The organism is Rheinheimera baltica (assembly GCF_030731985.1).
Classification (GTDB): Bacteria; Pseudomonadota; Gammaproteobacteria; order Enterobacterales; family Alteromonadaceae; genus Alishewanella; species Alishewanella baltica.
Genome location: NZ_JAPJDY010000004.1, coordinates 57,672 through 288,357 on the forward strand (window position 1 = coordinate 57,672; position 230,686 = coordinate 288,357).

At 47.7% G+C, this 230,686-nt stretch carries 198 protein-coding genes and 1 riboswitch (2 of these 199 only partly in view); of the genes, 93 read left to right on the forward strand and 105 right to left on the reverse strand.

The genetic code is table 11. The features are described from left to right. Positions 1-1,129 carry the 3' portion of a 3-isopropylmalate dehydratase large subunit gene (leuC, locus tag ORJ00_RS07785; RefSeq protein ID WP_306125844.1) on the forward strand. 281 nt of this gene lie to the left of the window's left edge, so only the last 1,129 of its 1,410 coding nucleotides appear in the window; its start codon lies off the left edge, out of view; the stop codon is at positions 1,127-1,129. Positions 1,130-1,131: 2 nt separating this feature from the next. Then, positions 1,132-1,734: a 3-isopropylmalate dehydratase small subunit gene (gene leuD, locus ORJ00_RS07790; RefSeq protein ID WP_306125843.1), complete on the forward strand. Its 603-nt coding sequence runs from the start codon at positions 1,132-1,134 to the stop codon at positions 1,732-1,734. Between the two features lie 135 nt (positions 1,735-1,869). On the opposite strand, the gene ORJ00_RS07795 is transcribed toward leuD, so the two are convergent. After that, positions 1,870-2,568 (reverse strand): 4'-phosphopantetheinyl transferase family protein, encoded by a 699-nt coding sequence (locus tag ORJ00_RS07795; protein ID WP_027672278.1) that lies wholly within the window; start codon positions 2,566-2,568, stop codon positions 1,870-1,872. 338 nt (positions 2,569-2,906) lie between these two features. Between ORJ00_RS07795 and ORJ00_RS07800 the strand changes: the two genes are divergently transcribed. After that, entirely contained in the window at positions 2,907-3,533 is a 627-nt protein-coding gene (locus tag ORJ00_RS07800) for a hydrolase TatD (protein WP_306139470.1), read from the forward strand. Here ORJ00_RS07800 and ORJ00_RS07805 read toward each other — a convergent pair. From ORJ00_RS07805 to ORJ00_RS07815, 3 genes are all read right to left on the reverse strand, one after another. After that, complete coding sequence (locus tag ORJ00_RS07805) at positions 3,519-3,809, reverse strand: type II toxin-antitoxin system RelE/ParE family toxin (RefSeq protein ID WP_306139471.1); 291 nt, start codon at positions 3,807-3,809, stop codon at positions 3,519-3,521. The two genes, ORJ00_RS07800 and ORJ00_RS07805, sit on opposite strands and share 15 nt — an antisense overlap. Positions 3,810-3,812: 3 nt before the next feature. Next, positions 3,813-4,052, reverse strand: a complete 240-nt coding sequence (locus ORJ00_RS07810) for a type II toxin-antitoxin system ParD family antitoxin (protein ID WP_305976810.1) — start codon at positions 4,050-4,052, stop codon at positions 3,813-3,815. Positions 4,053-4,162: 110 nt separating this feature from the next. Beyond that, a complete protein-coding gene (locus ORJ00_RS07815) occupies positions 4,163-4,957 on the reverse strand; it encodes a hypothetical protein (RefSeq protein ID WP_306139472.1) in 795 nt (264 codons plus the stop codon). Positions 4,958-5,313: 356 nt separating this feature from the next. Between ORJ00_RS07815 and ORJ00_RS07820 the strand changes: the two genes are divergently transcribed. Next, positions 5,314-6,117 (forward strand): DUF5694 domain-containing protein, encoded by an 804-nt coding sequence (locus tag ORJ00_RS07820; protein WP_306139473.1) that lies wholly within the window; start codon positions 5,314-5,316, stop codon positions 6,115-6,117. A gap of 74 nt (positions 6,118-6,191) precedes the next feature. Here the strand turns inward: ORJ00_RS07820 and ORJ00_RS07825 are convergent, their stop codons facing one another. The 4 genes from ORJ00_RS07825 to ORJ00_RS07840 form a co-directional block, all read right to left on the reverse strand. After that, positions 6,192-7,016, reverse strand: a complete 825-nt coding sequence (locus ORJ00_RS07825) for an MFS transporter (protein ID WP_306136711.1) — start codon at positions 7,014-7,016, stop codon at positions 6,192-6,194. A gap of 292 nt (positions 7,017-7,308) precedes the next feature. Beyond that, entirely contained in the window at positions 7,309-8,292 is a 984-nt protein-coding gene (locus ORJ00_RS07830) for a nucleotidyl transferase AbiEii/AbiGii toxin family protein (RefSeq protein ID WP_306139474.1), read from the reverse strand. Next, entirely contained in the window at positions 8,289-8,957 is a 669-nt protein-coding gene (locus ORJ00_RS07835; RefSeq protein WP_306139475.1) for a DUF6088 family protein, read from the reverse strand. The genes ORJ00_RS07830 and ORJ00_RS07835 overlap by 4 nt, the downstream gene beginning before the upstream one ends. Before the next feature lie 97 nt (positions 8,958-9,054). Continuing rightward, entirely contained in the window at positions 9,055-9,237 is a 183-nt protein-coding gene (locus tag ORJ00_RS07840) for a hypothetical protein (protein WP_306139476.1), read from the reverse strand. Positions 9,238-9,473: 236 nt separating this feature from the next. On the opposite strand from ORJ00_RS07840, the gene ORJ00_RS07845 reads away from it, so the two are divergent. From ORJ00_RS07845 to ORJ00_RS07860, 4 genes are all read left to right on the forward strand, one after another. Then, the gene (locus tag ORJ00_RS07845; RefSeq protein ID WP_306139477.1) at positions 9,474-10,388 is read left to right on the forward strand and encodes a DUF4007 family protein; all 915 of its coding nucleotides are present in this window, start codon (positions 9,474-9,476) and stop codon (positions 10,386-10,388) included. Position 10,389: 1 nt separating this feature from the next. Then, positions 10,390-13,833 carry a hypothetical protein gene (locus ORJ00_RS07850; RefSeq protein WP_306139478.1) on the forward strand — a complete coding sequence of 1,148 codons (3,444 nt, stop codon included), beginning with the start codon at positions 10,390-10,392 and terminating at the stop codon, positions 13,831-13,833. After that, a complete protein-coding gene (locus ORJ00_RS07855) occupies positions 13,826-14,641 on the forward strand; it encodes a phosphoadenosine phosphosulfate reductase family protein (RefSeq protein WP_306139479.1) in 816 nt (271 codons plus the stop codon). Before ORJ00_RS07850 ends, ORJ00_RS07855 begins: the two co-directional genes overlap by 8 nt. 108 nt (positions 14,642-14,749) lie before the next feature. After that, positions 14,750-16,966 carry a DUF262 domain-containing protein gene (locus ORJ00_RS07860; RefSeq protein WP_306139480.1) on the forward strand — a complete coding sequence of 739 codons (2,217 nt, stop codon included), beginning with the start codon at positions 14,750-14,752 and terminating at the stop codon, positions 16,964-16,966. A gap of 77 nt (positions 16,967-17,043) precedes the next feature. On the opposite strand, the gene ORJ00_RS07865 is transcribed toward ORJ00_RS07860, so the two are convergent. The 8 genes from ORJ00_RS07865 to ORJ00_RS07900 form a co-directional block, all read right to left on the reverse strand. After that, positions 17,044-17,553: a DNA phosphorothioation-associated 4-like protein gene (locus tag ORJ00_RS07865; protein ID WP_306139481.1), complete on the reverse strand. Its 510-nt coding sequence runs from the start codon at positions 17,551-17,553 to the stop codon at positions 17,044-17,046. Then, on the reverse strand, positions 17,543-19,579 hold the full coding sequence (locus ORJ00_RS07870; RefSeq protein ID WP_306139482.1) for an AAA family ATPase: 2,037 nt from the start codon (positions 19,577-19,579) through the stop codon (positions 17,543-17,545). The genes ORJ00_RS07865 and ORJ00_RS07870 overlap by 11 nt, the downstream gene beginning before the upstream one ends. Next, positions 19,569-19,778: a hypothetical protein gene (locus tag ORJ00_RS07875; protein ID WP_306139483.1), complete on the reverse strand. Its 210-nt coding sequence runs from the start codon at positions 19,776-19,778 to the stop codon at positions 19,569-19,571. The genes ORJ00_RS07870 and ORJ00_RS07875 overlap by 11 nt, the downstream gene beginning before the upstream one ends. Beyond that, the gene (locus tag ORJ00_RS07880; protein WP_306139484.1) at positions 19,765-21,918 is read right to left on the reverse strand and encodes a helicase-related protein; all 2,154 of its coding nucleotides are present in this window, start codon (positions 21,916-21,918) and stop codon (positions 19,765-19,767) included. The genes ORJ00_RS07875 and ORJ00_RS07880 overlap by 14 nt, the downstream gene beginning before the upstream one ends. Positions 21,919-22,044: 126 nt before the next feature. After that, the gene (locus ORJ00_RS07885) at positions 22,045-23,874 is read right to left on the reverse strand and encodes a DNA phosphorothioation-associated putative methyltransferase (RefSeq protein WP_306139485.1); all 1,830 of its coding nucleotides are present in this window, start codon (positions 23,872-23,874) and stop codon (positions 22,045-22,047) included. Then, a complete protein-coding gene (locus tag ORJ00_RS07890) occupies positions 23,874-24,716 on the reverse strand; it encodes a DUF6997 domain-containing protein (protein ID WP_306139486.1) in 843 nt (280 codons plus the stop codon). Before ORJ00_RS07890 ends, ORJ00_RS07885 begins: the two co-directional genes overlap by 1 nt. Before the next feature lie 66 nt (positions 24,717-24,782). Beyond that, positions 24,783-25,325, reverse strand: a complete 543-nt coding sequence (locus ORJ00_RS07895; protein ID WP_306139487.1) for a hypothetical protein — start codon at positions 25,323-25,325, stop codon at positions 24,783-24,785. A gap of 5 nt (positions 25,326-25,330) precedes the next feature. Continuing rightward, on the reverse strand, positions 25,331-25,501 hold the full coding sequence (locus ORJ00_RS07900; RefSeq protein ID WP_306139488.1) for a hypothetical protein: 171 nt from the start codon (positions 25,499-25,501) through the stop codon (positions 25,331-25,333). Between the two features lie 142 nt (positions 25,502-25,643). Between ORJ00_RS07900 and ORJ00_RS07905 the strand changes: the two genes are divergently transcribed. From ORJ00_RS07905 to ORJ00_RS07920, 4 genes are read left to right on the forward strand one after another with little or no spacing between them, the layout of a single operon-like run. Beyond that, positions 25,644-26,585, forward strand: coding sequence for a hypothetical protein (locus ORJ00_RS07905; RefSeq protein ID WP_306139490.1), 942 nt, complete (start codon positions 25,644-25,646; stop codon positions 26,583-26,585). After that, positions 26,585-27,160 (forward strand): DUF1240 domain-containing protein, encoded by a 576-nt coding sequence (locus ORJ00_RS07910; RefSeq protein WP_306139491.1) that lies wholly within the window; start codon positions 26,585-26,587, stop codon positions 27,158-27,160. Before ORJ00_RS07905 ends, ORJ00_RS07910 begins: the two co-directional genes overlap by 1 nt. After that, positions 27,157-27,393: a hypothetical protein gene (locus ORJ00_RS07915; protein WP_306139492.1), complete on the forward strand. Its 237-nt coding sequence runs from the start codon at positions 27,157-27,159 to the stop codon at positions 27,391-27,393. Before ORJ00_RS07910 ends, ORJ00_RS07915 begins: the two co-directional genes overlap by 4 nt. Beyond that, positions 27,393-27,971, forward strand: a complete 579-nt coding sequence (locus ORJ00_RS07920) for a DUF1240 domain-containing protein (RefSeq protein WP_306139493.1) — start codon at positions 27,393-27,395, stop codon at positions 27,969-27,971. The genes ORJ00_RS07915 and ORJ00_RS07920 overlap by 1 nt, the downstream gene beginning before the upstream one ends. 57 nt (positions 27,972-28,028) lie before the next feature. Here ORJ00_RS07920 and ORJ00_RS07925 read toward each other — a convergent pair whose 3' ends face one another. The 4 genes from ORJ00_RS07925 to ORJ00_RS07940 all read right to left on the reverse strand — a co-directional run bounded on the left by ORJ00_RS07925 (position 28,029) and on the right by ORJ00_RS07940 (position 30,563). Further along, entirely contained in the window at positions 28,029-28,574 is a 546-nt protein-coding gene (locus ORJ00_RS07925) for a hypothetical protein (protein ID WP_306139494.1), read from the reverse strand. A gap of 66 nt (positions 28,575-28,640) precedes the next feature. Next, the gene (locus ORJ00_RS07930; RefSeq protein ID WP_306139495.1) at positions 28,641-29,207 is read right to left on the reverse strand and encodes a hypothetical protein; all 567 of its coding nucleotides are present in this window, start codon (positions 29,205-29,207) and stop codon (positions 28,641-28,643) included. Between the two features lie 16 nt (positions 29,208-29,223). Then, positions 29,224-30,174, reverse strand: coding sequence for a hypothetical protein (locus ORJ00_RS07935; protein WP_306139496.1), 951 nt, complete (start codon positions 30,172-30,174; stop codon positions 29,224-29,226). A 59-nt stretch (positions 30,175-30,233) separates the two neighbouring features. After that, complete coding sequence (locus ORJ00_RS07940) at positions 30,234-30,563, reverse strand: OsmC family protein (protein ID WP_306139662.1); 330 nt, start codon at positions 30,561-30,563, stop codon at positions 30,234-30,236. Positions 30,564-30,597: 34 nt separating this feature from the next. On the opposite strand from ORJ00_RS07940, the gene ORJ00_RS07945 reads away from it, so the two are divergent. Further along, positions 30,598-30,792 (forward strand): hypothetical protein, encoded by a 195-nt coding sequence (locus ORJ00_RS07945; protein ID WP_306139497.1) that lies wholly within the window; start codon positions 30,598-30,600, stop codon positions 30,790-30,792. A 53-nt stretch (positions 30,793-30,845) separates the two neighbouring features. On the opposite strand, the gene ORJ00_RS07950 is transcribed toward ORJ00_RS07945, so the two are convergent. Continuing rightward, positions 30,846-31,472 (reverse strand): PEP-CTERM sorting domain-containing protein, encoded by a 627-nt coding sequence (locus ORJ00_RS07950; protein ID WP_306139498.1) that lies wholly within the window; start codon positions 31,470-31,472, stop codon positions 30,846-30,848. 186 nt (positions 31,473-31,658) lie between these two features. Beyond that, a complete protein-coding gene (locus tag ORJ00_RS07955) occupies positions 31,659-32,081 on the reverse strand; it encodes a hypothetical protein (protein ID WP_306139499.1) in 423 nt (140 codons plus the stop codon). Positions 32,082-32,248: 167 nt separating this feature from the next. Between ORJ00_RS07955 and ORJ00_RS07960 the strand changes: the two genes are divergently transcribed. The 3 genes from ORJ00_RS07960 (at position 32,249) to ORJ00_RS07970 (ending at position 35,666) form a co-directional block, all read left to right on the forward strand. After that, the gene (locus ORJ00_RS07960; RefSeq protein ID WP_306139500.1) at positions 32,249-33,481 is read left to right on the forward strand and encodes a sterol desaturase family protein; all 1,233 of its coding nucleotides are present in this window, start codon (positions 32,249-32,251) and stop codon (positions 33,479-33,481) included. 85 nt (positions 33,482-33,566) lie between these two features. Continuing rightward, entirely contained in the window at positions 33,567-34,877 is a 1,311-nt protein-coding gene (locus ORJ00_RS07965; RefSeq protein WP_306139501.1) for an ABC1 kinase family protein, read from the forward strand. A 165-nt stretch (positions 34,878-35,042) separates the two neighbouring features. Beyond that, entirely contained in the window at positions 35,043-35,666 is a 624-nt protein-coding gene (locus tag ORJ00_RS07970) for a DUF642 domain-containing protein (protein WP_306125832.1), read from the forward strand. Positions 35,667-35,786: 120 nt separating this feature from the next. On the opposite strand, the gene ORJ00_RS07975 is transcribed toward ORJ00_RS07970, so the two are convergent. Continuing rightward, positions 35,787-36,710: a pirin family protein gene (locus ORJ00_RS07975; protein ID WP_306139502.1), complete on the reverse strand. Its 924-nt coding sequence runs from the start codon at positions 36,708-36,710 to the stop codon at positions 35,787-35,789. Positions 36,711-37,000: 290 nt separating this feature from the next. Here ORJ00_RS07975 and ORJ00_RS07980 point away from each other — a divergent pair, with 290 nt between their 5' ends. Together ORJ00_RS07980 and ORJ00_RS07985 are read left to right on the forward strand one after the other, a co-directional pair. After that, positions 37,001-38,173 carry an efflux RND transporter periplasmic adaptor subunit gene (locus ORJ00_RS07980; protein ID WP_306139503.1) on the forward strand — a complete coding sequence of 391 codons (1,173 nt, stop codon included), beginning with the start codon at positions 37,001-37,003 and terminating at the stop codon, positions 38,171-38,173. Positions 38,174-38,186: 13 nt separating this feature from the next. Next, positions 38,187-41,303 (forward strand): efflux RND transporter permease subunit, encoded by a 3,117-nt coding sequence (locus ORJ00_RS07985; RefSeq protein ID WP_306139504.1) that lies wholly within the window; start codon positions 38,187-38,189, stop codon positions 41,301-41,303. A 145-nt stretch (positions 41,304-41,448) separates the two neighbouring features. On the opposite strand, the gene ORJ00_RS07990 is transcribed toward ORJ00_RS07985, so the two are convergent. The 4 genes from ORJ00_RS07990 to ORJ00_RS08005 form a co-directional block, all read right to left on the reverse strand. Next, on the reverse strand, positions 41,449-42,063 hold the full coding sequence (locus ORJ00_RS07990) for a TetR family transcriptional regulator (protein WP_306125829.1): 615 nt from the start codon (positions 42,061-42,063) through the stop codon (positions 41,449-41,451). 465 nt (positions 42,064-42,528) lie between these two features. Beyond that, a complete protein-coding gene (locus ORJ00_RS07995; RefSeq protein WP_306125827.1) occupies positions 42,529-43,716 on the reverse strand; it encodes a GGDEF domain-containing protein in 1,188 nt (395 codons plus the stop codon). A 94-nt stretch (positions 43,717-43,810) separates the two neighbouring features. After that, positions 43,811-44,491: a M15 family metallopeptidase gene (locus ORJ00_RS08000; RefSeq protein ID WP_306139506.1), complete on the reverse strand. Its 681-nt coding sequence runs from the start codon at positions 44,489-44,491 to the stop codon at positions 43,811-43,813. Further along, positions 44,488-45,879: a Na+/H+ antiporter NhaC family protein gene (locus ORJ00_RS08005; RefSeq protein ID WP_306125825.1), complete on the reverse strand. Its 1,392-nt coding sequence runs from the start codon at positions 45,877-45,879 to the stop codon at positions 44,488-44,490. The genes ORJ00_RS08000 and ORJ00_RS08005 overlap by 4 nt, the downstream gene beginning before the upstream one ends. A 215-nt stretch (positions 45,880-46,094) precedes the next feature. On the opposite strand from ORJ00_RS08005, the gene ORJ00_RS08010 reads away from it, so the two are divergent. Further along, positions 46,095-47,519 carry a M14 family zinc carboxypeptidase gene (locus ORJ00_RS08010; protein ID WP_306125824.1) on the forward strand — a complete coding sequence of 475 codons (1,425 nt, stop codon included), beginning with the start codon at positions 46,095-46,097 and terminating at the stop codon, positions 47,517-47,519. Between the two features lie 35 nt (positions 47,520-47,554). On the opposite strand, the gene ORJ00_RS08015 is transcribed toward ORJ00_RS08010, so the two are convergent. Further along, entirely contained in the window at positions 47,555-48,100 is a 546-nt protein-coding gene (locus ORJ00_RS08015; RefSeq protein ID WP_027672115.1) for an NADPH-dependent FMN reductase, read from the reverse strand. 184 nt (positions 48,101-48,284) lie between these two features. On the opposite strand from ORJ00_RS08015, the gene ORJ00_RS08020 reads away from it, so the two are divergent. Then, positions 48,285-48,974, forward strand: a complete 690-nt coding sequence (locus ORJ00_RS08020) for a pirin family protein (protein ID WP_306139507.1) — start codon at positions 48,285-48,287, stop codon at positions 48,972-48,974. A 143-nt stretch (positions 48,975-49,117) separates the two neighbouring features. After that, a complete protein-coding gene (locus ORJ00_RS08025) occupies positions 49,118-49,684 on the forward strand; it encodes a copper resistance protein NlpE (protein WP_306139508.1) in 567 nt (188 codons plus the stop codon). Here the strand turns inward: ORJ00_RS08025 and ORJ00_RS08030 are convergent. The 4 genes from ORJ00_RS08030 to ORJ00_RS08045 are packed head-to-tail and all read right to left on the reverse strand — an operon-like array spanning position 49,675 to position 54,232. After that, entirely contained in the window at positions 49,675-50,850 is a 1,176-nt protein-coding gene (locus ORJ00_RS08030) for an exo-beta-N-acetylmuramidase NamZ family protein (protein WP_306125821.1), read from the reverse strand. The genes ORJ00_RS08025 and ORJ00_RS08030 overlap by 10 nt on opposite strands. After that, positions 50,847-51,782 carry an N-acetylmuramic acid 6-phosphate etherase gene (murQ, locus tag ORJ00_RS08035; protein ID WP_306125820.1) on the reverse strand — a complete coding sequence of 312 codons (936 nt, stop codon included), beginning with the start codon at positions 51,780-51,782 and terminating at the stop codon, positions 50,847-50,849. The genes ORJ00_RS08030 and murQ overlap by 4 nt, the downstream gene beginning before the upstream one ends. Then, positions 51,772-52,662 carry a glucosamine kinase nucleotide-binding domain-containing protein gene (locus tag ORJ00_RS08040; RefSeq protein ID WP_306125819.1) on the reverse strand — a complete coding sequence of 297 codons (891 nt, stop codon included), beginning with the start codon at positions 52,660-52,662 and terminating at the stop codon, positions 51,772-51,774. Before ORJ00_RS08040 ends, murQ begins: the two co-directional genes overlap by 11 nt. 1 nt (position 52,663) lies before the next feature. Continuing rightward, positions 52,664-54,232: a sodium:solute symporter gene (locus tag ORJ00_RS08045; protein WP_306139510.1), complete on the reverse strand. Its 1,569-nt coding sequence runs from the start codon at positions 54,230-54,232 to the stop codon at positions 52,664-52,666. 144 nt (positions 54,233-54,376) lie between these two features. On the opposite strand from ORJ00_RS08045, the gene ORJ00_RS08050 reads away from it, so the two are divergent. The 3 genes from ORJ00_RS08050 to ORJ00_RS08060 all read left to right on the forward strand — a co-directional run bounded on the left by ORJ00_RS08050 (position 54,377) and on the right by ORJ00_RS08060 (position 60,140). Further along, positions 54,377-56,290, forward strand: coding sequence for a glycoside hydrolase family 3 protein (locus ORJ00_RS08050; protein WP_306139511.1), 1,914 nt, complete (start codon positions 54,377-54,379; stop codon positions 56,288-56,290). Further along, positions 56,290-57,483, forward strand: a complete 1,194-nt coding sequence (locus ORJ00_RS08055; RefSeq protein ID WP_306139512.1) for an acyltransferase family protein — start codon at positions 56,290-56,292, stop codon at positions 57,481-57,483. Before ORJ00_RS08050 ends, ORJ00_RS08055 begins: the two co-directional genes overlap by 1 nt. 83 nt (positions 57,484-57,566) lie before the next feature. After that, positions 57,567-60,140, forward strand: coding sequence for an EAL domain-containing protein (locus ORJ00_RS08060; protein WP_306139514.1), 2,574 nt, complete (start codon positions 57,567-57,569; stop codon positions 60,138-60,140). Here the strand turns inward: ORJ00_RS08060 and pdxR are convergent. Continuing rightward, on the reverse strand, positions 60,118-61,560 hold the full coding sequence (gene pdxR / locus ORJ00_RS08065) for a MocR-like pyridoxine biosynthesis transcription factor PdxR (protein WP_306139515.1): 1,443 nt from the start codon (positions 61,558-61,560) through the stop codon (positions 60,118-60,120). The genes ORJ00_RS08060 and pdxR overlap by 23 nt on opposite strands. Positions 61,561-61,645: 85 nt before the next feature. Between pdxR and ORJ00_RS08070 the strand changes: the two genes are divergently transcribed. After that, the gene (locus tag ORJ00_RS08070; RefSeq protein WP_306139516.1) at positions 61,646-62,044 is read left to right on the forward strand and encodes a GNAT family N-acetyltransferase; all 399 of its coding nucleotides are present in this window, start codon (positions 61,646-61,648) and stop codon (positions 62,042-62,044) included. A gap of 12 nt (positions 62,045-62,056) precedes the next feature. Further along, positions 62,057-62,647: an FMN-binding negative transcriptional regulator gene (locus ORJ00_RS08075; RefSeq protein WP_306139518.1), complete on the forward strand. Its 591-nt coding sequence runs from the start codon at positions 62,057-62,059 to the stop codon at positions 62,645-62,647. On the opposite strand, the gene ORJ00_RS08080 is transcribed toward ORJ00_RS08075, so the two are convergent. The 14 genes from ORJ00_RS08080 to ORJ00_RS08145 form a co-directional block, all read right to left on the reverse strand. Beyond that, positions 62,635-62,892, reverse strand: a complete 258-nt coding sequence (locus ORJ00_RS08080) for a hypothetical protein (protein ID WP_305977724.1) — start codon at positions 62,890-62,892, stop codon at positions 62,635-62,637. The genes ORJ00_RS08075 and ORJ00_RS08080 overlap by 13 nt on opposite strands. A gap of 57 nt (positions 62,893-62,949) precedes the next feature. Then, a complete protein-coding gene (locus ORJ00_RS08085; protein WP_305977723.1) occupies positions 62,950-64,122 on the reverse strand; it encodes a lipase family protein in 1,173 nt (390 codons plus the stop codon). Between the two features lie 30 nt (positions 64,123-64,152). Further along, the gene (locus ORJ00_RS08090) at positions 64,153-64,662 is read right to left on the reverse strand and encodes a DUF6795 domain-containing protein (protein WP_306125812.1); all 510 of its coding nucleotides are present in this window, start codon (positions 64,660-64,662) and stop codon (positions 64,153-64,155) included. Between the two features lie 217 nt (positions 64,663-64,879). After that, positions 64,880-65,746 carry an aminotransferase class IV gene (locus ORJ00_RS08095; RefSeq protein ID WP_306125811.1) on the reverse strand — a complete coding sequence of 289 codons (867 nt, stop codon included), beginning with the start codon at positions 65,744-65,746 and terminating at the stop codon, positions 64,880-64,882. A 377-nt stretch (positions 65,747-66,123) separates the two neighbouring features. After that, on the reverse strand, positions 66,124-66,969 hold the full coding sequence (locus tag ORJ00_RS08100; RefSeq protein ID WP_306125810.1) for a DUF4392 domain-containing protein: 846 nt from the start codon (positions 66,967-66,969) through the stop codon (positions 66,124-66,126). After that, positions 66,970-67,911 (reverse strand): 5-oxoprolinase subunit C family protein, encoded by a 942-nt coding sequence (locus ORJ00_RS08105; RefSeq protein WP_306125809.1) that lies wholly within the window; start codon positions 67,909-67,911, stop codon positions 66,970-66,972. Next, on the reverse strand, positions 67,908-68,615 hold the full coding sequence (gene pxpB / locus ORJ00_RS08110; protein WP_306139519.1) for a 5-oxoprolinase subunit PxpB: 708 nt from the start codon (positions 68,613-68,615) through the stop codon (positions 67,908-67,910). The genes ORJ00_RS08105 and pxpB overlap by 4 nt, the downstream gene beginning before the upstream one ends. Next, positions 68,612-69,337 carry a 5-oxoprolinase subunit PxpA gene (locus tag ORJ00_RS08115; RefSeq protein WP_306139520.1) on the reverse strand — a complete coding sequence of 242 codons (726 nt, stop codon included), beginning with the start codon at positions 69,335-69,337 and terminating at the stop codon, positions 68,612-68,614. The genes pxpB and ORJ00_RS08115 overlap by 4 nt, the downstream gene beginning before the upstream one ends. A gap of 197 nt (positions 69,338-69,534) precedes the next feature. Continuing rightward, positions 69,535-69,813, reverse strand: a complete 279-nt coding sequence (locus tag ORJ00_RS08120) for a DUF3297 family protein (protein WP_027670356.1) — start codon at positions 69,811-69,813, stop codon at positions 69,535-69,537. Positions 69,814-69,921: 108 nt separating this feature from the next. Continuing rightward, a complete protein-coding gene (gene chrA, locus ORJ00_RS08125) occupies positions 69,922-71,115 on the reverse strand; it encodes a chromate efflux transporter (protein ID WP_306139521.1) in 1,194 nt (397 codons plus the stop codon). 5 nt (positions 71,116-71,120) lie between these two features. After that, a complete protein-coding gene (gene arsJ / locus ORJ00_RS08130) occupies positions 71,121-72,335 on the reverse strand; it encodes an organoarsenical effux MFS transporter ArsJ (RefSeq protein WP_306139522.1) in 1,215 nt (404 codons plus the stop codon). 11 nt (positions 72,336-72,346) lie between these two features. Beyond that, complete coding sequence (locus ORJ00_RS08135) at positions 72,347-73,351, reverse strand: ArsJ-associated glyceraldehyde-3-phosphate dehydrogenase (RefSeq protein ID WP_306139523.1); 1,005 nt, start codon at positions 73,349-73,351, stop codon at positions 72,347-72,349. A gap of 18 nt (positions 73,352-73,369) precedes the next feature. Beyond that, complete coding sequence (locus tag ORJ00_RS08140; protein WP_306139524.1) at positions 73,370-73,717, reverse strand: metalloregulator ArsR/SmtB family transcription factor; 348 nt, start codon at positions 73,715-73,717, stop codon at positions 73,370-73,372. A gap of 142 nt (positions 73,718-73,859) precedes the next feature. Beyond that, on the reverse strand, positions 73,860-74,645 hold the full coding sequence (locus tag ORJ00_RS08145) for a putative hydro-lyase (protein WP_306139525.1): 786 nt from the start codon (positions 74,643-74,645) through the stop codon (positions 73,860-73,862). A gap of 171 nt (positions 74,646-74,816) precedes the next feature. On the opposite strand from ORJ00_RS08145, the gene ORJ00_RS08150 reads away from it, so the two are divergent. The 6 genes from ORJ00_RS08150 to ORJ00_RS08175 all read left to right on the forward strand — a co-directional run bounded on the left by ORJ00_RS08150 (position 74,817) and on the right by ORJ00_RS08175 (position 80,640). Further along, positions 74,817-75,263: a hypothetical protein gene (locus ORJ00_RS08150; RefSeq protein WP_305973960.1), complete on the forward strand. Its 447-nt coding sequence runs from the start codon at positions 74,817-74,819 to the stop codon at positions 75,261-75,263. A gap of 352 nt (positions 75,264-75,615) precedes the next feature. After that, entirely contained in the window at positions 75,616-76,680 is a 1,065-nt protein-coding gene (locus ORJ00_RS08155) for a sulfate/molybdate ABC transporter ATP-binding protein (protein ID WP_306139526.1), read from the forward strand. 15 nt (positions 76,681-76,695) lie between these two features. Further along, positions 76,696-77,703, forward strand: coding sequence for a thiosulfate ABC transporter substrate-binding protein CysP (cysP, locus tag ORJ00_RS08160; RefSeq protein WP_306125799.1), 1,008 nt, complete (start codon positions 76,696-76,698; stop codon positions 77,701-77,703). A gap of 2 nt (positions 77,704-77,705) precedes the next feature. Then, complete coding sequence (cysT, locus tag ORJ00_RS08165) at positions 77,706-78,551, forward strand: sulfate/thiosulfate ABC transporter permease CysT (protein ID WP_306139527.1); 846 nt, start codon at positions 77,706-77,708, stop codon at positions 78,549-78,551. Continuing rightward, positions 78,548-79,375, forward strand: coding sequence for a sulfate/thiosulfate ABC transporter permease CysW (gene cysW, locus ORJ00_RS08170; RefSeq protein WP_306139528.1), 828 nt, complete (start codon positions 78,548-78,550; stop codon positions 79,373-79,375). Before cysT ends, cysW begins: the two co-directional genes overlap by 4 nt. A 95-nt stretch (positions 79,376-79,470) precedes the next feature. After that, the gene (locus ORJ00_RS08175; protein ID WP_306139529.1) at positions 79,471-80,640 is read left to right on the forward strand and encodes a trans-sulfuration enzyme family protein; all 1,170 of its coding nucleotides are present in this window, start codon (positions 79,471-79,473) and stop codon (positions 80,638-80,640) included. Between the two features lie 8 nt (positions 80,641-80,648). Here the strand turns inward: ORJ00_RS08175 and recG are convergent, their stop codons facing one another. The 8 genes from recG to ORJ00_RS08215 all read right to left on the reverse strand — a co-directional run bounded on the left by recG (position 80,649) and on the right by ORJ00_RS08215 (position 89,159). Beyond that, a complete protein-coding gene (gene recG / locus ORJ00_RS08180) occupies positions 80,649-82,727 on the reverse strand; it encodes an ATP-dependent DNA helicase RecG (protein ID WP_306139530.1) in 2,079 nt (692 codons plus the stop codon). Between the two features lie 17 nt (positions 82,728-82,744). Continuing rightward, positions 82,745-84,184 (reverse strand): substrate-binding periplasmic protein, encoded by a 1,440-nt coding sequence (locus ORJ00_RS08185; RefSeq protein WP_306139531.1) that lies wholly within the window; start codon positions 84,182-84,184, stop codon positions 82,745-82,747. Then, positions 84,181-85,011, reverse strand: coding sequence for a substrate-binding periplasmic protein (locus ORJ00_RS08190; protein WP_306125793.1), 831 nt, complete (start codon positions 85,009-85,011; stop codon positions 84,181-84,183). Before ORJ00_RS08190 ends, ORJ00_RS08185 begins: the two co-directional genes overlap by 4 nt. Positions 85,012-85,018: 7 nt before the next feature. Next, complete coding sequence (gene ridA / locus ORJ00_RS08195; RefSeq protein WP_027670378.1) at positions 85,019-85,411, reverse strand: RidA family protein; 393 nt, start codon at positions 85,409-85,411, stop codon at positions 85,019-85,021. A gap of 5 nt (positions 85,412-85,416) precedes the next feature. After that, positions 85,417-87,537 (reverse strand): bifunctional GTP diphosphokinase/guanosine-3',5'-bis pyrophosphate 3'-pyrophosphohydrolase, encoded by a 2,121-nt coding sequence (spoT, locus tag ORJ00_RS08200; protein ID WP_305973944.1) that lies wholly within the window; start codon positions 87,535-87,537, stop codon positions 85,417-85,419. A gap of 125 nt (positions 87,538-87,662) precedes the next feature. Next, positions 87,663-87,938: a DNA-directed RNA polymerase subunit omega gene (rpoZ, locus tag ORJ00_RS08205; protein ID WP_027670380.1), complete on the reverse strand. Its 276-nt coding sequence runs from the start codon at positions 87,936-87,938 to the stop codon at positions 87,663-87,665. A 46-nt stretch (positions 87,939-87,984) separates the two neighbouring features. Next, positions 87,985-88,617 carry a guanylate kinase gene (gmk, locus tag ORJ00_RS08210; protein ID WP_027670381.1) on the reverse strand — a complete coding sequence of 211 codons (633 nt, stop codon included), beginning with the start codon at positions 88,615-88,617 and terminating at the stop codon, positions 87,985-87,987. A gap of 65 nt (positions 88,618-88,682) precedes the next feature. Continuing rightward, the gene (locus ORJ00_RS08215) at positions 88,683-89,159 is read right to left on the reverse strand and encodes a PaaI family thioesterase (RefSeq protein ID WP_027670382.1); all 477 of its coding nucleotides are present in this window, start codon (positions 89,157-89,159) and stop codon (positions 88,683-88,685) included. A gap of 253 nt (positions 89,160-89,412) precedes the next feature. On the opposite strand from ORJ00_RS08215, the gene ORJ00_RS08220 reads away from it, so the two are divergent. The 3 genes from ORJ00_RS08220 to ORJ00_RS08230 all read left to right on the forward strand — a co-directional run bounded on the left by ORJ00_RS08220 (position 89,413) and on the right by ORJ00_RS08230 (position 96,018). After that, positions 89,413-92,295 carry a ligand-binding sensor domain-containing diguanylate cyclase gene (locus ORJ00_RS08220; protein ID WP_306139533.1) on the forward strand — a complete coding sequence of 961 codons (2,883 nt, stop codon included), beginning with the start codon at positions 89,413-89,415 and terminating at the stop codon, positions 92,293-92,295. Positions 92,296-92,414: 119 nt separating this feature from the next. After that, positions 92,415-94,484 carry a site-specific recombinase gene (locus ORJ00_RS08225; protein WP_306125791.1) on the forward strand — a complete coding sequence of 690 codons (2,070 nt, stop codon included), beginning with the start codon at positions 92,415-92,417 and terminating at the stop codon, positions 94,482-94,484. 73 nt (positions 94,485-94,557) lie between these two features. Beyond that, the gene (locus ORJ00_RS08230) at positions 94,558-96,018 is read left to right on the forward strand and encodes an aminoacyl-histidine dipeptidase (protein WP_306139534.1); all 1,461 of its coding nucleotides are present in this window, start codon (positions 94,558-94,560) and stop codon (positions 96,016-96,018) included. Positions 96,019-96,249: 231 nt separating this feature from the next. On the opposite strand, the gene ORJ00_RS08235 is transcribed toward ORJ00_RS08230, so the two are convergent. The 14 genes from ORJ00_RS08235 to ORJ00_RS08300 all read right to left on the reverse strand — a co-directional run bounded on the left by ORJ00_RS08235 (position 96,250) and on the right by ORJ00_RS08300 (position 114,349). Beyond that, positions 96,250-97,668, reverse strand: coding sequence for a sugar porter family MFS transporter (locus ORJ00_RS08235; RefSeq protein ID WP_306139535.1), 1,419 nt, complete (start codon positions 97,666-97,668; stop codon positions 96,250-96,252). 106 nt (positions 97,669-97,774) lie between these two features. Continuing rightward, positions 97,775-98,854 carry a FecR family protein gene (locus tag ORJ00_RS08240; protein WP_306139537.1) on the reverse strand — a complete coding sequence of 360 codons (1,080 nt, stop codon included), beginning with the start codon at positions 98,852-98,854 and terminating at the stop codon, positions 97,775-97,777. After that, complete coding sequence (locus ORJ00_RS08245; protein WP_027670387.1) at positions 98,847-99,422, reverse strand: RNA polymerase sigma factor; 576 nt, start codon at positions 99,420-99,422, stop codon at positions 98,847-98,849. The genes ORJ00_RS08240 and ORJ00_RS08245 overlap by 8 nt, the downstream gene beginning before the upstream one ends. A 174-nt stretch (positions 99,423-99,596) precedes the next feature. Further along, the gene (locus ORJ00_RS08250) at positions 99,597-100,307 is read right to left on the reverse strand and encodes a DUF6445 family protein (protein ID WP_306139538.1); all 711 of its coding nucleotides are present in this window, start codon (positions 100,305-100,307) and stop codon (positions 99,597-99,599) included. Further along, on the reverse strand, positions 100,307-101,077 hold the full coding sequence (locus tag ORJ00_RS08255; RefSeq protein ID WP_027670389.1) for a SapC family protein: 771 nt from the start codon (positions 101,075-101,077) through the stop codon (positions 100,307-100,309). The genes ORJ00_RS08250 and ORJ00_RS08255 overlap by 1 nt, the downstream gene beginning before the upstream one ends. A gap of 85 nt (positions 101,078-101,162) precedes the next feature. Continuing rightward, positions 101,163-102,782 carry a tryptophan halogenase family protein gene (locus ORJ00_RS08260; protein ID WP_306139539.1) on the reverse strand — a complete coding sequence of 540 codons (1,620 nt, stop codon included), beginning with the start codon at positions 102,780-102,782 and terminating at the stop codon, positions 101,163-101,165. A 141-nt stretch (positions 102,783-102,923) separates the two neighbouring features. Next, positions 102,924-106,088, reverse strand: coding sequence for a TonB-dependent receptor (locus ORJ00_RS08265; protein ID WP_305973924.1), 3,165 nt, complete (start codon positions 106,086-106,088; stop codon positions 102,924-102,926). 414 nt (positions 106,089-106,502) lie between these two features. Next, positions 106,503-107,426 (reverse strand): M14 family metallopeptidase, encoded by a 924-nt coding sequence (locus tag ORJ00_RS08270; protein WP_306139541.1) that lies wholly within the window; start codon positions 107,424-107,426, stop codon positions 106,503-106,505. A gap of 58 nt (positions 107,427-107,484) precedes the next feature. Continuing rightward, a complete protein-coding gene (locus ORJ00_RS08275; RefSeq protein WP_306139542.1) occupies positions 107,485-109,866 on the reverse strand; it encodes a fatty acid cis/trans isomerase in 2,382 nt (793 codons plus the stop codon). A gap of 217 nt (positions 109,867-110,083) precedes the next feature. Continuing rightward, positions 110,084-110,755, reverse strand: a complete 672-nt coding sequence (locus ORJ00_RS08280; RefSeq protein WP_305973918.1) for a hypothetical protein — start codon at positions 110,753-110,755, stop codon at positions 110,084-110,086. A 248-nt stretch (positions 110,756-111,003) separates the two neighbouring features. After that, a complete protein-coding gene (locus ORJ00_RS08285; RefSeq protein ID WP_306125781.1) occupies positions 111,004-112,329 on the reverse strand; it encodes an ATP-binding protein in 1,326 nt (441 codons plus the stop codon). 34 nt (positions 112,330-112,363) lie between these two features. Beyond that, complete coding sequence (locus tag ORJ00_RS08290) at positions 112,364-113,080, reverse strand: response regulator (RefSeq protein ID WP_306139544.1); 717 nt, start codon at positions 113,078-113,080, stop codon at positions 112,364-112,366. A gap of 8 nt (positions 113,081-113,088) precedes the next feature. Further along, positions 113,089-113,433, reverse strand: a complete 345-nt coding sequence (locus ORJ00_RS08295) for a DUF3019 domain-containing protein (RefSeq protein ID WP_169338540.1) — start codon at positions 113,431-113,433, stop codon at positions 113,089-113,091. Positions 113,434-113,488: 55 nt separating this feature from the next. Continuing rightward, positions 113,489-114,349: a MipA/OmpV family protein gene (locus ORJ00_RS08300; RefSeq protein WP_027670397.1), complete on the reverse strand. Its 861-nt coding sequence runs from the start codon at positions 114,347-114,349 to the stop codon at positions 113,489-113,491. A gap of 237 nt (positions 114,350-114,586) precedes the next feature. On the opposite strand from ORJ00_RS08300, the gene recC reads away from it, so the two are divergent. From recC to ORJ00_RS08320, 4 genes are all read left to right on the forward strand, one after another. Beyond that, complete coding sequence (gene recC / locus ORJ00_RS08305) at positions 114,587-118,015, forward strand: exodeoxyribonuclease V subunit gamma (protein ID WP_306139545.1); 3,429 nt, start codon at positions 114,587-114,589, stop codon at positions 118,013-118,015. Further along, positions 118,012-121,707: an exodeoxyribonuclease V subunit beta gene (gene recB / locus ORJ00_RS08310; protein WP_306139546.1), complete on the forward strand. Its 3,696-nt coding sequence runs from the start codon at positions 118,012-118,014 to the stop codon at positions 121,705-121,707. The genes recC and recB overlap by 4 nt, the downstream gene beginning before the upstream one ends. Continuing rightward, positions 121,697-123,646 (forward strand): exodeoxyribonuclease V subunit alpha, encoded by a 1,950-nt coding sequence (gene recD, locus ORJ00_RS08315; RefSeq protein WP_306139547.1) that lies wholly within the window; start codon positions 121,697-121,699, stop codon positions 123,644-123,646. Before recB ends, recD begins: the two co-directional genes overlap by 11 nt. Positions 123,647-123,765: 119 nt before the next feature. Next, the gene (locus ORJ00_RS08320; RefSeq protein ID WP_440480646.1) at positions 123,766-125,217 is read left to right on the forward strand and encodes an NAD-dependent succinate-semialdehyde dehydrogenase; all 1,452 of its coding nucleotides are present in this window, start codon (positions 123,766-123,768) and stop codon (positions 125,215-125,217) included. Positions 125,218-125,280: 63 nt separating this feature from the next. Here the strand turns inward: ORJ00_RS08320 and ORJ00_RS08325 are convergent, their stop codons facing one another. Continuing rightward, the gene (locus ORJ00_RS08325; protein ID WP_306139549.1) at positions 125,281-126,216 is read right to left on the reverse strand and encodes a PfkB family carbohydrate kinase; all 936 of its coding nucleotides are present in this window, start codon (positions 126,214-126,216) and stop codon (positions 125,281-125,283) included. Positions 126,217-126,323: 107 nt separating this feature from the next. Between ORJ00_RS08325 and ORJ00_RS08330 the strand changes: the two genes are divergently transcribed. After that, positions 126,324-127,346 (forward strand): LacI family DNA-binding transcriptional regulator, encoded by a 1,023-nt coding sequence (locus ORJ00_RS08330; RefSeq protein ID WP_306139550.1) that lies wholly within the window; start codon positions 126,324-126,326, stop codon positions 127,344-127,346. Positions 127,347-127,357: 11 nt separating this feature from the next. Here the strand turns inward: ORJ00_RS08330 and gtfA are convergent, their stop codons facing one another. After that, entirely contained in the window at positions 127,358-128,839 is a 1,482-nt protein-coding gene (gene gtfA / locus ORJ00_RS08335; RefSeq protein ID WP_306125773.1) for a sucrose phosphorylase, read from the reverse strand. A 187-nt stretch (positions 128,840-129,026) separates the two neighbouring features. Between gtfA and ORJ00_RS08340 the strand changes: the two genes are divergently transcribed. Beyond that, complete coding sequence (locus tag ORJ00_RS08340; RefSeq protein ID WP_027670406.1) at positions 129,027-130,280, forward strand: MFS transporter; 1,254 nt, start codon at positions 129,027-129,029, stop codon at positions 130,278-130,280. 86 nt (positions 130,281-130,366) lie between these two features. Further along, positions 130,367-132,799, forward strand: a complete 2,433-nt coding sequence (locus ORJ00_RS08345; protein ID WP_027670407.1) for a TonB-dependent receptor domain-containing protein — start codon at positions 130,367-130,369, stop codon at positions 132,797-132,799. Positions 132,800-132,846: 47 nt separating this feature from the next. On the opposite strand, the gene ORJ00_RS08350 is transcribed toward ORJ00_RS08345, so the two are convergent. The 3 genes from ORJ00_RS08350 to ORJ00_RS08360 are packed head-to-tail and all read right to left on the reverse strand — an operon-like array spanning position 132,847 to position 136,503. Continuing rightward, entirely contained in the window at positions 132,847-133,560 is a 714-nt protein-coding gene (locus ORJ00_RS08350; RefSeq protein ID WP_027670408.1) for a LytR/AlgR family response regulator transcription factor, read from the reverse strand. After that, positions 133,557-134,612 carry a sensor histidine kinase gene (locus tag ORJ00_RS08355; RefSeq protein WP_306139551.1) on the reverse strand — a complete coding sequence of 352 codons (1,056 nt, stop codon included), beginning with the start codon at positions 134,610-134,612 and terminating at the stop codon, positions 133,557-133,559. Before ORJ00_RS08355 ends, ORJ00_RS08350 begins: the two co-directional genes overlap by 4 nt. 52 nt (positions 134,613-134,664) lie before the next feature. Further along, the gene (locus ORJ00_RS08360; protein WP_306139553.1) at positions 134,665-136,503 is read right to left on the reverse strand and encodes a serine hydrolase domain-containing protein; all 1,839 of its coding nucleotides are present in this window, start codon (positions 136,501-136,503) and stop codon (positions 134,665-134,667) included. Between the two features lie 319 nt (positions 136,504-136,822). Here ORJ00_RS08360 and ORJ00_RS08365 point away from each other — a divergent pair, with 319 nt between their 5' ends. Then, the gene (locus ORJ00_RS08365) at positions 136,823-137,170 is read left to right on the forward strand and encodes a hypothetical protein (protein ID WP_027670410.1); all 348 of its coding nucleotides are present in this window, start codon (positions 136,823-136,825) and stop codon (positions 137,168-137,170) included. A 161-nt stretch (positions 137,171-137,331) separates the two neighbouring features. Here the strand turns inward: ORJ00_RS08365 and ORJ00_RS08370 are convergent, their stop codons facing one another. Beyond that, positions 137,332-138,192, reverse strand: a complete 861-nt coding sequence (locus ORJ00_RS08370; RefSeq protein ID WP_027670418.1) for a YicC/YloC family endoribonuclease — start codon at positions 138,190-138,192, stop codon at positions 137,332-137,334. A 141-nt stretch (positions 138,193-138,333) separates the two neighbouring features. Here ORJ00_RS08370 and rph point away from each other — a divergent pair, with 141 nt between their 5' ends. From rph to ORJ00_RS08385, 3 genes are all read left to right on the forward strand, one after another. Then, positions 138,334-139,047 carry a ribonuclease PH gene (gene rph / locus ORJ00_RS08375; RefSeq protein WP_027670419.1) on the forward strand — a complete coding sequence of 238 codons (714 nt, stop codon included), beginning with the start codon at positions 138,334-138,336 and terminating at the stop codon, positions 139,045-139,047. 50 nt (positions 139,048-139,097) lie between these two features. Next, positions 139,098-139,745 (forward strand): orotate phosphoribosyltransferase, encoded by a 648-nt coding sequence (pyrE, locus tag ORJ00_RS08380; protein WP_306139554.1) that lies wholly within the window; start codon positions 139,098-139,100, stop codon positions 139,743-139,745. Between the two features lie 313 nt (positions 139,746-140,058). Beyond that, positions 140,059-140,430: a diacylglycerol kinase gene (locus tag ORJ00_RS08385; RefSeq protein WP_027670421.1), complete on the forward strand. Its 372-nt coding sequence runs from the start codon at positions 140,059-140,061 to the stop codon at positions 140,428-140,430. Positions 140,431-140,436: 6 nt separating this feature from the next. Here the strand turns inward: ORJ00_RS08385 and slmA are convergent, their stop codons facing one another. The 3 genes from slmA to coaBC form a co-directional block, all read right to left on the reverse strand. After that, on the reverse strand, positions 140,437-141,030 hold the full coding sequence (gene slmA / locus ORJ00_RS08390) for a nucleoid occlusion factor SlmA (protein WP_305973815.1): 594 nt from the start codon (positions 141,028-141,030) through the stop codon (positions 140,437-140,439). A 176-nt stretch (positions 141,031-141,206) separates the two neighbouring features. Beyond that, a complete protein-coding gene (gene dut, locus ORJ00_RS08395; protein ID WP_027670423.1) occupies positions 141,207-141,665 on the reverse strand; it encodes a dUTP diphosphatase in 459 nt (152 codons plus the stop codon). Positions 141,666-141,693: 28 nt separating this feature from the next. Continuing rightward, complete coding sequence (coaBC, locus tag ORJ00_RS08400; RefSeq protein ID WP_306139556.1) at positions 141,694-142,905, reverse strand: bifunctional phosphopantothenoylcysteine decarboxylase/phosphopantothenate--cysteine ligase CoaBC; 1,212 nt, start codon at positions 142,903-142,905, stop codon at positions 141,694-141,696. 82 nt (positions 142,906-142,987) lie between these two features. Here coaBC and radC point away from each other — a divergent pair, with 82 nt between their 5' ends. The 5 genes from radC to mutM all read left to right on the forward strand — a co-directional run bounded on the left by radC (position 142,988) and on the right by mutM (position 145,617). Next, the gene (gene radC, locus ORJ00_RS08405; protein ID WP_306125766.1) at positions 142,988-143,662 is read left to right on the forward strand and encodes a RadC family protein; all 675 of its coding nucleotides are present in this window, start codon (positions 142,988-142,990) and stop codon (positions 143,660-143,662) included. Between the two features lie 164 nt (positions 143,663-143,826). Beyond that, complete coding sequence (rpmB, locus tag ORJ00_RS08410; protein WP_027672232.1) at positions 143,827-144,063, forward strand: 50S ribosomal protein L28; 237 nt, start codon at positions 143,827-143,829, stop codon at positions 144,061-144,063. Positions 144,064-144,074: 11 nt separating this feature from the next. Continuing rightward, entirely contained in the window at positions 144,075-144,230 is a 156-nt protein-coding gene (gene rpmG / locus ORJ00_RS08415; protein WP_008219722.1) for a 50S ribosomal protein L33, read from the forward strand. A gap of 95 nt (positions 144,231-144,325) precedes the next feature. Further along, positions 144,326-144,787 (forward strand): hypothetical protein, encoded by a 462-nt coding sequence (locus tag ORJ00_RS08420; protein WP_305973809.1) that lies wholly within the window; start codon positions 144,326-144,328, stop codon positions 144,785-144,787. A 20-nt stretch (positions 144,788-144,807) separates the two neighbouring features. Further along, on the forward strand, positions 144,808-145,617 hold the full coding sequence (gene mutM / locus ORJ00_RS08425; RefSeq protein ID WP_027672234.1) for a bifunctional DNA-formamidopyrimidine glycosylase/DNA-(apurinic or apyrimidinic site) lyase: 810 nt from the start codon (positions 144,808-144,810) through the stop codon (positions 145,615-145,617). On the opposite strand, the gene ORJ00_RS08430 is transcribed toward mutM, so the two are convergent. From ORJ00_RS08430 to ORJ00_RS08440, 3 genes are all read right to left on the reverse strand, one after another. After that, a complete protein-coding gene (locus ORJ00_RS08430; RefSeq protein WP_306139557.1) occupies positions 145,618-147,234 on the reverse strand; it encodes a BamA/TamA family outer membrane protein in 1,617 nt (538 codons plus the stop codon). A 107-nt stretch (positions 147,235-147,341) separates the two neighbouring features. Continuing rightward, positions 147,342-148,199 carry a mechanosensitive ion channel family protein gene (locus ORJ00_RS08435; RefSeq protein WP_306139558.1) on the reverse strand — a complete coding sequence of 286 codons (858 nt, stop codon included), beginning with the start codon at positions 148,197-148,199 and terminating at the stop codon, positions 147,342-147,344. An 11-nt stretch (positions 148,200-148,210) separates the two neighbouring features. Continuing rightward, positions 148,211-149,005, reverse strand: coding sequence for a DUF432 domain-containing protein (locus ORJ00_RS08440; RefSeq protein ID WP_027672237.1), 795 nt, complete (start codon positions 149,003-149,005; stop codon positions 148,211-148,213). Between the two features lie 160 nt (positions 149,006-149,165). Here ORJ00_RS08440 and mgtE point away from each other — a divergent pair, with 160 nt between their 5' ends. Beyond that, on the forward strand, positions 149,166-150,509 hold the full coding sequence (gene mgtE / locus ORJ00_RS08445) for a magnesium transporter (RefSeq protein WP_306139559.1): 1,344 nt from the start codon (positions 149,166-149,168) through the stop codon (positions 150,507-150,509). Between the two features lie 42 nt (positions 150,510-150,551). Here the strand turns inward: mgtE and ORJ00_RS08450 are convergent, their stop codons facing one another. From ORJ00_RS08450 to ORJ00_RS08460, 3 genes are all read right to left on the reverse strand, one after another. Beyond that, complete coding sequence (locus ORJ00_RS08450) at positions 150,552-151,319, reverse strand: M15 family metallopeptidase (protein ID WP_306136422.1); 768 nt, start codon at positions 151,317-151,319, stop codon at positions 150,552-150,554. Between the two features lie 110 nt (positions 151,320-151,429). Next, positions 151,430-153,070: a putative bifunctional diguanylate cyclase/phosphodiesterase gene (locus ORJ00_RS08455; RefSeq protein ID WP_306139560.1), complete on the reverse strand. Its 1,641-nt coding sequence runs from the start codon at positions 153,068-153,070 to the stop codon at positions 151,430-151,432. Positions 153,071-153,436: 366 nt separating this feature from the next. Then, positions 153,437-154,312, reverse strand: coding sequence for a cation diffusion facilitator family transporter (locus ORJ00_RS08460; RefSeq protein ID WP_306139561.1), 876 nt, complete (start codon positions 154,310-154,312; stop codon positions 153,437-153,439). A 202-nt stretch (positions 154,313-154,514) separates the two neighbouring features. Here ORJ00_RS08460 and ORJ00_RS08465 point away from each other — a divergent pair, with 202 nt between their 5' ends. After that, positions 154,515-156,149: a methyl-accepting chemotaxis protein gene (locus ORJ00_RS08465; protein ID WP_306125761.1), complete on the forward strand. Its 1,635-nt coding sequence runs from the start codon at positions 154,515-154,517 to the stop codon at positions 156,147-156,149. Positions 156,150-156,207: 58 nt separating this feature from the next. Here ORJ00_RS08465 and ORJ00_RS08470 read toward each other — a convergent pair whose 3' ends face one another. After that, complete coding sequence (locus ORJ00_RS08470; RefSeq protein ID WP_306125760.1) at positions 156,208-157,032, reverse strand: nidogen-like domain-containing protein; 825 nt, start codon at positions 157,030-157,032, stop codon at positions 156,208-156,210. Between the two features lie 163 nt (positions 157,033-157,195). Further along, positions 157,196-157,292: riboswitch (TPP riboswitch) on the forward strand. A gap of 39 nt (positions 157,293-157,331) precedes the next feature. Here ORJ00_RS08470 and ORJ00_RS08475 point away from each other — a divergent pair. From ORJ00_RS08475 to ORJ00_RS08490, 4 genes are read left to right on the forward strand one after another with little or no spacing between them, the layout of a single operon-like run. Then, the gene (locus tag ORJ00_RS08475; RefSeq protein WP_027671410.1) at positions 157,332-159,419 is read left to right on the forward strand and encodes a TonB-dependent receptor; all 2,088 of its coding nucleotides are present in this window, start codon (positions 157,332-157,334) and stop codon (positions 159,417-159,419) included. 11 nt (positions 159,420-159,430) lie between these two features. Then, positions 159,431-159,679, forward strand: coding sequence for a YkoF family thiamine/hydroxymethylpyrimidine-binding protein (locus ORJ00_RS08480; protein ID WP_027671409.1), 249 nt, complete (start codon positions 159,431-159,433; stop codon positions 159,677-159,679). After that, positions 159,676-160,305 (forward strand): nicotinamide riboside transporter PnuC, encoded by a 630-nt coding sequence (pnuC, locus tag ORJ00_RS08485; RefSeq protein ID WP_306139562.1) that lies wholly within the window; start codon positions 159,676-159,678, stop codon positions 160,303-160,305. Before ORJ00_RS08480 ends, pnuC begins: the two co-directional genes overlap by 4 nt. Further along, positions 160,257-161,120, forward strand: a complete 864-nt coding sequence (locus tag ORJ00_RS08490) for a choline/ethanolamine kinase family protein (protein WP_306125758.1) — start codon at positions 160,257-160,259, stop codon at positions 161,118-161,120. Before pnuC ends, ORJ00_RS08490 begins: the two co-directional genes overlap by 49 nt. Before the next feature lie 3 nt (positions 161,121-161,123). On the opposite strand, the gene ORJ00_RS08495 is transcribed toward ORJ00_RS08490, so the two are convergent. Then, positions 161,124-161,306, reverse strand: a complete 183-nt coding sequence (locus ORJ00_RS08495; RefSeq protein ID WP_027671406.1) for a MerR family transcriptional regulator — start codon at positions 161,304-161,306, stop codon at positions 161,124-161,126. Positions 161,307-161,491: 185 nt separating this feature from the next. Between ORJ00_RS08495 and ORJ00_RS08500 the strand changes: the two genes are divergently transcribed. From ORJ00_RS08500 to ORJ00_RS08530, 7 genes are all read left to right on the forward strand, one after another. Next, a complete protein-coding gene (locus tag ORJ00_RS08500) occupies positions 161,492-163,615 on the forward strand; it encodes a S9 family peptidase (RefSeq protein WP_306125756.1) in 2,124 nt (707 codons plus the stop codon). 153 nt (positions 163,616-163,768) lie between these two features. Then, positions 163,769-164,566 (forward strand): DUF4198 domain-containing protein, encoded by a 798-nt coding sequence (locus ORJ00_RS08505; protein WP_306139563.1) that lies wholly within the window; start codon positions 163,769-163,771, stop codon positions 164,564-164,566. A gap of 10 nt (positions 164,567-164,576) precedes the next feature. After that, complete coding sequence (locus tag ORJ00_RS08510; RefSeq protein ID WP_305977209.1) at positions 164,577-165,191, forward strand: EF-hand domain-containing protein; 615 nt, start codon at positions 164,577-164,579, stop codon at positions 165,189-165,191. Between the two features lie 19 nt (positions 165,192-165,210). After that, positions 165,211-167,514, forward strand: coding sequence for a TonB-dependent hemoglobin/transferrin/lactoferrin family receptor (locus ORJ00_RS08515; protein WP_306139565.1), 2,304 nt, complete (start codon positions 165,211-165,213; stop codon positions 167,512-167,514). Beyond that, a complete protein-coding gene (locus ORJ00_RS08520; RefSeq protein ID WP_306139567.1) occupies positions 167,514-168,338 on the forward strand; it encodes an energy transducer TonB in 825 nt (274 codons plus the stop codon). The genes ORJ00_RS08515 and ORJ00_RS08520 overlap by 1 nt, the downstream gene beginning before the upstream one ends. After that, a complete protein-coding gene (locus ORJ00_RS08525) occupies positions 168,338-169,066 on the forward strand; it encodes a MotA/TolQ/ExbB proton channel family protein (RefSeq protein WP_305977206.1) in 729 nt (242 codons plus the stop codon). The genes ORJ00_RS08520 and ORJ00_RS08525 overlap by 1 nt, the downstream gene beginning before the upstream one ends. Continuing rightward, complete coding sequence (locus ORJ00_RS08530; RefSeq protein WP_306137976.1) at positions 169,067-169,477, forward strand: ExbD/TolR family protein; 411 nt, start codon at positions 169,067-169,069, stop codon at positions 169,475-169,477. Between the two features lie 3 nt (positions 169,478-169,480). On the opposite strand, the gene ORJ00_RS08535 is transcribed toward ORJ00_RS08530, so the two are convergent. Further along, positions 169,481-170,113, reverse strand: coding sequence for a hypothetical protein (locus ORJ00_RS08535; protein WP_306139568.1), 633 nt, complete (start codon positions 170,111-170,113; stop codon positions 169,481-169,483). 236 nt (positions 170,114-170,349) lie between these two features. Between ORJ00_RS08535 and ORJ00_RS08540 the strand changes: the two genes are divergently transcribed. The 4 genes from ORJ00_RS08540 to ORJ00_RS08555 all read left to right on the forward strand — a co-directional run bounded on the left by ORJ00_RS08540 (position 170,350) and on the right by ORJ00_RS08555 (position 172,329). Beyond that, positions 170,350-170,781 carry a hypothetical protein gene (locus ORJ00_RS08540; protein ID WP_305977203.1) on the forward strand — a complete coding sequence of 144 codons (432 nt, stop codon included), beginning with the start codon at positions 170,350-170,352 and terminating at the stop codon, positions 170,779-170,781. Between the two features lie 35 nt (positions 170,782-170,816). Beyond that, on the forward strand, positions 170,817-171,119 hold the full coding sequence (locus ORJ00_RS08545) for a hypothetical protein (protein ID WP_306125755.1): 303 nt from the start codon (positions 170,817-170,819) through the stop codon (positions 171,117-171,119). Continuing rightward, a complete protein-coding gene (locus ORJ00_RS08550; protein ID WP_306139569.1) occupies positions 171,116-171,415 on the forward strand; it encodes a hypothetical protein in 300 nt (99 codons plus the stop codon). Before ORJ00_RS08545 ends, ORJ00_RS08550 begins: the two co-directional genes overlap by 4 nt. Before the next feature lie 71 nt (positions 171,416-171,486). Continuing rightward, complete coding sequence (locus ORJ00_RS08555; RefSeq protein WP_305977200.1) at positions 171,487-172,329, forward strand: EamA family transporter; 843 nt, start codon at positions 171,487-171,489, stop codon at positions 172,327-172,329. A 17-nt stretch (positions 172,330-172,346) separates the two neighbouring features. Here the strand turns inward: ORJ00_RS08555 and ORJ00_RS08560 are convergent, their stop codons facing one another. Further along, a complete protein-coding gene (locus ORJ00_RS08560) occupies positions 172,347-172,943 on the reverse strand; it encodes a TetR/AcrR family transcriptional regulator (RefSeq protein WP_305977199.1) in 597 nt (198 codons plus the stop codon). Between the two features lie 191 nt (positions 172,944-173,134). Between ORJ00_RS08560 and ORJ00_RS08565 the strand changes: the two genes are divergently transcribed. Then, entirely contained in the window at positions 173,135-173,524 is a 390-nt protein-coding gene (locus ORJ00_RS08565) for a RidA family protein (RefSeq protein ID WP_306139570.1), read from the forward strand. Between the two features lie 89 nt (positions 173,525-173,613). Here the strand turns inward: ORJ00_RS08565 and ORJ00_RS08570 are convergent, their stop codons facing one another. Beyond that, on the reverse strand, positions 173,614-175,116 hold the full coding sequence (locus ORJ00_RS08570; protein WP_306125754.1) for a S10 family peptidase: 1,503 nt from the start codon (positions 175,114-175,116) through the stop codon (positions 173,614-173,616). Between the two features lie 256 nt (positions 175,117-175,372). Between ORJ00_RS08570 and bfr (ORJ00_RS08575) the strand changes: the two genes are divergently transcribed. The 6 genes from bfr (ORJ00_RS08575) to ORJ00_RS08600 all read left to right on the forward strand — a co-directional run bounded on the left by bfr (ORJ00_RS08575) (position 175,373) and on the right by ORJ00_RS08600 (position 183,061). Then, positions 175,373-175,846 carry a bacterioferritin gene (gene bfr, locus ORJ00_RS08575; RefSeq protein WP_027671402.1) on the forward strand — a complete coding sequence of 158 codons (474 nt, stop codon included), beginning with the start codon at positions 175,373-175,375 and terminating at the stop codon, positions 175,844-175,846. A 2-nt stretch (positions 175,847-175,848) separates the two neighbouring features. Continuing rightward, the gene (gene bfr, locus ORJ00_RS08580; protein WP_306125753.1) at positions 175,849-176,316 is read left to right on the forward strand and encodes a bacterioferritin; all 468 of its coding nucleotides are present in this window, start codon (positions 175,849-175,851) and stop codon (positions 176,314-176,316) included. Between the two features lie 357 nt (positions 176,317-176,673). Beyond that, entirely contained in the window at positions 176,674-177,564 is an 891-nt protein-coding gene (locus ORJ00_RS08585; RefSeq protein ID WP_305977696.1) for a ZIP family metal transporter, read from the forward strand. A 119-nt stretch (positions 177,565-177,683) separates the two neighbouring features. Continuing rightward, positions 177,684-180,563 (forward strand): insulinase family protein, encoded by a 2,880-nt coding sequence (locus ORJ00_RS08590; protein ID WP_306139571.1) that lies wholly within the window; start codon positions 177,684-177,686, stop codon positions 180,561-180,563. Positions 180,564-180,946: 383 nt separating this feature from the next. Then, positions 180,947-181,996 (forward strand): hypothetical protein, encoded by a 1,050-nt coding sequence (locus ORJ00_RS08595; protein ID WP_305977353.1) that lies wholly within the window; start codon positions 180,947-180,949, stop codon positions 181,994-181,996. 6 nt (positions 181,997-182,002) lie between these two features. Next, positions 182,003-183,061, forward strand: coding sequence for a DUF4785 family immunoglobulin-like domain-containing protein (locus ORJ00_RS08600; protein WP_306139572.1), 1,059 nt, complete (start codon positions 182,003-182,005; stop codon positions 183,059-183,061). Between the two features lie 11 nt (positions 183,062-183,072). Here ORJ00_RS08600 and ORJ00_RS08605 read toward each other — a convergent pair whose 3' ends face one another. From ORJ00_RS08605 to ORJ00_RS08625, 5 genes are all read right to left on the reverse strand, one after another. Continuing rightward, positions 183,073-183,594 (reverse strand): response regulator transcription factor, encoded by a 522-nt coding sequence (locus ORJ00_RS08605; protein ID WP_305977351.1) that lies wholly within the window; start codon positions 183,592-183,594, stop codon positions 183,073-183,075. After that, entirely contained in the window at positions 183,591-184,916 is a 1,326-nt protein-coding gene (locus ORJ00_RS08610) for an ATP-binding protein (RefSeq protein ID WP_306139573.1), read from the reverse strand. Before ORJ00_RS08610 ends, ORJ00_RS08605 begins: the two co-directional genes overlap by 4 nt. 165 nt (positions 184,917-185,081) lie before the next feature. Continuing rightward, positions 185,082-185,258 (reverse strand): hypothetical protein, encoded by a 177-nt coding sequence (locus ORJ00_RS08615; RefSeq protein ID WP_306125747.1) that lies wholly within the window; start codon positions 185,256-185,258, stop codon positions 185,082-185,084. Further along, entirely contained in the window at positions 185,259-186,479 is a 1,221-nt protein-coding gene (gene zigA, locus ORJ00_RS08620) for a zinc metallochaperone GTPase ZigA (RefSeq protein WP_306139574.1), read from the reverse strand. It abuts the gene before it with no gap. Beyond that, the gene (locus tag ORJ00_RS08625; RefSeq protein WP_027671391.1) at positions 186,466-186,840 is read right to left on the reverse strand and encodes a MerC domain-containing protein; all 375 of its coding nucleotides are present in this window, start codon (positions 186,838-186,840) and stop codon (positions 186,466-186,468) included. The genes zigA and ORJ00_RS08625 overlap by 14 nt, the downstream gene beginning before the upstream one ends. Before the next feature lie 202 nt (positions 186,841-187,042). Here ORJ00_RS08625 and ORJ00_RS08630 point away from each other — a divergent pair, with 202 nt between their 5' ends. The 5 genes from ORJ00_RS08630 (at position 187,043) to ORJ00_RS08650 (ending at position 194,789) form a co-directional block, all read left to right on the forward strand. Then, positions 187,043-189,454: a TonB-dependent receptor gene (locus ORJ00_RS08630; RefSeq protein WP_306139576.1), complete on the forward strand. Its 2,412-nt coding sequence runs from the start codon at positions 187,043-187,045 to the stop codon at positions 189,452-189,454. Between the two features lie 63 nt (positions 189,455-189,517). Further along, positions 189,518-190,897, forward strand: coding sequence for a 5-methyltetrahydrofolate--homocysteine methyltransferase (locus tag ORJ00_RS08635; protein ID WP_306139578.1), 1,380 nt, complete (start codon positions 189,518-189,520; stop codon positions 190,895-190,897). A gap of 144 nt (positions 190,898-191,041) precedes the next feature. Continuing rightward, complete coding sequence (locus ORJ00_RS08640) at positions 191,042-192,070, forward strand: Fe(3+) ABC transporter substrate-binding protein (protein WP_370302729.1); 1,029 nt, start codon at positions 191,042-191,044, stop codon at positions 192,068-192,070. Positions 192,071-192,108: 38 nt separating this feature from the next. Then, positions 192,109-193,749 carry an ABC transporter permease gene (locus tag ORJ00_RS08645; protein ID WP_306139579.1) on the forward strand — a complete coding sequence of 547 codons (1,641 nt, stop codon included), beginning with the start codon at positions 192,109-192,111 and terminating at the stop codon, positions 193,747-193,749. Further along, positions 193,749-194,789, forward strand: coding sequence for an ABC transporter ATP-binding protein (locus ORJ00_RS08650; RefSeq protein ID WP_306125743.1), 1,041 nt, complete (start codon positions 193,749-193,751; stop codon positions 194,787-194,789). The genes ORJ00_RS08645 and ORJ00_RS08650 overlap by 1 nt, the downstream gene beginning before the upstream one ends. Before the next feature lie 37 nt (positions 194,790-194,826). Here the strand turns inward: ORJ00_RS08650 and ORJ00_RS08655 are convergent, their stop codons facing one another. Next, positions 194,827-195,939: an AraC family transcriptional regulator gene (locus tag ORJ00_RS08655; protein ID WP_306139580.1), complete on the reverse strand. Its 1,113-nt coding sequence runs from the start codon at positions 195,937-195,939 to the stop codon at positions 194,827-194,829. A gap of 174 nt (positions 195,940-196,113) precedes the next feature. On the opposite strand from ORJ00_RS08655, the gene ORJ00_RS08660 reads away from it, so the two are divergent. Further along, positions 196,114-197,220: an alkane 1-monooxygenase gene (locus ORJ00_RS08660; protein ID WP_306125741.1), complete on the forward strand. Its 1,107-nt coding sequence runs from the start codon at positions 196,114-196,116 to the stop codon at positions 197,218-197,220. Between the two features lie 66 nt (positions 197,221-197,286). Here ORJ00_RS08660 and ORJ00_RS08665 read toward each other — a convergent pair whose 3' ends face one another. The 3 genes from ORJ00_RS08665 to ORJ00_RS08675 form a co-directional block, all read right to left on the reverse strand. Further along, complete coding sequence (locus ORJ00_RS08665; RefSeq protein ID WP_306125740.1) at positions 197,287-197,652, reverse strand: HPF/RaiA family ribosome-associated protein; 366 nt, start codon at positions 197,650-197,652, stop codon at positions 197,287-197,289. A 242-nt stretch (positions 197,653-197,894) separates the two neighbouring features. After that, on the reverse strand, positions 197,895-199,058 hold the full coding sequence (locus tag ORJ00_RS08670; protein WP_027671383.1) for an E22 family MetX-like putative esterase: 1,164 nt from the start codon (positions 199,056-199,058) through the stop codon (positions 197,895-197,897). A 9-nt stretch (positions 199,059-199,067) separates the two neighbouring features. Next, positions 199,068-200,369, reverse strand: coding sequence for a GntP family permease (locus ORJ00_RS08675; RefSeq protein WP_306139581.1), 1,302 nt, complete (start codon positions 200,367-200,369; stop codon positions 199,068-199,070). A gap of 156 nt (positions 200,370-200,525) precedes the next feature. Here ORJ00_RS08675 and ORJ00_RS08680 point away from each other — a divergent pair, with 156 nt between their 5' ends. Both ORJ00_RS08680 and ORJ00_RS08685 read left to right on the forward strand, forming a co-directional pair. Continuing rightward, the gene (locus tag ORJ00_RS08680) at positions 200,526-202,844 is read left to right on the forward strand and encodes a TonB-dependent receptor (protein WP_305975498.1); all 2,319 of its coding nucleotides are present in this window, start codon (positions 200,526-200,528) and stop codon (positions 202,842-202,844) included. A gap of 66 nt (positions 202,845-202,910) precedes the next feature. Further along, positions 202,911-203,558: a response regulator transcription factor gene (locus ORJ00_RS08685; RefSeq protein WP_306139582.1), complete on the forward strand. Its 648-nt coding sequence runs from the start codon at positions 202,911-202,913 to the stop codon at positions 203,556-203,558. Positions 203,559-203,567: 9 nt separating this feature from the next. On the opposite strand, the gene ORJ00_RS08690 is transcribed toward ORJ00_RS08685, so the two are convergent. Together ORJ00_RS08690 and ORJ00_RS08695 are read right to left on the reverse strand one after the other, a co-directional pair. Next, positions 203,568-207,059 (reverse strand): PAS domain-containing hybrid sensor histidine kinase/response regulator, encoded by a 3,492-nt coding sequence (locus ORJ00_RS08690; protein WP_306139583.1) that lies wholly within the window; start codon positions 207,057-207,059, stop codon positions 203,568-203,570. Positions 207,060-207,104: 45 nt separating this feature from the next. Further along, positions 207,105-207,854, reverse strand: coding sequence for a 3-hydroxybutyrate dehydrogenase (locus tag ORJ00_RS08695; RefSeq protein ID WP_306139584.1), 750 nt, complete (start codon positions 207,852-207,854; stop codon positions 207,105-207,107). 347 nt (positions 207,855-208,201) lie between these two features. Here ORJ00_RS08695 and ORJ00_RS08700 point away from each other — a divergent pair, with 347 nt between their 5' ends. Further along, positions 208,202-209,800 carry an AbgT family transporter gene (locus tag ORJ00_RS08700; RefSeq protein ID WP_306139585.1) on the forward strand — a complete coding sequence of 533 codons (1,599 nt, stop codon included), beginning with the start codon at positions 208,202-208,204 and terminating at the stop codon, positions 209,798-209,800. An 81-nt stretch (positions 209,801-209,881) separates the two neighbouring features. On the opposite strand, the gene ORJ00_RS08705 is transcribed toward ORJ00_RS08700, so the two are convergent. Next, positions 209,882-212,107 (reverse strand): GlyGly-CTERM sorting domain-containing protein, encoded by a 2,226-nt coding sequence (locus tag ORJ00_RS08705; protein WP_306139586.1) that lies wholly within the window; start codon positions 212,105-212,107, stop codon positions 209,882-209,884. A 357-nt stretch (positions 212,108-212,464) separates the two neighbouring features. Next, positions 212,465-213,490, reverse strand: a complete 1,026-nt coding sequence (locus ORJ00_RS08710; RefSeq protein WP_305975488.1) for a LacI family DNA-binding transcriptional regulator — start codon at positions 213,488-213,490, stop codon at positions 212,465-212,467. Between the two features lie 453 nt (positions 213,491-213,943). On the opposite strand from ORJ00_RS08710, the gene ORJ00_RS08715 reads away from it, so the two are divergent. From ORJ00_RS08715 to ORJ00_RS08730, 4 genes are all read left to right on the forward strand, one after another. Further along, positions 213,944-216,535: a TonB-dependent receptor gene (locus ORJ00_RS08715; protein ID WP_306136801.1), complete on the forward strand. Its 2,592-nt coding sequence runs from the start codon at positions 213,944-213,946 to the stop codon at positions 216,533-216,535. A 105-nt stretch (positions 216,536-216,640) separates the two neighbouring features. Beyond that, positions 216,641-217,348 carry a SapC family protein gene (locus ORJ00_RS08720; protein ID WP_306139587.1) on the forward strand — a complete coding sequence of 236 codons (708 nt, stop codon included), beginning with the start codon at positions 216,641-216,643 and terminating at the stop codon, positions 217,346-217,348. A 2-nt stretch (positions 217,349-217,350) separates the two neighbouring features. Continuing rightward, the gene (locus ORJ00_RS08725) at positions 217,351-218,916 is read left to right on the forward strand and encodes a tryptophan halogenase family protein (RefSeq protein ID WP_306139588.1); all 1,566 of its coding nucleotides are present in this window, start codon (positions 217,351-217,353) and stop codon (positions 218,914-218,916) included. A 96-nt stretch (positions 218,917-219,012) separates the two neighbouring features. Further along, complete coding sequence (locus ORJ00_RS08730) at positions 219,013-220,518, forward strand: tryptophan halogenase family protein (protein WP_306139589.1); 1,506 nt, start codon at positions 219,013-219,015, stop codon at positions 220,516-220,518. A gap of 10 nt (positions 220,519-220,528) precedes the next feature. Here ORJ00_RS08730 and ORJ00_RS08735 read toward each other — a convergent pair whose 3' ends face one another. Together ORJ00_RS08735 and ORJ00_RS08740 are read right to left on the reverse strand one after the other, a co-directional pair. After that, on the reverse strand, positions 220,529-221,545 hold the full coding sequence (locus ORJ00_RS08735) for a sulfite exporter TauE/SafE family protein (protein WP_306139590.1): 1,017 nt from the start codon (positions 221,543-221,545) through the stop codon (positions 220,529-220,531). Continuing rightward, the gene (locus ORJ00_RS08740) at positions 221,535-223,022 is read right to left on the reverse strand and encodes a tetratricopeptide repeat-containing sulfotransferase family protein (protein ID WP_306139591.1); all 1,488 of its coding nucleotides are present in this window, start codon (positions 223,020-223,022) and stop codon (positions 221,535-221,537) included. The genes ORJ00_RS08735 and ORJ00_RS08740 overlap by 11 nt, the downstream gene beginning before the upstream one ends. A 287-nt stretch (positions 223,023-223,309) precedes the next feature. Between ORJ00_RS08740 and ORJ00_RS08745 the strand changes: the two genes are divergently transcribed. Further along, positions 223,310-224,017, forward strand: coding sequence for a SapC family protein (locus tag ORJ00_RS08745; protein ID WP_306139592.1), 708 nt, complete (start codon positions 223,310-223,312; stop codon positions 224,015-224,017). Positions 224,018-224,340: 323 nt separating this feature from the next. On the opposite strand, the gene ORJ00_RS08750 is transcribed toward ORJ00_RS08745, so the two are convergent. Further along, the gene (locus ORJ00_RS08750; protein ID WP_306139593.1) at positions 224,341-226,899 is read right to left on the reverse strand and encodes a family 20 glycosylhydrolase; all 2,559 of its coding nucleotides are present in this window, start codon (positions 226,897-226,899) and stop codon (positions 224,341-224,343) included. Between the two features lie 329 nt (positions 226,900-227,228). Between ORJ00_RS08750 and nagK the strand changes: the two genes are divergently transcribed. The 4 genes in view from nagK to nagP are tightly spaced (at most 26 nt apart) and all read left to right on the forward strand, a layout consistent with a single transcriptional unit that may run on beyond the window. Beyond that, the gene (gene nagK / locus ORJ00_RS08755) at positions 227,229-228,143 is read left to right on the forward strand and encodes an N-acetylglucosamine kinase (protein ID WP_306139594.1); all 915 of its coding nucleotides are present in this window, start codon (positions 227,229-227,231) and stop codon (positions 228,141-228,143) included. Positions 228,144-228,153: 10 nt separating this feature from the next. Continuing rightward, positions 228,154-229,152: a glucosamine-6-phosphate deaminase NagB-II gene (nagB-II, locus tag ORJ00_RS08760; RefSeq protein WP_027671458.1), complete on the forward strand. Its 999-nt coding sequence runs from the start codon at positions 228,154-228,156 to the stop codon at positions 229,150-229,152. Between the two features lie 5 nt (positions 229,153-229,157). After that, the gene (gene nagA, locus ORJ00_RS08765; protein ID WP_306139595.1) at positions 229,158-230,276 is read left to right on the forward strand and encodes an N-acetylglucosamine-6-phosphate deacetylase; all 1,119 of its coding nucleotides are present in this window, start codon (positions 229,158-229,160) and stop codon (positions 230,274-230,276) included. Between the two features lie 26 nt (positions 230,277-230,302). Then, positions 230,303-230,686: the start of an N-acetylglucosamine MFS transporter NagP gene (gene nagP, locus ORJ00_RS08770; RefSeq protein ID WP_205623216.1), read on the forward strand. The gene runs 915 nt beyond the window's last position; the window shows 384 of its 1,299 coding nt (coding positions 1-384); it begins with the start codon at positions 230,303-230,305; its stop codon lies beyond the right edge, outside the window.

Genomic DNA, 230,686 nt, shown 5'->3' on the forward strand with positions numbered 1-230,686 from the left:
CATTGAATTGCTGGATTTAACCCACCCGGATCAAGGCATTGTGCATGTTATTGGCCCAGAGCAGGGGTTAACCCAGCCCGGTATGATTATTGTCTGTGGCGACTCGCACACCTCTACCCACGGCGCTTTTGGAGCCCTGGCATTTGGTATTGGTACCTCAGAAGTTGAGCATGTATTAGCCACGCAAACCTTGCCACAGCAGCAGGCTAAAACGTTAAAAGTAGAGATAAACGGCGAGTTAAATGCCCATGTCACGCCCAAAGACGTGATCTTAGCGGTTATTGGCCAATTAGGTACTGCCGGTGGCAATGGCTTTGTTGCCGAGTTCTGCGGCAGTGCTATTTGTGGTATGAGCATGGAAGGGCGCATGACACTGTGCAATATGAGCATAGAAATGGGCGCCAAAGCGGGCTTAATTGCCCCGGACGAAACCACGTTTGCGTACATTAAAGGGAAAGCGCATGCCCCACAGGCCGCGCATTGGGATGCTGCTGTACAGTATTGGCAAAGCCTATATTCAGACGCCGATGCAGTGTTCGACAAAACCGTCAGCATTGATGCTGCCAGTATCACGCCGCAAATAACCTGGGGCACCAACCCGGAGCAGGTTATTGCTATTGACCAAAGTGTGCCGTCGCCAAACAGCTTTACCGACGCCAGCAAGCGTGACGCCGCTGAACGGGCATTAGCCTATATGGGGTTAGAAGCCGGGCAAAAATTAACCGACTGCAGCGTCGATGTGGTGTTTATAGGTAGTTGCACCAATAGCCGTATTGAAGACTTACGCGCCGCTGCCAGTGTGGTTAAAGGCAAAAAAGTTGCCAGTGGCGTACGCGCATTGGTGGTGCCAGGCTCGGGGGTGGTAAAACGCCAGGCCGAACAAGAAGGCTTAGCCAGCGTGTTTAAAGACGCCGGTTTTGAGTGGCGCGAGCCAGGCTGCAGCATGTGTTTGGGCATGAACGATGACCGGGTAGAAGCCGGCCAGCGCTGCGCCTCCACCAGTAACCGTAATTTTGAAGGCCGTCAGGGCCGCGGCGCACGCACGCACTTAGTTAGCCCGGCAATGGCCGCTGCTGCCGCTATTGCCGGTAAGTTCGTTAATATTGCTGCTGCGCAACAGGGAGAATAAGCATGAGCCAGATATTTGCACAGGGCTTAGTTTGCCCATTAGATAAAAATAACGTTGATACCGACCAAATTATTCCTAAGCAGTTTTTAACCAGCGTTAGCCGTGACGGCTTTGCCGACGCCATGTTTTATGACTGGCGCTATTTAGCCGACGGCACGCCCAACCCGGAGTTTGTGGTAAACCAGCCGCAGTACAAGGGCGCCTCTATTTTGCTAACCCGTGCCAACTTTGGTTGTGGCTCAAGCCGTGAGCACGCGCCCTGGGCCATTAACCAATTTGGTTTTAACGTTATTATTGCCCAAAGCTTTGCCGATATTTTCTTTAACAACAGCGTAAATAACGGCATGTTGTTAATTCAATTAAGTAAAACTAATATCGATCTGCTATTTAACCGCTGCCAGCAAGGCCCACAGCAGTGGCAAATAGACTTAGCCAGCCAGGAAATACTGTTTGGTAATAACGCCGCAATGGGCTTTAGTATCGACGCCGATATTAAACAACGCCTGTTAAGCGGGTTAGACTTTATCGGTTCAAGCGAGCAGTTAAACCCCAGCATTACCGACTACGAACAAAGCCGCAAAACCAACCAACCTTGGTTAGGTTAAGCGCTTACTAAAGCGGCACAGCTAAGCCAGTACAGCTAAGCCAGTATAGCTAAGCCGGCACAGCTCAACCGGCCCAGTCATTTCTGTTTAGCTGTGCCGGTTAAAGGGTTATAAGGAGTAAAAGGAAAAAAGCGTTCAGGTTATTACCGTAAGTACTTTGGTTGCGTCCAGCTCAAACTGCCCGTTAAAGCAGGTGCCTGCAGGTAATGCCGGGGTAAGTTCCTGCACCAGTTCTAGTATAAACGTGCCGGTTTCAACATCTATAGCGGTTGTTGTTGCCGCTTCAAAGCCAAAAAAACGGCCTACCTCGGGATAAAGCGCTTTAAACAGGCTTTCTTTAGCCGAAAATATCAGGCTAAGCATTACAGGGTGAGGCGTGGCAAGCGAACCGACCAGCGTATACTCTGCTGCGTTTAGAACACTGCCGGCAATGTCGGTTGCTACCTTGGCATCCAGTATATCTTCAACATCGATACCAATTCTTGTGGCATGGCCGCTATGGGCCACAGCACAAATAGCAAAGTCTTTGGCATGGCTTATTGACCCGATAAATGGCGCAGGCCACAGCGGTTGCCGCGCCGGCCCTATGGCCACTGCTGTATCAGTTGCAGCCAAAGCGGTTAATGCCTGCCGGGCCAGATACCGTCCAGCAACAAATTCTGCTTTACGTTTAGCCACCGCCTTATGTAAGGCGTTATGTAGCGGGGCGCCCAGTAATGTTTCCGCTATGGTGTCCGTGTAGTGTTCGGTAAAAAACTGGCATTGATAGCAAAGACCAGAAAACCCAACGATGTGTTTTGCAGCAAGCTGTTTAATAAAGGGATAACCAGACACGCTAACCTTCCTAAGTCAATTTAAGCGTCGTTACTATGTGTCGAGCTTCACTATAACGGGGTTTGGCCACAATAGTGCTTATTTTTAACCGGTTTTGTCTGCTTGTTGTCATGGTTATTTATCCGCAACCAAGCTATGTACCACTTCAGGGGAAAGTATAAGGTTGTGCTGTAGCGGGCTAAAACTAAACGGCGTATGGCTGTGCAGTGACAGCAGGCCATCGGCAAATTATTGTTAGGCGTTACAGATTATGACACAGTATGGCAAAACGTGATCCCAGCGTGTTGAACCGGATGCGATATTTGGCGTTTACTACGTCGCTTTAGCAGGAGTGTGCAATGAGTGTCACCCCATGGAGTTATTTGGACCAGCAGCGTTTAACCCTGCACTGCACCAGCCAATTGCCCGCCGCACAGTCGTTATTGCAGCTGGCTGGCAAGGGCGCCTTGCTGGCGCAGCTTACACCAACACCTACCGCACAGCAGTTACTCGACGCCGCAGAGCAGGCCTATCGCGCCGGTTACGAGCAGCAGGCGTCAACCGAGTTTGAGCTGCAAGGCCTGGCGCTGGCCGGTATTGGCGACCCGCTGTTGCACGTGGATCTGCTGGCTGAGTTTTTACCAGCCTTTAAAGGCAAACGCCACGGCGTGCCAATAACACTGGTGACTTATGGCCTGGTGGTGCCCGCTGCTGCACCCGCCTTGTGCCAGCAGCTTGTGGCGCTGGAAGTAGAAAAACTGGACATTTACCTGCCGGCCACTAACCCACCGGCGTATCAGCAAGCAGTTAAGCCAACCCAATGGGGTTTTAGTGAGTTGTGCCAGTTTATTCATACTGCGGCTGAGGCAGGGTTACAGGTAACCTGCTTTGCTTATGCACCGGTAACACAGCAAAGCGAACTGCGCGCGCTGGCGCTGGATTTAGGCGCCAGGGCTTTTATCGTTAAGCCGTTAGCTAGTGTTTAACCAATCTTCATGTGCGAGGCGCACGCGAATAATAAAAATACTGTTGTCATCTTCAAGCTGGTAAATAACCAGGTGTAAACCGACAGGATGCAGCCGCACAGGTGGGATAAGTTCTTCACGCACAGGCGCGGCTTGCGGGTTGTCAGACAAAAACTCAAAAGTAGTGGTTAATTGCTGGTGGTAACGCTGCGCCTGTATCAGGCCAAACTGCTCTGCACCGGTGACAAAAATAGCAATTATATCTTCTTCAGCTTTGTTGCTAAGAATATAAGCCATGTGTTATTGCGGCAGTTTCGCCATGGCCGCTGCTTCCAGCTGCGCCATAGTGCGATTACCCCGGCCACTATTAACGCCTTCATCAATTAACTGCTGCAGGTGGGCTACTTTGGCTGCCCGCTCCTGATCACGCCGAATAAGGTCACGCACGTAGTCGCTGGCATTACTGTAGCGTCCGGTTTCAGCTTGTTGTTCTACCCAATGCTTCATGCCATCGGGTAGCGATACGTTCATGGTTGCCATTGGCTTGTCTCTGTTACTGCAATTAAGCTTATTGTGCTGTTATGGCAAACTTTGTCAAGTTTGCTCATCAATCTTAGGCCAACCAGGCACAACTATGGCTTAAGTTAAATTTAACGCCTGGCTGCTGCCGGCTTTACCCTGGTGTTATACAACTGCTGCAGCGCTTCGGTTATCGTCATATCGGCGTTTTCACTCAGGTAACGCTCTACCTGCTTATGCACAAAAATTACCGCTTGTTTATGCTGTTTGGCAAAGGCGGCGCACTGCTGTTTTAGCTGCTGGTTAAACTCTTTCTCTGCTGCTTGCTTATGTATGGTGTTAATCGCCTGCTCAAAGCTATTGCCGTTATCCGCAAAGGCGTCTTTTAAGGCGTTTTTCGGTATGCGGTAAGCTTTACTGGCAAAGTCTAATGCTTCACGAAATGTATCAAAGCACTCACCAAACACGTCAAAGCGTAACGGGGCGTTTTCAGCTACCAGCTGGCTAACACCGCCGGCTTCATAGTCAAAGCCGGCAAAGCTAAGCCGTTCGGTGGTTTCCGCACCCAGCTTTAACCCCGCTTCAATACTGTGGCGCAGGCTAAAATCTAACGTAGCCAGTTCTTCCGTCGTCCACATGTCATAAATGGTTAGCGCCTTGGCATACTTCTTCGCTAAGGCCGCTCTGGCAAACAGCCGCCGCTCATCCAACGTACCGGCCTTGCAAGGTTTCAGCAGTTCAACGCACTCGTTACAAACCGGAATTTTTAAAAACTCGCTAGGCTCGCGCGTCGCCAGGTAAAACTCCAGATACTGCAACGGCGGCGCATAGTCATGCGTAGCGGCAATACAACCGCAATAAAAGCAGGTGTTAAAGTGGTTGCTACGGGTGGGTACCAGCAGGGTGTAATCGGTATCGTTGGCCATAGTAGCGTCCAAAGCTGGGGAGTATAACTAAATTGGAGCGGCAGTGGGGGATTTGAGTTTATTCATCACTCGGCGACATAGCCAAGCCGATCTACGTTTTTACAGCTTAATTGAAGATTAAGTTTAATTTTGTTCTGGCCCTAATAATTTAGTTTACGTATCAGACTGATGCTCAACAAAGCCTTTTCTTAATTAGCGGTACACACTAAAACGTGGTCAGTTCTACTCATGTCTCTCGAGCTATAAAACAGAAATTAGCATTGTTATTTGATAACTTTATATAAAACATATGCTTAGGTTTTGGCATACTTTTCGCTAATAAGAATCTGATTTCAAAAATTCATAAGGTTATTTCAATGAAAAAATTATCAGCTTTAGTCTTTCTGGCAACCTCACTGTTAATAGGGGCTCAAACTGTTCGTGCTGAAGAGCCGGCGCAAATTATGTTGTTGGGTACTTTTCACTTTACTAACCCCGGTTTGGACACGGTAAAAACGTCAGTGCTGGATGTTACCTCTGCTGACAGTCAGCAGTATTTACAAGCCTTTAGCCAAAAACTTGCGCAGGATTTTGCTCCGACAGATGTTTTGCTGGAGTGTGCGGTAGGCTTTCAGGGCAAGCTAAATGAGCAGTATCAACAGTATTTAAAAGGCGAGTTTACACTGCCAGTGAATGAGATTTATCAACTCGGATTCAGGGCAGCTAAAGCCGCTGGTGGTAGCGCCGTGCGCTGCTTCGACGAGCAGGAAATACAGTGGAATGCCGAGCCGCTGTTTGAACAAATGCCAGCAAAGGCACCGGCCATTCAAGCGGCTTTTGATGCCTTGATTGCAGACGTTACTGCCCAAAGTAACGACATGCACAGGACATTGAGCCTGGCTGATTTATTGCGAGCGATGAATTCAGAACAACAATATCGGCTGAATAAATCCATTTACTTACTCAGCAATGAGGTGGGTGCTGGGGATGGCTTTGTCGGCGCAGATGCTGCGGCAAGTTGGTGGCACAGAAACTTTCGCATGTATGCCAACATTCAACAGGCTGCCAGCCCGGGCAAGCGGGTTTTGGTGATTGCAGGGCAAGGCCATATTGCTGTGATCAACGATTTTCTGGCCAGCGACACTCAGCGCAAAGCGGTGTTTGTTGACAGTTTTTTCTAATAATCACCTGATTTGCTCAACCAAGTTGCTGTGTTTTGACCTGGTTGGGCAATGCTGCGGTTCTTTGTTTGAGTTCATGCCCTGGCAGGCGAAATAATATCACAATCAGCAAAAACGTTGTCGGCACAAAATCTGTTGAACCTCGATTTGGTGCTAATCGGTATCGTTGGTTTGAAGCCTTTAACCACCATCCCAAATTGGCTGCGGGTTCCTGTTACGAGAATTTGGCCGCTTTCAGGCAAACTATTACGCATGCTTTCTGACATACACAGCTTGCCTCTTTGTAACTCTTTGGTTTCAACAATCTCGACTTTATAGCGGCAGTGTTTACTGCCACTTTCCTTATGGTATTGCATGACATAAATGACTTCTTTCGGCTCACTGAGCTTATGTAAAAAAAGTGGTGTCGTGATATCAATTGTCATAAAACTAAACATCAAAAATAAAAATGGCATAAGCACCGCAGCAAATTTACCAGACATATTTCTAGTCAGATACCTGGCAAAGTTTTCATCCTTTATCAGCGATGTAAACCATAATACGGAAAGCACACCACCAAGCGCCCAAATCCAGATATTGGTATGCGCTAACCAGCTTTTGGCCGCCATAAATTCGCTAAACATCGTAGGTATTACAGCAAAAATCAGAAATAGAAAAGCCACCAATATAATGCGGGTCACGACATGCATTTCAGACCATTTTGGTTTAATTGGCTCATTTAAATGCGCTAAATTGCTCGCTGAGTTTAACTGTCTGTTTTTTAATCTTGTCTCAAGCATGGCTTTAGCGTCAGCGTAGCGTTGGGCATATTTATCCCGATCGATATTAGCTAAAACGTCTTCGAGTTCTGCGATGGTATAGCGGGAATAATCAGGTGAGGTGTTTTGTTGGTTGTCCATACCAAATCCTTGGCGTACTGCAGTGGTGTAGTTAGCAATTTTTTAACGCAGACTAATGCCATTGCTGTTGCAATGCAAGCCACATCACAAAACCTTTATCTGTTTGCATTTAGCCAGCTTCGCTGCCGCATAAGCGCTATCTTATTAGGAAAAAGTGGGCGGAGCTAATAATAACCATTTCTTACGCAATACACTGAAATATATTGGTTTAACCAGTTATACCTTTAATTGTCTCCGACCCCTTTTTCCGCAGGTGGTAGTGGGTGTCTGCAGTCATGGCACTTCCTTTTATTTATTGCAGTGCGCGCACTTCTCTTTCTAATTCAATTAAGGTCGCAAGAATGTCATCAAAACGTGGTTTATCGCCAAATAACATTTCTTGCATTTGCCCATAATCTGCTTTTAAGGCACCCATGTGATGCTCAGATGGATGCAAAACCAAACCCGCTAATGTGGCAGTGCCATAATTAGCCCAACCGCTTGGATAAAACTTTTGTTTAAACACCACCACCTCAGCCAATAAATTCGACTGCTCAATGGCAGTTTTGTATAAGCCTGTTTTTACTAACTTATAAACATCGTAATAGTGGCGGGCATAGCGGCTGGGTAAGACCTTATCTTCAGGTCGATACGCCTCGGCATGCAATATGGTGAGTTTCTCCCAAAAAGTACGGGCCACAACTATGGTGGGCACCGACACATTGGCTTGCTCAAACACATCAGGGAAATACTCCGCAGCATAAGGCTGCACCTCACACCACTCCATGGGTAGCATTGCCGCCAACGGGCCAATTTCTAAGCGAACCTGTGGCCGTAAGTATTCAGAATCAAACGCTTTAGGGTAATTAATATTAACGGTATGCGGGTCTTCCGGGTCAACAACCAACTTACAGGTATCACCCATTAATTCAATTAAGCGCGGCAATAGTGTATCGGCGATATAATACTTAGCTTGCTCATTAATCGACTGATTTAACTGCCCTTGTTTGTTTTTACTGCGTTTAGCTGTAGGGTCTTCTTGTGTGAGTTGCGTCCAGTCTAAAATCAGATCAATGTCTTCAGAAAACCGCTCAATAGCTTTGTAGCACTTAGATAAACTAGTGCCACCTTTAAAGCGTAAGTATTTATTTAAAACGGCATCTTCAAATACCTGCATCAGCACCCAGCATATCCAAAAGTCTTTCTCAGCTGCGGCGGAGGTGATACCCATGGCGGTGGCCGTTTCGCTAAAAAGTTCTTTGCGCTCTTGTTCGCTCAATTGGGCAACGGCTTTCATGGAGCCTCCTTGTTTAACAACACCTGACGAATATTACTCACAATCCAACTGGTGACATATTGGGTGTCTTTTAAAACCCGGTTAATCAGCATCTCATTCAGCTCACCGTTTTCTGCCACGTCTTTCAGGCCACTGGTACTGGCCATATATTGAATGATTTTTTGTGTTTCATCCTGGCTTAACGTGCGATCGCCCAAGGCTTGTATGGCTTGCACCAGTATTTCATTCGCTTTGTACTTTAACCCCAGCTGGGTAAAGCGAGTTTTTTTAAACTCAATGGCAATATTACCTACTTTATAGGTTTTGCTAGGGCCATCACTTAAATACAGGTATTGCGTGGGCACCTGAGTGGATAAGCCCATCACATTTAACGCCGCATTGCCGGATATTTGAATTTGCCAGCCAAACTTACGGGCCAGAGCATGGGCTACCTGATCAATATCCGGGCTTAGGTTTTTTTTCAGTAATTTGCTGTACGCGGGATAGTCATATAGCCCCCGTATCACACGGCGAATCACACCTTTTTCGGCCATGCGGCTTAACGCCCGATCAATGCTGCCAGCCTCGCCAATGTCACTAAAATCTTTTTTAGAAAATGCCCAACCCCTTCTATGGCCATATATTCGGCTGAGTATAGTTTTTTCAAGAGGTTCAGGCGCGATCATAGGTTAAGCCTTGTCCGAAAAAATAGTGGTTATTTCGGACAGAGTAGCAACTAAAATAGGGGGCTGGCAAGCCGTTTTGCGCTTTGACGTGCCTGGCTTATGCATTGCAAGCAGGCACCTGTAAAAACTCACTGGCCTCGCGCGTGGCCAGGTAAAACTCCAGGTACTGCAGCGGCGGCGCATAGTCATGCGTAGCGGCAATACAACCGCAATAAAAGCAGGTATTAAAATGGTTGCTACGGGTGGGTACCAGCAGGGTGTAATCGGTATCGTTGGCCATAGTAGCGTCCAAAACTCAGCATTATAAACAAAATGAGGTTTGATGTTGGGCTTTCGGTGCCTGCAGGTGGGTACCGCACCTTAATATGGTTGGTGTAGCACGGTGCTTGGTATAAGTTGGTGGTAGTGCATTAGACAGCAATTATGTGTTTAACATGGCGGCTCGTTCCGCTAGAATCACTGTTTATCTTTACAGATCATTCTAATCTGTACCGCAGAATAACTAAGTGTTGGAATATGGCTTATCAAGATCTAAAACCCAGCTTTGCTCGCCATGAAACCTTTGGCTTAAGATACAGTTGGTTACCTAAAGGTTTTCATGCTTTTAAAAGCGAACAAGGAGCTTCAGCGTTTACCGATGATCACGCTACGGTTAGGCTTGGCGTTGGTAAAAATATGGTAAATGCTATTTTTTATTGGCTGCAAGCTTCTGATGTTATTGATAAACCGGGCAATGAATACACCGTGACTGACTTTGGCAAGGCCATTTTAGAAGAGTATGATCCTTACCTTGAAGATGATGGATCATTACAGTTAATTCACTGGCAACTATGTAAAAATCCAACCCTAGCGCTAGCCTTTTATTGGTTTTTTGGCCGCTATCACGCTTTATCTTTTAGCTATGATGAAGTTGCTACGGCATTTAAAGATTTTTGCCGCGGTCGTTTAGGTGTATCGGTAAGTGATTCGTCGTTAGATAAAGACATCAATATGGTGCTGCGCATGTATGCACCTCAGCGTAAAAAAAGGGATTCAATAGAAGACAGCTTTGACAACCCTATGGCGCAGCTTGCTTTAGCTCAGTACAGCGAATCAGATCATCGTTATATCAAACCGGTTACTGACCAACCGGAGCTTGATACACATGTTTTCTGCCGCGTGGTAAGTGATTTTGCACGGGACAAAGGTGCCGATATTTCTGTTTCATTAGCTGATTTAATGAAAGGGCAGGAATGCCTACCTGGGCCGGCAAGTTGTTTTTGCTTATCGCAAAGCGGCACGATAACCATGTTAGAACGCATGCAGCGCGAATATCCGCAGCAGCTTGAGTTAAAAGAACAAGCAGGTAACTGGGTATTGTACTTCCGCGAGGGTGCCAAAAGCGTCAGTGAACTGCGCGACCTGTCATTAAAAAATTACTACCAAGGTTAAAATGCGTAATAAAAATAAAGTGTTAAAAGCACTCACAATAAACACCTACTACTCGCGTTCGGTCAACGTTGAACGTGACTTGTCTGACGAAGAGGTGATACGCGCTTATATTCCAACGGCTCGCGCAAAAGAAACATTGAGTCGCTTACTTGATAGCGCCAATAGCGCCAAACGAACCTGTGCATTTTCACTGATTGGCCCCTACGGCTCAGGTAAATCTAGTTTTGCGGTGTTTTTAACACAGTTATTGGCAGCAAAAGATACTTCGTCGCAGAACACTGCACTTAGCGTGTTAACGCAGGCTGATACTGAGTTAGCTAATGGCTATCAAGCTCACCTTAGAGCCGGTGGCTACCTACCGCTAGTGTTAAGTGGTAACCCTGAGCCGTTGTCACGCCGGTTGATGGAAGCTGTACGCAGCGCGGCCATGAAAAACAATAAGATGGCTGATGTAGTTGAAACGATTGATGAGCTGAGAAAGCGTGATTATAGCCATGAGGATATAAAGCACGTGCTAATGCTATTGCAGCAGCGTTTTCACGCTCAAGGTGGCCAAGGTTTGCTGCTGATACTTGACGAGTTTGGTAAGTTTCTTGAGTACGATGCGCGCCACAGCAACAGTGAAGATATTCACTTACTGCAAATTATTGCTGAGGCCAGTAAAGGTTCTGAGCATGGCCGAATTTTGTTTTTCGTCTTATTGCATCAGGCGTTTGATCAATATGCCAAGGGTATGAGTGATGCGCTTAAAAAAGAGTGGAGCAAAATTCAGGGCCGATTTGAAACCATTCCATTTTTAGAAAGCACTGAGCAAACACTAAAAATTCTGGCAAACAGTTTTAGTTACGAACAATCTGATATAGAAAAAGCTGCTTATGCCAAACAAATCAGCGCTGCGGCCCGCTACTTTTTAGCCAATGATTTACTGAAAACCAGCCTAGACGAAACAGCTCTAACTGAGCTTTTGCAGCAGTGCTACCCATTACACCCAATTACGGCATTGGTACTACCACAGTTATGCCAGAAGGTTGCGCAAAACGAACGCACGCTGTTTTCATTTATTGGCAGCCATGAACCCTTTGGTTTTCGCGAACTTGCACAACATAGTAAAAACGGCTTTATCGGCTTAGACGGCATTTACGATTACTTTATTGCTAACCAATCAGGTGCTATTACCGATACCTTAACGCAAAAACGTTGGTATGAGGTGATAAGCGCAGTTGACCGTTTAGGTGATGCAGAGGCTGACGCAGTAAGCCTGCTCAAAGCCATAGGTTTATTAAATATTATTGGTGTACGAGGCGGCTTTAAAGCGTCTGAAGAATTATTACAGCTGTTACTTGGTTCTGCTTTTGAAGCCGCTAAGCAAGTATTAGTCGGCAAATCTCTTATCGTGTTTCGACGTTACAGCCAGGAATATGCAGTTTGGCAAGGTAGTGATTTTGATTTAGACGGTGCAACAGAAAAAGCCAAAAACGAAATAGGCCAGTTCAGTTTGGCTGAGCGGCTTAATACTCAAAGCCCATTAGAGCCAATCATTGCGCGTAAGCACAGCTTTGAAAAAGCGGCACTACGTTATTTTATGCCGGTTTTCTCTGACATTAGTAGCTATAAAAAACTGCTCGAATGCAGCGATGAGCCAAGACTGATTATTTTTCTGCTGCAAGGTGCTGAAGATCAAAAGCAGGTGAATAGCATTGTTAAGCAATTTGTAAGTGCTCAGCGTAATGCCGATGTATTACTATTCTGGCCAAACGCCACTGTTATCGCTGATGCTGTTTTAGAAGTGCTGGCATTGAAGCAAGTACAGCAGTATGAGCAGCTATTAAAAGAAGACAGGGTAGCACTGCGAGAATTCAGTGACAGGCTTTATGCGGCCGAGATGTATCAGCGCAAAGTGCTAAAACAGGTTATTGAAGACACTACTAAGGCACAATTTTTTGCTTCAGCGTTAGCTGGTGATAAAAACAAACTTGGTGCCGTGGATATTAGCAATCGTCGCTCACTGCAATCTTTACTAAGTCATGTACTGAATGAAGTTTATGTTAGCGCACCTATTATTCGGAATGAGTTAATCAACCGCGAAGCGCCCTCACCACAAGCCAACTTTGGTAAGAAAAACTTGCTGTTAGCGATGCAGCAGCATAGTGACAAAGAGGCCTTTGGCATTGAAAAATTCCCGCCAGAAAAGGGCATGTATCTAGCAATCTTCCGCGAATCAGGCATGCACAAGCAGCTTGGCGACAGCTTTGTACTTGCTGAGCCTGATGCTGCGTGTGACAACACTAATATCCTGCCGGTATGGCAAGAAATTAAAGACTTTTTTGAATCAACGAAGACAGGCGCCAAAGGCTTTGACGAATTAGAAGCCAAACTAACTAAGCCGCCTTATGGTGTTAAACCAGGTGTGTTGTCGATTTTCTGTATTACAGCCATGATGTTATGGCAAGACAAACTTGCAATATTTGAAGAAGGCGTATATCAACCTGACGGCCTAACGCCAATGCGCCTGCAGATATTCTTAAAGAATCATAAATACTTTAAGGTACAGTTTTTTACACAGGCCAACACACAAGAACGTTACTTAGATGCTTTAGCTGCTAAGTTGGGTTTCCAAATAGACGACTACAGTTTACTAGATCTTACCAAGCAAATAATGACGCCTATTTTGACGGCACATCCTTATACGCAAAATACAGAAAGCTTATCAGAGCCTGCAAGACGATTGCGGCACGCGGTTAAAACCTCTAATACCCCGCAGCGCGTGTTGGTAGAAGCATTACCAAACATTTTCAATATTGATGCGACGAAACATGAATCTGTTGCTGTAGGTCTTGATCAGCTAGTTAATGCAGTGAAAGAAATAAAGAGCAGCTATAGCAAAATGCTGCAGTATTTTGCCGTGCAGCTAGGGAATGCTTTTTCAATAAGTCGAGATACTTCGGTTGACTTAATAGATTATGTGCTGCAAATTAAACAGCATGTTTCTAGTTTTGGTAACAAGTTTGACGGTTTACTGTCTGAAGGGTCAGAAGAGCAATTACTGATTAATGCACTAAAGTTTAAAGCAGATATTGAAGAGCCGGTTGATTGGCTGATTGATATTTTAACTGTCGTTGGACGCATTAGCCCAGAAAAGTGGACAGACAGAGACGTTGAAATCGTTAATAAACGACTCAGGCAGATTCATGCGGCTTTTGCCGACGCGATGGAGCTATTAGAACAAGAAGACAGTAGCAGAATACGCAGTAACTTATTTTTTATTAAAAGTTTGAGTAGTGATAACTCAATGCGTCGCCAAGCTGTGGCAATAAGTGATAAACAAGTTGTTCAAGCGCAGCAACTTGCGGATAAGCTTACAAAGATGCTTAAAGCACAAGATATTGATGAGGCGGTAATAACCGCAGCATTGAGCAAGTTAATAGGTCAGGTTATTCATGAGTGAGAAAAAGGTGCGTCATGTGTTAGGGCTCTCCGGTGGCAAAGACTCCACTGCGTTAGCGCTATATATGAGAAAAAAGCACCCTGAACTGGAAATAGAGTACTTTTTCTCAGATACCGGCGCTGAGCTTGAAGAGGTATATGAATACCTGCACGAGCTGGAAAAAATTATCGGCCCTATCCATCGTTTAAAGGCTGATAGCAACTTCGATGACTTACTAAAAATACACGGTAACTTTCTTCCTAGCGTGAGACAACGATGGTGTACCGTGCAAATGAAGTTAAAACCGTTTGAGCGTTTTGTCGGTGATGACCCGGTAATTAATTACGTAGGTATTCGTGCAGACGAAGCGCATTACCGTGAAGGCTATAAAGATGGTAAGCCTAACATCGAAGTAGTGTTCCCTTTTATTGAAGATGGCCTAACTAAGAATGACGTGAAGAACATTCTGGAAGCATCGGGTATTGGTTTGCCTAAGTATTATCAGTGGCGCTCACGTTCTGGTTGTTACTTCTGTTTTTTCCAGCAAAAAGGCGAGTGGGTGGGCCTGTTAGACCGTCACCCCGAGCTATACGAAAAAGCTGCGCAATACGAAAAAGTGAATGAAGAAACAGGCCAGCGTTATACCTGGATGCAGGGTACATCGTTGGAAGAGTTTAAATCACAAGCAGACAAGTACCGGCAAGCTAAAGCTAAGGACAAAGACAAGCATTTGTCTTGGCAAGAACAGTTAAAACAGCAAGCCGAAACTAATGCTTTTGATGATGACGACGACCTTTGGGATCGTGGTTGTACGATTTGCCATTTGTAGAAATACAAAGTGCTACTAAAAATAAAATTGAAAAGATTAAGGTAAGTTGTCGATAATATATTAAATCGAAAACTCTAAATTTATTGTGTATAGGCTATAAGGGTTGCTATGGAACGCTCTCTCTGTGACACGTTTAAAAAGATAAATGAACAGATACTACTACTACCAGACTTCCAGCGTGACTATAAATGGAATGTTGCTAAACAGCAGAGTTTGCTTGCCTCAATTATGCTTAAATTTCCTGTTGGTAGTTCGCTTATACTTGAAGGACAATCCGATTCATTTGCACTCAGGAAAATCGGTGAGACTATACAATACACCGTGAACGAGTCGCAGCCTTGCGAGTATTTACTTGATGGGCAACAGAGAACCACAACACTTTACAACGCTTTTAATGATGTCTTCGATTTTTCTCAATTTAAAGATCAGGACGCATTAACTGAATTCATTTCAAAAAAAGCAAACCCTATGAAAGTGAGATGGTTTATTCGTGTGCCTGTTGCTGGTAAAGCAAATGATAGTGTTACAGATTTTTTTAATGCCACAAAAGTATTATTTGAAAAAGATCACTTAGAACATTTTGAACCGAATGACATAATCGATGTATTTCATTGCGAAACCTTCAATGAGAAGAATAGTAAAGGCGTGTCAAAATGGTTTTCTCCGTATTACCACTTAAAAGCTTTAGAGACCTTAAAAAAGCCTCAAGTAATTACTCAGTTTGTAAACAGCTGCATTGAAAATGGCATGGTTCCTCTATTTATGATTGGAACTAATTCTGGCGTGATAAATCGGATCTTAGAGGGTATCGCGAATATTAACATGCAAGCTATTCGTGATATGCACGCTGAAAATTTTGCTTTTATCAAAGAAAACTATGACTTTGCACAACAATTTGACGGTTATGACACAATTGATGAGTATGAGGAAGAAAGCGGTAACCTTTACTCAGAAGAGTTAGAAAAAATTTTCATAACTTGCAAAAATAACTGGCAGAACAATGTTTCTAATTATTTAATAAGAGATATTTTTGAGGATTATAAACTTAATAGCCTTGTAACTGATGATATCCGCAGAGCTATTCCAATTTTCTGCCATTTGAATGATGGCGGCATGAAATTGGATGACTTTGATTTGGTTGCAGCTAAAGTGGCGAAACGAGTTAAAGGTGATAAAGAAACATATTCTTTAAGTTCTCTTATTCGTTCAATGTTTATTCAACCAGTAAGCCTATGTTCTTATCTTGCATTTAGCTGTGGTGGTTCAAATAAATTATATTTAAATGACCTTGATAGTTTGTCTGATGGTTTACCCTCAGGATATTTATCCAAGACGATACTAGCGATATGCACAGCTCTCGCAAGGCGAGAGATAGAACAGAATGCTGAAAATTCGTTCGAGGTGAAAAAAAAGGACACAAGTTCAAAGACCCTACTAAGCTTGGAAACAGAGTTAATCCGAAAATATATACAAAAGGCTACACTCGCGGTACAGCGTGCGTTTTCCTTTCTGCTGATTCGTTGCGGTGTTTATAACTCAAATAAATTACATTATAAGTTGATGATTCAACCTGTCGCATTTGTTTTTGCGGAGGATCATTTTTGGGATAATCCTTCAGCACACAAAAAGGTAGAGTTTTGGTATTGGACTAGCGCATTCTCAGGACGATACTTGTATGATCAAAGCGCTGTGGTTATTGATGATATCAATCAGTTGTATAATTGGGTTGTTAATGATACTGGTTCTGAAATCTTAGAACGAGAATCACTGATATTTAAAGATGATAAGTTTGCATCTAAAAACCTTTTAATGCAGAAGTTGAATGAGTATCCCAAAGAAGGGATTCACGCATTAATTTTACAATATGTTCTCAGTGTTCAGCCTTCTTACGATTTATTGGCAACAGAAACAAAAAAATTGAATGCATTTAGAAAGAACGAGCAAGGCGATATTATTCTTTGGCCTGCGAATGCGTCGGATGGTATTAATGATCATCACATTATTCCTTTGGGATCAGTTAAAGGCCTTGGCCAAAAAACAGAGGAAATACGGCAAGATCCTAACCACATTCTTAATAGCCCATTGAACAGGGTTTTGATCTCTGGTGAAGCAAATAGTGTAATTAGTTCAATGGATCCATCTCGGTACTTTGCGGACATACCACAGAACAAAATAGTGATGAAATCTTTGCTTATTGGAAACTCATTCGGAAGTATTTCCACTGGTTCAAACGCAACAGATATAGAAAGTGCACTAGATGAGCGATTTGATCTCTTAGAACAATCAGTTAAAGAAAGGTTGATGAGCTTGACAGCAAAAGGCTAACTTGTACTAGTTCAGACCTTTCGCATGTCTACACTTTAACACGCTCGCATTGTACGAGCGTGTTTGTTATTAATCATCTAGAACTCTACATTTATTGCTTCATTAGATTGTTGGTTAGAGAAATCTTTTTCATTTTGAACGATTTTTTCAAATATCTTTTTATACAGCATATCAATGCCTTCGTGATCACCAGGGTTTTCATCAAGCCAAAGTTTTATCTCGTATAAGCCTGCGTTACAGTACTCTTCAAAGATTTTAATAGCGTCAGCTAAATTTTCGTCTTTCAGAACTGTAGCGTTTTTATCTTCCATCAGAGCAATCAAATAAATATAGGCATCTAATTGTGCTGCTGGCGGCGAAGGTGCGTATTGCTCTAACAGTATTGAAATAGTGTCACCAGTAAGAGACCGCCGTTTTCCTAGAGAATGCCCGACCATCCCTGCGAAAACCATCAAGTCTTTGTTAAAAGAAAAAATTGGATTTTCAGCGCCTCTACTAGAACTTAACTTCGTGACAAGTGGCTCATGATTTCTTTCCCTTTTTACTCCCCGTTTTCGCCAATCCATCTTGTCTTTGTTAGTTGACATAATTTCCAACCTCTTCAATCAAAGTCCGCTCTATAGTCTGTCCGTAGCGAGCAGTGTCATACTCTTTTCCACAAACAAAGATGCGATTAGACTGTTTATCTACCGTGCTTGATGGTTCCTCTAAGACCATGTTGTATTCGAGTCCAACCTTTGCACGGATGTTTTCTTCTACAGTTCCTTCCCAATGACTAGAGGATAGAAGGAATACAACTTGCTCAACGGAACTTGGAATTGCTGATGCGACGTGACCTTTGTATTTGTTATCTAGATCACCGAACGGCGCATCGACAACAAATGGCGCTATAGCACCTGGTGTCAATATCTGGCCTCTAGCATTCTTGCGTTCACGAGACAGCTCGATTAGCGATGAGATAAAGGTAAGACTTAGAAGCAGAGCTTGGCCATCACTCTCTGCTACAACGTGTCCACTACTGTCAATAAGTCTTATTTCAAAGGTGTGTGGGTTAAGCTTGGCTTTATAATCTTGACGTACGAACATTGATAAGTATTTGTTAACTTTTTCAATTATTCTCTTTTCAACGTCTTTTTCGGCATTCTGTAAAGTAGAATCTATTAATGTTTCAACTTGCTCAGCGTAAGACGCAAGGTCTTTATACTTAAGCATTTCTGAAGAATACGCATCAAGTCTGCTGATTTCATTCTTTAGAGCAGGAAGTTCTTTCTCACTGTTTTCTAATTTCGCCTTAGCATTCCCTAGAGATTGAAGTTCTTGTCGAAGGTTGTTATTTGCCCTTGAGCGTTCCTTTTCAAGATTATTGATACTCTCTAAATCTGTAAGACCTTGTATTTTTACAGATAGATCAGCAATTTCTTTAGTCAATCTAACGATATTGGTTTCAGCTTGTGCCAATTTATGTATGTTAGATGAAAACAACTTTTTAGACTTAATTGCGTTTTGTTGAATACTTGTGAGCTGTGAGCGCGCCTTTCTGACTCGGTTTTCAAGCATGGGATCTGATGCCTGTTTCAGAAGCGCATTGATCTTGTTAAATGCTTCAGTGCCAGGTTTAATATCCGCACCACAAATGCAAAGGGCTTCTTTAAGGATATCTTGAACAAGCTGCTCGTTGTATGGTGCAGGAATTGTTCCTTTGTATTCTGACTCATCTATAAAATCCAAAGCTGTTTGCGCGAGCTTTAAACCAAACACCGTAGTGGCATAATCCGATATCAATCCTACTTTTTCTTCGAGGGCATCTTGCTGCAGACCTTTTTCTCTTTTTAGCTGCTTTTCCTTCTCTAACCTTAGGTTGTGAATCTGTTGGATCGTTTTACTGTCACTACTTTGAAGTTGTTCATCAATCTCGGCGATTGTAGCTTCATAATATGAGATAGCTTGCTCAGAGCGTTGAATAGCCTCTTTATATGAGGCTAATTGGTTTTCTAATGCTGTTATTTTTTTTTGCTTCTCAGCTACTATTCCTTGCTTGTCAGCTTTAGCCATTTCACTTTGATAATTCTTTCTTATGGCTTTCACATCTTGTAATGCTTTTTCAGCAATTGTGAACCCTAATATCTCTCTTATAGCTTGTTTTACAATTGAATCGCCTTTAGCGCTTGAAATTTTCCCGATACCTTCACCTTGGAAGAAGAAATACTTCGCCATATCTTTAGGAATAACTGAATTGATGAATGAATTTGGTGTATCGATTTCAGCATAGGAATATCCTTGTAATTCAAAGACTTTAAAGTTTTTGTTCTGTGGGCTTACGCTTCGCTGAGCGAGATATATTTTTCCGTTGTCATCTTCAAACTCAATCTTTACGAAATAGTTAGAATCACCTTCAGACTTAGCAACTTTATTAAGTATGTTGCTTGGGTCTTTAAAGTTCTGTGTTGTAACCTCATAAAAACACCACAATATGGCATTTAAAAAGGCAGTTTTACCGGTTCCATTTTCGGCATGAATCAGCGTTATGTTCTTTTCGCGATCAGTTGAAAACTCAACTGATTGTTGACCATAGAACTGCCTAAAATTTTTAAGTTCTAACTTCCTAAGCTTCATCAGTTGAACTCCTTTTTACAGCATCGCTTAAAATCTCTCTTATCCTGCTTAACCGTCTTGTTTCAACTTCTTCCCCATAAAAAGCCTGGCGCTCGATATTAACTATCTTTCTGGCAGTATCGTGAATGGGATCAGTAATGTTTTCAGCTTCTTTTTCAGCTTCTAATAGTTGTTTAGCTATTTCTTCAAATGAGGTCATAGGATAGTCCGTACTCTCTGATGATGTTCTCAATATCCATCTTATTGGTGGCTAACAAAGCAAAATCGTTTATTCGTTCTGCTTCAGCTTCCTTAAGTTTTCTTGCTGCTGGTCCATTGTTAATCGGTAACACAACAAAGTCGTAAATCTTGGCAATACTTTTACAAGCGTACCTTCGTAGTATTCTTCCTCTTCGCTGTACATATTGTCTTGGGTTTCTAGTGCTGGCTAAGATGAATGCTGTTTTACATGCGGGAACATCAATGCCTTCATCTAATACTTTCATTGCGACTAACGCATCTATCGTTTTGTCCTTAAACGATTCCATAATGCGTTTTCTATTTTGCCGTGACACTGATCCCGTGAATTGCGAAATTCTCCAACCATTACCACCCAGTACTTCTGACACTTGGTCGATTACTTTTACATCATCTTCTGTATCATCGGAATATGGTTTACCTTCTCCCGCATAAAACAAAGTGTGAGGTCTATCGCTAGAGTCTATAAAACGGGTTAACTCTGAAAGTTTAGATAGCTTTCCTTTCGCCGAGCCAATAAGTCTGCTTCGCTTACTACACAAAGATATCAACAACTCCCTGTCTTGTTTATCGAGACGCTGAGATTTTTGCTTTGCCAGTAGCTTTGAAATTTTCAGAGACAATTCATCGTATTTATCCTGCTCTTCGCTGTCTAAAAAAACGGGAATAATATGATACTCGTATGGTGTTAACACTCCATCGAGAATAGCGTCACCTAAAGAGTACTCAGCAACGATGCTGCCATAGTAGGCTTCTAATCGTTCTTTTGCTTCATTAGGAAAAGGCGAGTCGATCTCATCATCATCACTTCGGAAAGGTGTTGCAGACAGGCCAATACGGTAATAAGCGTCGGGCAATGAATCATTAATATTTTTCGAACCATGGTTATGGCACTCATCACCAACAACAATTAACGATGTTTTATCCACTTTGGCAATAAGACTTTGGAAATGAGGAGCCGTCATCGTTTTATTAACAACGACAACCGCAAAAAATGGTAAAACGCCGGAATTGAAGTAATTTATTGTGTTTTCAAGCCGCCCATACCATGAGCTACTTGATTCAAAACATTGAATTGGTATGACACCAAACATACCAAGATTTTCTACCCACTGTATTGCAAGTTCAATATATGGAACCGCGACAACTAGGGATAGTCCCTTTTCCTTTTTTTGATGTGCTTCAAAGATCTTTACTGCGCCGTATATTGCGGTAATTGTTTTTCCTGAACCTGTGGCGAGCTTCATAATGCCGTGGTAGCCGTTCGCTCGCCAGTTTTCTAAAGCGCTTCGCTGATGTTTAAAAATTTCAAATTTGTTTTTACCTAAAAACACAGGTATGGAAGGTAAGTTTATTTTGGAATCAGTTTTTGATAAAAAGTACGACTCTTCATGTTCGACGATATGGCTAATCAAATCCCTTTTTTCAGCCACAGCATTGCTTATTTTGTCGTATATTTCAGATGGCACCTCTATGGTGAGCGAGTTTTCTTCTTGATTATTCCACAGCCTTTCGAAACCATCTTCGTACACTTTGCCAAATCGTTCATAAATCTCATTATGCCAACTCTCAAAGACGCTAATTGATTCGGCATTTAGAGTGGGAATTAATCCACTGGGTGTTTCATTTGCTGAACCAGAGAATACAATTGAATTGCCACATATATCTTTGAATATTCCAATCTTCTCATGGTACATACCAGCTCGACGAAGTGAAAATTTAATCTCAAGCTTTTTGCATGCAATCAACCATGCTAATAGTTCAAGGCGCTCTGTTGTTGGCCCAACATTAGTTAGCATTTCTAACAACTTTTCTGAAAGCTCATCATGTAGGCTACCTAGCTGAATACCGTGTTTTACTGCTTCAAACTCCTCATCAGACAATGGATGACCAATAATTAGCCTCATGTTGCCATTTGAACGAATCAAATAGCTTAGGCCCTGTGCACTCATTGCAAGAACTTCTGAGGAAAAATAGCCAACAGCTCGGCTATAAGTAATTGATATATCTAAACACCTTTTATAAAAGTCATTAAAAATGTCATCAGTGCTGCTTCGGTATACTGATTTGAGGTCTAAATCTTTTAAACTTTTACTTTCCATCGTGTTACTCATACTCCATATTCGTAAAACACGTGAAGGCTATCAATTCCTATGTTGCAGTTAAGCTATAGCTCATCAAAGTCGTTCTATTTGTTGTCTCGGTATTTGATACACTAGAAAGCTCATTTAATCAACAAGTTTGCTGTACTCAAAGATGTCAACTCGTTGGCACGACATATCAATTTTGGTTCGTTCGAGTAAATTAGGCGTGTTAGCTTTGCCCCAGTCCGAATATGTTAAGAGTGTCACTTTACCTGAAGTTATGTGGATTTTTATCTGATGCACCTCATCAATATCCCCATACAACTGCAGTGCTGAGCCGACATAGACGCGGAGTATTGCAGGTAAGTCGTTTAAATAACCTTTTTCAATAATTAACGAGTGCGGCATTTCATCTTCGTAAACCAATTTGCCTTTTACTTTCTCTGCTATCTCAACACAGGCTTTTTCGATAATGCCTGTATTCGCAATACTAAACAGCAACTCCTTCGCTTGAGCTAGCGCCACATTATAGTTACCAAAAAACGCCTTAATATCGCGCTTTAATCCCTCAGGCTGCTGGGCATAACCTTTATGTTTTTGAAACTGTGCTAGGGCAAAGTACACTAGTAAGTCTTCCTTACGCATAGCGGCGGCTTGCTCAAGCTCATCTGGGTTGTACCATTTGCTGACAAAACGCAGGGCCTTTTTCGGTGAGCTTGTTACCTCGATTAGTTGCTGATATTGAGTAAACTCATCTTCTGCTGGCATGCGGCCAAGGTCGAGGCTGCATTTCCAAAACGCTTCAAATAGCGGTTGGTGCTGGGTAAATAGCAAGCGTGCCTGAGTTTCTGAGACTGGCTCGGGTGCAGTTAGGTGACGCCATTCGTAATGCCGCTTTTGCCGGCTTTGCTGAAATTGCTGCTCCAGGTTTTTATCGCGAAACACATAAAAAATACCTGGGCCGATGGCAATAGCATTTTCATCCAGCGTGGTTTCAATAAATTCTTTCAGCTCGCTTTGGCTGTAGTACTTTTGAAAGGTATTGCGTGAGGTAATAACGCCATCTTTGTAAGGCTGAAACTGTGCGATATAGCTCTCATTGGCCAGCATCGCCGACACCACCAGCAGCTTGTGGGTTAACTCCCAGCTACCGAGTAGGGCATCTAAACGCTCGTCTTTATCTTCAATAACGTTAATCACAAAGCCGATATTCACAATATCAGAGTTGACCTTATCGGCATCGGGCCGAAAGTTTGGGTCCCAGCCCACAACGTCCAGGCCATGTGCTTCCAGCTCACGCAGGTCATCGCCTCTGCCGCAGCCATAATCAAATATTGAGTAATCGCCTTGCAGAAAACCATGCTTAGCCAAGGTTTTCATTGGCGCTGAGAGTTCATGCCGCACCAGAGCCGTTCTGTGACGGTCAATACTTTGCTCGTATTCAGAGCTGTGCAATGCTGAGCTACGAAACAGCCTACCGTCAACCAGCTCATAACCGTGCTTGGCAATAAGCCGCTGCCAGCTGGCTTTAAAGCCGATCATTCTGGGGTTGTCATACAAACCTGCCGCTTCGCCTTCTTGGGTGATCAGGCAAAAACTCTCATAGTCGGGGTGCTCTGGCAGAATAAAGTGTTCTTTGCGATGCAGTATCGGCGGGTTGTCATGCTCGTCATAGCGGGTAACCCTGTGTTGCAGTTTGGCTAAATCTACCGTCACACTTTGCTGCAAGGCAGGGTAGGCATCAGTGTAAAAATCAGGATATTGCAGTAGTGAAAGCCGAAAGCTAGTTTTAAATAGCTTAACAATATTCCAATCGCTATCCGGTACTTTAAGTGCCGTTGCGACAACGGTAACAAACTTCGCCAGTGGGGGCGGCAAAGCTCTGAACGCATCTTTATGCAGGTAAATGGCATCCGGCAGTTTCTTACCCGCACGGGCTTGTTTTACCAACTCGTTAAACTTGTCAGAATTCATTAGTAGTTAGCCAAATGAAAAGCATGGGTTTTAAATGGCGATAGACTATCCAAAGTAAGGGCGCTCTGGTTGTCTTTATTTACTGCGGGGCATTCAGCAATGAAAAAGTCGATACCGGTTGCTGTTTTGATGCTGCGCAAATACACCGGAATAATCGGCATTGAAGCTGGTATTTTAGGTAACAGACTTAAAATTGGGTAGAGCAATTTATGCTTTGCCAAGGAATCAAATTTGTCACCATGCTTGGCTTCTACGATAAATAAACTTTCTTTGTTATCTCTTTTAGCCACGAATACGGCATCAATTTCTACCTGGCCTTGTTGATGAAGTAGGGTTGCGTCACTATCGCTTCTTGGTCTGAATTCAAAGGTAAATACACTTTGACCTGTTGCTGGAATTAACAACGAGTCAGATTTTTCTACGCCAAGTGCATGAGGTAACAGACCAGACGCTAGGGCGAGGTTTACTACAGAGGTTTCTGTGACTTTGGGTAATAGTTGAAACGGAAAGAGTGAACGAATGGAGACATCCGGTAAAAACAGTTCAGGTGTTAATGCAGAGAACAGTTTGTCATCGACGAAGAAAAAATCAGAGTATGAATGTTTGGCCTTAATCAAACTGAAAAAGGAACCTTTGCTTTTAGGCCTACTACCAAGCCTAAGGACCATCATGTTGGCTTGCTTTAATTCAGGCCTAAGTTTTTGCACACTATCGATAGAAATGTGCGGCCACGGCTCAAGTGCTTTGCCTAAAGCCGCCTCGCTATAAGCTTTGAAAGACTCTGGTTCAGAGACGATATTGTCGCTTTGGTTGAGGCTCTCTATTCTTGGGACGTAAATCATTAGCAGTATCCGCCTTGCATTATCTTGCTTGATGATAACCGAATAAATAATTTAGCAAAATTTTAATTAAAGCTCTTTTGCCAGTGCTATAGCACTATCACCAAATGCCTTTTTGCCAGGATAACGCCGGTCGTTTGCGCTTTGCTGCATCACCTGAAAATGCCTTAATGGTTCATCTGACACACTGATATGGATCGGCCGGTCGCGGCCATAAAAGTAAAGCTTATCGAAGCTTAGCTGCTGGCAAATAAACTGGGCAATGAGGTGCATACGCTGTTCATAGCCTTGCACAATAAAATCACAGGCAGCGCCCTGTCGTTCGCAGATAAGCGAGTTTCTGCTGTTTAGCTCGCAGCAAGCATGTTGATCTAAACCCGGCGCAGTGCCGGCTGGTGATAAGCGCTGGATATAGCGGCTTAGTGCGGAGCCAGTAAAGCCATAGGTAACGGTTAAAGTGCCAAAATGTTCGGTCACAGGCAGCAGTATTTGCTTGGTAAGTTGTGCCAGAAACTGTTCAGACGCCAGCGATGGCGTATTATCGCCCGCAAATTGGTGCTTAGCCCGGTGCCAGTTTAATAGTTGTGCATACAGCTCATCAAAAGATTGCACGGTGGTTAGCTTTCAGGTTGCTTAGGTATCTGGTAAAAATAAGCATTACCTTGTTTTTTGTAGGGTAGTTTGCCAACTACCCGAAGGTGCATAAGCTCGCAGCTGGACACCTTCAACACCTTTTGGGCTTCTTTGCTTGTTAGCCAGTTTTCTGTTTCTTGCTTTTTATCTGTCATTAATCTGACCATTATTTCACTGCAAAGGCTTTGATACTAACGCTGTTACGGCTGATTTAAAAGCTTGGCAAGTACAGCTTGTTGATTGTTTTAAAAATGTAATTTGTGTTATATTTTTGGTTTTCAAGGATGAGGGCCTCTTATGAAAACACTGCACGATATTCAACGTACTAACCAAATTCGCCTGCAAGCGCAGCAAAACCAGCAAAGAGAAGCGTTGGCTAAAGCATTGGCGGCCAATTCACACACACTGTTTGTGATGAATGAAGCAGAGTTTTTTGAGCTGGCGGTAAATATTAAGCGCCAGCAAGGTATGCAGCCAGTACAGATCCAAGCTTGGGTGGAGCAATTAGCGTTGCAAAACCCAGCGTTAGGCCAGCTATGGCGCCGCTACGATGACAATGTTAAAGCTGTCATGTCCTATATTCCCGCAACCGTTGATGCAGCCGCGCTGGCTGTGTTGGCAAAAGATTTAAGTAAAAGCGGCAATTTACTAACGAAGTACCAGATTAAAACTTACCATGGCCGCACCTATGTGATTGTCAAAGGCTATCCAGCACTGAGACAGCATCTAACTGGCACCCGCTATTTGGCAAGCCATCCTAAAGTGGTGTCTATGGGCATCGGTAAAATGGATGCTGCAAAGGCGATTAAAGGCGGCTTTGTGTTGTCATTAGTGCTATCGGTTGGCTTTCATGCGGTTGATCAACTGCTAAATGATCAGAAAACATGGCATGACTTCGTTGGCGGCGTAGCTGCAGATGTTATTTACGCAGGGGTAGCTACAGCGATAGCTTATTCTGCAGTATCAATCGCAGTTGGTGGTATCGTAACTTTTACTTTGGGGCCGTTGGCACTGGTTGTAATTGTTGGTGTAGGGCTAGCGATAGGATTTGCTGCTTTAGATAAAAAAATCAGGCTTGGAGAGAAACTCGCAGCGTTATTGAAGCAAGAATCAGCCAAACTAGACCGTTCAATGAGCAATGTGAGTCATGCTGCCGACAAGTTTAACAATGAATATTCAAATGACACTATGGACTTTTTACATCGCATCTTTGCAATTCCTAAACTGGCGCTACAGTAATGGCTGTTGATAATTCTGAGCTTTCAGGACTTCAGAAAGGATTGGCGTTCATTTATAGCCTAGTATTGTTGGTGGCTAATCTTTTGATAGCCAATGAAGCTTGGTCAGCGTTGAAGTTGCTCCAACAGACTGAACAACGTTTTTTTTATATGGACATTATGCCATTCGCCTTAGCAGCATTATGGTTGGTGCCTGTCATGCTGATGCTAAGCTATATTCTGTTAACCAGAGCATTGTCGGTACTCCCGCAATTAAATGTGGATAAGCTATTAAAAGCTGCATTGCCATGCTTGCTTTTACTGCTGGTATCTCGCGTGGCTATAGGTTTTTACCTCGGCGATTATTTACCTTCAAAAGGCTTTATATACTGCGACAAGCTTAGCCGTACAGCCGCATTTTCTGGTCAAATATGGGTGAGCAAACAGGCTTACTGTCACGATGAATCTTATCTGGTGAATACAGAAGTACTGGAGTGGTTTGATGAGCAGCAATCCGCCGGCACAATGCCATCTAACGATGAAGTAACTGCACAGATTGAATTATTTATTGCAGAGTATAAGCAGCGGTATCAGTGACGACGGATAACAAACCCGGCACACCAGAGTTTGAAGCCTGGCTGTTGGGACGGGCAAAAGAACGCGCGGAAAAACTGTTTACCACCGAAATACCCGAAGAGCTGGCCGATGTTGGTAGCGGCTTAATTGCCGGCCCGCGCAGTTGGGAAGAAATCATGCCGGAGAAAACCATTGCCGAAGATATCGCCATTAATAAGGCGCATAAACGAAAGCATCTTAAAGTAGTTAAGTAATGCCAAAACAGGTTGAGGATTTCGAACGCAAAAAGGGACTGGCGGTGTTTTTGTCATTGATATTTATTGGCATGTTCACCATAGGTGTGTACGACACATGGCGGCTTTTAACCTTACTCCGCGATATCGACTTAACACCCTTCTATTTTATATTGTCACTGGATGGCGTGCTGCTACTGATTCTCTCGCCGTGCATCCTGATGCTGATGTACATTGTATTGAGGCGGCATTTTGGTAACTTGCCAGAGCGGCATTTTGACTTCTGGGCGATCATGACGCTGGTATTATTGCCGTGTGCGGTAGTGGTGAGGATTGGGCTTGGGTTCTGGGTAACAAACTATGTTGCCGCCAAAGGGTTTACGCCCTGTAGCGAATTAACCAGCACTTCGCGTTCTACTGCGAAGGTATGGGTAAGATACCCGGAGTACTGCCACCCGGAATCTTATCGAGTAAAAAACGAAGTCAGGGACTGGTTTGATGAACAACAAGCCGCTGGGGCAAAGCCTTCGAATGATGAAGTGATAGCGCAGATAGAACTATTAATTGCAGAACATAAGAGCGGTATCAGTGATGGCTGAGAATGCATCCAAGCCCGGTAAATTACAGACGTTAAACCACAGGCTGGCATGCGTGGTTCAAGGCACAAGCACCCGCATGCCATGGGCGCTGTTGAGAAAGTCTTTATAGCCATTCTTAACTTGCTGAAGTACTTCATAGTGCTGTTCAACCTGAGAAAATTCTGCACAGCCGCTGGTTAAGGCAATAGCGTCTGCTTTGGTAAGGCCAGAGATCACCAACATTTTATCGTCTTTAATAATGCTAAGTTCTGCTACTGTGAATGGGATGCCAACACTTTCTTGGCGCACAAATGATGAGACATATTTAAAGTTGTAAGTGGGCTGAGCGCTGTGTTCCAGCAATAAAACATCAGTGTCTTCGCTTGCAGCGAGATTACGGCAGTACTCTTGCTGCGGCCCTGCGTAAGTGGTAAACATCACAGAAGCGGGTTGCCAGTTTTCTAAATTGCTGGCATCAACGCTATTGCTGTATTCGTGCTCGGCTTTTTGACTAAAACCGGATGGTATAGTCCAATCACAACCCATGTAATTGTGGCTTTGCGCCTGGCAGGCAGCGGTAAATATTAAGGCACTGAAAAACAGAATAGGCTTTACAAAATTCATAGGCTGACTACCTTGAAAAACATCGTCGGCGGCTATTTTTATCTGAAAATGGATGCCCTATTATCACTAGAATATGCCTGCTAAGTCTTGATCAAAGACTACGTCGGTAAAACCATGCTGCTCGAAGATAGCTTTAAAAGCCTCTGTTACAAACAGGCCATGAGTGCCATACATTGCTGATTTAAAAACGGTTTTGTCTGCTACGGATAATGGCTCAAAAACCAGGGTTTTAACACCACACTCAACGCCATCTTCATAGCGCCGAATGGTTCTCGACGTGTCTTCTGTTGCACATTGTAGTGGCACAAAAATGTGCATCTGCATATCGTCAACCTGCAGGGCTAAAAACTCTCCAGCATTAGCCAGCACACCTTTAAATGCATTATAAGCCTGTGCCGTAAACAATAAATATGAACCCCAGAAGGAGATATCTGGTACTGGTAAGCCTTGCTGGTATGCCGCAGCCAGCTTACAGCTGGATGGTGTCCATTTTTGCAGTAAACTCTCATTAGTTCTGGGTTGCCGACGCACTAAGGATAAATCTTTATCACCAAGGATGTCAGCGAATTGAAACAAATCCAGCTCTGGCACTTCATAAGCATTTTCGACAGGCTTAAGCCGATATAGGGTCATTGTGTTGTCCATTAGGTTAGTTTCTAGCGTTTTTTCGCCGGCGCCAGGGTTTAGCTTTTTTTGCCGCCTGGCCGGGTTTGTTTTTGCCTGGTGTATTTATGGGCAGTTGTGCTGGTGGTTCAATTTTGGCCACCAGCAGCATTATCAACACCACCACTGCGGCTGTAGCAAAGGCATACAGGGTATTGCGGTAATCACGGCCTTGCCGCTGGCTAAAGGGGCCATGCCGGGCCCGAAGTACCAGAGGCTGGCCGGCAGCAGCGGGGATAATGTTTTGCAGCGCTTTTAAGTCATCAGACAGCCGCAGGCGTTCAAAGTAACTGACCTGAAGCATGTCTAACCGGGCAAACTGCTGCTTTGCTTCGGCATAGAAACGCTGTTGTTCTAATTGGCGTGGCGAATCTTCAAAATTGGCATCATAGCTGCGCGAATAAAGCATGGCGTACCAAAGGTTATCTGACTGGCTGAACGGACAAATATAGTGGCTGTGAAAGTAGTACGTAGTGCCGCCTCTGGTGCTGATTGAATTGGTAAATTGTGTATTACGGCAGCGGCTGCGCTGTACGCTAAATGCTTTTATATCAAAGTATTGCTCAGTTGGGTGGTGTACGGCGTCGTTAACGTGTTGCAGTGGGATTAAAGAAAACGGCGCACTGACCAGGTTAATCTGACTAACAACGATAACGCCAGCAATCGAGAAATTGATCACAAAGTAATAGGCAAAATAGCTGTCTTTTTGCCAGCCAGCTCCGCGCAATAGGGTAATGCGCTGCTTCAGCCAAAGCGGTATACATAACCATGGCAATAGCATAGGTAGCCAGATATCCAGTAGTTCAGTGGTAAGTGGAATAACAGCCAGTTTGATATCCAGCAGCCAGCGGATGAGGTTGTAGCTAACCAGCAGCAAAATGCTAAACAGCAGAAAAGGCACATAGAGGTTAGTGAATTTTAACGTTAATGCGTGCATGGGAGCCTATCGCGACCGGATAATAGGTTGAGAATAACGTTTTAACATAGCTACGCTATTTAACTAAAACTGGTGTTCACCTCTGTGGTTGCCGCTGTCATTAGCTTATGAATTGGGCATTTATCGGCGATGGCGGCCAGTTGGCTTTTTTGCTCGTCGGTTAATTGGCCCAGCAGCTTTAGCTGCACGTTTAATACATACACGCCCTGCGCTTCGCGGCTGTTGTCGCGCTCTATTTCTATGTCGATGTAATCCAGCGGCAGTTGTTTACGTTTGGCGTACATCATTACCGTAATGGCTTTGCAGGCGGCCAGGGCGGCGTCGTAGTAGTCGTGCGGGTCGGGCGCGCTGTCGTCTCCGCCTAACTCTTTGCTTACGTCGGCAAAGATGGTGTGCTAGTGAATGCGGATGGTTTGTCGGTAGATGCCGCTGTCGCTTTTGCGTAGTTCAATACTCATGCGTGGCCCTTTGTGTGTTAAACGCCCGTTGCAGTTGGCTGATACCCTGCGCTTAGGGCAACAGTATAGAATAATTGGCGTACTGACAACGGTCGTGCTGTTATTGGCTGCGCTAATGCAGGTTTCAAAAAAGTCGCTGTGGTATTTGCTGGTGCTGTAAAAACAAAAAAGCATCGCTGTTGCTAGCGATGCTTTTTTATTACCACACTAACATTACTGTTTTTTAGTGCGACGCGCTGCCAAACCTAACAGACCTAAGCCTAAGATGGCAATAGTCGCTGGCTCTGGTACAGAGGCAGTGGTTGGGGTATTACGTACAATATATAAACCAGAAGATGTTTCAGGCGTGCTACTTGAGAAATTAGTAGAAAAAATTCTTGAGGTTCCTGCCCAGGCAGAGGCACCCATCATTCTGATTACGTTATTCGCCGTAAAATACAGACCGTAGGTATCTACACCGCCACCGTTTAACGTAGTAGTACCAAACAGGCTTCTGAAATCAGTGAAGTTTTGTATTAATGCACTGTCTGTAGTGTCAACGCTACCGATTGCGCCGTGTACCGCAGAAAACGTTGGGAAAGCGGCATTAAACAGGTCTGCAACTTCTTGAGCAGTGGCTAAACGCCAGCCCATGCCACGGGCGATAAACGATTCCCAGTTAGCAAAGGTCCAGGAATTTGATACGGACAAATCTAACCATGTTAGGCTTGAAACGGTATCTGATACGGCTAAGTTGTCACCGGCACCCGTGTAATCTGCTTCAATTAAACCTGCGTTTGCAACACTACTTACAGCCAGGACTAAGCCTGCTGCAGCTGCTTTTAACATTTTTAAGTACATCGAAGTTCCTTTTACTACTTTAAGATTATGGAATGAAATGGAGTTAATTTTAATATCTAATGTAGTGATGCATTAATCATGCCGGATATTTATTTTTATAATTTACATGGTGTTACGCTAGTTTGGTGTTTGGTGAGTTCAGTGTGTGTAAAGAAAACAGACAACAATGTGTATGCTGCTTTAGGCTTAGCCAGCTTGATGAGTAAAGTTGGTGTGCAGGGTATAAAAGCCTAAAGACGCTAGCCAGGCAAAGGCGGCTTGTTGTTCTGCGAAGATGCGTCGTTCAAAATTGTCGGTTTTTTCGATAACCATCCGGTCCATTTGATAACGTTTAACCATATTAGGGCAATAAACTTGTGCGGCATAACGTAGGTCGTGTTTGATGCACCACACAACCAGATCTTGCACTATAGGTTCTATTTCAGGCACACCAAGGTGCCAGTCGTCCATATAGACAATATGCGCCCAGGGTTGGCCTATTAATGGCTCGGCTATCGCTTTAAATTCTGTGGCGAAATCCATTGCGCTAAAGCGGCTCCAGCTACCACTGATTACAGCGATTAATACTTTATCTTCACGCCAAAGCTTGAAATCGGGTGTTTGGATCATCGCTATGCTCTGGTAACAGGTTTCAAGATTAAATATAGCAGCTTGCTGTGCAGGCGTTATGATATAGCACATGATAAGTTAGTTTTGTTTGCATAAAATGCATAGACAACAGGGTGCACTCTGCTAGTCTGGATGACAACGTTGCATACATACCAATAGAAAATGTTATGAGTTTAATTATTTACGCCATTCCGGTGTTTTTTGCCTTAATTTTTTTGGAGTTATGGTTTGACCATAAACGCCGCAATGTTACTTATTCCTTTAACGATGCAATTAACTCACTGAACCTGGGCGTAATGAGCCAGGTAACCGGCATTGCCTATAAAACGGTGCAGTTTAGTTTTTATCTGTTGGTGTTTCAGTATCTGGCACCGCTAAGTTTAGGTGTCGATTCGCCCTGGATGTGGCTGTTTGCTTTTGTGGCTTACGATTTTTGCTACTACTGGTATCACCGCATGAGCCATGAAATCAATGTACTGTGGGCGTCGCATTTGGTGCATCATCAAAGTGAAGAATACAACCTGACTACTGCGCTTAGGCAAACCAGTGGGAGCTTTTTTGCCTTTGTGTTTTATTTGCCGCTTGCGTTAATTGGTATTGAGCCTTATGTGCTGCTAACAGTAGCATCGCTTAATCTTATTTATCAGTTTTGGGTGCATACCCGCCATATTGACCGCATGCCACGCTGGTATGAGGCGCTATTTGTTACCCCGAGTAACCATAGGGTGCACCATGCGCAAAACCCCATATACATTAATAAGAACCACGGTGGCGTGTTTATTATTTGGGATAGGCTGTTTGGTACCTTTCAGGCGGAATTGCGCGAAGAGCCGGTTATTTTTGGTGTTACTAAGCCGTTAGCCAGTTGGAACCCGTTGTGGGCCAATATTGAAATGTATTGGTCGTTAACGCGAGATGCCTGGTGTACCCGGCGCTGGCAAGACAAACTGGGTATTTGGTTTAGGCCTACCGGTTGGCGCCCTGTTGATGCGCGTCAGCGTTTCCCTAGTAAAGCTAAAGACCCGTATCAGCAGGTGAAGTTTGATACGCCATTAACCGGGCGGCAAAAGGCCTATGCGTTTTTTCAGCACCTTACGCTTGTCGCTATTGCGTTATATTTTTTACTTACCTCTGCCAGTTTAAGTACGGTAGGTATTTTTACCGGCAGTGGCATTATTATTTTTTGTTTGTTTTGTCTGGGGTGCTACCAAGAGCAGAGTCGCCATTATGTCTGGCTGGAAGCAGTTAAAAATGTGCTATTGGCAGTAACAGCAGTGTGGGTGTTGCCCTTTGCTAGCCAGGTTTATGCCCTGTTGTGGTTGCTACTTGCCAGCACCTTGTTGCTCAGAGGGATGCAGCAACGCCAGGCCCAGTGTGCGGGTACAACGCAACACGAATAATGCCATAAATAACGAAAGCATGAATAAACTGCAGTGCTGCCCAGGCCGTATAGTCTCACTGTTGTAGGCAAGGGTATTACATTATATGGCGTCTAATAGCTCAAAAGTACCGGCTAACCGTTTCTCCCGTTTTGGCAGTTTGGCCTCGCTTGCCGGCCGGGTAGCCGGAGGCATGTTGGCAGAAGGCGCCAGGCAGCTGGCGCAAGGTAAGGTGCCAGCCAAAACAGATATGTTACTAACGCCGGCGAATGTGCGGCGGGTGGCCGATCAATTAGCCCATTTACGCGGCGCCGCGATGAAAGTAGGGCAGTTATTGTCCATGAATGCGGGAGATATGTTACCGCCCGCGCTGGCGGATATCCTTTCCCGCCTGCGCGCCAGCGCTAACCCTATGCCAGCGAAACAATTAGCCAAAGTGCTGCAAGATGAATGGGGGCCAAACTGGCAGCAGCATTTTGCTGATTTTAGTTTTATGCCACTGGCCGCGGCTTCTATTGGCCAGGTGCATCAGGCGTATCATGACAACGGTAAGCGCTTGGCGGTTAAAGTGCAGTATCCCGGCATAAAGCAGAGCATCGACAGTGATGTTGATAACGTGGCAACCCTGCTGCGTATTAGCGGTATTATTCCAGCGGAGGTGGATTACCACAGCTTGCTGGCGGAAGCGAAATTGCAATTAAAGGCCGAGGCTGATTATCTGCAGGAAGCCGCCTATCTGTCAGAGTATCGCCAGTTGTTGGGCCAGTCTGCCGATTTTTTACTGCCTGAGCCTGTTACGGCGTTAAGCACGTCAAACATTCTGGTAATGAGTTATGTTGACGGCGTGCCCATTGAGTCGTTAACCACACAAAGCCAGGCCGTGCGCGACCGCGTTATGCGGCTATTGTTTGCTTTGCTGTTTCGCGAGCTGTTCGAATTCTCCCTGGTACAAACCGACCCCAATTTTGCCAATTATTTATACAATACTGACACGGCGCAGTTGGTGCTGTTGGATTTTGGTGCTTGCCGCCATTACAGTGCGCAGTTTAGTCAGGGCTATCGTGCGCTGTTTACTGCGGCGCTGGCGCAGAATAATGACGCCATGGCGCAGGCGCTGAGTGATATTGGCTTTTTTAGCCAACATATCGTGCCAGAGCAAAAACAGGCTGTGTTGCAATTGGTTGCTATTGCCTGTGAACCGCTAATGAAAGATGCCGTTTTTGACTTTGGCGCAACAGATTTAGCATTACGCCTGCGTGACGCCGGTACAGCCCTTAGCACACAGCAGCAGTATTGGCATTCGCCACCCGCGGATGCCCTATTTTTACATCGCAAAATTGGCGGCTTGTATTTGTTGGCAGCACGGTTAAAAGCCCGGGTTAATGTGCGTGAATTACTGAAGCCCTATTTGCTGTAGCAGCATCAATAGGTTACAAGTATTGCAATTGAAAGCCGGCAGCTGTTGTAGCTTGTGGCGAAAATATAAGCAGGTTGATATGTTGAATTGTTAACAGATTAACTGGTATGATGACACTCTTTTTGGGCATGCTAAGTTAAGCGTGTCGGCTATTGAGGGTTCAAAATGTTGTTTTCATTCGCTCGTAATGCTTTATGTTCAGCTGCACTTTTAATGGCCAGCTTTAGCGGCCATGCTTCGCTTATTGTGAATGGCGACTTTGAATCAAATAGCGTCAGAGCTGGCAGCTGGAACTGGTTTGCCAGTAGCCAGGTTGCGGGCTGGAATGGCAGTAATATTGAAGTTTGGAATGCCATGAATGGCGTTTTGGCGCAAAGTGGTAACCATTTTATTGAGTTAAATGCGGCTGGCACCAACAACGGCCTTTGGTCAATATTCCAAATGTTTGCTACCGAAATTGGTCAGCAATACCAGCTGAGCTTTTATTACCGCGCCCGTACTTACGACAACGAGCGCTTTGCGGTGTCAGTTGCGGGGTTAAATGAGTCGTTCAATAACGACAGCGCGCGTGGTTGGAGCTTTTTTACCAGCAACTTTATTGCCACTGACAGTACCTCTATTTTGCGTTTCACTGCATTAAATTCAGGTACCTTGGGTAACTTTATTGATAATGTACAGGTTGTGGGTGTGCCAACAATAGCGTCAGTGCCTGCACCTGCTTCTGTGGCCTTATTTGGCGCAGGGTTGTTTGGTTTAATGGCAAGCCGCCGTTTACGCCAACGTAAGTAACATGCAATAGCTACTGCTGTAGCTTGCACCAGAAAAAACCGCTGTTAGCGTTAAGCATGCTGAGTTAAGTTGCTTAACATAACGCGGTTTTTTTGTGGCCGATATTATCCTGTTGTATGGCTAGGTATTGCTGGTTGGATAGGGAATAAATTCTTCTTCATCACCCACCACCCTGGCAAACTCCCCGGCTTGCCATTGTTGTTTAGCTTGCTCGATACGCTCTTTGCGACTGGAGATAAAATTCCACTCTATATAGCGTTTGCTCATGCTTTCACCACCAATTATTGCAATGCGGCTGTCTGCTGTGGCTTTAATTACTACGTCGGCTGCCTGATGCAGTACTACCATCGTATGTTCGGGCACGGCGGTATCTTGTAGCTGCAATGCGCCACTGGTGACGTAGACTGCACGCTCGGCGCAGTCGGGTAATGTCAGGCGCTGGCCAGCTTGCAAAAAAGCTTCAACATACAGTGTTTGCGCATAGGTTTTAACCGGTGAGGTAAAGCCATAAGCACTACCAATCAGTACTCGCACTGCCACGCCATTAATATGGCTTGCTGGAATGTCGGCAGAAGGGTAGTGATAAAACGCCGGGTCAATTTCTTCGTCGGCTTCTGGTAGTGCCAGCCATAGCTGTAAGCCGTGTAATCTATGTGCACTTGCCGTTACTTCTGGCCGTTCACGTTCTGAATGCACAATGCCACTGCCGGCGACCATCAGGTTTATGTCGCCCGGTTTAATGGCTTGATAGCTGCCCAGCGAGTCACGGTGCAGTATTTCACCTTCGAATAAATACGTTACGGTTGCCAGGTTAATATGTGGATGCGGCCTAACCTTGATACCGTCACCGGCGGCAAATTCAGCCGGCCCCATGTGATCGAAAAAAATCCACGGCCCTACCATTTTTTGTTGCTGCGTGGGCAGGGTGCGGCGCACAGAAAAGCCGCCCAAATCTTTTTCCCGTGGTTCAATAATAAGTGCTACTGCACTGCAGCCTGCGCTAAGTTTGCAGTTGCTGTCGTTTAATCGTTCTGTGGTGCTCATATCACAACCTTACTGGTTAACCTTTCAACTAAAACAACAGTATAGATCAGCTGGCGCTGAATAACGCTGGCATAAAAACGTAAGGTAGCGTGCAAATTTCGATGTTTTTAACCGTTACCGTGTGTAACGCCGTGTCAGACGCTATGCTCCATTAGTCAGTTTTTTTATGTCATTGGTCGCAGCAGGACAACGCCTAGATTGATTACATACAGCCATGTATGTATATTGTTGGTTTATTCTGCCTAAGTTAAAAAAGCATTGCGTTGTGGTGGGATCTCACAGGAGTTTTTATGCGTGAAAAAATGAAGCTGGTTGCCGCATCTGCCATGGCGCTATTGTTGCTGGCGTGCAGTGAGCCGCAATCGACAGGGGCTGGCGCGGGAGCAAGGGTTCCTGAGGTTGAAGTGGTTGTATTGGCCAAAACCTCATTGGCAATAACCACAGAGTTGCCGGGGCGCACTACAGATTTTCGTCAGGCGCAAATTCGACCGCAGGTAAATGGTATTTTACAGCAGCGGCTGTTTACTGAAGGGCAGCAGGTTGCAGCTGGTCAGGTGTTGTACAAAATAGATGCCGCGCCTTATGAAGCCGCCTATGCGAATGCAAAAGCCAACCTTGCCAGCAGTAAGGCGTTGGCGCATAACGCCAGGTTAAAAGTCGAGCGTTTTAAAGGTTTGCTTGGCAGCAAAGCGGTAAGCCAGCAAGATTACGATGATGCTCAAGCGGCATTAATGCAAGCTGACGCGGCCGTTGCCAGCAGCGAAGCCGCTTTGCAAAGCGCGCAAATTAATTTGAATTATACCAATATCAAAGCGCCTATCGCCGGGCAAATTGGGCGCTCTGAGGTAACAGAAGGGGCGCTATTAACGGCGAATCAGGCGCAGGTATTAGCGACTATTCGCCAGCTTAATCCTATCTATGTCGATTTAACCCAGTCGAGTTCAGCGTTATTAAAACTGAAAAAGCAGTTACCCGGTGAGGCTAAAGACACGGTGAGTGTCGAGCTATTGTTAGATGACGGCTCTACCTATGCGCAACAGGGGAGCTTGCAGTTTTCTGAAGTACACGTAGACCCCAGCACCAGCATGGTGACATTACGCGCGGTGTTCCCCAACGACAATGCCAACTTACTGCCAGGTATGTTTGTGCGGGCCAGATTACAGCATGGTATGGACAACAATGCGCTGCTTGTGCCGCAAGTCGCTGTTAGCCGCACACCTAAAGGCGAAGCGTCGGTAATGATAGTTAATGACAACAACATCGTAGAAGCGCGCAGTATTGAGGTTGGCCGTGCTGTTGGCCAGCACTGGCAGGTATTGTCGGGCTTAAACGCCAAAGAGCAGGTGATTGTTGCGGGGTTACAAAAAGTACGGCCTGGGGCTCAGGTTACCGTGGTTAACTCATCCGCCAAGACAGCTAAAGGCGATGATGTGGGCAATGACAACCATACTGCTACGCAGTAAGTAGGAGTATTCGATGGCAAATTTCTTTATTAACCGGCCCATTTTTGCCTGGGTAATTGCATTAGTCATTATGTTGGCAGGCTTACTGTCCATTAAGCAATTACCTATAGAGCAGTACCCGCGTATAGCGCCACCGTCCATTAGTATTAGTGCCAGCTACCGTGGTGCTTCGGCACAAACCGCTGAAGATGCGGTGACTCAGGTGATAGAGCAGGCGATGAATGGCCTGGATAACCTGATGTATATGTCGGCCAATACCGACTCATCGGGCAATGTAAGCCTAACCTTAACGTTTGAAACCGGCACCGATGCCGATATTGCCCAGGTACAGGTACAAAATAAACTGCAACAAGCCTTACCGTTATTGCCACAAGAAGTGCAGCAAAATGGGGTGCGGGTAGCTAAATCCAGCGGTGGTTTCCTGATGGTGGTGGGCTTTATTTCTGAAGACGGCAGCCTGGCGCGGGATGACATTGCCGACTTTGTTGTTGCCAACGTAAAAGATCCGCTTAGCCGCACTACAGGTGTGGGTAATGTGCAGGTATTTGGCAGCCAGTACGCGATGCGGGTATGGTTAGACGCCGACAAACTAAACCAGTATAAGCTTACGCCTGCCGATGTAACGGCAGCCATTCGCGTGCAGAATAATCAGGTAACGGCAGGGCAGTTGGGCGGTGCACCAGCATTACCCGGCCAGCAATTTAATGCGGCGATACTGGCGCAAACGCGTTTAACGACGGCTGAAGAGTTTGGCCAGATTTTACTTAAAGTCAGTGCTGACGGTGCCATGGTGAAGCTAAGCGACGTGGCCCGCATTGAATTAGGCGGTGAGGACTATTCGGTTATTGCCCGCTATAACGGCAAAATGGCAACCGGTTTGGCCATAGAGTTGGCCACGGGCGCCAATGCATTGGATACCGCGGCGGCGGTAAAAGCCAAATTAGCAGAACTTGAACCGTATTTTCCGCAAGGTTTAAGCACTGTTATCCCCTATGACACCACGCCCTTTGTTGAGGTGTCGATAAGTTCGGTAGTACAAACTCTGATAGAAGCCATTATCTTGGTGTTTCTGGTGATGTATCTGTTTTTGCAAAACTTCCGCGCTACACTTATTCCCACGTTAGCCGTACCGGTGGTGCTACTGGGTACCTTTGGTGTTATGTCGGCATTTGGTTTTACCATTAACACACTCACCATGTTTGGTATGGTACTGGCTATTGGCTTGTTGGTAGATGATGCCATCGTGGTGGTAGAAAACGTTGAACGGGTAATGAGCGAAGAAGGGTTAGGCCCGGTTGAGGCCACACGTAAATCTATGGGCCAAATTACCGGAGCATTAGTGGGCATTGGTTTGGTGTTGTCCGCCGTGTTTGTACCAATGGCCTTTTTCGGCGGCGCTACCGGTGCTATTTATCAGCAGTTCTCTATTACCATTGTTACGGCTATGGCGCTGTCGGTATTGGTGGCACTTATTTTTACCCCGGCGCTATGTGCCACTATGCTAAAACCGATAACCGCGGATCATCAGGCTAAGGGCGGATTTTTTGGCTGGTTTAACCGTGGTTTTGACAACACTAACCGTAATTATCAACGTGGCGTGGCAGGCATGTTGGCACGGCCGAAGCGTTCAATGTTGGTGTACTTAGCCATAGTCGTGGTCATGGCGGTGATGTTTGTCCGGCTACCCACCTCGTTTTTACCCGAAGAAGATCAAGGCGTATTTTTAAGCATGATTCAATTGCCTACCGGTGCCAGCCAGGAGCGAACCGAGGCAGTGATGGATAAAGTGGCTGCGCATTATGCAACTGAAGCTGCGGTGCAGTCGGTGTTTACGGTATCGGGATTTAGCTTTGCGGGCCGTGGCCAGAATATGGGCCTGGCCTTTGTGCGGTTAAAAGATTGGAGCGAACGCGGCCCGGCAGACAGTGTACAGGCCGTAATTGGCAGAGCCTGGGGCTTTTTTGGTACCGTAAAAGAGGCGCAAATTTTTGCCTTTAACCTGCCGCCCATTATGGAGCTGGGGCGCGCAACAGGGTTTTCTCTGTTCTTGCAGGATAGAGGCGGGCTTGGCCATACCGCGTTGCTAAATGCACGTAATCAGTTATTGGGTATGGCCGCAGCAGAGCCGGGTTTAGTGGGTGTGCGCCCTAACGGCATGGAAGATGCGCCACAGCTACAAATTGAAGTCGATCAGTTAAAAGCGCAAGCGCTGGGGGTGTCGTTAACCGACATTAACCAAACTTTATCTATTGGCTGGGGATCTACCTATGTAAATGATTTTGTTGACCGTGGCCGGGTAAAAAAGGTGTTTGTGCAGGCCGAACCAGAGTTTCGCATGACACCAGAAGACATTAATCGTTGGCAGGTGCGTAATAGCAGAGGCGAAATGGTGAGCTTTGCTGCCATTGCCAGCAGCCATTGGGTGTATGGCCCACAGCGATTAGAGCGCTACAACGGGGTGTCGGCGATGGAAATTCAGGGTGAGCCTGCCCCAGGCACCAGTTCGGGTGATGCTATGGCCAGCATGGAACGGCTGATAGGTCAGTTACCCGCAGGTATTGGTTTTGAGTGGACGGCAACGTCTTATCAGGAAAAATTGTCTGGCTCGCAAGCGCCGGCGCTGTATGCCTTGTCTATATTAGTGGTTTTTCTGTGTTTGGCGGCGCTGTATGAAAGCTGGAGTGTACCCTTTGCCGTTATTTTAGTAATACCGCTGGGTATTATTGGCGCACTTAGCGCAGCGTATTTAAGCGGCATGGGCAACGATGTGTACTTTCAGGTTGGGTTGCTAACCACAATGGGTTTGGCGTCGAAAAATGCCATCTTAATTGTTGAGTTTGCCCGCGAACTGCAAGAGCAAGGTAAAGCGCTAACGGCGGCGATATTAGAAGCCGTGCGCTTGCGTTTACGGCCCATTATTATGACATCAATGGCATTTTCGCTTGGCGTACTGCCATTAGTGATTAGCTCGGGTGCCGGTTCTGCCAGCCGAAATGCCATTGGCACCGGTGTGCTGGGCGGTATGATATCCGCTACCGTGCTGGCGGTGTTTTTAGTGCCGGTGTTTTACTTGGTAATTATGCAGCTGTTTTCCCGTAAGGCTAAAGCCAATAACACAAGCGCACTTTAAGTCAGACAATACAGCCGCAGTAATGCGGCCAAAAGGCGTTCCTTTTGCCGGCTGCCAAGTCCCACGCGAAGCAGCCGGTTTTTTTTGCCGCTATAGTCTGTTTGGTGTGGCGGTAAGACAGGAATTAGCGCGGGTAAATTAGCGTTTACTTTTTTAAACCCAGCAGAAAAGTGTCAATAAGTGCCGGGGTATGTTGGCTTAAATCGCACTGCTGTGGTTTAAGTAAAAAGTGGCTAATAATACCGCCGACGTACATATGCAGCGACATTGCGGCAAGCCGGGGCGACACGCCATCACGCAAAGTACCTGCTACTGCCGCACGCTCAAAGGCGCGTTGCATTACGGCTACGGCTTGCTCATCTAATTCATCTTGTTTGTGTACTGCGGGGTTTAATTCATCGATGTATTCGCAGCGGTGAAACACAATGGTAAGCACCCGTTGGTGTTGTTCACTTGAGGCAATTAAACTCAGGCCGTTTACCATTAACTCTCGTACCTGGGTAAACGGATCGGCAGAGGGATCACTGTCAACCGCGTCTAGCAAATGCTGAAAAGGCAAGCGCACCCGCTCTAGCATGGCATTAAATAAATCCGCTTTATTCTGAAAATGCCAGTAAATGGCACCACGGGTAACGTTGGCCGCCACGGCAATTTTTTCCAACGTTGTGCGCGACACGCCATGTTGAAAAAACAACACTTCAGCGGCATCTAAAATAGCAGTACGGGTGCTTTCTGCTTCGGCTTTGGTGCGGCGAGCCATGGCACAATCTCTTGGTTAACGGGGCTTCAATATTATTAGCGCATACTAACATAATGAGCTGAGTTAGGCATCTTTGGCCTGCAAAGCAAATTGGTTTATGACCCAATTTATCGTATGGCGCCTGACCTTAAAGGCACATAAGCTCTAAGTGCAAATGTTAGATCTAACGAGACTTAACAAAGGTAGCATTAAAACAAACTTCGGGGTCAAAACAAACTCCGGGGGGAGGTCTTGCTTTTGGCCTTCTCCGTCTGGTGCGCTAAAGTTTAGCGATGCTAAACACCAGGCGGAATTAATACCATAGACAGATCTTTACGGCTCGAATTTGCCGGTGCGCTTTACCATATCACTAGCAAGGGTAATGAGCGCAAAGCCATCTATTTTACAGTCTAACCCTATCTTGCTTCGGTAAGTGCAACATTAAATTGCATTTGCCAGCCAGTTAATTTGCTGTGTTAATTCAGCTTAAACACACGATGCTGGCGAAGTATGATAAATAACCACTTGATTTCGGCCTTGGTCTTTAGCGAGGTATAGCGCTTGGTCAGCCTGTTGCAGCATGGTGACAGTGCTGGCAACTGGAGTTTGCGTATCGGCAATAGCGATGCCAATACTGGTGGTTAGCGGAATAACTGTATCGTCAACTTGCAGTGGGTGTTGGCGAAACATGTTAATCAGCTTGTCGGCAACTTGCTCTGCCGCAGTACGTTCTGTTTGTGGTAATAACACTAAAAACTCTTCGCCGCCAAAACGGCCTGCGGTATCTTCTAACCTAATGTGTTTTGACAGTAACATAGCTGCATGTTTTAGCACTTTGTCGCCGGTTAAATGGCCGTATTGGTCGTTAATTTGCTTAAAATGGTCAAGGTCCAGTAACAAAATGGCATAGGGTTGTTGATGTCTGGCGTGTAACTGCTGACAAACAGCCAGTTTTCGATTTAAGGCAAAGCGGTTGTATAAGCCGGTTAGTTGATCGCGGTCGGCCAAATGACGTATTTTGGCCACTAGCCGGACTAAGGTGCTGCTGAAAATGATGATATTAACCAACAATACAAAAACCAGATAGGCCCAATACAGCTGAGATTTGCCTTGATGTACCGCGGGAGTAGTTGGCTCGTCAATAAACAGTGTGGCTAAAAAGCGCAGCAAAAATAACAGGCTGATACCCGCCAATGGTGCTGCCACTGCTGCTGCATAGCGCTTTTTAAAACTGTTGGCAGAGGCCTGATACAAAATGGCGGTGCTTGATGTAAGACTGATAAAAGCAAACGCAGAGAACAACAGGCCCAGCCAATTATCTTTGTTGTTGTCAGGTACCTGTAGAGCCAGTATGGCCCAAAGTAGCAGCAAGACGACGTCGGTTTTAATGGCGGAAGGGCGTTTAAACAGGGCCAGAAAGCCGGCTTTTAATGCCACAAAGGCCAATAGAGCAAGTAAGTCAGCCCCCTGCCACAATAAGACGCCGCTGTCCTGTTGGCGCAAAAACAACAGTGCGATGCCAACAAACAGCAACATATTGGCGACGGAAAAGCGCAAGCTGGCAATGGGCGCAATGCGCATAAGCCGTGACAAAATAAGCCATGCTATCGCCGATATTCCAGCTAATAACATAATAAAGGCTAATATTTGCTGCTCAGTGGTGCTTACTGGCATGGCACACTACTTATATTAAAACCATTGACAAAAGCTAAGCAGGCTTTTGTTCACAAAACAAGTTTGTTTACCAGCGTTGTTGTATTAAATGAGCTTATTTGACCACAAAATCAAAATACTGCTCGGTGTATACCGGCGGCTGATGGGTGAAATGCCACCATTCCATGTTGTACACCTTAAAGCCCGCACTGAGCATGATAATTTCCAACAGTTGCCGGTTTGCCTGTTGCAACTTGGTTATACCCGTTGCGCCAACATTGGAGATAGGATCAAACAGGTCAAACGGCGAGCCCATATCAATGGGTTGCCATTGACCAGCGCTGTTTTGTCGCGCCAGTGTCAGGTCTAGCGTGCTACCGCGGCTGTGGCCTGACTGTTCAGCAATGTATTCACCCACCAGTTTGTCTTTGTCCAGGTTGGGATAGTAGTCCGTCTTAGTACTAATGTCGGTTAAATCTGCCGCCCAACGCATAAAATGGTTTACGGCCCGTTGTGGCCGGTAGCAGTCAAAAACCCACAGGGTATAGCCTTTTTCCATGGCCGCTTGCTGCGCTTTAACCAAGGCATTAGCGGCGTTATTTTGTAGGTAACAGCGGTTGCTTTCATAACCGTCGACAGGACGGCCAACAAAGTTTTTATCGCCCAGATACGCCATATGTACCTGTATATCCGGTGCTAGCGTGCTGACATCACTAAAATCTTCGGGTATATCGTTATCCGCCGCCAAGACGGTGTTGCTAACAACTAACAGAGCAAATAAATTGAGCATTTTCATATCATTGTTACTCCGGCGGCGACAAACGCCATTAAGGCTAACGTACCACAAAACAGGGCATACGGTAGCTGAGTTTTAACATGCTCTAACAGATCGCAACCCGAGGCAACAGAGCTAACCGCCGTGCTATCGGAAATAGGCGAGCAGTGATCACCAAAGACACCTCCGCTCAAAATAGCGGCTAACACCAGTGAAGGCGGTAGCCCCAGCAATTCGACCATTGGCATACCGATAGGGATTAATATGGCAAAAGTGCCCCAACTGGTGCCGGTGGTAAATGAAATAAGCGCGCCGGCTAAAAACAGCAAGGCAGGAATAAGCACCAGCGGCAGGCTGTCATTAACAATTGAGGCAATAAAGGTACCGGTGCCAAGCAATTTTAAACTGCTGCCCAGAGCCAGTGATAACAATACTATAGTGACTAACGGCAGTAGCTCGCTCATGCCTTTAAAGCCAATGTCTACCAACTGTTGGTGTTTAAATCGCTTGCTCAGTAGCATCATACAATAGGCCACCAGGCATGCCAGTGTGGTAGCGTATAATACGGATTGTGAGCCTGAACCTGATACCAGGCGGCCGTTGCCTGTCATCAGCATAAAGCCAATCATCGAGCCAACCAGGGTTAACAAGGGTACAAGCATAAAGCTGGCATGAGTGGGTTTAACGTCAATTTCGGTATGCGCTGCCAGGGTGTGTAGTTCCTGCTCAGATTTACGCATTGGGCCATATACCTTGCCGGTTATAATAGTGTACAGCACCACACTAAGGGTAAACAGGGCATAAAAATTCAGCGGTATGCTGCCAATCAGCACCGATACGGCGTTGTCACCCAGCGAGTAGGTGCTTAACAGGCCAAGAATATAAGCGCCCCAGCCATTAAGTAAAATGATAATACAGATAGGTGCACTGGTACTGTCAATAATATAGGCAAGCCTGGCGCGGCTCATTTTGAATTTATCAAACAGGCCACGCGAGCTGATACCTGCGGTTAATGAACTAAGGTTAGATTCAATAAAGGTAACGGAGCTGATAAAAAAAGTGAGTAACCCGGCCTGACGCGGCGTGCGTGCAATGCCTTTATCCACTAATAATTTAACGGTTGCAGACACCCCACCGGAGTCTCGCATGTAGGCCAACAAGCCACCCACTAACAACGAAAACATCAGGATACGGGCGTTGTCACCATCCCGCGTTACCGCGACAATACGCTCCAGCGTTTGAATGCCACCATCAAGCAGTAAGCCAGGGCCTGCACCTTGGCCACCGTATAAAAAAATCAATAACTCCGCACTGCATAGCGACAACAGCAACGCCAGAATGACCTCTTTACGCCACAATACAACAATAATGGCGACCAGCGCCGGAACTAAGGTTAACCAATCAGCCAAAACGGCCTCCTGTTATTATTATTCTATTTTGTTTAAATGCTGAATAATTTATACCGGTTGTACTCTGGTGCCGCAAGCTCTGTGCTGTGTTTTGCGATAAAGAGCTTATTGCGATGGATGACGCATTGTGTCAGTTTGCTAACTGCTTCTGACCTTGCAATTGTTAACAGAATTACGCCATGCTAATGACCTAAAGCAGTGATGCGGGGGGCGACATGCAACAGGCGCTAAAGTGGCTTTTTGCCAGCTTTTTAAGTTTAACCACGGTGGTACAGGCGATGGCAGTAGACGGATTGTCGGTAGAACAGTATCAGCAGATAAAACAACCGGGTTTAGATAAACCCCAGCTTGAGCACAGTGATATTGCACCGCTTTTGGCACTGCACCAGCAAAATGCCCTGTTTCGCTTTTCGCAGCTGGGGCTGTCGGCACAGGGTACGCCGGTGTGGCAAATTGATATTGGCACCGGCCCGATAAAGGTGTTGGCCTGGTCACAAATGCATGGCGATGAGCCCACCGCCACTGCCGCATTAATGGATTTATTAAACTTTGTTAGTGCGCCAGAGCAAAAAAACTGGCGGGATAATTGGCTGAATAAGGTGACACTACGGCTTATTCCTATGGTTAACCCGGATGGCGCAGCAGCCAATAGCCGCTTTAATAGCATGGGTATTGATATCAACCGCGACGCCAAAGCATTGCAAAGTCCGGAAGGGCAGTTGTTAATGCAAGCCGCAAAAGCATTTAAGCCGGCTTTTGGCTTGAATTTACATGATCAAAACCGCTTTTACGCCGCTGGCGACAGCAATAAACAAACTACTATTTCGTTACTGGCGCCTGCATTTAATGAGGCAAAAGATATTGATGCCTCGCGCAAGAAAGCAATGCAGCTAATTGGCGACATGGCCGACTTGATGGCAGAGCAATTACCGGGCTATCTGGGAAAATACGATGATACCTTCTCTTGGCGCTCGTTTGGCGACACGTTTTCCGGCATGGGTATTAGTACCGTATTGATAGAGTCGGGTGGCTATCCTGGCGATGATAACCGGCAGGTTGCGCGACGCTTGAATGCTCAGCTGCTGGTATTAAGCATAGAAAGTATTGCCAGTGGTGCCTATTTACAGCAAACGTTAGAGGGGTATCGGGCAATTCCGTTTAACCGTGATGGTGGCATTAAAGATGTATTGATCGACAACATTGGTATCGCTATTAACGGCCACGATGCGATAGTGGATGTAGCGCTGGAGTTTGATTTAGTTGGCGCTAAGCAAGCCCGTGTGCGTGATATTGGCGATTTATCCATTTACGGCAGCTATCATCGTTTTGATGCGAGTGGTCTGCGTTATCAAGCGCCTAAAGCTTATACACTAACCAAAGCCTTGACGCTGGATAAAACCAAATACCTTGCACTATTACGTGAGGGATACAGCCATTTTAGTGGTGACGCCAGCCTGCTAACGAATAACACCGACTGGCCCGTAGTCCTCAATCCAAAAGGGTTAAGCGACACTTCGCCGCAGCGTTTTCGCCATGCCACTTTTTTGTTGGCAAATAATGAGGGCGTGCAACTGGCCCTGTTAAATGGTCAGTTGCTGGATTTGCGCAATGGGCTGATATTGTACCCACTGGGAACTTAACATTGAACGATGCTTAACCGCTTTACCATCGCCCGTTAGCGGCTGAGCTGCTGTTGCCATTTTAATAGCGCATCAAGTTGCTTACGTATCAGGCCGTGTATTTTTTCGTCGATAACATTGCCGTCGGTGTCAAAGCTACCAGCAAACGCATTGGCAAATACCTCTGGCTGGTTTAGTGGGTGCAGGTTTAAAAACACACATACCTGACGCAAATGATATTGAGCCCGGCTGGTGCCCATGCCGCCACCTGCGCCCATAATGGCTGCTGGCTTGCCGCTTAGCAGGTGGTTGTCGGGTTCACGCGAGGCCCAGTCCAGTGCGTTTTTCAGCGCCGGTGCCAGTGAATAGTTGTACTCCGGGCAGGCCAGTAATAGCGCATCAGCCTCGCCCAGCTGTTTTAACAGTTGCTCTACCGCCGCAGGCTTTTCTGCTAAATCAGCATTATAAAACGGGACATCCAACAGGTCTGCCAGATGAATTTTCATTCCCTCAGGCGCATTCGCCTGTGCATAGCGCAACAAACCGCGGTTAGCCGATTTAGCGCGTAAGCTGCCACAAATAGCCAATACATTAATACTCATTGTTTGCTCCGTATGTTGTGTATAAAAGCACTGCTTGAAAAGACCGTTTCAGTGTAGCTTAGGTGGCTGTGTTTAGCTTGGGTTCAAATTATTTGAACATTGAGCGCAAATTATTCCGCTTTTTCCACTGTAACGCCCCCGCTATGCTGTGGGTGTAAAGTGAACTTATTGCAGGAGAAGCCAGATGTTTGATATGAGATATGCAGCAGAGCGCGGCAAAGCCGATTTTGGTTGGTTACAAAGTCACCATACGTTTTCTTTCGCCAACTACTATGATCCGGCGCAAATGGGTTTTTCAGCGCTGCGGGTCATTAATGATGACAAAGTAGCGCCGGGCGCAGGGTTTGATACTCACGGCCATAAAGATATGGAGATTTTAAGCCTGGTGCTAAGTGGCAAAATTGCCCATAAAGACTCGGCTGGTAATACCGAGATATTACCGGCAGGTGAGTTTCAGCTGATGAGCGCAGGGGCAGGCATTTACCATAGCGAATTTAATGCCAGCAAAACGGATGAGCTGGCCTTTTTACAAATTTGGTTACAACCAAATCAGCAGGGTGGTGAGCCAGGCTATCAGCAAAAAGATTTTGGCCAGCGCGAAGGTTTAACGCTGATTTTGTCGCCTGATGGCCGTGACGGCAGTTTAACACTGCGCCAGGATGCTTTGCTGTATCAGTTACTGCTGCCCTACGGTGAGCAACTGGCCTATAACATTGCAGCCGGTCGTAAACTTTATATTCACTTGATTAACGGTGAGCTGGAGGTGGCTGGGAACCGATTGCAGCCGGGTGATGGCATCAAAATCAGTGAAGAAACCGCGCTGATACTCACGGCAAATGCAGCAACTAAAGCGCTTATTTTTGATTTGCCTTAACGGCATTGATGTCTGAATGACTTAGTGTGCGGCGTTATTCAGCCGGTATAAAGCTACTGCGCGCCAGTATGGTAAGTAAATACCGCGGCTGGCGCTGCAATGCCGGCCTTAGCGACGGTAAATTGCACTAAGGAGATACAGAGATGAAAACCCATTTAAGTATTGTGGCCGTTACCTTAGTACTGTTGTTGGCAGCGTGTGACAGCAAAACCTCGGAAAATTCCCCTAACGGCGCAGAGAGCAATAATTCAGAGAGCAATAGTTCAAAGAGCAATAGTTCAAAGAGCAATAGTACAGTGGGTAACCCTGTATTGAGAAACTCTAAAGTGAATAGCATTATTGTGCCCGACAGTGAGCATAGCGCCCGCAACAGCCTGGACTGGGTGGGTACTTACGAGGGCATGTTGCCCTGCGCCGATTGTGAAGGTATCAATACTACTGTGGTGTTAGCCGCCGACTTTAGTTACCAGTTAACCCGGGTTTATGTTGGTAAGGATGCGATGGCATTGAACAGTAGCGGGCAATTTAGCTGGAATGAGGCCGGTAGCACCGTATTGCTGGAAGCTGAGCAGCCAGTACAATTCTTTGTTGGCGAAAACCAGCTGTTTATGTTGGACTCGCTGGGAAAACGCATAACCGGCGAATTAGCGGCGCGTTATCGGTTAACCAAGCAGCAGGACACAGCGCTACCTGCTGCTGATCAGGGGTAAAGTAAATAAGGCTTACGTTGCAGCCGGAAGTGTTGCAACGCCTCTTGCCAGCCAGCGCGGATCTCACTTTCGGTTAACCCTTGCTCTATTTGCAGGCGTAACTGGTCGGTTCCGGCCAGTTTGTCCATAAAGCCCGCCGAGTTAAAAAATATCTCGTCTTGTGCCTTAAACAACGCATGCCACCGCAGCAGATATTCCAGGTTTAAGCCCTGTGCTTTGACCTGGCGTAAATCTTCGCCCAGCAGCACTTTATCCATTAGCGGTGGGCTTAGTGCGGCGCCCGGTGTAGATACCGGCATAAACTGAAAATTACCTGTGCTGAATTTATCGTAGCCGATAACCTGAAACGGAAAAGCGGTACCACGGCCAACGCTAAGGGGGGTGGCTTCAAAAAAACCGAGTGACGGATACAAGGCTATTGCTTGATCGTTGGGTAAGTTAGGGCTGGGTTTTACTGGCAGCGAATATGGCTGGTTACGTTGATAACCACTTAGCGGCACCACACTTAGCTGCAGCTTGTCAGCGTGGGTTATCCAGCGCTCGCCTTTAATCATCTGCGCCAGCTCGCCTACTGTCATGCCATGTAATAGCGGAATAGGGTGCATACCAACAAAAGACTGAAACTGCAGGTCCAGCACCGGGCCGTCTACATAGGCGCCGTTAGGGTTAGGCCGGTCCAGCACCAACATGCTTACGCCATGTTCTGCAGCAGCCTGCATCATGTAATGCATAGAGCTGATGTAAGTGTAATAACGCACCCCGACATCCTGAATGTCAAAAATGACGACGTCCAGCTTTTGCATTTGCTCTGCACTGGGCTTTTTGTTGGCACCATACAGTGATAGGAGCGGTAACCCGGTTTTACTATCTACGCCAGACTTAACTGTGGCGCCGGCGTCGTGATCGCCACGAAAACCATGCTCTGGTGCAAAAATGCTGACAATGTTTATCTGCTGGGCTAGTAATACATCAACCAGATGTTGCTGCCCCAGCATGGACGTTTGGTTGACCAGTACCCCCACTCGTTTGCCAGCCAGCATCGGTAAATACTGTGACAGCTGTTCTGCACCAGTTTGCAGTGGCGGTTCAGCAGGTGCGTTTACGTTGTTATCGGCACCGCAAGACAGCAAGCAAACGCTTAATAGCAATAGCAGCAGTGCTCTCATAGTTTACTCTCCGGTTGTAATGCTTTACGGATAAAACCTTGTTGCTGTGTTAGTTGGCGACGACAGTCTGTAATTGGCTGGCCGCTAAGAATATGTAAGATAGCCAGCTTGGCGCTCATATCAGCCGCTTTTAGCGCGTCACGTGCCACTTGCGTTGAGCATTCGGTTGCTTGCATAACGATGCGCACGGCACGTGCAACCAGTTTTTCATTACTGGCATGTAAATCTACCATCAGGTTTTGATACACCTTGCCACTGCGGATCATGGCGGTGGTGGTTAGCATATTTAACAGTAGCTTTTGTGCTGTCCCTGCTTTCATTCGGGTTGAACCAGTGACGACCTCAGGGCCTACCACGGCGCAAATACCGATGTCGGCCGCATTTAACACTGGCGCATTGGCATTGCAGCTAATTGCTGCTGTAAAACAGCCGATGCTACGGGCATAAGCGAGGCCGCCCAGCACATAAGGCGTGCGGCCACTGGCTGCTATACCCACTAAAATATCGTCTGCGTGCAGTTGTATTTGCTGTAAATCCTCTACCGCCAGCGCGGGGTTATCTTCCGCACCTTCCACCGCTTTATATACCGCACCATTGCCGCCGGCAATTAACGCCACAACCTGTGATGACGGCACACTGTAAGTTGGTGGGCATTCTACCGCGTCCAGTATGCCAAGCCGGCCACTGGTGCCCGCGCCCAAATAGACTAAACGACCACCTTTGCTAAAGGCTTCGACAATACGATCGGCTACCGCTGCTACATCAGGCAGACAACTGACCAGACTTTTTGCCACAGTTTGATCTTCAGTATTAATGCGCTGCACGATTTCTAAGCTGGACAAAAGATCAATGTCTCCACTTTTAGGGTTGCGCGCTTCGGAGCTCATACCTTCTAGCTGCTGTAATAAGGTGTCTTGTGCATTAGTTGTCATGGCCAAGCCCCGAAAAAGGTGAAGAGGAAATAAGCTGCAACGCAAGAATATAGGCGCCATCAAGCGCACTGCCTTTTGCTGGTTGCAGCAACGCCTGGCATGGCAGGCTTAACCGTGGCGCGGTGATGTCGGCCAGGCCGCCTAATAACACCACTGGCAGGTCAAACTGCTCGCGGCCATGCCACAACAGTTGTTGTACTGCCTCGGCGTGGTGCTGTAATAACGTATCTGCCAGTGGACATTGTTGTGCATAGTGAAAAACCAATGGCGCTAAAGCTGCAAAGTCGTTTGGGCTGGCCGTTTTTAGCCACGGCAATAAGCGGGCTGCGTCGCTGCCTATTTTTTGTGCAACCGCATCAAGCAATGGGCTGGTAATGCCGGCTAAACTGTCTACTTGCCACAGTAGTTCACGTACCAGTTGTTTACCCAGCCAGGCGCCTCCCCCTTCGTCACCAATATTAAAACCCCAGCCACCCACTTGTTGTTCAGTGCCGTCGGCTTGCAGGCGCATGGCAACAGAACCGGTGCCTAGTGCGACAACTAATACCGGCTGCCCCAGATTGGCACCGTACAGCGACGTTTTCGCGTCAGTCGTCAGTAAAAAGTGGCTGTAGTGCTTGGCCAGCTGTTGGCTGGCTTGCTGGTGTTGCTGCGGGTTGCCAGCGCCCGCTAATCCCATCACTGCAACTACCTGCTGCGAAGTAACGCCCGCTTGTTGGCACAGGCTCTGGCTAACGGCGTTAATATTGTTGAGTGCCTGCGAGAAATCATTGGTCAGCGATGCCGGTCCGGCGTATTGCTGCCAGTGTTGGCCTGTGCTGCTATTTGTCAGTCTGGCCAGTGTTTTGCTACCGCCGCCATCGACCGTCAGGATCCACATGTTATTGCTCCTTTATGGCATGTTGTGGCGCTGTGGCGTTGCCGCTAAGACAGACCAATGTCGCCACTACTGTGCCGATACACAGTTGCCAGGTAAAACCTAAATTAAATGCCGCCAGTGACGGGCTAATTTGCTGAAGAATATAGGGTTGCAGCAGCAGGGTTATGCCAAACCCGGTAAGCAGGGCAGCCGTAACGGAATAACGATTACCGCGATGGCTAAATAATGCCGTAAAAAAGACCCCTAACAGGCCACTGTATGAAAACACCATCACGCTGAGGGCAAAAGCTAGCAAGGGCATATTTGAATACTGTTGCCAGTAAAAACACAATATCGCCATCGCTGATAACGTGGCGGCGGTGACTATCATACCGAGTTGACCTGCACGAACAAAATGCCGCTCACCGGTGTTAGGCTGCTGTTTAAGTTTCCACGGTTTATACATGTCAGCTATCAGCACCGATGACATGGAGTTTAAACCAGACGTAATAGTCGATAGCGCCGCCGCAATTACACCAACGACGACTAGCCCTCTTAGTCCGGATGGCATTTCGTTTAAGACGTAATACATAAACACGGTGACTTTTTCGCCGCCAAAGCTATCGGCAAAGCCTTGGGCTGGCTGATATAAATCCGGGCGTTGGTAAAAGATATACAGTAAAAAGCCAATCAGGATAAACACCAGCATGGTGGGAATAACCATTAATGCCGAGCTGAGCAATGCCCGCGCACCAGCTTTGCTGTCTTTGCAGGTGAGTACGCGCTGGGTCATATCTTGATCCAAACCAAAAGCCGCAATATTAAGTAAAATAAAACCACTCAGCGCAGACCACATATTAAATACGCCGGCTGAGCTGACATCAAACCGCCAGTCAAACAGCAGTAATTTAGACGGACCGCCTTCAATAGGCTGTTGCAGTGCCTGGGTGAGCGTTGCAACATCCAAACCCAGGCTTTGGTATAAGTAAACCAACACCAACAATGCCGCCAGAACATAAACACCACATTGTAGGGCGTCAGTATAAATAACAGAGCGGATGCCGCCGGCAACGGTACAGGCCAGGCCAATTAACGCCAACAACACTACAGCAACTAAGACACTAGAGGCTTCAATATTATTAAAAAGCAGCATGGCCACTGCAATGGCGGCCATGTACAAACGCGCACCGCTGGCAAAAATACGGCCAAACAGATACATCGTGCCGGCATGGTCTTTCGCGCTGGCGCCAAAGCGTTGCTCCAGCAACTCGTATACCGTGGTAACTTTAAGTTGATAGTAGCGAGGCAGTAAAAAGCGAATAACGATAAAGGTAGCGATAAGGGCGCCGATATTGGTTGCAATATAACTCAGGTTGCCACGAAAACCCATGTCAGGGCCGCCAAGAAAGGTGGCTGCCGATTGCGACGTGGCTAGCACCGATACGGCTACCACCCAAACCGGCATGCTGTTGGCAGCAAGAAAATAATCATTACTGCTGCCTGCTTTGCGGCGGTTAACCCACCAGCCTAGCAATGCTAGTACGGCGAAATAGCCAAAAAAAACAACCCAATCGAAAAATGTCAGTTGCATGCCAAGCCCTGCATAATAAAACGCCAATTAAAGATACCATACCGCATCATTTATGAGTAAAGTATACATTTATATTTATCTTGAATGAATAAATTATTTTTGTTGTACTGCAGCTATGTTCCGCCAGAATATCAGGACACCAATATGGCTTTATCATTATTCAGGGTCAAAATGACATGCATCAAAGTGCTAGCGTTGTACTCAACGCTTTTATTCAGCGTAAGTGGGGTAGCTAAGACCATGACGGCGAGCGTTGCTATTAATAAGGCCCCATCTGCTAGTGTTAAACAAATGTTGGGCCAGAAATTGATGCTGGACTTACGATATTACTGCACCGAGGCGCCAAAACAGGGTAAATGCAAAACACCGATGACCCAGCTACCCGCCGAGCTTGCGACACTGATCCGGGATTACGATATTGGCGGCGTTATTTTGTTTGCTGAAAACTTAGACTCTGTGGAGCAGATTATTCAGCTTAACCGTGATTTGCAGAACGCTGCGCAGAGTTCGGCACTGAAATTACCCTTGTTTATTGGTATTGATCAGGAAGGCGGGCGGGTTGCTCGTTTACCTCGGTCGTTGGCGACGTCTTTTAGCGGTAATATGGCCATTGGTGCTACGTATGCGGAGCACGGCACGGCGTTCGCCTCAACGGTTGGTAAAGCCCTGGCGGATGAACTGCTCCCACTGGGGATAAATGTTAACTTTGCGCCGACGGTTGATGTTAATGTTAACCCGTTAAACCCGGTAATCAATGTGCGGGCGTTTGGTGAAGATGCCCAACAGGTTGCTGAGCTTGGGGGCGCCATGACAGCAGCCATGCAGCAGCAAGGCATGATAGCAGCGCTAAAACATTTTCCCGGCCATGGCGACACTGAAGTAGACAGCCATTTAGGTTTACCAAAAGTAGAGCATAGCGCGCAGCAAATTCGCCAGGTAGATTTATACCCCTTTGCGCAGATTATTAAACACAACCAGCCCGGCATGATTATGACCGCTCATATTCAATACCCGGCGCTGGATAGCTCAACCTTTGTGTCAAAAGAAGGCGAGCAGATGATTAAACCTGCTACTTTGTCGCGTACCATACTTAACGATGTATTACGAAAAGAGCTCGGCTATACAGGCGTTATTGTGACTGACGCTCTGGATATGGCAGGTATTAGTAAGTTCTTTACCCAAACCGAAGCGGTTATACAAACTTTTGCTGCCGGTGCTGACATTGCCTTAATGCCGGTAAAGCTGCAACAACCGGACGAGTTACCTGCACTGGCCGCGTTACTGGAGCAGTTAACGGCCGCAGTCACTGCAGATAAAATCCCACAGTCCGAGCTTCGTGCATCTTATCAGCGCATTGTGGCGCTAAAGCAGTTGTATCCATTAATACCCGCAGAACTTACTGTCGCCGAGCAACATAAGCGGGCACATGCTGTGCTGGGTAACGCGTCGCATCGCGCCAGTGAGTTAGCGTTAGCACAAGCTGCGGTGACACAAATCAAGCCGGCTGTGGGTATGCCTTTTACGCTTGAACAGCAGAAAAACTTGCTGCTGGTTATGCCAGATAATGCCAAAGCAACAGCACTTAGCGCCGCGCTGCGCCATTACAGCAAGGTGCCTTTTGCTATTTCGGTGATAAGCCTTCAACAACCTGACATCAGTGATGCCATTGCTAAAATAGCCGCCGCAGATATCGTGATTAGTGGTTTTATTTCGCCGATGCAAAGCCTGGCTGATATTGGTGGTATGGACGACATGACCGGTATTAGTAATATTGCCGCAGCGTACCAACGACAAAAAACACAGTTTGAAACGCTATTGCCACAGATAAAAGCCAGTAACAAACCGCATGTGTTTATTAGTCTTAGAGCCCCTTACGATATTACTGATTACGGCCAGTTTGCCGATGCTGTGCTGGCAACCTATGCCTATAACACCGCTGAAGATCCGTCGTTAATAAATGCAGGTAATGCCACCTACCAAGCCCTGGCGCAAGTGTTACTGCGGCAGATCCGGCCTACAGGGCAATTGCCGGTAACCGTAACCGGAGCGGATAAATAATGTTTGCCGCGATAAAGCGGCATTGCCAGCAGATACTTGGCGGTATGCATGCCAACCGTTTACTAGCGTTAGATGCGCTGCGTGGGTTAACCATTACCGCGATGATACTGGTCAATAACCCCGGCAGTTGGAGTTATGTATATGGCCCGCTGCGTCATGCACAATGGCATGGTTGGACAGTGACCGATCTTATTTTCCCGTTTTTTATTGTTATTGTTGGTATGTCGTTACAGCTAAGCTTGCAACGACAGCCGCGGCTTGCCAACGCTGAGATATTAAAACAGGCACTGCTACGGTCAGCTAAACTGTATGGTTTGGGGCTGTTTTTGGTGCTGTTTTATTACAATTTCCGAGACCCAAACTATAGTTATGTCGAACAAAAAATAATGACAATACGTACGTTGGGTGTGCTGCAGCGAATCGCGCTGGTGTATCTCTGTACGGTTGTTATTGCGTTGTATTGTGGTACCCGTGGCCGTGTTGTCGCGATACTGGCACTTTGTGGCGTCTATCTCGCTGCGATGTGGTGGTGGCCTTACTATACTGAGCAAGGTGTCAGGTTTGCCGGCATGTTTGAATTTGGTAACAGCTTTGCGGCCTGGTTAGATCATACGGTGCTGGGCGCTGCCCATGTGTACTACCGCAGTGCAACGCCGTTTGCTTTTGACCCCGAAGGGCTTTGGTCAACGTTGCCTGCCATTGCCAGCTGTGTCAGCGGGTTATTAATTGCACAGTGGTTACAAACTGAGCGCAATTTAGTACAGAAAACCCGTGGCTTGTTATTGTTCGGTGTGGTGGCGGTATGGCTGGCAGAGCTTTGGCATTTTGTTTTGCCGATAAACAAGAGCTTATGGACACCGAGCTTTGTTGCGTTAAGCACTGGCTACTGCGCACTGGCATTAGCGGCCTGTATTTTTCTTTGTGATATGAAAAAGTATCGCCTTTGGGCAGCGCCCTTTGTGGTGTTTGGTGCCAACGCAATATTGTTTTTTATGCTTGCCGGTGTCGCTGCACGTTTGCTAGGCATGCTATCTGTGGGAAATAGCGCATTACAAAGCTGGTTATTCAGTGCTGTTTACCAACCGCTGTTTGGTGATTACAACGGTTCACTGGCTTTTGCGCTTAGTTTTCTGGCATTGTCTTACCTGTTAATGCATTGGTGCTATAGGCGCGGTTATGTGTTTAAAGTATAACGGATGAATAATAGCTAAAAAATAGCAGCACTATTTTAAACTGGTAAATGGCTAACAAGGCGAAGGTCCCGGGGAATAATTTGATGAAATATTGCGCAGCAATGCTTGTCATGCTGCTCTGCTGCACACAGGTTTTAGCCGAAAGCCGGGTTGTAGTAGTGGGTGTTTATCCGAATGCGCCGAAAGTATTTGCTGCTGAGGATGGCAGCCCTACGGGCATTTTAGGCGAGCTTCTACTTACCATTGCCGAGCAAGAGCAGTGGCGAGTTAAGGCTGTGCAGTGTGATTGGGCCTACTGCATGCAGCTACTGCAAGCGGGTGAAATAGATTTACTGCCGGATGTAGCTTATACGCCACAGCGCTCGCTACAGATGGATTTCCATCAAACGCCGTCGTTAACCAGTTGGTCTCAGTTTTACACTGCACCAGGTGTGCAGGTGCAAGCGATGACTGATCTTGCCGACAAACGCGTAGTGATAATGCATGACTCTGTGCAGCAGCATTACTTGCAGCGCGTTATAAACCAGGCTGGGTTAAACACTGAATTGTTGGCAGCAAAGTCGCTAGCCGAAGCATTTGCTATGGTCGCCGCTGGCTCGGCAGATGTGGTAGCGGCAAATCATTATTTTGGTGCGGCGCATTTTTCTCAATTTCATTTACGGCAAAGCCCGCTAATGTTTGAACCGGTACAGCTGTTTTATGCCACCAAAGCAGGACGCAATCGTGATCTTTTAGATAGCATTGAAAGCTATCTCGGACGTTGGCAAAGCAATGTCGATTCACCTTACTATCAGATTTTGCAACGCTGGGGCAGCGCAGCGCCTGAAACACTGATACCCAAAAATGTCTGGTGGATGTTAGCGATGCTGTCGGCATTGCTAATGTTGGCGCTTAGCGGCGCTTGGTGGTTAAAACGTCAGGTTGCGGAAAAAACCCGGCATTTGAAAGCCAGTGAAAACCGGCTTAACACGATTTTGAATAGCGTTGATGCACATATTTATATTAAAAATAGTCGCTTACGTTACGAGTACATTAACCGCAAGGCGGCTGATTTATTTGGCTGTGAACCTGAGCAAGCGGTGGGGCGACGTGATGATGCTTTTTTTGATGCGGCTACCTGTGCCAACCTGCAACAGAATGATTTAAAAGTGTTGCAACAAGGCGTTCGCTTAGTTGAAGAAGAGAACAACCGCTCGCTTGATGGTAGCCAAAAGCATACGTATTTGTCAGTCAAATTGCCGCTGCGAGACGAAGCCGGCAATATTTATGCACTTTGCGGCATTTCAACCGATATCACTGAACATAAACAGCAACAACAGGAAATTCATCAGCTGGCGTTTTATGATGCGCTAACGGGGCTAGCTAATCGGCGCATGCTGTTAGATCGCTTACAGCATGCGGTGGCACTGCGGGAACGGCAAACAGACCTTGCGCAAGGTGCGTTGTTATTTATCGATTTAGATCACTTTAAAGATTTAAACGATACATTGGGCCATGCTATGGGCGATCAGCTGCTAAAACAAGTTGCACAGCGCTTGCAAAACCATTTACGCAAAGTGGATACGCTGGCCCGTTTGGGTGGGGATGAGTTTGTTGTGTTGCTAACGGATTTGCATCCTGATCAGGATGTGGCCAGTCAGAAAGCCGGGTTAATTGCGACAAAGGTGGTGCAATTACTGGCTGAACCTTTCATGTTGCAGGACAGAAACTACACCCTGTCAGCGAGTGTCGGCGTGGTGATGTTTGCTGACGGTTGCAACAGCTATGAGCTGCTACAACGGGCCGATCTGGCGATGTATGATGCCAAAGGTCACGGTCGTAATGGCATGCGGTTTTTTAACCAGCAAATGCAAGCCGATATTAGTGCCCGGGCAGAGCTGGCTGCTGGCTTACGTCAAGCCATTTTAAACAATGAATTACTGCTGCATTTTCAGCCCCAGTTAGAGCGCGAAAAGGGGATTGTTGGTGCAGAGGTGTTGCTGCGCTGGCAACATCCTGAGCAGGGCATGATCTCACCCGCCAGATTTATACCGGTGGCAGAAAGTACCGGCCAAATTTTGCAAATTGGCCATTGGGTACTGGAGCAGAGTTGTTTACAATTGGCCGAATGGGCCCGATTCCCTGATACAACACACTGGTATCTGGCAGTTAATATCAGTGCTCGCCAGTTACACTCGGCCAATTTCGTCGCAGACGTGAGCCGGGCATTGCAGCAAAGTGGCGCTGCGCCGGATAAGCTGGTGTTGGAGCTCACTGAAAGCCAGTTGTTGCAGGATGTCGACACCGTTATTGCTAAAATGCAGCAGTTAACCAATTTAGGTGTGCGGTTTTCGCTTGATGATTTTGGTACCGGCTACTCTTCTTTGAGTTATTTAAAGTTATTGCCATTACAGCAATTAAAAATTGACCATTCTTTTGTGCGTGATCTACTGACCGACCCCAATGATGAAGCCATTGTTAAAACTATTATGGCATTAGGGCAAAGTCTTGAGCTGGCTGTTATTGCCGAAGGTGTGGAGAGCGAAGCGCAGTATCGAAAGCTGTTACAGCTGGGCTGTAAACAATTTCAAGGTTACTTTTTTGGTAAGCCTCAGCCGCTGGAAAGCTTCGTTTCGTCAGCAAAAAGTGCAATGGTTAATCGAACGCCTGTGCCTTAAGCGCCGCCGCGCAAATGGATAGAAGCTGATTAAGTGCCTCGAAAAACTCTCTGTCGTTTTGGTTAGCAATACCAATCACCAGGCCCGTTCGGGGTTCGCCGGCAAATACGTAGCGGCTTAACAACTGCGCTTTGATACCCGCCGTGGTAAGTTGCTCAACTAACTTGGTTTCATCTAACGAGTATGGAAATTCTAATACCAGGTGCAAGCCTGCGTGCTGCGCCTTTAGCTGACACTGCGGTAGGTGTTGTTGTAATAACTTAGCGGCTAAGTGTTTTCTTTGCTGATAAAACCGTCGCATTTTTAGTAAATGGCGGCCAAAATGTCCTTCATTAATAAAGTCTGCCAGTGTAGCTTGCGACAGTAATGGCACATCACCATGCAGTGCTTGCACTATTGCAGCAGCGGCTGCGATAACGTGACGGGGCGCAACTAAATAACCTAACCGTAGCCCGGGAAACAGGGTTTTACTAAAAGAGCCAACAAACAATACGCCATCGCCACCGGCCAGACCTTGTAAGCTGGCTATTGGCCTATGCTGATACTGAAATTCGCTGTCATAATCATCTTCTACCAGCCAAACACCGTGGTTTCGAGCCCACTCCAGTGCACTAATACGTTGAGCCAGCGGCATAATACCGCCAAGCGGATATTGGTGCCCAGGCGTCAAAAACAGGGCTTTAGCTGCTGTCGCAGTGGGAAGTTGTTCGGTGTCTAACCCTAGCGGTGTACTCGCATCCAGAAACTGCACCTGCAGCTCACACAGTTGCAGTGCTTGCTTTAGCCTGGGATAACCAGGCGTTTCCATAAGCACCTGCTGACCAGCGGCGGCGACTAGTTTGGCCGCGACAAACAAAGCTTGTTGCGCTCCGGCAGTAATTAATATGCAGTGCTCGTCGCAAACAACTTGTCTGGATTGGCGCAAATACAGCGCTAAGGCTTGGCGCAGTGGTAAATACCCCAATGGATCAGCGAAGCCAGATAACACGGCGCGCTGACTATGTCGTTGTAATAAACGCTGCCATATAGCAAACGGGAATAGCGGTAACGCAGATACTCCTGGCTGCAACAAGCCGTTACTGGCCCCGCTTTTCTGCGGCAGCGCATATTGTTGTATTGCCAATGGCGGTTGCGATTGCTGTTTTGCTGGCTCACTAACAAAATAGTGCTCTGGTAAAGCGACAATCTGATAACCACGCCCCGGCTGCCCATCCAGATACCCCTCAGCCACCAATTGTTGCAGCACCTGATTTACCGTATTGCGGCTTAATGCCAAATCTGCTGCCAGCATCCGGCTGGAAGGCAATAAGGCGCCACTGGGCCAGATGCCCGTTAGCATTTGTTGGCGCAACAGGCTGTAAAGCTGTTGTTGCAAACTACCTTGGCCACTGAGCTGCAAATTATCGGTAACTAAACGCAACTGGTACTCCTGCTTTGTTGAAACTGGTGCTTTCTAGCATGCCAGTGTAGCTATTAAGCTACGGCAATAACAACAGGAGCAACCAATGAAAATAGAGTACCAACAAGAAAGCAGTTTTAAGCTGGACGAAATGCTGGCGCTGTACCGCGCATCCGGTATTAACCGGCCAACGGATGACAGCGCACGCATGGCAATTATGTTGGCAAGCAGCAATTTGCTGATCAGCGCCAGATCAGATGGCAAGTTAGTCGGGCTGGCGCGCTGTTTAACCGATAAAGCTTATGTAGTGTATATCTGTGATTTGTTAGTTGATAAAGCCTGGCAGCAGCAGGGTATAGGCAAGGCGCTGTTAGCAGCAGTGCAACAGGCTACCGGGCCACAGGTACAGCAACTGTTGCGCAGTGCGCCGTCGGCAATGCAGTACTATCCGGCAGTGGGTTTTACCGCGGTGGACAATGGCTTTCATATTCAGCGTCAGTGCTGAGCAGGAGGGACTGTGTATCCACCGCCGTATTATCACACTACCGACCGAGCGCAATTACAGGCGTTTTTACAGCAACATTACTTTGGCCTGCTGCTAAGCAATAACGGCAGTTTAAGCTATTCACCAGTGCCGTTTTTATTTATCTGGCAAAGCGGCAGCGATAAAGCATATTGCCATCTGGCACGCAATAACCCGCAGTTTAAGCAACTGGATGGGGTAGAGGTGACCATTATTATTCAGGGGCCACATGCTTTTGTTGCCGCCAGCTGTTATAGCAAACAACCGGCCGTATCAACCTGGAACTACGCCATGGTTGAACTTAAAGGCATAGCCCGTGTACTGGACAACGAACAAACATTGGCATTGGTAAGACAGCAGGAAGCACACAGTGCACCATCAATGGCGCAATCTGAGGCTTATCAACAACAACTCGTTAAGGCGATTGCGGGTGTGGAAATTAGCCTAACTGAAGTTAGTGGTCGCTTTAAGCTGTCGCAGAATAAATTGTTAGCTGAGCAACAGACGGTGATCCGTTATCTACAACAGACCGAACAGCCCGCCACGGTGTGGCAAATGATGAATAGTCTTTATCAGGGCCAGTAGGCCCAAACAGCACTGGCAACTAACCCCCAAACAGCAATGCCACCGGTTATAAGCACCAGCCAGTGCATCATCATCATGCCATAAAGAAGATTGCCGACATCTTTGCCGCAAAAATAACATTGGCTTATACCGCCGCCTTTTTGCTCACAGCCCAGTAGGTTAGCCAGTAAGGAACCCAGCAAAGCAATAAGCAGCGGCGAGATACCAAGAACGATACTGATAATAGCAAGACGGGTTGGGGTCATAATGTATGTTCTGATTACGTGCCAGGTTAAATAGCCCGGCAAAGCCGGGCCTGCTTTTTACATCACGCTATCAATAGCGTTACGGGCGCTGCGGTACAGTGCACCAACGGTTTTCTCAAATACCCAGCGGATAAATTTAAATGACAGATCAGTTACGGTGGTCACTGCCTGGCGGGCAAATACCAGCATATGGCCTAATAATCCGCGCACTTGTCCGGCAAACTGTGTAGTTGATTTGGCCACATCTTCCAGCGTGCGGGCCAGCATGTCGTAAAAGGTTAACCCGGTACTGATGCCGGCCTGAGCGATAACGGCGGTTAACTTTCCTGCCGCTTTAAGCAAGGTTATCAATGCATCACCAATTTTATTGGCCCAGTAGGTGGTAAACGAAGCCTGATGGCGTCTTTCATAGTCCAGCTCTACCTGCCTGACAATGTCAGCGGAGCGGTCGCCCAAGCTGGCCCAATCATCGCTGTTTGCGGTATTGGCATAGCCTGGTGTATCAGTGAAGTGCATCCCATGGGCACCAATGTTAATGCCCTGGCCAGCATCTAAACGATATTCCACACCTTTATAGGGAGCGTGATGAAATGGCCATAGCGGCACTAAAGGCACCGGATCCGCACCGTGGGTGCAGCGGTAAATACTTCCGTCCAGGCTGCCGGTGTGTTTTAAAGCAAAGCTTTCTAAACCCACTCGCGGCGCGCCGAAGGTGTAAAGGTTGACCGGGCACTTGTAGCGTAACTTAACCCAATCTGCCGTCAATGAGGCCAGCGCACCGCCCAGGCTGTGGCCGACGCAATGTACTGTGGTCGCCCCGGATAAAATGGGGTTCAATGAGCGCTCAAGAATAGATTTCATGCTTTGAAAAGTTTTGTTAAAACCGGCATGTACCATGCTGCCATTATCTGAACCGGCATATCCGATATTGGCGTTAGTCAGCCAGTCATTGCCACTGGTGAACTTGGTGCCACGAATGGCAATAGCGACATGATTGCGGTAACGCTCTTTACCTTGACCAATAATGGCAAAGCCGGTGGTTTTGTTAAATAAACCGAAGGGGCCGCCACCACTTACACCCTGTACCGGGCCATTGGATAAATCGAACGAAAAGTGTTTTGTGCTTTCTGAATCACGGCTAAACCGGTATACCCCTCGCGATGTTGGTGTGCGGACATCGTAAACTAAACTGGCCAAATCGGAGGCAATTTTAGGGGTAATTGTGCTCATGTGGGTAAATTCCTTTTGTGAAAATTGACGTTATTGAGAGGTATCCAATTGGCAAATACTTACTACGCCATGAGGAAAGTCGGGGTACTCTATATTGGGTAAACTGAATTTTTCTTCAGCAGAGGTTAACTCGCAGTTCAATGCCTTCAGCAGGCGCTGAAAGGTGGCATGCGGTTCAATACTCGGTGTTGAAGTATACCAAAGCACAAAAGTCTTACCCTGATAATCCAGAGATATAACTTGCCGGATAGTAGATTGATCCAGCTTGTTACCGGGTTGGCGCGATTTGATATTTTTCTCAGCAAAATTAAACCGCCCCAGCTCATCAGTAACGGCTTCATCGTTGTACGATTTGTCGTAGTCCAGCTCGCGAAACACTTTGATACCCGCTAGTGGCTTACCATCAAAAGTAATACTACCCTGTACTGCAGGCGATAAATGCACATCGTATTTTTTAAACCAACTAAACATATCTGCCATAACCTGTTGTGAAAAAATAATAAAAACCAAAAAACTCAGCGCTGCTACCAAAAGCAACATTGGCTTTCGCCTAAACAGAGGAATATGCATTTGCGGCTCTGATGAAAATAGGTTGCCAAAAGATAACAAAATAGCAACATTTTGTAAATTAATTATTTGTTAAAGTTGCAGGGTGTGGGGGAGAGGGTGCAGCCCAGGTGGCTGCACCATAAAAATTAGCTGTTTAGTAAACAAAAAGAGGTGTAGTAAGTGAGCAGATGTTAATTAAACAAGCTGTTTAGTAAGCAAATTTATGCTGGCTAAATAGCTGTTGTACGGCCAGCCATACATCACCCACCTGACCACTACCAACTGGCTTATCATTTACAAATAATACGGGCGCAATTTCTTTGCTGGAGCTGGTAAGCCAAATTTCATCTGCTGCTAATACCTCGGCTTCACTGACATCACGTTGTTCCACACTGATATCGCTATGCTCTGCCAGTATCGCCAGCAAAATGTGCCGGGTTATACCGGGCAAGAGTTTATTACTAAGGGGTGGGGTGGCAATAACGCCATCTTTTACCACAAAGACGTTAACCGCTGCCCCTTCGGTAAGGCTACCGTCTTTATCAAACAGCAGTATTTCTTGCGCGCCCTGGGCATAGCTTTGCTGGTAGTGCAGCACATTACCCAGCAAGGATGTCGATTTTATATGGCAGCGCTGCCAGCGCAAATCCTGTCCGGTTACTACCGCATAGGTAGTGGCTTTGCTCTTATCGGCTACGGGTTCTGGCCCTATTGCAAACGCATAACCAAATACGGTTGGGCTAATATTGCTGGGAAAGGCGTGGCCGCGCTTGGTGTCGGTGCCGCGGCTTACCTGAAAGTACACCCCGAGGTTGTCACCCAGTTCGGCGCGGTTATCGGCAATCAATGTGTCGGCAATCTGCTGCCAGTCACTCAGACTTAGTTTTGGGTCAATGGATAGCTGGGCAAGGCCGCTGTGCATGCGCTCTATATGCGGACCAAAGCCGACAAAACGACCGCCGTAACTTGGGATCACTTCGTAAATGCCGTCGCCGAATAAAAAGCCGCGGTCCATCGGCGATATTTTAGCTTCGCTGGCCGGCATAAAGCTGCCATTTAAATACACTGTTGTCATTGCGGTTCTCTTGTTCGTGGCATGTAGTTTTATCATCGAACCGGTTTACCCACACCGACACGCCGTAAATACATCCGTGTAGGCTCGTTTCCGCCCATCCGGGGCTTCAACGGTCGGTTTAGGGTAAGCCGATTCTCACATTATTTAGTTATATCATCGAACCGGTTTACCCACACCGACACGCCGTAAATACATCCTTGTAGGCTCGTTTCCGCCCATCCGGGGCTCCAACGGTCGGTTTAGGGTAAGCCGATTCTCACTTTATGTAGGTATATCATCGAACTGGTTTGCTCACACCGACGCGCCGTAAATACATCCTTGTAGGCTCGTTTCCGCCCATCCGGGGCTCCAACGGTCGGTTTAGGCTAAGCCGATTCTCACCTAATTAGTAACGCTAGATCATCAATCAGTTGCTGGCCTTCAGTATGTGCCAGGCCATCTTCGGTTAAGGTATTTAACCGGGTAACGCCATCGACACTGCCTTTGGCGGATAAATATTGCAAAATCGCCAGCGGGTCGGCGTCGCTTAGCAGGTTTTCGCCGCGTAGCAAAGACACCATAGCCGTTAAACCCCAGGCCGCCCAGTTTGAAACATCGGCGACAATCAGCTCATCGCACTGTGTCACGCAGGGCGTAATATTCAGCGCACTGACCGCCTGCAACAGATTGCCCATACCAATTTCATTGCCGCCATCGCCAATGCCAATGGTCGGGCAGGGGGCTTGCGTTAAAAAGTAATCGAAGCTGGCGCAACGCGCGCTGATATCTTCACCGCGCATGTTAGCGTAGCGCTGCTGCGCGTTAAAACCGGGCCGCTCAATGGAGATCACCAGTTGCGGCTTAAGCTCTGTAAGTGCGACACTGGCAATTGTAGGCAGTGCGTCGTATTGGTTTACCTTAATTTGAAAACACTGGTAATCGGGCTTTAGCGCGCTGTATAGCGGGTCGCCACAAACAATAATAGGGCTAGCACCCAATTGTTCAAGCAGCTTATACAAGCCAATGGCGCCAACCGGGCCGTCGGTTTCAAAGGTGTCTAATACCGGAAAGCCAGTGCCGATAAGGACAGTACCACGGCATTGATTAAGCAACCGGGCAGCGCGCAGGATATAGCCGGGGCGTAAATGCGGTTTTAAGGTTGCCATGCCTCTTGGGTTTTGCCGCACTAATAGCTGTTCTATCTGCTGGCTAATGCCCAGGTAACCTGGCGTCAATGCTGTCATTTACAGGTTTACCATTTGGCTGGTTAGTGCATCAGTGCGAACTTTAGCTAAACAAAGCGCATTGTGCGCTTGCTCGGGGCTTATCGGAGTAAAATAGACTTCGGTGCCTGCAACTGCTTGAGCTAATAAGGCGCAATCTAGCGACAGTACGCTACCAATTTTGGGGTAGCCACCCAGGGTTTGGCGGTCGTTCAGCAGTACTATGGGCTGGCCATCCGGTGGAATTTGCACTGCACCATAGCAGATGCCCTCGGATAATAGCTGTGTTTGTTGACAACGGATGGCGCTGCCACTGAGTTTATAGCCCATGCGATCAGCCTGTGGCGTGACTTTATAACTGTGTAGGTAAAAGCGCTGACGCTCAGTGCTGTTAAAGCTTTGTGCTTGATAGCCCTCTATCAACCGCAGTGTAAGGGTACGATTAAATTGCATCTGGTGATGTACAGGCAAGTGCCTTCGTGGCAGGCTGTTTACTGTTGCGGTAGGTAGTGAGTCGCCCGGTTGCAGTTTATTACCGTTTAATCCGCCAATACCTTCGCGTAGTACAGTGGCGGTGCTACCAAACTGCGGTGCGACGTTAAAACCACCGGCTACGGCCAGATATGCCCGCAAGCCTTTGCTTACCATGCCAAGCTCAATAACATCGCCTTGCCGGATTTTATGCACAGTCCATAATTCCGCGGTGTTGCCATTAATACTTAGGGGCAAGGTGGCGCCGGTAACGGCGATATAGCTGTTTGTTTCTGCCCGCATTTGCAAGCCGCCGACGCTGCATTCTATTAAGGTTGCGTTATGCTGATTACCCAGCAAAAGGTTCGCCCACTGTGCTGATGGCGCATCCATTGGCCCACCGCTGGTAAGGCCCAAAGCGCTTTGGCTAAAGCGGCCGTTATCTTGTAATAAGCTTAGTACGCCGGGTGCTATTACGGTAAAGCCGCTCATCGTTCGTCTCCAGGTAGTTCACCACCCAGTCGCAGAAACTCCGCTTTGTCTACAGCAACAAAGCGCACTTCGTCACCAACCGCGACCGGCATCACCGGTGTGCTATCCGGGTTAAACATCCGCGTTGGGCATAGGCCAATCAGGTTCCAGCCGCCGGGTGATTGCGCCGGATATACCGCCGTTTGTCTGTCAGCAATGGCAACTGCACCGCGAGGAACTTTAGCGCGCGGCGTAGCCAAACGCGGCATCTGTAACAGAGGGTCTACTTCTCCTAAGTACGCAAAACCGGGCGCAAAGCCAATGGCATACACACGATAGCTAAGTGCCTGATGACGCTGAATAACCTCAGTAATGCTAATGTTTTTTGTCTTGGCGATAAGGGCTAAATCTGGCCCGCTCTCTTCAGTATAATACACCGGCAGTTCAATGGTGTTACCCGTTTGACTATTGCCGCTTTGCAGGTGTTTCAGGCTATGTTGTAGCTGTGCTGAGACACGATGCAAATCGGTTGATAATGGGTTAAACAGAATTAATACCGAGGCATAAGAAGGCAGTAAATCAATAAGATCATCAGTAAGTTCGTTGCGGATAAGCACACACGCCTGTTGCACTAAGGCTGATATTTGCGGGTCTATCCGTTGGTCAAAATATAGCATCAGGGCGTTTTCACCGGCCGGTGTCAGCTGAAAATGTAACAAGCTCATCCCAATAGCGCCCTTATTTGCTGGATCTGTGCAATGGCGTCCTTGTTATCACCATGTACGCACAGGGTGTCGGCTTTAAGGGCCAGTTGCTTGCCTGAGTCTGTTGTTACTGTTCCCTGTTTTACCAGTTGAGCAACCTGGGTGAGTAACTTAACACCATGCAGCACGGCGCCAGACTGACTGCGTGGCGTAAGCTGGCCATCATCGGTGTAACGTCTGTCGGCAAAGGCTTCAAATAGCAAATCAACGCCTTTTTCTGCAGCAACATTACTAAAGTGCTGCTGATCGGCCGTAGCAAGGATCATCAGTTTAAGCGGCTTATAGAAGCCTGCTATGGCATCGAGCACCGCATCGAACACCAAGGGCTTACTCATCATATCGTTGTAAAGCGCACCATGGGGCTTAACGTAGCTTAGGCTTAGCCCGGTACTAAGCGCCATGCCATCCAGCGCCGCTATTTGGTAGCGCAGGGTATTAATAATTTCACTGTGGGACAACGCCATACTGCGCCGGCCAAAGCCTTGTAAGTCAGGGTAGGACGGGTGAGCACCAATTGTGACACCATGTTGCTTCGCCAGTGCTAGGGTGCGCGCTATGACATCGGCATCACCGGCATGAAAACCACAGGCAATATTGGCCATGTCGATATGCGGCATAACATCATCGTCCAGCCCCATTTGCCAGCTGCCAAAGCTTTCGCCTAAATCACAATTGAGTTTCATCCTGCCTCCGTCGCTGCAGTTGAAAAATAATTTATTCATGTTGCGTTTAATTTAAGTAATAGTCTAGTCGTATGCGATAGAATACGTCATTGCAGCAATGGTGTGGGGCAGCTGAGATTGCGGTTACGGTCTATGCATTACGTGGCATGAGACTGAAGTAACCGCTATAGAGATTAGCGCTTAGACAGCAGTAATAGTTAGCGATAAAACGCTGCTACTTTACCTTTTAAGGTCATTAACAGCGGTTGTCCACGACGGTCCAGCGCTTTGGCTGCGGCTACTTTTACCCAGCCTTCACTAATACAATATTCCTCTACATCAAAGCGGTCTTTACCGTTTAATGTGATGCCAACATCGTGTTGAAATATGTCTTTTACATAATACGGGCTGCGAGGGTTAACCGATAAGCGATCGGGTAAATCCGGGCGTGCCGCAGTGTCGTTTGTTACTGCATCATTTTTTGTTGTGTCGTTCATGGCTTGTGCCTTAGTAAGTAAAACGTGCGCTATTGTAGGCAAAGCTGGCAGGCTGCTCAAGTGGAGGTTGTTATAAACTGCTTAATGGGTAAGCACTTCCCATCTTACTTAATGCAACAACATGCCGGTAACAGCACCTGCTAATACCAGTAACCAGGGCGGTGCTCGCAAATACTGTAGGGCAGCGAAGGCCAGCAGAGCAAAAGCAGCATCGCTAAGTGTAAAAATACTGCTAGTGCCCAGCGGATGAAAAAGGGTTGCCAGCAACAGCCCGGTAACCGCAGCCCCAACACCGGCAATAACTGCGCGTGCGGCATTGAACTGAGCAAGCCGCTGCCAGTAGGGTAGTACTGCGTGCAGAATTAAAAACGATGGAAAAAAAATTGCCAGCAATGCCAGTAGCCCACCCTGCAATGGGTTTACGCCGGGCAGCAAGGCGCCAACAAAGGCGGCAAAGCTAAATAGTGGCCCGGGTACAGCCTGCGCTGCAGCATAGCCCGCCATAAATTGATCAGCATCTACCAGCGCCGTTGGCACCAGTTCGGCTTGCAATAACGGCAGCACCACGTGCCCACCACCAAACACCAGCGCGCCAGTGCGATAGAAAACATCTATCAGGCTAAGAGAGGGTAGGGCGTAAAACTGCGCGGCAATAGGTAGACCAATTAATAACAAGACAAATAACATCGCGCTGCTTACCGTAAATCGTTGTGCAACCGTGTTAGCCGGTGGGAGTATATCGTGCTTTACCGGTTGTTCGCGTAGTAGTAAATAACCCGCTACCGCAGCCACTAGTATTAGCAAGGGCTGCATTATCGCTTCCGGCTGCCACAACATAAAAGCGGTGCTTAACAGCATAATCATCGCTTTACGCCGGCTATTGCATAAGCTGTGTGCCATGGACAATACAGCATGTGCGACTACTGCAACCGCAACTAACTTTAGGCCATGTAATGCACCGTTTAAAAGTGGTGAATGCCACCGTGTCAGGCTAAATGCAAATGCCAGCATTAACAGGGCGGAGGGCAATGTAAAGCCTAACCAGGCGGCCAGTGCGCCACGAAAGCCAGCTTGTTGTAAGCCAATAGCCATACCCACCTGGCTGCTTGCCGGGCCGGGTAAAAACTGACACAGCGCCACAAGTGCAGCGTAGTCGCCATCGCTGAGCCAGTGTTTTTTGCTGACAAACTCATGACGAAAATAACCAATATGGGCTGCTGGCCCGCCAAAACTGGTGAGCCCCAGCTTTAGAAATATGCTGAAAATGGCCCAGAACCGTGGTTTGATGCGGCTATCTGCCATAGCGGTTATCCGCCATAGCTATTCTCAATATTGAGAGTAGTTAAGCGCCAGCTACACCCGACAGCAGCCAACAGTAATAGCGATGAGATAATTAAACAGGCTACCAGACCCCAGTATTGATAGGCCCAGCCCGACAATACGGTGCCAAGCAGGCGGCCGGCGGCGTTGGCCATGTAATAAAAGCCGACATCCAGAGATACGCCATCGGCACGGGCTAAACGCACAATATAATAGCTATGCAGCGCTGAATTAACGGCAAATACCACTCCAAATAACAGCAAACCACCAAGCAATACGGCCAGTGCCTGTGGGTTATAGCTGATACCTGCAGCAATAAGCAATGGCAGTGCACATAGCGGCAATACCCAGAACAGCAGTGCACTAGCCCCCGGCGCTTGCTGTTTGCTGTTACCGGTAATACGTGGCGCCAACGCCTGCACTATGCCATAACCAATAACCCAGCACGCAAGAAAGCCACCGACAGCACTGTGCGGCCAGTTAAACTGGCTGGCCAGATACAGTGGCAGCGCTATAACAAACCAGACATCTCGGGCGGCAAATAAAAATAAACGGGCAGCAGACAAGGTATTAAGCGCAGGGCTTTTAGACAGTAACTGGCGAAATTTCGGTTTAAAGCTTGTCTTACCAAGGTCTTGTTTAAGTAAGCAAAGGCTAAGCAGCCACACTAACAAGAGTGCGGCAGCCATAAGGGTAATAGCGCCACTAAAGCCCAATAGCGATAGCAGCAAGCCGCCTAAGAAAAACCCGACACCTTTAAGTGCATTTTTGGAGCCGGTAAGCAGGGCGACCCATTTATATAACGCGTTTTGGGCGTGCTCTGGCACCAGCAGTTTAATGGCACTTTTTGCACTCATTTTATTTAAGTCTTTGGCAATGCCTGACAGGGCTTGCGCCGCCATCACCCACACCACTGTAAGTGCTTCTGCTGGCACCAGCAGCATGGATAACGCGATAACTTGCAGTAACAAACCGACATTCATCGTGTTGTTCAGGCCAAGCCTGGCACCCAGCCAGCCGCCAACCAAATTGGTGACGATGCCAAAAAATTCATAAAACAAGAACAGCGAGGCAATGGCCAGCGGCGTATAACCCAGCTGGTAAAAATGCAGCACAATAAGCATGCGCAGCGCGCCATCGGTTAGTGTAAACGCCCAGTAGTTTCCGGTGACAACCAAATACTGCCTAATATCTGCGCGCATTGGTAAGCCTGTTATCCTGCAAGACCAACCATCCGTACCAGCTCAACCGTGCGGTTGGCGTAGCCCCACTCGTTATCGTACCAGGCATATATTTTTACCTGGGTGCCATTAATCACCATGGTAGATAGCGCGTCGATAATACTGGATCGTGGGTCGGTTTTATAATCGACCGACACCAGTGGTCGTGTTTCATAACCCAAAATGCCCTGAAGTTCGTTATCAGCAGCGGCTTTAAGTAAGGCGTTTACTTCATCAGCACTGGTGGGGCGCTCTACTTCAAACACACAGTCGGTTAGCGAGGCGTTGGCCAGTGGCACACGCACCGCATGGCCGTTTAACCGGCCTTTAAGCTCGGGAAATATTTCGGTAATGGCGGTAGCTGAGCCGGTGGTGGTTGGAATCAAACTGCTGCCACAGGCACGGGCACGACGTAAGTCTTTGTGTGGCGTGTCCAGTATTGACTGCGTATTGGTTAAGTCATGGATGGTGGTTATGCTGCCATGTTTAATGCCAAGTTTTTCATGAATGACTTTTACCACCGGAGCTAAACAGTTCGTGGTACAGCTAGCAGCAGTGACAATACGGTGTTTACTGGCATCGAACAGGTGCTGGTTTACGCCCATCACCACATTAAGTACTCCGTTTTCTTTTACCGGTGCCGATACCACGACGCGTTTTACGCCTTGATCCAAATAGCCTTGTAGCAAGGCACTGGTTTTCATTTTACCTGAGGCTTCAATGACCACGTCACAACCTGACCAGTCAGTATCAGAAATCGCTCTATTGCCGGTTACTGCAATGGCTTTACCATTGATAATAATCTTATTGTCGTTGTGATCGGCATTGTGCTGCCAGCGGCCGTGTACAGAATCGAAGTTAAGTAAGTGAGCAAAAGTTGCTGCATCAGCCGCCGGATCGTTAATTTGCACAAATTCCAACTCCGGCCAGTCAAAGGCAGCACGCAGTGCTAAGCGGCCGATACGGCCAAAGCCGTTAATACCTACTTTAAGGGTCATTGTTGTCTCCAGTTCAGGTTAAGCGCAGCAGGTTGATAAACGTTGTGGCCGCTCGCCCATAGCACACAGGTTTTGTTGTAACGGTGCCAACATATCAGGGTTTTGCGTCAGGGTTTGGCGGATACAGCTAAGCGCCCAATCAGGCAAATCTGAATTAATGCGGTAATACACCCACTGGCCCTGACGGCGATCAAGCAACAACTGGGCTTTACGTAGCATTGCCAGATGGCGTGAAATTTTCGGCTGTGTTTCATTCAAAGCGCAGGTGAGTTCGCATACACACAACTCGCCCTGTTCAGCGATCAGCAATATAGACAAGAGCCGGGTGTCATCGGCAAGTAATTTGAAAAACGCCACGGGTGTCATGCTGCCAGGTCTCTAGAAAATACATTACATGTGGAATATCATATATATGGATATTCATATATGCAAATGACAATTTTGTGACAGCTGTTATTGGTCACTTATGAGCCTGGGCGTTGTATCTTGGTGCTGTGATCCGTTTAGGTTACAACATGGCCAGCTTACTATTAGCTAAGTCAGTTACCAGCATATGGCCCGGGCTGTGGGTAATACAAAAATCCACGCCGGCATTGGCTATCGCTACCTGGGGCGTAACACCGCAGGCCCAGAATACCGGCACTTCGCCTGGTTTTATTGTTACTGCATCACCAAAATCCGGTTTAGTAATATCATTAATGCCAATAGCGGCCGGGTCGCCAAAATGTACTGGCGCGCCATGTACCTGCGGAAAACGCGAGCAAATTTGGATTGCGCGGATTGCATCAGCCGGCTTCATTGGCCGCATACTTACCACCATACCGCCATGAAACACGCCTGCCGGGGTGCAGGCAATGTTGGTGCGGTACATCGGCACGTTTACTTTTTCTGTAATATTACGAATTTCCAGGCCATCGGCCAGCAAGGACTCTTCAAATGAGAACGAGCAGCCAATTAAAAAAGTGACTAAATCGTCACGCCAGTATTCTATTACATCGGTCACTTCATCGGTTAATTTCCCGTTTTGGAAAATGCGGTACTTCGGTAAATCGCTGCGGATATCTAAATCTTGCGCTAGTTGTGGCATGTCGATAGCACCCGGTGTGGCAGCCATACCTAATAACGGGCACGGCTTGGGATTAAAATGGCAAAACTGCAGAAAATCAGCCGCGTACTGCTTGGGTAAAATGGCCATATTAGCCTGAACAAAACCCGGCGCAAAGCCCGAGGTATTACCGCTAAAAACGCCATCGCGGCACTGTTGGCGTAACTGGTAAGGGCTTTGTACTGACATAAAGTCTCCGAAAAATTCGCAAGGTAAGATAATGCAGTGTACTGCAGCTAATGCTGGCGTAACAGTGGGGAGTAATAGCTTCAGCCGATAACGTTTTGCGCACCAAGGGTTGCATTTATATCTTTATGAATTATTGTGTATCCTTTTAAACTAACTATTAAACAGGATGTTATGAGTAATTTAACGATAAAAGCAAAAAGCTTGTGTTTGGCGACACTGCTGCTATCCGCGGGTGCAGCTAATGCTCAAAGCAATTGGTCTATCGGCCATGGCTATGCCTCAGGTGGTGTGGTGGGAGCGCAATATCAGTGGCTGCATGACGACATTAAGTGGACTGCGGCAGTAGGTTTAGTCGGTGCTGCAGTGGGTGTGCAACGTAGTATAGATGACGCCCGTCAGCACAGTATCGGTTTGGCCGCCGGTGTCGAAGATTTAACGGCGGAAGACGGCTTCTTTGTCGCTACTTATCAATATTACCCTTCAGGTTTTGCTAATTCAGGTTGGCGTTTAGGTTTTTCGGCAGGTATGCGGCGTGAGGATGAGAGCAGTTTCTTCGGCAGTGTGGGCGAAACGGAAACCAAGCCTGCCATTGCTTTTGAGCTGGGTTATCAGTTCTGAGCCATTGCGTTTAGCATTACTATAAATTTTTTAAGCGTCAGCCAGCGTTTTTATAAGTTATTCGCTGGCTATCATATCTCGCCATTTTGCTGTAAACCCCACATCAAAGTTTACTTAAGACCTCGCGTCAAACAATAGCGCTTGTAATGCCGCCACAAACAACGTCATGCAGTACAACTAAGCTTTAAACGTATTGAACTTTCATTTATTCACTTTTGATATAACCAATCATTAATGGCTATTTATTGGTTATTTAAATCCCATTTATGATATCAAACTGAGTGCTATTTAAAGCCGCAATCTTTATGCAGCCTATGATTTGCAATGGCAATAATATCGGGACTAACTGGCAATGAGTATCAGTATTGAACAGGTTAACAAACGTTTTGGCGATTTTGTTGCGGTAGATAACGTTAACCTGCAAATAAAAACCGGTGAGTTAACGGCATTGTTGGGGCCGTCGGGTTCGGGCAAAACCACGTTATTGCGCATTATTGCCGGCTTAGAGCAAGCCGACAGTGGCAGTATTCGCTTTAATAATGAGGACATTACCGGCCGGCATGTGTCTGAGCGTGGTGTTGGCTTTGTATTTCAACACTATGCATTGTTTAAACATATGACGGTGTTTGAAAATGTTGCCTATGGTTTAACGGTAAAACCGAAGAAATTCCGGCCGAACAAAGCTGAGATTGCCAAAAAAGTGAATAACCTGCTGCAACTGGTGCAACTGGACTGGACGGCAGATCGCTATCCTGCACAGTTATCCGGTGGTCAGCGCCAGCGTATTGCCCTGGCCCGCGCCTTAGCGGTAGAGCCCAAAGTGCTGCTGCTGGACGAGCCCTTTGGCGCGCTGGACGCCAAGGTACGTGCCGAGCTGCGCCGCTGGCTGCGCCGTTTGCATGACGAAATTCATGTTACCAGTGTTTTTGTGACCCACGATCAGGAAGAAGCGCTGGAAGTGGCTGACCGCATAGTGGTAATGAACAAAGGCGCCATAGAGCAGGATGGCACGCCCGAACAGGTATACGACCACCCGGCGAATCCCTTCGTGTACGAGTTTTTGGGTAATGTAAATTTATTCCATGCCAGGGTAAAACAGGGCCAGAGTACTATCGGCAACGTTAAGCTGGCGTCGCCGGAGCATAGCAATGGCGAGGAGCAGGCTGGCTTTGCTTATGTGCGGCCACATGAAATTGACGTCTTTAAAGCACCGCTAAGCGATAGTTTAAAAGTGACGTTGGATTTAGTCACCATAGTCGGCCCGGTGGCACGGTTAGAGGTGCTTAGTGATACCGACCAACAACTTATTCATATTGAATTACCCAAAGAGCAGTTTAAACAATTACAGCTGGCACAGGGCGACATTGCCTGGATCCAGCCGCGCTATAGCAAAGTCTTCCTCGGTGAAGGCATTTAAGTAAAAGGAATAACCATGATGCAGCACACCAAAAAGTTTACCCTGCTGCTGTTAGCGGCATTGCTGGCGGCACCGGTAACGGCAAAAGAGCTGTTAAACAGCAGCTATGATATCGCCCGCGAGCTGTTTGCCGAGATAAACCCGCTGTTTATCGAACACTACAAACAACAAACCGGCGAAACGCTGAGTATTAATCAGTCGCATGGTGGTTCATCGCGTCAGGCGCAGGCGATTATTCAGGGCCTGCGGGCTGATGTGGTGACGTTTAACCAAAGCACCGACATTGATATTCTGCACCAGCGCGGTAATTTACTGCCGGCTGACTGGCGCGACCGCCTGGCTAATAACAGCTCGCCGTATTATTCCACCATGGCATTTTTGGTGCGCAAGGGTAACCCTAAGCAAATCAGTAGCTGGGCAGATTTAACCAAAGACGGCGTGGGTCTGGTATTTCCAAACCCGAAAACGTCCGGCAATGCCCGTTATACCTACCTTGGTGCATACGGTGATGCGTTGGCACGTTTTGATAACGATGAGCAAAAAGCGCAGCAATGGCTGCAAACCTTTTTAAGCCGCGTAGTGGTGTTTGATACCGGTGGCCGCGGTGCTACTACCTCTTTTGTTGACCGTGAATTGGGTGATGTGCTGATTACCTTTGAGTCGGAAGTAAACAATATTATTGCGCAGTATCCGGACCAGCAGTTTGAACGTGTTGTGCCGCCAACCAATGTGCTGGCCGAGTTCCCGGTGGCCTGGATAGACCGTAATATTGCCCGAAACGGCACAGAAAAGCAGGCTAAAGCCTACCTGCAATATTTATACAGCAAAGAAGCGCAGCAAGTGTTGGCGCGCTATTTCTACCGGGTGCACAACCCGGACGTTATTGAAGCCACCAAAGCGCAGTTCCCGCCAACCAGCTTGTTTACGGTAGAGCAGGTATTCGGCAGCTGGGAGCAGGTGCAGCAACAGCACTTTGCCAGTGGCGCACTGCTGGATAAACTGCTGGCACAGGGCAAGCGTTAACCGTGACCTTTTATCGCAGTAATAACAGCAAACGCGTGTTGCCGGGCTTTGGTATTAGCCTTGGCAGCAGTTTGTTTTTTATCAGTCTGGTTATTCTACTGCCTATTACCGGCTTAGTGGTGCAAACCGCTGAACTAAGCTGGGCGAAGTACTGGGCAATCATCAGCGACCCGCGCGTGGTGGCGTCTTATAAAGTAACCGCTTCGGCTGCTGCGGTAGCGAGCATTTTTAATCTGTTTTTTGGCCTGTTAATGGCCTGGATCTTAACCCGTTACCGCTTTCCTGGCCGCTTGCTGCTGGACGGGTTAATGGACTTGCCCTTTGCGCTACCTACTGCAGTAGCCGGTTTAACCCTGGCGGCAGTATTTTCAACTCAGGGCTGGTTTGGGCAATATCTGGCGCTATGGGATATTAAAGTGTCCTATGCCTGGCTGGGTATTGTGGTAGCGATGACCTTTACCAGCGTGCCTTTTGTGGTGCGTACAGTCCAGCCGGTACTGGAAGAGTTTGGCTCAGAATACGAAGAAGCCTCGGCTACCCTGGGAGCCAGCCCGTTGCAAACCTTTTTTAAAGTGATTTTACCAGAGATAAAACCGGCACTGCTTACCGGCACAGCCTTATCGTTCACCCGAAGTTTGGGCGAATTTGGTGCGGTTATTTTTATTGCCGGTAATTTGCCGTGGCAAACTGAGGTGACCTCACTGATGATTTTTGTCCGGTTACAGGAATTTGACTATGCTGCCGCCGCGGCCATTGCCAGCGTGGTGTTGCTAGTGTCGCTGGTATTGCTGTTTATTATCAATGGTATGCAGCAACGCTATCAACATATTACCGGTGGGCCAAAATGAGCCAAACGACACTAAACAGCCGTCAGCGCTGGCTGCGGCCGCTATTAATATGTACCGGTGTGGTGTTAACGCTGCTGTTACTGGTTGTGCCGCTGGTGTTTATTTTTGTCGCGGCATTTTCTGCCGGTATCGGTGGGGTGTGGCGTAATCTGGCCGAACCCGACATGTTGCATGCAATTGGTTTAACCTTATTGGTGGCGGGTTTAACGGTGCCGATAAACCTAGTCTTCGGCACCCTTATCGCATGGTGTGTTACGCGGTTTAGTTTCCCCGGCCGGCGGCTATTACTCACCCTGATTGATATTCCGTTTGCGGTATCGCCGGTGGTAGCCGGCTTATTGTACTTACTGTTGTATGGCAGTAACGGGCCTTTTGCTTCGCTGTTAGATCAGCATGATGTGCAGCTAATGTTCGCCTGGCCCGGGCTGGTGATGGTGACGGTATTTGTATCTTGCCCGTTTGTGGTGCGCGAGTTGGTGCCGCTGATGTCTACGTTGGGTACCGAGCAGGAAGAGGCCGCCGTGCTGTTAGGCGCCAGTGGCTGGCAGGTGTTTTGGCACATTACCTTACCCAATATCCGCTGGGCGCTGCTGTACGGTGTTATTTTAACTAACGCCCGTGCGGTGGGCGAGTTTGGTGCCGTGTCGGTGGTGTCCGGTACCATACGTGGCCAAACTAACACCCTGCCGCTGCATATTGAGCTGTTGCAGCAAGATTACAACACCGCCGGCGCTTTTATCGCCGCCGCGTTACTGACGTTAATTGCCATAGCTACGCTGGTGGTGAAGGCGTTTTTACAGTGGAAGCTGGCACGACAAGAATAATCTGTGGCAACGCTATAAAGTGCTGCTTGAGTTTGTTTGCTGAGGTAGCATACACGCATCATGCTGAAAGAAAGCTTGTTTGACGGATATGACTTATGAAATTTAAAACCCGATTACTTCACAGTGGTGCCGGTGCCGATGCGCATACCGGCGCGTTAACCACCCCCATTTATCAAAGCAGTACCTTTACTTATGGCACGGCAGCAGAGGGTAAAGCCCGCTTTGCCGGTGAACAGCCGGGCTTTATCTACAGCCGCATGGGCAACCCAACAGTGCAAGCGCTGGAACAGCAATTGGCCAAGCTGGAAGGTGCTGACGAGGCGCTGGTGGTAGCCAGTGGCATGGCGGCGGTTAGCAGTATTTTTTATGCGTTGGTGAGCAGCGGCGATGAAGTCGCCTTTATCGACCCGGTATACGGCGGCACAGCGGCGTTTCTAATTAATACCCTAAGCCGCGCCGGTATTACGGTAAGCCGGTATTTGAGTGATGATGACTTGCTGGCCAATATTAATCCGGGTACTAAGTTAGTGTTGTTTGAGCCCATCACTAACCCGAACCTGAAGGTAACAGACTACCGTAAGGTAAAAGCGGCTGCGGCGAAAACCGGCGCCATTACGGTATGTGACAATACCTTTTTAACGCCCTATTTATTTAAGCCTCTGGAACACGGTATAGATTTAGTGATGCACAGCGGCACCAAATATTTAAGCGGCCATGGCGATATTATTGCCGGTGTAGTGGCGGGGCGCGCAGAGCTGATGCAGCAGGTGCGTACGATAGCGCTGAAACATATTGGCGCACCAATAGGCCCGCAGGAAGCCTATTTACTGCAGCGCGGTTTGCGTACGCTGGCGCTAAGGATGGATGCACACCTGACCGGGGCAGCCAAAGTGGCCGAATTTTTAGCACAGCATCCGTTGGTGGCTAAAGTGATTTATCCGGGTTTAACCACTGATGCCGGCTACCCGGTGCTGGCTGAAACCGTGGGCGCGTTTGGCGGCATGGTGAGTATTGAACTTGCCGGCGGTTTTGACCGCGCAGCGCGCTTCCTTGATAGTCTGCAGCTGTTTACTCAAGCGGTAAGCCTGGGCGATTTGGAGAGTCTGGCCTGTCACCCTGCCAGCACCACTCATGCGGCGATGGATGCACCAAGCCGTTTAGCTGCTGGTGTAACGGACGACTTAATCCGCCTGAGTATTGGGGTTGAGGATGCTGAAGATCTAATTGCTGATTTACAACAGGCGCTCCAGGCCGCAGTGCGGTAAAACTATACTTAGGCATTACCATAAATCTCTTTATTCGCCAGCCAGCGTTTTATTAACTGCTCGCTGGCGCTGCGGTTTTGTTGCCACAGCGTGGTAGCTATTTGTTGCGCTTGCGGTAGCAGGTCCGCGTCGCGGCTTAAGTCGGCAATTTTAAACTGCAACACGCCGGTTTGCCGGGTGCCGAGCAGCTCGCCCGGGCCACGAATTTCTAAATCGCGCTGGGCAATAACAAAACCATCGTTAGAATCGCGCAGTACACTGAGTCGCGATTGTGCTGTTCTGGACAGTGGAGAGTGGTACAGCAAGACGCAATGTGATGCTGTGCTACCACGACCAACACGACCGCGTAGTTGATGCAACTGTGCTAAGCCAAGCCGCTCGGGGTTTTCAATAATCATCAGGCTGGAATTAGGCACATCTACGCCCACTTCAATAACCGTGGTGGCAACTAATAAATCTAATTGTCCACTGCTGAACTGCTGCATCACTGCTTGTTTTTCGGCCGCTTTTAACCGGCCATGTACTAAGCCAATTTTTAATTCAGGTAACGCTTGCTGTAAGTTTAACATGGTGTCTTCTGCGGCCTGACATTGCAGCGTTTCCGATTCTTCTATTAAGGTGCATACCCAATACGCCTGACGCTGCTCTGTAGTCACGGCACTGCGTACGCGCTCTATGATGTCATCGCGGCGGGTATCGGGTATGGCGACAGTAGTAACTGGCGTGCGGCCGGGTGGAAGTTCGTCAATAATCGAGGTATCTAAATCGGCATAGGCAGTCATGGCTAAGGTGCGCGGTATTGGTGTTGCGGTCATCACTAATTGATGCGGATATTTACCTGCAATGCCGCCTTTTTCCCGCAAGGCGAGGCGTTGATGTACACCAAAGCGATGCTGTTCGTCGATGATGATAAGCGTCAAGGCTTTAAACTCAACCTGTTGCTGAAATAAGGCATGGGTGCCTACTATCATTTGCGCGCTGCCATCAGCGATAGCGGCCAGCGTAGTTTGCCGGGCTTTACCTTTGGTTTTACCGCCAAGCCAGGCCACGCTGATATCTAAAGGCGTAAACCAGCGGGCAAAATTGGTGGCGTGTTGCTCTGCCAGTAATTCTGTTGGTGCCATTAACGCTACCTGATAGCCATTGCCAATCGCCGTAAGGGCTGAGAGCGCGGCGACTAAGGTTTTGCCAGATCCTACATCGCCTTGCACTAAGCGTAGCATCGGCAGTGTTTGACTTAAATCGTGGCGTATTTCCGCTGTTACGCGTTGCTGCGCACCGGTAGGGGCAAAGGGTAAGGCAGCTAAAAAACGTTGCTCAAGAGTAAGGTCTGTTTGCAGCGCAACGGCATGTTGCTGCTGGCTTTGGCTACGCAGTTTGTACATGCTCAGCTGTTGCGCCACTAACTCTTCAATAATCAACCGCTGCTGTGCCGGGTGTTTACCCAGCTCGAACAGTTGTAGGCTGGCATCCGGTGGTGGCCGGTGAATATAGCTTAATGCTGCTGTTAACGACCAAGGTTGCTGCAACAATGCCGCTGGCAAAAACTCATCCGGCGGGCTGCGCTGCAAATAATCTAAGGCTGCATCTGTCAGGTTACGCCAGGTAGCCTGGCGTAGGCCTTCTGTCGTGGGGTAAATTGGGGTGAGTGTTTCGGCAACGTCGAGTAATTGCTCATCGTCGTGCACGCGGTATTCCGGATGTAGCATTTCCAAGCCACGCGGACCGCGCTTAGCTTCGCCAAAACAGCGTAACAATATACCGGGTGTTACAGCATTTTTTTGTGCCGCGCTAAAGTGAAAAAAGCGCAAGGTTAGAAAACCACTGCCATCTTTAATTTTCACTAACCAGCTGCGCCTTTTGCCCATTTGTACTTCGCTGCTGATCACTTCACCCAACACAGTGCCATGCATTAAAGGCATTAAATCCGCAATGGGATAAATTCGGGTGCGATCTTCATAGCGAAGTGGCAGATGAAACAGAATGTCCTGGATGCTGAAAATGGCTAACTTGTGTAAGCGCTCTGCCACTTTTGCCCCAACACCTTTGATGGTTGAAATCGGATACTGTTGTAACGAACTGTTCACGCCTGTCCTTTTTATGGCTATTGTTGTGCAGGGGTAGTGTAAAAGCGTGTTTTGCCATCCGCCATCATCCGGGTTAGTTCGCTACTGATAGTATCAAATAACAGCGCATGGGTGCCGGTTCTAGACATTGCCAAATTAGCACTTTGCGCTCTAGTATCTGCAGGGGTATTCAGTAACACCAAGCTATTTTTAAAGCGAGGCTGAGATGCTATTGCATGACTAATAACATGCTCAGGCCCAATAATGGCATCAACTTCTTCTAAAAATAACGAGGTCAGTGCGTGTTCTGCGTTGTTAACAAACAACAAACGAATATTTTTTTGTGCAAGCTCTGCAGTTAATGTGCTGCGGTAAGGTTTGTCTTTAAGCAGCGCTACCGTATGTATTGCTGATTCACCTTTAGGCTGTTGGCTTTTACGCACAAACCAACTTTCTGTTCGGGCAATATCAAACGGGGCCATCAGCAGATGTTGCTGTCGCTCAGATGTATCAACTACGCCAGTGACAATATCGGTTTTACCCTCTATAAGCTGTTGTAGACACCGCTTGGCCGGGGTGGGTACGGAGAATGACAGTTCAAAACCACTGTGCTTGGCCAATTCACGCATCATAGTGACCATTGGGCCTGTGGGTTCTGTCATTCCTGGCTGATAAATATGCCGGGGCGGCAGGTGGTCGAGACACCACTGCAGTACAGGTTGGTTCATTTGCCTGACGTTTTTGTAGTAGTGTTTAATCAGGCCTTGTTGTTCCATTTGTAAAATTTCATGCTGAATACGCTCTAATAGCCGGGCGTGAGGGCTATTGCGCGACAGAGCGATATTGACATACGTATTTTTGTTAAATGGAAAGGACAGGCTAGCGGCTTTAAGTTTGTCTTTAAAACGTGGGTGGTTATTAATCAGGTTTCCTGCGGTTAGCATCGGTGCTATCACCGCATCCAAACGTTGATACAACAACATTGCCATGGCAGATTCTTCGGTATCGACTTCTACAACGTTTTTACTGTGATTGATAAGTAAATTGGGTAGCTCTGCGTTGTATATGTAGCCACGGATAATACCAACGGTCATATTGCTAAGCTCGGCCATATCTATAATGTCTTTGTGCTGATGGTGAATATACAAGCGTTCTGCTCTGGCATGATCATATGGAATAAGATGCATAAAACTGTTGCGTTCGTCGCTGTAATTTAAACTGGTCATCAGGTCGGTTTTACCCTCCTGCATCAGTTTTAGACAGCGTGCAAAGGGAGTATTCGGACTAAACGTCAGGTTAAATTCGGCACGCTTCGCCAACTCTTGCATAAAGTCAACGGTTGGGCCATACGGCTCGCCTTGTTCAGGATAGTTATGGCGGTTGGGATAGTTGTCCAGGCACCATTGCACATTGGGCTGTTCCGCTTTAATGCAGCAGGATAATAGCAGGTATAGACTCAGTATTAAGGTCCGCATCATGGCGTTATCCCTCTGAGCTCATTTATTCTCGGACTAATGACAACATCGGTGTATAAGCGTTTAACCGTACCATCTTGCTGCATATCGTTAAGGTGTTGTTTAATGTTGGGCAGTAAGTTCATATGTGGGCTGGCACGTGACAAGCCGATATTAATATACTCCGGTTTAGCGCCATCCATATTTAGCGTAGCAATACGGAAGCGGCTGTCATAACTGTTTACTGTAAAAATGGCTTCTGAGGTACTAACGGTAGGCGATATTAACGCATCAATTCTACCGCGGTTTAGCATTTCCAGACCCACTTCAATTGATTCAACGTGAGCCACATATGAAGGGTTTTGAGCTAAAAATCGCATGGTCTCTTGGCTGAACAAGTAGCCGCGGATACTTGCTACAGTCAGGCTTTTTAACTGAGAGTAGCTGGTGATAGCTCTTTTATCGGTTCGTCGCATAAAGACGCTTTCCGGCACTGTAGTTTCATATGGCAGCAGAAACATGAATTGATTTCGTTGGTCACTAAACTTTAGGTTAGACATAAGATCAACTTTGCCTTCTTCCATCAGTTTGAAACAACGACTTACCACTGTGCGTGGCGTAAAACGCAGCACAAAACCAACACGTCGTGCTAATTCCTGCATTAAATCTACCGAGGGTCCGAAAGGTTTGTCGACATCTTCATAGTTATGAAAGCGAGAGAAATGGTCTAAACACCAAACAAGCTCAATAGGAGCCTGTGCAGGCTCAGCTAAGGGTTCTTCAGGCTTTACCGTGCCGCTGGCAAGAAGTGTGCTTACCAGTAGTCCTTGTAACAGCCTGTTTATCCCCATAGAAACCTCAATGCGTAGACGGTACTTCCATTACGCCATCTATTTCAATTTGACTTGCGCGTGGCAAAGCTGACACCTGTACTGCAGCGCGAGCCGGGTAGGGTTCGGCAAAGTACTGGCTCATAATTTCATTAACTGTAGCAAACTGGCCCAGATCGATGAGAAAGATATTCAGTTTTACCATATCGTTTAAGCTACCACCGGCAGCGTCGCAAACAGCCGCCAGGTTTTTAAACACCTGATGGGTTTGTTCAGCAAAATCATCTGACACCATCTGCATTGTAGCGGGTACCAAAGGGATCTGCCCTGAAAGGTATACGGTGGTACCTATTTTCACCGCCTGGCTGTATGTGCCAATTGCGGCTGGGGCATCGCTGGTACGAATAATGACTTTAGACATGCGGGTTATTTCCTTCTATATACTTTTTGAACATCCGACATTACGCGAATTTTTCGCATCACATTGGCCAGATGTATTCTGTCACGCACCGACAGGGTAATTTTAATAACGTATTCACCGGTATCACGGTCGTCAGTTGCTAAATCCTGAATGTTGGAATCTTGAGACGCAATCAGGGTGGTCAGTTTAGCCAGTACGCCTTGGCGGTTGACAATAAATACGCGGATATCACATAAGAATTGTTTGTCGCCGGTTTTATCCCAGCGTACCGGGAAGAATTTGCCCGGCTCTTTATCCCAACCACGAATGTTGCGACAATCAGCTCTATGCACATTGAGGCCTTTGCCTGGTGTGGCATTGGCAATAATTTCATCGCCGGGTATAGGTCTGCAGCACTTGGCGAAGGTCAGCAGCATACCTTCGGAACCGATGATAAAGGCTTTGCTTTTTTGCATTGGGCCCGGGTTGTCTTTGCCGCTTTCGTCTGAGTCAAACTCTCCCAATAGGCGTCTTGCTACGGCAATGGCAAGTTGATTCCCAAGGCCTATGTCACTACATAGCTCATCCAGCGATTTCTGTTTCGAATTTTGTAGTACTTGTTCAACACGTTCTGGGGCAAGATCTTCCAGTTTTACTTCGCCCAGTGCCGAGCTTAACAGGCGTTTGCCTAAGCCAGTTGATTCGTTTTGTTGCTGTTTTTTCAGGTAGTTACGAATACCTAAAATGGCTCGACTGGTGACAACATAGTTAAGCCAGTTGGCATTGGGTTTGCCGCCAGGGCTGGTAATAATTTCTACTGTCTGGCCGGTTTCCAGGGGTTTATTCAGGGGGTAAGGGCGGCGGTCAACTTTAGCACCGACACAACGGTTACCAATGTCTGTATGCACTGCATAAGCAAAGTCGACTGCGGTGGCGCCAATGGGCAATTCAACTATTTTACCTTTGGGTGAGAACACATACAGCTCGTCCGGATACAGTTCAGACTTCACGTTCTCGACAAATTCAGCACTATTGCCCGCGTTTTGCTGTAGCTCTAATAAGCTTTGCATCCAGCGTCGGGCACGAATTTGCGCGGTGGTATCCTGGTGTTGGCCATTAGCTTTATACATCCAATGCGCAGCGATACCTTTGTCGGCCATTTCGTCCATTTCACGGGTGCGCATCTGTATCTCTACCGGAATGCCATGCGGCCCGATCAAAGAAGTATGCAGCGACTGATAACCGTTCTGCTTAGGAATAGCGATGTAGTCTTTAAAACGGATTTCAATTGGTTTATACAGGTTGTGTACCACACCCAAGGTGCGGTAACAGTGATCAATACTGTCTACTACTACTCTAAAAGCATAAATGTCCATCACATCGTTGAACATCAGTTCTTTGTTTTTCATCTTGCGATAAATGCTGTACAGATGTTTTTCGCGGCCTACAACATCGGCATTAATACTGGCTTGATCTAAACGCCCGGTAATTTCATGCTGAATTTTTTCCAGCAATTCTCTCCGGTTGCCCCTCGCTTGTTTCACAGCTGTTGACAGTGCGCGATAACGCATAGGGTAAAGCGCCTGAAATCCCCAGTCTTCCAATTCATTCTTAATGTTGTGAATACCCAAGCGGTTAGCAATAGGTGCATACAGTTCGAGGGTCTCTTTGGCAATACGACGGCGTTTTTCTGGCCGCAGTGCGCCTAAAGTGCGCATATTATGTGTGCGATCGGCCAGCTTAATTAAGATAACGCGGATATCCTGCGTCATTGCCATAAACATTTTTTGTAAATTGGTTACTTCAAATTCCTGATAGTCTTTGAACTTTACTTTATCGAGTTTGCTTACGCCCTGCACCAGCTCCGCTACCGTATCACCAAATTTACTGGCTAACTCTTCTTTACTCACCGGCGTATCTTCGATGACGTCGTGTAAAAGGGCGGCCATCAGAGTTTCATGGTCCATACGCATATCGGCCAGAATGCTGCTGACAGCAACGGGATGGGTAATATAAGGTTCACCACTGGAGCGAGTTTGAGGCGCGTGCGCGTCGCGTGCGACGACATATGCCTGCTGCACTAAGGCAACCTGCTCTGCGGGCAAATAGGCACTAATTTGGTTTTTCAGACCTTCAAATAAATACACCTGTGCTCCCAAACTGCGACAGCAAACGAAACACGCGATAAAGCGTGGGATTTATTATGAATATACGTCTATTTGTAACAGTTGCCAACGGCTAATGCGCCGCTGGCCTGTCTATGGAGAGGATTTTAGTGGTCAGAACCAATAATTGCTGCCACAGCTGCCATTTCTGACGCTTCCTGCTGAATTTGATCACGGCGCTCTTGCTCATCCAACACTGAGTTGGTGATAAAGCCTTTTTCAATTTCACGCAGTGCAACTACTGTGGGTTTATCGTTTTCGACATCCACCATAGGCTCTTTACCTTCAACCGCTAACTGACGGGCACGGCGTGCAGCCACCAGAATTAAATCAAAACGGTTACCAATTTTATCTACTGCATCTTGAACAGTTACGCGTGCCATTTACCACTCCAGTGTTACGGGCTTTCACAAGACCGTGTAGTTTACGCTAATTTGCTGTTTTCGCCAACAGTTGCTTCAGCATGTTGCTATGTTTGCTTGCCTGGCTGCTATAACTGTTGCGCTGCGCGAGCACTATGCGTTCAAATTCAACCAGCGCTGTATCAAAGTTATCGTTAATAATGAGAAACTCGTACTCATCAGCATGGCTCATCTCACTGTGAGCCTGAGCCATACGTTTAGAAATCACCTCTGCTGAGTCCTGACCCCGACTGTTCAGCCGTTGTTCCAGCTCCGTTAAACTGGGCGGCAAAATAAAAATGCCTTTAGCGGATGCTTCCTGAGTTTTAACCTGGCGGGCACCTTGCCAATCGATGTCTAAAAACACGTCGATACCACAGCTTAGGCTATCGCGGATACTGCTTTTCGAGGTGCCATAATAGTTGCCAAACACTTCAGCCCACTCAAAGAATTCATCTTTGGCGATTAGGCCCTTAAAAGCATCGACACTGATAAAGTGATAGTGCACGCCATCTTGCTCACCTGGGCGTGGTGCACGGGTGGTATGGGATACACTTACCTGCATATCGCTATGGCGCTTTAACAGCGCCTGGATCAGGCTGGATTTACCTGCGCCACTGGGCGCTGAAACAATAAACAAGTTACCGGCTAAGTGTTGCATAAGGTTCACACTGCTAAACAAAGAAAGCGGATTTTAGACGCTGTTTGCTGTCGCTGCAAATCCCGTTACTTTTTCGCTTTAGCCTTAACCGATAACGTCAGAGTAAATATGGCCATTGGCTCATCGCCATAAAGGCTGGGGCAGGTCACCACTACAGAAACGGGTTTATTAATACGCTCACCTGTAGCCAACGAATCGTCGATCATCGTATCAATGATATCGCCGTCGTTACTGGTAAAGTGCACTGTCGCTTCCGGGCGCTTTAAAAATTGGCCCTGTACATCTTTAAAAGCGAAATTGGCATTAACACCACGCGACTTGGCTTTGCTGAAAACTAAAAATGCACCGGCTAAGTCTGCGCCGATGGCCAGAGCACCGAAATAAATGCTGCCCAAATGATTTTTTGTACGCCAGCTATGTGGCATGGTCACTTCAAGCGTTGAATTATCCATGCGAACAATCTTCGGTGAACAAAAACCAATTAGTGGAATATAACGCCAGGCAAATAGTTTTAAGCCCCAATTAGCTTTTCGCAATGACATGGTAAATTTTAGTCCCGTTGTTAACACCAGTTGCCAGCTTACACTGGTAAGACCATCTGAACAAGCTGACCGCTCAGGTAGTTAAAAACACCATTCGTCAGGTTTCAGCTGTTGGCTGTAAAGCGAGCTATAGTAAAGTCAGCACAATAACACTTTACAGTACTAAGATAAGGGTCACTCGACAGTGCGCTGGTGTAAGTTATTACTTTTTTTTATCTTGTTAACAGGTTTAGGCCTGCCTAAAGCAGATGCTATGGTGTTGACACAAGATGAATATTTATACCGGGTTTGGTCGGTAGACGCCGGCTTACCTCAAATTTCTGTTACGGCTATAGTGCAAGACGCCGAAGGCTTTCTATGGCTAGGTACGCAAAATGGTTTAGCGCGTTTTGATGGCGTGCAGTTTGAGGTTTTTAATACGGCCAACACCGCTGCGATGTCGTCTAATATGGTTTCAGCATTGCATTTGGATAATCAGAGGCAATTGTGGATTGGCACTGCAAATGGCCTGATTATGTACCACAAAAATCAATTCAGGCGACTCGATGCAGCGAAACCACTGCAGGGCCAGATCACTGGGTTTGCCGAATTGTCTGACGGTCGAATTTTTGTTGGCGGTAACCGGTTATATCAGTGGACGCAACAAGAATTACAAGTTGTCGAGGCACATCAGGGGCCGGTATTTCAGCTTTTTCAACACAATGACAGGGTGTATATCGGTGGACAAGGTGGTTTTGCTGAATTAACGCAGAATGGGTATCTATGGCAAAGTGCACCAAAAGACCTTGCTGGCTTACAAATTTTGGAAATAGCGTTCGTTGATGGACAGCTATACCTGGGTACAAACATAGGGCTTTATCGTTGGCATAATAGCGTATGGCAGCCCGTTACGCTGCCGCAACATGTAGGCGATAGCCGGATTGAGTCGCTCTATTTGGATCAGCAGCAACATTTATGGATTTCAACCTATGGTTCAACTTACCGTATTCAACGAGGTGTTATTGAGCGTGCCGACTTTGTTAAAGGTGAGCATAATGACTTTGTCTGGGTTGAAAGTATGTTGCAGGACAAGCATAAGAACATTTGGTTTGGTAGCCGCTCACACGGGTTAAAACGACTTAGAAAGGCTGCGACTCAGCGCTTTAGTTTGCAACAAGGCTTACAAGACTCCTACGTGTGGGCTTTAGCACCGTGGCAGCAGCATCTGCTAGTGGGCACCCGCAATGGATTGGCATTGTTGCAACATGGTGTCTTTCAGCCACTGATGGCAAATCAATATTTACCTAGCCCGTTTGTTTATAGCTTGTTAGTTGAGGATGACAAAGTCTGGGTTGGATCCCGCGCCGGCTTATCCATGCTGGATACTGAAACATTAAGCTGGCGACGAAATTATGATCAGATAGCGCATGTGTTAGTCACCACATTAGCCCGTGAAAATGACAAACTGTGGGTTGGTACAAATGGTGGATTATATTATTTGTTACACGACGAGATTGTGCAGCATGGCTTGCCAGAAGCGTTACTCACGGCAAGAGTAAGGATGGTGTTACCTGATAGCGAGAACCGGCTTTGGGTGGGTACTGAAAACGGCCTCTATCTTCGCGACGAAAACGGTTTTCACTCGGTTGACGATGTGCCACTTACAGGTACTTTTATCAGCGCTATTAAACAATTTGACGATGGTAATTTGCTTATTGGCAGCTTTGATCAGGGTTTTATGTTTGGAAAACCGGGGCAATGGCAATGGTTTCGTCAACAAGACGGTTTGCCAGGCAATGGCGTTATCCATGTTGAACAGGTAGACAACCAGTTGGTGATAAGCAATTTTCAGGGCTTTTACCGGCTGAATTACGAGGCGTTAAAACAAAACAAAATTGAAGAGCTTTACATGCTGGTTGATGATCGCCGGCCTGAGGCTAAAACTGATTCTCACCGTTGTTGTAATGGAGCAGGCAGTAGCAAAGGTGTTCAGCATCAGGGGCGTTTATGGTATCCCACACTCGATGGTGTTGTGTCACTGCCTTTGCAGCAACTCATTCACTTCAGTGACATTCCGGAGCCCGTGATAAAAAAAGTCACAGCGGGAAGCCAGAGTTACCGGGGTGATAATATTACGCTGCCACCGGAGCAACGAGACTTGCAGGTAAGCTTTACTGCGCCATATTACGTGCAAGCATCATCAGTGCAAATGCGTTACCGGTTAGAAGGCTATGATGAAGCTTGGATCGATGCCAGCAACCGCCGTGAAGCGTTTTATACCAATTTACCTTCCGGACAGTATCGTTTTTTGCTTCAGGTTCGTGTCGCGGGCGACTTCCGCTGGAGTGATACTGCAGAGATGGCGTTAAAACTTACCCCGTTTTGGCATGAAAAAATTTGGGCTAGAGGGTTATTTCTTATTCTGTTTTCGTTGGTTTTGTGGGGGCTTTATCGTTGGCGTTTGATGGCTTTGGCGGCTTCACAAAAGCAATTGGCGAAGTTGGTAGCAGAGCGTACCGAAGAGTTACATCTTGCCAACGAAAAACTACAGCAAATTAGTATGCAGGATGCCCTAACCGGATTGCATAATCGGCATTATTTGGACTGCAATATTCAACAGATTTTGTCTAGGGCTAATCGTCATTCAGAACCACTGATATGGGCAGTGCTCGATCTTGATCACTTCAAGCAAGTGAACGACAATTTTGGTCACCAAACAGGTGATAATATTCTGATGCTGGTTGCGGACATATTGCGCCAGAATAGCCGGGGTTCAGATCATATTATTCGCTGGGGCGGTGAAGAATTTTTGTTGATCTTGGAACACACCGACGATGGGTTATTAGCATTGCAACGAATCCATCAGGCGCTAGGTGAATATCCTTGGCAGAGCAAGATTGCACTTGATAAACCTCTTACCTGTTCTATCGGTGCAATCGCACAACTGAGCGATTGGGATTGGCAGCATAGTTTGCGATTAGCTGACCAGGCGTTGTACTGGGTAAAAGGTCATGGCCGCAACGGTTATATGTTGCTTCAAACATCTGACCCGATAGATACCGCCGTATTGGCAGAGGATGCCAATGTCATCCAGTTACTGGCCGCGGGTAAGTTGAGCGGGATTAGTAATAAAGAGGTTACTGCGGTGTCATGCTAAATCCGGGTATATATTGACCGACAGGCTTTACAGGCATTGCAACGGGCTTTTAATTGCACTTTGCTGTGCATAAAGGTTTTGGGTATAGTCGGCGAATTAATGTATTTCTGGAGCCTGGCATGGATACTCTGGGGGCAGTGACACTGGTGCGCAGTGTTTCAGAGCAGCGATGTCCGGTCGCGTTGGCAACGGCCTTGGTAGACTGGTTAAGCTATGACGGCCTTGGAGTCGTTCAAGCTCAACGAGCGACAAAGTTGCAAGATGCTTTGGTCAATAATCCTAAGCACAGCGCAGCAATCTCTCAGGTATTGTTTGGCTGGTTAAGTGAAGTAAATATCTACCCTGCATTGGTGAATTCGGGGTTGTTTTCTCGTCGTGGTTTTTTGCGAGAGATGGCATCAAGGTTATATGAAAGAGTCAATCCTGCCCCGCGTGACCAAAATGATGTTAAAGATATGCTGGTGCAAATGTTTAGCGGCAAACACCAACCGGTATGGTTGGATCAGGCCAGTAGTGAAGCTGTTCAGGGATGTTTTATTGCTCTATGTGCCAACGCCCCCTCTGGGCTGGTGCAGAAAATGTATGGGCATTTTCAGGAAGAATGTCTTTATGCCTTGGAAATGCTGGGTATATGGGTAGCTGCTGAAGAAATTGAACCCGATTTGATGCGCCTCGACCGCCGCTTAAGCAGTATCGACTCGCCCTTTATTGCGTTAAGCCGCGAGATGAATTTGTTTGTGCAAAGTGGCCGCGACAAGTTAAATAACCCTGAATTATCGTTGTTGGATACTGCGCACCTTGATGTCATGATTGAACAATCACGTGATCAACTAGAGCGCTTACGACGCCGGGGAGCAGGTGTTGGTAGCTCGGTCTCGGTGGCACATTTGCTGGAGCGATTGGAACAAACGCTGGATCGTATCGTCATTCTGGTTGATTTATTACAAAGCGATGGTGCTGCGCAAGGCAGCAAGCTATTTAGTTTATTTGGCACCCTGGCACAGGCTAGCACGGAGCAAAATAGTATTGGTGCTTTGTGGCGTAGTAGCACCCAAATGCTGTCAAAAAGTATTACGGTGAACAAAAGCGGCCATGGCGAGCATTACATTACACGAGACAAAAGCAGCTTCTTTACTCTGATGCGCTCAGCCGCTGGTGCCGGCGTTATTATTGCGCTGATGGCTCTGTTAAAAATGTATATTAATCAACAGGCTTTCAGCCCACTTGATGAAGCCGTACTGGTTAGTTTGAATTATGGTTTGGGTTTTGTGCTTATTCATATGCTGCATTTTACGATAGCGACAAAACAACCTGCTATGACTGCCGCCAGTTTTGCGCAAGAAGTGGAACGGGGCGAAAATGGCCGTGCGGTTAATAAAAAACTGGCAGCACTGCTGATAGATGTAAACCGTTCGCAGTGGGCGGCAGTGTGGGGCAACATTAGTGTTGCAATTGTGCTGGCGTGTAGTATTGCGCTGGTTTTCAGATTAGTAACGGGGTCTGCGTTGTTGTCCCCAGACATGGTAGCGTATCAGCTAGCCGCCATTTCACCTTTAACCGGGCTGGCGCTGCTTTATGCTGCAATTGCCGGGCTTTGGCTATTTTGTTCAGGTATTATTGCTGGTTTCTTTGATAATCGGGCTAACTGTCTGGAACTGCGGCTGCGACTATATCAGCATCCGATGTTGAAAAAGCTGTTACCGGATACGGCAAGGCATAAATTCGCTGATTATCTGCATGATAACTACGGGGCGCTGGCGGGCAATTTCCTGTTTGGCGTGCTACTGGGCATGACGGGCTATGTTGGCTATCTTAGTGGTTTTCCATTGGATATCCGTCACGTTGCTTTCTCATCGGCAAACTTGGGTTATAGTGCGATAAGTGGCGAGATTGGTGTGTTGAGCTTTCTTGTTAACGTCATCTTTGTCTTGCTTATTGGCTTTGTCAATTTATGGGTTAGTTTTACGCTGGCGCTGACTGTTGCCCTGCGCGCACGTGGTACCAGTATCAGCAAGTTACCCTTATTGCTAAAAAGTTTGTGGGAGCAGGCCAAGCAACAGCCGTTACAGCTTTTCTTTCCGGTAAATGCAGTGAAACAGACCATGGCAGAGGCCACAAAAGCAAAAGAGCCAAAGGTCATTGTAAATATGGAAATAAAAGCTGACACGGCCAGTGCACAGGATAAGTAGTTGCGCTGTCTGTCTGGCTACAAGGGGCCTGTGTTAAAATGGCCGTCTTTATTGACGTATTTCGGAGACACTAGTGTCAGCATTAGCCAGTTTATATCCACAGCCGCTATGGCAGTGGTTCGCCCAAATCTGTGCCATTCCTCATCCTTCAAAGCACGAGCAGGCGTTAAGCCAGCATATTCAAAGCTGGGCGCGCGGGAAAGGTTTGAGTGTTGTTGAAGACAAGGTAGGTAACCTGATCATCAAAAAGCCGGCTACAGAGGGTATGGAACTTTGTAAAACCGTGGTGATTCAGGCGCACTTAGATATGGTGCCGCAAAAAAATGCTGACAAAGTACATGATTTTACCACTGATCCTATCGAAGCTTATATTGATGGCGATTGGGTAAAGGCTAATGGCACAACCTTAGGTGCTGATAACGGCATTGGTATGGCCTCGGCGTTAGCTATTTTAGGCAGCAGTGATATTAAACACGGCCCGTTGGAGGTTTTGCTTACCATAGACGAAGAAGCCGGCATGACGGGCGCCTTTGGTGTTGAACCGGGTATGTTAGACGCTGAGATCCTGATCAATACTGATTCTGAGCAGGAAGGTGAAATTTACATGGGTTGCGCTGGTGGCGTTGATGCAGAGTTTACTGTGGCAGCAAAGTGGCAGGCAGTATCTACAGGTGTAAAAGCGTTTACTCTAAGCTTGTCCGGGTTAAAAGGCGGCCATTCCGGCGTAAATATTCATTTAGGCCGTGGTAATGCTAACAAGCTGTTAGCGCGATTTTTAGCAGACAACGCTGCAGACCTCAGTTTAGCCATAAGTGCGTTTAATGGCGGCTCTTTACGCAATGCCATTCCGCGTGAAGCCAGCGTTAGCTTAACGGTACCGGCAGAAAAACACCGCCAGTTAGCGCAACAGGTTGCGGATTTTGAAGCCTTGTTAAAGCAAGAGTTAGCCGCCGTAGAACCCGCGTTAAGACTTAGCCTTACCGATACCACAACGCCGGAACAAGCGCTGACGGCCGACGTGCAAAGCACGCTAATCAACCTGTTAAATGTATGCCCCAATGGCGTAATGCGTATGAGCGATGAAGTTGAGGGTGTGACCGAAACATCATTAAATATGGGTGTTATTACCACCAGCAACAGCAGTATCCAGGTTCTGTGTTTAATTCGCTCGTTAATTGACAGCGGCCGCGAGCAAATAGAAAGTATGCTCAGCTCTTTGGCGCAACTCGCCGGTGCCGAAGTTAAGTTTAGTGGCGCTTACCCTGGTTGGAAACCCAACCCAGACTCGCCGGTAATGGCAATCGTAAACCAAACCTATCAGGACATTTATCACAAAGAACCAGTGATTATGGTTATTCACGCTGGTTTAGAATGTGGCTTGTTTAAGAAGCCGTATCCAGACATGGACATGGTGTCGATTGGCCCGACTATTCGCTTTCCGCATGGCCCGGATGAAATGGTTAATATCAAAACCGTGGGCCAGTACTGGGAGTTGTTGCTTGCTGTATTGGAACGTATTCCCGCTCGAGCATAAATACTTGTTTGGTAATGCATTATCGAAAAGCATAAAAGATTAGGCCGTATTAGCGCAATGCTAATCAGTTAAGCAGAATCGGTTTGCCCTAAACTAACCGTTGAAGCCCTGGATGGGCTGAAACGAGCCCCCAGGGATGGGTTTACGGCGCGTTAGTGTGGGCAAATCGATGACGATAATCACCTTAACTGACGGGTTAACGGCCTGTTCTTTTTTAGCTTCAACCACAGGTTACATTGCCTCCAGGCTTTTGCCTCGGGTTTCTTTAATGTATTTCACCACAAAGAAAATGCTGACAAAGGCGGACAAGGTGTAAAAACCGTAAGCACCGGCCAAACCGATAGAGCCAAGTAAAACCGGGAAGGTCATGGTGATGGCAAAGTTGGCAATCCACTGCGCGCTGGCAGCAACCGCCAAGGCGGCACCGCGAATACGGTTATTAAATATTTCGCCCAGTAACACCCACACCACCGGCCCCCAACTTAAGCCAAAAAACACCACAAACAGGTTGGCGGTAATCAGCGCTACTGTGCCCATATTTTCGGTCAAAGCTAACTTACCAGCGGCGTCAAAACCAGCAGTGCCAAAGATAAGCGTTAATAACGCCAGGCTAACAAACATGCCAATGCTGCCAACTAATAGCAGCGGTTTGCGACCAATTTTGTCTATTAGTGCGATGGCAATAAAAGTAGAGACGATATTGGTGGTGCCCGCCAGCACATTAATAAACAATGACTGCGACTCATCAAAACCGGCCGCTTGCCACAGTTCCGCACCGTAATAAAACACCACGTTAATACCAACAAATTGTTGGAATACCGATAAGGCAATACCCACCCAGATTATGGGATGCAGCTTGCGGCTACCCTGAATAAATAAATCTGAGATACTGGGCTTTTTATTACCCTGTAATGACTGGCTAACCTCAGCAATTTGTTGATCTTCGCTGCCAGGATGAATGCGGCGAAACACTGAGCGTGCTTTATCAAGCTTGCCTTGCGCAACTAAATAACGCGGTGATTCTGGGATCATCAACACACCCAGCAAAAACAGCAGGGCAGGGGCCAGTTCTACCCAAAACATCCAGCGCCACGCTGGTAGGCCGAATAAAAATTCGTATTGGGCACCACCTGCGGCCGAAGCAATCAGGTAATTACTAACAAAGGCAGCAAACAACCCAAGCACGATGGCCAGTTGCTGCAAGGTCGCTAGTCTGCCACGCAGCGCAGCGGGGGCCACTTCAGAAATATAAGCGGGAGCCAATACAGACGCCGCGCCAATACCCAAGCCACCAATCAAGCGAAACAGAATAAATGCGCTGGCAGTTTGGGCATCCCCCGAGCCCCAGGCACTTAATGCAAATACTATAGCGGTGATGATCATGACGGGCTTGCGGCCAACCCGGTCGGCCAGTGGGCCGGCGACCAAGGCACCAATGGCACAGCCTAACAGGACAGACGCTACGTTAAAACCGGTGGCAACCGAGTCAGACTGAAAGGCTTTGCCAAGGGCCGTAACGGTACCGTTGATTACGCCAGAGTCAAAACCAAATAAAAAACCGCCAATGGCTGCAACTGCAGAGATAAACAGCACGTAAGCTACGCTGCTGTTGTTGCTAGCGGCGACCTGCGCTGAGACTAAGTTTGTCATCACGAACATCCCTTTTTATTAATAATTATTATGGTTACTTCAGGTTTTGGTTAAAGCAGAGCGACTTAGCCGACAAAAGCTTGCTACGCTCTGTTGTTCAAGTGAACTAACCGGCAAATTTCAGCAAAACTTTGTCACTGCCCAGACGTTCATGGCTAATGTTGAAATTCGTTTTGAACACCTCTAACAAGCCATTGACGTCTCCGGTTTTAAACATGCCAGCGACATGAATATCATTGAGTTTGGCATCATCTGCCAGTTCAAACTGAATGTCGGTATAACGGCTAATTTCGGCCACTGCATCGGCCAAAGTTTCACCGCGAAATATCAGGTTACCCGTGCGCCAGGACAAACTCGCTGCAATGTCGACCTGGTCAACTTTGTGCACTTTCTCTTCACGTTGACCGCTGGCATCCAAATCAACTCTTTCACCTTTAGAAATGGCCAGTGCGCTAACGGGGAGTCTTTTGGCCAGGCGTTGTTCATCCTGAATCACTTCAGCCAGCGCGGTCTCTACCAGCACCTTGCCGTCGGTAACCATCAGTTTTACGTGGTTGCTGCGCACATCAACATTAAACGCGGTACCTACCGCCTGGATAATTTTACCGGCAGCAACCACGCTAAGGGGTCTGCTGGTGTCATGTGCTACATCAATCATTATTTCACCGCGTTGTAACTCAATAATGCGGGCTTTGGCACTGAACTTCACCACCACAAAGCTGTTGGTATTGAGTACCAGTTTGCTTTTATCTGGCAGTTCAATGGTTGTGGTTTCGCCAACCCGGGTTTGGTAACTGCTTTGGCTAGCCATTACTGTCGGGGTGGATGCTGGGTCTTGTAGCATAAGCTCTGGCCGGAACCAAAACGTGGCTAACAGGAAAACCGTAGCCACCGATGCGGCTAACGCCCAGGTTTGCCAGTGACTGGCCGGTTTTTTTTCTGTTTGCGGAAATAAATCAGATAACCGTTGCAGGGTATCCATTTTGTCCCACAGCGCCGCTACCTCTAATAATGTCGTACGGTTTTGGGCTGAACTGGCCAGCCATTGCTGCAATGCTTGTGTTTCTGCCGGCGTTAAGGTCCGGTCCAATTTTGCGATCCAGTCACAGGCTTGTTCTAAACGCTGCTCATCAAGGACGGCTTGTTGGCGTTTCGACTGCAGATGGATCGGGTGAATATTACTCATAGGATCCTCCTTTAACGTGTCGGTGAGCGTTGTTCTGGCCTTGTCCTTTTTCGCCTGCTGTTGCTTTACGCATAAATAGCGTGCAACTTTTCATACCCGTGGCGATGTGTTTTTCTACTGTACTTTCACTAATACGTAACTTGCCGGCTATTTCACGTTGGGAATAACCGTAGACCTTTTTTAACACAAATACTTTACGACATTGTACCGGCAACAATCTGACGGCCTCGCAAAATATGGCAAACTCGCTGGCAGATAAGGCCTGATCATAGACTTCATCCCGGCAGTTGTCGGATAACAACTGGTCCAGCAAATCAATATCTTCCACATGGTCGACCTGCTTTACATTTGCCTGCTTCTGATAGTCCAATGCCAAATTGCGGGCGATGGTAAACATAAAAGACTTTGGCGAACTGATGTTCTGTTTATGATCAATCTGGCAAATGCGTACATAGGTTTCTTGCACAATATCTTCAATCTCGTGCGGTGGCACAATACGCGATACCGCGCGCCACAAACTTTTACGCGAAGCCAGATAGACCTTGTAAAGCAATGAGTCGTTTGACATTTTTCCCCGTCTTTTTGGTGTTTCGGCGGTTAATCCGAATGAGGCCCTGCCCAGTCTATTGCTGCGCATATCACCCCTGAACAATAAGACGAATCAGCCGGGGAAAATCCACTATACCCTGAAGAAATTATTTTAGTTTTTTATAAAATCTTTTTTTTATCAATACAATTTTTATCAACACCACTGCAAAAAACTGCTGATGGTAAGCCGCCCCTGTCTTGGCTCAGTTGACAAACCTGTTTCTGGGCGAATATCGCCAGAGTGCAATAAATTACCCGGATAAATAATAGCGCGGTTTGGCTTGGCTTCAACCTGGAAAATCCGGCTAAACATCGTGTTGTCACCACTGACATATGCCGGGTTTCGATGTAACTGCGCTGCCTGTGCTTGTGCTTTTAGTATGGCACTGTAGTTTGGCAACCGGTCTGCTGTAATGCGTTCATAACCGGTTTGTTTATGACGATAAAACGACGTTCCACCAAACTCCGGCCCGGCTAAGTAATGCACCATCGCCAACTGATTCGTCGTACTGGCATCAATATGCGGCAACATCTGAATCGGCCGAAGTTGGGACGGTGGCGTGGTAGATAGAGCAAAAGCCGACAGTAAAATGTGCAAGCTTGCCGGTTGTAGCGGCGTAAACACCGTTTGTAGTAGTGGTAGTAATGCCTGTTGTATAGCGTGTTGATAACACGAGGGCGTGGGTTTACGAATACCCGGGTAGAAGTTGGCGGCATCGGCAATAAAGTTTGGCGCTGCACAGGCATTAGTAATAAGCCAGTCCGGGTTAAGCACCAGATCATCAATTACCAGTAGCGGTGTGGCTTCGTTGCCAATGCTGAGCTGCGTTATACCTTGCTTAAGGGAACGAATACTGACTGACATTAGCACTTAGCCAGCCGGCGGTTTTTCCGCGCAATAAGCGGATAAATCTGTGCTGTCGATGCAATAAGCGTGTAGATAGGCAATAACCAACCTGCCTGATGCAGCTCAACCAGTTTGTCCGGTGCCAGAGCGGCTAACTTTTGCTGGTCAATAGTATAGAGACCGTTTAAGCGGGTCGACTGCTCGTTATCAAACACGATGTCGAGCGACAGTGGCTGGATCAGATCATAACTTAGCAGTGCCTGTACCAGCTGTTGTTGTTGTTGCTCGCCACGCAATAGTTCTGCCAGACAGCTTTTAGCCTGCTGGAAATAGCGGCTATCGGCGCCAGTCTCGGTAAACAGTTGTTCATAGCGGGTATCGTCTATGCTCGTTGGCTGGCAGATAGTCGGGCTGTCGCTATCAATACACAGCACGTAATCCTCCTTGTTATTTGGGGCAGTCGAGGTGTTAGTCGGTGTTTCAGCCGCTTCGGCTTGGCCTAAAAAAAATGGCTGACGTTGTAACTGCAAGGGTAGATAGTCGCCTTGCCAGGCGTTATCGCTATAAAACAGGTTTTCACCTGGCGCAAAGCCCAGCAATGCCACTGCAACAAACTGGCCGGTTTGGCCATTTTTGGTCAGCACTATCGGGGCCTGAGTTGCCATGCTGGCGAATTCTGCCGGCACCACCGGCATCAGTTGAGTATCCTCGCTGTGCCGTCCGGCGTTGGCGGGTTGAAGACGCAAGTGTTGATGCAGCTGCGGGTTAATTGCGACAAGTTGGGCCATGATGAATATTCTCTTTTGTTTTAGTGGGTAGCACTTTGCGCTAAGCCGGGTCAGTCTTGAGCGCTGAGTCTGCACAGTTCAGTATTCACAGCTGACTAAGCCCAAATTCGCGGATCTTGCTAATTAACTCGCGGTTCGAAGGCAGTATACTCAGGGCCTGTGCAATCATTTTTTGATTTTGGGCAAATTGTTGCGCGGCAAACTCAGGGTTATCCAGCAAATAGTGGCTTTGGCTGTAGTCTGTTTTAAATCCCATGCCATACAGCACGTATTGATAGCTGGCTGCCGGAAATACTTCGTTGTTGCTGGTGAAGTCCAGATCACCGGGCGCACGATAGCGCCATAGCTGCAGTAAGTCCTGTAAACTTTGTGGAATAGTCGCTGGGTTTCGGTTATCTCGCCAAAACGGCTCCTCGCGCTGACTCAGCAGATAATGCAGCTTTAGAAAATCGATAATTTTGTCCCAGCGATATAAAAAGGTTTCATTAAACCGTTTAGCGACAATGTCCATTAGCGCACGGTTAGCGGGCAGTTGTTCACTTATCATTTGGGCTGATAACTCGACCAACACCAGCGCAGACGCTTCCAGTGGTTCGAGAAAGCCTGCCGCCAAACCTACAGCGACACAGTTGTTTTGCCAAAAACGCGTTCTGTGGCCACTGACAATAGGAATTTTGCGCACCGATAAATCGGCAATGGCCGGGCCGACATAGCGCGCCAAGGTAGCCCGGGCTTGCGCTTCTGTGCAGTATTTACTGGCGTAAACATAACCAACGCCGCGGCGGTGTTGCAGGCCAATATCCCAAATCCAGCCTGCGTCTTGTGCGGTGGAAATGGTATGTGAAGCAATAGGCGTGTCGGGGTGCTCGTAGGGTACCTGTACCGCAAGCGCGGTATCGATAAACAGAATATCGTCACAGGCTTTAAACGGTACCTGGTAATGTTTACCCAGTAACAACGACGAAAAACCGGAACAATCAACAAACAAATCGCCTGCAATCACGCCAGACTGTTTAGTGTTAACCGCGGCAATATCACCATTGCTGGAACTTTGCACTGCAACGACATCGTCCAGAATATGCGTCACTCCCAGTTTTTCGATGCAATGTTGTCGTAAAAACGGGCCAAATTTGCCCGAGTCCAGATGATAGGCATAATTGGCAACGGCGCCAAACTCAGCGTGGCGAATAGTTTTTGGGGCTAAACCGTGCTCGCAGAGTGCTTCCTGATAACACAATGCATTGGAAAAAGATGACGTATTGCGCGATGTATTGTTGGCTGTCGCCGTGCTCTGTTGCCAATAGCCTGCCATTTCGGCTTTGCCAAAACCTTGCGGTAAAACCAGCGGATGGTAATAAAAGTCGCTGCTACTACCATCGGCCCATTGCGCGAATTTTGCCCCTTGCTTAAAGGTAACATCGCATTGGCGGATAAAATCAGTTTCGCTGATACCAAGGGCAATCAAGGTGCTGCGCATGGTGGGCCAGGTACCTTCACCGACACCAATGGGAGGCAGGGTAGGTGACTCAATCAGAATAACTTTAACACCATCAGGTTGGTTGCTTTTGTGTTTGGCGGCAATGCGCCCTGCCGTTAGCCAACCGGCATTGCCACCACCGACAATAACCACGGTACGAATGGACGCTGTGGCGGTTTGCTGCGTTATGGGTGTTGCCTGGTCGTGTTGTGGCGGTTGCTTAATCACATTGGTCACCATGTCAATACAACTAAAAACAGGGCTTGCAGCAAAACGCAGGCCCTGGCCATCAGCGGTCTGTTCAGGGAGGAAGACAGACCGGTGCATCCCCGTCATAACTTAATAGTTACAGAGGATGCGCTTCAAAGGCTAAAAAGTACCGCGCACGCCAAAGGCAATACGGCGGCCGCTATCTTCAATCAGCAATAGCTGATTACTAAAGCGACCACGTTTGTGCACGTATTCATTGGTCAGGTTAATGCCTTCAATAACTACCGTAAGGTTGTCAGTCAGGTCATAACTGGCCGTTGCGTCTATTTGAGCATAGTCTTCTACAATCACCACACCATCACCGTTAGACTGAGTTAACGACTGTACAAACTGATCCCGCCAGTTATACGCAATCCGCGCCTGGAAAGGACCTTGTTCATAGAAGCCGACCAGGTTGTACGAGTCACTTAAGCCCGTTAAGGCAAACACCTGGCTAATGTCAGCCGGGTCCAGTTCGGCATTACTACCAACCAGCGTTGCATTTACCATCAAGCCAAAGCCGGAATCAAAACTGTGTTGCAGTGCCAGTTCAAAACCATCGACAATGGCCGACTCACCGTTGTTTGGCAGCGTATTGGTAAATACTGCTGTGGCGTCGTTGTTGTCTGGCGCACCGGTATCACTGCCGGTGGACGGATCGGTAAGCAAGCTGCCGTTATCCAGGGTAAAGGTTTTATCTTCGGTGGTGTTGACGATGAAATTTGCTACATTCTTGCGGAAATAACCCACCGACATATAACTGGCCGTGTCGTAATACCATTCCAGTGATAAGTCCAGGTTGGTTGAGGTAAAGGGTTCCAGTTCAGGGTTACCTGAGGTTGATGTTAAATCGCCGCCCTGACGCGTTGTGCCAATAACAGTAACCGGTGACATGCTTTCCAGTGTTGGCCGCGTCAGAGTTTGAGATGCAGCAAAACGGGCCACCACGTCGTCAGAGATTTCAAGTTTGACACTGAAGTTAGGTAAAATGGCTTCATAGCTGGCACTTTCATTGATGGGTGATGCATTGCCAAATTGCGCCAACATTTCGGTTTCATCTAGTATAGTCAGGCCCGTCACCGGTGCATCAGTACCATCAACGCCTACGCTGGTGCGTTCATAACGTACCCCGGCAGTACTGGTCAGTGGCATGCCGGCGAGTTCGCCTTCAAAGTCCATTTCTACATACAATGACGTTGTATCTTCGGTGACTTCATAAGATTTGTTGCGCTTAACGGCATCAAAACTAATGTTGTTGCCAAGTGACGCAGCATACTGTTCAAGGAAAGCAAAATTGGCTTCGCCGTCGTGCGCTAACCAGGACGTTGGCATACGGCCACTGCCGCTGACACCACTTAAGAAATCGCTGCCAGCATTAAACACATATTGCGGGAATGCTGCCATATCCGGTGTATCTGGATAGCCACAAAATGTACAGTGAATACCCACACCTTCGTTGTCCCAACGGTCGAGGTTTTTCTTTTCGCTGGAGTAACTTACACCAAATTTAACTTGAGTAAGTCCCGTTAGCGCATCTTCACTCCACACGCCATCCCAGCGCAGCTGATTAATACTGTCTTTTACGGCCCAGCCACGGCGTAACATTACGTGTGCCCGGCTGTTGGCCGGATCGAGCAAATTAGACACGCCATCGGGTGTAACCCCGGCCTGATAAGCGGTGCCGTTAAGTTCTTGTTGCCCACTGTAGATATTGGCATTCGCTTCGGCGAATTGGCTGGCGTACGGCAGAATATTGTTGTCAACCTGAAAGCGCACGCGGTTGGCGTAGCCTATCAGAGATAACTGATCACCACGGCCGTTATTGGGCTCGCGCTCAGCACTGGAGTGGCTGAAGTCGAATTTCATATTAAGGTTGTTATTGACATCCCAATCAGCATTCAACCCCAAGGAGACGGAATTCGTTAAGCGGTCAAATTTTTTCGCATGCATATCGGTTGCCAGACCGACTTCCTGGTACAAGTCGATAACCGTACCGTTGGCATCGACCACCGGCCCTGCAGCGCCATCAAAGCCTTCCAGATTGGGCGCCGTAAACCAGTGACCATAAGAGGTGGTATCGGCTTTAATATCAAAGTCGGAATACAAGGCGTCAGCGGTAATAACCAGCTTGTCCGTTGGCGCGTACTGCAATACCAGATTGGCGTTAGTGCGGGTGCGCTCTTCGGTGGTAACTTTATGGTCGTAGTTACGAGGCGAGAAAATATTGCCGCTATAGGCTTGTCCGTTTTGTGTTATCGGGTTAGGCACGCCGACATTTTCCAACCAGCCGTCAATTTGCGCTTGGTTTAAACGTGTGTCGCGCTGTTGGTGTGATACCGCTAACAAGGCACCAAAAGTGCTATCGGCAAAGGTGTTGCTAATAAGGCCAGATAACTGCGGCGAGGTTTGCTCGCTATTTTCGTCGTAAATACCCTTAACACTACCGGCCACTTTAAAGCCACCAATGGCAAAAGGCCGGGCCGTATTTACATTTACAGTAGAGCCAATGCCACCGGACTGCATAGTTGCGCTGGAAGTTTTGTGCACATCAAGGCTGCGGACTAATTCAGAGGCAATGGTATCAAAGCTAAACGCACGGCTTTGGTTTTCAGACGCCATCTGCCGGCCATTGACTAACACTGTGTTAAATTCGGGGCCAAAACCGCGTACGGTGATCAGCTGGCCTTCACCACCAGAACGGTCAATAGACACGCCGGTGATGCGCTGCAGTGATTCTGCTAAGTTGGTGTCCGGAAACTTACCAATATCTTCGGCTGAGATGGAATCTACCACGCCACCCGCTTCGCGTTTTGAATCCATCGCACGGCCAAGTGCACCGCGTATGCCTCGAATTTCAATGATTTCTGCTGCTTTCCCTTCGCTTTCCTGCATTGCTAAAGTGGGTGTTGTTGCGACTGCACTAAGCACCGCCAGTACTGCGGTCGCCACTTTATTTTTGTTATATTGAGCCATGTCGTTGTTACTCTCGAAAGTTGGATCTATCTGAATAGATACCTGCCCACTTTCGCTAATTTCTGGCTTTAAACCGGTATCTTTTAACAGAATCATTAAGGCTTCAATGAGACTGTACCGGCCCTGCAGCAGATTGGTGTGTTTATCACTGATATGCTCTAGAGGAAAAAGCAAGGTGATATCTGCCTGCTCTGCAAAATTGATTAGCGATAAGTCGGCCCTTTGTCTTGGTATATTGAAAGCAATTGTTGATGGCTGCTCTTTAGCTAACGCTACGCCTGACAGGCAATAGACGATAAGCAAAGATAGCAACAGCCGCCGCCCGCTTCGATATCCCCCCCGCATGAAGTGTTGCCATGCAGTAAACAAAGACGACAGAGCGTGTTTTTTCCTCCATATAATTTTCACAATTGTGTTAAACAATTTAATTTGCCTGCTCCCCGGTCCGTGTATCTTTTTGTTTTTATAATTATTTTTTTAAAACGGTACTCTGCGACATGCTTGTCGTGCTTAACTTCTATTGGTTTAGCGACTAACAAGACGTAGCCATAAAACATGAAAAAAATCTAAAATTCAAGTTAACCACACTTTATGCGATCAAGGGCGGGGTTTCGGGCAGGGGTATAACAGCACAGCGTTGGTCGTCTGCGCCGCCTGGTTTTAGGCTGAGTATTACGGTTAAAAAAAATGGGCGCCACAAGCGCCCCTGGTTTTATTTAAATACAACTATTTGGTTTGTAGCAGGTAATCCAGTGCGCCAACAACGGCCGCAACCTGAGCCTGAATGCATTGCTCTGGGCTGGCGCTTGGGCTGTCTGGGTAAACTTCGGTGGTGCTCACCAGTGGCGCATCGGTAACGCTGCCACATAAACCTAATGTGGCTTTGGCATAGTTAATTACACCGGGTTGCTGCATGGGCTCGCCAATGAGCTTGCCGTTTTCATCAGGCTCGGCAATATGGGTGACTTTGGCCACGCTGTCGATAATCGCTTTTTGTAGCGCCGGGCAGGGGTGTTCGGCGTCATCTACGGTGTAGTAGCCGTCGGGGATATTCCAGTTTTTATTTATGGTGCCATCTTGTGCTGCCTTGGCCGGGCGAAACTCGCTGTTGTCGGAATCAGTGGTTTCATGCAGGTCAATGTGCATAGCGAAGTTTAACTGCAAACCGTGCAGATACTGTCGTACTTGTTGGGCTTCGGTTGCGGTGCCGTTGGGGCCAAAGCTGCGGTTGGGGTCTATCGCTAATGGGTTCCAGCGGTTAATGGTTTCGTAGCCCCAGGGGCTAATGCACGGCAGAACCAACACATTCACTTTATCGCTGTAAGCTTTTGCTTCAGTTTGTAAAAACCGCAGCGCGCCATGTACGCCACTGGTTTCGTAACCGTGCACGCCGCCGGTCACTAAAATAGTCGGTTTATCACTGTGCCAGTTACGGCTTTTTACTGCGAACAGTGGGTAGGTTTTACCGCACACGGCCTGATAGGCCAGCTCGCCGTATTGCTCAATATCAAACTCAGTTTTCAGCGCTTCTATTGCCGGTAATACTTCATCAAAGAAACTGCGCTTAATGCGTTGCTCGTTTAGCCACTGCGCTTTTTCTGCCTCGCCCCACGGCTGGCCCACTGTGCCGATATGGTAAATTTTGCCCATGTTAGTCTCCGTATTGCCTACTGCTTATGTCACTGGGTTTTAACTAAGTATGCTTTGTTTATCTATTTTCCAGCCGGTTGTAGTCCAGCCAGCCGCTGTCTGTCGGGTGCTGGCGCATAAATTGTTGGTTTAGCTTATCGCTAAAGGCCCAAAAGTCGGCGGCAGTGCGCCTTACTCCAATATTATCCAGCAGTGTGCGGTAGTCCTGTTCGGTTTGCAGCTGTTGTACCTGTGCTACCCATTTGGCTAAATCGGCTTCTTTTACCCGCCAAAACGCATTGGGATAACTGCCAAGCAGGCCATACACCAGCGTCATATTGTCCTGCGCTGGGTTGCGGTTGTCATCTTCGGCAAACAAACTGTTAACGTTGTAATGCGCGCTGTTGCGCAGCAGGGTGAATAGTTCCGCCTGCTTACCATCTGCCGGTTCTACCATAATCATGGTCATTTCCGGCAATATGGAGGCGGCTTTGCCGGTGAGGTTATTCAGTTGTGCCACCAAGGCTTGGCTGTTGCTGCCAAGGGAGCTGTTATCCAGTTGATAACGCTGAGGTTGCAGCTTGGCTAAGTGTTGCTGCAGCAGCTGATACAGTTCGGCTTTGGGGTTATCGCTGCTAAAGCTAAGCCCGCTGGGCTGGGCAAACGAGTTAATGTCATCGCGGATAAAAGCGGTAAGCTCTACGCCGGCTTTTTGGTACCAGCTGTTAAATTCTTGCCGGCGCACGTCGGCGGGTAAAAATGCCAGAAAATTAGATTCACCCTCCATGCGCAAAAAGTCCATATACAACCGCGTCATCAGTTGGTGGCCATAATTGCCGTAAACGTCAAAACCGGCTACCAGCAGGTAGTGAATACGCTCTAGCAGGGCGTAATCTATCACCCAGGCGGTTTTCGGGTTTTGGCCTTGCAGGCCTTTTACCACGGTGGCATTGTCAAAATGGCGAAACACGGTAAGGCTGGCGTTGTCGTTATTGCCATCGCCATCCCAAATTCCGTCCAACGTAAGATGCCGGCCGTCTTTAAATGCGCGGTTTAGAAACGCACTGCGCGCACGCACATAACTGCCCTGACGCTTGGCAAAGGCGGCCCAGCTCAGTGCCAACGCGGTGCTTTCTTTCTCTGCTGGCAGGCGCAGGTTATCGCGCTGTGATAAGTAAAAGGCTTCAATATCGGCTGAGCTGGCCAGTTCAGGCGCGACAAAATAAACCCAGAAATGATCGTTTATCACATTCAGCGCTACCTGGCCACGGCATACCGGGCCCTTGATATAGCCCATAATGGTGTTTTCGGCCCGCTCCAGCATAAAGCGGTAACGTGCATTAACCGGTAACTGCACAAAGGCTGTCAGCGGGTTGGCAGCAACCTCTGGCTCATAGCCGGGCAGGGTCTGTACCTGATAATCAGCATCAACAAACCATTGCTGCCATTTCGCCAGTAAATCGGCATTAATGTCATACGGCTGATGGGTTTTATTAACGATGCTAGCATGCACCGGCTGTAGGCGATAATACACGCGGCTTACGCCCGGATCATCAAACGGCCGTCTGCTGGCTATCAATGCAAGCGGTTTACCCGGCGGCGTTGTTGAACGTACCAGGTTATAAAACTGTGGTGTTTGGTCTTTTGCATGTAGCACACTGAAATACAAATGGGAGGTAAATAGATGCTCGTAAATATAACGGGCACTAAGTTGCATCTTCAGGTTGTCGGCATTAAGCCATTGCTCAAGTTTTGCCACCTCCTCAAGTTCATTGTCTGCTAACGCTGGTGCATCTGGCATGGCGGCACCTTGCTTTAACCAATCTACTAATAAATCATGCTCAGCAGTACTTAAACCGGGAAGGCCGTATGGCATGCCGGCATAAGGTTGGCTTTTGGCGTAGTTGTCAAACTCTTCAATGGTCGGGCAACTTTGCTCACGGTCTAAACCAAAATCAAAGGATTTAGGCAAGATATCGCCCATTGGTAATGGATATTGTTGTTTTAACTGCAGTAATTGCGCCAGTACGGCCCCCTGAGTATTGGCCTGCTTACTTTGTTGGCGTTCGTTTAATACCGGAAAAAAGCCTCGTTCGCGCCAGGCTTTGGTACCCAAAGCATCGGTAAATAAACGGTTGGGTGTGGCAGCTAGTAGTCTGGCGCCGTCGTACACTTTTTCTTTGTGAGCACCGCGTTCAATACCCGCGGTTGATGTCATATTTAATTGGCAGGGGGAGTCATAACAGGCGTGACACACCACGCAGCGGCGATCTATTATCGGCTTGATATGCTGCTGATAACGTTCCGCTTGCTGGTATTCGGCACTAATTCCTGAGCGATTACTTGCTGTCGCATGACCATACTGCTGATCTAAATCTAAGCGACTTAGTGTAGCGCAACCTACACATACCACGATGAAAAATAGTAAGTATTTTTTCCATTTGTGGATGGAGAAAGGCATAGTTTTTCCTGTCTGGCGACTTTATATGTTTTATATGGTAACGTCTTAACGGTAAATTTACTAATGGTGCTGCTGGACGTTTTGTGGGGCTGATACGGATATTACGCTGTTGTATAGTCATGCCGTTGCAGAAGGTGGCGGCTGCAGTTCGCACTAAGAGTAGAGGATATTATAGTAAGTACAGTAACACCCTCTGACTTAGGCATATATTAGACGACTATTCAGCCACTATAACGTTCGAACCGTTACGGTCTACAATGAGCAGATAAGAGGCTCCTAGCTCTGCAGCACATAAATCAATGGCTATATCAGCAACTTTCAGGCTGTTAGCGCAGTTATTTATTTCCAGATAAGGGGTTACTTTGCCTTTTTCTGCATTTAACACGTTATTGCTGTCAACAAAAACAGCATAATTTCCATCGGCAAATAAACGAACATTGAATGCATCTGATTTATTGTGCTGCGCTCTGGTGACAACCGACAGCTTCTTGCTGCTGGCCTCTTCCCATGCAATAACCCACAATTTTTCGCCGTTAGTTAAGGTTTTAGTGATGCGTTGTTCGTTGTTTTTATTGATACTGTCTCTGATACCTAAATTCACAATATTATTAATAGCCTTGTAACTATATAGGTAGGGCTCACCAACTTCGTTCACGGGTACATCCGGTGAAACCAAATTGTCTGTATCAAACAGGCCACTGTAACCACTGTCGAAGCTACGCTTGGCAACATGGAGATCTGCCATAGAACTCCAGGAGTTAACCAGCGTAATGCTTGCGCTGTGGGTTAGCTTCTCATCCAACTCATCTGAGTTTCCGCTACACCCTGCCAGTGCAGTGGTTATACTGAATATCAGCGCCAAACCTAATCCATTACTATTTTTCGCCATCACGCTCTCCATAAATTTAACTAAAAATCCAACTGAGTGGTCTGTGGTTCTTTAACACTTTTATCAATACAAATGCTGTGTTGCGCGCACTGCAGTCATAAAAAATGTTGAAAAAAGGTTATCACTGTGAAGTAAGAATGGGGAAGTTGATAATTGTTCTGAAATTGTAAGGGTTAAGTATTTGACGGTGGCAAAGTATTAATGATCACAATGTACTAATAATAGAAAAGTGGCGCTGAAGGTGGAGCTCAGCCTAAGGGAACCCGCGGCAGCTGTAAGCTGAAACAGGCTCCACCGGCAGCACTTTTGTTAACACACACTCGGCCGTTATGCCAACTGGCAACCCGATGAACGATAGCAAGACCTAATCCAAACTGCGGTGTTTCAGCAGTAGCGCTGTCAGTATCAAGTCGGACAAAGGGCTGAAATATTCGTAACGTATCGACTTCGGCGATACCAGGGCCATCGTCGCTAATGTTTAACCAGATTTCATGCGCTTGCTCTTGAATGGACAGCACGATGTGTCGTTCTGCGTAGCGGCTTGCATTGTGTAATATATTTAATAGGGCCCTTTGCAGCCAGTGCGCGTTGGCGTGGCTTAACCAAATTTCCTGTTCCGGCAGTTGTAGCGTCAGTTGTATCAGTGGCCGCTTGGGATGCGCCTTGTGTTGTTGTTGCAATAACAGCTGGCACTGACTGGCAACCTGTGCACAACAGCTGAGTAATTCTACCGCCGAAAACCTCAGTTTCTGCTGCTGACGTGACAAACCGGCGTATTCCAGAAAGGCATTTACCATGGCCTCCATTCGGTCTAAATCCTGCTCCAGGCGTTGCAAATAGTGATCTTTTTGCTGCGGGTGTTCACATTCCTGAGCGGCGTCTAAGCCAAAACGAAAGCAGGCTAAGGGAGTGCGCAAGTCATGTGATAATGAGCTGGCCAGCAGTTGGTTATCTGCCAGCAATTGTGTTATCTGGTCAGCCATCTGATTAAAGCTATGCTCCAAAGCGGGAATGTATGACCAGGGAGAGGGCGATAGCCGGGTTTTCAAGTCGCCCTGTCCAAATCGTTTAGTTGCCTGACTTAACAACCAGAGCTGGCGGGTTAGTGGTGTTAACCAGAACAACATTAGTAGGCAGATGCCGGCGTAAAACAACAATGTCAGCCATAAATCACCTGGGAGCGGTTCTGGTTCAGCGGGTAGTTGCACTTTTAATAACCATTGCGGGTGAGCAGTTAGTGCTTTGAGTAAATACCGATGCTCACTTGCTGCCAGGCTTAACCCCTGCGGCCGGTATAGCTGGTATTTTAGTTCTTCCGGTAGGGCGAGGTGGGCTAAAGGTTCAAACGAAACTTGTAGTTGCCATCGCAGCGATTGCTCTGCGGCAAATGATGGTAAATCTGCGGCGACACTCTGATTTGCTTCTTCAGCAAGCTGAGCAAGCAATACAGGGAGTAACTTTTCGTCTGCAGTGGCATGGGGTTCGGCCTGGCCAGCCAGTGAGTCCAGCATAGCGCCCAACACAAACAGCGCGCAAACAGCTGACAGCATAAGGCTTAGACTTAGCTTTAACATACAATATGTGCTTGCAGCTGAATAACGTTAAACATCACCGCCAGCCATCAGCGACAAATAAATAGCCTTTACCCCAGACGGTTTTTATCCCTTTAGGGTTGCTGGCATCATCGGCCAGTTTTTTTCGTAGTATAGAAACCATAACGTCAAAGCGTCGGTCCAGGCCATCGTGTTCACGCCCTTTCATAGCAAGAAAAACCTGATCTCTACTGCAAATTTCACCAGCATGACAGGCCAAATACCAAAGCAAGCAAAATTCGGTACTGGTCAGATTAATTTCTGCTCCGCGCAATAATACACGTTGCGCACTGGCGCAAATGTGCAGTTGACCAAACTGCAAGGTCTCAGTGTTGGTGGCGCTTTTTTCTGAAGTATTACTTGCTAAACAAGAGCGCAGAGCCGCTTCAATTCTGGCGTGCAATACCCTTGGCCGTACCGGTTTAACCAGATAATCTGTTGCGCCGGTTTGCAAACCTATCACTTCGTCACTTTCTTCACCCTGCGCGGTCAGCATCAAAATAGGTAACTGATATTGTTGTCGTATTTGCTTACAAAGGGCGAGCCCATTAAGGCCGGGTAACATCAGATCCAGTAAAATCAGGTCGACGTGTTGCTGTGCCATGGCGTCCAATACGGTGTCACCACGGCAGTGGTGCAAAACCTCATAACCTTTTTGTTGCAGGTAAGTTTTTACCCAATCGGCAAGCGATACATCATCTTCCACCAGTAAGATGGTGCTCAAATCTGTCATGCTCACTCCTAGAATAAACGCCAGTGACGCTTTATTTTAGATGCCTTATGCACCCAATTAACTTCAACTTCAACCTGCGCCAGTACCTGTTGTTGCTGACGCAGCATAACCTTAGTGCTTTGCGCTGCGGCAAACTCAAACTGATGGCTGCCCTGAATTTGATGTTGCCAACACTTCAGCACCTTGTCCGCAAGTGTCAAACATAAATCGAGTGGTTGAGCACTATGCCAGCGTGCTGTGACAGTGCTGTAACAGGTTCGTCCTTGTTGTATGCTGATGCATTTATCAGGTGTTACTGCCAGCACGACGCTTTCAAAATTGCTATTGTCACTAGCGAACGCTTTATCCGACATGTAAAAAGCACCTGCGACTATCAGACCAGCACAGAGTGGAGCGCGGCACTGGAATTTAAAAAACATAGCGCACCATTACGACCATCAACTTTTCCTGATCGCGTGTTACGACTGGGCTTTGGCGGTAATTACGGCTAAACAGATTAAGGCCAACACTGGCATCTAACTGCCAATGCTTTGCCAGAGGGTAAACCGCAGATACACCAAAATGGGTTTTGTATCCTGCACCGGCACGGTAGAGTGCTCGCCCGGGGCGAGCTTCATCAGCGTCAATGCCATAGTAATAATTAACCACGTTGCTTGACTCGAGCGTTAGTGCGGTACTCAGATACACGTCGAGGTTACGCCAGGGTAATAAATAGCTGTAGCTTAAACGGGTAATAATACCGTGGTGGGCGGCAAGGTCGATTCCAGACTCAAAACCAAACACGTGTTGCTGCCATAGAAACTGGTAACGAATTGCGTTTAAAGAGTCAGGTGCGCGTGCTTTAAGCCCTTCCAACTGTGGTGTTGCGCTGCTGGTTTTTTTGTTGGGCAACCAGACATTATAGTTACTGGCAATTAAATCCCAGCTATGTTGCTCATGTTGATAAAAGCGGTAGCCAATAGTTGCACTGTATATGTAGGTGCCACTACGATGGATGGGCGTTTCAATAAAGAAGTTACGCCATTGCAACTCGCCAGAAATAACGAAAAGCAGGTCATTATTTAATTCTCGCTCTAAGCCTGGTACTAGCGTTTGATGGAAGCCTTTGCCTACACCCAGATAAAGCGTACCGTCGAAATCGTCACGCCAACTGTTGGTTGACGGCTCTGAAGTGTCCGCGCCTGCAAAGCTTGCCATTACCAGGCAACACGCCAGGCCTAGCTTGATGCTGTGTTGTAAAAACCGCACCAGTTGTCTACTGCAATACATTGCCATTCCATTGGCCTAAAAGCATAAAATTAATCATCGGGCACAGATAATACAGGCTCTGCTATAAAATAATGTTTAAAAAGTGTAAGGTTTTGCGTCAGTTTGGTGCAAACATTTTTAATGGCAAGCTGAGTTGGTGTTGCACTGCATTTTGCCAAGCATAGTGGTACCAGCTTCATTCTCAAAAGTTAAGCACTGTGCTAACCTGCCATCATCTTGTTTTGCCAGAGAAATAGCATGCTGCAGAGCGGTTTTGTCGTTATCCATAGCAATCAGCTTGAAACCCTGCGCGAGCTACTCGTGCAGTGGATGAGTCGCCATCCTATTTCTGTATTGGGCACTGAAGAAATTCTGGTACAAAGTAATGGTATTGCGCAGTGGCTTAAAATGGCGCTGGCGGAAACGGCTAATGACCACCCCGGCATTGCCGCAGGCTTACAAGTAGAGCTACCAAATAAGTTTGTCTGGCAGTTATACCGCGCCGTATTGGGTGACAGCATTCCCAAAAGTTTACCCTACGATAAAATCAACTTAGGCTGGCGTTTGCTGGGGCTGTTGCCACACCTTACTGACAGCGTTTTTGCACCATTACAACGTTATTTACTGGATGATATTGATGGCAAAAAGCGTTATCAGCTGGCGCTGCGCTTAGCCGACTTATTTGACCAATATCAGGTATACCGGGCAGATTGGTTAAAAAGTTGGCGCGACGGTGCCAATGCCTTGCCGGGCAGCAAACAGCAACTGGTGCCTGAGGATCAGCTATGGCAACCGGCGTTATGGCGTTTGGTGCAGCAGCAACTGGCTAACGTGTGTGATGAGGGGGCTTATTCCAGCCGGGCAGATGTGCACAGTACTGCTTTGGCCGCCTTGCAACAGGGCAAGCTGGCGCGGCCAGACCTATTGCCAGAGCGTATTATTGTGTTTGGCGTGTCGTCTTTGCCGCAGCAAACGGTCGAGCTATTAGCGGCGTTAGGCGCGCAGCGTCAGGTCATTTTAACGGTGCTTAACCCTTGCCGGCATTTTTGGGGGGATATCAGCACTATTAAAGATGATATGCGTGGTGCACAAAAACGTCATCAGCGTAAAGCAGGCTTACCTCAGGTGCTGGACGCTGACGCATTGTATTTGCATGCCCCGGTATTGCTGGCCAGCTTAGGCAAGCAAGGGCGGGATTACGTGAGTTTGCTTGACCAGTTTGACCAGCCAGAGCTTTACCAGCACTGGTTTAATGGCCGTATCGATTTATTCTCAGCGCCAGTTGACGATATTAGCCGCTTACCCCTGTTGGCGCAGTTACAACAGGCCATGTTAGAACTGGAGCCGACGCCTAATCCACCGCGTGCCCTGGCCACTGATGACAAGAGTATCCAGTTTCATATAGCGCATAGTCGCCAGCGCGAAGTGGAAATTTTGCAGGATAACCTGATAGCGGCCTTTGCGGCTGATCCCAGCTTACAAGGACGCGATATTATCGTGATGACGCCGGATATAAGCCAGTATCAAAGCCATGTGCATGCCGTATTTGGCCGTTTGGCACCAGACGATGCCCGCTTTTTGCCTTACACCCTGGCGGATCAAACTTTGCGAGGCAGCCAGCCACTTTTGGTTGCGTTGGAATATATGCTGGACTTACCGCAGCAGCGTTTTGCCCTCAGTGAAATGTCAGATTTGCTCGACGTACCAGCTATTCAACGCCGTTTTGGCATTAACCCCGATGCCTTACCGCAGCTGCGATTGTGGCTGACAGAAGCGGGTGTGCGCTGGGGGTTGGATGCAGAGCAACGCGCGGGGCTTAAACTGGGTAACCTGGATAACAGTTTCAGCTGGATGTTTGGTATTGAACGGATGTTGCTGGGTTTTGCCATGGGTGATGAGCCCGAATGGCAAGGCTGTGCGCCCTATGCTGAGGTAGCGGGCCTGGGCGCCGCAGAGCTGGGGCCGGTATTGCAGTTTATTCAACAGTTAAAGCGCTGGTACAGCAATATTAGCCAGAATACCGACCGCAGCCTGGTGCATTGGCAGCAACTCATGCTGGGTGAGCAAGGCTTATTGCTTAGCCTGTTTGATTTTAGTGACGAGCAAGACCAACTGATTTATAGCCGGTTAAGCGATGCTTTAGTGCAATTAGTTGATGCCGCCGACAGTGGCGATTTTGTCGGTGAAATTAGCCTGGCAGTGTTGCGTGAAGCCTGGTTAGAGCAAGCCAGTAGCAGCGGTTTAAGCCAACGCTTTCTGGCCGGCAGTATTACGTTTTCAACCCTGATGCCAATGCGGGCTATTCCGTTTAAGCGTATTTACCTGCTGGGGCTGAATGATGGTGATTATCCGCGTTCGCGCATGCGCGATGATTTTGATTTAATGGCGCAAGAATACCGGCCGGGCGACCGGTCGCGACGAGATGACGACCGCTATCTCTTTTTAGAAGCATTACTCAGCGCACGCCAGGCGGTGTATTTAAGCTGGGTAGGGCGTAATATCCGAAATAACAGTGAGTTACCTCCCAGTGTGTTGGTTAGCCAACTGCGTGATTTACTGAACAGCGGCTGGCACATTGCTCCCACAGCTAAGGATAACAAATGCACTGTCGCCGATAGTTTGACAACGGTATACCCGTTGCAACCGTTCTCAACGCAGTATTTTAACGGTAACTTTGCGACATATGCCCATGAATGGCAGGCGGCATATCAACCCGCCGAGCTGCCAAAATCGCCATTATCACCAGAGGGTAGCGACACCTTACCGGTGTTAACGCTGCGATTGCTGGACGACTTTCTGGCTAATCCATGCCGGCATTATTTAACCCAGCGTTTTAAAACCCGGTTTTATCGTGCTGAACTGGCTGCGGAAGATACGGAACCCTTCGTGCTGGATGCCTTGCAGTTGTATCAGTTAAAGCAGCAGCTGCTTGATCAGTTGTTGCTCAATCAGCAGGCGCAAAATGATGATCGCTATCTTGATGCTGCGGTGAGCCAATTGGCAAAACAAGCGCGTTTGCCGCTGGCATTGTTTGGCCAGTTAACCAGCGCCCAAATCGCCCGTGAAGTAGACGTGGTGTTTAGCCGTTATCGGGCTGCCGGTACGCATTGGCAGCGGCGCACGCAAGCGTTACCGGTAACATTGCAGGCCGGAGTTTTGCAATTGCAGGATACGCTAAGCAATGTGTATTTCAGTGATGCCGGCCAACAGGCGCTTATTTTATTACGGCCGTCGGCCATTAAAAATAAGGGCGAGTTACGCTGGCACACATTACGCAGTGCCTGGTTGCAGCAGCTGGCAGCAAACGCACAGGGCGAAGCGCTGTCTATTTATCAATATGGCTTGGATGACGCCGTGCAGCTATTAGCGCAGCCACAAGCCAAGGCGCAGCAACAAGTAGAAAGCTTGATACAAAGCTGGCAAAGTGGTTTGGCGCAGCCCCTGCCTATAATGCCAAAAACAGCGTTTTGCTATTTACAAACCGGTGATGAAGCCAAGTGCCGGGAGATGTTTGAAGGGGGGTATCAGCACAGTGGTGAACGCGACAATTCGCCCGAGCTGGCCCGTTATTACCCTGATTTTGCCAGTTTGATGGCTGCGGGCTTCCCAGATTGGGCCGAAAAAGTGTATGGCCCGTTATTGCAAAGCCAGGTTGTGGCGAGCACAGATAGTGAGGGCCAGCCATGAGTAAGGTGCATGAGTTACAGCCGCTAAGCTTTCCCTTGCACGGTTGCCGACTAATTGAAGCCAGCGCCGGAACCGGAAAAACTTACACGCTGGCCGCACTTTATTTGCGTCTGGTGTTAGGCCATGGCGTGCAATCGGCTACTGCAGCGCAAACTACCGCCTTTGTACGGGCATTATTACCGCCTGAGATTTTGGTGGTGACCTTTACCCGCGCGGCTACCGCAGAGCTTAGAGACCGCATTCGGGCGCGGCTGGTTGATGCAGCCACGGCTTTTCGGCTGAGCAGCACCGACGAGACAATGCTACAAAGCCTGCTGGATGATTACCCTGCAACACAATACCCCGCCTGTGCCGCAGCGTTAGAACGCGCTGCACAGTGGATGGATGAGGCGGCTATTTTTACCATTCATGGTTGGTGCCAGCGCATGCTGGCTGAGCATGCCTTTGACTCGGGTATGGCGTTTGGCGAGCAACTTAGTGACGATAATCAGCAGCTTTTACACACGCTGGCGTGCGATTACTGGCGGCGGTTTTTATACCCGCTGCAAGATGCACAATTGCTTCATGCCTTAGGCCGTGTTGCACAGTCGCCTGAAGCGTTGCTGGCAGATGTGCAGCCCTGGTTGCAGGCCGATGCCGTTAATATGCAATTTAATGTGGCAGGCCAGGCTTTGCCTAAGGCGCTAAGCCCACAACAGGCCGCGGAACCCTTAGCGCAGTGGCAGCAACACCTTAGCACCTTGTGTCAGCAAGTCGTGCCGTTGTGTAGCGATGCCGTGTTGCACCTGTTGGATGATGCCTTTGCCAACAGCTGGCTAAACGGTACCAAATTTAAAGCTGCAAATTGGCCCGCCGAACGGGCATGGTGGCAAGCACTTTTAGCTGATCCGCAGCTGTTACAAGCGTCTAATGCGGATGTTGTCAAAATGGTTGGCAAATACAGCGTCAGTAATTTGGCCGCGGCGCAAAAAAAAGCGCAGCCGCTGGTAAGCCATGCCGTATTCCAGCTGTTTGACGATATTACCCAGTGGCTTGCGGCTAAACCGCAGTTAGCCATCCAAGTACGTCATCATGCTGCGGTGTGGCTGGAAGCTGAGTTTCGTGCCCGCAAAAAGCAGCGTGCCGAGCTCGATTTTAACGACTTGTTGCTGCAACTTTATCAGGCGTTACAGGGCGACGGTGGGCCGGTACTGGCTGCACGCATTCGGGCGCAATACCCGTTTGCTATGGTGGATGAATTTCAAGATACGGATCCACTGCAGTTTGCTATTTTCCGTGCCATTTATCCGGATGTTGAAAGCCGCGACAGCGCCCTTATTTTGGTGGGGGATCCCAAGCAGGCGATATACAGTTTTCGTGGTGCAGATTTACATACTTACTTGCAAGCGCGCTATCTTACCAGCGGGCGTCATTACAGTTTAGCGAAGAACTTTCGCTCAACTACTGCATTAGTTGATGCGGTGAACGCTTTGTTTGAACAGGCAGAGCAGCAACGTGGCGCCTTTGGCTTTGGCCAGGCGGAAGAAACTCCTTTACCCTTTATTGGCGTGTCGGCACAAGGCAAAACGGCGCAGTTGCAGCTGGGTGAACACCCTGTACCAGCGTTAAATTATTGGTTGGCCGAACATGATCCGGCTGAGCTGAAAAAAGGCGCTTATCAAGCTATGATGGCGGAGGCTTGCGCGGATCAGATAGCGTTACTATTGCAGCAGGCGACAAAGGGTAAGGCTGGATTTGCTAACCCGGCGCAGCCTGACGCTGCCTTAACCGCACTGCAACCGGCGGATATCGCCATCTTAGTGCGTGATCGCAACGAAGCGGCGTTGGTAAGACAGCAACTACGTGCCCGTAATATCCGCTCGGTGTATTTGTCAGACAATGAGTCTATTTTCCAAAGCACAGAAGCCAGTAGCATGTTGTACTGGTTGCGCGCCTGTCATCAGGTTGAAGATGACAGTGTGCTGCGTGCGGCATTAGCGTTACCCATGTCAGAAAATAGTGATGCCCAGCTACAACATTGGTTAAACGACGAGCTGGCCTGGGAGCAGCTTACTGAACAGATCCGCAGTTTTCGCCAAATTTGGCGGCAAAAAGGCGTACTGGCCATGCTAAGTGCCTGGCTGCATTACTTTGCCTTACCGGCTAAGTGGCTGACGCAAGAGCAGGGCGAGCGGCGCTTAACCAATGTGCTGCATTTGGCCGAGCTACTGCAAACTGAAAGCCAGCAACGGGATGGTGAAACCGGCTTAATACGCTGGTTGGCGGAGCAATTAGATGCCGGCGGGGCGAGTGATGAACACCAATTGCGACTGGAAAGTGATCAGCAGTTAGTGCAAGTGGTCACTATCCACAAAAGTAAAGGTCTGCAATACAACCTGGTGTTTTTACCGTTTATTTGTGGGGTGAAAACGGTAAAAAAAGACCGGCCGCAGCGTTATTTTAATGGCGATACTATGGTGCTGGATTTAACCCCCGACGAGGCCGCGCTGGAACGCGCTGAGCAAGAACGTTTGCTTGAAGATATCCGGCTGTTGTATGTCGCGTTGACACGGCCGGTATTTGCCTGTTGGTTGGGGCTGGCGGCCTTTAGTGAAGGGAATAGCAAAAAAAGTAAACTGGCGGCCAGTGCTTTAGGTTATTTACTTAGCTTGCCAGCCGAGTGCAATGCGGCAGATATTTCAACTGCATTAGCTGCGTTACCCTGGCAGGCACACGCTATGCCCGGGCGGCAGTCGCCATTAACCCTGGCGCCATTGCAGCACCTAACCCCAGCACTAAGTTTATCGGCGCCGATTCGACGTGAACGCTGGTGGATTGCCAGTTATTCAGCGCTGCGCACCGGCAGTTATCAGGTTGAAGCGGAACAAACAACGCCGGCATTAGCCGCCGATACTGCGCTAGACAGTGTGTTGCAAGAGGAAGCGGCTCAACCGTTGTTGGTTAGCGAGCAACAGCACAGCATTCACGATTTCCCCCGCGGCGCCGTGCCGGGCACTTTTTTACACCAATTACTGGAAGATGCGCAGCAGCAGGGCTTTGCTAACTGCAACGAAGAGGGTATTGCAGCGCTATTACAGCAGCAATTGGCACGTTATAACTGGCAGGATTGGCAGCCCGTATTGCAGCAATGGTTAAGCCAGATGCTGCACACCCCGCTGGCTGGCATTGGTTTGACGTTACAGCATTTAGAGCACGAGCGTGCCGAACTGGAATTTTGGCTACAAACCGAACAGGTGCATGTCGTAACACTGGACCGGCTGATTTGTCGCGCTATATTGCCCGGTGTTGCGCGACCTGCCTTATTGCCAGACACCTTAAACGGTATGTTAAAAGGCTTTATAGACTTAACCTTGCAAGGGGCAGATGGCCGCTACTGGGTGCTGGATTATAAGTCGAACTGGTTGGGAGTAGATGATGCTGCCTATACCCCGGATGCGATGCAAGAGGCGTTACTAGCGAAGCGTTATGACGTGCAGGCCTCGCTGTATATGCTGGCGCTGCATCGCTTGTTAAAGTTACGCCAGCCCGGCTACTTGCAGGCGCCAAAACGTTACATGGGGGGCGCCCTGTATTGGTTTATGCGTGCCCCGAAGCATGGCCAACTTACTTTGGAGGCGTCATTGGTGTTGCTACAGCAATTGGATGACCTGTTCGCCGGTAAACCGGTTACGGAGAGCGCAGATGCAAATTGATATGTTTGCCGAACCCAATGGCGTTGACGTGAATGCATCGGGTGTATCTGAAAAAGCCCAACATATTGCGTTAACAGACCTCAGCCAGATGCAGGCGTTGTTGCAGCGCTGGGTAGACCGGCGCTGGCTTAGGGCATTGGATGTTCAGTTACCTCATACTCTGCATCAGCTTGCCGTTGAGCCTCAGCCGCTAATGTGGTTGTTTACTGCATTGTTGTGCCATCAATATGGCCGTGGCCATAGCTGTATTTTAATTGATGATTTACTCACTGACCCAGACGCCTTACTGAGTTTGCCGCCACAGAACCAGTTTTTACAACGCTTTACGGACAAACCTTCCGTGCTGTTAGCCGGGTTAACCCTGCAACAAGTCGATGCGGCGCTCAGTAGCAGCCCCTGGCTACAAGGCAGTGGTGCAGCGCCGCTGGTGCATGCTGAGGCTAAGTTGTATTTAAACCGGTTATATCAGGCTGAACAGCAGGTAAAGCGTGGTATTGCTGCGCGGGTTGCTAATGTTATTAGCGTATCCACCGAGGTAAAACAGGCTTTAGATACCTTGTTTCCTGCACCGTCAGCGCCTAATACGGCTGCTGCCGACTGGCAAAAGCTGGCCTGTGCCATGGCACTGCAACGGCGCTTTAGCATTATTACCGGTGGCCCGGGCACTGGCAAAACCACGACAGTAGTAAAATTGCTGGCGGTGCTACAGCACAGTGCCAATAACCGCCTGAGTATTAAACTGGCGGCGCCAACCGGTAAGGCGGCGGTGCGACTGACTGAGTCGATAAGCGGTGCACTGCAAAAATTACCTGCGGCCTTTACGCAGGCTATTCCAACTGAAGTAACCACATTGCACCGCTTGCTGGGTGCCTTACCAAACCGGCGCAGTTTTAAGCATCATGCTGCGGCGCCGCTCACCTTAGATGTACTGGTGGTTGATGAAGCGTCCATGGTTGATTTAGAAATGATGGCGGCACTGCTTGATGCACTGCCGCCACAGGCGCAGCTTATTTTGTTGGGTGATAAAGACCAGTTATCGTCGGTTGAAGCAGGCTCAGTACTGGGCGACTTATGCCGTGGTGCCGATAAGGGCGGTTACAGTGTCGCAACGTTAAACCTGCTACAGCCTTACACCGCGGCTGATTTAAGCCCGTGGCAATCTGAGGGTTCGGTGTTAAACCAGGCCACGGTGATGTTGCGCCACAGCCATCGCTTTGATGCAAATTCCGGCATAGGCCAGTTAGCATTTGCGGTAAACCGTGGTGACACCCTTGCAGTAGATCTATTTCATCGCTTTAGTGATATCCGCATGCTGCCAGGTAATACCTTAGCAACGCTGCGCGACACTGTCGTTAAGGGGTATAGCCAATACTTACAGTGCATCAATGCAGATAATAGCTCGCGGGACGATTGGGCCAGGGCAATTTTAAAGGCCTACAGTCAATTCCAGCTACTGTGTGCCTTACGCAGTGGCGACTTTGGCGTAGAGGGGTTAAACCAACATATTAGCCAATGGCTAATGGCCGCGGGTTTAATTCAGGCTAACCAACTGTGGTATGTTGGCCGTCCTGTGATGATGCAGCGCAATAATTACAGTTTAGGCCTGATGAACGGTGATATTGGTATGACGCTGCCAGACCCGCTAAGTCAAAAGCTGCGGGTGGTGTTTCAATTGGCTGATGGCACGGTAAAGTGGGTGTTGCCCAGCCGGTTAAGTGACGTTGATACCGCCTTTGCTATGACAGTGCATAAATCGCAGGGCTCAGAGTTTAGCCATTGTTGCCTGGTATTGCCGCCGGACAACAGTCCCATTTTAACCCGTGAATTGTTATACACCGGCATTACCCGGGCAAAAACACAGTTTTCCTTATTGTGCCCCAATAGCGCGCTTTTAGCGCAATGCATTAACACGCGGGTTAGCCGCAGCAGTGGGCTGTAGTGGTATCACTGTAATACTGCACTACTTGTATTGTTGTCGACATGGACGACCTGATGGTTCTTGTGCAATTACGGCAGTCTATAATTTACAGCCATTAGCGAAATAACATCGGAGGCATTGTGCAACATATTTCATGTAAGGCATTAATTCAGCACGGTTCATTTATCAATGGCAGTTGGCAGCTGCATGACAATCGCTTTGATGTCATTAACCCGGCAAACCAAGAAGTATTGGCCCAAGTTGCCACAGCCACTGCGGCAGATGCTGAGCAGGCTGTATTGTCGGCTGAACTTGCCTTTGCCGCCTGGGCGGCACAGCCCGCGGCAAAGCGGGCAGAAATACTGCAGCGCTGGTATCAGCTGATTATGCAACATCAGGATGATTTGGCCCGTTTGTTAACGCTGGAACAAGGTAAGCCGCTGGCGGAAGCTAAAGGTGAAATTGCCTACGGAGCGTCTTACATTCAGTGGTTTGCTGAAGAGGCCAAACGGCTGTATGGCGATACCATACCAGCGCCATCGGCCGATAAACGTATTATTGTGCAGCGCCAGCCAGTTGGCGTAGTGGCGGCGATAACACCGTGGAATTTCCCTAATGCGATGATAGCGCGTAAAGCAGCAGCGGCATTAGCGGCGGGCTGTACCTTTGTGGTGAAACCGGCGCAGCAAACGCCATTGTCGGCATTGGCGTTAGCTGAGCTGGCAGATCAGGCCGGTATTCCGGCCGGAGTATTTAACGTGGTGGCGGGCACTGACGCCAAAGGCATTGGTGAGGTATTAACCCGACACGAAAAAGTGGCCAAGTTCAGTTTTACCGGCTCCACAGCAGTGGGTAAACAGCTGCTAAAACAGTGTGCCGATGGCGTAAAGCGGGTATCGATGGAATTGGGAGGTAATGCACCTTTCATTGTATTTGACGATGCTGACATAGACGCCGCCGTACAAGGTTTGATGCTGGCAAAGTTTCGTAACGCCGGCCAAACCTGTGTCTGTGCTAATCGCATCTTAGTGCAGCGTAGTGTGTATCAGTCCTTTGCCGACAAACTGGCCATTACCATGACACAACTAACGGTGGCGGATGGCTTAGCGGATGGCAGCCAAATTGGGCCGTTAATCGACGACAAAGCCGTCGCGAAGGTCACGCAGCTGCAGCAAAGCGCACTAGACCAAGGGGCAACATTATTACTAGGCGGCGGCTGCCATAGCGCTGGCAAACAGTTTTTTCAGCCGACCTTAATCAGCGATGTTAACGCCGATATGGCGATCAGCAAGGAAGAAATCTTCGGCCCGGTGGCAGCGCTAATGGCGTTTGATACTGAGCAAGAAGCAATTGAGCTGGCCAATAATACCGAATATGGCCTGGCGGCATACTTTTACAGCCGGGATATCGGCCGGGTGTTCCGGGTCGCGCAGGCGTTGCAGTTTGGTATGGTGGGTATTAATGAAGGCGCTATTTCTAACGCGGCAGCGCCTTTTGGCGGCGTGAAGCAATCCGGGTATGGCCGCGAAGGCTCGCATTACGGGCTGGACGATTACACCGATATTAAATACCTCTGTTTAGGCGGATTATAAAGCGCAATGCGATGAGCCATTGCTTCTTAACGCGGAGAAATCAGCCAGGTGAAAGGTGACATGTTAACCTATTGCTTTTATTGCGGCGTTAAGCTGTTTAGCCGTTGGCGGATTACACCCCGCGCTCGCGATATTTAAGCTGGCAGCCAGCATGGCACGTTGCAGGCATTGCGTTAATTCTGCCGTGCTGATCTGTGCTGCTGAAGGTAGCCCCAGCTGCAGTAATGCGGCAAGCAAATTTGCCCAGAAAGTATCGCCTGCACCGACAGTATCAACAAAAGGTGTGGCCACAACAACCGGTAAACTCATGCTGTGCTGTTGCCAATACAGGGTGGCACCTTTTTCGCCTTCGGTTAGCGCCAGTAAGGCTGAAGGCGCGCAATCACGCAGTGCGTTAAGGGCTTGTTGCAGATTTAGTGTAGGAAACAACAACTGTAAGTCTTCGTCACTGGCTTTAATAAACTGGCTTTGTGCAATAACGTTCAGCAGTAAAGTACGGTAGCTGTCGACATTTGATACGGCATTAATGCGCACGTTGATGTCTACGGCCAGTTGAATGTCTTTTGTATGGCAAGCCTGAACTACCGCATTTATTCGCTCGCCATCTTCTGGTTCTAAGGCTAATGATCCCAGGTGCAGCAGCTTGCAATTTTCTGGCAGGGCAGTAATTTGTTGCGCCGCGCTGATGTCCCGGTCGGCAATACCGGTACGATATAAACTGTATTCGGGCTGGTGCTGCGCATTTATGCTAACCATGGCCAGCGACGTGGGGGCGCGGCTAAAAAACGGTAAGCCATAGTGTGCGTCGTTATCGGTTAAGTAGTTTAAAAAGGCACTACCAAAATGGTCCTGTGATAATGGCGATAAATAGCTGACAGCAATATTTTGTCTGGCCGCACCAATGGCTACATTAAAAGGTGATCCGCCAAGGCAGGGACGATAGTGCCCGTCAGGCGTTGGTATCATATCAACCACATTCTCTCCAATAACTGCAAGCATGATGGCTTCCTTTAATGTTACATTGTTAAGCATGGCAAAAAGCCTTCGCAAATAATGATAAAAGCATATAACTTAATTGATTAAGAAGATAGTGAAAAAGCACTGGCATGATGAGTAAATTAACCCTTAAAAGCGTTGCTAAAACCCTGGGTGTGTCGACAGCGACTATCTCAAATGCATTTAACCGCCCCGATCAGTTGTCGGTTGCGCTGCGTGAGAAAATACTGCAGGCCTGTAAAGAGCTGGGCTACTTTGGCCCGAATAAAGCAGCGCAGTCGCTGCGTAAAGGCAGCTCTGGCATTGTGGCAGTGATTTTGTCAGACTCGTTGGAGTATATGGTCAGCGATCCGGTAGCCAGCCAGTTTTTGCAAGGGGTTGCGCGTGAGCTGGAGCGTAATCAAGCGCACTTGTTATTGTTTTCTGGCAGTTCACCCAGTTTAGAGCCCATTAGCGACTTTGTTGACGGCTTTATTTGTTACGGTGCGCCGCGAAATCTGACATTAATTGAACAATTGCAGCAGTCCAGAAAGCGTGTACTGACAGTCGACTTTGACTTACCCGGCCGCCCTTCGGTTAATATCGATAATGAGCAAGCTGCCTTTGATAGCGCTATCTCTGTGCTACGTGCCGGAGATACGGTTACGGTGTTAGGCTTGCGTTTAATTGATTCAAACCAGAGCCAGGCTGTGGGCGATGCGCCAATGTGGGATAACCTTAGCTCTATTGCACACCGGCGGTTAGACGGTTACCAACGCGCCATGCAGAAGCAAAACCTGACACTATCTGCTGATTATATTTGGCATATTCCCGAGAGCAGTCAACACTATGCCCGTGTTGCCGCCAAAGCCGTACTGGCGATGACACCAAGGCCAACGGTCTTGTTGTGCATGAGTGATTTAATTGGTTTAAGTGCGATGCGCGAAGCGCTGCAACTGGGGTTACGTATTCCAGAAGATATTCGCGTTGTTGGCTTTGACGGTATTGAAGAAACGTTGCGGTACCATCCAACATTAACCTCGGTATGGCAATTTAGTGATAAGAAAGGCGAAGCCGCCGTCAGGGCTTTTTTAAACCCTGACGACACAACTTTGCAGTTACCTTATGAGCTGCGTATTGGCGAAAGCAGTTAATTAATTCTGTGTTAAAGGCTGTTTAGCGACAGCGATTCGGCTTGTTGTCCGCCATGCTGCCAGTGAATGGTTGCCTGCAATGAAGCTAAACTAATTTCTAAGCTGGCCGTGTGCGCCTCGTGTTGCCAGCACAACTGATATTGGTCGTTGTTAAGTGTTTGGCTAAATTTGCCGTTAAATGCCTGCAAACTACGGCGTAGTTTAATCAGTTGGCACAGTGCTTTTACTACCGGTTTTTGCAGGGCGTTTTCAACTTTATCTGCGGTTAAATATGGCCTGCCAATGTCGCGGCCTACCCTGCTTTTTTGCAACAGCTCAACATCATTTTCCATCGCCAGCAAACCGGCATAATAAATTTGGCTAATGCCAGGGCAAAACAGTTGTATGGCCCTGGCAAGCAAATATTGTTGATCATTTTGCCCCAACGCATCATAAAAGCTGCAATTTACCTGATATAAATCGACATTATTCGCCGCGCTACCAGTGGCCAGTTTAGAACTGCCTTTGCTGTTTTTGTGAATGGTTTCGACCAGGGTATCTAGCTCTGGGTCGGTTAACAAACCGGGCTGCCCTTGGTAATCTGCTGCATCAACAATACCAATGCCATCATGGGTATCAAGCACGGTAATGCAGTTGCGCGGTGCAATATCCAGCCAGTGTTTAAGTGCTTCAGCATTTCGGCTAAACAAGGTATGCAACACCAGTGGTGGCAGGGCAAAGTCGTATACCATGTCACAACGTTTGGCGATCTCAATCTGGGTTTGATGATAGCCGTGTATTTCGACCAGACATACCATACCTCGCGCTTTAGCTCGCTCTGATAATGCGGCAATAAACTCAAAGGTTTCTGGCAGCATAAAGCAGCGCGTGCCGGCTTTTTTAATGGCGTAGCCGGCGGCGTCCAGGCGTATGTACTTCACGCCATTTTCGGTAAAGCGTTCGAGTATGGCATTAAGGTATGCCTTACCCGCTGCAGAGTTGACATCAATATCAATTTGGTTGGCCGTAAAGGTGGTCCAAAACGGCACCTTGCGACCATCTTTAAGCGCGATATCAGTAAAAAACGGCGTGGGTCTTGGCCGGTATACTGCAGATATCTGCTCAGCAGTAGCGCCTTCGCCAAACACGGTGTCTTTGGTTAAAAACAATGGCCAGTAGGGCGATTTCTCGCCATGTTCCAGTACATCTAAAAATTGTGGCGACTGGGCTGACATATGATTCACAATCATGTCTGCCATAACAGGAAAATCTGCTGCAAGAGTACGAATATCGTCCCAGTTACCTAACCGGCTGTCTACTGCCGTGTGGTCAGTTGGATCAAAACCGGCATCTTCGCCATCAATGGGTGGGTAAAAAGGTAATAAATGCACACCATCAAAAAGTCCTGCTAAAGGCCCTTGCAGCATCTGATGTAAGTTGTTGATTTTTCCACCACTAAGCCGGTCAATGTAGGTGATTAGCTGGATCTGATTGGTGTGGTTTTTACTGTTCATGAAAATATTCCTGAAAAAATATTTGCTTCTTAAACGATTAAGATATAGCTTTAAGCCAACGGACGACTTTGTCAACCCCCGGTGAATAATAAAACCGGCCTGAATGATAAAGCGTGGCGTTCAGATAAGTTTGTTGGAATAGGTGCGCTTACACCGAGCCAAACAAACCATAAAAACGGGGAACACTATGCTTACTTCTGAGACGAAGCGTGAAGCTGTCGGGGCGGCTGGCACGTTAGTAACAGGGCAGGATTTACAGCGCCAGGTGCGCTGGATGACCTATCTGATGTTTTTTGTCTTTGCCATGACAACCGATGCGGTTGGTGTGATCATTCCACAAGCGATGGCTGAGTATCAGTTAACGCTGTTCCAGGCCAGTGCGTTTCATTATGTTCCAATGCTTGCCATTGGTTTAGCGGGCCTTTTTTTAGGACGTTTGGCCGATAAACTCGGTAGAAAAAAGCTTATCATCGCTGGCCTTAGCCTGTATTCCCTGTCTTGTTATGCCTTTGCGGTAGGCAACAGTGCATTATTCTTTATTCTGTTAATGGGGTTGTGCGGCCTGGCGATAGGTATATTTAAAACCGCCGCCCTGGCACTAATCGGTGATATTAGCCCAGACAGTAAAAGCCACACCCGCACCATGAACACTGTAGAAGGCTTCTTTGCCATTGGTGCCATAGTTGGCCCTGCTATGGTAGCCATTATGATTGCACAGTCTATTCACTGGACTGTGCTGTACTTATTTGCAGGTTTGCTGTGCACGGTACTCGTGGTGATGTCTGCCCGTTTGCCTTACCCCCCTTATGAAGCGTCGGCTGAGCAGGTATCGTTGCGCAGTTCGTTAGCCTTGGTAAAAGATCGCTACGCCTTAGGTTTCTCTTTGGCTATTGCATTGTATGTTAGCTGTGAAGTGGCCATTTTTGTTTGGTTACCAACCTTGCTGGCCGATTACAACGGCGCATGGCAATTTATGGCAGCACAAGCCATCACCGTATTCTTTATCTTAAGGGCGCTGGGGCGTTTTTTGGCAACAGCCATTTTAAGTCGCTTTTGCTGGAGCAGTGTCATGGCAGTGTTTACGTTATGTATTTTCGGCTGTTTTGTTGTCAGCTTAATTGGCGGCAGAGACTTCGCTGTTTGGTTAATGCCCTTATCTGGCCTGTTTATGTCAATGATTTACCCCACGCTTAATTCAAAAGGTATCAGCTGCTTTAACCGGCAACAGCACGGTGCTGTGGCGGGCCTAATATTAGCCTTTACTGCGTTAGCTGCGGCGGTAGCCCCGGCGCTAATGGCAATCATTGGCGATGTTGCCAATGACGTGGCGGCTGGCTTTTATTTGGCGACATTATTTTCTGCCATGTTAGCAGTGGCCATGGTGTACAACTGGCTGAAACAGCCAGCAAAAGCTAAACTGGAGCAGATGTCTTCCAGTTAACATTTTTATATCAAACTAAACTTAAACGATTAAGATTTGCAGACTATCAAAAGAATAGATCGCGACTTCAACACGGGAGATAGGCAATGAAAAAGCATACTTTAACACGCTGTACTGTTGCGTTGGCAGTGAGTTTGGCTTTAGGCAGCACAACGGTTTTTGCCCAGCAAACACCTGCAGAGCAACCTGCTGATAGCAGCACAGATGCGAATAACGAAAATGCCGGTTTAGGCTTTGAGCGTATTGTGGTAACAGGTGCGGTATCACGCAACCAAACGGTAATGCAGTCAAGTGTGTCGGTAAGTAGCTTAACGACTGACGATATTGCTATTGCCACCCCGCGCAGCACGGCGGAAATATTTCGCATGTTACCGGGCGTGCGCAGTGAGTCTACTGGTGGTGAAGGTAACGCAAACATTGCGGTACGCGGCTTACCGGTAGCTTCTGGTGGTGCAAAATTTTTAACTCTGCAAGAAGATGGTTTGCCTGTACTGCAGTTTGGCGACATCGCCTTTGGTAATGCCGACATTTTTGTTCGTGCCGATGCCAGCTTGTCACGCTTAGACGTGATCCGCGGTGGCTCAGCCAGTACGGCAGCCAGTAATTCACCGGGTGGTGTGATTAACTTTGTTAGTAAAACCGGGCTTGAAAATGGCGGTAGTATTGCGTTTACTACCGGGTTGGATTACGACAGCTTTCGCACCGACTTTGATTACGGTGGTGATATTAACAGCGATATGCGTTTTCATGTAGGTGGCTTTGTTCGTCAGGGCGAGGGCGTGCGGGATCCCGGCTACCAGGGTGAGAAAGGCTTTCAAATTAAAGCGAATCTCACCAAAGAGTTTAATTCTGGTTATGTACGGCTGTACTTTAAACACTTAAATGACAAAGCCGCCAGTTATATGCCAATGCCAATGTATGCCGATGGTAGTTCGGTGCCCGGTTATGATGCCGGTTCTGATACCTTGCAATCGGCTTATCTAACTCAAACCGTGCGTTTAAATGGCGACAACCAACTGTCACGCGGGGATATTCGCGATGGTATGAACCCGGTAGTGAATAGCGTTGGTGTAGAAGCGGTATTCGATTTATCTGAAGGCTGGACCTTGGAAAACCGTTTTCGGGTGAGTGATATTAGCGGGAATTTTATTACGTTATTTCCGGCGGAAGTGGGTAATGCACAGGATATAGCTGACAGTATTGCTGGCGCCGGTGCCAATATTACCTATGCGGTAGGCCCTAATGCCGGTGATGCTTACACCGCTGAAAACGCCATGCGTATTCATACTTTTGATGTTGAATTAAATGACTTCGGCTCTATCGTTAACGATTTAAAACTGTCGCGTCGTTTTGGTGATGTTGACGTGAATGTGGGCTACTACGTAGCCGACCAAAACATCAGTATGTCATGGTTGTGGAATTCTTATTTCATGGCATTAAAAGGCAACAACGCTGAACTGCTTGACGTAACTGCGTCTGATGGTACCGCGTTTACTGAGCAAGGCTTAACCGCTTATGGCGTGCCATTTTGGGGGAACTGCTGTCAGCGTAACTATGACACCGAATACAGCATTAAAGCCCCTTATGCCAGCGTAAGTTGGGCTTATGAGGCACTCTCGCTGGATGCCAGCATCCGGCGTGACATTGGTAGTGCATCGGGTACCTATGCTGGTGCCGTCCAAAGTAGCCTCGACATGAATGGCGATGGTGTTATTAGTCAGGTAGAGCAAAATGTTGTCGGCATTGATAACGCCAATGCCAGTATTGTTAATTATGACTGGGGGTACAATTCGTACTCGTTTGGCGCCAACTATCAGTTTACTAAAGACTGGGCGATGTTTGGCCGCATTAGTAAAGGTGGCCGTGCCAATGCAGACCGTTTGTTGTTCGGTAAGGTGAATGCCGATGGCAGTGTGGCAAAAGAAGACTCCATTGATGAAGTAACCCAGTATGAGCTGGGTAGTAAAAGTCGTCACGGCAATCTAAACCTGTTTGCTACGCTGTTTTTTGCTGAAACTGAAGAGCAAAATTTTGAAGCCACCAGCCAGCGTTTCTTTGACCGTGCCTACACGGCTCGTGGTATTGAACTGGAAAGCAGCTACCGCATTGGCGACTTTGATATGCGAGGGTCTGTAACCTGGACTGATGCTGAAATTGATAAAGATGCGTTAGCACCAGAAGTGGTGGGTAATACACCACGTCGTCAGGCCGACTTTATTTATAACCTATTAGCGCGCTACTTCTTTGAACAAGCTCAGGTAGGGGTAAGTGTTACGGGATCAACCGGCGCTTATGCGCAAGACAATAATGATCTTAAGTTCGACGGCTACACCCAGTTTAATGCCTTCGCCAGTTACGATTTGGTGGAAAACCTTACCGTGTCGTTAAACATCAATAACGTGTTTGATGAAATTGGTTTAACAGAATCAGAGGAAGGCTCGGTGCCGGCTAACGGTATTATACGTGCGCGCACTATTAATGGCCGCAGTGTATCGCTTGGTTTGGCATATAAGTTTTAATGCTTAACACTAAACTCCTTTGGGGCGCCTTGGCGCCCTTTTTTGTGTCAAAGACTAAGCAGTTGTTTAAAGCGGGCGCTATGCCGGCGTGATACTTCTACATTGCTGGCATCACACAAAACAAGTTCAAGGTTGCCTGCGATGGTTAAATCGATGCTGGCAATTTTTTTTATATTAATAATTTGCTGACGATTCGCCCGAAAGAATAAGTGCTCTGGCAAGCGGGCTTCCAATTGGTTAAGCGATTTATGAATCAGTGGCCGGTGGCCATCAAAGTGAACTTCAGTGTAATTACCGACACTGGTAAAGTGCACAACCCTGCTAAGCTCTAGCATCCAGCACTGCTCGCCGTCTTTGACAAAAACGGAGCTGTTAGCCTCTAATTTAGAGTTTGCCGGAGCAGTATTGTCTCGCCTATGCTGCACGCGCTGTAATGCTTGAGCTAAACGGGCAGGCTCTATAGGTTTAAGCAGATAGTCGAGGGCATCGTATTCAAACGATCTCACCGCATAGTGATCATAGGCGGTGGTAAATATCACCGCAGGTTGATAACTCAGTGCATCAAGTAATTCAAAACCATTTTTGCCCGGCAATTGAATATCCAGAAATAACACCTCTGGCTGTTGTTGCTCTATTGCCTGAATAGCCATGTCAGGCTCTTCATATTCACCCAACAACGTAATGTCGTGGTGTTGCAACAACAGATTTTTTAGCTCTACGCGGGCGAGCCTGGAGTCTTCAACAATCATGGCAGTGGTCATGGTGCTTCCTCTACTATACAAGGGATGCGTAATTCCGCGATAACACAACCTTGTGTTTCACATAAACGGAAACTAGCCTCATCGCTAAAGAGTAACGCAAGCCGTTGGCTAATATTGTTCAGGCCCAGTTGGGTAGATTCTTCAGCGTAGGGTGCCCGCTTTAGCTGTCCGGGGTTAATGACCTGTATTAACAGCTGCTGTTGTTCCAGTTGAATATGCAGCGTTAATTCACCGCCATGTTTAACCGTGGCAATACCATGCTTGATGGCATTTTCAACTAACATTTGAATCATCATAGGGGGTACTTGATAGCGCTGTGCGTCAACAGCGATATCAAGATGCCACTGTAAACGTTGTTCATATTGAATTTTCGCCAGCGCAACAAAGTCGTTCACGGTATCTAACTCGCTTTGCAGTGAAACAAAATTTTGTTTCGGTGCGGTGAGGCCATAACGTAAAACCTTCGCCAGCAGCGTCATGCTATCTCTGGCTTTAGGCACGTCTTCTAACATTAATGCCCGGATGTTATTTAACGCGTTAAACATAAAATGTGGGTTAATTTGACCAATCAGGGTATTTAACTGTGCATCTTTTAACGCATTGGCCAGAGCGAGTTTATCCACTTCAGATTGACGCCAGCGGCGCAAATATTGGCTACCAAGATACAGGCAACTCCAAATCAACATTAGCGGATAAATACCGACGACATTGCCCAAAATGGTGTTGATATTAAATAACGACGGGCCGTCTGGCATAACAAGGTTTATTACGCTGAACATGCAAAAAATGACTGCTGAGGTAGCCAATAAAGATAAGCCCATAATCGGTATGCCCATCTGTAGCAGCGGCATATCAATAACCTGCAGCGTGCGGTAGCACCAGCGTAAACTGTGAGTACTCAGTATGCCTAACACAATAAAAAACAGATTGGTGAGTAGCTGCTCTAGCACATTGACGTCAGGTCGCAACAGCTGAAGTAAAAAATTGGCTGTGGCGGCAATTAACCAGCCAATCAGTTGGCATTTCCAGTAACGATTCAGGTGCATCTTCATAGTGTGCCCTAATAAAGAGGAAGGCATGAATTGCCTTCCTGTTTTCAATAGCTTACCACTGCCACAGTGCTAAGCCGAGATAATCAAAATGATAACAGTAGACTGCAAGAAAATTGGCAGAAATAACACTGACAACAGTGAAGTAGCGAGCAAAACACGAGGATTCGGTTTTAAGCGCACGCATTACCAGCCACAGTGCAATGGCACTGCTAATGGCAAATGCCAGGCTGCCAATATAGATTGTCAGCGTTTGCCAGTTTATATAGGCAGTTTCAAACAACGACAGATTAAATAATGCGCTGATAACGGCCACCAGACATAACACTGTCAGTAATGGCATCAACCGCAGCCAAAGCTGCTGACGTGATATTAACTTGCCGCGCAAGGCATTAATACACCATACGGGTGCATAGCATAGGGTTAGTAAAAATACGCTGAAGATAAAGCCCAGCATAATAAGCGGTAACCATGCACTTAAGAAGGACGTTTTTATTAAGTAGTCACCGTCTAAATCGATAGCAAAACCCTCTACGGTATTACCAATAACGCTAACTTTGGCAAAGCCCTCACCCGCTTTAGCAAACTGTCCCTGGCCAAGGTAGACATATTCGCTGGCATCACCAAGCAGTGGCGCGACCACTAAGGTACTGCCAGAGGTGGTTAGTTTAGCCACCGCAGTGCTAAAGCTAATACCGGCAAAGATTTGATTACGCTCATTGCTGACACGATAGTAGCCGTCCAAATTCTCCAAATCGATAGGTAACAGCGTTGCATCGGGCAATGGCGCATTCTGTGCTAGTAACTGTGTAATCGTGTCTACAATTTGTCTCATGCTGGCACTACTGCTGTTTATCATCACGACATAGCCCAGGTTGAGATCACGGTTATAAGCATACGAGGTTAAAAATCCGTCAATGCCGCCATTATGTCCCAGCCATTCACGCCCATTGCGAGTGGCATGGTATATGGCTTTAGCATAGCCATACGCTAAGCCCTGTTTGGCGGCTAAGGTCGACTCTGGTTGTTCCATCTGTTGAATAGTCTGTGGGTTAACATAAGGCACGCTGTCGGTTTGTCCCCGGCTTAATAACCAAGACCCTAGTTGTGCTAATCCTGCCGCAGTACAATGTAAGTTTCCGGCCGAGCGTAAATAAATTTGTCTAAAGGCAACAGCTTCGCCATCGACAAAGCCTGCACTAAGATCTGCCTCAGGTATGTTTGATGAGTTAAGATGGCACTGAGTAATACCCAGCGGTAACAGCACATGCTCAGTGATATAATGTTCAAAGCTTTGGCCAGAGTAGAGTTCGATTAAATGGCCCAAAATCCCATACCCCGGATTACTATACGCATGGCGGCTTCCGGGCTGCCAGCGCACGCGCAGCGATGCAGCATCACGGTTCACGGCATCTAGAATAGTTATATCCGGTTCGCTTACATTGTAGAAATTGCGAAAATGCATGTCGTCTAACCCGGCTGTGTGTTCCAGCAAGTGAATAACCCGCACGGGATCCGTGTTTTGCCAAGCGTTGTTAATCAGTAACCGTGGCTCGAGTTGCAGCACGTCATCTTGCAAGGTAAATTTACCTTGATTCACCAACTGCATAATGGCTAAGCCAACAAAGGTTTTGGTTGTTGAACCAGCACGAAATAAGGTGTTATCCGATACTGGCGTTTGTTTTGCGCTGTCAGCGAAGCCAAAGTGGTTTTGCCAGAGGATGTTTTTATCGTCAAATACCGCAACCTGCGCCCCCAGTACGTTCAAATCGGCAAACTTGGTTTCCAGTTGCGTGGTTAATTGATTGAAATCTAACGGTACTGGGTTGGCAAATAATGCACTGCTAACTATGCCGCCAAGCAATGTCATCGCAGTTAGTATTTTATTCTTCATGGTATATCCCTTGCTGTTTCTTGTTGATGTAGCGACATCATCGATAACATGAAGGGGAAAGTCAGAAAAATTACATGATTGGTTGTAACAGCTGATGAGCGGTAAAGCACATGCACCTGTTCTAAAGCGTTTTCGTGTGTTTTAGGTGTGCGAAAATGCTTGTATCTAGTATTGGATAAGCTGTTGCTGCGATTATTGCCACAAATATGAAATCCGTTATCTGTATCTTAAGCGTATACATCAAAAATATTCTCACTGTTCAGAGCTGTTATGAGCCAATAATCTGGCTACACTGAAACAGAGCCTAAGGAGAAATGCTATGGATAATGATGTAATCCTGCTTGAACAGCAGAGCCTGGAAGCCCTGCGTCATAACTACCCTCAATTGCAACAACTCAGTGGCAGCATTATATTTTTAGCCGAAGCTGAATCACACATGCTAACTGCTACTGCATGGCAATTAGCCGAAGCTGATAACATGATGCTGAGAAAGTCAGGGGTAAAAAGTGCTATTTTGGAATTACTTGATACCTTGGTTGAACAGCGCAAGCGGCAACGGATTCGGCCAAATCGGGAAGGGCGCTTGCTACTCGATAATGGTCAGCTAGTGGTTGAATGGCTTAGCGATGGCAGTATTTCGTTGTCAGCTTACAAAAATGCCAGTTGAGCTGAAAAGTGGTATGAGTTAAGCCGAATAAGTGTGCTTAACTCCCCTTTAACTTATGCTCGTCTCTTCACTGAGACTCTGCCAGTGGCAGAGCTTTCGATTTAAAAAATCCATTCAGTCGATATTGTTGCTCTAGAAGCGCTAATCAAGAGAGTTTAAAGCTATTCCACGTTTTGGATCTGCTCGCGCATCTGCTCTATCAGCACCTTCAGCTCTACCGCCGCATTGGTGATGTCGGTGCTGATGGCTTTAGACGACAGTGTGTTCGCTTCGCGGTTAAATTCCTGCATCATAAAATCTAACCGTCGGCCGCAGGCGCCGCCTTTTTTCAATGTGTGGCGGGTTTCTTTGATGTGCGCATCTAAACGGTCCAGCTCTTCTGCTACGTCAGATTTTGACGCTAAAAATGCCATTTCTTGCTCTAAGCGGCCGTGGTCGATGTCGGCTTTAATGTCGTTTAAACGGTGTAAAATGCGGTCGCGCTGCCACTGCATGGCTTGCGGTAAATGGCCGCGCACAAACGCGACTTGTTCGCCAATGGCAGTTAAGCGCTGTTGAATCATTTCTTCTATGGCGTTGCCTTCGCGGCCACGGCCGGCGAGAAAATCCTGCATGGCGGCGTCAAACCCGGCGAGTAATTCACCTTGCATGGCGTCTAAGTCTTCGCTTTGGCTTTCCATTACACCAGGCCAGCGCAGAATGTCGGCAATATTTAGCTGCGCTTGCGGGGCTTTTTGCAGCAGCTGCTGGGCTTTTTGTAATAATTGCTCGGCAAACTCAGCATTCATGCTTAGTTCGCCCGCGGCTTGGTTGGCATGGTAGCGCAGGTTTACTTCAATTTTTCCGCGCTGCAAGTTGCTGCGCAGCTTGTCGCGCAAAATGCTTTCTAAGCCACGAAATTGCTCAGGTAAACGAAAATACGATTCAAGGTAACGTTGGTTAACCGAACGGATTTCCCACTGGGCAGTGCCCCAGCTGGCTTTGGTTTCGTGACGGGCGAAGGCGGTCATGCTGTGGATCATAATGAATTCTCTGGCGACAAATAAAACCAGAGTATACCCGAGGCTAAGGCTTTTTGGCGAATTGCTCGCTTTGGCCGCCTACGTGCATTTAGAAATTCATAGCGTATAATGTCGGCCATTGTTAATTTCAGGAGTGCAGCTATGCGTCCAAGTGGCAGAACCGCCAGTCAGATCCGTCCCCTTACTTTTACCCGTCAATTTACTGCTCATGCTGAAGGCTCAGTATTGGTTGAGTTTGGCAACACCAAAGTAATTTGTACCGCCAGCGTGGTTGAAGGTGTACCGCGTTTTATGAAAGGCCAGGGCAAAGGCTGGGTAACGGCAGAATACGGTATGTTGCCACGCGCAACTCACACCCGTAATGACCGTGAAGCGGCACGTGGTAAGCAAGGTGGCCGTACGATGGAAATTCAGCGCTTAATTGGCCGTGCACTGCGTACCGCTGTAGATTTAAAACTGCTGGGTGAAAACACCATTACTATCGACTGTGATGTTATTCAGGCCGATGGCGGCACGCGCACCGCGTCTATTACTGGTGCTTGTGTGGCGTTAGTGGATGCACTTAACCATATGCGTGCTAAAGGCACGATTAAAACTAACCCGCTTAATTTTATGGTGGCGGCTGTTTCAGTAGGTATTTACAAAGGCACCGCAGTGGCCGATTTAGATTACGCTGAAGATTCAAATGCAGAAACCGATATGAATATTGTGATGACCGAAACGGGTAAGATCATTGAAATTCAGGGCACGGCAGAAGAGGCACCATTTAGCTTTGAAGAAATGCAGCAGATGATGGATTTAGGCAAGCATGCGATTCGCGAAATTATCGACGAACAAAAACGCGTACTGGCTTAAGACTGTTTTAAGGTGCTGAGGTAATAATCTTTAAAGGTAAAGAACAGGCTATGAAACAATTTCAAATTGATTTTATTGAATTCGCGTTGTCGCGCCAGGTACTTAAGTTTGGCAGCTTTACGCTAAAGTCTGGCCGTACCAGCCCGTATTTTTTTAATGCAGGTTTGTTTAATACCGGTAGCGACTTAGCGAAGTTGGGCCGGTTTTATGCTGCTGCGCTGCACGATGCGGCATTAGAATTTGATGTGCTGTTTGGCCCGGCGTACAAGGGTATTCCTATTGCTACTACTACGGCGGTGGCATTGGCGGATCACTATAACCTTGATGTGCCTTACTGCTTTAACCGTAAAGAGGCGAAAACGCATGGTGAAGGTGGCAATTTGGTGGGTTCGCCGCTAAAAGGCCGCATTATGCTGGTTGATGATGTCATCACTGCCGGTACCGCGATTCGCGAGTCGATGCAGTTAATTCAGGCGCAGGGCGCAGAGCTTACCGGTGTGCTAATTGCACTGGATAGGCAGGAACGTGGCCAGGGTGAGTTGTCGGCGATTCAGGAAGTAGAGCGCGATTTTAATACCAAGGTCATTTCGATTATTAGCCTGCCGGATTTAATCAGCTATTTAGCGGATAAGCCGGATATGGCACAGCATCTGGATGCGGTGAAGGCGTATCGCGCCCAGTATGGTGTTAATGCTTAAAAGTTGTAACTATTTAAGTTTCAAAGAAACCAGATAGCAAAGTGTCAGGTGTGCTTTCGTAACAGCGGCATGGATGCCTCGCAGGCTGAAAGGGCACAGGGATGTGATCCTTGAAGGTGGTGCAGAAAGCATTTCCTGACATTTTGCTGTACTTCGGCGTTGGATGCGAAGGTTGCAACACTCGCTGTGCTCGCCACAGCAACTCGTCTTTTGCCTACGGCAAGACTCAGACACTCTGTGGCTGCGCATCGAGGTTCCAACCTTCAGATGTTAAGTTCAGATTTTTATCGAAATTTATCGAAGGGCAGTCAAGATGCAAAAACCAAATGGCAGCGGCATTGGGCGGGTACTTAAAGCAGCGAAATGTTCGATGCAAGGTTTTAGTGCAAGCTGGAAGCATGAATCTGCGTTTCGTCAGGAAACGGTACTGGCCATTATTTCTGTGCCATTGGCAGCGCTGTTGGCAACGTCAGTGAGCCAATTCGCTTTATTAGTGAGTGTATGGTGTTTGGTGCTGGTGGTGGAGTTACTTAATTCTGCTATTGAATCGCTTACCGACCGTGTAGGCCTGGAGCGGCATGAGTTGTCAGGCCGCGCCAAGGATATGGGTTCTGCAGCAGTTTTTGTTAGTCTGGTTATTGTGGCCTTGATATGGGGCAGTGCGCTCTACGAGCGCTTTGCTTAAACCGGGTTATACAGCAAACAAGGTTTGCTGTAATAATTGCCACTGACTTTGCCAGTGTTGGGTTGGTAGTCGGCTAAAACCGGAGCGAACAAACTGGCTTAGCTTGCCTTCTACAACCGCCAGCAGCAGGTTGGCTAGTTCACCCTCGTCGATACTAAAGCCTTTGCCTTCACGTAGCTTGCGCTCGCGTAAACATTGCTTAAGCTGGGTTTCCAGTTTTTCAAATAGCTGTGCAACGCGTTCCTGCAGGCGTTCTTGCTCGCCTTGTAAAGCGTCACCAGTCAAAATGCGGCATATCCCCGGATTACGTTCTGCAAACACCAATACCAATTGTAAAATAAGCTCAGTGCGGCTTTGGGTATCTTTATGCTCTTCCAGAATGACATTGATACGTGATAACAGCGTATTTTCAATAAACTCAATTAAGCCTTCAAACATCCGCGCTTTGCTGGGGAAATGCCGGTACAGCGCGGCCTCAGAAACACCGACTTTTTCTGCCAGTGCTGCCGTGGTAATACGCTGGCCGTTATTACTTTGCAGCATAGCGGCTAGGGCTTGCAAAATATCTTCTTTGCGGTTTGTACTGCGTGGTGCCGGCATTGCGTGTCCTGTAAAAAATAACTTAGAGTCTGGTGCAGGCGCCTGCAGCCGGAAATACTTATTTCGCCGCCTTCAAGGATCACATCCCTGTTCCCTCTCAGGCTCCGCGGCATCCATGCCGCTGCTGCATAAGTACACCGGCCTTCGGCGCTAGGTAAAACGGTGCTTTATACTAATTATGCTTTGCCGGAATGGCCAAAACCGCCTTCGCCGCGCGCTGTTTGCTCGAAGCTGTCAACAATAGTAAATTCAGCCTGCACTACCGGCATAAACACCAGCTGTGCAATACGATCTCCCGGTTGTATGGTGAAGCTTTCGTTGCCGCGGTTCCACATTGATACCATTAACGGACCCTGGTAATCCGAGTCAATTAAACCGACTAAATTACCCAGCACAATGCCGTGTTTATGGCCAAGACCTGAGCGCGGTAAAATGGTGGCACAGAGGTTGGCATCACCAATAAATATCGATAAACCGGTGGGGATCAATACCGTCTGGCCGGGTGCTAATTGCAGTTCAGCATCCAGACAGGCACGTAAATCCAAACCTGCTGAGCCAGGTGTGGCGTATTCAGGTAACGGAAATTCAGTGCCAATACGTGGGTCGAGGATCTTTAAATCAATGGCTTTTTTCATTTACGGCTTAGCTCTTGTTAGTTAGCAATTATTTCGCAGAAAACTGCAGGTAAATATGGAGCAAAATGGCTTTCGCAAGCTCGGTTTTCGACTGCAATGGCAGCGTTTTTTCGTCTACGGCGCTAATAAGGGTAATGGCATTGTTATCGCTGTTAAAACCTAATTCGTTAGTAGATACGTCGTTGGCACAGATCAGATCGAGTTTTTTACGAATGAGTTTGTCTTTAGCATAGTGCACGACATTTTGTGTTTCAGCGGCAAACCCTACGGTAAAAGGCCGGTTGCGGCTTAGGCCCGCTACGTCAGCAATAATATCTGGGTTTTTAATCAGCGTAAGGTTAATGCTGTCATCGGTAGTTTTTTTCATTTTTTGTGTCGCTATGTCAGCGACACGGTAATCTGCTACTGCAGCGCAACCAATAAATACCTGGCTTAACTCAGCGTGTTTAAGCGCAGCAGCATGCATTTGTTCTGCCGTTGTTACGTCAATGCGAGTAACACCCGCTGGTGTTGCCAGCGTAACCGGGCCAGTAATTAGTGTGACATCCGCGCCCATAGCGGCAGCGGCGGCCGCTAACGCAAAGCCCATTTTTCCGGAGCTGTGGTTGGAGATATAGCGCACTGGATCAATGGCTTCGCGTGTTGGACCGGCGGTAATTGTGATTTTTATGTTATTAAATTGGTGTTGTGCTATAAAGTGGTTTTCTACTGCGCTAACTAGCTCTAGCGCTTCTAACATACGGCCTGCACCGACATCGCCACAAGCTTGTTCGCCAGAGCCAGGGCCATAAATGTAAAAATTATATGAATTAAGCTTGGCTAAATTCTGTTGGGTGGCTATGTTTTTATACATCTGCTGGTTCATTGCCGGTGCAACAGCTACCGGTGCTGCAGTGGCAAGTACACAAGTGGTAAGTAAATCGTTGGCTAAACCATGTGCCAGTCGGGCAATCACATCGGCGCTGGCAGGGGCTATCAGCACCATATCAGCCCATTTAGCCAACTCAATATGACCCATGGCGGCTTCTGCAGCTGGGTCAAGCAAGCTGGTGCTAACCGGGTTGCCGGACAGTGCTTGCAGCGTTAGTGGTGTAATAAAGTGCTGGGCGGCGTCGGTTAAGATCACGCGAACGTCAGCGCCGCGCTCTTTTAACCGGCGAACTAAATCAGCACTTTTATAAGCGGCAATACCGCCACTGATACCAAGTAAAATGCGTTTTTGTGCAAGCGTTTGCTGCATAACAGAGTAACCAGAACCGGAAAAAACTGGCGATAAGATAGCATGGAAACACAAATTCAGCATCAATTCAGGGAGGATTTACATGAGCATTAGGCACTGGCCGGCATCGGAACGGCCGCGGGAGAAACTGCTCGACAGAGGTGCGATGGCGTTGTCTGATGCCGAGCTACTGGCTATCTTTTTGCGTACCGGTATTGCTGGCACTGATGCGGTAACACTGGCGCGGCAACTTTTAAGCCAATTTGGCTCACTACGACACTTATTGGGCGCCAGTCAGGCTGACTTTTGTTCAGCCAAAGGATTAGGTGAGGCCAAATTTGTGCAGCTGCAAGCTGTGTTGGAACTGAGTAAACGTTACTTGCAGCAGCAGATGCAGCGTGAAACGGTATTTACCGAACCTGCAGCCGTAAAGCGCTATCTGCAACATGCGATAAGTGGTGAGCAGCGCGAAGTGTTTTTGTTGCTGTATCTAGACAGCCAACATCGACTTATTAAAGCCGAGCCATTGTTTAGTGGAACAATAGACGCCAGTCCGGTGTATCCACGTATTGTAGTTCAGCAGGCGTTAGCGCATAATGCAGCCGCTGTGATTTTGGCACACAATCATCCATCAGGCGTTGCCGAGCCCAGTAGGGCTGACAAAGCAATTACTGAACGATTAGTTCAGGCATTAATGTTGGTAGATATCAAAGTATTAGATCATTTTATTGTTGGCGATGCCGATGTGATCTCCTTTGCTGAACGTGGCTGGCTGTGATGAGCGGGACAAGATCCCGTTCAGATCCTTGCGCGCGGAGAAAGATTTCGCTTGAATAGCGGGCTTAATTCGTGTATAAATTGCGCCCTCTTGTTTTGGGGCAACCTTCTTGGCCGGAAGGGTGATGACAGCTCGAGCTGATGTAATTTTGGAGAACTATTGACATGTCTAGAGTGTGCCAAGTAACTGGTAAAGGTCCGATGGTGGGTAACCGTCGTTCACACGCCAACAATGCTACTAAGCGCCGTTTCCTGCCTAACCTGCAAACACACCGTTTCTGGGTTGAAAGTGAAAACCGTTTTGTTACATTACGTACTTCTACCCGTGGTATGCGCATCATCGATAAGAAAGGTATCGATGCGGTTTTAGCCGATGTGCGTGCTAACGGTCACAAGGTGTAAGGAAATAAAAAATGCGCGATAAAATCCGTTTAGTCTCTTCTGCTGGTACCGGTTTCTTCTATACAACTACGAAGAACAAACGCACCATGCCAGAAAAGATGGAAATCAAAAAGTTCGATCCTAAAGTGCGCAAGCATGTGATTTTCAAAGAAGCGAAAATCAAGTAATCGAATACAGAAACCCGGCCAACGCCGGGTTTTTGCTATTTAAGCCCTGCCTACGTTACTATGCCGTTGTTGCTTTGCTACAACCCGGTTCTCCTATGCTAAAACTGTCCCGACGTAATTGGAATAATGTACTGATTTTCGCCGTGCTGATATTGATGTTTGTGCTGTATGGCATACCACAGCGCTTACAGCAGTTAAATGTGCCCGAACATCGGTTGCTCCCCGACAACAGCGAGTTATTGATGGTAGCATTTGCCGAGCAGCGGCTAATTAAAGCCGGTGCGGTATGGCAATTACAACCTAATAAACCCACTAAGATAGATGCCGCAAAACTAGCGCTTGCCTGGCAATATAGTTTGTTAACACCTATCAGCGTTACGGCAGATAAAAGCCGGGTGCCGGTGGCGCAGGCCAGTGTGCAATTAGTGGGGTATACTGAGCCCCTGATTTGGCTGTTATACCCTGCGTCTGATAATCAGTTTTTACTGCAGCAAGCAGGTCAAAGTCAGTTCTATCAATTGAATGCTGAGCAAGCTACACAGCTATTTTTGTTGTAGTGGCGTTATTGGAGTAGAAAGTGCCTGAATTACCAGAAGTCGAAGTCTCGCGGCAGGGTATTAGCCCCCATCTTGAAAACCAGCATTTGGTAGAGGTTATTGCGCGCCAGCGCCAGTTGCGGTGGTGGGTGCCGGACGAAGTATTAGCGCAAACCAACCAACCGATATTGTCGGTAACCCGCCGTGCCAAGTACTTACTTATTCAGCTACCACAGGGCGATATAATTCTGCATCTGGGCATGTCAGGCCATTTAAAGGTAATACCAGCCACAATGCCTTTCGGTAAACATGATCATATCGATTTAGTGTTAAGTAGTGGTATGGTGTTACGGCTGAACGATACCCGCCGTTTTGGTGCTGTATTGTGGCAACAAAAAGGTGAAGTGCATCCGTTGTTGGCCAGTTTAGGCCCGGAGCCCCTGAGTGACAATTTTAATCTGGCCCATTTAACTGCAGCCTTTTCCAAAAGGGGTAGTGCGGCCAAGTTGGTGCTGATGGATAACCATGTGGTCGTTGGCGTGGGCAATATCTACGCCAATGAGGCGTTGTTTAAAGCCGGTATTTTACCGTCTAAACCTGCAAAAACCGTTACGGCAGAGCAATTGGAAAAGCTAGTGCAGGTGGTAAAACAAACGCTGGCTGCTGCCATTAAACAAGGTGGCACCACGTTGAAAGATTTTAGCCAGGCCGATGGCAAGCCGGGATATTTTGCTCAGCAATTACTGGTGTACGGTCGGGGTGGACAGCCTTGTATTAATTGTGGTGCAGCGCTGCAGGAAGTTCGTCTTGGCCAGCGCAGTACGGTTTTTTGCGACGGTTGTCAGCGTTAGTTAAAAGCTTTTTGTTGCGGTAATTCGCACTTCAACACCACTGAGGTTGTCGTTGTCAGTTAACGCCCGCGTCAGATCTAAGTGGATCATGGTACCGCGACTGGAGTGGTTTGATAGCAAGCGTATGCCGGCACCAATGCCAACTAAAGTACTGCTGTCTAATGTGTTGGTGTCCTGCTCGTCACTTTGCCATACTTTGCCGGCGTCGATATATCCAGCAAAGGCCACATCCAATAACTGCCATAGCGACCAATCAGTATAGCGACGATATTCTGCACTTAGCATTGCGCGTGACTCACCACTTTGAAAATAATTGGGGTAGGCGCGTAATTGTTCATCGCCGCCAATATACAAGGGTTCATCCCGAAACAGGTTTTTGCCCTTATCCAGCGTGAGTTTAGCCACGATACTATTGTATTCGTTAAGGTGTTTAACCAGCTTCCAGTGCGTACTTAACAGATACTGAGGTTGGTCAAACTGGCGCTGCAACCAGCTTAAGTCAGCCAGTAAATACAGATCGGGTGATAGCTGCCAGTTTTTATTGGTACTGATTTGCCAGAATAACGCATCGCGATCAGCTCCAAGCCCTTTGTTGTAAGTACCTAACCGGGCATTTAATTGCCAGCCAAAGTTAAAATCTTCAGTGCGATTAAAAGAGTTGATATTAAACAGCTTACGATAATTGGCTTGAATTCCCTCGTATTCAAGCCAGACACTGCTTAAATTGCGATTTTCCGGGAAATCCAGCATGGTTTCCGCATTAGCAAAGAACTTCACATTTTCTGACTCTACCGCCAGTTTAAGCCGGTGAATGTTATGGCTGTTGGTGTCAAGGCGATAGCCGAATTCTGCTTTGGCATGGTTGCGCTGCCGCTGAAAGCTATTATATTCCTCACCCGCATCGTACTCAGTAACATCTTCTGAGACACGGTCAACATCGAAACCCAGCGCCCAGGGCGAAGATAAACGGTAAAAAGGCCGGTTCAGGCTAAGCTGGTAGTTATTGCCGTCACTGTTTTTGCTATAAGCTGCAGTGCTGTTCCAGAAACTGCTGAACATATTCGGTGAAAAAAAGACAAAGTTCACCCCGGTACGTTCGCTGTCGCGTTTATACTCCAGGCTCAGACGGTTGCCACTGCCTAACAGGTTGTCTTCTTCAAAGCCAAGGGCGCTTTTACTGCGACCGCCTTCACTGGAAAAATCTATTGTCGGTAACAACGACCAGTTATCCCAGGTGGCTACGTTTACAATAACACTGTTACTGGCGGCGCAGTAATGGCTAATTCGTACTTCTGCTTCACGTATATAGCGCCGGCTGCGTAATAAACGCTCGGTTTCGGCTAAATCGGCTCGCACTAGCGGGGTGCCGGTGTGGAACAACAGATCATCTTCCACAACGCCCTCACGGGTGACTTTATGGGTGTAGTTGGCAAACCTATGCAGCCAAAATGTACTTTCATCTTTTAAATCAAACACATTGTGGGAGTTATAGGTTATAGCTTCAATGGTGATACCTTGTTCATCTACTAGGAAATGGTTATCTGCCACAGCCTGACAGTCCGCCGCAACCTGTTGGGCGAAGAGTAACATAACGGCGGTGCTGACAAGCCTTTTCATAGATGACTCCATTGAGGGTGTTAAGTGTAGTCTCGTTGTCCCACCTTAAGGCAACATTAACGCAGGTTTCGTATCTGAACAATTTAACTCTGTCTAATTATCATGATTTATAAAGCGTGATTGTCATCTTTTTGTAGTGGTGCTGCAGATTGTGCCTTTGACTGGACATACTGTAGCGCCAAATGCACTGTGCGCTGTGGAAATGGAATGTCGATGCCCGCAGTATCAAAGGCTAATTTTACTTCTTCATGCAAGCTATTACGCAAATCGCGAAAGTTTTCCCGTTTCCCCCACACTGAGAATTGAATATTCAATGCCGAATCACCAAAACCTAAGAATAAAAACATTGGGCTGGGTTCGTCCAGACACAGTGGGTTTTTGTCGGCAACGTCCAATAGTACACTGCGAACCTCGGAGATTTGCTCTTTGTATGCCACGCCCAGCAATAAATCGAAACGCCGGATAGGAAAACGTGTCAGGTTAGTCACTTCACTTTTAATCAGGGTTTCGTTGGGTATACGAACGAAAAGGTTATCAAAAGTGCGCAGTTTCACTGAGAGTAAGTCTATTGATAGCACCTCGCCGGTGGTATTGCCAACTTTGATGGTATCGCCCAGTTTAAACGGTTGTTCGCCAATCAGAAATAAACCACTGATCAGGTTTGATGCTGAAGTTTGTGAAGCAAAGCCTAAAGCAACTGACAATACCCCCGCCGCGCCCAATAGCACACTGAGTGAAAAACCCAGCTGTTTTAATGCCGAGGCAACAAATAGTGCTAGCAACAACCAGTACACAAGCTTTCTAAATAGCACAATATGGTGCTGCGAGAAATTTTTGCTAAAAAACCGGTTTACTGCGCGTGATGCTAAACTTGCGACAACAAAACCAACCAATAGCAGTATAGCTGCTTTGAGCATTTGGCTAATATGCTCTGTTTGTAACCATTGTAAAAACTGTTCTGTCATAGTGATCTCAATTAATCATGAAACATGTCGGTAAATGCGCGAAATAAGTTATGGCGTTCCGGTTTTACCAGAGGGGCTGACAGCAGTTCAGCTTGCGCGGCATCTATTGCATTGAGTTTACCGGTATCAAAGTGTGCTAGCGCTTGTATCCCTTCATGTCGTAATGTGACAGGATCAGTCCATAAATTGCCATCTGGCATCGCATATAGCGCTAAATAAGGCACCGGTATACTGATCTTGTCAATAGTAAGCAACTGCGATGAGCTATTGTAAATTGTCACTGGGGTAATAGCGCGGTGTGGTCGCTGCGGCAGCTCTGTTCTGGCATGCCTGGCATGGGTTTTATCTGCATAACATAGCTCGCCAACTTGTGTAGAGGGGCCGAACCAGGTGTCAGATAAACGCTGCACTGGGATGGTATGCAGTAATAGGTCGGGCAGGAGTTTTAGCTGCACGGATACCGGTGAGCTGATATAAAAAGTGCCTTGCTCGTTTGGTGGTAATATCACCGGCTGTAAGGTTTTTACAACCACGGGTCTGTCCATTAACCTGGGTATCAGTTGGCAGGCTGCTGGACTTTGTTTAAATAAAAAGCGCTGACAGCTTAGATGTGACGGTATCATTTTAACCGGTGAATGAAACTGACTGTCTTTAGGGAGCTCTGTAGTATACTCGTGCGCCATCAACCACTGTTGAGCCTGTCGTTGTAAATAGATGTTCAACGACCCAAGCCGGTGGTGCCAGCAATCGTTTAAATCCAACTCCAGAGGATGCCACCATGGCTGTTTAATTGTGTCAGACTGCATGTGCAATTACCTAATTCGATATTGATTGTTATCTTAGCAAGAACACAGCAGTAGCCCAATGCCATATTCAGTTGAGATTCACTGCTATGCTTTATAAAATACCGCCAATTTTTGCTTGTTCAGCAATATGTTAATTTAAAACTGCCGAGGGGCCGCTGCCATGGAATTGCCTGCATTAATTGCCACCCTGCGTAGTGCGCTGGAATCTAATACCGTACCCTTGTTGCGCGAACAGCTGGACGATGTACACCCTGCTGATTTAGCCTCAGCGTTGGTGGAATTTGCGCCCAACGACTTATGGACATTGCTAACCGTTTTTCCTCGCACGGAACAAGCTGAAGTGTTTGGTTACCTGCCAGCCGAAGAGCAGGTGAATTTATCCATTAGAATAAGCCGACGTAAGCTGGCCCCTATTATCCGTCAGATGTCTTCTGATGAAAGAGCCGATTTGTTTAACCGCTTAAGCTATGAACAGCGTGAGACGCTATTGCCTGCTTTGGCACAAGCGGAACGTGAAGATTTGTTACAGCTTACCTCGCACGAAGAAGGTACTGCTGGTGCCATTATGACATCTGACTACGCTATTTTACCGCAAGAGTTGACGGTAGCGCAGGCATTGGATTCATTGCGGCGAGAGGCACCGGACAAAGAAACTATTTACTCTGCTTACGTAGTAGACGCCAGCCGTAAACTGATTGGCGTGGTGTCATTACGCGATTTAATATTAGCACCTATTAGCATGCCTATTGAGGAACTGATTAACCACGACCCTATTTTTGCCAGTGTTGATATGCCACAGGAAAAAGTTGCAGCCTTAATTGCCAAGTACGATTTGATGGCGCTACCCATTATTAACCATCAGCAGCAAATGGTTGGCATTGTGACCTATGATGACGCAATGGATGTGGCTGCACAGGAAGCGACAGAGGATTTTCATAAAACGGCTACTATAGGCAAGTTGGAAACCAGTGTAAAAGACGCCAGTATTCTCTTACTGTATCGTAAACGCGTTCTGTGGCTGGTTATTTTGGTGTTTGGCAATATTTTTTCTGGCGCCGGCATAGCGTATTTCGAAGGTATTATTTCCAGCCATATTGCCCTACTGTTTTTTTTACCGCTATTGATAGGTAGCAGTGGTAATGCCGGAGCACAATCGGGCACGCTGATGGTGCGCGCATTGGCGACAGGTGAAATTAAGCTTCGTGATTGGGGCGCATTGTTGGCGAAGGAATGTTTAGTTGCTGGGTTGCTCGGGTTTACCATGGCAGCCGCCGTTGTGGTTTTAGGCTGGTGGCGTGGTGGCTATGATATTGCCATCGTTGTTGCTTTGACCATGATGCTGGTGGTGATGGCCGGTAGCTTAATTGGCCTGTCACTGCCGTTTTTACTGAGCCGTTTTAAACTGGACCCCGCTACCGCCAGCGGCCCGCTAATTACTTCCATAGCTGACGTCGCTGGCGTGGTAGTGTATTTTTCTATTGCAACCTGGTATTTACGCTTATAACGTCAATACTTTGTCGTAGGTGCTGCATTGCAGCGCCTATAACTAACGCAATGCAGCTAAATAACCACTATGGCAATACCCGTCGGCCAGCCCATCTCCTTGAATATCTATCTGGCTCCAGTCACCGCTGTGTTGCATGATATAAATTAACTGGTTGGGTTTTAGCGTGCTTTTAATGTCAAAGCTGGTACCCGGGCCGGCGCGCAGACGCAAACCATCCCGCGCTGTTACTCTGGCTTGCACGGCTTGTTGCACTTCCATTACGTTGTCAACCGAGAGCGAAGTGGCATTGCTAAGTTCGGGCCTATTGGGTGCGGCATCTGGCACCGGTGGCGCGCTGGGTGAGCCGCGCCAATCAAGTATGGCTTGTTGCAGGTTTTCAGCCCAACTGCTGTCACCTCCTGCCGGATAATGCCCTGCTTTTAGCTGCGCCAGTTGTTGACCTTTTTGTTGCAAATGCGGCAGCTCCCAACTAAGAGGCTCTAAGTCGACTGTTGCCGCAAGCTCGTGCAGTTTTTGCCACCATGCTTTACGTGGACCCTTATCGTCCCAGCTCCACTTACCATCGATGAACAACACAAAGTCTGCAGCCACGCCGTATTGGTGAAAAGAACTCCAGGCATCAGCATTGGTGACTTTGGCACCTCGGGTAGTGCGGCCTTGGCTATACAATTGATGTTGACGCTGCGCGGAACGAAATCCTTCAAATAAGCGAAACGGCAGGTCAGCCTTTGTTAATTCAGACTGCAGTTGTTGTATTTTTTGTCTGAATGTGGGATGCAGGTGCTCAAGGGCAGTATCTCTACTCATAACATGATCTCTTTAAAAAAATTAACCTGATACTGCGAGGGCCGAAGCAGAGTATAGCGGTTTAGTGGCAAGATGCTGTGCTGCCGTTAAAATTGTTGTTTCGATCTGGTTTATGGCTGGGTGTTTAACATGGTTAAAATAGATTGTTCTGGTAGTGCGGGCGCCCAATAGTATCCCTGACCTTCATCACAGCCAAGCTGTGTTAGTAATTGGGCGGTTTGGGCATCTTCTATGCCTTCAGCAACTGTTTTTAAACCGAGGCTGGCAGCCATTTGAATGATAGCCTTCACTAAGGGCTCATCACGTTCTGACTGGCAAAGTGACATGATAAATGAGCGATCTATTTTTAATGTGGTGGCGTTAAAGCTTCGAAGATAACTAAGGTTAGAGTAGCCAGTGCCAAAGTCATCTATGGCAAAGGTAACGCCTAACGTGCTAAGCGCATCTAACTGTCGTTTGATAAAATCATCGTCATCAATAAGTAAAGACTCGGTCAATTCCAGCTCCAGGCTACTGGCTGGAAGAGCAGCTCGCTGCAAAGCCTGTTTTATAACATGCTCTAGTTGCCCGTTTTTAAACTGTACGTAGGATAAATTTACTGCAATGCGCAAATGTGGGTAACCTTGCCTACGTATACGTGCGCAAGCTTGACACGCCTCATCAATAACCCAGGCACCTAACTCCGTGATGAGGCCACTGCTTTCAGCCAGCGGAATAAACTCAGTGGGGCTTACAAATCGTCCTTCTGCTTGCTGCCAGCGTAACAAGGCCTCCACAGAGGTAATCTGGCCGCTGCGTAGTGAGATTTTAGGTTGATAATACAGAGAGAATTGTCTTGAATTTATTGCCGATCTCAGGTTTTGCAGCAAGTTAAACTTGTCTACATTTGCCTGATCCATATGGCTATCATAAAAGCGAAAGGTATTGCGCCCATCTTCCTTTGCTTTGTACATTGCCATATCTGCTTTACGGCAAAGTACGCTAAATTCGTCATCATCAGCGGAGGCTACCGCAATACCCACGGACCCTGAAATCTGTAGTTGTGTGTGCATAATATTAAAAGGTTTCACTGTTTCTGTAATAATTCGGTTGGCTAAAACAGTAAGTGAGTCAGTGCTTTGTTCATAAGGTACTAAAAATAAAAACTCATCGCCGCCAAACCGAATCACATGCTGTTGTTCATTCAAACAAGAATTTAAACGACTTGATAACTGGCTTAGCAAGATATCACCTGCAGAGTGGCCAAGTGCGTCATTGACCGGTTTAAAGTTATCTAAATCAAGAAATAATACTGCAAGTTGTAGTTGTTTTTCCTGACAGTAATTCAGCTGTTGTAGATATAGTTGCTCTCCAAATACCCTATTTGGCAGGCCTGTTAGCAGATCATAATGTGCTAGCCGCTCTATTTTTACTCGGCTTTGTTTAACTTTGATATTTTCCTGATGCAGTACCTTCATCAAATTTCGCATGTCTTTAACCATCAGGTAAACACTCATAGCAGTGACGGTGAGGATGATAAAGACAAAGATAAGGTCAAACCAACTTAGCACTTGAGTATGTGGAACTAACAGGCCGCTTAATGTTAGCCAGGTTAGCAAAGTACACGTTGCCAGGACAAACAACAGTAGCGAATAAAATAAGGCCACGCTACCCAGAATGGCGGCATACATTAGCAAGCCCGGATAACCCAATAACGCATAATCGAGCATGCCAGCGCCTAAAAATGCTAAGGCAGATAACATAATCGTCATAGACCACAGTAAAATGTAGGCTGCAGGGAGCGGTCGTTTGTTTACTGAGAATCCAATAGAGCAAATAAGTGCAATACAACCAGTTATAAAGATGAGTTGTGCGATGCCATATGAAATAAATGCAGCAATAAGCAAGCCTATTAAGGTAAACCCGGCTATTTGTATTAGACGGCGCATCCTAAACTGACTGAAGCGCTCGATAAGGTCAGGTTCTAGCGTTGGGCGAAAGTACTTTTTCAACATACTGCTTTAGCCGAAGTATTTTAACATAGTCGACTTACTGTAGCGCCAAACAGGCTAAACACCAAATGCCGTATGTGTTCTTTCCAGCTCTGTGAATTGGCACCACTAATTGTTAAGGTAGTATCAGGTGTTTTCTGTATGTGCATGCTGTGGTTCAATATGAATGGTTAACGTTATTCCTTCTGCCATAAGAGCAATTTCGACCTCATCTGCTAGTTGGTGAGCTCGCTCAACACTCCAGTTTCCCGGAACTTGCATATCGACCTGAGCAAATTGCAATGTAGCTGCTGCCCGTGTACGCAAGTTAAGAAAGAGTACCTGCTGGTTGCTAAATGTGGTCAATAATTGATGTATTTCAACTAGCCTTTCATCTGGTAAGGCGTTGTCCATAAGGCCATTAATAGCTTTATAGAGAATTTGTCCGCCTTCAAACACGATATGAACCGCCACGGCAATAGCCACTAGCGGGTCTAACCAGCTGTAACCACTAATCGAAGCCAATGCGACGCCCGCAATAACGCCGGTTGTGGTCCAGACATCGGTCATCAAGTGTTTGCCCCCGCCTTCTAATGCGGGTGAATTATAGTGTTTGCCCCCACGCAACAACAAAAACGCAACACCAAGGTTTATCAGGCTGGCCAATACGATAAACGTGGTACCAATACCCAACGTAGAAATGGGCTGAGGATTAATTAGTCGCTCTAACGCTGTGATACAGATGGCCAGAGCGGCGAGTACGATCAGGCCCCCTTCAAAAGCTGCAGATAAATACTCTGCCTTGCTATGCCCATAAGGATGATTATCGTCTGCAGGACGGCGTGCTAAGGTGACCATAAATAGTGCAAAACCTGCACCAGCTACATTCACCAGTGACTCGATTGCATCAGACAAAAAACCAACAGAGCCGGTGATATACCAAGCGAGGGTCTTTAACGCCATGGTTGCAAAAGCCGCCAATAAAGACAGCATGAGTAGTTGGCGCGGTCGTAGGCTTTGCATAGAGGTTATTGGCACATTTCAAGGCGATAATTGCAGTCTAGAGCAGCGTCAGCGCAAAGTCACCTAGGGTATCTTGCTTATATAAGATAATTAAACCAAATTACTGCCATGACATTAAGATGACATCAAGCTAGCGGTGTCACAATTTTGTCATATTGCAGGCATAGACTTACGCTTAGTGAACACCGCTGAGGATTGACTTGTGCTGGCAAAACTGAAAATTTCTGGTCGGATATTACTGTTGGGTACTATACCGTTAGTCATGGTTGTTTTGGTATTAATTGCGGCATTTTTCAGTGTTCAAGAAAAAGATAAGCTTTTCAATACACTCTACAACGATCACTTGGCTATTTTGTCCGATGTCATGTCTGTACAGCAAATCCTGCAGCAAACGGCACTGCAAGACATACGCAAGTATCGTACCGGATGGGCATCTGCTCAGGCAACAGAAGAGGCGATAAAGCAACACTTGCAGCTGGCAGAGGCCAAATGGCTAGGCTTTACTAATAGTCGGCCAAAGCAAAACAATGCAGAACACTACGCAGAATTAGATCAGGCGTTTGAAAAAGCCATTAAGCACTACCAAGAGTGGATAACCTATGCAGGCAGTGACGCGCTGTTGGTGCGTATTCTCAATGAATCTACTGTGAATAATGAAATTGAACTACGCATTACCGGTTTTACCAAGTTGGCCGAAGCCTTTATTCAAAAACAATTAGCCGCAGGTGCGGAAGTTCGTGATTCTGCGGAGCAATTTACTGCGCTGTTGGTCCAAGCCTATTTAATTGCTGGGATCATACTTTTGTTGTTAATCAGTGTGCTAATTTGGCGGGTACAGCGTTCAGTGTGTCAGCCATTATGGGCACTACGCGACATAGTAAAGCAAGTGCAACAACAGTCAGATCTAAGCTTAAGGGCAGATACCCGCGGCAAAGATGAAGTTGCAGAAGCTGCGCAGGCATTAAATCAGATGATAGCGCATTTTCAACAGTTGGTGTTCAGACTAGGTAGCAGTGCAACGGCGCTAAGTGCGCAGGCAGCAACCGTTTTTCAAAGTAGTGATGATGTCAGTAACAGTGCTGAACGTCAGGCTGATCAAGCTGCGCAGCTTGCTGCAGCAGTGCAGCAAATGAGCGCCAGTGTGTTGCATGTAGCCGGTAACGCAAAAAACGCCGCTGATGCTGCACAAAAAGCCGAGCAGTTGTGTAATGCTGGTAGAGGTGTCTCATCCGACAGTGCGAAAGGTATTGCTGCGCTGACGCAACAACTTAAACACAGTACTCAGGCTGTAAGCGAGCTAAAGCAGGAGTCAAGCCAGATTTCGACCGTATTAGATGTGATCCGTAAAATTTCAGAGCAAACCAACCTACTTGCACTTAATGCAGCGATAGAAGCCGCACGTGCTGGCGAAGCCGGCCGTGGATTTTCGGTTGTTGCAGATGAAGTGCGCACCTTGTCGGCAAATACACAGCAAGCAACTGAATCTATAGATAAGATGATTAGTCAGTTGCAGCAACGGGCGGTAAGTGCTGTCGACGCTATGCAACAGGCATATAGTGATGCTGATAACAACGTAGCCTTGGCGCAAAGTGCAGGAGAGCGATTTGCAGAACTGGCTCGTGCTGTTGAAAGTATTGCTGGGGCAAATCTAACTATTTGTAGTGCTACGGAGCAACAGCAAATTGTCTCAACGGATATTGCTAACAGTATTAACCTGCTAAACGGCGATATCTCACAATTAAGCGCAGGTGCTGGCCTTGCAGCTAAAGCAAGTGAGCAACTTAATCAACTGGCAAAGCAATTAAATGATGACTGGTTGGTGTTTGAGCAAAAATAACGCGAACATGTAGAGTCTCTGTGGCGGCAAAAGCGCCGCCAACAGATCTTGTATTGACTTAAGCTTTACGTTTAAGCAGCTTACGACTACCAATAAGCAATAAACCTGTAGCCAATAAAATCATTGTGCCAGATTCTGGAACTGGGTTTGGCTCAGCAGTAATATCGCCATTTCGGGCATTAAAAATATAACGCCCATCCATATTACTGTTTAGGCGTCCGTCAATCAGCGAATTAGCACCACCATTTAACAAAGCGCCATTGATGGCTGAACCTTGCAATTCAAAAAAAGTGCCCGCATTGCCAGTACCATTGGAAAAACCGACCCTGGCAGACGAACCACCTAAGCCGTTGGCATCACCATCACTTGCCGTGCCTGCTTCCCATAAGATACTGTCATAGTTAAAGATAATGTCGAAATCGCCAACCGCAATATCATTGCGATTAACTAAAAGCAGTTGAAAGCTATTGAAGTTGGTATGAGTAATTGAGCTAGAAAAATAATCAACATTAACCCAATTTACACCAAATGCATCCATACCATCAAATGAGCCGTAGCCATAAGTGACAGGTGAACCGTTTTCGCTGGTATCAACATCACCAAAAAATGGCGCAATAATTTGCCGGCCAGTTGACGTTAAATCAAAAGGGGTAAAAGTAGACAATGGACTGTCAAAGGTAATGTTGCCATTGTTATTAACAAATAATTGGCTAAAAACCAAGCCAAAAAAATCTACATCAAAACCGATAGATACGGCTCCTGTAGAACCATCATCATTTGGATTAAGGGTAAAATCATTGAAACCAGCGGTAATTGCACCGCCAAAGGCTGGCGCGCAAAGTGATAATGTCAAAATCCCTGTAGCAAGTGCTTTTTTTAACATTTTAGTCTCCATTAATTAATGTCGTGCTCGCAATGCAATAAATGCGCCATTAAAATAATTTATTTATTTCAAAGCATTACGTACCATCTGGTTTGTTGATGTAAAAAAAACTGTCATTGCGGGGGCTAATATTGCGATGGATTTGAAAAAGCTATACACTTGCGACGCAACCAAGGGGTGCAATTGCTGAGATGCCGAAAGGCAAACCCTTAGAACCTGATCCGGATTATACCGGCGGAGGGATGGTGCTAACTCCTCAAGCTGGTGTGATCTCTGTTTTTTTGGAGATTCATACGAAAATGCGTTTTATACCGTCATTAATTACTGTTGCAATATGCAGTAGCTACCCTCTTTATGCTTCTGATGCTGAAACGGCCGTCGAACGTATTCGTGTGCAAGGCGATTTCCGTCAGCAAGCGTTACAGAATATCTCAGGCAGTGTTGCCGTTGTCGGTGAGCAAGATACTAAACGTACCTCAGCGCAGCATCTTGATGATGTGCTCAATCAACTTGCTAATGTAAACTTTACTGCTGGGGCATCTCGCGGCCGTTATATTCAGGTGCGCGGTATCGGAGAGCGTAGTGAATTTGTCGATACTATTAACCCTTCGGTAGGTATTTTGGTCGATGGAATTGACTACTCCGGGCTTGGGATTACCGGCATTAGCGATTTGGCACAACTAGAGGTATTTCGCGGCCCTGAAGCTACCCGCTTTGGCGCAAATGCACTGGCAGGCATGATAAACCTGACGACCAAGGGCCCAACAGCTGCTGCGGAAGGTAAAGCCAGTGTAACGTTAGCGAATTTTAATAGTCGTCAGTTAGCCGCACAGTTTAGTAATAGTGTGAATAAGCAAATAGGCTATAGCCTGTCACTTGAGCAGCAAAGCTCTGACGGTTTTATCGAAAATACCTACTTGAATCGTGATGATACTAATAATATCGACGAATTTACCGGGCGTTTAAAGCTGCGCTATCAAGCCTCAGATGCGCTTACGCTGCAGTTAGTTAGTCACTTTGTCGACCAAAACAACGGTTATGATGCGTTCTCATTAGATCGTAACCGCACCACCTTGTCAGATCAGCCAGGTCAGGATCTAATTCGCAGTAAGGCCATTGCGCTGCAAGCAGATTATCGCGGCCTGCCGTTTGCTAATGTGCTTGCTCAGCTGAGTTATTTAACAGCTGACAGTGACTATGGCTTTGACGAAGACTGGAGTTATGTTGGACTGCACCCCGATGAGTATTCTACAACTGACCGTTATTTACGTCAGCGCGACCAGTTAACGCTGGACTATCGCTTTATTTCTTCGCCTGAGGGCAAACTTGGTAACAGTGATTGGGTATTGGGGCTTTATGCAGCCAATAAAAGCTTTGATTTAACCCGCCAATTTTGGAATTGGGATCTGTGGCAAGCAGATGCTTTTGTTAGCGAGTTAAGCCGCAGCAATGCGGCGGTATATGGAGAAATAAACACGCCACTTTCAGACGGTTGGAGTTTGACATCAGGCCTGCGTCTTGAACGTTACGAAGATGAGTACAGCGATAGCAGCGGCGGCAGTATCAACAATGATGACACTATGTGGGGGGCAAAGTTAAGCTTGAACTATCAGGTAAACCCGCAAGCGTTAATCTATTTACTGACATCTCGCGGATATAAAGCCGGTGGTGTAAATGGCGATGCGTTAGCCAAAGCGGCGGATGACAGCCTTGCAGATCTAAGTAGCAAAGCCAGTTTTAAACCTGAAACGCTGTATAACGCAGAGTTTGGCGTGAAGGGAGTGGCGCTTGACAATAGTGTAAGCGCACGTGTTGCTGCATTTTATATGTGGCGTGAAGACATGCAGGTAAAAGGCTGGCTAAATCCGGATAGCGGGCCGCAGTTTGCCGGTTTTATTGATAACGCAGGTAGTGGCCGGAATTACGGTATTGAGATGGAAAACCGGCTGCAATTGCATGCGCAGTTTGCGTTGTCTTTGTCGGCTAGCTGGCTCAAAACCGAATTAGGCCGCTATATCACCTTAGATGGGGATGTTTTTACCGGGCGGGAACAAGCTCAGGCACCACGGTTTCAATATAGTGTAGCGGCAGATTGGTACCTAAGTGAAGCACTACTGGTTAATGTCAGTGTACAGGGCAAGGATGAATTTTATTACTCAGATGGCCATAACGCCCGCTCCTCACGCTATGAGTTGCTTAATGCGCGGATCAGTTATCAGCTTGCACACTGGGAGCTTGCGCTATGGGCACGCAATATACTGGACAAAGACATTGGCGTACGCGGCTTTTATTTTGGTAATGACCCAAGAGACGGTTACGCGCCGCATGTTTATGAGCAGTTTGCTGAACCGCGCCGCGTTGGTATGAGCGCCAGCTACCAGTTTTAACGGAGACAATAATGCAATTATCAGTAGAAATTAGTAAATATCCGCTGGCCGATGACTATATTGGCCCCATCACTGGCTTTATTGAGCAGTTAAACACTTACGCAGACGTGACAGTATTAACCAACACGATGAGTACCCAATTGTTTGGCGAGTATGAAGCAGTAATGCAAGCGTTGCAGGAATGCATTAAATGGTCGTTTGAACGTTACGGTAAGGTGGTGTTTGTCTGCAAGTTTATCCATGGTGATTTGCGGCCATGAATGAGCTTATCACGCAGGCTATTGCACAATGGCAGCTAATGCATAGCCTTGAGCTGGTGGCAACGTTGTTGGCATTGGCTTATGTGATATTGGCATTGAAACACAGTTTGTGGTGTTGGCCAGCGGCGTTGCTGAGTACGCTGTTGTTTACCCATGTTATGTGGCAGTCGGCATTGCTGTCAGATGCGCTGTTACAGCTGTACTATGCAGGTATGGCGTTGTATGGCTGGTGGCGATGGCAACAGCTGCGCCAAGCAACACCGGGTGCGAAGGGCTCGGTGTTTGAATGGCGTTGGCAATGGCATCTGGTGCTCATTGTCATAACCGCTTTGGCAGGCTGGGTGCTGGGGATGTTTATGGCAAGCTATACGCAGGCTGATTTTGCTTATCTTGATGCACAAACCACCGCGTTCAGTGTTATGGCGACATTTTTGGTTGCACGTAAACTGGTATCAAACTGGCTGTATTGGGTAGTAATAGATGCGGTATCTATTTACGTATATGCGCAAAAACATCTGTATTTTCTTACCGGCTTGTTTATGCTGTATACGGTTATCGCTATTGCAGGGTACTTTATTTGGCGCAGTCATTATCAGCAGCAGCCAGCAGTGAAATTGAGCGTGTAACGCGGTTATGCCAACGGCTGGAATTTTTTGTCAGCCAGCCACCGTTGCAGGTTAAGCCGCTGTCTCATGGTGAAAGCAATCAAAGTTATTATGTTAAAACCGCGCGTGGTGAGTATGTGCTGCGCTGCTATCCTGCTGATTCTATGGTTTGCCGGCAGCAAGAGTTGCGCTGCCAACATGCTGCTGCCGCACAGAATCTAGCGCCGCCTCCGTTGTGTTTAAACAACCATTATCAGATTATGCTTAGTGAGTATATTCCGTTAGGTGTGGCATTCGACTATAACCTGCATGGTGCAACGGTATTGCTTACGGCACTGGCCAAATTCCACCAATTGTCGGTGCAAACCCCGCTGCTGGAGTGTTCGGTTTATTTGCAGCAGTTAGTGATGGCGTTACCTGAAAGCGATAAACCGGATGCTGAACTTGTGGCACTATTATGTAATGCAGCAGAACAAATGCATATTTTACAAAGCGATACCGTGCTCTGTCATTTGGATTTACATGCCGATAATATACTGTTTGCTGGCCAACAGCTGTGGTTACTTGATTTTGAATACAGTCAATTGGCAGACAGCAGCCTGGATTTGGCGGCGATAAGCTTACATTTTAATTTAACGCCAGCACAAGAAATGGCTATGTTGCAGGAATATGTTGGCTTGCGCCAGCAATCCGAGCTTAATACCGTAATAGAAAAAAAATTAATTGCTGCAAAGCGACTGTATTGTGGTTTCTGTTGGCTTTGGTATTTGGCAATACCAGGCTATCAGCAACAGGCAAAGCGCTGGCAACAGCGCTTGCTGCAGTTATCTGTGTAGATATCAAAGCCCGCCGAGTCGTTCAGCTAGCGTTTTATAGCGTTTTACATCATCTTCATTAAACATGGGTTTGCCACTTTCGTCTTTTTCAGCAGGAACTAATAAGTTTTCCCGCGCCAGACGTTCAACCCTAATGGTTTGCACACCTAAAAACTCTGCTACCTGCTCAACCGTCATTAACGCCATTTTGTTTTCCTTATACGTAATAAACCTAAAAGTAATAGCCTAAAATCAGCCATTTGTGAATAGGTTAAATTGCCCTGTGTATGATATCAGCAGATAAACATACTCCGTTACACTTTTTGTCACAAGCAGCTTCGCCAGTCTGTAATTTTCATGTTAATTTCTGTGCCAAACCGAATCGGAGAATCATGATGTATAAATATGCGATAGCCCTGTTAAGTTTAAGCTGTATAAATTGTGGTTGGGTCACAGCGGCTGAGCTGCCTGTACCTCTGGCTGTGCAGCAACCTTATGCGGTGAAATCAACGCACGGCGAGCGGCAGGACCCGTATTACTGGCTGCGTGACGACAGCAGAACCTCACCGACGGTACTAGACTATTTGCATCAGGAAAATAACTATTTTGCTCATTACAGTGCAGGCTATCAAGCACTTACCGATAAGCTGACAGCAGAAATTATCGGCCGCATTAAGCAAGACGATAGTTCAGTGCCTTATACCAAAGGCGACTACAGCTATTATAGTCGTTATGAAACAGGCAAAGAGTATCCAATATATTTGCGAAAGGCACTTGCAGGTGGTAGCGAGCAGGTCATGCTTGATATCAATGAATTAGCTAAAGGCAAAAGCTATTACGCAGTATCAAACTGGCAGGTAAGCCCTGATCAGAATTTTATTGCCTATATGGAAGATGACAGTGGCCGTCGTCAGTATACGTTAAAAGTGCGCGATCTTCGTACCGGCCAGGATTTGTCAGATGTTATTGCCGGCTTATCAGCCAGTATTGCCTGGGCCAAAGATAGTCAGACGCTTTATGTAGTAAAAAATGATCCGGTTACCTTACTTAGCACGCAGGTGTTGCAGCACAAGCTTGGACAGGCGCCGGCCAACGCAAAATTGGTGTATGAAGAAACAGACAACAGTTTTTATATGGGCGTGGGCAATACCACCGATGATAACTATGTTGCGATATACACCAGTAGCACGGTCTCCAGCGAAATAAAGGTGCAAGATGCCAGCAAACCAGGCAGTGACTTTAAAAGCCTTGCACCGCGTGAGCGCGATGTAAAATACAGTGCTGACCATGTGAATGGCCGTTGGATTATTCAAACTGACTGGCAAGCTCCTAACTACCGTATTATGTCGGTAGCAGCAGACAAAATAGGTGACCGCAATAACTGGCAGCCCCTAATTGCGCACAGCGACAGTGTGTTTATTCAGGACTTTGTTGCGTTTGAAAACTTCCTTGCCATCAACGAGCGCAGCGACGGCTTACGCCGTATTAAGGTTATGCCATGGAATGCTGCTGACAAAGCGTTTTATGTCGCATCTGATGAAGCGGCTTATGTTGCAGGTTTTGAGGTAAACCCACAGCAAAACAGCAACTTTTTACGCTACACCTATACCTCGTTGACCACACCTGCCAGTGTCTATCAGCTGAATATGCAAACGGGTGAAAAGCTGCTGTTAAAGCAAACTGAAGTGCCCGGTGGTTTTGACAAAAATAATTATGTCACTGACCGGGTGTGGGCAACCGCGCGTGATGGTGTAAAAGTGCCGGTTTCGCTGTTGTATAAAAAAGACGTTAAGCGCGACGGCACTGCGCCGCTGTATCAGTATGCTTATGGTTCTTATGGTGCCTCAATGGATCCATCGTTCCGCTCAAGCGTGTTATCACTGGTGGACCGCGGTTTTGTATTTGCCATCGCGCACATACGTGGTGGACAGGAAATGGGCCGGCAGTGGTATGAGGATGGTAAGTTATTAAATAAAATTAACACCTTTAATGATTACATCGATGTAACCGATTACTTAGTGGCTCAGAAGTATACTGCAAAAGACAAAGTGTTTGGTATGGGCGGCAGTGCAGGAGGATTATTGATGGGCGCGGTGGCGAATATGGCGCCAGAGAAATACCGCGGTCTGGTGGCACATGTGCCTTTTGTTGATGTTGTGACCACTATGCTGGATGAGAGTATTCCACTGACGACCAATGAGTTTGACGAATGGGGTAACCCTAAGCAAAAAGCTTATTATGATTACATGTTGTCGTATTCGCCTTACGATCAAGTGAGTAAGCAAGCTTATCCGGCAATGTTAGTGACGACCGGTTTGCATGACTCGCAGGTACAATATTTTGAACCGGCAAAATGGGTAGCCAAACTGCGCACTCATAAAACAGATAGCAACCCGCTGCTGTTTAAAACCACAATGGAAGCTGGGCACGGTGGTAAATCAGGCCGTTTTGCCCGTCAGGCACAAATTGCTGAGGAATATGCCTTTATTCTGAATTTGCTCGGTATTAATCAGTAAATTAAAACTGCTTACCTTACAAAGCCGGGTATCATGCCCGGTTTTTTTATTGCTAAACATGCAAATAGTAATGATTATCATTTGCATGTTATTGAGGTTTCGATTAAAGTGCTGCTTGCTTGTTAATAAGAATTATTATCATTAGGAGCTGCAATGTCTGTTTCACTTAAATCGGTCGTTTTTGCTACTGTACTATCGGCAACTAATTTCACTGTGCTTGCCCATGTGCCTTATTTAAACCCCGCCAGTTTTGAACCGGTGCGCGGTGATTGGGTAAGCCTAGACGCGGCCTTTGCCGACCGGTTTTTTCTGCCAGAAGCGGTGTTTGATAACAGTGCCTTTGTTGTACTGACACCGTCCGGGCAAACACAAGTACCGCTTAGTGTGCACTATGCGACAACCCGTGCAACCGCCGAGCATAAAGTCAATGCCGACGGCACTTACCGTTTTAGCACCGGCTTGCGCTATGGTGCGGTGTTCCACACCTACGAGCTAAATGGCGAGCGCAAAAACAGCCGCGACCCGGCTTTTGTGTTGCCGGCAGGGGCCAAATCTATCGCCCATTTTCAGGCTGTTACCCGGGCCGAAACTTATGTTAGCAAAGGCGCACCGGATCATGTCGCGGTACAAGCAACCGGCGAGGCGCTAGAGCTGGAGTTTTTAAGCCACCCTAATGACCTTTATACCGACAGTACGGTGCGAGCCCGGGTGCTGTACAACGGCAAGCCGCTGCCGCACCAAAATGTTAATGCTTATCTGGTGGCCAAAGGCGCCAATGATGAGCAGGCAACGCATCAGCTAACCAGCGACAGTACCGGGGTTATCAGTTTTGTGCCGCAACAACAAGGCCGCTATCTGCTGGTTAGCCGTTACCGCACTGCTGCACCCAATACCGCTGAGGTACCAACCTATAGCTATACCTACAGCGTTGTGCTGGAAGTTACTGAGTAACGGAGATGATATGAACAAGCCCCCTTTATTTACTACCCTATTTTTAGCATTAAGCAGTGCTTATCTGGCCGGTTGCAGCAGTACTGTTAGCAAAGTTGAGCTAACAGCTGCTCAACAACAGCAACTCTCTGCCGAACGGGCCGGCCATTTGCGCCAGACTCATGTGCGTTTTAACGCGTTGGACAAAGACGAAGACGGCTATATCAGCCGCGCTGAGTTTAGCCGCTCCGGTGATCGCGCCTTTGGCTATTTGGACACTAATAAGGATGGCGTGTTGTCTGCCGCCGATCCCAAGCCGGCGCCGCGTGGCGAGGATACCAGGGCAGAGCAAACCAAGGCAGAACAAAACCGGCAACAAGCCCAGCGCGCTGCACAGCCAAGGCGTGAACGCCTGCTGCAAATGCCAACCACTCATTCAGTACAGGGCATGCTGGCGATGTACGACAGCAATAATGATGGTAGCGTAAGCCTCGCCGAATATGAACAAGGCCGTGGGGCACAGTTTGTCGCTGTCGATAGCAACCGCGACGCTATGCTGAGTTACGACGAATATGTCAGTGAATTTGCTGGCCGGTTAGACCAACAAATTGCCCGCACTGCTAATAACACGGCAGATAGCAACTAAGACTCGCCAGGAGAACATTATGCAGTACACCTTACTGGCGCTGGCAATTAGCCATGCTATCGCTTTGCCACTGTTGGCACAAACCGCAACCCCAGAACTGGAAGCGGTATCGGTAACCGCGCAGTCGCTGCAAACAGCCAACAGCAAACAAACGCAGCAGCTTAGTGCCACTGAGCTGCAGCAACAACAGGCGCAGAATATTGCCGATGTGGTGCGCTTTGTACCGGGCGTAACCACCACCGATATGGGCCGCTTTGGCAGTAACGGCTTTAATATCCGCGGCCTGGACGGCGATCGGGTCGCTATTACCGTCGACGGTTTGTCGCTGGGCGAAACGCTGGACCCGCCCACCTTTGTTGCCTATGAGTTTTTCCGCTCTGCCCGTGGCGGTGTGGACATTGATGCGTTAAAACAGGTTGAAATTATCAAAGGTGCCGACGCCATTGCTGGCGGCAGTGGTGCTTTGGCCGGTGCGGTATTGTTTGTTACCAAAGATCCGGCTGACTACCTTGCGCCACAAGGTGACGACAGACATCTGGGGCTAAAAGCCGGCTTTAGCGGATTAAATGATGAAACCTCGTTCAGCACCACACTAGCAAACCGCAGCGGTAAGCTGGAATCCTTGCTGGTCTACACCCGCCGCGAAGGGGAAGAAAACCAAACGGCCCACGCCGGTGAAAATATCAGCGGTGCCGGTCGCACCCTTGCTGATCCGCTGGATTACCGCAGTGATAACATTCTGGCTAAGTTACAATATCAGTTAAATGACACTCAGCGGCTAGGCTGGACCGGTGAATACTTTAGCCAACACAGCGAGCTGGATAATAAATCCAGGTTAGACAGCACCTATTTATCACGCCATGGCGATGATGACATTGAGCGCAAGCGCGTTGGTCTGCAGTATGAGTGGCTGGCGGCGCAAACTTTTGCTGATAGTGTCAATGCCATCCTGGATTACCAGTCCAATTACACTAATGGGCTAACCACTATGCTAACCACCGGCTGCAGCGGTGCAAGCAATGGCGAAGTATCGCCCTGTCTGCGCAGTGAAGACCGTGACTTTAAGCAACAACAATTAAAGCTGGCGGTAGCGCTGGATAAAGAACTGTTTGGCAACATTGTGCAGCAGCAATGGCTTTATGGTGGTTCAGTTGAGCAGCGTAAAGTGGAGTACGCTGCGATAGACCGGCGTTATATCGGCCAGACTGACGTGCTGGCCAGCCCGCCGGTCATTGACCCGGATCAGGTGCCTGAAACTGACGTAATGGCAATAAGCCTGTATGCCCGCGACGTTGTTAAGCTGGCTCCGCGCTGGACATTAAGCCTGGGTGGCCGTTTTGATGCACTAAAATACCGCCCGCAGTTTGACCAGCAGTTTAGTGACTATACGCAAACCGTCGCTGATGTCGATTTTTCTGCCTTTACCTGGCAAAGCAATCTGACTTATCAGTTGGATACCGCCCAGCAAGTGTGGCTGCAGGCCGGGCGCGGTTTTCGCGCACCAACAGTGGCTGAAATGTACGCGCCTACCTCGCTGGTTAGCCGCACTGAAAAAGCTTCGGGCTTAGTAGTAGAGGGCCTGCTGGGCAGTATCGCCAACCCGGATCTAAAAGCCGAGCGCAGTCTGAATCTGGAAGCCGGTTACCTTTATCAAACCGACACGGTATTGTTTGGCGTATCGATATTTAATGACCGTTACAGCGATATGATAGATACCGTAGTATTGCTGCAAAACCCCGATACTGTTTACGAGAGTTGCTTCCGCGGCGTTTGTACTGAATCGCAGGGTAATCAATATACCACTATGGCCAATACCGGCGAAGCCGATGTTAAAGGGGTAGAGCTGGAAGCGGCTTGGCGCATCAGCCGCGCTGTTAGCTCGCGGCTGGCGCTGTCCTACAACGATGGCGAAACCAAAGATGGTGAGCCTCTGCGCAGTGTTAACCCGGCCTCTGCCGTATTGGGCCTGCGCTACGATGCTGCCAACTGGGACCTGACAGCAAATATTACCCACAACGCGGCGAAGAAAGCCAAAGATGCTTACAACGCCGATGACAGTGAAGCCGCAACCTACCCGTATCTGACCGACAGCTACACCGTAGTCGACTTAATGGCCAACTACGAAATCAGCCCGCAGTGGCACTTAAGTGCCGGTATTTATAACCTGTTCGACGAAGAATATTACCAATGGCAGCGGGTACGGTTTGTTACCAACTGGGTGGGCAGTGGCGTGCGCGGCGGCGTGCTGCCGGGCGGTGAAGGTTTACAGCGTTACAGTGAACCCGGCCGCTATGCCAAACTGGCTATCAGCTACAGCTTTTAATGTTCTCTCTTGCCGCTATGCAACCGCTGGCGCACAGCCTTCCCCCTGCTGCTAAAGCAGGGGGCTTTTTACTGACGCTGGGCACGGTATTAACCGCACATATATTACCGCTGGTATGGGTTCTGGTCCCAGCCAACAGCAGTGTACTAACAACACAGCCGCCAGTGTTAACCGGCATACTTGTGCAACAACCGGCCTCACAAGCTGCTGCAGCGCAGTCGTCGCCAAAGTCTGAGCAAAAGCGGGTGCCAGAGCAAATGCCTGAACGTAAACCTGAAACCGAACTTATACCTGAACCTGTTAGGGCGCCGGCAAAAACCACCGCGGTTAAGCAGCCCAACGTAATATCAGCTAAGCCCGATAAGCCTGTAACCAAACCTGTTCAGCCAGCTACGCCAGCCGAGCGTCCGCCGGAGCCTGTCTCGTTAGCTGACACGGCGACTGTTGTCGACACAGTTGCCGACACAGTTGTTGATACTGTTGCCGATAATGCGGCCACTAAGCATAGCGCAGCGGCTGCAGCTGTGCCTGTGTCTGCCCCGGTGCTAAACGCGACAGTGCACTATAACGCTCCACCGCTATATCCGCAGTTATCGCGCAAACTGCGCGAGCAAGGCACGGTAGTACTTCAGCTGACTGTGCTGGCCAGCGGCAAGGTAGCTGATGTCACGGTAGCGCAAAGCAGTGGTTACGCCAGGCTAGACAAGGCGGCGTTGCTGGCGGTGCAGCACTGGCGCTATCAACCGGCGCAGCGTGGCGGCCAAGCCATAGCTTACCGATACCGCCAGCGGCTGGAGTTTTCCTTGACTGAAGGAGTGAAATAATGACGCAACTAACAGATAATCCGTATGGCATGGCAGCGCTGTGGGCGCAGGGCGATTGGGTGATCAAAGGCGTGGCAATCTTACTGCTGCTAATGTCGGTGGCCAGTTGGAGCGTCATTATTTGGCGCAGCCTTCAGCTGTGGCATCTGCGCCCTGCCAATAACGCTTCGCGTGACTTTTGGCATGCCCAAAGCTTTGCCGAAGGTTTGCAGCTGTTGCAGCCGGGCAGCAGTGCCAGCCCTTACCGTATGCTGGCCGAAGAAGGCCAGGCGGCAGTGGATCATCACCGGCTGCATAAAGCCGATTTACACGGCCAGCTGAGTTTAAATGACTGGCTTAGCGCCTGCTTACGTAATGCTATTGACGACAATGTACAACAACTGCAGCGCGGCTTGCCGGTGCTGGCATCTGTGGGCTCAACCGCGCCTTTTATCGGCCTGTTTGGCACAGTGTGGGGTATTTATCATGCGCTGGTTAGCATCGGCGTATCCGGTCAGGCCGGCATTGATAAAGTCGCCGGCCCGGTCGGCGAAGCGCTGATCATGACGGCAGTAGGCCTGGCAGTAGCGATACCGGCAGTGCTGGGTTACAACGCGCTGCAGCGGGCTAATAAAGGCGTGATTACACGGCTTAAGCGCTTTGCCCATCAGTTACACGCCTATTTCCTGACCGGCGCGGCACCTAAAGCTAATGTCAGTGTGCTAACCACTAAGCAGGAGAGTTCGTAAATGGCTTTTTCTGCTGATTCGCAGGATGATGAAATCATCAGTGAAATTAATATGACGCCGCTGGTGGATGTGATGTTGGTATTGCTGATTATTTTTATGATCACTATGCCGGTATTAACCCAATCAGTGCTGGTAGAGTTGCCCCTGGCCAGTGCAGAGCACACTATGACACAAGCCGACAGCATCGCCATCAGCGTCCTGCGCGATGGCACTGTGCAGTGGAACAGCGAAGCGGTAACGCCAGCACAACTGCAACAAAAGCTGATGCAAATAGCAGCGTTCCCACAACAACCACCGTTGCAGCTGATGGCCGACAAAGCGGTGGAATACCGGCATGTACTTAACGTTATGGCGCTGGCGCAGCAGTTGGGTATTACGCAATTGGGGTTTGTTACTGAGCCGGTACCGTAATGCTCACTGTTGCAGTTGCCGCGTCAGCGCTGTTAACAGCGCTTGCCAATTGTGGTTAAGGATATGGCAGACGTCAAAATCAGCCACCTGTTGCATAGCAATACCAGCCAATTCAGGCTGCTGTGTTAAAAACCGCTCTGCGGTGCGGCCGTCTTCCAGCACTATTTCTACCCGGCCTTGCAACATCAGGCCAAACGCTTGTTCGTCACTGTTAACCAGTACCCTTACTCCGGCAAATTCCTGCTGCTCTGCCATTTTAAAACCACGAATATGGCTTATCAGCAAGTCGTTGCGCTGTTGCCAGTTAACCAGCTTATCTGCCGACAGGCTGTAAGCATTCAACCGCAAGGTATCCAAAGGTACCGGCACCACCAGCAGCTCCGCGTGTGTTTCATCCAGCTGGCAAATACGGAACAAATCGGCATCAATCAGCCCGTCTTTTAATAGCCGGAAGCGCCGTTGTGATGGCAGGGCAATAAACTGTGGCTGATAACCCAGCGCAGTATAAGCCGCAGTTAGCTGCTGTTGCAGCTTTTGCCGCAACGCGGAGTCACCCAGCGGTATACCAATACGCACCGGTTGCGCCAAAGCACAACTACAGGCCAGTAACAGCACAGCAAGCACAGATGATTTCACACAAATGCCCTGGATAATTAGGTAAATACAGTATAGCCAGGCTGGCAATTTGCCAAGCCGGAATGGAAGGCTGCATAACAACATCGTCTTCGGCAGCAAGCTCCTGTTCAAGGCCTTCTGTGGAATCGACAGAAAGCTGGTTTTCGCTTTCAGACTTATATTTGTTTCAATTAATTATCAAAATGTTTAATATTCGGCTCAATTAAATGTCTCTATGTGATCGAAAAAAGGAATTTATGTCTGCACTTAGCTTAAACGCATCCGAAAAACAGGATATCCAACATTTTGTTGAATCTCTGCAGAAAGTTGAACAAACAGAGAAAGATCGTTTCCTTGCGAATTTTGCCGGTAGTAACGAAGCCGGCTGGCGTCGGTTTATTAAAGGTGGATACAACCATCCCATTACTTGGTGGATTGGAATATTTCAGCTACAGATGCAAATGGGAATGTGGGGGCACGGACACAAAGGTGCTGCAAGCATCAGAGCAAATGAACTCTGGAAAATTACTCAGCCATTGCGTGATGAAATTACCGGTAAAGTTACGGGGGTAAAACGCCGATACTTTCAGACATTGTTCGTTATAACTTTAAATACCGTAAAGCCGATATTGCCGGTCGTCTTTTGGGCGGAAAATTTACCAATTATGCCAGTACGGGAGGAAAGTTAGGCAATAAAAATCTGCCGGGCAGTGCCAAAGTTGCTGTGGCAATTACTAATTTCGGCATCGCGTCTTACGGAGCAGGTATAAAGGCTATCGCTGAGGGACACAAATCGCTTGATGCAGTTATTCAATCAGTTTTAACCGGTAGACCCGATGGTTTGCCACCGGGATATAACAAGTTGGCGGATAATTCTGTAACACCACAAGAGCTGGAACTGGTGCATGGCTTAGAGTTAGGGGTATCCGAAATAATGACCTTGTCACAAGTTGAACCCGCGCCACTACCAATTAAAGAGTTTTGTGCTAAGCCGGAAAATATAAATTTAAAAGGCCTTTGTAAATGAGTGGAACCTCTCGCTTTGTCATGGGGTTGCGTCGTTTTCTGGCGGACCTGTCTTTTGAGATTTTTCTGTATGCCGGCTTAATTTCTGCTGCGGTGATCTGGTGGCAGACCGGATCTTTGTATGCTACTATTGCTGGCTTTGTTGTGGTAACTGCAGTACTTGGCACGGTTTCATACCGTCTGATTGATGCCGGGCAAGCGGATGGTCAAAAACGCTCCTGGCTGCCGCTGCTTGGAGTGGTAGGTGTTATTGCCGTCGGTACCTTGTTGGCTTACCTGTGGCAGTATTTCGTTTGAAGGTCACAATGTAAACCGTGCCGTATTAATGCTAGCCTGCTGCAGAGAATTTTGTTTTCTGAGGCCTTTCAATGCCCTATACCCGTGTTGTGCTGTTAACCCTGCTGGCACTTATTGCCTTCGCCGGTAACTCGCTGCTGTGCCGTGCGGCATTGGCGCATACCCAAATTGATGCCGCCAGTTTTACCGGTATCCGGCTGTTATCCGGTGCTGTGGTGTTGTGGGCTTTGGTAGTGCTGCGTGGTGGTAAACGCAGCGGCGGCGGTACTTGGTTATCGGCGCTGGCGCTGTTTGTTTATGCTGCCGGGTTTTCCTTTGCCTATATCCAACTTAATACCGGAGTGGGGGCGCTGATCCTGTTCGGCGCAGTGCAAACCAGCATGATAGCTTACGGCCTGTGGCGCGGTGAGCGTTTTACGCTGCTGCAGTGGGCGGGGTTGTTGCTGGCCTGCGCGGGACTGACAGGTTTGCTATTGCCCGGGCTGTCGGCACCGCCCCTGTCGGGCGCTATGCTGATGATAGCCGCTGGTGTGGCCTGGGCTGTGTACTCGCTGCGCGGTAAAGGCGCCGGCGACCCTTTGCAGGTTACGGCCGGTAACTTTATCCGCACGGTGCCTATGGCACTGCTGCTAAGCCTGGTGTTACTAAGCCGGGTGTCAGTTGACAGCTCCGGTGTTTACTTTGCCTTGTTATCCGGTGCTTTAACCTCTGGGGTGGGCTATGCCATCTGGTACAGTGCTTTGCCGCTGATAAAAGCCACCACCGCCGCCACGGTGCAGTTAAGCGTGCCGCTGCTGGCAGCACTGGGCGGGGTATTGTTGTTGCAGGAGCCGTTAACGCTGCGTCTGCTGCTGGCATCACTGGCAATTTTGGGTGGTATTGCGCTGGTGGTATTGGCAGTTAAACGCACTTAGCCCGGATGCCGGGCAATCTAATTACCGGCAGGAGCCGTCAGCAGACCGGATGCTAACATTCGGAACGCCGCAACGGCTTTGGCGGTAACCTCTGCCGGCGTGGCACTGGCAGCAATCCACAGCGCGGCATTCAGTGCCGCACCACTGAGCAGCCTGGCCGCGGCTTCGGCATCCACCGTTTTTAATACACCTTGTGCCATCAGCTGCTCCAGCTTCTGTCTGGTAGCCTGCAGGCAACTGCTTTGGCTGGGCCATTGTGACGGGTCACCCAGTACTGCCGGGCCATCCAGTAATACAATGCGCTGCACTTCGGGCTCCAGTGCCATGCGGATATAAGCAGCGCCTTCGGCCAGCAGTGCTTGCCAGTCGTCTTTTTCCAGCGCGCCAATCTGTTGCGCGCGCTGTGCCATATCAGAGTCTATCTGATCGACCACCGCAGCCAGCAGCCCGCGTTTATCGCCAAAATTGTGATACAGCGCGCCCCTGGTTAAGCCTGCTTCTGCCGTTAACTCATCCATAGATGCGGCGGCGTAACCTTTTTCGGCGAAGGCTTTTCTTGCCGCGGAGATTAGCTTGGCACGGTTATCCGCCATTGTTACAGCGCGTTTGTTCAATGCTTTATCCTTAATATCACATACGTAGCGTATATTAATTTGACATACGGCGCGTATGATTGTAGTTTATATACGCGGCGTATATTTGTTTTTCTCTGAGTATCGTATACCAGAAACAGCAGCTGCTTGTGAAGAGCCGCAGTGCATTGTTGTGGCTGTCTGGCGTAATTATCTAACCTGAGGTGAAAACTATGTCTAAGCGCGAAGCTATTTTCCCGGCCAACCGGCATGCACTGTATGAAGCACACGGCTACTCGGCCGCTATTCGTTCCGGCGATCTGTTATTTGTCTCCGGCCAGGTTGGCAGCCGTGCCGATGGCAGCCCGGAACCGGATTTTACCCGCCAGGTTGAGCTGGCATTTGACAACCTGCAGGCCACATTGGCAGCCGCAGGTTGTAGCCTGGATGACATTGTAGATGTCACAACCTTTCACACTGATCCGCAAAACCAGTTTGATGCCATTATGCAGGTGAAGCAAAAAGTGTTTCCTGCTAAGCCTTACCCAAACTGGACTGCGGTTGGTGTTAACTGGTTGTCGGGGTTTGATTTTGAAATCAAGGTTATTGCGCGTATTCCGTAACAGTATGCTCTGGCATTAACCGCTGCTGGCTGAAACAAAAATCCCCTGTAGCAGGGGATTTTTTTATGCAAAGCTGTCGTTCAGCGCTATCAGTACTTCGCGGCTACACCTTCAGCCGGTAAAGCACCTAAGATAAACTCGCGCAGATCGTCGTTCGACTTTTTCAAATCTTCGCGGCGCAGGTACATCATATGACCGCTGCGGTAGCCTTTAAAGCTAAGGCGATGTTTCATTTTACCGCTTGGGTCCAGCTGCCACATATTGTATTTTCCGTCGAAATAGTTGGTGGCGCCGTCATAGTAGCCTGACTGCGTTAATACCTTTAAGTAAGGGTTTTGTGCCATTGCCTGACGCAGGTTTTCACCGGTTTCATCTCCGCTTCTATCCCACGGATGTACCGGGCCAAACATATTGTATTTAATGTCAGTTTTGTAGTTCAGCTCTTCACGCAGGTAGTAGTTAATCGCTGGGGTAAACGAGTGCAACCAAGAGGTAAGTTCAGCATTGTAGTCTGGGCGGTCGCCCGCATCGCGTTTATCAATACCTAAATAGCGAGAATCTAAACGACCGATTGTTTGCCCGCGGTCACGTAACAGCTCTTTCCAGTAATAGTTAGTGGGGATATCCAGATTGTTCTGCAGCACAGCTTGCAAGGACAGGCCTGAGTAAGCAGCGACTTGCTGCGCAATGCGCTGTTTTTCTTCGTCACTGATGGTGTTGCCTTTGGCCAGTGCTGGTAAGTACTGATTTAAAGTAAACTGTTCTACTTCAGGCAGAATGTCATATAAATCTTTTTGCTGCAGTTCGTTATTTAGCTTTTTATGAAACCAGGCGGTGGCGGCAAAATATGGCAAACGATTGGCCGATTTTACGGGGCCTGCACGTTCTATACCTAAATCAGTGGGTGATACTAAGACTACGCCGTTTAAGTACATCCATTGCTGGTTTTGCAGAGCCAGTGCCAAGCCGGACACACGTGTGGTGCCATAGCTTTCACCAATTAAAAACTTTGGCGACTGCCAGCGCTCATTGCGGCTAACAAAGGTATTAACCCATTCAGCCAGGTATTTAACGTCGGCGTTAACGCCAAAAAACATCTTTTGTTGCTGATCTTTTGACGGCATTTTTCCGTCTTCACCAGGCAGTATGCGCGAGTAGCCTGTGTTTACCGGATTCACAAACACAATATCTGCCACATCCAGCACCGAGTAGGGGTTTGTCTGCACACCGTAAGGTTGTACCGGATAACCTTCGTCATCAATGCGCAGCGTCTTAGGACCGGTATAGGCTACATGCATCCACACTGAGGCGGAACCGGGTCCACCATTAAATGAAATAAGCAACGGGCGCTTACTGCGATCTTTAATATCACTGCGTTGATAATAAGTATAAAACAAGGTTGCGGTTGGCTTGCCTTCGTCATCCCATACTGGCTGTGTGCCGGTGGTGGCGCTATAGCTAAAACGCTTGCCGTTAACTTCGGTTTTATGCTCAGTGACTACGTTACTATCAATTTCTATCTGGCGCTCCGTTGCCGTAAGTGTTGTGCTGCACAACAGCATTAGTGCGGCAAATGTTTTAATTAGCTGCATAAGCTCCTCTGGTATCGTTATTTAAATTAAATTTCGTCTGTCCTGTGTAACGCAAAAACTGAATAATTTCAAAGCACATGAGACCAGCATACTAAAATACGCCGTTATATCCTGTATCGAAAGCGAGAAGCGAAACAAGTTAATAACGCGAATCGTTATCAGTATTATGCTGTTGAATTTAAACATAATTTTGTTTTTGTTGCTGTTTTGAGCTACACTTGATGGCATATTTTCGCGACATAGAAAAGGTAGCACGATGAAAGGCAATCCACAGGTACTGTCAAAACTTAATGAAGTGCTGACAGCTGAGTTAACCTCAATTAATCAGTACTTTCTACACGCCCGTATCTACAAAAATTGGGGCTTAAAGGCACTGAATGATGTGTGCTATAAGAAATCGATTAAAGACATGAAGCAAGCGGATGAGCTGATTGAGCGTATTTTAATGCTCGAAGGCCTGCCAAATTTGCAAGCCTTGGGCAAATTGCGCATTGGTGAAGATACACCTGAGATGCTGCAGTGCGACATGGACTTTCAGATTGAGCAATTACCCTTATTACGCAGCACTATCGCCTTGTGCGAAGTGGAGCAGGATTATGTTAGCCGCGACATACTAACCGAAATACTGGAATACGAAGAAGAACACTTAGATTGGCTGGAAACACAGCAGCATCAAATTAGCAGTATGGGGCTGGCGAACTATCTGCAAGCTCAGTTAGGGGGCGAATAAAGATGAAAGGTAATAAAAACGTTATTGATGCATTAAATGTGTTGCTGGCCAATGAGTTGGCGGCTATGGATCAGTACTTTATTCACTCACGGATGTATCACGACTGGGGTTTGCATAAGCTGTTCGAGCGCATCGATCACGAGTTCGATGACGAAAAAGGCCATGCCTCTAAGCTGATTGAACGCATTATCTTTTTAGAAGGTGTGCCGGATATGAGTAAACGTGATGCTATTCACGTGGGTAAAGATGTACCGGCCATGCTGCAAAACGACTTAAACGTAGAGTACGCCGTACAAAAGCTACTAAAGCAAACCATGGCATTGTGTGAACAACAGCAGGACTACGTTACCCGCACTATGTTGCAGCAATTATTGGATGATACCGAAGTAGACCACGCCCATTGGCTGGAGCAACAGCTTAACTTGATTAAACTGCTGGGCCTGCCCAACTATTTGCAATCACAGATGTAATCGTTACCCGCAATTACAGACGTAACGCTGCCGGTTCAGCTTTGTCCTCCGGCCGGCAGCATTATAGTCTTGTTAAGGCAATTAGCGGCATATACCCCCCGCAGTTCTTGTTAAATCATAAATGTAGCGCGCTGTTGGCCTGCGGATGATATGTTTGCAACGTTCCATTGCAACCAACTTATTTATCCTGCCGGAAGTTCGTTTAAAAATATGGCTTGCTTTCTGATCACACCTTAATGATAATTATTATCATTAAGGTGTGAGGTGTACTATGTCTTTTACTCTGCCAGACTACGTGGCAGCCTTTTTTAATGTGATTAACCTGCCACAGATCGCACAGTGGTATTCGGAGCGGGTATGAAACAGTCGTTGTTGCAATCCCCGTGGTTCGGCGGCCGTAAGTTTGCCGGCGCGGCCATTGTGTTGCTGGGTGCGGGTTATGGTTTGCAGCAGTTGGTACTATTGCTGCAACAACAACCACAGGTACGTTATGCCTTTTATGCCGGTATGGCAGCGGCAGCCGCTACCGCTGCCGGCGCAGTGCCGGCACTGTTTATGCGGCGGTTGTCGCAAAAGCTGCATGATGTGATGTTGGGCTTTGGTGCCGGCGTTATGCTGGCCGCTTGTATGTTTTCCTTAATTGTTCCTGCATTGGCGTTACTAACCGCTGGCGGTGCTTCACCCTGGTATAGCTCCGGCAGTGTGGCACTGGCTATTTTGCTGGGGGGGACCTTTATGTTGCTGCTGGAGCGGTTGGTACCGCACCAGCATTTTATTAAAGCTGAAGACCGGCTGCGCGGCCAAACCTTGCGCCGCAGCTGGCTATTTGTGTTTGCCATAGCACTACATAATATCCCGGAGGGTCTGGCAATCGGCGCCTCTTTCGCCGCCGCAAATAACGACGCTGCCATTGCGTTAGCTACCGGTATATCGGTGCAGGACATTCCCGAGGGCCTGGTGGTAGCGATGGCCTTGATGGCGGTGGGTTATAGCCGCGCACTGGCAGTGGGCATAGCCGTGTTGTCCGGTTTAACCGAGCCGGTGATGGCAATTATTGGTGCGTCCGTGCTGGGCGAGTCTAGCCTGTTGTTACCCTGGGGCCTGGCGCTTGCTGCCGGTGCTATGTTGTTTGTCATAAGCCATGAAATGATCCCCGAATCACATCGTCAGGGGCATGAACTTGCTGCCACCAATGGTTTAATGTTGGGCTTTGTATTAATGATGTTGCTGGACACCGCCCTGAGTTGACAGCGTCAACCCGACACATTTTATTACAATCCAGTTATCGCCTGCGCTGGCGGCTAGCCGTGGTTTTTATTACATTGGCCGTCACATAACGTAACAATTTGTCTAATCGTGGTGAACCAATGAAAAAATTATTTGTTATCAGCGCTGTCGCGCTGGCGGTACTGACCGGCTGTGCCGGCGAGCGCAGTATCAGTGCCGACGCAGCTGCCGTGCAGCAACAACTGCAAGGCCAGGTATTAGCCAGCCCGAATGATAACCGTGCCTATAAAACTATTGTGTTACCCAATAAACTGGAAGTGATGTTGGTGTCTGATCCGGCTGCGGAAAAGTCTGCCGCTGCGCTTAGTGTGGGCGTGGGTTTACTGCAAGACCCGATGAGCCAACAAGGTATGGCGCATTATTTAGAGCATATGCTGTTTTTAGGCACCGAGCGCTACCCAGACACTAATGAATACAGCGCATTTATGACCGCAAACGGTGGAGCACAAAACGCTTACACCTGGCTGGACATCACCAACTATATGTTCAAGGTAAATAACGGGGCGTACGATGAAGCACTGGATCGGTTTTCAGACTTTTTCAAAGCACCTAAGCTATATCCGGAATACACCGATAAAGAAAAAAATGCCGTTAATGCTGAATGGTCAATGCGCCGCGAAATGGACTTTTTTGGCCAGTATAAACTGGCGCGGGAAATGATGGGCAGCCACCCGGCAAACCGCTTCCTGATTGGTAACCTGGAAACGTTGGGCGATAAAGAAAATAGCAAGTTGCACACTGAAACGGTGGGGTTTTATAACAAATACTATTCAGCCAATATTATGAAGGCAGTGCTGCTGAGTAACTTGCCAATTAATGAAATGGAGAAGCTGGCGCTCAAACATTTTAGCAGTATTGAGAATAAAAACATTGCCAAGCCTGAAGTTAAAGACAGCTTGGATTTCTCTACTGCCAGTGCCAAACGCATCCATTATGTTCCTAATCAGGACGTAAAACAGCTGAAACTGGATTTCACTATCCGCAATAACAGTGAACAGTTTGCCAGTAAACCGAATGAGTTTATTACCTATCTGCTGGGATCAGAAATGCCGGGCACGCCTGCTCAGCAACTTAAAGCGATGGGGTTAATTTCGCGCTTAAATGCTACTGCTTCACCGGACTTATACGGTAATTATGGTTCGCTCAGTATCGATCTCGAGCTGACCGACGCCGGTATGCAAAACCGCGAAGGTATTGTTGCCACTATTATGCAATATATCGATCTGGTGAAAAAACAGGGCGTTAACAGCAAATACTTCAGTGAAATTCAGACCAGCCTGAATAACCAATTCCGCTTTCTGGAAAAAGGTGACGAGTTTGGTTATGTGTCAAACCTGGCTGATGCCATGCAAAAGGTACCGTCGCGTAACGCCATAAATGCACCTTTCTATTATCAGCAGTTTGATGCTAAGGCTGTGAATGATGTACTTGCACAATTAACGCCGTCACATCTGCGCGTGTGGTACATCAGTAAACAGGAACCGCATGACTCAGCTCTGCATTTCTATGATGGTAAATACAAAATTGCCGATATTAGTGCAGAAGAGCAGCAAAGCTGGCAGCAATCACCGCAGTTAGCACTGAACTTGCCGGCGGTAAACCGCATGTTGCCGCAAAACTTTGATTTAATTGCAGCTAAAGCGCAGGAAAAGCCGGAAGTCGTGCTTAAGGAAAATGGCGTAACGGCTTGGTTATACCCAAGCCAGTTATTTGCCAGCCAACCACGCGGCGTGGTTGAAATTTTCTTTAACACTGACGCGCCATTAAACGATATTAAAGCTAAGGTGCTGCTGGCACTGTGGGATGATTTATACAGCCTGCAACAAAGCGCGCTGGCCACTGAAGCCGATATCGCCGGTATGCAGCTGCGCCTGAGTACAGGTACCGGTCTGGCATTAACGGTTGGCGGCTTTACTGATAAACAGCCAGAGTTGCTTCAACAAGCGCTGGCGGGTTTACAGGTGAGCACTGATGCACAAAGCTTTGCTCAGGCCAAAGATCGCTATGTACGTGGCCTGCAGAACATGGGGAAACAGTTTCCGTTCCGTCAGGCATTTGCTGCCTATAGCGGTTTAGTGCGCAATGGTAACTATGAAATGTCAGACTTAATTGCTGCAGCACAAAGCCTGACTGAGCAGGATTTACTGCAATTTATGAATACCACACTTGGCAACAATCAGCTGCGTATTTTCGCCTTTGGTAACTACGATAATGCCGCTGTTGCTAAAATTTCCAGCGAAGTGACGCAGGCGCTGCCGAAAAAACGTACTGAATTAGCTTACAGCCGCACTAAGTACTGGCAGCCGGCAAAAGGTGAAACCCTGGTGCTGCAGCGTGATATAGATGTTGCTGATGTTGCACTGATCGATGCCCACATTCACCCACAGCCGAGTTATGCTCAATTGGCCCGTGCCACAGTGCTACGCAGCCACTTTAGTAATATCGCTTTTGATAAACTGCGTACCGAAGAGCAGTTAGCCTATGCGGTTGGTGGCACTTCAATGCAGCTTGAAGACTACGTAGGCTTTGCTATGTATATTCAGACGCCGGTAAAAAATGTCGTTGATATGCAGGCGCGGTTTGACAGCTTTAAACAGCAATATGCTGCTGAACTGGACAAGTTAAGCGAAGAGGAATTTGCCAAACTGAAAGCCAGTACGCTGATCACGCTTAAAGAGCCTAAGAAGAACCTGCGCGAAGAGTTTGGCCCGTTTATCACCGACTGGTACCGTGAAAAGTTCAGTTTTGACAGCGAGCAACGTCTTATCGATGCCGTTGAGCAAGTATCATTGGCAGATGTTAAAGCGTTTTACCGTGAAACCATGCTAAACAAGGACGCAGCACGTATCTCGGTGCAAATGCGCGGCACGTCGTTTCAGGACCAACCGTTTGCAGATATACCAGGCCAGAAAAAAATAACGGATATCGCCGCATTTCATAAAGAAATGAAAAAGCAGTAAGTCGCTTGTAACAAAAAAACGCAGCCTGGGCTGCGTTTTTTGTCTTTGTAGGCTGGGGAAATAACAGCCTGACTAAAAATAGTTTGAGTAATCACTTTAAACAACTTGGTTGTATGTCGGTAATGGCCGATATAACAGCAAGCAAGGTGATTACGCTGATACCCAGCATCACAACTTTTTCACTAATGGGAAATTAAAACAACCGGCTATACCGCTGGCCTTGTCTTGCCATCTTGTGTAATTAATGCGCAGTTGCAATCGAATTGATCTGGTCTATCTTGTGGGTGGAGTTGTAACCAGTCACACGGAAGAGACGCAAAATAATAACACTTTGCTCACAAATATTGATGGGCAAAAGCAGATAAAAAGACGAGGACAACCCAATGAAAAAATCCATTATCTTACTCATAGCAGGCTTACTTAGCGGCGCAACGCAGGCTGCAGTAAGTGGCTACCCTGTTGTACTGGTACACGGTTTTCAACCTGATAATTTGGCCAGCCGGCCAACAGGTAACCAGGTCACCACAAATGGCGCAGAATACTGGGCACAATACTGGCGAGACCGCGCTGATGTGCGCATTGACTGGCCATCACAGGAACGTGTCGCCGGTAAAATTGCCAGTGATTATGTTTGGCCGAAATTACAACAAATGTCGCGAAATGGTACCTGTGCCAGTGGCTGTATTTTTGTTAGTCATTCTACGGGTGATTTAGTGACCCGCTATATTATCGACAACCAGGCATTGTGGCTGCAAAACGCCGGCCTGCAACCGCTAAATATTGTCGCCAGTTTTGATTTTGCTGGTGCCGGTGGTGGTGTAGAGCTTGCTGACTTAGCGGTTAATGTTGCCAGTGGAGGTGGCTTAATTGATGGAGCGCTGCGGTTAGCTATTTCACTATGGTTGGGACAAATTCCTTCGCCATCAAATATTGGTGTGTTAAATGATCTGCGGGTCAATAGCGCGCGACAACTGGCTGCATTCCCTGACGATCGTGTCCCTCGTTTACGTTTTGTCGGCGCGGGTTCAGACTTCTTGGGCGCAACAGGTGGCTTTTTACCCGGAGAGGACGATGGTGTAGTCGCCAGCCACTCCAGCTGCGGTGCTTCTTCGGTGGCTAGCTTTAACAGTTGTTCTCGCAGTGTTGCGATGGACGGTAAACTAGCCTCAGTAAGCGGCCCAAGTAGCTTTATGCCATATCACTATCCCATGTTAATGAGCGAAGGCTATAGCCACAGCGATATGATTAACAACAGCGCCAAAGATGAAATAACTGCAGCAAATAGCCGTGGCAGTTATCTTAATGGCGACACTCTGCAATTTAATACCTACGATGAGAAACGCGGCTGGTGGATTTTTAGCTCGAGATATCGTGTGGTAAGTAACTCAAATAACACCAGTATGTCCGCTTTAGTGTATCAGGCAGCGAACTAAACCGATATGAAGTGGATGTTTGTCACTGCAATTTCCCTGCTGGCGTTGCTGGCAGGGTATGTCTATTTTAGCGCTGAACCGGCAAAAAATGAGCCTGCGCAGCACCTTTTAACGACTAAAGTGTTGGAGCCAGAAACAAAGCAAGTAGCCAAAAAGTCAGAGCCTAAACCAGCACATATCGAAGTAACTGAAACCATACCGGAGCCCATAAGCCAAAGCTTTCAATTACTGGCGAAAGCGTATGCCAGTGATCTTGAAATGCCTGCATACTCGCGGCCATTAAGCGCGGACGATAAGCATCTGCTTGAGCCCAATACTTATGTGCCACAAGCTGTGACATTAGAAGGCGGCGCCAGTGCCAGTATTGTGTTGTCACAATATCGCTATAGTTATCCGCAAGCCATTGATGTCAGGTTAGAGGTGCAGGGGTTAGCCGTGTCCGCAGTTACTGTGCAACTGCAAGCGGAGTCTGTTGGAAGCGACGACATATTAGCAAATGACGGCATGCTGCAAAGCACCCAAGGCTGGACGGCACAGCTTGATGCAGAACCTGAATGGGATGGCCCGCTGCAGGTCAGTGTGACATTTCATGCCAATGGTAAGCAACAAACATTAAAAACCGGCATAGTGTATAGCAACCCGGTTGCTACAATCACGGGGGTTGACACTAGCCAAAGTGGCGGTAGTGACATGCTGATCCCAGTACAACTTGACGTAAAACAAGCGGGTTATTATCGGCTACGTGCTAATTTGTATACTGAAGACAACCAACCTATTGCTTTGTTGACGAACACGGAAAAGTTATCTGCCGGTACAACTGAAATTACGCTACGTGCATATAAAGCGGTATTAAAACATCAAAGTGGGCCCTATTTACTCGGAAGCTTTGTGCTAGAGCGCCGTCCCGCGATCCCTGGTGAAGCGACCCGTTATGGCGATAGTGACAAGCCCTTTTATCAACTGGAGTATTTTGCTTTAGAGCAATTAACAGATGAGCCCTGGCAACCTGATGCCGCAGAGCAGCAGCGCTTGCAGTTTTTACAAAAAATGGCCGGGCAACAGTAACGGATATAGTTTTATGGCCGGTGTTTGGCCAGTTTTCGTTGCAAGGTGCGCCGGTGCATGCCCAGCAACTCTGCGGTGCGGCTGATATTACCGTTTTGCTCGGACAGCACGCGGTTAATATGCTCCCATTCCAGTTGATCAGGTGATAGCACTGCGGCTGTGTCTTGCATAGTGTGGGTAATGGCTTGAGATTCACTACGAAGGGCCTGTTCCAATTGCAACAAATCGACCGGTTTGGTCAGATAATCATCGGCGCCCAGCTTTACCGCCTGCACCGCATTGGCAATACTGGCATAGCCGGTTAGCAACACAATACGGCAAGCTGGTAGCGCCTGGCGCAGCGGCGCAATAAAGCTTAAGCCTGACTGGCTGGCAAAGCGTAAATCTAATAAATAGGTATCAGCTTGCTGTGCAGTCAGCTGATCTGTAGTAACGGCCTCTGCAAAGCTGACTACGGTAAAACCGCGTTGGCTAAAGCGGCGCGACAGCGCATTAAGCAGCGCGATATCATCATCCACTATGACCAGCTTCATGCGGCAGGCTCCGTTTGCGGGCGCGGCATCGTAATCAGTGTTAAGGTGCCGTTGCCGGCATTTTGCCGGCGCACACTACCGCTTAAGCGCTCAATCGACATATTGGCAAGAAACTGACCTATGCCTAAGCCTTGCTCACTTTGCTGCGGCAGTTTACCCAGTTCAGCAAGCCGGCTATCAGATAGGCCTTCGCCAAAATCGCGTACCTGCAGGCTTAAACCGCTGCTGTCCAGGCTTAGTTGCAGCTCTAGCTGATTACTGTTGTTAGCCAGGCTAGCGTCAGCCGCGTTATCGAGAATGTTTAGTAGCGCTGCTGTAAAACCTTGACTATCAGCCAGGCTAAAATCTTCTGCATGTAAATTACGTTGAATGCCAAGACAGATTTCCGGCCGGCTGTTAAGCCAGCGGGTAACCGCCTGCTCGATTTGCTGGCATAGCGGTGCGGTGCTGTTCTCTTCACGTAGACTGCCTGCATCGCTACGCAGTTGCTGTACTATTTGTTGACAGCGCTGTAGCTGCTGCTTTAACTCCTGAACTGCTGGCTCTGTCGTGTCCAGTTCATCGGCTAGCAGCTGTATAGTTTGTATAGGACTGGCTAAATCATGCGCCGCATTGGCAGCAAAGGTGGCTAAGGCTAGTATTTGCTCGTTACGAATTTGCTGTTGTTGTAACTCGCTGATCTTTCTTGATTTTACCCGGTTTAATTCAGCCTGAGCGCTGATAAACCAGCTAATTAGCAAGGCAGATATGGTGAAGGCCCACCACATTTGCTGCATATGCTGGCTAAAGCCGTCGCTGTTATGCTGCGCATGCATGCCATGGCCCGTGTGGCTGGCATGGGCGGCTTGCTCCGCGGTTTGCGTCAGCAACGTATCGATATCCGGAATATGTAAATCGCCCACTTGCAATAGCATGCTATAGCCAGCAATGGCCAGCAGAGCAATAAAATAACAGCTGCGTCCGGGCAGCATTACTGCGGCCACCGCCACCGGTAACAACAGCATAGCCACCAAGCCATTGCTAACGCCGCCGCTTAAGGTCAGTAAACAGGTGAGCAGCAGAATATCCAGCGTGCAGCACAGTAGGTAAATTACCTTTAACGGCATTTTACTGGCTGCCAGCCAGTAAGGCAGTAAATTGGTGCAAATATGGGTTAACAGTAACAAGCCTAGCAGGGGCCAGGAGCTTACCGGGTAATGTAGCAGCCAGCCAGCGGAAAGGGCGACAGTTGCAAACCCGAGCAGGCCCCAGCGAAACTGCACAAAGTGTTTAAGCTGATGTTGCTCAGAAAGTTCAGTGGCAATAATAAGTTGTCTGGCCATAGCGAAGCATTACCTGCTACGAAAAAATACGGCTGCCAGGCAGCCGTTTGCAAAATGTCAGAAGAGACTAAACCATCGCAGCGGTAATGTCATTCTGAGTGTGATAAGTGTAAAGCCAACAGCAGCTTATGTCGCTGTGGCAAATTGTCGCAGTGTTTTGCCAGGCTATTTACGCCGCAAGCGCATGGTAAAACCAATATCGTGCAGTACTGTGTCGGCGCCAATAATGCGTTTTAATGGCATAGCGAAACTAAGCCTTCGGCAATAGTCTGCGATGGCTGTATCAACGCTGCGTTGCCAGCTGGCAGCTTGCTGGTTTGAACTCAGTAAACAACAAGGCACTCATGCTACCTGCTCCGCAGTAAACGGGTTGGGCAGCAGCTGCCAGTGCTGTTCGCCTTGCGCTAACTCAGCGTCAGTTAACAGGCAGGCTTCAAGCTCGGCCAGCATGGCGGTTTTATCCAGTTGCTGACCTATAAACACCAATTCCTGACGCCGATCGCCGTAAGGTTCGGCCCAGCTTTGCATAATTGCCTCTTGCAGCTCTGGCTCTTGCGGCCACTCTGCTTTTAGCACTGCCTGCCAGAATAAACCGGCCATATTATAGCGGGCAATGCCACCGGCCTGATGCCACAACCAGGCATGTTGCGGCGTGCTGGCCAGCCAGAAATAACCTTTAGAGCGCAGCAGGCGGCCGGCAGGCCAATCCTGATGTAAAAAAGCATGAAACCGCTGCGGATGAAACGGCTTACGTGCAGTAAAGGCAAAGCTGCTGATACCGTATTCTTCGGTTTCTGGCGTGTGTTCGCCGCGTAGTTCCGCCAGCCAGCCTGGCGCTTGTTGTGCCTGTTCAAAATTAAATAAGCCGGTATTCAGTATTTGGCTTAACTCAACTTTGCCGTTATCGGCACGAATAATTCGGGCGCGGCTATTTAAGCTACATAATATCGCGCTAAGACGTTGCAGTTGTTGTGACGTAATTAAGTCGGTTTTGCTGATAACCAACACATCACAAAACTCAACCTGCTCTATCAGTAAATCAGCGACGCTGCGATCGTCGTCTTCGCCTAAGCTTTCGCCACGCTCGGAGAGATCTTGGGCGGCGTCATAATCAGCCATAAAGTTGACTGCATCCACCACCGTAACCAGGGTGTCTAATCTGGCAATATCGGCCAGGCTCTGGCCGTCTTCATGCTCAAAGGTAAAGGTTTCAGCTATAGGTAACGGCTCGGAGATACCGGTCGATTCAATCAGCAGATAATCAAAACGGCCGGCTTTGGCCAGTTTGCCGACTTCCAGCAGCAAATCTTCACGCAAGGTGCAGCAAATACAGCCGTTGCTCATTTCTACCAGCTTTTCTTCAGCGCGGTTAAGGCTGACTTCTTTATTAAGCTGGTTGGCGTCGATATTAACGTCGCTCATATCGTTAACGATAACCGCTACTCGCAAGCCGTCGCGGTTATGCAGTATATGGTTAAGCAGGGTAGTTTTGCCGGCCCCTAAAAAGCCGGACAATACCGTTACCGGCAGGCGTGTATCGGGTGTGATGTTAGCTGGCAGCATCTTGTGGCCCTCGCAGTTTGTGCAGCAGTTTACGGTTAAATAAATGGGCGCTAATAAGCAGCAAACCGCCGCTTAGTGATAGCGCTGTTTCGGCTTCGTGTGGCGCAAGCAAGGAGGCAACCAGAACTAAGAAGCCGCTTAAGCCCAGTGCAAAAGGCGCTTTACGCTTGTGTACACACCAGCCGCCCGGCAGGCTCCATGCTAGTAACACACTAATTGGCAACAGCATCAGATAGTGAAACCACTCAGAGCTAAACATACCCAACAACAAGCCGGAACTGGCCAGTGCCAGCAGTACTGGCGTGGCCAGGCAATGCACAACACAGAGGCCGGATAAAGTAGCCGCTATCAAATCTTTCATACAACCTCGCTTAATACGGCACGGTTAGCAGCTATGCCGTTTAGATTATTCACCGTGCACAGTAGTTTTGTTGTCGTAAGCATTGCAGCGCACTGCAAAAATGTTATAACATCACAATATTAAAAATATGTTATAACGTAACACTTAGATCGTCAAATCGATTGATCAGGTTGTGACAGCGAATGGCTAACATGGAGTGACAATGTTTAAACCGACTCTGTTAACCGCAGCAGTGTTTGCTGCTTTAACGTCAACGGCTTACGCCGACAGTATTAAAGGTACCGTTACAGATGCCGCCGGTAAACCAGTAGCGAATGCCCGGGTGCAGCTAATGGGCACTAATGGTGAAACGCGCACCGACGAGCAGGGGCGTTTTGTGTTGGCTAACGTCAATGCCGGTGAAGCTGAGCTGCATATAGAGGCTAGCCGTTTTGCTCATCGTGATGTGCATGTCGAGGTACCTGCGCAGGGGTTGGCTAACCTGAGCGTGGTATTATTAACCACGACTATTGAAACTATTGATGTAAAAGCCAGCCCATTTCATGCCTCGGCTACCGAATCATCATTGCCGGTAAGTGTGCTGGCTGGTGATGCCCTGAAAATGCGTCAGGCGGCCACGCTGGGCGACACCTTGAAGAATGAAGTGGGTGTGCATTCTAACTTTTACGGCGGCGTAACCAGCAGCCCCATTATCCGTGGTTTAGACGGCCCGCGTGTGCTCATTACGCAAAATGGTCTGGATGCCGGTGATGCGTCGCGCGTTGGCCCGGATCACAGTGTGGCAAGTGAAACCAGTACCGCCACTCAGATTGAAGTGCTGCGCGGCCCAGCCACCTTGTTTTATGGTAGCGGTGCAATTGGTGGTGTAGTCAATGTCGTTGACGAGCGTGTACCCACTGATAACAACACGCGTGCGGAGTGGATGCTGCAGCGTGAGTCTGTGAATAATGAAAAGTTAGCGGCGGGTTCAATAGTGACAGGCGCATATAACATCGCTGTGTATGCTGATGCCTTCTGGCGTGATAACGGCGAATACCGTATTCCTGGTTTTGCTGAAGTTGAGCCGGATGCTGACGCGGTAGCTGGTGTAGTTGAAAATACCGCCGCTACAGCGAAAGGTTTTACGTTGGGCGGCAGCTATTTACTCGATAACGGCTACATTGGTTTATCTTATGGCCGGTTAGACCGCGAGTATGGCATTCCTGGCCATGCGCATGGTGGTCATGAAGAACATGATGACCACGACGAGAACGCTGATGAGCATAGTGAGCATGAGGAAGACGCGGTGTTTGCCGACCTTACTCAACACCGTGTGCAGCTGCTGAGTGAGCTGAGTTTCTCTACTGGTTTGATCCGGGCAGTAAACAGCCGGTTTGCATTCACCGACTATGAACATGCTGAGATTGAAGCGGGTATAGTGGGTACCACATTCAACAATCAGAGTTCAGAAGCACGCATTGAAGTGTTACACCGCACTTATCAGGGATGGCGCGGAGGTGTAAGCCTGCACTATAAACACAGCGATTTCGATGCCATAGGTGAAGAAGCTTTTACACCACCGTCTGAAACAGAAATGTTGGCATTGGGTTGGGTGGAAGAGCGGCACTTTGGCCCCTGGCTAGTGCAATTAGGTGCGCGGGTTGAGCGGATTACGATTGATGCAACTGATGTATTACTGCCGGATATCGGTGCCCATGGCGATGATGAACACGATCACGAGCATGACCATGATGCAGAGGTAATCCGGGTATTTGATGTGAGCCAAAAGTTTACGCCTTATAGCTTATCAGCCGGAGCAGTATGGGATTTTGCCGAAGGTTATAACCTGGGCGTGTCGCTGTCACGTTCGCAGCGGGCAGCCTCAGCATCTGAATTGTTGTCATTTGGCCCACATATTGGCACCGCTTCTTATGAAGTAGGTGCAATGTTTACGCTGGATGATAACGAATTTGTATTAAATACCAAACCGATTGAGCTGGAGGTGGCCAATAATCTGGATATTACGCTGCGTAAATTCAGCGGTAATACCGGTTTTGTCTTGAACGCCTTCTACAACCAGGTAGATAACTACTATTACCAGCAAAACACCGGCTTATTTGCCGAAGATGGCCATGATCATGGCGATGAACATGACCACGGCGATGAGCATGATCACAGTGGCGAGCTGCCGGTTTATCTATTTACCGCGGCGGATGTCACCTTGAACGGTTTGGAAGCCCAGTATGTCTGGCAAATTAATGCGCCGTTCAAATTAACCCTGCAAGGCGATTACATCCGAGCCCGTTTAAATGGCGGAGGCGATTTACCGCGTACGCCGCCGCTGCGTTTTGCAGCTGAACTGGCTTACGAACAGGATGCTGTTAGTGCCGATCTGCGCGCTACCCGTTATATGAAGCAGGATAAAACCTCCGGGCTGGAAACCGCAACTGACGGCTATACCCTGCTTGATGCCAGCGTCAGCTACCGGTTTGATGTTGGCTCATCACAGCTAACAGCTTACCTGAAAGGGCAAAACCTGACTGACGAAGATGCGCGAGTGCATACCTCATTTTTAAAAGATATCGCCCCGCTACCGGGCCGCACTGTTGCGCTGGGCGTGCGCGGTAGTTTCTGATTTTTTGCCGCAGGTACGCTGGTTCCTGCCCTGCGGCAACTTTTTATTTTACACGGAGATTTTATGTTACAAGCTCAATTAAAGGCAAAATTTAGTTTGGTTGCGTTGCTGGTCGCCACTTCCATGTTAGCTGCGTGTGGTGACAGTACCACTAACATCGTAGAAAAAGAGCCAATAGCAGTAGATGATGATCATGACGATGATCACGACCACGATCATGATGAAATTAGCAGCGCAGGCCGGTTGGTCATTTCGGCCAAGGATTCAAACCTTGTGTCGGTATACGAACTGGAAGATGGTAGCCTGTTAGATACTTTTGCCGTAGCTGATACGCCTTCTGCACTGGCCGCGTCTGCCGGTAAACGCTATGCCCTGGTCGTACAGCGCACTACCGACAGAGTAGAGTTTGTGGATGGTGGTTTATTCCAAGAAGATCATGTTGATCATCTGCATCCTTACCAGCAAGCACCTGCATTAAGCAGTTTTGTTCTTAGTGACAGCCGGCCGACACACATTACCAGTACTGACAGTCAGACTGCGGTATTTTTTGACGGTGATGCCGCAAGCTCTACACCTGCGGCAGTAGCGGTGATTACCGATGCGGATATTACTACCGATAGCAATGGTTATCCTGTGCTGAATTACAGCATCCATATGCATGGTGCTGCTCAGGCGCGCGGCGAGTATTTGATTTCGACACTTCGAGATGCCGACAGCGCGACGACGTTACCGGATAAAGTGGCGCTGTATCATGGCCATGATGATCACTTTGATGAAGAATTAATATTTGACGAGCTATGTCCAGGCTTACATGGCAGTGCGCAAAACGCAAACTTCATCAGCTTTGGCTGTACTGATGGCGTGCTGTTGATAGCGCAAGATGGCGACACCTTTACTGCCAGTAAGCTGGAGAATACTGAAGATTTTAGCGACGCTATGCGTATTGGTACTCTGATAGGTGATATGCACGCTGATCACTTTGTTGGCTTTGCCGGTGCCAGTATGTTTGCTATTCATGCTGAAGACGGTGAAATGGAGCTGGTAGACTGGCAGAGTAGTGAGGAGGCCGGCGTTATAGGCTATGGCTTTGCCGATAAAGGCGAAAAATTTGTCCTGCTGGATAACCAAGGCTATTTGACCATTTTGCACTACCACGGCCACGAGCATGAAGGTGCTGCTACTGCGGCGGAAGAAGCGGCGTTTGAGTTTGCCGCGAAAGTCCAACTGACCAGTGCGGATCTTAGCACTATGCCTACTGGCAGCCGCTTTGAATTAGCTATTTCAGCCAGTGACGATAAAGCCTATGTGCTAAACCCGATTGACAGTAGCTTGTTAACCGTAGACCTTAAAGATGCTGAAGTTGTTACGACGAAACAGCTAAACTTTGTCCCGCACAAGCTTGTGTGGTTAGGCATTGCTGAACCAGCTGCCCATGACCATTAACTAGGTTGTGTTAAATTCATTACCTAAAAAAGCCGTTAAGCGATGTTTAACGGCTTTTTTAATGTAATAATCTGAATCTCGTTGAGAACTATTCGTATTTATGCTTATATGGCGTAAATTTTATGCTATCTATCTGCTGGGAGTATCAGTATGAAACCACGTTACGCATTAAGCTTATTGGGCGCCGCTATTGTTAGCGTATTAGGTAACATTAGCGCAGTGCAGGCAGCGGAGGTAAATATTTACTCTGCCAGACAGGAAGAGCTAATCAAACCACTGCTAGATAAATTTAGCCGTGAAACGGGCATTACTATTAACCTGATTACCGGTAAGCCTGATGAATTGATCAGTCGTATGGTAAGTGAGGGCCGTAACAGCCCGGCAGATATACTGATTAGTACTGATGTGGGCCGTTTGTCCCGGGCAAAGCAGCAGGGTGTGCTGCAAAGTGTCGAGTCGGATGTGTTAGCAGAAACTATCCCAGCATCATTGCGAGACCCGATGAATCAATGGTTTGGTTTAACCATGCGTGCCCGGCCTATTTTATATGTACCTGGCAAAGTTTCCCCCTCTGAGCTATCAACCTATGAAGATTTAGCCAGTCCGAAATGGCGCGGCCGAATTTGCATTCGTTCTTCTGATAATATTTATAATCAATCGATGACGGCAAGCATGATTGCTAATGACGGCGCTGACGCGGCGGAAAGTTGGGCTAAAGGGTTAGTGGCTAATTTCGCTCGTCCGCCCAAAGGCGGCGATCGTGACCAAATTAAAGCCGCCGCAGCGGGCATCTGTGATATTGCCATTGCCAACACCTATTATCTTGGCGGTATGTTAGCCGATGAAAAAGAGAAAGCCGCAGCTGACGCCGTTAAGGTGTTTTGGCCAAACCAAGACGGGCGAGGCACACATATCAACATTTCCGGTGCCGGTGTGGCTAAATATGCGCCCAACAAAGCCGAAGCGATAAAGCTTTTAGAGTACATGACCACCACCGATGCCCAACAATGGTACGCCGACACCAACCACGAATATCCTATTCGGGCTGATGTTAAGGCTAGCGAGATTTTACAAGGCTTTGGTGAATTTAAGGCAGACCAGTTACAATTGGAAAAACTGGGTGAATTAAACGCTGACGCGATACGGGTAATGGACCGCGCTGGCTGGAAGTAATTATTGAACGTTGTATGTTGTAGCAGGACCCAGGCCAGATGATACGCGGATGGCGTGATATCTGGCGGTGGTCGGTATTGTTGCCAGCCGCTGTGCTGGCCGTGCCGGTATTGGTTATTTTTGCCAGTATTGGCTATCCGCAACCTGACGTTTGGTTGCACTTGCGCCAAACCGTGTTGGCGGATTACGTTATAAACTCCTTGCTGCTGGCCGGTGGTACAGGCATCGGTGCCCTGTTAATGGGCACTTCAACAGCGTGGATTATTTCTCAATATCAGTTTATTGGCCGGCGTTATCTGCGTTGGCTATTGTTACTGCCGTTGGCGATGCCAGCCTATATTATTGCTTACACCTATACCGGGATGCTGGATTTTGCCGGGCCGTTGCAAACAATATTACGGGAACAGTTTGGTTGGCGTTATGGCGACTACTGGTTTCCTGAGGTCCGCTCACTAGGCGGCGCAATACTTATGCTATCACTGGTGCTATACCCCTATGTATACATGCTGGCACGCACGGCTTTTCTCGAGCAGTCTGCATCACTATTTGAAGCCAGTCGTACCTTAGGGTTTACGCCACGACAGCACTTTTGGAAAGTGGCCTTACCGTTAGCGCGGCCAGCCATTCTTACCGGTACCGCGCTGGCGATGATGGAGGCGTTTGCGGACTATGGCACGGTGCAGTATTTTGGTGTCACCACCTTTACCACCGGCATTTTTCGTACCTGGTTTGGCATGGGGAATCAGGTTGCTGCTGCACAATTGGCGGCGCTGCTTACCAGTTTTGTCTTGCTGTTATTAGTGCTTGAGCGTTGGTCAAGACGGAAAATTCGTTACTACTATCAAGGCCAGCATCGACATTCTCATGCTAGACGGCCAGTGAATCTTGCCCATCAGCTTCTACTATTAACTCTGTGTTTAATGCCAGTACTGTTAGGCTTTATTGTGCCAGCTATTCAGTTAATTAGTTGGGCACTGACCAACTACCAGGTAACACTAAACCATGAATTTGGCGTACTGGTTTGGAACAGCTTTACCTTAGCCGCCATGGCTGCCGTTATTTCTGTGCTGCTGGCGCTGTTATTTGCTTATGGCAAACGGCTGCGTCGTGACGTTATGGTGCAAGTACCGGTGCGTATTGCTGCGTTGGGTTATGCCGTACCGGGTACTGTTATCGCAATTGGCGTAATGTTGCCGTTAGCCTGGGTAGATGGCCGCATAGATTTGCTGGCGGAGCAGTGGTTTGGCGTGCGCACCGGGCTTATTTTTTCCGGTACCTTATTCGCACTACTATTAGCCTACAGCGTGCGCTTTCTTGCTGTGTCACTTCACAGCGTTGAAGCCGGCCTGGAACGCATTAAACCCAGTATGGATAATGCCGCACGTTCTTTGGGCTATAAACCTTTGCACGTGCTGCAAAAAATTCATCTGCCACTGTTACGTACCAGTGTATTAACGGCATTGTTGCTGGTATTTGTTGATGTACTCAAAGAGTTACCCGCCACGCTTATTTTGCGACCGTTTAACTTCAATACCCTGGCGGTGCGCACCTACGAGCTGGCGTCAGACGAGCGCTTAGCCGATGCTGCCTTGCCCGCATTGGCTATTGTTTTGGTAAGCTTATTGCCTGTAATAGTATTGGCACGCTCGGTAGACTCAAGTATTAAAGGAAAGCCTTAATGTTGAATTTGCAACAGGTTGCTGTGGCGTACAGTGGAAACACGGTTGTTAAAGACATCAGTTTATCGCTAGCCAAAGGCCAGATTGGCTGTTTAGTGGGGCCTTCAGGGTGTGGCAAAACCACTTTACTGCGTGCAATTGCTGGCTTTGAGGCTGTGTGTGCCGGCAGCATTAGCTTGCAAGGCAACATAGTGAGCAATGCCGAGCAGCAACTTCCACCCGAGTTACGCCAGGTGGGAATGGTGTTTCAGGATTTTGCCTTATTTCCACATCTCAGTGTGGCGAACAATATTAGCTTTGGCTTGCGCCATGTAAGTAAAAGCGTCAAAGCCACTAAAGTGAAGCAGTTGCTGCAGCTGGTGGGGTTGCCGGATTTGGGCCAGCGCTATATTCATCAGTTATCCGGCGGCCAACAGCAGCGCGTCGCGTTAGCACGCGCACTGGCACCAGAACCTAACGTATTGTTACTGGACGAGCCGTTTTCCAGTTTGGACACCGAACTGCGAGAAGGTTTAGCTCGCGAGATCCGGCAAATATTGCAACAACTGCAAATCACCGCAGTAATGGTAACGCATGATCAAAATGAAGCCTTTGCAATGGCTGATATGATAGGTGTTATGGCTCAGGGACGTTTGCAACAATGGGCCACCCCGTATGAGCTTTATCATAAACCCGCCAGTCGTTTTGTCGCCGACTTTATTGGTCGGGGCGTGTTATTACCGGGTACTGTTTTGGCCGCGCAGCAGGTTCAAACCAGCCTGGGCATATTCCAGCAGCGGTATGTCAGTAGTTTGCAGCCGGGCGACAAGGTTGACGTGTTAATACGGCCGGACGATATTGTTCACGATGATAGTAGCAGTGTTACCGCACAGGTAGCAGACAAAGCCTTTCGTGGCTCACATATTTTGTATCAGTTAAAGCTCGACAGTGGCGAGCAGGTACAGTGTCTGGCACTAAGCCATCATAATCATGCAATGGGCGAGCATATTGGTATTCGGCTCGATTTAGACCATTTGGTGTTGTTCCCGAGAGACCATTAGTAAGGTTGTGCAGATATAACAACCGTGACGAACTGGCTTATTTCTCAAGATCAACAGTACATTTTGTCTGCTGTTTTGCCCGGAATTGTTGCGGCGATACACCATTCTCCCGCCGAAAGGCACGGCCAAAATTAGCCGGATCGGCATAACCAAGCAAAAAACCAATTTGCTGCACCGGCAGGGCCGTTGTTAACAGATAATGGGTCGCCATTTGCTGACGCCAGTCTGTAATTAGCTGGTGGTAACTGGTTTGCTCGTTGTCCAGACGTCGGCGCAGTGTGCGGCTGGACATGGCAAACTCGGCGGCAATTTTTTCTATACAGGGAACCCGCCCTTTAGTGCGGCCCAGCATAAGCCTGATTAACCCGGCAATACTCTGGCTTTGCTGCCAGCGCTGCAATTCTTGCTCGCATTGGGCGCTAAGTTGGTTTTGTACTTGCCGGTCAGCCCAGGGACAGGGGATTGCCAGGTCTGCGGCATCAAAAATAAAGCGGTGTTGTGGTTGGGCGAAACGAACTGGGCAGGGAAAAAATGCCTGATACAATGCACTGTAGCCTGGTTCTGCAAAGGCAAATTGCACCTGACGCAGGCGATATTTGTGTCCGGTAACAAAGTCCAGCGTAGCATGCAAGGTCACAGCAAAGGTTTCTACCACAAATTGGCGAATGTCTGCCAACGGATGCAGTTCTTCCAGCGTTAGATGCACTTGCTGTTGGTTCTGGCGCATACTAAGTGTCAGTAGTGGGCTACGAGTGGCGGTATACTTGCAAATAAGTTGCAAGGCTTCATGCATGTTAACGCTGCTGATTGCAGCTAACCCCAACATACCATGAGTATTAATGGTTAGCTGGCTGCCCAGATAAAGTCCTAATGCCGGTTCATTTATTTCGTTACAGCAGAGCTGAATTACGGCATGAAACTGTTGCCAGCTTAGCGTGGCATTTATCTGATTTGGACCCTCTGGTGGCAGCCCTGCTTTAGCTAGCACCGCCTCAACGTTGCCACCACGGCTTTGCAGCAAATCCAGCAAGTTACGCACATAGTGGCTAGGCAATGTTACCTCATTACCGAGGGTATTGCTGTTAACGGCTGTGCTGTTTGCCTCGGGATGAGTAAGCCGATACTGGCTTAAACCGCTGCTACTTACCATGGCACTATGTAACCTCTTAATGCTGTACTCAAACCCAGTTTATGTAGTGTACCTTACCCGCTTTGATGTCAGTATTATTTGTCCGAAAATGACCAGAAGTTGGCTGCTATAACACTGCCGTTAGTGCTTACGATGTCATACGCTTATAGCCTGAATTCTTGCGGGTTGGCGTCGATGATAAAATATTTAAAATTCAGTTTGTTTCATTTGCTTACACTGCCGTTTTTGCTGGGTATCGGCTTGGGTGGCAATTGGAAGGCGCTGGGCTTTATTGTGGTGTTGCTGGTTGTGGTGTTTGGCGATGTGCTAATGGGTGATGATCTTAGCGAGCCAGCGTATGCTCACACCTGGCTGTTGAATGCACAGCTCTATAGCGCTTTAGTCTTTATTGCGATGATTTTTGTCATGTTGTTGTGGAGCGTGGCAGAAAATGACGTGTTTGGGATTGGACAGTTTATTCACCACTATACAGGCTACGATGCGTTGGCGGCACGTGCTGGGAATCAGTGGTGGCACTTTATCCCGGTGTGGCTTGGCGCCGGACTGTTAATTGCAATAGTGGGTACTGTGCCAGCGCACGAGCTGACACACCGCACGGCAGATCGTTTTGCCATGTTAATTGGCCGTTGGTTACTGGCTTTTAGCTGGGATTGTGCTTTTGCAATCGAGCATGTGTATGGCCATCACCGTTATGTTGCTACCTTAAAAGACCCTGCAAGTGCGCCGCGAGGAAGAAATGTGTACCAGCACATCATTATTTCTACTGTGGCAGGTAATATCAGTGCCTGGGCAATTGAGAGGCAGCGCTTAACGCAGTTAAACCTGGCGGTGTACAGTTACCATAACCGATATTTACGCGGCATTGTGATGTCTTTACTGTTAAGTGTAGTGGCGTTGACTCTGGCGGGTTGGCAAGGGTTATTGTTATTTAGTGCTTGCGCTTTGCTTGCCAAGGCTTTGTTAGAAGTGGTTAATTATATTGAACATTATGGCATTGAGCGTCAGCCTAAGCAGCCTGTACGGCCTTATCATAGCTGGAATAGTACTAAGCGCATTAGCAGTTGGGCCAGCTTTAACCTAACCCGGCATTCGCATCATCATGCCAGAGCACAATTGCCGTTTTATCAATTAAAAGCCATGCCTGATGAACCGAATTTACCTACCGGTTATTTAGGGTCCATTTTGCTGGCGCTGATCCCGCCATTATGGTTTCATTTAATGACGCCAAAATTACAACAATGGGATGCACGTTATGGTCAGAAGTGTGAGGCTAAGGATTAAATTGCAGCGCTGTGCTCAACATGCCAGCGCTGCATCAAAACATCAAAAGATGTAAAACAAAAGAGGTTACATTACTTCGTCGGGTTCGGCGAATTCTGGGGTAGTAGCACGAACATGTTTGTCGCGTAATTTGCCTACTACCGAACTTAATTTACGCTGCATTTTGTCGGCAGCACCGGTTAATGCTTGGTTTACTGTAGCGGCATGTTCGGTTATCGCTACCGGATCCAAGCCTTCAAAGCGGGCTTCCAGCATGCAGCGTTTATCACTGCCATCATGCTTGGTGTTGCCATTCTCATCACTAAAATGCACTTCAATCCGCGTTATGTGGTCAGCAAATCGGCTGAGTTTGTTTTGCAATGTATCGCGAACAATTTCTGCCAGCCGCTCATCGGCCTGAATATTACGATCACTGTTAATTTGAATTTGCATAGCTTACTCCTGTTGTTAACTCTGTGGCGTGTTAGGCCTAACTAACAGACCTCGCCTACATGGATTAGTTTCCACTTGCTGATACATATCTGGAGACTATACGTGGCGTATTCAATAGCTAAATTAGCTTTTGTTATCGAGTAACGGATTAACATATTGCACGCACTTAAGTATTGGGGGAGTTAGGTATAAAAACAGGGAGCCCAAAACAGCAGCTCCCACCAGGAAAAGTTGAATGAAAATTACTGCAAGAAAAGTTGTATTTTATTCGCGACCGCTTCTATACCCACGACACCATCTAAATGGCCCCAGTCGCCCGGAATTTCAGCATATTGGGGCGGATTGCCTGCGGCATTCATAGCGGAAGCGCTTTGCTTACTAAGATAGGGCGGTAACAGTAAGTCACCGGTTGCCGGTAAGAATAACGTTTTAGCCTGAACTTTAGCGACCGCCTGTTGCCAGCTGTCCCCCATGCCAGCACGCCATAGCTGCGATGCTCTGACTAAATACAAAATGTGATTAGCATCCTGATAGGTTGCCCGAACTTTGGCATGTTGCATGAGTTCGTCCCACGCAGTAAGGCTGGCGCGAATATCTTGCAAAGCGGCTTTATCTGCAACGGGAGAGGGGTAGCGCAGGTTAAAGCCCACCGGATGCACGGCATCCTGAGTAATATAGGCTAAAGTCGTGGTTAAGCCCTGAATCGGTTGACCTTTGTCGTAGTAATCGCCATTGTTCCACGCTGGGTCGACTTTTATCGGGTAAGCCCAGCGCTCAAGTTTCACTGCGCCAAAGGTGTCAATAAAGGCACTGCCTATTACCGGTATTAAGCGCTCGACGCGCTCCGGGTATCGCACTGCCCATTCAATCGCTTGAAACGACCCCATTGACGGGCCAATAACGGCATACAATTTAGTAATGCCGAGGCTATCAAGCAGGGCTTTTTGCACCTCAACAAAATCGCCAATGGTAACCACGGGAAAGGTTAAACCATAAGGCTTGCCTGTAGCAGGGGAAATAGTCGCAGGCCCTGTTGTAATAACATTGGGGTCAAATACATTGGCATTAACTAAGGTATCACTGCTAATAACATAAAATTTATTCGTGTCGATGGCTTTACCCGGGCCAATAATGCTGTCCCAATAACCCGGTACGGCATCTGTTGCTTGGTATTTACCGGCCGCATGACTGGTGCCAGAGAAATAGTGGGTAATTAATATTACATTAGACTTGTCTGCATTAAGCTTGCCATAGGCTTCCCAGCCTATATTAACCGGGGCAATAGTCTGGCCATTCGCTGTAGTAAAGCTATCTAGCGTAAAGCGCTGTTTTTTTACATCTACTGTATTTGCTGCTGCCGTAAAGCCCAAACTTGCCGCTAGCAGTATACTTAATAAAACTCGCATCTATCTTCCTTAAAACCACTGAAATAACAGTATTGCCAGAGCTGTGCCCAATACCGGCACCAGCACACTCACAACGGCTACTGGCCAATACGCATTTTGATGACTCTCGCCACAGATTGCACGAATAGTGGTAACCACGTAACCGTTATGCGGCAACGAGTCTAACGCACCGGAGGAAATGGCAACGACACGGTGCAGTTGTTCGGCATCGACACCCCGGTCGAGATAATGCGGGGCAATTTCGGGTAACGCAATAGCTTGCCCACCCGATGCCGAGCCGGTTAAACCCGCGATAGCACTTACTGCTACTGCAGCGCCAAGCAATTCCGGCCCAGGCAGGTGGGTCATGTAATCTACTACATTGCTAAACGCCGGTGTTAACTTTGCAACAGAGCCAAACCCAACCACTGCCGCTGTGTTACCTATGGCTAATAACGCACCTAATACCCCTTCGTTAGTTGCTGCTGCTGGGTTATGTAAAAAACGAAAATTAAGCAAATACAAACTGACCACACCGCCGCTAAGCGCAACAATAAGCGCGGCTTGCTGCAGGCTATCGTGTAGCATATAAGACAACAGTAACACCACACCTAGCGGAATAATGCCCATTAGCGGGTTAGGCAGGGCGCGGGAGGTTATTTCCGGGTCACTGGCGCGCTGGTTAAACTGTTCGCCCTGTTTTACGGCGCGGTTTATCATCCACATCAGCAATGTATAGCCACTTATCGCCATAAAAATGGCCACCACGATGCTAACTTGCCAGCCAGCATAGGGCGAAGTATGTAAATATTGAATTGGGATCCAGTTTTGAATTTCCGGCGAACCAGCAGATGTCATGGTAAAGGTTACTGAGCCCAACGCCAGTGCCGCCGGAATAAAACGTCTGGGTAAGTTTGCGCCTTTAAATAAGCTCACCGCCATGGGGTAGGCAGAAAACGCCACCACAAACACACTAACGCCGCCGTAGGTTAGCACGGCACAGGACAGCACAACGGCCAGAACCGCTTTACCTTGCCCCAGTTTTTTTACGATAGCCAGCGCCACTGCATCAGCAGCGCCGGTATGTTCCATGAGTTTACCGAACAAAGAACCGAGCAAAAACATTAAAAACCAGGCTGCGACAAAGCCAGAGAAACCCGACATATAACCGTGCACGAAGTCGAGCTTGTCGCTTATCTGCCAAAATGGAATACCATTGGTTACCGCCACCAGCAACGCACACAATGGTGCAGTAATAAACAGGTTAAAGCCGCGCATGGTCAACACGATTAGTAGCCCAAGCCCAGCCATTAATCCGATAAGACTCAACATCTCGTTATCCTTATTTTCATTTTCGTTTAGTCTGATACAGGACTGCAGTCATCACCATAGTACTAAGGTACAGGTTAAAAATTCTGCGTTTGCGCCTACAGTAAGGCTACACAAATAAAAACAAAAGATGCGAACCCAAACAGCAGGAGAGCCAAGATGGCCCATAACTATAATACTGATGCACCGCACAAGTTTAGCCGAACCTTACTTAAACCCAGTTTATTGGCGCTGGCGATCAGCAGTAGCTTCGCTGGCATGGCTCTGGCGCAAGACGGTACACCAGGTGCAGATGAAGAAGCCAAGCTGGAGCGTATTGAAGTTACTGCCCGCCGTACCATTGAAAACCTGCAGGAAGTTCCGGTGGCCGTAACCTCAATTGGCGCAGCCGACTTAGCCGAGCGCGGTATTGCTACCGTGGTAGAACTTCAACAATTCTCACCTAACACCACCTTGCAGCAAAGCCGGGGTACTAACTCTACCTTAACCGCTTTTATTCGCGGCGTAGGTCAGGAAGACCCTCTATGGGGTTACGAGCCGGGTGTGGGTATTTATGTTGACGATATTTATGTTGCACGGCCACAAGGTGCTGTGCTGGATATTTTAAACGTTGAGCGTATTGAAGTGCTACGCGGCCCACAGGGCACGCTGTATGGTAAAAACACTATTGGTGGTGCTGTTAAGTACGTTACCAAGGAAATGAGCGGAGATACCGAGTTTGCCGTCAACGTTACTGCCGGTTCCTATAAACAAGGTGACGTAAAACTGACCGGTCAAATACCGCTAATCGATAATCAGCTTTATTTAGGTTTTGGTTATGCCAACTTACAACGCGATGGTTATGGTAACTTTTTAACGTCTGCCTTGGCGGGGCAAGATGGCGAGAACTATAACAAAGACTTGCAGGCTTACCGCTTTACCTTGGAATACCGGCCGAGCGACGCTGTTTTTATACGACTGAATTACGATAAGACCGAAGACGATTCTAACGCCAAAGGCGGTTACCGCTTATTACCCAGCTTGTTAACCGATGCACCTGTTCCGGATAGTGTATATGATTCGTACACCAGTATGCCTACCTGGAATACGGTAGACACTGAAGGGGTAGGTCTGACCATTAATTGGGACATCAACGACAACTGGACGTTTAAGTCGATTACCTCTCAGCGTGAAAGTTACTCTAAAACCAACATTGATTTTGACAATACCTCATTGGATATCTTTGATGTCCCCGCCATTTATGATGACGAGCAGTTTACCCAGGAGTTCCAGCTTAACTACCAGACCGACGGCTTTAAAATGGTGTCTGGCGCTTACTACTACACTGCCGACTCTTGTGGTGTTTTCGACGCCATACTGGGTGTGTTGGGTCGAGGGGCATTTGGCACACCTGGCCTGACGCGTGAAGTGGGCGGCTGTAGCAATGGTGACAGCACCGCGCTTTATGCTCAGGGTACCTATGATATTGACGAAAAATGGTCAGTAACGGCCGGTTTACGCTACACCAAAGATGATAAAGATGCATTAGTACGTAATGGCCTTATTTTTGCTAATGTGTATCCAGAGTCGGGTTGGGTGCCGGGCTATGTGCGCCCTGAAGGGTTAACCACACCGGTGGTGTTGGATGACAGCGAAAGCTGGTCTAAAGTGACACCGAAGATTGGTGTTGAGTACCAGCACAGCAACGATATGATGCTATTTGCCAGTTATAGTCAGGGCTTTAAGTCAGGTACCTTTAACCCCCGTGCTACAGTTGCTGAACCTGCCGCGGATCCGGAAGATGTTGATTCATTTGAAGTAGGTATTAAAAGCGACTGGAATGACACCTTACGCATCAATGCTACCTTGTTTATGTTAGATCATAAAGATCGGCAGTATATTTCGGTAATCCCGGACGAAGATGATGCTTCAGCATTAAATCAACGCTTAGGTAACGTTGGCCGCTCAGAAGCCACAGGTGCTGAAGTAGAAGTTACCTGGCGTGCCAGCCGTGAGTTGGAAATTTACGGTAACCTGGGTTTAATTGACGCTAGTTTTGAAGAAGCGGTGTCTTTTATACCCGGTACTGGCCAGGTGGACATATCCGATCGTTTCTCGGTGACTAATACACCTGAAACCACCATGAATGTTGGCTTTAGCTACAACCTGATGACCGATTTTGGTGATGTGATAGTTAACGGTAATTACAATTACCGCAGCGACTATGCCGTGGTGGAGTTAGACAACCTGTTAACGCAAGACGGCTATGGCTTACTGAACCTGGGCGTAACCTGGCTAAGCAGTGATGGTCATTGGAGTATAGCGTTGCATGGTAAAAACCTGACCGACGAAGAATATCTGGTGGGTAACTATGCTTTTATCGCACCAGATCCAGCTAACCCTGGTCAGTATATTCCGGGCTTAGGCGGTGACAATACGTTGATAGGCTACTACGGTGCGCCACGCACAGTAAGTTTGTCAGTTGGTTACCGTTTCTAGTAATAAAACACTTGCCGGGGCGAAAGCCCCGGTTCATCATGGGCGAAAATGCTCAGAACAGACCTTATGATTGCTTTAATTGCTGACGATCACCCGCTGTTTAGGGTGGCCCTTTCTCAAGCTTGCGCCAATATACTGGGTAGCGACGCTCTGCTGCTTCAAGCGCAAAATATGCAACAGCTTTGGCCTTTGCTCAGAGCGCACCCTGATACCAACTTTATTTTCCTTGATCTGAAAATGCCTGGCAGCGATGGCTTTACCGGCTTAACTGCACTGCGCACCGAATACCCCGACGTACCGGTTATTATGGTGTCGGCAGAAGAAGACCCGGTCATTATTAAACAAGCATTGGCATTGGGTGCTGCGGCCTATATTCCAAAATCTGCACCGCTTGAGCTATTAGCCGAAGCGGTAGAGGCTGTGCTAAAGGGCGATGTTTGGTTACCTGCTGAACTGGTAGCAGACGTGAGTAATGCTAAAACCTTAATTGATGATGATTTTGCCGGCAGGCTAGAGCAGCTTACCCCACAGCAGTTTAGGGTGTTAAAAATGATTGCCGATGGTTTGCTCAACAAACAGATTGCCTATGAAATGAATGTGCAGGAAACCACCATTAAACAGCATGTCTCAGCAATATTGCGCAAACTTAACGTTAATAACCGTACATTAGCTGGTATTTTATTCGAAAAACTCCGCTTGCCAGAGAGCTTTTAGGGCGCGGTATTAAACATTATTGTCGCGCAATAAGCGCTGAAACAGCTTTTTCAATGCCATGGGTTTAACCGGTTTAAGTAAAAAATAATAGCCTGCATTGAGTGCCGTTTCGCGAATAAGCTCATCATGATCTGCTGAGTGAATAACCACGGGCACATTAACGGCAAAATGCGCTGCAAGCTGCTGTGCAACGTCAACGCCAGTAGCGTTATTATCCAAATGATAATCGAACAAGAGTAAGTCGGGTTTAAACCCTTGCTGCAAGCTGGCCAAGGCTTCGGCGGGTTGGCCAACTGAAGTAACTGCCATATTCCAACTGCGCAGTAGCTCTGCAACCGCACTGCGTAACTGGGGTTCATTGTCGAGTAACAGCACACTTTTGCCACTAAAGCTGGCGCTAATGTCAACAGTAACAGGCTTAACGCTTGTCGCTAGCGCAGGTTCTGCAATAGGCACTAACACAGAAAAACAGCTGCCAAGCCCGGGCGTAGATTGTAACGACAAGGGGTGTTGCAAAATGCCTGTTATACGCCTGGCAATGGCAAGGCCCAGCCCTAAGCCTTTTTGTTCCTGCTGTGGTCCTTGCTGAAACTCCTCAAACATACGCTGTTGATCGGTATCAGCAATACCAACGCCGGTATCGACAACGCAAATTTGCAGTTGCTGTTGGCGCCGCTTCACACCCAATAGGACCTTGCCGCTTGGGGTATATCTGATGGCATTAGCCAGTAAATTTTGAATAACCCGTTTAAGCAGTTTTCTGTCAGTACTTACGGTTAATGACGATGCAATATAGTGAAACTGCAGACCTTTTTCTTGCGCTAAAATGGCAGCATCACGGGCAATATCATCCAATACGTTTCCAAGCAAAACCGCCTGATGGTGTGCGCTAATAACACCTGAGTCTAGTTTGGTTAACTCTAAAATAGCCGCCAGTAATTCTTCAGCTGAATTAAGCGAGCTAATGAGGTTTTGGCTAAGCTGCTGTTGCTCTGGCTCGGTAAGCTTGTCTCTTAACAGGCTGGCAAATAGTGCAGATGCATTGAAGGGCTGCATTAAGTCGTGGCTGGCAGCGGCAAAAAAACGTGTTTTTGCCTGAGTATTGGCTTCAATTTTTTGTTGTGCTTGTTGTAGCTGGGCATTTAGTTGCTGCAGTGCTTGTGTGCGTTCGGTGACACGTTGCTCAAGCAATTGGTTACTTTGCTCAAGCTGTTGCTGAGTGTCGATAAAGGCACTGACATCGCTGTATGTTGTAACAAAGCCGCCACCTGGCAATGGATTACCCTGCATTTCTAATACCCGGCCATCTTGCTGGCGACGCTGAAACTTATAGGCACTACCTAATTTAAGGTAATCGAGCCGCTTTTGAATTTCGGCGTTAATATCTTCGCTATCAATCAGGCCGCGGCGCAGGTTAAAGCGAATAACATCCGCCACCGGTCTGCCCACTTCAACCAAACCTGCCGGGTAACTGAACATATCTATGTAGCGCTGGTTCCAGGCAATTAAGCGCAAGTCGGCGTCAACCACACTGATGCCCTGGCTAATATTGTCGATAGTTGAGCGCAACAGGGCTTGATTAAACTGAAACACCTGGCTGGCTTCATCGACAAAACGCGCAACGGATTCCATCGGTAAGGTGGCATGCTTACCAGAGGCATTCATGATTAAACGCATGGATGCACCCCCTACCACAGCGGCAAGGCTGCGCTCAGCAGCCTGCAACATATTTAGTGAGGCTTGTTGGGTAAGATCATGCGGCGTTTTCAGATTACGTTGCAACAAACGCTTGGCTTCTCTTTCACCGGCGAAACGCTTAACCAGTAAGTAGCAATCCTGCACCGACAAGTTTATTGGCCGGGTATTGGTTTGCACAATTTGCGTACGCAAGAAACGGCCGCTTTCCAGCCATTCGCCCACACCAGTGGTGGTAAAACGACTAACCAGAAAAACCAATAAGCAGTTCATGCTTAGACTGACTAAAACGCCAATACTGATAACGTCAGCCTCTAAACCAAACAGATACTGCGGTGCTAAAAACTGCAAGCCGAAGGGCCCTTGTGCCAGCCAGTCATTGCCAATTAAATTAGCCCGGCTTAGTTCAGGCAATAAAATAATGTAAGCCCAGGCGATAGCACCACCACACAGGCCTGCAATGGCACCCTGACGATTAATGTTGCGGCTTAATAAGCCCATAATCAGTGCTGGGGCCAACTGGGCAACCAGCGCAAAGGCCATCAGGCCAAGCTGAGCTAAACCTGTTTCTGTACCAATCCAACGATAATAAAGATAACCCAGTGTCATCACTGTAAGCATGGCAATTCGACGCAGCGTCGACACCTTAATATGCCGTGCAGCCTGATCAAGTTGCGTAGCAGGTGTGCGATACACCAAGGGGGCGAGTAATTCGTTGGTGATCATAATGCCAAGTACAACCGTTGCCACAACCACCATACTGGTAGCCGCAGAAAAGCCACCCAGATAGGCCAAAAGCGCAATATCAGTGCGCTGTGCAGCTAATGGTAATTGCAATACCACTAAATCAATATTGGCATCGGCGCCTAACAACATCACGCCAGCGAGTGCCAGCGGTAAGGTAAACAGGCCCATGAGCAGTAAATACAGTGGGAAAATCCAACGCGCACTGCGCAAGTGGCCCAGATGTTGGTTTTCTACAAAGGTGACATGAAACTGACGCGGCAAGCACAGTGTTGCCGCAAAACCTAGCAGCACATGCAACCAATAGGTATGTGCAGGCAATGCCCGTTGTTGTAGCTGCTGTACGGCCGGGTGGTGTTCTGCCAGGGTGAAAATTTGGCCAATACCATCGTACATGCCCCAGAATACAAAGGCACTAATTGCCAGTAGGGCAAGTAACTTGACCAGCGATTCAAACGCAATGGCGGTCATTAACCCCGGGTTTGGCTGGTGAGCTTTGGCGCTGCGGCTAACAAATAACAGTGCAAATACCGCCATCCACAAACTGACAAAGAGCCCGGTATCGTTGTACCAATGCTCATTTGGTGTGCTGCTAACCAGGGTATTAATACTGGTTGATACCGCTTGCAGCTGCAAAGCAATATAAGGAATAACCGACATCAGCATGATCAGGGTGGTGATAACGGCCAACATGCGGGAGTGACCAAAGCGGGTGGCAATAAAATCGGCGACTGAGGTAATGCGATAGCGTCTACAGGCAATGGCTATGCGGGCGATAAGTTTAAAGCCAAACCAAAATAGAATAAACGACCCAATATAGGTTGGCGGTATCCACCAGCCATTTACTGCCGCTTGGGCTGTAACGCCGTAAAACGCCCAGGACGTGCAGTAAATTGATAAAGCAAAACTAAATACCCAAGGAGCGAGTGGATGTTTGCTGTTAATGCGCTTACCAAAATGCCCGACACTAAACAGGATTAGCAAATACACTAACGAGAGTGCAGCTATGGTACCCAGCCCAATAGTGCTGCCATTTAAGATCATCTGCTCTGGCGCTGTCATCAAATACTCATATCGCCCGATTGTGCCTGAGTTTTCGCCAAGCGGCTAGCGTGCTGTCCAGCCGCCATCCAGAACCAGTGTTTGGGCTGTCATGTGTTTGGCACCGGCACTACAGAGAAACGCGGCAGTTTCCGCAATTTCGCTTACATCAATAAAGGCTTTCTGTGGCATAGGCGCTAACATAATCTGCTCAATAACTTGCTGCTCGGTTAAGTTATTTTCTTTTGCTTGGGCGGCAATTTGTTGTTCCACCAATGGCGTTCTTACATACGCCGGACAAATGGTATTGATGGTGATGTTTTTGTCACCATTTTCAAGTGCGACCACCTTGCTAAAGCCAAGTAAACCGTGCTTTGCAGCAACGTAGGCAGATTTAAACGGTGAGGCAATTAACGCATGAATAGAGCCAATGTTAATAATTCGGCCAAAATCACGCTGTCGCATGCCAGGAATAAACGCCCGGCTTAGCATGGCTGGGCCAGTGAGCATGACATTAATTAACTGCTGCCATTTCTCTGGAGGAAAATCTTCTAACCGGGCAACATGTTGAATGCCGGCGTTATTAACCAAAATATCAATTTGATATTGCTCAGCGGCACTGGCAATGGATTCAGCGTTGGTAACATCTAACACCAGGCCGCTGGCACTAAAGCCTTGCGCAATAAGTAGCGCCACCTTGCTGTTAATAGCGTCTTGTTGCAGATCTGCGAGCACCACATTATGGCCCAAAGCGGCAAAATGGCTGGCAATAGCAAAACCGATACCGCCGGTAGCACCGGTAACAAGAACCTGCATAGTGTGTCTCCAAAGTAAGTTGCTTGTAATCATGCTAGAAGCCAGAACGCTTCGCTGCAACGGTACTTTAGTGCTATGTCGGCATTTTTCAATGAATGCTGTGTTTGACTTAAATGCCATAACTAAGGCTCGAAAAATCTGGCTTATGGTTTTCTACTCCCAGTGCTTGTGGTACATTTTCGCCTTAACAATAAAAATAATTCGTTCGCAGCAGCCTGTTTTTTTGTAAAAAGAATACGCTTTCAGGGTTTTAACAAGGTATTTGGTAATTGTTGGGTATAAATGCTCGTTTTCCTGAGGCGGTTAAAGGCGGTTGCGGATAACAAGGTCTACACAGAGGATATTCCATGTCAGCGTCTGACAATAGATCAGCGGTGAGCAGCGGCAAACGCGGCTGGTTTACCCGTTTTCTTGATACCGTCGAGTTTCTCGGTAATTTACTACCTCATCCTGTTACCTTATTCGCCTACTTTGCCTTGGCAGTGGTGTTAGGTAGCGGTATAGCGGCTTACTTTGATGTTAGTGCAATAGATCCCAGGCCAGAAGGCACTGCCGGGCGAGCAGCAGATGGCGTAATCCGCGTTGTTAATTTAGTCAGTGTTGATGGTTTGCAGCGCATAGTGTCTAACCTGGTAACCAACTTTACCAGCTTTCCGCCGCTGGGCGTGGTGCTGGTAGCACTGCTGGGCGTGAGTATTGCTGAGCATTCCGGGTTGATTTCTGCCGCGATGCGTGGTTTGGTTATGGGCGCGTCAAAGCGCATGGTTACGGTTACCATCGTGTTTGCCGGTATTATTTCTAACACGGCGTCAGAACTGGGTTATGTGGTGTTAATACCGATGGCTGCAGTTATTTTTCACTCTCTTGGGCGCCATCCTTTGGCTGGCTTGGCTGCAGCGTTTGCCGGTGTGTCTGGTGGTTATAGTGCTAATTTGTTTATCGGTACCGTTGATCCGCTGTTGGCCGGCTTTACCCAATCTGCAGCAAATTTGATTGATCCGAATTATACCGTTGGGCCGGAAGCAAACTGGTTTTTTATGATTGTCAGTACGTTTTTTATTGCCGGCTTAGGCGCTTTTGTTACCGAGAAAATAGTAGAGCCTAAATTGGGTAAATACGATGTAAGCGAAGCCGCGATTGATTTAGGCAAGCCTGAACTGGAAAAGCTTAGCACAGAAGAAAAACGCGGTTTAAAAGCCGCCGGGCTGGCATTTTTGGCGCTGGGTATATTGTTAGCAATCAGTGTAGTACCAGAGTGGGGGCCATTACGCCACCCGGAAACAGGCTTAGTGGCAGGCTCTCCGTTTTTAAAAGGTATAGTGGTGTTCATTTTTATCACCTTTGCTATACCGGGTTACATTTATGGCCGCTGTGTCGGCACGATGAAAACCGACCGTGATGTGATTAACGCCATGGCCAAAAGCATTAGCTCTATGGGCTTGTACATTGTGTTGGTATTCTTTGCTGCCCAGTTTGTCGCCTTTTTTGGTTGGTCTAATCTAGGCTCAATTTTGGCGGTAAACGGCGCGACGTTATTGCAGGATATTGGCTTAACCGGGCCGGGTTTATTCTTCTTCTTTATCGGCATGTGTGCTTTGGTGAATTTGTCACTGGGCTCAGCGTCAGCGCAATGGGCTATTTTTGCGCCTATTTTTGTGCCCATGCTAATGATAGTTGGCTACTCGCCCGAGGTAATACAGGCGGCGTATCGTATTGGTGATTCAGTTACTAACCTTATAACGCCGATGATGAGTTATTTTGGCTTAATATTAGCAGTGGCATCGCGCTATAAAAAGGATTTAGGTATCGGTACGTTAATTGCGACAATGCTACCGTATACGCTGGTGTTTTTTGTCGGTTGGACCCTGCTATTTTATGTTTGGGTGTTTGTGTTGCAGTTACCGGTTGGTCCGGGTTCACCAACCTATTATCAGTTTGCTGGATAAAGAAAAACCCGCACTTAGGTGTAATACCGGTCAGCTTAACTGACCGGTATTAACCTTATAATGAGGTCTTTTGCTTTTGTCTTAGCGTATGAACTGCCTATGTTGTAGGTATGTTATACCAAGTAACAATAATAACCATACCGAGAAACTGCCACCTGAACTTTCTTTACTCTTAGTCTCATCTTTCGCATTATTGCTAACTAAAGGGTTAGTGTTGTTCTTGTATTCTTGCAGTGCTGTTGAGCCATCGCTGTCAGAGTCAGAAGAGGCATCACTGGCATTTAATGGGTTAAGGTTGTATTGCACTTCCCAGCCATCTGGCATGCCGTCGGCATCGCTATCCGTGTTATCTGGTTTGGTGCCAGTGCTAAACTCCTGTAGGGCAGTTAAACCATCATTATCGTTATCTGTTGAAGCATCGGTGCTGGCCAGTGGGTTAAGGTTGTATTGCACTTCCCAGCCATCCGGCATGCCGTCGGCATCGGTATCCGCGTTGTTTGGTTTGGTGCCAGCGCTAAACTCCTGTAAGGCAGTTAAACCATCATTATCGCTATCTGTTGCCGCATCGGTGTTTGTTAGTGGATTAAGGTTATATTTTACTTCCCAGCCATCCGGCATGCTGTCTGCATCAGTATCGGCGTTGCTTGGTAAGGTACCCAGCTGATACTCTTCCAAGTTAGTTAAGCCATCTTCGTCCTTATCAAGGGCGGCGTCAGCTGCGCTTTGCGGATCAAGCCCCTGCTGAATTTCATAGTCATCCGGCATACCATCCAGGTCTGAATCGACTCCGGCGCTTAAACGATAACTCACTTGCTCGTTGGCAGCGCCGATATTATCAAGGCGTATACAGTAATTATTGCTAAAACACTGATAGAAGCTGTCGCCTTGCTGCCAGGCCTCTGTTAAAGCATTAACAGCCTGTGAGGCTTTGGTGTGGCGTTTTAGCTGTGGATCATTGGCTAAGGTATCAAGCGCCAGGTTAACTTCGGTAATTTGCAGGCCGCTTTGCAACTGCTCTGAGTCTCGGTCTGATGTTTTTGCCCATGCTGATGCCGTATTACCGGCCTTATCAAACCAGCGGTTTTCTATCAGCAAAAAATGGCTATCATCACCATTAAGTAGATGCTTATGCAGATAAACTTTATCAGCCATATAATCAGTGCCATCAGCAATATCATGGCTGGTCAGGTTGTAAGTGCCGTTTTGTTGTGCCGTTGTCGGTGTTAACCATTTGGCAAACAGCCACTTTTCCACCGCAGAGGGGTGTGTCGCCAGTGACGTATCCGCAGGCTGGGCTGATAACGCATAGTAGCCCATGTTGAACTTATCATAATAATAATCAGCAAAACCCAATAACCAATGGCCCAGTTCATGGGTCCAGCTATACATGCCATTGGCAGCAACGTCTGTTTCTGGGATGTTGTTGTACACGCGCAGGTTGGCAGACAGTGCAGCCAATACTGACGTTTGCGCATCATCCTCGCGTGCCAGGCTGTTTAACGCGAATGGGAATAGCGCGGCTTGCTCGGCAATAACACCTGGCGGAAAACTGCCAAGGCCATTGACCATGCTCAAATTGGTCCCTGAGCATAAACCTGGTCCACCTTCATACAGCAGTACCGCACCATTGACTAACAGTTCATTGTGGCCCCGGTTATTGGCATTAACATCGAAGTTTTCTGGTAAAAAACCGTGTTTAAGGTAGGCATCGGTCAGGGCGTCTCTAAACACCTGCCCCTGATCACAATAGTAGCGGTTATCTGTTTCATTTAACGTAATATACTGCTGACGGTTCTTCAGTACTGCGCCCTCGTCAGAGGAGCGTAACCAGCCAAATACCACAAACTCCAGCTGAATACGGCCGCCACTAATATCACGAAAATATTTAGCCACGGAGGTGTTGCTGTGGTTTAAAAACTGACTAACTTCTTCAGGTGTACGCGGTTGATAGCCATTAATGGGTTGTGCATTTGGGTTATTCGGGTTGCTACTGTCGGTAGCGGGGTTATAGTCGGCCCAGTCCACCATAAATACCGGTATTTTGATGACCTTATCCCGCTGCTTAACTTCACACTGGCGAAACAAAATGTTGTTATTGGCATCACGTTCGTTGCCATAAATAACAACATTACCGCCATCCAGTAAGGCAATTTCATCAGCAGAATTATATAAGTTGTTGCTGGGTTGGAATATCCAGTTAGGTGTAGTGCAGTTATCTGCGGCTTGCAAGGCTGAAGGAATTAAAAGGTAACCAAGTGCGCACAATGCTGGCAATAAGCCGCCTTGGCGTGAAAATATAAACGACATAATGTTCCCTGTTATTATTAGTTATTTACCCATTAAACGATTTCACCAGCAACCACGGCATACCAATGTTGAGGCAACGTGTACCAAGTGTAGAAACCGGTTAAATAATAATTGTAAATGGTTAAATACTAAATAGTTATTTATGGAAGCCTATAAGAAATTTTAGTAACGAGATTCTGGTAGGTTGCGATGTTTGGAGGTGAGCTAACCCGTTAATTATAGTGCTTATGATAGCGAGCGTTTTCGAGCTGAAATAGAACATGCGTTGGGTGTGCGTTTGGGTAAATTCCGATTAGGCAGGCAAAGGGCAGAGCGGGGTGGAGCTTGATTAGCGCCACTCCTTTTCTCGCTTTCTTGTTACTCGCTGACAGCGGTAGACTCGCGTACCACTAGCTCTGGAATAAACACTGGTTGTTTGTCTGATAACGTCTTGGTAGCGTTGGGCTTGGTATGACGAAATAACAACTCGGCTGCTTGTTGCGCTATGGTCACGTTTGGTTGGTGTGCCGTAGTTAGAGGTGGCCAGGTTTGGCGCGAAAACGGGCTATTTTCAAAGCCGGCAATAGCCAATTGCTGTGGTATGGCTATATTCATCAACCTGGCGCTAAACAAGGCACCGGCGGCAATTTCATCGTTACAGGCAAAAATGGCGCTGGGCTTTTTACTCAGTTCCATCAGTTTTTGCGCGCCTTTCACACCCGATTCAAATGAATAGCTACCCGGTACAATAAATTTAGGGTTAGCGGCAATGCCTCGCTTGGCCAGTGCGGCCTGATACCCGGCTAAACGCTCACCACTGGAGCTATGCTCTTCATCACCACATAAAAAAGCAATTTCGCTGTGGCCCAGCTCTAGCAAATGGTTAGTAATTTTAAATGCTGCAGTAAAGTCGTCTATTAACACGCAGTTACTAAGCTTGGGTGACGGCGTAGAGCCGGAAATAATGCGGACAAAATGCACTCCAATTTTTTCCAGCGCCTCTGCAATAGAGGGCATTTCAGAAAATGGCGGTGTTAATACCAGCCCAGCTAAACGAGAGTGCTGCACTAAATCGATAACTTCCTGCACGATATCGGGTGATTTAGCATTGGTGGGGTGAATAAGGAGTTCATAACCATGTTTACGGCAGGCATCTAGTAAGCCTCGCTGCATATCAATAACGTAATAGGCGTTCGGGTTATCGTAAATATAACCAATACTGAACGAGCGACTACTGGCCAAATTGCGTGCTGCCGCATTCGGTTGGTATTGCAGTGCATTAACGGCAGCCATTACCTTATCAATAGTGTCTTTTCGTACTGAGGGCTCATTGTTCATTACCCTGGATACCGTTTTAATGGACACGCCGGCGTGGCGTGCGACATCATTGATGGTTATTTTCATGCTGTTAGTTGCCCCCCGAAACTGACGGTGCTGTATATAACTACGCTGTTCGGCCTTTAACTTAGAGAAAGTATGACAGCGCTAGTCAATAATTGTATCGTTTTGAACTAATGGATACCTTTTTTTTGTCTAAACGGCAATTACTAATTTTAAAAAAATACGTTAGCTTATACAACTGGACACTCTAACATGGCTTAATGATGGTTTAAATTGTTGATTTTTATGATTTAATTTTTAATTTGTTGAGTAATGTCAACCTGTGTTAATTCTTTGGCCGTTTTTCTTACCTTATTATGATTGTTCAGCTTCGCTTACAATTTTCGTTTAAAATTTCGTCGTATTTGGTTTGCAATGGTAATTTTTTTTGTGTATGTTGACTTCCAATGACAGCGTTGTCATAGGGTGTCCGGGAAGTGAAACATCAAAATTACAGATCAGGAACGGGAGAAGCATATGCAGCACAATAAAATAAATAAATGTGCCTTAGCAGTGAAACTGGGTTTGTTGGTGGGCAGTGCAGCATTATCAATGCCAGCATTTGCCGCCGATGAAGTTGAGAAAGCACAAGAAGTTGAAGTAATCGAGATACGTGGTATTCGTGCATCACAGGAAGCCAACTTAAACGCTAAGCGTTTTAATGATGGCACTGTTGATATGATCACTGCGGAAGATCTGGGTAAATTTCCAGATAAGAACGTTGCGGAGTCACTGCAGCGTATTCCAGGTATCACAATTCAGCGCCAGTTTGGTGAAGGCGCGGGTGTGTCGATTCGTGGTGCAGGTCTTGATTTAACGCTTACCACTCTCAACGGCCAGAATGTGGCTTCTACCGGTTGGTTTGTTTTGGAACCGGCAAAACGTAGCTTCAACTATGAATTATTACCTTCTGAATTAGTTGGCGATTTGGAAGTTTATAAAAGCTCTCAAGCTGACTTAGCTGAAGGTGGCGTTGGTGGTACGGTTATTGTTAACACCCGCAAGCCACTTGATCTGGACGCGCTGACCGCTTATGCGTCGGTTGAAGCTGCATATCAAACGGATTCAGGCGAGACTGACCCAATGTTTTCTGGCTTAGGTAGCTGGAAAAACGATGACGAAACCTTTGGTGTGTTAGTCGCAGGCGTTTTACAAAACCGCAGCCTGCAGCGCCAGGGTAATGAAGCTTTCTGGCAGTGGGGCGCAGGTCCGGTAGGTTTTGAACAAGACCGTGAACGCACCGCGCTAACTGCAACCTTTCAGTATCGGCCAACAGATGCTTTGAACATTGTTTTTAATGCCATGGATATGCAAATGGCAGCAAACAATACCAATTTCGCCTTATGGCTTACCCAGGCAGATACGACCTGGGGTGATACTTCAGCGACTGAAGCGTGGACAACCTACCCAGGTTTAGATACCAGAACACCGGTTAAAGGCCCATTAAATGTGGCATTTTGGCAGGCTCGTCCGCGTGAAGCGACAATGAAATCGAAAGTTTTCGATTTAAAAGTAGATTATCAGGGTGAGAACTACTTACTTGAATTCCAGCTGGGTGATACCTCTTCTACCGGTGGTACTGATTTTGAAATGGTGTTGGAAGATGGTACTGGCGGCACACCGATTCCAGGTGGCTCATACGACTTTACCGGCAATGTACAAACCTGGGATGTGAATGGTTTCGATTTAACAAACTATGATCCGGGTACGTTAGCCATGGGGACAGGTGCCAACTTTAATCGTACACCAAAAAGTGATGAAGAAACCTATGCTCAGGCAGATATAACTTTTGACGTAGATTACGGCCCAATAAATGCCGTTAAATTTGGCGCCAAGGTATCGCAACACAATACCTGGAGTCGCAAATTTGATTTTATTCAGGCTGATGGTTTTAACCCGGTTATTTCTACCGACGGTTTAAACACCGGTACGTTTGACATTGGTACGGCAAACTACCAAATGATACGGTTTGATCCTGATGCGTTAAAAGCGTGGGCTCGTTCTAGTATTGTTGGTGAAACTGAAGATTTAGGCGCGTACAGCGAAATTGATGAAGACAATTATGCCATGTACGCGATGGCGAAATTCAGCACTGAAGGTATCCGCGGTAACTTTGGTCTGCGTTATGTAACAACCGATGCGAAATCGACATATTTCGTAGATGGCGTTCAGGGTTCAAGCAGCGCTGACTACGCAGAATTCTTGCCAAGCTTTAACATCGCGTTTGATGTTGCACCGGACGTAATTGTGCGTGCGTCGGCAGCCCGTGTTATGGCGCGTCCACAGTATGCTGATATGTATGTAAACCCAAATGTGATGGGTATTGATGATGATGTGCCAAACAATCAGCGTTGGATTGTAGGTAATATTGGTTTAAAACCGTTCGTTGGCGACCAGTTCGATTTGGGTATTGAATGGTACTTCAACGCCAACTCGCTACTGTCAGCGGCGTTGTTTGCCAAAGATGTGAAGAACTTCGTTAATATTAGCACGAGCACTGCAACACCCGATCAGATCCCATTTGAGCTGGTACGTGAAGATGAACGTGGCTTTGGTTGGATAGTCGAAGAGAAAGGTAACGGTAAAGATGCTCAAATTACGGGCATGGAATTGCAGTACCAGCAAGACTTCGGCAATGGTTTTGGTAGCATAGTTAACTATACCTATACCGACACATCAACTGATGCCGACACCTTTGCCGATTTAAACCCGGTACTGAGCGACAGCTCGCGTCACTCATATAACCTCAGTGGTTATTATGAAAATGACGTATTCCAGGCCCGTTTGTCATATAACTGGCGTAGTGAGTATATGATCCGTGAAGCCGGTTCATATGGTAACCGTTTGCACGATGATTACGGTTCGCTGGATATGAGCATTGTGTGGTCAGTCACTGACAATATCGACATTAAAGTCGATGCGGTTAATTTACTGGAAGAAGGTTCTAAGCAAATTGGTCAGAACCGCAGCGCTGCAGGCAACAACTACAATGGTTTTGCCTGGCAGTTCCCTGTGTTTCAATATGACTTAGCGCGCCGTATTTCTGTAGGTGCAAGTTTCCGTTTTTAACGGAAACCGCTAAGTAAATAATGAGGGAAGTGCATGCACTTCCCTTTTTCGTCTATAAACAACAGTGTATGTTATTCATACCTGTGAAGAACAAGAGCGCGAAGTATGAACGCTATTACCCCCATAACAAAAGAAGTGCATGGTACGTTTAAGCTGGCAAGCGATACACGTTATCCTCAGGTTAAAACAGAACATTTATTGCCTGTGGTCGTGCATGAGTTTACGGCTTTGGCATTAGAATATGCCATTGTGTTTGTCAAAAACGCTGAAACAGGCGCATTCCAGTCGGTTTTGCTATCCGGACTAAATACTGGGCAAAATCTCTATTTCAGCGAACAGGGTTGGCAGGCGGATGCAGTACCTCTGGTGGTGCGTAATTACCCTTTACTGTTGATCCAAGATCCGAATGATGAGCAACAATTGCTGGTTGGCGTTAATGAGAGTTCAACTTTATTGAATGCCAGTGAGGGTGATGCCTTGTTTGATGCTGACGGCAACGAAACAAATTTTTTGCAACAACGTAAGCAAAAACTAGCTGATTTTCTAAAGTTCACTCAAGTTACCGCTGCCTTTATAACCAGCCTCACAGAACTAGATTTGCTAGTACCACAGAAGCTAACCGTGACAGTGCAGCAAAATAAGCAGGAATTAAACGGTCTGTATTTGCTAGACGAAGATAAGCTTAATGCGTTAGACACAGACAGCTTTTCAAGTTTACGCCAGCGTGGCTTTTTAGCGCCAATTTATGCGCATTTAATGTCGCTACGTAATATTGAACGCTTGGTGAAAAAGGCTGCCAAGCAAGGCGAGTAACCATGACAACATCTGCAAGCGCTGATGGCGCCGTAAAGCATATTTTAGTGGTTGGCGGCGGCACGGCAGGTTGGTTAACCGCGTGTCACCTGGCAAAGGCGCTTAACTGTAAGGAACACACTGCGGTTCAGGTGACATTAGTTGAGTCACCTGACATTCCGACCATTGGTGTGGGCGAGGGCACCGTGCCCGCTATCCGGCAGAGTTTGCAGTATCTTGGTATCAGTGAAACCGATTTAATTCGCCATTGCGATGCCACTTTTAAGCAAAGTATCCGCTTTATCGATTGGATGGCACCTACCGCAGGAAAAACGCATTACTACCATCATGTATTTGATTACCCTGAGCGGCAAGACTTTAAACTGACACCTTATTGGCTGCTGTCCCAACGTCAGCAGTCTTATGCTGATACTCTGGGTATCCAAAGCCGGATTTGTGATCTTGGTTTGGCTCCCAAGCTGATTACCCAGCCAGAATATGATGGCGTAACTAACTATGCGTATCATTTGGACGCAGCAAAGTTTGCTGCACTGCTTACCCGACATGGCACTAACGTACTGGGTGTGCACCATATTAAAGCCAATGTAAAGCAGGTTGAAACTAGTGCAGATGGTGCTATTGCAGCTATAGACACCGACACATCGGGCAAGCTAACAGCCGATTTATATGTCGACTGCAGCGGTTTTCAGGCTTTATTAATTGGCCAGGCGCTGGGCGTAAAATTTATTGCCAAAAACGACGTGTTGTTTTGTGATAGTGCGATTGCGGTACAGGTACCTTACACCGATCCCTCGGCGCCCATTGCCAGTAGTACATTGGCAACAGCACAATCTGCGGGCTGGATTTGGGATATAGGCCTGCCTACACGCCGTGGTGTGGGATATGTTTATAGTAGTAAATACTGCAGTAGCGCTGAAGCGGAAACGGCTTTACGGGCTTATATCGGTAAAGGCGCCGATGCACTAAGTTACCGGCAAATCCCAATGCATGTAGGGTATCGCGAGCACTTTTGGCAAAAAAATTGTGTGGCGATTGGTTTGTCACAAGGTTTTGTCGAGCCGCTAGAAGCGACGGGGCTATTGGTGTATGACGCCTGTGCCCGAATGCTGGCCGATACCTTACCCGCGCACTCTCAGCAGTTTGGCCTCGCGGCGGCGCGGTTTAATCAGCATGTGCGCAGTGCCTGGGGCAATGTTATTGATTTTATTAAACTGCATTACTGTTTATCTGACCGACAAGACAGCGCATTTTGGCGTGACAATCGTGATGAAAATACCATTCCGCTTAGTTTGCAACATAAGTTAGCGCAGTGGCGGTGTCAGGTACCCAGTGCTTACGATTTCCCGGGCCGGTTCGATATTTTCCATGTCGACAATTATTTGTATGTGCTTTACGGCATGCACTTTGATACTGACATTAGCATGCTGCGTCACCGGTTAGTGCAACATGAACGTGCGTCGCAGTTAGTTGCCAGCAATCAACAGTATTTAAAGCAAGCCCTGCAGGTATTATTGCCACATCGCCAATTAATTGAGCGCATTAAGCAATATGGGCTGTCTGCTATCTAATTAAGGTTGCATTGGGAATAACTTGGCGATGCGAACAATAAACTATGCGAAGAACAAACTAAGCGAAGAACAAACTAAGCGAAGAATAAAATAACTATGCAAACAGCAAAAAAACTCACCATTGTTGGCGGCGGCGCTGCAGGCTGGATGACGGCGATCTATCTGAATAAGTACTTTAACAGTCAGCAGATAAACTTTGCTATCAGCGTAATCGAAAGCCCTGATATCGGCATTATCGGTGTGGGTGAAGCTACGGTGCATAGTATTCGTTACTTCTTTGCCGCCATGGGGCTGGACGAAGCGGAACTGATGCGGCGTTCACATGGTACGTTAAAAACCGGTATTTTGTTTCGCAACTGGATGCAACCGGTGCAGGGGCAGATGCACGAGTATTTTCATCCGTTTGAGCAGCAGCAACTGGGACAAGATATAGATATCTCAAGCAGTTGGTTACTCACCGCCCGTTACAAACAAGAGCGTTACGATGAAGGTGTGAGCTTAAGTGCTCACCTGATTAAATCGCTAAAGAGCCCTAAAGCTGAGCGCTCGCTACCTTATCAGGGCGTTGTACCTTATGGCTATCACCTGGATGCGGTGTTGATGGCTCGCTATCTGCGTGAACATGCCATCGATGCCGGCGTTAACTATATCGAGGATACCATTAGCCGCGTTATTACCTCTGATGGCAATATATCGGCAGTATGCTCTTGCAGCAATACTTACACCGCCGATGTGTTTATTGATGCTACGGGCTTCTCTGGCCTGTTGATTGAATCGTTACAAAAGGATAATTGGCAGAGCTTTGCCGATGCCTTGCCTTGTAACCGTGCTGTGGCGTTGCAGCGCGAACATGGCGAAGGGTATACGCCTAAGCCTTACACCACGGCAACCGCGTTGAGCAATGGCTGGGTGTGGCAAATTGATTTATCGTCACGTCAGGGCACCGGTTACGTCTACGATGGTAACCGTTTAACCCCAGAGCAAGCTGAGCAAGAGCTAAGGGAGTTTTTAGGCCCAGAGTCAAAGGTATTAAAAACCCGCCATTTACATATGAAAGTAGGGTGTCGTAAAACGTTTTGGCTGGGAAATTGTATTGCGATAGGCTTGTCAGGTGGCTTTATTGAGCCATTGGAGTCAACTGGCTTACATTTGATAAATTTAGGGGTGCGTTTACTTGGCACACATTTAAACACCGGGGTTATTGCACAGCCTGTGCGTGATGCTTATAACAAAACAATGAACGGTTTTTATGACGATTTAAAACAGTTTATTGTGCTGCATTATTGTTTGACCAACCGTGACGACACCGAGTTTTGGCGCAACGCTGCCAAGACTGCAGCAACATGTGATGGTTTGGTTGAAAAACTGGCGCTGTGGCAACACAAAATATGTGAGTATCATGACTTAGCAGGCGGTTTTGCCACCACCTTCACCGATGAAAATTATCGTTTTGTTTTGTATGGTATGCAGCATTATCCCGCATTGCAGATGCAGTTGGGTGATGCGGCACAAAAGCCGTTCAGTCTGTTGCAGCAGCGGGTGCAGCAAGCCTTGAATATGACCATGACGCATCAGCAATATCTCGCCGGTATTGGCGGATAGTGCGATATTGCTATTCGTGTTTTAACTGGCTTTGTGTCCGGTATTGCACTAGTGATGCGCCTTTTTGCCGCAGCTTTTCAAAACCAAGCAAGCATAGCAATACCGCTATTAACGACAAGGTAATACCCACGGCGCCAAGGCGTGAAAATTCCGCATACATGGTCCAGATAAATTGCAGCACACATAAAAATGCCACTACAAGTAATGTTGGTTTTCGGCCAACCAGCGCCACAATATACACGCCCAGGGGAGCACCTAGTGCCACAACAGGTGCTGCAGCCAGCCAGTTATCAAATACGCCCGGTTGCATGCCGGTGATCAGGTTTTTTACAATGACACCCAGTACTGAGGTGAACGCCATAATAATTACTGAGGTGGGGATGGCGATTTTAAGATCTGTGCGACATAACAGTACCAGCGCAGTGTAAAGCACCATATCAATACCAACCCCCGTTACGGCTGCAACTGTACTACCCGCTAATAAACCAATCCAAATGCCGGCACGAAAATCCCAGCGCTCGTTAAACTCTGTCATACCATGGTGCTGGGCAATTTCTTGTAGTCGATATAAATGCAATAAGCCAAAACTGGCCCAGACAACAGCAAACACTAGTTTAATCAATAACTCAGGTATATAAGGGGCAATAAACCAAATGCCTAATGGTGTGCCTATTAAGCTGCCGAGCATAGCGCCTTTAAGCATGGCCCAGGCAATGGGCTGCCGCCGGGCCAGGATGAAAATGCTGGCGCTGGTCATGCCGATAGCTTGTACCGCAAAACTAAAATCACGTCCTAAGGTTGCCGGTAAGTCAAACAGCAGTACCAGCACAGGAAAACCTACCGTACCGCCACCCATAGGCGTGGACCCTGCGGCATAGCTACCAATTGCCATTGCAAGCGCAATGGGCCAATGTGCTTTAGTTTCTTGCCAGTAACCCAAACCCAACACCAAATACAGCCAAACAGCATAAAAAACGCCTAAAGCAAGTAGCCAGGGAAGTAACGGTTTTAAAGCTTTAAAGCGCATAGCTTTGCTCATAAATGTCAATAAGGTCTTGCAGTTGCGTTGCCGCTGGCTGCAGCTGCTCAGCATAATGCTGCCAGTATCCAATACTCTGAGAATACAACGGTTTACGAACCTGAGTACTGCTTACAGTGTACACGGCACGACTATTTTTATGAAATTGCAGGCAACTTGGATCCCACGATAGCCCTAAATGACACAATAACTCACGTGTTTCACGTTCTTGATGCCTGACTAATTGCTCATAGGTCACCACAATAATATCGTTTGGATATAGCGCTAGCCAGTGCTGCATTAAATTGTGATGCGATCTGTAGTAGCTTGCCAGTTCATCCAGTTGATAGCTAAAAGCGATGCCGTCGGCAAATAACTGCTTATAGCAACTGAACACGGTGTCCATCGGGTGGCGCTGGCAGTATACAATTTTTGCTTGTGGTAAAGCCTGGCGAATAACGCCTATAGCTTTGTAATTTAACGGCATTTTATCAGTAAAGTAGGGCGTTTTTTGCAAACGCTCAGTTAACTGCAAATAGCGCTGTCCTATTGTTTGGTAAACGGCAGTATCTGCATGTTCTGCCCACAATGGGAATTTAATCTGGTTCAATTGTGCCGGTAGGCTATCAGCTGTCGCTTGTGCTAGTTCAAATAGCTCATCACCTGCGCTGACATCAGGGTGGCTTGACAGTATCTGCTCAACCAAGGTGGTGCCTGAACGTGGCAGGCCGCAAATAAACACCGGGGTTGAAATCTGCCGCGAGTTTGCTGTTGAGGTTATTGTTTTATTAAAAACACGGGCAATATGCTGATGTTCAGCAACATCTGTCTCGATGTTAAAGCGTAAGGTTCGACGTTTGGCATTAGCACCGCGGGTTAAAAAGCTAAAGCTTTCACTGAAATCTTGGTTTTTTTCAAACGCTCTGGCAAGCGCATAGCAAAGCTGTGCATAACCGCGATCATCGGTGCAATGCTCCAGTTGCTGTTGCATCTGGTTAATGTCGACCTTGGAGGGTTTATTCAGGGTGTCAGCACGCAACCAATAGGCCTCGTATAATTTTTCGTCAAATGATAATGCCTGATTAAAGCTGACAAGTGCCATTGAAAACTGACCAATTTCTTTCAGTAATAAGCCTTTAAGCATAAACCAATCGGCCTTTGGCGCATCAGTTTTTAGCAGCGGGGCTAGTTCTGCGATGGCACGTTCATGCTGTTGCAGCGCTCGCAGGCAATTTACTTTCGCTAAGGTTGCCGCAATAAATTGTGGCATCAGGCTATTGGCATGTTCTGCCAACGTTAACAGTGCTGGATATTGTCGTGCAGAACCTAGTAAGGCAAACATCATTTCATAGGCTGGCTGGCAGTATGGGGCTTGTTGCAGCAGAGTCTTAAGCTGTTGTTGTGCTAGGTCAGTCTGCCCGCGGCGCCATGCCAATTGCGCGGTGGCGATAGTTGCTGATTCTTCTGCCGAAAGCGATGCAAGCATAACAACGAAATTCCTACAGTAGGTAGTAGTGTGTTGTGTCTATATTCGTAGTAACGAGTTGTATAGCGATATGACAACGTTGTCAAACGTAATTGCATAAACAAAATATTATGCAAACTCAATGTATTGTTGCGCGCAAACCCTGTGTTTATAATGCAGTGGTTGATCCTGTTTCCGACTTAGCGCATGATAAGCCCGCACTGCTGGTGGCTTAAGGCGTATGGAATTAGAACCACATTATTGCCATCAGCACTTTTCAAATCCTAGAACAGAATAATGAGCAGTTTATGACTTCAACACAAAAAATAGTGCCGTTAGACAAAAATCATCACGCAACGACTAAAATTAATAATACTAATGTCTTTTCTCATATCAGCGATGAGCACATGTTGCCAGTTGTTGTTCACGAGTTTGCTGTTGCCGGTGCTGAGTTTCCAATTGTATTTATTAAAAATAATGATACTTATCAGCCAGTTGCTATGTTGGGCTTGGCGGCGAAGCAAAACTTGTTCTTACAAGATAATAAGTGGCAGGCGCTTTATGTACCACGTGCAGTGCGTCACTACCCGTTATTGTTGGTCAGAGATCAGGCAGATAATGAGCGCTTGTTAATCGGCTTAGACGAGAGTTCTGAGCGTGTTGGTTCAGACGAAGGATTCGAGCTGTTTAATGCTGATGGTAGTGAGAGCGAATTTTTAACTCAGCGTAAGCAGCAGATGGCTGAATATGTTGATATGGGACAGCGGACCCGTACCTTTGTTGAGCGACTGGTGAGTTTAGAGCTGATTCACGAACAAGTGCTTACGCTGAATGTTAATAACGAAGATCGTCGTATAAATGGTATTTTTCTAGTCGATGAGAAAAAGCTGAACGAACTTAGTGATGATGTGTTTTTAGAATTACGTAAAAACGGCTATTTGGCTGCTATTTACGCGCAATTGATGTCGCTACAGCATACTCAGAAACTGGTTAAGCGCATAGCTGAAGCGGGTTAATGCTCCTATCAGGCAGTAGTACTTCACTGCTGCCTGCTCTTACTTAATGATTGGCAGTCAAATTTAAACTTTTTATTGACCTGGTTAAAATACAATCATATCATCCCAAATGACAGCGTTGTCAGTGACTGCTTTGTCCGGTTATGTTTTAACCGTAGGGCCGCAGGAGGATTGCTGGATCCTGTAGATCTCTCCCCGCATCTTGGGTTATTTCGGTAGTTGTAATAGCTCGAATCAGCTGACAAGGATGTTGTATTTTATTTGCCAATCTTTTGGGTATGTTTGCCAGCTAACTTAGGTTAGCTGGCTTTTTTTGTGAAGGTTTAGCCCTGAATGCTGACGATACGACTGACGATGTTGCCATGGCGGCTGCGTAACCATAACGTGCTCTGTTGTAAATTCGATGACGTACAGCTATGCCAGTTTTTCCCTTGATTAACTGAGCATTCTATTGTTAGGAAAGGTAATGCAGTATTTAATTGCCAGCCGTTGTTTGTTTTTGTTGCACCAGGCGGTGGTAAGTAAAAGCTGCTGTTGTTTTTGGCTAAGCGGTGTAATTCCACTTTGCCAACACGCGCCGCGAAACGTTGCCAGTCTTGCTTTCGTTTACTGGCATTGTTGGTTGTTTCCCAATCAGCTTTATGCCAGGCACGTTCTGCTAATGCCAATAGGCGAGGGTAGATCATTTGCTCCAATTGCTCTGCAGTCCTAATGGTCTCACTCCATACCTGTCCTTGAATACCCAGAATATTTTCCGGCCGGTGTAATTCGGGTAACTCTCTGCCAAGTAATGCAGCTAAGTCAGTAATGGGGGCTCCACTTCGGGTTGTGCTGGCATTGGCATATAAGTTATCTGGCATAAAACCAAACACTTTATCAATACCAATAAAACGCGTTGCCCAGTAATAGCCGCGTTCGTCTGGGTGGGCTTCATGTGGGTGATCAAAATATAAATGGGTACCGGGCGATAAAACGACCTGATAGCCGTTATTTGCTAAGCGGTAGGCACGGTCAGCAACGCCCCATTCCCAAATATTATCCCAGGCATTAGCAATAACGTTGTTGTTACTAAACTGACTGCGGTCAAAGGTATTTTGCTGGTCATACATTAAACCATCTTCCCATCCCGCTAGCGCTAAACCCCGTTGCCTGGTGATAGCAGCAACTTTGCTGACAAAGTAAGGTTTTAAATCGTCTACGGTATTAATGCCATTACCTGATTGGATAAACAGTAACTGACACGCCGGCGATCCTGACCACGAACCTTTAGCTACTTCATCGCCACCCATATGGTAGGTACTAAAGCGCACTCCAGCCTGTTTATACATATCTTGCAGTTCATGCAGGACTTTCTCAACAAAGGCGTAGGTTGACGGCAGGCAAACATTTGCTGAGTTGTCATTGTAGTTCTGTACGCTAAGGTAGCTGGAGGTGTCGGCGGCATCAGATAACAAATATTGCTCTGCCGCTTCGCGTTGGCCTTGTGCCATTAATCGGTTATACCGGGCTTTCATCGACACTATTGCTGCGCGGGCATGCCCTGGTAAATCTATTTCCGGGATCACTTCAATGTGACGCTCTGCCGCATAGCGTAAAATGTCGATAAAATCGGTGGTGCTGTAGTAACCGTTGCCTGTTCCATCAATATTTGGGCCGGTGCCTAACTGAGTCAGCAAGCAGTGCTGTTCGGTTAAATCAAAACACCGTTTTGCACCAATATCGGTAAGTTCAGGTAAGCCCGGTATTTGTAATCGCCAGCCTTCATCTTCTGTCAGATGCACATGCAGCTTGTTTAATTTATAGCGTGCCATCTGGTCAATTAGCCGCAGCGTGACATCTTTGCCATGAAAATTCCGCGCCATGTCGTAGTGCATGCCTCGCCACGATGCACGGGGTTGGTCATTAATTTTGCCAACGGGTAACGTCAGTTTATTTGCAGTGTGCTGTGCTAACGATAAAAGCGATTGTATCGCATAAAAAGTCCCGGCTCGGTCTTTGCCCTGGAGGTTTATTTTGGCTGGTTTTATGCTTAATTGATAGCCTTCAGCACCTAGTTTTAAGCTCTTATCCAGTTTGAGAAATAACTTTGGCGTAGTGTCATTTGCATCAGCTTTTGCCGTATTAAGTGTAACGCCCAGTTGTATTAACTGCTGCTGTAAATAAGACGCTTCGGCAGCCAGTTCAGAGTCAAAATGTAGCTGCCAAGTGCTATCAAGCTGTATGGTCTCTTGGCTAAAAGAAGCGCTGAGCGGCGTTGGTATAATGGCTGTACTGACGTCAATATCTAACGTAGCAGGGGCTAATGTCGTGTTGTAAGCAAACCGTGAGGCCGCGTTGACTATGGGGACTTGATCAGGTTCATCAAAGTTACGCAGCAACTGCTGGGGTTCTGTCAGAGGTTTTACGAAATGACTAAAATCCTCCGTATTGGTATTGGCAAATACTTCTGCCTGCAACTGATCTGCAACAATAAATGCACGTGGCATAAAGTCACTGTAGCTGACTAACCATGGTGCCGAGCTAAAGGGTAGATTTAGCTGCTGGTGAGGCGCCAACCCCTTAAAGCTTTCTGTCGGGCTTATGCGATGTAAATCGCCTTGCACGTGTTCAATTTTAACGCCCTCGAGTTCTACCGTTTCAATGTGGCGAATCAAGTGGAAGTAAATGTGCCAGTCTGATATCCCTGCAGGTAATGCCTGTTCAGAGTTATTATCCAACGTAATTTTGGCGTTGAATCGCATGGGTTGATCCAGCTGATTGGACACCACCGAAAAATTTAAGGTGCTTTTACTGGCAAAATCAGCCAGTGCTTGTTGACTAAAGTGGGTGGCAGCCAAAACAGACTGACAATATAGCGCCAGCAGCAAAATAATATATCGCATTAAACATGTCTCCTCATCTAATACTGGCTTAGAAACCGCTACTGCCAGCTGGGGGGGGCACCCTACCGTGTTGTTATACAGTACAACAACTCTGATCTGTCATTTAACTGCATGATTAAAATAGTTTTTATCACTATTTTTTGAATGAAAAAACAAAAAGTCAGCTTGATTTTTAAACAAGATACTTGTTATTTGTCAGAATTATTATATGCTGAATTTCAAAAATGACAACGCTGTCAATTTTGTGGTAAAACAAATGCAGCAATAATAATGACTGCGTAAAGCGAGCAGGCTCAGGTCAGGCACACTTTTGCAACAGGATTAGAAGGATGAATAGTATGCTGAAGGCTGATACGCCTTTGTATTTGGGGATTGACGGAGGAGGCAGTAAATGTCGCGTCGTCATTGCGTCGTCAGATCAGCAAATTTTGGGCGAAGGCTTGTCTGGCCCGGCCAATCCATTGCGGGGTATGAAAATTGCGACAGATTCTATTCTTGCCGCGACTCAGCAGGCGTTAACCTGTGCCGGTTTGTCATTCAATGACATGTCACGTTTAATTGCTGGCGCCGGCTTGGCAGGTGTTAATGTTCCCCAGTATTTTCAATTGTTTAGTGACTGGCAACATCCGTTCCAAAGCTTATATCTTACCAGCGATTTACACATTGCTTGTGTGGGCGCGCATCAGGGACAGGATGGTGCTGTTGTCATTGTTGGAACCGGGTCTTGCGGTTTATCGTCTGTCAATGGCGTGCTCACTGAAATTGGTGGCCATGGTTTCCCTTATGGCGACAATGGCAGCGGTGCCTGGTTTGGCATGATGTTATTACACACGGTGTTACTGAGCATGGATGGGCTAGCTCCACCAACAATGATGACAAACTTGTTATTAAATGAGCTGGCAGTTTACGACAGTATGGGGCTGGTTTCATATTTTATGCACGCTACACCAACCACTTATGCAAAATTTGCTCCTCTGGTGTTTACAGCTGCCGAAGCAGGGGATGCTTCAGCCTTAAAGCTTGTGGAGCAGGGCGCTACATTTATTACTGCTATTGCACAGCGGTTATTAGCAACTAATCCTCCCCGACTGTCATTTATTGGTGGGTTAGCAGTAAAAATATTGCCCTATTTACCTGCAAAAGTGCAGCAAAAGGTTACTCCGGCCTTACAAGAGCCGGAACTCGGTGCGATCTGGTTTGCTCATCAGCAAAATCAGGCGCAATCTATCGCCAAGTCGTTATAGGTATTGATCAATGAACAACAGTATTATGGCGTTGGAAGCCACAGAAGCCCCTCAACGTATTGCAGAGCAACTTGCGGCTAATGCAGCAACGGTGCAACAGGTCGTGGAACACATTCGCCAACGCGCGCCTAAGTTTGTCTATATGGTTGGCCGGGGTTCGTCAGATCATGCTGGCGTATTTGCCAAGTATCTTATTGAAATTGAGGTAGGTCTGCCGGTCGCAGCAGCGGCTCCGTCTATTGCCAGTGTGTATAATAAGTCTTTGCAGTTACAAGATGCTTTAGTCTTGGTTATTTCTCAATCAGGCCGCAGCCCCGATATTTTAGCCCAGGTAGACATGGCCAAGCGCAGTGGTGCCATGGTGGTGGCACTGGTTAATGATACAACATCGCCATTAGCCGAGCAGGCGCATTTTACTTTACCGCTGCATGTTGGCGCGGAAAAAGCGGTTGCGGCTACAAAAAGCTATCTGGCAACCTTAAGTGCCATTTTGCAACTGGTTTCGGTTTGGTCAGGCAATGTGGCATTGCAACAAGCGGTGGCGCAGCTACCAGATAGTCTGCAGCAGGCTATCGCTTTACCACAACAATTAACAGCACATGCGCTAGAGCGGGTTGCCCACTTGGTCGTCTTGGGGCGTGGTTTGGGTTACGCTATATCGCGTGAAATTGCGCTGAAACTGAAAGAGGTGTGTGGTATTCATGCCGAAGCTTTTTCCAGTGCGGAGTTTTTACATGGCCCGGTAACACTGGTAAAAAATCAGTTTGCGATAGTCGATGTTACCGTTGAAGACGAAAGTCTGACGGCGCATCGTAATCAAATAGATGATGTTCGCAGCCGGGGGGCTGCTATCGTGCAATTGCATCATAGCGGTATTGACGCCCATGCGCGGATCTTACCGCTGTTAATATTACAGCGTTTTTATTTAGATGTAGAAGTTGTTGCGCGTAGCCGCGGGATAAACCCTGATGCCCCTCCGGGCTTAAATAAAGTAACTAAAACGGTGTAATGCAGATGCAGCAGTTAAGTGTCAGCCGGCTATTTGACGGTGAGCAATGGTTTGACAACGTCAGCGTTAATATTGATAACGGCATAATTCACTCGGTGGTACCGGCAAGCGGTAACGTGCAGCCTGGGTTGTTAGTGCCGGGGTTTATCGATGTTCAGGTTAACGGTGGCGGTGGTGCGTTGTTCAATACAGCACCAAACCGGCAATCGTTACACACCATGTTACGTGCTCATGCGCGTTTTGGTACTACGGCCATGTTACCAACGGTAATTACCGATAGCGTCAGCGTGATGCACCAAGCGGCGGATGCCATTGCCGCGGCTATTGCTGACAATGAGCCAGGTATTATAGGTGTGCACTTTGAAGGGCCGCATTTATCGGTACCCAAGAAGGGCGTTCACCCACAGCAACATATCAGGCAGCTTACTGCAGCAGAATTAGCGATATATTCCCGTAGTGACTTGGGTATCAAGCTGGTTACGGTTGCACCAGAAAATATCAGTGCTGAGCAAATTCGCCAGCTGGTGGCACTTAATGTCATTGTTTGTCTTGGGCATTCAAATGCTGATGCCGCAACGGTGCAAGCAGCATTAGCGGCTGGAGCAACCGGCTTTACGCATCTATACAATGCAATGTCACCGTTAACATCACGTGAGCCGGGTATGGTCGGCGTCGCATTGGCTGATCCTGACAGTTGGTGCGGCGTCATTTTCGACGGACATCATATACACCCTGTCGCAGCCAAAGTTGCATTAGCCGCTAAGCCTAAAGGCAAGCTGCTGATTGTTACCGATGCGATGTCTCCGGTGGGAACTGATGACACCGAGTTTGATTTTTTTGCCGGTAAAGTGATGCGTGACGGTAGCAAATTAACCAATGAAGCTGGCGCGTTGGCCGGGTCGGTATTAGACATGGCAGGCGCAGTGCAATATGCCGTGCAGCAACTCGATGTCAGCCCGGACGAGGCGCTACGTATGGCGTCGTTATATCCGGCACAGTTTTTAGCCCGTAGCAACAGTGGACGCATTATCGCTGGAGGCGCGGCAGATTTAGTACTTCTTAATAATAACTGGCAGGTAGAGGCAAACTGGATTCACGGTGAGCCAATATTTACTGCCGAATAAAAAACGAATAACAACGGGGAAGGAACATGGAAATGACAGCTGAACAGGCGAGATCACGCAGCAGCGTGTTACCTATGGCGATTGTCGCCATATTGTTTTTTGTACTGGGCTTTGCGACGTGGCTAAATGGCTCGTTAATGCCTTATTTAAAGCAGATGCTTACGCTTACCCCCTTTCAAGCTTCTTTGGTGTTGTTTTCTTTTTATATCGCAGTAACGTTTACCGCACTGCCCTCGGCCTGGCTAATCCGCAAGGTGGGCTATAAAAACGGTATGGCACTGGGTATGGCAACGATGATGCTAGCCGGTTTGTTGTATATCCCGGCGGCGCAAACGCAAACCTTTGCCTTGTTTCTATTGGCTCAGCTGGTTATTGGTACTGGCCAAACGTTGCTGCAAACTGCTGTTAAC

Coding starts and splice junctions, on each gene's coding strand:
- ORJ00_RS07955 (WP_306139499.1), bottom strand. CDS start 32,081: ATGATCCAAACACCCGATTTCAAGCTTTGGCGTGAAGATAAAGTATTA.
- ORJ00_RS08080 (WP_305977724.1), bottom strand. CDS start 62,892: ATGACCCCAACCCGTCTTGCTATTATCAGTATCGTTCTTGGTATCTCG.
- ORJ00_RS08345 (WP_027670407.1), top strand. CDS start 130,367: ATGAAAAAGCATACTTTAACACGCTGTACTGTTGCGTTGGCAGTGAGT.
- ORJ00_RS08330 (WP_306139550.1), top strand. CDS start 126,324: ATGATGAGTAAATTAACCCTTAAAAGCGTTGCTAAAACCCTGGGTGTG.
- ORJ00_RS07975 (WP_306139502.1), bottom strand. CDS start 36,710: ATGAGCACCACAGAACGATTAAACGACAGCAACTGCAAACTTAGCGCA.
- ORJ00_RS07930 (WP_306139495.1), bottom strand. CDS start 29,207: ATGACCCTATATCGGCTTAAGCCTGTCGAAAATGCTTATGAAGTGCCA.
- ORJ00_RS08105 (WP_306125809.1), bottom strand. CDS start 67,911: ATGAGCGGCTTTACCGTAATAGCACCCGGCGTACTAAGCTTATTACAA.
- ORJ00_RS07965 (WP_306139501.1), top strand. CDS start 33,567: ATGGCGTCTAATAGCTCAAAAGTACCGGCTAACCGTTTCTCCCGTTTT.
- ORJ00_RS07875 (WP_306139483.1), bottom strand. CDS start 19,778: ATGACCTCATTTGAAGAAATAGCTAAACAACTATTAGAAGCTGAAAAA.
- ORJ00_RS08070 (WP_306139516.1), top strand. CDS start 61,646: ATGAAAATAGAGTACCAACAAGAAAGCAGTTTTAAGCTGGACGAAATG.
- ORJ00_RS08360 (WP_306139553.1), bottom strand. CDS start 136,503: ATGAAGAATAAAATACTAACTGCGATGACATTGCTTGGCGGCATAGTT.
- ORJ00_RS08585 (WP_305977696.1), top strand. CDS start 176,674: ATGAAACAGTCGTTGTTGCAATCCCCGTGGTTCGGCGGCCGTAAGTTT.
- ORJ00_RS07865 (WP_306139481.1), bottom strand. CDS start 17,553: ATGTCAACTAACAAAGACAAGATGGATTGGCGAAAACGGGGAGTAAAA.
- ORJ00_RS08150 (WP_305973960.1), top strand. CDS start 74,817: ATGAGTAATTTAACGATAAAAGCAAAAAGCTTGTGTTTGGCGACACTG.
- rph (WP_027670419.1), top strand. CDS start 138,334: ATGCGTCCAAGTGGCAGAACCGCCAGTCAGATCCGTCCCCTTACTTTT.
- ORJ00_RS08295 (WP_169338540.1), bottom strand. CDS start 113,433: ATGTCGGATAAAGCGTTCGCTAGTGACAATAGCAATTTTGAAAGCGTC.
- ORJ00_RS08670 (WP_027671383.1), bottom strand. CDS start 199,058: ATGCGAGTTTTATTAAGTATACTGCTAGCGGCAAGTTTGGGCTTTACG.
- ORJ00_RS08120 (WP_027670356.1), bottom strand. CDS start 69,813: ATGAACGACACAACAAAAAATGATGCAGTAACAAACGACACTGCGGCA.
- ORJ00_RS07925 (WP_306139494.1), bottom strand. CDS start 28,574: ATGAATTTTGTAAAGCCTATTCTGTTTTTCAGTGCCTTAATATTTACC.
- ORJ00_RS08430 (WP_306139557.1), bottom strand. CDS start 147,234: ATGAAAAGGCTTGTCAGCACCGCCGTTATGTTACTCTTCGCCCAACAG.
- ORJ00_RS07820 (WP_306139473.1), top strand. CDS start 5,314: ATGAAAAAATTATCAGCTTTAGTCTTTCTGGCAACCTCACTGTTAATA.
- ORJ00_RS08085 (WP_305977723.1), bottom strand. CDS start 64,122: ATGAGCACAATTACCCCTAAAATTGCCTCCGATTTGGCCAGTTTAGTT.
- ORJ00_RS08155 (WP_306139526.1), top strand. CDS start 75,616: ATGAGTATCAGTATTGAACAGGTTAACAAACGTTTTGGCGATTTTGTT.
- ORJ00_RS07995 (WP_306125827.1), bottom strand. CDS start 43,716: ATGCCAGTAAGCACCACTGAGCAGCAAATATTAGCCTTTATTATGTTA.
- ORJ00_RS08540 (WP_305977203.1), top strand. CDS start 170,350: ATGTCTGCACTTAGCTTAAACGCATCCGAAAAACAGGATATCCAACAT.
- ORJ00_RS07825 (WP_306136711.1), bottom strand. CDS start 7,016: ATGGACAACCAACAAAACACCTCACCTGATTATTCCCGCTATACCATC.
- ORJ00_RS08570 (WP_306125754.1), bottom strand. CDS start 175,116: ATGCAGCTAATTAAAACATTTGCCGCACTAATGCTGTTGTGCAGCACA.
- ORJ00_RS08665 (WP_306125740.1), bottom strand. CDS start 197,652: ATGCAAATTCAAATTAACAGTGATCGTAATATTCAGGCCGATGAGCGG.
- ORJ00_RS08100 (WP_306125810.1), bottom strand. CDS start 66,969: ATGACAGCATTGACGCCAGGTTACCTGGGCATTAGCCAGCAGATAGAA.
- bfr (WP_027671402.1), top strand. CDS start 175,373: ATGAAAGGCAATCCACAGGTACTGTCAAAACTTAATGAAGTGCTGACA.
- ORJ00_RS08000 (WP_306139506.1), bottom strand. CDS start 44,491: ATGAAAATGCTCAATTTATTTGCTCTGTTAGTTGTTAGCAACACCGTC.
- recD (WP_306139547.1), top strand. CDS start 121,697: ATGCAAATTGATATGTTTGCCGAACCCAATGGCGTTGACGTGAATGCA.
- bfr (WP_306125753.1), top strand. CDS start 175,849: ATGAAAGGTAATAAAAACGTTATTGATGCATTAAATGTGTTGCTGGCC.
- ORJ00_RS07855 (WP_306139479.1), top strand. CDS start 13,826: ATGAGTGAGAAAAAGGTGCGTCATGTGTTAGGGCTCTCCGGTGGCAAA.
- ORJ00_RS07835 (WP_306139475.1), bottom strand. CDS start 8,957: ATGATCGCGCCTGAACCTCTTGAAAAAACTATACTCAGCCGAATATAT.
- ORJ00_RS08715 (WP_306136801.1), top strand. CDS start 213,944: ATGCAGCACAATAAAATAAATAAATGTGCCTTAGCAGTGAAACTGGGT.
- ORJ00_RS08690 (WP_306139583.1), bottom strand. CDS start 207,059: ATGACAGCGCCAGAGCAGATGATCTTAAATGGCAGCACTATTGGGCTG.
- ORJ00_RS08235 (WP_306139535.1), bottom strand. CDS start 97,668: ATGACAAACTTAGTCTCAGCGCAGGTCGCCGCTAGCAACAACAGCAGC.
- ORJ00_RS07935 (WP_306139496.1), bottom strand. CDS start 30,174: ATGCACGCATTAACGTTAAAATTCACTAACCTCTATGTGCCTTTTCTG.
- ORJ00_RS07950 (WP_306139498.1), bottom strand. CDS start 31,472: ATGTACTTAAAAATGTTAAAAGCAGCTGCAGCAGGCTTAGTCCTGGCT.
- ORJ00_RS08530 (WP_306137976.1), top strand. CDS start 169,067: ATGGCTTTTTCTGCTGATTCGCAGGATGATGAAATCATCAGTGAAATT.
- nagB-II (WP_027671458.1), top strand. CDS start 228,154: ATGAACAACAGTATTATGGCGTTGGAAGCCACAGAAGCCCCTCAACGT.
- ORJ00_RS08525 (WP_305977206.1), top strand. CDS start 168,338: ATGACGCAACTAACAGATAATCCGTATGGCATGGCAGCGCTGTGGGCG.
- ORJ00_RS07960 (WP_306139500.1), top strand. CDS start 32,249: ATGAGTTTAATTATTTACGCCATTCCGGTGTTTTTTGCCTTAATTTTT.
- ORJ00_RS08255 (WP_027670389.1), bottom strand. CDS start 101,077: ATGGCCCAACTTGTCGCAATTAACCCGCAGCTGCATCAACACTTGCGT.
- ORJ00_RS08290 (WP_306139544.1), bottom strand. CDS start 113,080: ATGACAGATTTGAGCACCATCTTACTGGTGGAAGATGATGTATCGCTT.
- ORJ00_RS08550 (WP_306139569.1), top strand. CDS start 171,116: ATGAGTGGAACCTCTCGCTTTGTCATGGGGTTGCGTCGTTTTCTGGCG.
- ORJ00_RS08280 (WP_305973918.1), bottom strand. CDS start 110,755: ATGGCGAAAAATAGTAATGGATTAGGTTTGGCGCTGATATTCAGTATA.
- ORJ00_RS08050 (WP_306139511.1), top strand. CDS start 54,377: ATGGCTTTATCATTATTCAGGGTCAAAATGACATGCATCAAAGTGCTA.
- ORJ00_RS08275 (WP_306139542.1), bottom strand. CDS start 109,866: ATGCCTTTCTCCATCCACAAATGGAAAAAATACTTACTATTTTTCATC.
- ORJ00_RS07920 (WP_306139493.1), top strand. CDS start 27,393: ATGCCAAAACAGGTTGAGGATTTCGAACGCAAAAAGGGACTGGCGGTG.
- ORJ00_RS08595 (WP_305977353.1), top strand. CDS start 180,947: ATGAAAAAATCCATTATCTTACTCATAGCAGGCTTACTTAGCGGCGCA.
- ORJ00_RS08565 (WP_306139570.1), top strand. CDS start 173,135: ATGTCTAAGCGCGAAGCTATTTTCCCGGCCAACCGGCATGCACTGTAT.
- ORJ00_RS08010 (WP_306125824.1), top strand. CDS start 46,095: ATGCAACAGGCGCTAAAGTGGCTTTTTGCCAGCTTTTTAAGTTTAACC.
- ORJ00_RS08025 (WP_306139508.1), top strand. CDS start 49,118: ATGAAAACCCATTTAAGTATTGTGGCCGTTACCTTAGTACTGTTGTTG.
- chrA (WP_306139521.1), bottom strand. CDS start 71,115: ATGGCAGATAGCCGCATCAAACCACGGTTCTGGGCCATTTTCAGCATA.
- ORJ00_RS08055 (WP_306139512.1), top strand. CDS start 56,290: ATGTTTGCCGCGATAAAGCGGCATTGCCAGCAGATACTTGGCGGTATG.
- ORJ00_RS08460 (WP_306139561.1), bottom strand. CDS start 154,312: ATGCAAAGCCTACGACCGCGCCAACTACTCATGCTGTCTTTATTGGCG.
- ORJ00_RS08725 (WP_306139588.1), top strand. CDS start 217,351: ATGACAACATCTGCAAGCGCTGATGGCGCCGTAAAGCATATTTTAGTG.
- ORJ00_RS07850 (WP_306139478.1), top strand. CDS start 10,390: ATGCGTAATAAAAATAAAGTGTTAAAAGCACTCACAATAAACACCTAC.
- ORJ00_RS08705 (WP_306139586.1), bottom strand. CDS start 212,107: ATGTCGTTTATATTTTCACGCCAAGGCGGCTTATTGCCAGCATTGTGC.
- ORJ00_RS08635 (WP_306139578.1), top strand. CDS start 189,518: ATGTTACAAGCTCAATTAAAGGCAAAATTTAGTTTGGTTGCGTTGCTG.
- mgtE (WP_306139559.1), top strand. CDS start 149,166: ATGGAATTGCCTGCATTAATTGCCACCCTGCGTAGTGCGCTGGAATCT.
- ORJ00_RS08285 (WP_306125781.1), bottom strand. CDS start 112,329: ATGTTAAAGCTAAGTCTAAGCCTTATGCTGTCAGCTGTTTGCGCGCTG.
- ORJ00_RS08470 (WP_306125760.1), bottom strand. CDS start 157,032: ATGTTAAAAAAAGCACTTGCTACAGGGATTTTGACATTATCACTTTGC.
- ORJ00_RS07970 (WP_306125832.1), top strand. CDS start 35,043: ATGTTGTTTTCATTCGCTCGTAATGCTTTATGTTCAGCTGCACTTTTA.
- ORJ00_RS07900 (WP_306139488.1), bottom strand. CDS start 25,501: ATGACAGATAAAAAGCAAGAAACAGAAAACTGGCTAACAAGCAAAGAA.
- gmk (WP_027670381.1), bottom strand. CDS start 88,617: ATGCAACACTTAGCCGGTAACTTGTTTATTGTTTCAGCGCCCAGTGGC.
- ORJ00_RS08645 (WP_306139579.1), top strand. CDS start 192,109: ATGATACGCGGATGGCGTGATATCTGGCGGTGGTCGGTATTGTTGCCA.
- recB (WP_306139546.1), top strand. CDS start 118,012: ATGAGTAAGGTGCATGAGTTACAGCCGCTAAGCTTTCCCTTGCACGGT.
- ORJ00_RS08510 (WP_305977209.1), top strand. CDS start 164,577: ATGAACAAGCCCCCTTTATTTACTACCCTATTTTTAGCATTAAGCAGT.
- ORJ00_RS08040 (WP_306125819.1), bottom strand. CDS start 52,662: ATGTGGATCCTGACGGTCGATGGCGGCGGTAGCAAAACACTGGCCAGA.
- ORJ00_RS08600 (WP_306139572.1), top strand. CDS start 182,003: ATGAAGTGGATGTTTGTCACTGCAATTTCCCTGCTGGCGTTGCTGGCA.
- ORJ00_RS08495 (WP_027671406.1), bottom strand. CDS start 161,306: ATGGCGTTAATGACGGTTGAGCAGGTAGCAGAGTTTTTAGGTGTGCAA.
- ORJ00_RS08505 (WP_306139563.1), top strand. CDS start 163,769: ATGTCTGTTTCACTTAAATCGGTCGTTTTTGCTACTGTACTATCGGCA.
- pxpB (WP_306139519.1), bottom strand. CDS start 68,615: ATGAGCTTGTTACATTTTCAGCTGACACCGGCCGGTGAAAACGCCCTG.
- ORJ00_RS07905 (WP_306139490.1), top strand. CDS start 25,644: ATGAAAACACTGCACGATATTCAACGTACTAACCAAATTCGCCTGCAA.
- arsJ (WP_306139522.1), bottom strand. CDS start 72,335: ATGCGCGCAGATATTAGGCAGTATTTGGTTGTCACCGGAAACTACTGG.
- nagA (WP_306139595.1), top strand. CDS start 229,158: ATGCAGCAGTTAAGTGTCAGCCGGCTATTTGACGGTGAGCAATGGTTT.
- ORJ00_RS08115 (WP_306139520.1), bottom strand. CDS start 69,337: ATGAAACTCAATTGTGATTTAGGCGAAAGCTTTGGCAGCTGGCAAATG.
- ORJ00_RS08650 (WP_306125743.1), top strand. CDS start 193,749: ATGTTGAATTTGCAACAGGTTGCTGTGGCGTACAGTGGAAACACGGTT.
- ORJ00_RS07860 (WP_306139480.1), top strand. CDS start 14,750: ATGGAACGCTCTCTCTGTGACACGTTTAAAAAGATAAATGAACAGATA.
- ORJ00_RS08225 (WP_306125791.1), top strand. CDS start 92,415: ATGGATACTCTGGGGGCAGTGACACTGGTGCGCAGTGTTTCAGAGCAG.
- ORJ00_RS08730 (WP_306139589.1), top strand. CDS start 219,013: ATGCAAACAGCAAAAAAACTCACCATTGTTGGCGGCGGCGCTGCAGGC.
- gtfA (WP_306125773.1), bottom strand. CDS start 128,839: ATGAACAGTAAAAACCACACCAATCAGATCCAGCTAATCACCTACATT.
- ORJ00_RS08355 (WP_306139551.1), bottom strand. CDS start 134,612: ATGAAGATGCACCTGAATCGTTACTGGAAATGCCAACTGATTGGCTGG.
- ORJ00_RS08455 (WP_306139560.1), bottom strand. CDS start 153,070: ATGACGATTATGTTATCTGCCTTAGCATTTTTAGGCGCTGGCATGCTC.
- ORJ00_RS07815 (WP_306139472.1), bottom strand. CDS start 4,957: ATGGCCAACGATACCGATTACACCCTGCTGGTACCCACCCGTAGCAAC.
- ORJ00_RS08720 (WP_306139587.1), top strand. CDS start 216,641: ATGAACGCTATTACCCCCATAACAAAAGAAGTGCATGGTACGTTTAAG.
- ORJ00_RS08220 (WP_306139533.1), top strand. CDS start 89,413: ATGGTGTTGACACAAGATGAATATTTATACCGGGTTTGGTCGGTAGAC.
- ORJ00_RS08475 (WP_027671410.1), top strand. CDS start 157,332: ATGCGTTTTATACCGTCATTAATTACTGTTGCAATATGCAGTAGCTAC.
- ORJ00_RS08555 (WP_305977200.1), top strand. CDS start 171,487: ATGCCCTATACCCGTGTTGTGCTGTTAACCCTGCTGGCACTTATTGCC.
- ORJ00_RS08140 (WP_306139524.1), bottom strand. CDS start 73,717: ATGACACCCGTGGCGTTTTTCAAATTACTTGCCGATGACACCCGGCTC.
- ORJ00_RS08520 (WP_306139567.1), top strand. CDS start 167,514: ATGTTCTCTCTTGCCGCTATGCAACCGCTGGCGCACAGCCTTCCCCCT.
- ORJ00_RS08240 (WP_306139537.1), bottom strand. CDS start 98,854: ATGAGTAATATTCACCCGATCCATCTGCAGTCGAAACGCCAACAAGCC.
- murQ (WP_306125820.1), bottom strand. CDS start 51,782: ATGACAACTAATGCACAAGACACCTTATTACAGCAGCTAGAAGGTATG.
- ORJ00_RS08680 (WP_305975498.1), top strand. CDS start 200,526: ATGGCCCATAACTATAATACTGATGCACCGCACAAGTTTAGCCGAACC.
- ORJ00_RS07880 (WP_306139484.1), bottom strand. CDS start 21,918: ATGGAAAGTAAAAGTTTAAAAGATTTAGACCTCAAATCAGTATACCGA.
- leuD (WP_306125843.1), top strand. CDS start 1,132: ATGAGCCAGATATTTGCACAGGGCTTAGTTTGCCCATTAGATAAAAAT.
- ORJ00_RS08695 (WP_306139584.1), bottom strand. CDS start 207,854: ATGCAGGTTCTTGTTACCGGTGCTACCGGCGGTATCGGTTTTGCTATT.
- ORJ00_RS07990 (WP_306125829.1), bottom strand. CDS start 42,063: ATGGCTCGCCGCACCAAAGCCGAAGCAGAAAGCACCCGTACTGCTATT.
- ORJ00_RS07845 (WP_306139477.1), top strand. CDS start 9,474: ATGGCTTATCAAGATCTAAAACCCAGCTTTGCTCGCCATGAAACCTTT.
- ORJ00_RS08605 (WP_305977351.1), bottom strand. CDS start 183,594: ATGAAGCTGGTCATAGTGGATGATGATATCGCGCTGCTTAATGCGCTG.
- ORJ00_RS08500 (WP_306125756.1), top strand. CDS start 161,492: ATGATGTATAAATATGCGATAGCCCTGTTAAGTTTAAGCTGTATAAAT.
- ridA (WP_027670378.1), bottom strand. CDS start 85,411: ATGTCTAAAGTCATTATTCGTACCAGCGATGCCCCAGCCGCAATTGGC.
- ORJ00_RS08060 (WP_306139514.1), top strand. CDS start 57,567: ATGAAATATTGCGCAGCAATGCTTGTCATGCTGCTCTGCTGCACACAG.
- ORJ00_RS08420 (WP_305973809.1), top strand. CDS start 144,326: ATGCTAAAACTGTCCCGACGTAATTGGAATAATGTACTGATTTTCGCC.
- ORJ00_RS07985 (WP_306139504.1), top strand. CDS start 38,187: ATGGCAAATTTCTTTATTAACCGGCCCATTTTTGCCTGGGTAATTGCA.
- ORJ00_RS08610 (WP_306139573.1), bottom strand. CDS start 184,916: ATGGCCAGACAACTTATTATTGCCACTGAACTTTCTGAGCAACATCAG.
- ORJ00_RS08515 (WP_306139565.1), top strand. CDS start 165,211: ATGCAGTACACCTTACTGGCGCTGGCAATTAGCCATGCTATCGCTTTG.
- ORJ00_RS08250 (WP_306139538.1), bottom strand. CDS start 100,307: ATGTCAGTCAGTATTCGTTCCCTTAAGCAAGGTATAACGCAGCTCAGC.
- ORJ00_RS07840 (WP_306139476.1), bottom strand. CDS start 9,237: ATGGCCAACGATACCGATTACACCCTGCTGGTACCCACCCGTAGCAAC.
- coaBC (WP_306139556.1), bottom strand. CDS start 142,905: ATGCAGCAAACGCTTGCACAAAAACGCATTTTACTTGGTATCAGTGGC.
- ORJ00_RS08020 (WP_306139507.1), top strand. CDS start 48,285: ATGTTTGATATGAGATATGCAGCAGAGCGCGGCAAAGCCGATTTTGGT.
- slmA (WP_305973815.1), bottom strand. CDS start 141,030: ATGCCGGCACCACGCAGTACAAACCGCAAAGAAGATATTTTGCAAGCC.
- ORJ00_RS08740 (WP_306139591.1), bottom strand. CDS start 223,022: ATGCTTGCATCGCTTTCGGCAGAAGAATCAGCAACTATCGCCACCGCG.
- ORJ00_RS07945 (WP_306139497.1), top strand. CDS start 30,598: ATGCCGCTGTCGCTTTTGCGTAGTTCAATACTCATGCGTGGCCCTTTG.
- ORJ00_RS07830 (WP_306139474.1), bottom strand. CDS start 8,292: ATGAAAGCCGTTGCCCAATTGAGCGAACAAGAGCGCAAAGAACTTTTT.
- rpmB (WP_027672232.1), top strand. CDS start 143,827: ATGTCTAGAGTGTGCCAAGTAACTGGTAAAGGTCCGATGGTGGGTAAC.
- ORJ00_RS08480 (WP_027671409.1), top strand. CDS start 159,431: ATGCAATTATCAGTAGAAATTAGTAAATATCCGCTGGCCGATGACTAT.
- ORJ00_RS08735 (WP_306139590.1), bottom strand. CDS start 221,545: ATGCGCTTTAAAGCTTTAAAACCGTTACTTCCCTGGCTACTTGCTTTA.
- ORJ00_RS08435 (WP_306139558.1), bottom strand. CDS start 148,199: ATGACAGAACAGTTTTTACAATGGTTACAAACAGAGCATATTAGCCAA.
- ORJ00_RS07810 (WP_305976810.1), bottom strand. CDS start 4,052: ATGGCAACCATGAACGTATCGCTACCCGATGGCATGAAGCATTGGGTA.
- ORJ00_RS08185 (WP_306139531.1), bottom strand. CDS start 84,184: ATGATGCGGACCTTAATACTGAGTCTATACCTGCTATTATCCTGCTGC.
- ORJ00_RS08145 (WP_306139525.1), bottom strand. CDS start 74,645: ATGTCAGTACAAAGCCCTTACCAGTTACGCCAACAGTGCCGCGATGGC.
- ORJ00_RS08015 (WP_027672115.1), bottom strand. CDS start 48,100: ATGAGTATTAATGTATTGGCTATTTGTGGCAGCTTACGCGCTAAATCG.
- ORJ00_RS08215 (WP_027670382.1), bottom strand. CDS start 89,159: ATGTCATTGCGAAAAGCTAATTGGGGCTTAAAACTATTTGCCTGGCGT.
- ORJ00_RS08300 (WP_027670397.1), bottom strand. CDS start 114,349: ATGTATTGCAGTAGACAACTGGTGCGGTTTTTACAACACAGCATCAAG.
- ORJ00_RS08630 (WP_306139576.1), top strand. CDS start 187,043: ATGTTTAAACCGACTCTGTTAACCGCAGCAGTGTTTGCTGCTTTAACG.
- ORJ00_RS08655 (WP_306139580.1), bottom strand. CDS start 195,939: ATGGTAAGTAGCAGCGGTTTAAGCCAGTATCGGCTTACTCATCCCGAG.
- pnuC (WP_306139562.1), top strand. CDS start 159,676: ATGAATGAGCTTATCACGCAGGCTATTGCACAATGGCAGCTAATGCAT.
- cysP (WP_306125799.1), top strand. CDS start 76,696: ATGATGCAGCACACCAAAAAGTTTACCCTGCTGCTGTTAGCGGCATTG.
- dut (WP_027670423.1), bottom strand. CDS start 141,665: ATGAAAAAAGCCATTGATTTAAAGATCCTCGACCCACGTATTGGCACT.
- ORJ00_RS08340 (WP_027670406.1), top strand. CDS start 129,027: ATGCTTACTTCTGAGACGAAGCGTGAAGCTGTCGGGGCGGCTGGCACG.
- ORJ00_RS08685 (WP_306139582.1), top strand. CDS start 202,911: ATGATTGCTTTAATTGCTGACGATCACCCGCTGTTTAGGGTGGCCCTT.
- ORJ00_RS08625 (WP_027671391.1), bottom strand. CDS start 186,840: ATGAAAGATTTGATAGCGGCTACTTTATCCGGCCTCTGTGTTGTGCAT.
- ORJ00_RS08750 (WP_306139593.1), bottom strand. CDS start 226,899: ATGCGATATATTATTTTGCTGCTGGCGCTATATTGTCAGTCTGTTTTG.
- ORJ00_RS07800 (WP_306139470.1), top strand. CDS start 2,907: ATGAGTGTCACCCCATGGAGTTATTTGGACCAGCAGCGTTTAACCCTG.
- ORJ00_RS07980 (WP_306139503.1), top strand. CDS start 37,001: ATGCGTGAAAAAATGAAGCTGGTTGCCGCATCTGCCATGGCGCTATTG.
- ORJ00_RS08440 (WP_027672237.1), bottom strand. CDS start 149,005: ATGCAGTCTGACACAATTAAACAGCCATGGTGGCATCCTCTGGAGTTG.
- ORJ00_RS08325 (WP_306139549.1), bottom strand. CDS start 126,216: ATGCTTGCAGTTATTGGAGAGAATGTGGTTGATATGATACCAACGCCT.
- ORJ00_RS08030 (WP_306125821.1), bottom strand. CDS start 50,850: ATGAGAGCACTGCTGCTATTGCTATTAAGCGTTTGCTTGCTGTCTTGC.
- pyrE (WP_306139554.1), top strand. CDS start 139,098: ATGAAACAATTTCAAATTGATTTTATTGAATTCGCGTTGTCGCGCCAG.
- ORJ00_RS08710 (WP_305975488.1), bottom strand. CDS start 213,490: ATGAAAATAACCATCAATGATGTCGCACGCCACGCCGGCGTGTCCATT.
- ORJ00_RS08190 (WP_306125793.1), bottom strand. CDS start 85,011: ATGGGGATAAACAGGCTGTTACAAGGACTACTGGTAAGCACACTTCTT.
- ORJ00_RS08385 (WP_027670421.1), top strand. CDS start 140,059: ATGCAAAAACCAAATGGCAGCGGCATTGGGCGGGTACTTAAAGCAGCG.
- ORJ00_RS07910 (WP_306139491.1), top strand. CDS start 26,585: ATGGCTGTTGATAATTCTGAGCTTTCAGGACTTCAGAAAGGATTGGCG.
- ORJ00_RS08095 (WP_306125811.1), bottom strand. CDS start 65,746: ATGACAACAGTGTATTTAAATGGCAGCTTTATGCCGGCCAGCGAAGCT.
- ORJ00_RS08660 (WP_306125741.1), top strand. CDS start 196,114: ATGATAAAATATTTAAAATTCAGTTTGTTTCATTTGCTTACACTGCCG.
- rpmG (WP_008219722.1), top strand. CDS start 144,075: ATGCGCGATAAAATCCGTTTAGTCTCTTCTGCTGGTACCGGTTTCTTC.
- ORJ00_RS07870 (WP_306139482.1), bottom strand. CDS start 19,579: ATGAAGCTTAGGAAGTTAGAACTTAAAAATTTTAGGCAGTTCTATGGT.
- radC (WP_306125766.1), top strand. CDS start 142,988: ATGAGCATTAGGCACTGGCCGGCATCGGAACGGCCGCGGGAGAAACTG.
- ORJ00_RS08135 (WP_306139523.1), bottom strand. CDS start 73,351: ATGACCCTTAAAGTAGGTATTAACGGCTTTGGCCGTATCGGCCGCTTA.
- ORJ00_RS08450 (WP_306136422.1), bottom strand. CDS start 151,319: ATGAGTAGAGATACTGCCCTTGAGCACCTGCATCCCACATTCAGACAA.
- ORJ00_RS08270 (WP_306139541.1), bottom strand. CDS start 107,426: ATGGGCAAAATTTACCATATCGGCACAGTGGGCCAGCCGTGGGGCGAG.
- ORJ00_RS08350 (WP_027670408.1), bottom strand. CDS start 133,560: ATGACCACTGCCATGATTGTTGAAGACTCCAGGCTCGCCCGCGTAGAG.
- rpoZ (WP_027670380.1), bottom strand. CDS start 87,938: ATGGCACGCGTAACTGTTCAAGATGCAGTAGATAAAATTGGTAACCGT.
- ORJ00_RS08365 (WP_027670410.1), top strand. CDS start 136,823: ATGGATAATGATGTAATCCTGCTTGAACAGCAGAGCCTGGAAGCCCTG.
- ORJ00_RS08370 (WP_027670418.1), bottom strand. CDS start 138,192: ATGATCCACAGCATGACCGCCTTCGCCCGTCACGAAACCAAAGCCAGC.
- cysW (WP_306139528.1), top strand. CDS start 78,548: ATGAGCCAAACGACACTAAACAGCCGTCAGCGCTGGCTGCGGCCGCTA.
- ORJ00_RS07890 (WP_306139486.1), bottom strand. CDS start 24,716: ATGATTTACGTCCCAAGAATAGAGAGCCTCAACCAAAGCGACAATATC.
- ORJ00_RS08675 (WP_306139581.1), bottom strand. CDS start 200,369: ATGTTGAGTCTTATCGGATTAATGGCTGGGCTTGGGCTACTAATCGTG.
- ORJ00_RS08700 (WP_306139585.1), top strand. CDS start 208,202: ATGTCAGCGTCTGACAATAGATCAGCGGTGAGCAGCGGCAAACGCGGC.
- ORJ00_RS08090 (WP_306125812.1), bottom strand. CDS start 64,662: ATGTTGCTTTTGGTAGCAGCGCTGAGTTTTTTGGTTTTTATTATTTTT.
- nagK (WP_306139594.1), top strand. CDS start 227,229: ATGAATAGTATGCTGAAGGCTGATACGCCTTTGTATTTGGGGATTGAC.
- zigA (WP_306139574.1), bottom strand. CDS start 186,479: ATGCTGCCAGCTAACATCACACCCGATACACGCCTGCCGGTAACGGTA.
- recC (WP_306139545.1), top strand. CDS start 114,587: ATGCTGCAGAGCGGTTTTGTCGTTATCCATAGCAATCAGCTTGAAACC.
- ORJ00_RS08745 (WP_306139592.1), top strand. CDS start 223,310: ATGACTTCAACACAAAAAATAGTGCCGTTAGACAAAAATCATCACGCA.
- ORJ00_RS08590 (WP_306139571.1), top strand. CDS start 177,684: ATGAAAAAATTATTTGTTATCAGCGCTGTCGCGCTGGCGGTACTGACC.
- ORJ00_RS07805 (WP_306139471.1), bottom strand. CDS start 3,809: ATGGCTTATATTCTTAGCAACAAAGCTGAAGAAGATATAATTGCTATT.
- ORJ00_RS07885 (WP_306139485.1), bottom strand. CDS start 23,874: ATGAATTCTGACAAGTTTAACGAGTTGGTAAAACAAGCCCGTGCGGGT.
- ORJ00_RS08175 (WP_306139529.1), top strand. CDS start 79,471: ATGAAATTTAAAACCCGATTACTTCACAGTGGTGCCGGTGCCGATGCG.
- ORJ00_RS08045 (WP_306139510.1), bottom strand. CDS start 54,232: ATGCAACTGACATTTTTCGATTGGGTTGTTTTTTTTGGCTATTTCGCC.
- ORJ00_RS08245 (WP_027670387.1), bottom strand. CDS start 99,422: ATGTCAAACGACTCATTGCTTTACAAGGTCTATCTGGCTTCGCGTAAA.